The sequence below is a fragment of the Paracoccus ferrooxidans genome, from assembly GCF_029909815.1.
Classification (GTDB): domain Bacteria; phylum Pseudomonadota; class Alphaproteobacteria; order Rhodobacterales; family Rhodobacteraceae; genus Paracoccus; species Paracoccus versutus.
Genome location: NZ_CP038198.1, coordinates 2132909 through 2350954, shown reverse-complemented (window position 1 = coordinate 2350954; position 218046 = coordinate 2132909). Strand labels below are relative to the sequence as shown.

Annotated in this window: 225 protein-coding genes, 1 tRNA gene and 4 pseudogenes (2 of these 230 only partly in view); 94 read left to right on the top strand and 136 right to left on the bottom strand. The window is 68.3% G+C overall.

The window, feature by feature from the left end; translation table 11 throughout:
• On the top strand, positions 1–5 hold the 3' portion of the coding sequence (locus E3U26_RS11830) for a helix-turn-helix domain-containing protein (RefSeq protein ID WP_149766890.1). 514 nt of this gene lie to the left of the window's left edge; the window shows 5 of its 519 coding nt (coding positions 515–519); its start codon lies beyond the left edge, outside the window; the stop codon is at positions 3–5.
• 295 nt (positions 6–300) lie between these two features.
• On the opposite strand, the gene E3U26_RS11825 is transcribed toward E3U26_RS11830, so the two are convergent.
• From E3U26_RS11825 to E3U26_RS11795, 7 genes are all read right to left on the bottom strand, one after another.
• Entirely contained in the window at positions 301–1506 is a 1206-nt protein-coding gene (locus E3U26_RS11825; RefSeq protein WP_149766889.1) for an NnrS family protein, read from the bottom strand.
• Positions 1503–1892 (bottom strand): 5-formyltetrahydrofolate cyclo-ligase, encoded by a 390-nt coding sequence (locus E3U26_RS11820; protein WP_149766888.1) that lies wholly within the window; start codon positions 1890–1892, stop codon positions 1503–1505. The genes E3U26_RS11825 and E3U26_RS11820 overlap by 4 nt, the downstream gene beginning before the upstream one ends.
• A 3-nt stretch (positions 1893–1895) precedes the next feature.
• Complete coding sequence (locus E3U26_RS11815) at positions 1896–2207, bottom strand: hemerythrin domain-containing protein (RefSeq protein WP_499104912.1); 312 nt, start codon at positions 2205–2207, stop codon at positions 1896–1898.
• Positions 2208–2515: 308 nt separating this feature from the next.
• Entirely contained in the window at positions 2516–3433 is a 918-nt protein-coding gene (gene arcC / locus E3U26_RS11810; RefSeq protein ID WP_149766886.1) for a carbamate kinase, read from the bottom strand.
• A 4-nt stretch (positions 3434–3437) separates the two neighbouring features.
• Positions 3438–4439, bottom strand: a complete 1002-nt coding sequence (gene argF / locus E3U26_RS11805) for an ornithine carbamoyltransferase (RefSeq protein ID WP_149766885.1) — start codon at positions 4437–4439, stop codon at positions 3438–3440.
• Between the two features lie 13 nt (positions 4440–4452).
• Positions 4453–5679: an arginine deiminase gene (gene arcA / locus E3U26_RS11800; protein WP_149766884.1), complete on the bottom strand. Its 1227-nt coding sequence runs from the start codon at positions 5677–5679 to the stop codon at positions 4453–4455.
• A gap of 15 nt (positions 5680–5694) precedes the next feature.
• On the bottom strand, positions 5695–7128 hold the full coding sequence (locus E3U26_RS11795) for a YfcC family protein (protein ID WP_149766883.1): 1434 nt from the start codon (positions 7126–7128) through the stop codon (positions 5695–5697).
• Between E3U26_RS11795 and E3U26_RS11790 the strand changes: the two genes are divergently transcribed.
• From E3U26_RS11790 to E3U26_RS11775, 4 genes are all read left to right on the top strand, one after another.
• Positions 7127–7600 (top strand): hypothetical protein, encoded by a 474-nt coding sequence (locus tag E3U26_RS11790; protein ID WP_149766882.1) that lies wholly within the window; start codon positions 7127–7129, stop codon positions 7598–7600. The two genes, E3U26_RS11795 and E3U26_RS11790, sit on opposite strands and share 2 nt — an antisense overlap.
• A gap of 225 nt (positions 7601–7825) precedes the next feature.
• On the top strand, positions 7826–8911 hold the full coding sequence (locus tag E3U26_RS11785) for an HlyD family secretion protein (protein ID WP_499104910.1): 1086 nt from the start codon (positions 7826–7828) through the stop codon (positions 8909–8911).
• Positions 8908–11676: a ribosome-associated ATPase/putative transporter RbbA gene (gene rbbA / locus E3U26_RS11780; RefSeq protein ID WP_223191523.1), complete on the top strand. Its 2769-nt coding sequence runs from the start codon at positions 8908–8910 to the stop codon at positions 11674–11676. Before E3U26_RS11785 ends, rbbA begins: the two co-directional genes overlap by 4 nt.
• Before the next feature lie 3 nt (positions 11677–11679).
• Positions 11680–12792 carry an ABC transporter permease gene (locus E3U26_RS11775; RefSeq protein WP_149766879.1) on the top strand — a complete coding sequence of 371 codons (1113 nt, stop codon included), beginning with the start codon at positions 11680–11682 and terminating at the stop codon, positions 12790–12792.
• 282 nt (positions 12793–13074) lie between these two features.
• Here the strand turns inward: E3U26_RS11775 and E3U26_RS11770 are convergent, their stop codons facing one another.
• The 7 genes from E3U26_RS11770 to E3U26_RS11740 form a co-directional block, all read right to left on the bottom strand.
• Positions 13075–13431, bottom strand: coding sequence for an NAD(P)-dependent oxidoreductase (locus E3U26_RS11770; RefSeq protein WP_499105798.1), 357 nt, complete (start codon positions 13429–13431; stop codon positions 13075–13077).
• Positions 13432–13544: 113 nt separating this feature from the next.
• Complete coding sequence (locus E3U26_RS11765) at positions 13545–15191, bottom strand: IS1634-like element ISPfe2 family transposase (protein WP_416346029.1); 1647 nt, start codon at positions 15189–15191, stop codon at positions 13545–13547.
• A 108-nt stretch (positions 15192–15299) separates the two neighbouring features.
• Positions 15300–15659, bottom strand: coding sequence for a M48 family metalloprotease (locus E3U26_RS11760; protein ID WP_323032577.1), 360 nt, complete (start codon positions 15657–15659; stop codon positions 15300–15302).
• Positions 15656–16135 (bottom strand): phosphate-starvation-inducible PsiE family protein, encoded by a 480-nt coding sequence (locus E3U26_RS11755; RefSeq protein ID WP_028717077.1) that lies wholly within the window; start codon positions 16133–16135, stop codon positions 15656–15658. Before E3U26_RS11755 ends, E3U26_RS11760 begins: the two co-directional genes overlap by 4 nt.
• A gap of 115 nt (positions 16136–16250) precedes the next feature.
• Positions 16251–16742: an Hsp20/alpha crystallin family protein gene (locus E3U26_RS11750; protein WP_028713487.1), complete on the bottom strand. Its 492-nt coding sequence runs from the start codon at positions 16740–16742 to the stop codon at positions 16251–16253.
• 20 nt (positions 16743–16762) lie between these two features.
• Positions 16763–17161, bottom strand: coding sequence for an Hsp20/alpha crystallin family protein (locus E3U26_RS11745; protein WP_028713488.1), 399 nt, complete (start codon positions 17159–17161; stop codon positions 16763–16765).
• Positions 17162–17175: 14 nt separating this feature from the next.
• Entirely contained in the window at positions 17176–17601 is a 426-nt protein-coding gene (locus tag E3U26_RS11740; RefSeq protein ID WP_028713489.1) for an Hsp20/alpha crystallin family protein, read from the bottom strand.
• A 202-nt stretch (positions 17602–17803) separates the two neighbouring features.
• Here E3U26_RS11740 and E3U26_RS11735 point away from each other — a divergent pair, with 202 nt between their 5' ends.
• From E3U26_RS11735 to E3U26_RS11690, 10 genes and pseudogenes are all read left to right on the top strand, one after another.
• Positions 17804–18235, top strand: a complete 432-nt coding sequence (locus E3U26_RS11735; protein ID WP_028713490.1) for a MarR family winged helix-turn-helix transcriptional regulator — start codon at positions 17804–17806, stop codon at positions 18233–18235.
• A 14-nt stretch (positions 18236–18249) separates the two neighbouring features.
• Positions 18250–20082: an ATP-dependent zinc metalloprotease FtsH gene (gene ftsH / locus E3U26_RS11730; RefSeq protein WP_276243186.1), complete on the top strand. Its 1833-nt coding sequence runs from the start codon at positions 18250–18252 to the stop codon at positions 20080–20082.
• A gap of 63 nt (positions 20083–20145) precedes the next feature.
• The gene (locus E3U26_RS11725; RefSeq protein WP_243786111.1) at positions 20146–23052 is read left to right on the top strand and encodes an ATP-dependent Clp protease ATP-binding subunit; all 2907 of its coding nucleotides are present in this window, start codon (positions 20146–20148) and stop codon (positions 23050–23052) included.
• Positions 23053–23130: 78 nt separating this feature from the next.
• On the top strand, positions 23131–24270 hold the full coding sequence (locus tag E3U26_RS11720) for an RNA polymerase sigma factor (RefSeq protein ID WP_028717081.1): 1140 nt from the start codon (positions 23131–23133) through the stop codon (positions 24268–24270).
• On the top strand, positions 24267–24845 hold the full coding sequence (locus E3U26_RS11715) for an NADH dehydrogenase ubiquinone Fe-S protein 4 (RefSeq protein ID WP_028713494.1): 579 nt from the start codon (positions 24267–24269) through the stop codon (positions 24843–24845). The genes E3U26_RS11720 and E3U26_RS11715 overlap by 4 nt, the downstream gene beginning before the upstream one ends.
• A gap of 33 nt (positions 24846–24878) precedes the next feature.
• Positions 24879–25631: a rhomboid family intramembrane serine protease gene (locus E3U26_RS11710; protein ID WP_028717082.1), complete on the top strand. Its 753-nt coding sequence runs from the start codon at positions 24879–24881 to the stop codon at positions 25629–25631.
• Complete coding sequence (locus E3U26_RS11705) at positions 25622–26464, top strand: SDH family Clp fold serine proteinase (RefSeq protein ID WP_028713496.1); 843 nt, start codon at positions 25622–25624, stop codon at positions 26462–26464. Before E3U26_RS11710 ends, E3U26_RS11705 begins: the two co-directional genes overlap by 10 nt.
• Positions 26465–26516: 52 nt before the next feature.
• Entirely contained in the window at positions 26517–26939 is a 423-nt protein-coding gene (gene trxC, locus E3U26_RS11700; RefSeq protein ID WP_028713497.1) for a thioredoxin TrxC, read from the top strand.
• Between the two features lie 48 nt (positions 26940–26987).
• The gene (locus tag E3U26_RS11695; protein ID WP_084637862.1) at positions 26988–27452 is read left to right on the top strand and encodes a cation:proton antiporter domain-containing protein; all 465 of its coding nucleotides are present in this window, start codon (positions 26988–26990) and stop codon (positions 27450–27452) included.
• A pseudogene (locus E3U26_RS11690) lies at positions 27422–27703 on the top strand (ATP-binding protein); the annotation flags it as partial. The gene E3U26_RS11695 and the pseudogene E3U26_RS11690, both read left to right, overlap by 31 nt.
• Before the next feature lie 90 nt (positions 27704–27793).
• On the opposite strand, the gene tnpC reads toward E3U26_RS11690, so the two are convergent.
• From tnpC to tnpA, 3 genes are read right to left on the bottom strand one after another with little or no spacing between them, the layout of a single operon-like run.
• Positions 27794–29344 (bottom strand): IS66 family transposase, encoded by a 1551-nt coding sequence (gene tnpC / locus E3U26_RS11685; protein ID WP_323032580.1) that lies wholly within the window; start codon positions 29342–29344, stop codon positions 27794–27796.
• Positions 29345–29399: 55 nt separating this feature from the next.
• Positions 29400–29753, bottom strand: a complete 354-nt coding sequence (gene tnpB / locus E3U26_RS11680; RefSeq protein ID WP_104494348.1) for an IS66 family insertion sequence element accessory protein TnpB — start codon at positions 29751–29753, stop codon at positions 29400–29402.
• Entirely contained in the window at positions 29747–30157 is a 411-nt protein-coding gene (tnpA, locus tag E3U26_RS11675; protein ID WP_323032581.1) for an IS66-like element accessory protein TnpA, read from the bottom strand. Before tnpA ends, tnpB begins: the two co-directional genes overlap by 7 nt.
• A 63-nt stretch (positions 30158–30220) precedes the next feature.
• Here tnpA and E3U26_RS11670 point away from each other — a divergent pair.
• Together E3U26_RS11670 and E3U26_RS11665 are read left to right on the top strand one after the other, a co-directional pair.
• A pseudogene (locus E3U26_RS11670) lies at positions 30221–30510 on the top strand (transposase); the annotation flags it as partial.
• Between the two features lie 124 nt (positions 30511–30634).
• Positions 30635–31138 (top strand): annotated as a pseudogene (locus tag E3U26_RS11665) (altronate dehydratase); the annotation flags it as partial.
• Between the two features lie 491 nt (positions 31139–31629).
• Here E3U26_RS11665 and E3U26_RS11660 read toward each other — a convergent pair.
• On the bottom strand, positions 31630–31857 hold the full coding sequence (locus E3U26_RS11660) for a helix-turn-helix domain-containing protein (RefSeq protein ID WP_323032582.1): 228 nt from the start codon (positions 31855–31857) through the stop codon (positions 31630–31632).
• Between the two features lie 97 nt (positions 31858–31954).
• Here E3U26_RS11660 and E3U26_RS11655 point away from each other — a divergent pair, with 97 nt between their 5' ends.
• From E3U26_RS11655 to E3U26_RS11630, 6 genes are all read left to right on the top strand, one after another.
• Positions 31955–32254: a zinc ribbon domain-containing protein gene (locus E3U26_RS11655; RefSeq protein WP_499104906.1), complete on the top strand. Its 300-nt coding sequence runs from the start codon at positions 31955–31957 to the stop codon at positions 32252–32254.
• Positions 32251–32433, top strand: a complete 183-nt coding sequence (locus tag E3U26_RS11650) for a hypothetical protein (protein ID WP_323032584.1) — start codon at positions 32251–32253, stop codon at positions 32431–32433. The genes E3U26_RS11655 and E3U26_RS11650 overlap by 4 nt, the downstream gene beginning before the upstream one ends.
• Positions 32430–32936: a DUF1176 domain-containing protein gene (locus tag E3U26_RS11645; RefSeq protein ID WP_323032585.1), complete on the top strand. Its 507-nt coding sequence runs from the start codon at positions 32430–32432 to the stop codon at positions 32934–32936. The genes E3U26_RS11650 and E3U26_RS11645 overlap by 4 nt, the downstream gene beginning before the upstream one ends.
• A complete protein-coding gene (locus E3U26_RS11640) occupies positions 32936–33214 on the top strand; it encodes a hypothetical protein (RefSeq protein ID WP_010399189.1) in 279 nt (92 codons plus the stop codon). Before E3U26_RS11645 ends, E3U26_RS11640 begins: the two co-directional genes overlap by 1 nt.
• 137 nt (positions 33215–33351) lie before the next feature.
• Positions 33352–33561, top strand: coding sequence for a hypothetical protein (locus tag E3U26_RS11635; protein ID WP_010399187.1), 210 nt, complete (start codon positions 33352–33354; stop codon positions 33559–33561).
• 327 nt (positions 33562–33888) lie between these two features.
• Entirely contained in the window at positions 33889–35061 is a 1173-nt protein-coding gene (locus tag E3U26_RS11630; protein ID WP_499104904.1) for an ATP-binding protein, read from the top strand.
• Positions 35062–35284: 223 nt separating this feature from the next.
• Here the strand turns inward: E3U26_RS11630 and E3U26_RS11625 are convergent, their stop codons facing one another.
• From E3U26_RS11625 to E3U26_RS11600, 6 genes are all read right to left on the bottom strand, one after another.
• Entirely contained in the window at positions 35285–35788 is a 504-nt protein-coding gene (locus E3U26_RS11625; protein WP_156929432.1) for a hypothetical protein, read from the bottom strand.
• A gap of 174 nt (positions 35789–35962) precedes the next feature.
• Positions 35963–36208 (bottom strand): type II toxin-antitoxin system ParD family antitoxin, encoded by a 246-nt coding sequence (locus tag E3U26_RS11620; RefSeq protein ID WP_028712146.1) that lies wholly within the window; start codon positions 36206–36208, stop codon positions 35963–35965.
• Positions 36209–36312: 104 nt separating this feature from the next.
• On the bottom strand, positions 36313–37683 hold the full coding sequence (locus tag E3U26_RS11615; protein ID WP_499105797.1) for a plasmid recombination protein: 1371 nt from the start codon (positions 37681–37683) through the stop codon (positions 36313–36315).
• Positions 37667–38548: a hypothetical protein gene (locus E3U26_RS11610; RefSeq protein ID WP_243785961.1), complete on the bottom strand. Its 882-nt coding sequence runs from the start codon at positions 38546–38548 to the stop codon at positions 37667–37669. The genes E3U26_RS11615 and E3U26_RS11610 overlap by 17 nt, the downstream gene beginning before the upstream one ends.
• Positions 38549–39122: 574 nt before the next feature.
• Positions 39123–41366, bottom strand: a complete 2244-nt coding sequence (gene ptsP / locus E3U26_RS11605) for a phosphoenolpyruvate--protein phosphotransferase (RefSeq protein WP_036751788.1) — start codon at positions 41364–41366, stop codon at positions 39123–39125.
• Between the two features lie 31 nt (positions 41367–41397).
• The gene (locus E3U26_RS11600; protein WP_036751790.1) at positions 41398–42654 is read right to left on the bottom strand and encodes an aspartate kinase; all 1257 of its coding nucleotides are present in this window, start codon (positions 42652–42654) and stop codon (positions 41398–41400) included.
• A gap of 172 nt (positions 42655–42826) precedes the next feature.
• Between E3U26_RS11600 and E3U26_RS11595 the strand changes: the two genes are divergently transcribed.
• Entirely contained in the window at positions 42827–43024 is a 198-nt protein-coding gene (locus E3U26_RS11595) for a hypothetical protein (RefSeq protein ID WP_036751852.1), read from the top strand.
• Positions 43025–43391: 367 nt separating this feature from the next.
• Here the strand turns inward: E3U26_RS11595 and E3U26_RS11590 are convergent.
• From E3U26_RS11590 to pdxH, 4 genes are all read right to left on the bottom strand, one after another.
• Positions 43392–43468, bottom strand: a tRNA-Pro gene (locus tag E3U26_RS11590).
• A 68-nt stretch (positions 43469–43536) separates the two neighbouring features.
• Positions 43537–44031: a DUF192 domain-containing protein gene (locus E3U26_RS11585; protein WP_036751792.1), complete on the bottom strand. Its 495-nt coding sequence runs from the start codon at positions 44029–44031 to the stop codon at positions 43537–43539.
• Positions 44028–44621, bottom strand: a complete 594-nt coding sequence (locus tag E3U26_RS11580) for a cold-shock protein (protein WP_024844983.1) — start codon at positions 44619–44621, stop codon at positions 44028–44030. Before E3U26_RS11580 ends, E3U26_RS11585 begins: the two co-directional genes overlap by 4 nt.
• A 131-nt stretch (positions 44622–44752) precedes the next feature.
• Positions 44753–45415 (bottom strand): pyridoxamine 5'-phosphate oxidase, encoded by a 663-nt coding sequence (pdxH, locus tag E3U26_RS11575; RefSeq protein WP_449044988.1) that lies wholly within the window; start codon positions 45413–45415, stop codon positions 44753–44755.
• Positions 45416–45498: 83 nt separating this feature from the next.
• Between pdxH and fabI the strand changes: the two genes are divergently transcribed.
• From fabI to E3U26_RS11555, 4 genes are all read left to right on the top strand, one after another.
• Positions 45499–46326 carry an enoyl-ACP reductase FabI gene (gene fabI / locus E3U26_RS11570; protein ID WP_036751796.1) on the top strand — a complete coding sequence of 276 codons (828 nt, stop codon included), beginning with the start codon at positions 45499–45501 and terminating at the stop codon, positions 46324–46326.
• A 9-nt stretch (positions 46327–46335) separates the two neighbouring features.
• Positions 46336–46938 (top strand): LysE family translocator, encoded by a 603-nt coding sequence (locus E3U26_RS11565; RefSeq protein WP_499104902.1) that lies wholly within the window; start codon positions 46336–46338, stop codon positions 46936–46938.
• A gap of 9 nt (positions 46939–46947) precedes the next feature.
• Positions 46948–47445 carry a xanthine phosphoribosyltransferase gene (gene gpt, locus E3U26_RS11560; protein ID WP_036751800.1) on the top strand — a complete coding sequence of 166 codons (498 nt, stop codon included), beginning with the start codon at positions 46948–46950 and terminating at the stop codon, positions 47443–47445.
• A 112-nt stretch (positions 47446–47557) separates the two neighbouring features.
• Positions 47558–47944 (top strand): hypothetical protein, encoded by a 387-nt coding sequence (locus E3U26_RS11555; protein WP_499104900.1) that lies wholly within the window; start codon positions 47558–47560, stop codon positions 47942–47944.
• Positions 47945–48167: 223 nt separating this feature from the next.
• On the opposite strand, the gene trpE is transcribed toward E3U26_RS11555, so the two are convergent.
• The 4 genes from trpE to E3U26_RS11535 all read right to left on the bottom strand — a co-directional run bounded on the left by trpE (position 48168) and on the right by E3U26_RS11535 (position 53064).
• Positions 48168–49670 carry an anthranilate synthase component I gene (gene trpE / locus E3U26_RS11550; protein ID WP_072461578.1) on the bottom strand — a complete coding sequence of 501 codons (1503 nt, stop codon included), beginning with the start codon at positions 49668–49670 and terminating at the stop codon, positions 48168–48170.
• Complete coding sequence (locus E3U26_RS11545; RefSeq protein ID WP_499104899.1) at positions 49670–51622, bottom strand: peptidylprolyl isomerase; 1953 nt, start codon at positions 51620–51622, stop codon at positions 49670–49672. The genes trpE and E3U26_RS11545 overlap by 1 nt, the downstream gene beginning before the upstream one ends.
• A gap of 123 nt (positions 51623–51745) precedes the next feature.
• On the bottom strand, positions 51746–52921 hold the full coding sequence (locus tag E3U26_RS11540; RefSeq protein WP_499104898.1) for a pyridoxal phosphate-dependent aminotransferase: 1176 nt from the start codon (positions 52919–52921) through the stop codon (positions 51746–51748).
• Positions 52922–52932: 11 nt separating this feature from the next.
• On the bottom strand, positions 52933–53064 hold the full coding sequence (locus E3U26_RS11535) for a hypothetical protein (protein WP_255469688.1): 132 nt from the start codon (positions 53062–53064) through the stop codon (positions 52933–52935).
• Positions 53065–53506: 442 nt separating this feature from the next.
• On the opposite strand from E3U26_RS11535, the gene E3U26_RS11530 reads away from it, so the two are divergent.
• The 14 genes from E3U26_RS11530 to E3U26_RS11465 all read left to right on the top strand — a co-directional run bounded on the left by E3U26_RS11530 (position 53507) and on the right by E3U26_RS11465 (position 65258).
• Positions 53507–53998 carry a hypothetical protein gene (locus tag E3U26_RS11530; RefSeq protein ID WP_499104897.1) on the top strand — a complete coding sequence of 164 codons (492 nt, stop codon included), beginning with the start codon at positions 53507–53509 and terminating at the stop codon, positions 53996–53998.
• Between the two features lie 193 nt (positions 53999–54191).
• Entirely contained in the window at positions 54192–54782 is a 591-nt protein-coding gene (locus E3U26_RS11525) for an anthranilate synthase component II (protein ID WP_036751810.1), read from the top strand.
• On the top strand, positions 54779–55816 hold the full coding sequence (trpD, locus tag E3U26_RS11520; protein WP_114536169.1) for an anthranilate phosphoribosyltransferase: 1038 nt from the start codon (positions 54779–54781) through the stop codon (positions 55814–55816). The genes E3U26_RS11525 and trpD overlap by 4 nt, the downstream gene beginning before the upstream one ends.
• Complete coding sequence (locus E3U26_RS11515; protein ID WP_499104896.1) at positions 55809–56477, top strand: uracil-DNA glycosylase; 669 nt, start codon at positions 55809–55811, stop codon at positions 56475–56477. The genes trpD and E3U26_RS11515 overlap by 8 nt, the downstream gene beginning before the upstream one ends.
• Before the next feature lie 9 nt (positions 56478–56486).
• Complete coding sequence (gene trpC / locus E3U26_RS11510; protein ID WP_499104895.1) at positions 56487–57278, top strand: indole-3-glycerol phosphate synthase TrpC; 792 nt, start codon at positions 56487–56489, stop codon at positions 57276–57278.
• Positions 57275–57748 (top strand): cyclic pyranopterin monophosphate synthase MoaC, encoded by a 474-nt coding sequence (gene moaC, locus E3U26_RS11505; RefSeq protein WP_036751819.1) that lies wholly within the window; start codon positions 57275–57277, stop codon positions 57746–57748. The genes trpC and moaC overlap by 4 nt, the downstream gene beginning before the upstream one ends.
• An 11-nt stretch (positions 57749–57759) precedes the next feature.
• Complete coding sequence (locus E3U26_RS11500) at positions 57760–58932, top strand: molybdopterin molybdotransferase MoeA (protein ID WP_499104894.1); 1173 nt, start codon at positions 57760–57762, stop codon at positions 58930–58932.
• A 111-nt stretch (positions 58933–59043) separates the two neighbouring features.
• Positions 59044–59742: a transcriptional repressor LexA gene (gene lexA, locus E3U26_RS11495; RefSeq protein ID WP_036751856.1), complete on the top strand. Its 699-nt coding sequence runs from the start codon at positions 59044–59046 to the stop codon at positions 59740–59742.
• A gap of 103 nt (positions 59743–59845) precedes the next feature.
• Entirely contained in the window at positions 59846–61003 is a 1158-nt protein-coding gene (locus tag E3U26_RS11490) for a D-alanyl-D-alanine carboxypeptidase family protein (RefSeq protein WP_499104892.1), read from the top strand.
• A gap of 13 nt (positions 61004–61016) precedes the next feature.
• Entirely contained in the window at positions 61017–61616 is a 600-nt protein-coding gene (tmk, locus tag E3U26_RS11485) for a dTMP kinase (RefSeq protein ID WP_036751825.1), read from the top strand.
• 11 nt (positions 61617–61627) lie between these two features.
• Entirely contained in the window at positions 61628–62710 is a 1083-nt protein-coding gene (locus E3U26_RS11480) for a DNA polymerase III subunit delta' (protein WP_499104891.1), read from the top strand.
• A gap of 12 nt (positions 62711–62722) precedes the next feature.
• Complete coding sequence (locus E3U26_RS11475) at positions 62723–63520, top strand: TatD family hydrolase (RefSeq protein ID WP_499104889.1); 798 nt, start codon at positions 62723–62725, stop codon at positions 63518–63520.
• Positions 63517–64317 (top strand): MBL fold metallo-hydrolase, encoded by an 801-nt coding sequence (locus E3U26_RS11470; RefSeq protein ID WP_499104888.1) that lies wholly within the window; start codon positions 63517–63519, stop codon positions 64315–64317. Before E3U26_RS11475 ends, E3U26_RS11470 begins: the two co-directional genes overlap by 4 nt.
• Positions 64314–65258 (top strand): AEC family transporter, encoded by a 945-nt coding sequence (locus tag E3U26_RS11465; RefSeq protein WP_114536162.1) that lies wholly within the window; start codon positions 64314–64316, stop codon positions 65256–65258. Before E3U26_RS11470 ends, E3U26_RS11465 begins: the two co-directional genes overlap by 4 nt.
• Positions 65259–65293: 35 nt before the next feature.
• Here E3U26_RS11465 and E3U26_RS11460 read toward each other — a convergent pair whose 3' ends face one another.
• The 17 genes from E3U26_RS11460 to E3U26_RS11380 all read right to left on the bottom strand — a co-directional run bounded on the left by E3U26_RS11460 (position 65294) and on the right by E3U26_RS11380 (position 84127).
• Positions 65294–66247, bottom strand: a complete 954-nt coding sequence (locus tag E3U26_RS11460; protein WP_072461588.1) for an ABC transporter permease — start codon at positions 66245–66247, stop codon at positions 65294–65296.
• 5 nt (positions 66248–66252) lie between these two features.
• Complete coding sequence (locus tag E3U26_RS11455; protein ID WP_116170997.1) at positions 66253–67554, bottom strand: ABC transporter permease; 1302 nt, start codon at positions 67552–67554, stop codon at positions 66253–66255.
• 71 nt (positions 67555–67625) lie between these two features.
• Positions 67626–68708, bottom strand: coding sequence for an ABC transporter substrate-binding protein (locus E3U26_RS11450; protein WP_449044521.1), 1083 nt, complete (start codon positions 68706–68708; stop codon positions 67626–67628).
• A 102-nt stretch (positions 68709–68810) separates the two neighbouring features.
• Complete coding sequence (locus E3U26_RS11445; protein ID WP_036751416.1) at positions 68811–69890, bottom strand: ABC transporter substrate-binding protein; 1080 nt, start codon at positions 69888–69890, stop codon at positions 68811–68813.
• Between the two features lie 32 nt (positions 69891–69922).
• Positions 69923–71026 carry an ABC transporter ATP-binding protein gene (locus tag E3U26_RS11440; protein WP_036751256.1) on the bottom strand — a complete coding sequence of 368 codons (1104 nt, stop codon included), beginning with the start codon at positions 71024–71026 and terminating at the stop codon, positions 69923–69925.
• 180 nt (positions 71027–71206) lie between these two features.
• Positions 71207–72433: an NAD(P)/FAD-dependent oxidoreductase gene (locus tag E3U26_RS11435; RefSeq protein ID WP_499104886.1), complete on the bottom strand. Its 1227-nt coding sequence runs from the start codon at positions 72431–72433 to the stop codon at positions 71207–71209.
• Positions 72430–72996 carry a DUF421 domain-containing protein gene (locus E3U26_RS11430; RefSeq protein ID WP_052095748.1) on the bottom strand — a complete coding sequence of 189 codons (567 nt, stop codon included), beginning with the start codon at positions 72994–72996 and terminating at the stop codon, positions 72430–72432. Before E3U26_RS11430 ends, E3U26_RS11435 begins: the two co-directional genes overlap by 4 nt.
• A gap of 93 nt (positions 72997–73089) precedes the next feature.
• A complete protein-coding gene (locus E3U26_RS11425) occupies positions 73090–73815 on the bottom strand; it encodes an SDR family oxidoreductase (RefSeq protein WP_499105796.1) in 726 nt (241 codons plus the stop codon).
• 41 nt (positions 73816–73856) lie between these two features.
• Positions 73857–75479 (bottom strand): FGGY-family carbohydrate kinase, encoded by a 1623-nt coding sequence (locus tag E3U26_RS11420; RefSeq protein WP_036751262.1) that lies wholly within the window; start codon positions 75477–75479, stop codon positions 73857–73859.
• Positions 75480–75507: 28 nt separating this feature from the next.
• Complete coding sequence (locus E3U26_RS11415; protein WP_114534858.1) at positions 75508–76239, bottom strand: SDR family oxidoreductase; 732 nt, start codon at positions 76237–76239, stop codon at positions 75508–75510.
• A 36-nt stretch (positions 76240–76275) separates the two neighbouring features.
• The gene (locus tag E3U26_RS11410) at positions 76276–77253 is read right to left on the bottom strand and encodes an ABC transporter permease (RefSeq protein WP_114534857.1); all 978 of its coding nucleotides are present in this window, start codon (positions 77251–77253) and stop codon (positions 76276–76278) included.
• Positions 77243–78742: a sugar ABC transporter ATP-binding protein gene (locus E3U26_RS11405; protein ID WP_499104883.1), complete on the bottom strand. Its 1500-nt coding sequence runs from the start codon at positions 78740–78742 to the stop codon at positions 77243–77245. Before E3U26_RS11405 ends, E3U26_RS11410 begins: the two co-directional genes overlap by 11 nt.
• Positions 78743–78812: 70 nt before the next feature.
• Positions 78813–79718 (bottom strand): ABC transporter substrate-binding protein, encoded by a 906-nt coding sequence (locus E3U26_RS11400; protein WP_036751270.1) that lies wholly within the window; start codon positions 79716–79718, stop codon positions 78813–78815.
• A 99-nt stretch (positions 79719–79817) separates the two neighbouring features.
• Complete coding sequence (locus E3U26_RS11395; protein ID WP_072460923.1) at positions 79818–80702, bottom strand: AraC family transcriptional regulator; 885 nt, start codon at positions 80700–80702, stop codon at positions 79818–79820.
• 250 nt (positions 80703–80952) lie between these two features.
• On the bottom strand, positions 80953–82410 hold the full coding sequence (gene xylB, locus E3U26_RS11390) for a xylulokinase (protein WP_499104880.1): 1458 nt from the start codon (positions 82408–82410) through the stop codon (positions 80953–80955).
• Between the two features lie 5 nt (positions 82411–82415).
• Positions 82416–83453 carry an NAD(P)-dependent alcohol dehydrogenase gene (locus E3U26_RS11385; RefSeq protein WP_114534854.1) on the bottom strand — a complete coding sequence of 346 codons (1038 nt, stop codon included), beginning with the start codon at positions 83451–83453 and terminating at the stop codon, positions 82416–82418.
• 209 nt (positions 83454–83662) lie between these two features.
• The gene (locus E3U26_RS11380; RefSeq protein ID WP_036751277.1) at positions 83663–84127 is read right to left on the bottom strand and encodes a GatB/YqeY domain-containing protein; all 465 of its coding nucleotides are present in this window, start codon (positions 84125–84127) and stop codon (positions 83663–83665) included.
• Positions 84128–84295: 168 nt separating this feature from the next.
• Between E3U26_RS11380 and carA the strand changes: the two genes are divergently transcribed.
• The 3 genes from carA to E3U26_RS11365 all read left to right on the top strand — a co-directional run bounded on the left by carA (position 84296) and on the right by E3U26_RS11365 (position 88192).
• The gene (gene carA / locus E3U26_RS11375) at positions 84296–85444 is read left to right on the top strand and encodes a glutamine-hydrolyzing carbamoyl-phosphate synthase small subunit (RefSeq protein WP_036751278.1); all 1149 of its coding nucleotides are present in this window, start codon (positions 84296–84298) and stop codon (positions 85442–85444) included.
• 89 nt (positions 85445–85533) lie between these two features.
• A complete protein-coding gene (locus E3U26_RS11370) occupies positions 85534–87612 on the top strand; it encodes a glycosyltransferase (protein WP_499104879.1) in 2079 nt (692 codons plus the stop codon).
• Between the two features lie 223 nt (positions 87613–87835).
• Positions 87836–88192 carry a transposase gene (locus tag E3U26_RS11365; protein WP_499104877.1) on the top strand — a complete coding sequence of 119 codons (357 nt, stop codon included), beginning with the start codon at positions 87836–87838 and terminating at the stop codon, positions 88190–88192.
• Between the two features lie 622 nt (positions 88193–88814).
• Here E3U26_RS11365 and E3U26_RS11360 read toward each other — a convergent pair.
• Positions 88815–91616, bottom strand: a complete 2802-nt coding sequence (locus tag E3U26_RS11360; protein WP_499104876.1) for a GlnE family protein — start codon at positions 91614–91616, stop codon at positions 88815–88817.
• A gap of 231 nt (positions 91617–91847) precedes the next feature.
• Between E3U26_RS11360 and E3U26_RS11355 the strand changes: the two genes are divergently transcribed.
• The 3 genes from E3U26_RS11355 to ilvN all read left to right on the top strand — a co-directional run bounded on the left by E3U26_RS11355 (position 91848) and on the right by ilvN (position 95189).
• Positions 91848–92693, top strand: coding sequence for an arginyltransferase (locus tag E3U26_RS11355; RefSeq protein WP_072460929.1), 846 nt, complete (start codon positions 91848–91850; stop codon positions 92691–92693).
• 165 nt (positions 92694–92858) lie between these two features.
• Positions 92859–94613 carry an acetolactate synthase 3 large subunit gene (locus tag E3U26_RS11350; RefSeq protein WP_114534867.1) on the top strand — a complete coding sequence of 585 codons (1755 nt, stop codon included), beginning with the start codon at positions 92859–92861 and terminating at the stop codon, positions 94611–94613.
• Positions 94614–94628: 15 nt separating this feature from the next.
• Positions 94629–95189 (top strand): acetolactate synthase small subunit, encoded by a 561-nt coding sequence (ilvN, locus tag E3U26_RS11345; RefSeq protein ID WP_028712010.1) that lies wholly within the window; start codon positions 94629–94631, stop codon positions 95187–95189.
• 4 nt (positions 95190–95193) lie between these two features.
• On the opposite strand, the gene E3U26_RS11340 is transcribed toward ilvN, so the two are convergent.
• Positions 95194–95535, bottom strand: coding sequence for a hypothetical protein (locus E3U26_RS11340; RefSeq protein ID WP_499104875.1), 342 nt, complete (start codon positions 95533–95535; stop codon positions 95194–95196).
• Positions 95536–95774: 239 nt separating this feature from the next.
• On the bottom strand, positions 95775–96527 hold the full coding sequence (locus E3U26_RS11335; RefSeq protein WP_214273205.1) for a M48 family metalloprotease: 753 nt from the start codon (positions 96525–96527) through the stop codon (positions 95775–95777).
• A gap of 127 nt (positions 96528–96654) precedes the next feature.
• Between E3U26_RS11335 and E3U26_RS11330 the strand changes: the two genes are divergently transcribed.
• Positions 96655–96906, top strand: a complete 252-nt coding sequence (locus E3U26_RS11330; protein ID WP_036751286.1) for a DUF8831 family protein — start codon at positions 96655–96657, stop codon at positions 96904–96906.
• 13 nt (positions 96907–96919) lie between these two features.
• On the opposite strand, the gene E3U26_RS11325 is transcribed toward E3U26_RS11330, so the two are convergent.
• Positions 96920–97168: a DUF167 domain-containing protein gene (locus E3U26_RS11325; RefSeq protein WP_024843098.1), complete on the bottom strand. Its 249-nt coding sequence runs from the start codon at positions 97166–97168 to the stop codon at positions 96920–96922.
• 105 nt (positions 97169–97273) lie between these two features.
• Here E3U26_RS11325 and E3U26_RS11320 point away from each other — a divergent pair, with 105 nt between their 5' ends.
• Positions 97274–97840: a nitroreductase family protein gene (locus tag E3U26_RS11320; protein WP_214273682.1), complete on the top strand. Its 567-nt coding sequence runs from the start codon at positions 97274–97276 to the stop codon at positions 97838–97840.
• Positions 97840–98541 (top strand): EI24 domain-containing protein, encoded by a 702-nt coding sequence (locus E3U26_RS11315; protein WP_499105795.1) that lies wholly within the window; start codon positions 97840–97842, stop codon positions 98539–98541. Before E3U26_RS11320 ends, E3U26_RS11315 begins: the two co-directional genes overlap by 1 nt.
• Here E3U26_RS11315 and E3U26_RS11310 read toward each other — a convergent pair.
• Positions 98507–98767 carry a DUF1467 family protein gene (locus E3U26_RS11310; protein ID WP_036751289.1) on the bottom strand — a complete coding sequence of 87 codons (261 nt, stop codon included), beginning with the start codon at positions 98765–98767 and terminating at the stop codon, positions 98507–98509. The genes E3U26_RS11315 and E3U26_RS11310 overlap by 35 nt on opposite strands.
• On the bottom strand, positions 98767–99171 hold the full coding sequence (mce, locus tag E3U26_RS11305) for a methylmalonyl-CoA epimerase (RefSeq protein WP_036751424.1): 405 nt from the start codon (positions 99169–99171) through the stop codon (positions 98767–98769). Before mce ends, E3U26_RS11310 begins: the two co-directional genes overlap by 1 nt.
• Before the next feature lie 136 nt (positions 99172–99307).
• Between mce and E3U26_RS11300 the strand changes: the two genes are divergently transcribed.
• Positions 99308–100036 carry a response regulator gene (locus E3U26_RS11300; RefSeq protein ID WP_114534847.1) on the top strand — a complete coding sequence of 243 codons (729 nt, stop codon included), beginning with the start codon at positions 99308–99310 and terminating at the stop codon, positions 100034–100036.
• A gap of 3 nt (positions 100037–100039) precedes the next feature.
• Here the strand turns inward: E3U26_RS11300 and E3U26_RS11295 are convergent, their stop codons facing one another.
• From E3U26_RS11295 to E3U26_RS11265, 7 genes are all read right to left on the bottom strand, one after another.
• The gene (locus E3U26_RS11295; RefSeq protein ID WP_499104873.1) at positions 100040–100771 is read right to left on the bottom strand and encodes a GNAT family N-acetyltransferase; all 732 of its coding nucleotides are present in this window, start codon (positions 100769–100771) and stop codon (positions 100040–100042) included.
• A gap of 21 nt (positions 100772–100792) precedes the next feature.
• Positions 100793–101974, bottom strand: a complete 1182-nt coding sequence (locus tag E3U26_RS11290) for a DUF1501 domain-containing protein (protein ID WP_499104872.1) — start codon at positions 101972–101974, stop codon at positions 100793–100795.
• 12 nt (positions 101975–101986) lie between these two features.
• Positions 101987–103354 carry a DUF1800 domain-containing protein gene (locus E3U26_RS11285; RefSeq protein WP_499104871.1) on the bottom strand — a complete coding sequence of 456 codons (1368 nt, stop codon included), beginning with the start codon at positions 103352–103354 and terminating at the stop codon, positions 101987–101989.
• A 129-nt stretch (positions 103355–103483) separates the two neighbouring features.
• On the bottom strand, positions 103484–105259 hold the full coding sequence (gene aspS, locus E3U26_RS11280) for an aspartate--tRNA ligase family protein (protein ID WP_499104869.1): 1776 nt from the start codon (positions 105257–105259) through the stop codon (positions 103484–103486).
• Between the two features lie 60 nt (positions 105260–105319).
• Positions 105320–105976, bottom strand: a complete 657-nt coding sequence (locus E3U26_RS11275; protein WP_214273208.1) for a CPBP family glutamic-type intramembrane protease — start codon at positions 105974–105976, stop codon at positions 105320–105322.
• A complete protein-coding gene (locus tag E3U26_RS11270; RefSeq protein ID WP_072460937.1) occupies positions 105952–106734 on the bottom strand; it encodes a glycoside hydrolase family 25 protein in 783 nt (260 codons plus the stop codon). The genes E3U26_RS11275 and E3U26_RS11270 overlap by 25 nt, the downstream gene beginning before the upstream one ends.
• 141 nt (positions 106735–106875) lie before the next feature.
• On the bottom strand, positions 106876–107070 hold the full coding sequence (locus tag E3U26_RS11265) for a hypothetical protein (protein ID WP_499104868.1): 195 nt from the start codon (positions 107068–107070) through the stop codon (positions 106876–106878).
• A gap of 87 nt (positions 107071–107157) precedes the next feature.
• Between E3U26_RS11265 and E3U26_RS11260 the strand changes: the two genes are divergently transcribed.
• Together E3U26_RS11260 and E3U26_RS11255 are read left to right on the top strand one after the other, a co-directional pair.
• Entirely contained in the window at positions 107158–108090 is a 933-nt protein-coding gene (locus E3U26_RS11260; RefSeq protein ID WP_179921185.1) for an IS5 family transposase, read from the top strand.
• A gap of 82 nt (positions 108091–108172) precedes the next feature.
• Positions 108173–108304 carry a hypothetical protein gene (locus E3U26_RS11255; protein WP_499104867.1) on the top strand — a complete coding sequence of 44 codons (132 nt, stop codon included), beginning with the start codon at positions 108173–108175 and terminating at the stop codon, positions 108302–108304.
• A gap of 18 nt (positions 108305–108322) precedes the next feature.
• Here the strand turns inward: E3U26_RS11255 and E3U26_RS11250 are convergent, their stop codons facing one another.
• Together E3U26_RS11250 and E3U26_RS11245 are read right to left on the bottom strand one after the other, a co-directional pair.
• Positions 108323–109702 (bottom strand): FAD-binding oxidoreductase, encoded by a 1380-nt coding sequence (locus E3U26_RS11250; RefSeq protein ID WP_449044533.1) that lies wholly within the window; start codon positions 109700–109702, stop codon positions 108323–108325.
• Positions 109703–109768: 66 nt separating this feature from the next.
• The gene (locus E3U26_RS11245; RefSeq protein WP_114534841.1) at positions 109769–110737 is read right to left on the bottom strand and encodes a DUF808 domain-containing protein; all 969 of its coding nucleotides are present in this window, start codon (positions 110735–110737) and stop codon (positions 109769–109771) included.
• A gap of 153 nt (positions 110738–110890) precedes the next feature.
• On the opposite strand from E3U26_RS11245, the gene cobS reads away from it, so the two are divergent.
• On the top strand, positions 110891–111865 hold the full coding sequence (gene cobS, locus E3U26_RS11240) for a cobaltochelatase subunit CobS (protein WP_036751307.1): 975 nt from the start codon (positions 110891–110893) through the stop codon (positions 111863–111865).
• Here cobS and E3U26_RS11235 read toward each other — a convergent pair.
• Together E3U26_RS11235 and E3U26_RS11230 are read right to left on the bottom strand one after the other, a co-directional pair.
• The gene (locus E3U26_RS11235) at positions 111862–112254 is read right to left on the bottom strand and encodes a type II toxin-antitoxin system HicB family antitoxin (RefSeq protein ID WP_036751309.1); all 393 of its coding nucleotides are present in this window, start codon (positions 112252–112254) and stop codon (positions 111862–111864) included. The two genes, cobS and E3U26_RS11235, sit on opposite strands and share 4 nt — an antisense overlap.
• A complete protein-coding gene (locus E3U26_RS11230; RefSeq protein WP_449044535.1) occupies positions 112251–112529 on the bottom strand; it encodes a type II toxin-antitoxin system HicA family toxin in 279 nt (92 codons plus the stop codon). Before E3U26_RS11230 ends, E3U26_RS11235 begins: the two co-directional genes overlap by 4 nt.
• Between E3U26_RS11230 and cobT the strand changes: the two genes are divergently transcribed.
• From cobT to E3U26_RS11215, 3 genes are all read left to right on the top strand, one after another.
• The gene (cobT, locus tag E3U26_RS11225) at positions 112528–114390 is read left to right on the top strand and encodes a cobaltochelatase subunit CobT (RefSeq protein WP_499104865.1); all 1863 of its coding nucleotides are present in this window, start codon (positions 112528–112530) and stop codon (positions 114388–114390) included. The genes E3U26_RS11230 and cobT overlap by 2 nt on opposite strands.
• A gap of 99 nt (positions 114391–114489) precedes the next feature.
• A complete protein-coding gene (gene epsE / locus E3U26_RS11220) occupies positions 114490–115743 on the top strand; it encodes a glycosyltransferase family 4 protein (protein WP_499104864.1) in 1254 nt (417 codons plus the stop codon).
• Positions 115744–115770: 27 nt separating this feature from the next.
• Positions 115771–117585, top strand: a complete 1815-nt coding sequence (locus tag E3U26_RS11215) for an aminopeptidase P family protein (protein ID WP_499104863.1) — start codon at positions 115771–115773, stop codon at positions 117583–117585.
• A 168-nt stretch (positions 117586–117753) separates the two neighbouring features.
• Here E3U26_RS11215 and E3U26_RS11210 read toward each other — a convergent pair whose 3' ends face one another.
• The 7 genes and pseudogenes from E3U26_RS11210 to E3U26_RS11180 all read right to left on the bottom strand — a co-directional run bounded on the left by E3U26_RS11210 (position 117754) and on the right by E3U26_RS11180 (position 122584).
• Entirely contained in the window at positions 117754–118815 is a 1062-nt protein-coding gene (locus E3U26_RS11210) for a DUF475 domain-containing protein (protein ID WP_036751317.1), read from the bottom strand.
• 99 nt (positions 118816–118914) lie between these two features.
• A complete protein-coding gene (locus E3U26_RS11205) occupies positions 118915–119214 on the bottom strand; it encodes an MOFRL family protein (RefSeq protein WP_499105794.1) in 300 nt (99 codons plus the stop codon).
• A gap of 291 nt (positions 119215–119505) precedes the next feature.
• A pseudogene (locus E3U26_RS11200) lies at positions 119506–119954 on the bottom strand (DUF4147 domain-containing protein); the annotation flags it as partial.
• A complete protein-coding gene (locus tag E3U26_RS11195) occupies positions 119954–120904 on the bottom strand; it encodes a 2-hydroxyacid dehydrogenase (RefSeq protein WP_449044538.1) in 951 nt (316 codons plus the stop codon). The pseudogene E3U26_RS11200 and the gene E3U26_RS11195, both read right to left, overlap by 1 nt.
• Complete coding sequence (locus tag E3U26_RS11190; RefSeq protein WP_072460949.1) at positions 120904–121245, bottom strand: tRNA-binding protein; 342 nt, start codon at positions 121243–121245, stop codon at positions 120904–120906. The genes E3U26_RS11195 and E3U26_RS11190 overlap by 1 nt, the downstream gene beginning before the upstream one ends.
• Positions 121242–122045 carry a pyrroline-5-carboxylate reductase gene (proC, locus tag E3U26_RS11185; protein WP_499104862.1) on the bottom strand — a complete coding sequence of 268 codons (804 nt, stop codon included), beginning with the start codon at positions 122043–122045 and terminating at the stop codon, positions 121242–121244. The genes E3U26_RS11190 and proC overlap by 4 nt, the downstream gene beginning before the upstream one ends.
• Before the next feature lie 38 nt (positions 122046–122083).
• On the bottom strand, positions 122084–122584 hold the full coding sequence (locus E3U26_RS11180; RefSeq protein ID WP_036751324.1) for a type III secretion system chaperone family protein: 501 nt from the start codon (positions 122582–122584) through the stop codon (positions 122084–122086).
• A gap of 224 nt (positions 122585–122808) precedes the next feature.
• Between E3U26_RS11180 and cobD the strand changes: the two genes are divergently transcribed.
• Entirely contained in the window at positions 122809–123786 is a 978-nt protein-coding gene (gene cobD / locus E3U26_RS11175; RefSeq protein ID WP_276241739.1) for a threonine-phosphate decarboxylase CobD, read from the top strand.
• Here the strand turns inward: cobD and E3U26_RS11170 are convergent.
• From E3U26_RS11170 to E3U26_RS11160, 3 genes are read right to left on the bottom strand one after another with little or no spacing between them, the layout of a single operon-like run.
• A complete protein-coding gene (locus E3U26_RS11170; RefSeq protein ID WP_449044542.1) occupies positions 123770–124813 on the bottom strand; it encodes a 5-(carboxyamino)imidazole ribonucleotide synthase in 1044 nt (347 codons plus the stop codon). The genes cobD and E3U26_RS11170 overlap by 17 nt on opposite strands.
• A complete protein-coding gene (gene purE / locus E3U26_RS11165) occupies positions 124806–125315 on the bottom strand; it encodes a 5-(carboxyamino)imidazole ribonucleotide mutase (RefSeq protein WP_214273217.1) in 510 nt (169 codons plus the stop codon). The genes E3U26_RS11170 and purE overlap by 8 nt, the downstream gene beginning before the upstream one ends.
• Positions 125316–125367: 52 nt before the next feature.
• Entirely contained in the window at positions 125368–125586 is a 219-nt protein-coding gene (locus E3U26_RS11160) for a YdcH family protein (RefSeq protein WP_036751331.1), read from the bottom strand.
• A gap of 163 nt (positions 125587–125749) precedes the next feature.
• Between E3U26_RS11160 and E3U26_RS11155 the strand changes: the two genes are divergently transcribed.
• The 3 genes from E3U26_RS11155 to E3U26_RS11145 all read left to right on the top strand — a co-directional run bounded on the left by E3U26_RS11155 (position 125750) and on the right by E3U26_RS11145 (position 127112).
• Positions 125750–126340, top strand: a complete 591-nt coding sequence (locus E3U26_RS11155) for a hypothetical protein (RefSeq protein ID WP_499104861.1) — start codon at positions 125750–125752, stop codon at positions 126338–126340.
• A gap of 120 nt (positions 126341–126460) precedes the next feature.
• Entirely contained in the window at positions 126461–126871 is a 411-nt protein-coding gene (locus E3U26_RS11150) for an Hsp20 family protein (protein ID WP_036751335.1), read from the top strand.
• A gap of 13 nt (positions 126872–126884) precedes the next feature.
• Positions 126885–127112, top strand: a complete 228-nt coding sequence (locus E3U26_RS11145) for a DUF1150 family protein (protein WP_036751337.1) — start codon at positions 126885–126887, stop codon at positions 127110–127112.
• 128 nt (positions 127113–127240) lie between these two features.
• On the opposite strand, the gene E3U26_RS11140 is transcribed toward E3U26_RS11145, so the two are convergent.
• On the bottom strand, positions 127241–128029 hold the full coding sequence (locus tag E3U26_RS11140; RefSeq protein ID WP_499104859.1) for a bifunctional sulfate adenylyltransferase/adenylylsulfate kinase: 789 nt from the start codon (positions 128027–128029) through the stop codon (positions 127241–127243).
• On the bottom strand, positions 128029–129045 hold the full coding sequence (gene trxB, locus E3U26_RS11135) for an NAD(P)/FAD-dependent oxidoreductase (protein WP_499104858.1): 1017 nt from the start codon (positions 129043–129045) through the stop codon (positions 128029–128031). Before trxB ends, E3U26_RS11140 begins: the two co-directional genes overlap by 1 nt.
• 163 nt (positions 129046–129208) lie before the next feature.
• Between trxB and E3U26_RS11130 the strand changes: the two genes are divergently transcribed.
• Positions 129209–129709: an Lrp/AsnC family transcriptional regulator gene (locus E3U26_RS11130; RefSeq protein ID WP_114534829.1), complete on the top strand. Its 501-nt coding sequence runs from the start codon at positions 129209–129211 to the stop codon at positions 129707–129709.
• Between the two features lie 75 nt (positions 129710–129784).
• Here the strand turns inward: E3U26_RS11130 and E3U26_RS11125 are convergent, their stop codons facing one another.
• From E3U26_RS11125 to lgt, 4 genes are all read right to left on the bottom strand, one after another.
• Positions 129785–130717 (bottom strand): IS5 family transposase, encoded by a 933-nt coding sequence (locus E3U26_RS11125; RefSeq protein ID WP_179921185.1) that lies wholly within the window; start codon positions 130715–130717, stop codon positions 129785–129787.
• A gap of 101 nt (positions 130718–130818) precedes the next feature.
• On the bottom strand, positions 130819–131583 hold the full coding sequence (gene pgeF / locus E3U26_RS11120; RefSeq protein WP_214273221.1) for a peptidoglycan editing factor PgeF: 765 nt from the start codon (positions 131581–131583) through the stop codon (positions 130819–130821).
• On the bottom strand, positions 131567–132631 hold the full coding sequence (locus E3U26_RS11115; protein WP_036751348.1) for a class I SAM-dependent methyltransferase: 1065 nt from the start codon (positions 132629–132631) through the stop codon (positions 131567–131569). The genes pgeF and E3U26_RS11115 overlap by 17 nt, the downstream gene beginning before the upstream one ends.
• Positions 132628–133518, bottom strand: coding sequence for a prolipoprotein diacylglyceryl transferase (lgt, locus tag E3U26_RS11110; RefSeq protein WP_499104857.1), 891 nt, complete (start codon positions 133516–133518; stop codon positions 132628–132630). The genes E3U26_RS11115 and lgt overlap by 4 nt, the downstream gene beginning before the upstream one ends.
• 126 nt (positions 133519–133644) lie before the next feature.
• Here lgt and E3U26_RS11105 point away from each other — a divergent pair, with 126 nt between their 5' ends.
• A complete protein-coding gene (locus tag E3U26_RS11105; protein WP_036751352.1) occupies positions 133645–133938 on the top strand; it encodes an accessory factor UbiK family protein in 294 nt (97 codons plus the stop codon).
• Here the strand turns inward: E3U26_RS11105 and E3U26_RS11100 are convergent.
• Positions 133929–134234: a DUF6476 family protein gene (locus tag E3U26_RS11100; RefSeq protein WP_499104855.1), complete on the bottom strand. Its 306-nt coding sequence runs from the start codon at positions 134232–134234 to the stop codon at positions 133929–133931. The two genes, E3U26_RS11105 and E3U26_RS11100, sit on opposite strands and share 10 nt — an antisense overlap.
• Here E3U26_RS11100 and E3U26_RS11095 point away from each other — a divergent pair.
• The 3 genes from E3U26_RS11095 (at position 134233) to E3U26_RS11085 (ending at position 137604) form a co-directional block, all read left to right on the top strand.
• On the top strand, positions 134233–135258 hold the full coding sequence (locus E3U26_RS11095; protein ID WP_499104854.1) for an RluA family pseudouridine synthase: 1026 nt from the start codon (positions 134233–134235) through the stop codon (positions 135256–135258). The two genes, E3U26_RS11100 and E3U26_RS11095, sit on opposite strands and share 2 nt — an antisense overlap.
• A 66-nt stretch (positions 135259–135324) precedes the next feature.
• On the top strand, positions 135325–136230 hold the full coding sequence (gene rpoH, locus E3U26_RS11090; RefSeq protein ID WP_036751355.1) for an RNA polymerase sigma factor RpoH: 906 nt from the start codon (positions 135325–135327) through the stop codon (positions 136228–136230).
• A 354-nt stretch (positions 136231–136584) separates the two neighbouring features.
• Complete coding sequence (locus E3U26_RS11085) at positions 136585–137604, top strand: hypothetical protein (RefSeq protein ID WP_072460959.1); 1020 nt, start codon at positions 136585–136587, stop codon at positions 137602–137604.
• A gap of 7 nt (positions 137605–137611) precedes the next feature.
• Here E3U26_RS11085 and E3U26_RS11080 read toward each other — a convergent pair whose 3' ends face one another.
• From E3U26_RS11080 to E3U26_RS11055, 6 genes are all read right to left on the bottom strand, one after another.
• Positions 137612–138679 carry an SPOR domain-containing protein gene (locus E3U26_RS11080; RefSeq protein ID WP_499104853.1) on the bottom strand — a complete coding sequence of 356 codons (1068 nt, stop codon included), beginning with the start codon at positions 138677–138679 and terminating at the stop codon, positions 137612–137614.
• A 69-nt stretch (positions 138680–138748) separates the two neighbouring features.
• A complete protein-coding gene (gene upp, locus E3U26_RS11075; protein WP_036751358.1) occupies positions 138749–139384 on the bottom strand; it encodes a uracil phosphoribosyltransferase in 636 nt (211 codons plus the stop codon).
• Complete coding sequence (locus E3U26_RS11070) at positions 139381–140349, bottom strand: adenosine deaminase family protein (protein WP_499104851.1); 969 nt, start codon at positions 140347–140349, stop codon at positions 139381–139383. The genes upp and E3U26_RS11070 overlap by 4 nt, the downstream gene beginning before the upstream one ends.
• Positions 140346–141530: a phosphopentomutase gene (locus E3U26_RS11065; protein ID WP_499104850.1), complete on the bottom strand. Its 1185-nt coding sequence runs from the start codon at positions 141528–141530 to the stop codon at positions 140346–140348. Before E3U26_RS11065 ends, E3U26_RS11070 begins: the two co-directional genes overlap by 4 nt.
• Positions 141527–142816: a thymidine phosphorylase gene (locus tag E3U26_RS11060; protein WP_499104849.1), complete on the bottom strand. Its 1290-nt coding sequence runs from the start codon at positions 142814–142816 to the stop codon at positions 141527–141529. Before E3U26_RS11060 ends, E3U26_RS11065 begins: the two co-directional genes overlap by 4 nt.
• On the bottom strand, positions 142813–143208 hold the full coding sequence (locus E3U26_RS11055; protein WP_499104848.1) for a cytidine deaminase family protein: 396 nt from the start codon (positions 143206–143208) through the stop codon (positions 142813–142815). The genes E3U26_RS11060 and E3U26_RS11055 overlap by 4 nt, the downstream gene beginning before the upstream one ends.
• 174 nt (positions 143209–143382) lie before the next feature.
• Here E3U26_RS11055 and E3U26_RS11050 point away from each other — a divergent pair, with 174 nt between their 5' ends.
• Positions 143383–145662: an NADP-dependent malic enzyme gene (locus tag E3U26_RS11050; protein WP_499104846.1), complete on the top strand. Its 2280-nt coding sequence runs from the start codon at positions 143383–143385 to the stop codon at positions 145660–145662.
• Positions 145663–145905: 243 nt separating this feature from the next.
• Positions 145906–147810, top strand: coding sequence for a propionyl-CoA synthetase (locus tag E3U26_RS11045; protein WP_499104845.1), 1905 nt, complete (start codon positions 145906–145908; stop codon positions 147808–147810).
• A gap of 146 nt (positions 147811–147956) precedes the next feature.
• Here E3U26_RS11045 and aroA read toward each other — a convergent pair whose 3' ends face one another.
• The 26 genes from aroA to E3U26_RS10915 all read right to left on the bottom strand — a co-directional run bounded on the left by aroA (position 147957) and on the right by E3U26_RS10915 (position 170974).
• Positions 147957–149288, bottom strand: a complete 1332-nt coding sequence (gene aroA, locus E3U26_RS11040; RefSeq protein WP_243783671.1) for a 3-phosphoshikimate 1-carboxyvinyltransferase — start codon at positions 149286–149288, stop codon at positions 147957–147959.
• A 57-nt stretch (positions 149289–149345) separates the two neighbouring features.
• Entirely contained in the window at positions 149346–150047 is a 702-nt protein-coding gene (gene trmB / locus E3U26_RS11035; RefSeq protein ID WP_499104844.1) for a tRNA (guanine(46)-N(7))-methyltransferase TrmB, read from the bottom strand.
• A gap of 20 nt (positions 150048–150067) precedes the next feature.
• Entirely contained in the window at positions 150068–151744 is a 1677-nt protein-coding gene (locus E3U26_RS11030; RefSeq protein WP_072460967.1) for a ribonuclease J, read from the bottom strand.
• Entirely contained in the window at positions 151737–152516 is a 780-nt protein-coding gene (locus E3U26_RS11025; RefSeq protein ID WP_036751375.1) for a type III pantothenate kinase, read from the bottom strand. Before E3U26_RS11025 ends, E3U26_RS11030 begins: the two co-directional genes overlap by 8 nt.
• Before the next feature lie 5 nt (positions 152517–152521).
• On the bottom strand, positions 152522–153280 hold the full coding sequence (locus E3U26_RS11020; protein ID WP_499104843.1) for a biotin--[acetyl-CoA-carboxylase] ligase: 759 nt from the start codon (positions 153278–153280) through the stop codon (positions 152522–152524).
• Entirely contained in the window at positions 153273–154772 is a 1500-nt protein-coding gene (gene nuoN / locus E3U26_RS11015; protein WP_114534816.1) for an NADH-quinone oxidoreductase subunit NuoN, read from the bottom strand. Before nuoN ends, E3U26_RS11020 begins: the two co-directional genes overlap by 8 nt.
• Before the next feature lie 9 nt (positions 154773–154781).
• On the bottom strand, positions 154782–156323 hold the full coding sequence (locus E3U26_RS11010; protein WP_036751381.1) for an NADH-quinone oxidoreductase subunit M: 1542 nt from the start codon (positions 156321–156323) through the stop codon (positions 154782–154784).
• Between the two features lies 1 nt (position 156324).
• Positions 156325–158424: an NADH-quinone oxidoreductase subunit L gene (gene nuoL, locus E3U26_RS11005; RefSeq protein ID WP_036751383.1), complete on the bottom strand. Its 2100-nt coding sequence runs from the start codon at positions 158422–158424 to the stop codon at positions 156325–156327.
• Between the two features lie 6 nt (positions 158425–158430).
• A complete protein-coding gene (gene nuoK, locus E3U26_RS11000; protein WP_010392916.1) occupies positions 158431–158736 on the bottom strand; it encodes an NADH-quinone oxidoreductase subunit NuoK in 306 nt (101 codons plus the stop codon).
• A 99-nt stretch (positions 158737–158835) separates the two neighbouring features.
• Positions 158836–159438 (bottom strand): NADH-quinone oxidoreductase subunit J, encoded by a 603-nt coding sequence (locus tag E3U26_RS10995; protein ID WP_036751385.1) that lies wholly within the window; start codon positions 159436–159438, stop codon positions 158836–158838.
• Entirely contained in the window at positions 159435–159839 is a 405-nt protein-coding gene (locus E3U26_RS10990) for a carboxymuconolactone decarboxylase family protein (protein WP_072460970.1), read from the bottom strand. The genes E3U26_RS10995 and E3U26_RS10990 overlap by 4 nt, the downstream gene beginning before the upstream one ends.
• The gene (nuoI, locus tag E3U26_RS10985; protein WP_011748524.1) at positions 159836–160327 is read right to left on the bottom strand and encodes an NADH-quinone oxidoreductase subunit NuoI; all 492 of its coding nucleotides are present in this window, start codon (positions 160325–160327) and stop codon (positions 159836–159838) included. The genes E3U26_RS10990 and nuoI overlap by 4 nt, the downstream gene beginning before the upstream one ends.
• Positions 160327–160509, bottom strand: a complete 183-nt coding sequence (locus tag E3U26_RS10980) for a hypothetical protein (protein WP_499104840.1) — start codon at positions 160507–160509, stop codon at positions 160327–160329. Before E3U26_RS10980 ends, nuoI begins: the two co-directional genes overlap by 1 nt.
• A 3-nt stretch (positions 160510–160512) precedes the next feature.
• The gene (gene nuoH / locus E3U26_RS10975) at positions 160513–161550 is read right to left on the bottom strand and encodes an NADH-quinone oxidoreductase subunit NuoH (protein WP_036751391.1); all 1038 of its coding nucleotides are present in this window, start codon (positions 161548–161550) and stop codon (positions 160513–160515) included.
• A gap of 18 nt (positions 161551–161568) precedes the next feature.
• A complete protein-coding gene (locus E3U26_RS10970; protein ID WP_036751444.1) occupies positions 161569–162336 on the bottom strand; it encodes a YNQ4 family lipoprotein in 768 nt (255 codons plus the stop codon).
• Positions 162337–162341: 5 nt separating this feature from the next.
• The gene (gene nuoG / locus E3U26_RS10965) at positions 162342–164360 is read right to left on the bottom strand and encodes an NADH-quinone oxidoreductase subunit G (protein WP_499104839.1); all 2019 of its coding nucleotides are present in this window, start codon (positions 164358–164360) and stop codon (positions 162342–162344) included.
• Positions 164361–164490: 130 nt separating this feature from the next.
• A complete protein-coding gene (locus E3U26_RS10960) occupies positions 164491–164631 on the bottom strand; it encodes a hypothetical protein (protein WP_157034059.1) in 141 nt (46 codons plus the stop codon).
• An 8-nt stretch (positions 164632–164639) separates the two neighbouring features.
• Positions 164640–165038: a DUF5333 domain-containing protein gene (locus E3U26_RS10955; RefSeq protein ID WP_072460972.1), complete on the bottom strand. Its 399-nt coding sequence runs from the start codon at positions 165036–165038 to the stop codon at positions 164640–164642.
• A gap of 171 nt (positions 165039–165209) precedes the next feature.
• Positions 165210–166505 carry an NADH-quinone oxidoreductase subunit NuoF gene (gene nuoF / locus E3U26_RS10950; protein ID WP_036751396.1) on the bottom strand — a complete coding sequence of 432 codons (1296 nt, stop codon included), beginning with the start codon at positions 166503–166505 and terminating at the stop codon, positions 165210–165212.
• Positions 166506–166509: 4 nt separating this feature from the next.
• The gene (locus E3U26_RS10945) at positions 166510–166707 is read right to left on the bottom strand and encodes a DUF5337 domain-containing protein (RefSeq protein WP_499104838.1); all 198 of its coding nucleotides are present in this window, start codon (positions 166705–166707) and stop codon (positions 166510–166512) included.
• A 65-nt stretch (positions 166708–166772) separates the two neighbouring features.
• Positions 166773–167420 carry a helix-hairpin-helix domain-containing protein gene (locus tag E3U26_RS10940; RefSeq protein WP_499104837.1) on the bottom strand — a complete coding sequence of 216 codons (648 nt, stop codon included), beginning with the start codon at positions 167418–167420 and terminating at the stop codon, positions 166773–166775.
• A gap of 24 nt (positions 167421–167444) precedes the next feature.
• Positions 167445–168164, bottom strand: a complete 720-nt coding sequence (gene nuoE / locus E3U26_RS10935; RefSeq protein ID WP_499104836.1) for an NADH-quinone oxidoreductase subunit E — start codon at positions 168162–168164, stop codon at positions 167445–167447.
• Positions 168164–169402, bottom strand: a complete 1239-nt coding sequence (locus E3U26_RS10930) for an NADH-quinone oxidoreductase subunit D (RefSeq protein WP_072460973.1) — start codon at positions 169400–169402, stop codon at positions 168164–168166. Before E3U26_RS10930 ends, nuoE begins: the two co-directional genes overlap by 1 nt.
• 52 nt (positions 169403–169454) lie before the next feature.
• Positions 169455–170081, bottom strand: coding sequence for an NADH-quinone oxidoreductase subunit C (locus E3U26_RS10925; protein ID WP_036751406.1), 627 nt, complete (start codon positions 170079–170081; stop codon positions 169455–169457).
• Positions 170082–170084: 3 nt separating this feature from the next.
• Positions 170085–170618: a NuoB/complex I 20 kDa subunit family protein gene (locus E3U26_RS10920; protein ID WP_024843170.1), complete on the bottom strand. Its 534-nt coding sequence runs from the start codon at positions 170616–170618 to the stop codon at positions 170085–170087.
• The gene (locus E3U26_RS10915; RefSeq protein ID WP_036751408.1) at positions 170609–170974 is read right to left on the bottom strand and encodes an NADH-quinone oxidoreductase subunit A; all 366 of its coding nucleotides are present in this window, start codon (positions 170972–170974) and stop codon (positions 170609–170611) included. Before E3U26_RS10915 ends, E3U26_RS10920 begins: the two co-directional genes overlap by 10 nt.
• A gap of 382 nt (positions 170975–171356) precedes the next feature.
• On the opposite strand from E3U26_RS10915, the gene E3U26_RS10910 reads away from it, so the two are divergent.
• A complete protein-coding gene (locus E3U26_RS10910) occupies positions 171357–171707 on the top strand; it encodes a DUF488 domain-containing protein (RefSeq protein ID WP_036751410.1) in 351 nt (116 codons plus the stop codon).
• Here E3U26_RS10910 and ggt read toward each other — a convergent pair.
• From ggt to E3U26_RS10870, 8 genes are all read right to left on the bottom strand, one after another.
• On the bottom strand, positions 171701–173440 hold the full coding sequence (gene ggt / locus E3U26_RS10905; protein WP_499104835.1) for a gamma-glutamyltransferase: 1740 nt from the start codon (positions 173438–173440) through the stop codon (positions 171701–171703). The two genes, E3U26_RS10910 and ggt, sit on opposite strands and share 7 nt — an antisense overlap.
• Positions 173441–173452: 12 nt before the next feature.
• Entirely contained in the window at positions 173453–173614 is a 162-nt protein-coding gene (locus tag E3U26_RS10900) for a hypothetical protein (RefSeq protein ID WP_166435610.1), read from the bottom strand.
• A gap of 32 nt (positions 173615–173646) precedes the next feature.
• Positions 173647–176202: a type I DNA topoisomerase gene (topA, locus tag E3U26_RS10895; RefSeq protein WP_499104834.1), complete on the bottom strand. Its 2556-nt coding sequence runs from the start codon at positions 176200–176202 to the stop codon at positions 173647–173649.
• 158 nt (positions 176203–176360) lie between these two features.
• On the bottom strand, positions 176361–177197 hold the full coding sequence (locus E3U26_RS10890; RefSeq protein ID WP_214273241.1) for a ferredoxin--NADP reductase: 837 nt from the start codon (positions 177195–177197) through the stop codon (positions 176361–176363).
• Positions 177198–177252: 55 nt separating this feature from the next.
• The gene (locus E3U26_RS10885; protein WP_036760208.1) at positions 177253–177624 is read right to left on the bottom strand and encodes a DUF934 domain-containing protein; all 372 of its coding nucleotides are present in this window, start codon (positions 177622–177624) and stop codon (positions 177253–177255) included.
• Complete coding sequence (locus E3U26_RS10880; protein ID WP_036760210.1) at positions 177621–178352, bottom strand: phosphoadenylyl-sulfate reductase; 732 nt, start codon at positions 178350–178352, stop codon at positions 177621–177623. Before E3U26_RS10880 ends, E3U26_RS10885 begins: the two co-directional genes overlap by 4 nt.
• A complete protein-coding gene (locus tag E3U26_RS10875; protein ID WP_499104833.1) occupies positions 178345–180009 on the bottom strand; it encodes a nitrite/sulfite reductase in 1665 nt (554 codons plus the stop codon). Before E3U26_RS10875 ends, E3U26_RS10880 begins: the two co-directional genes overlap by 8 nt.
• Positions 180002–180328 (bottom strand): DUF2849 domain-containing protein, encoded by a 327-nt coding sequence (locus E3U26_RS10870; protein WP_072460978.1) that lies wholly within the window; start codon positions 180326–180328, stop codon positions 180002–180004. The genes E3U26_RS10875 and E3U26_RS10870 overlap by 8 nt, the downstream gene beginning before the upstream one ends.
• A gap of 122 nt (positions 180329–180450) precedes the next feature.
• Between E3U26_RS10870 and E3U26_RS10865 the strand changes: the two genes are divergently transcribed.
• Entirely contained in the window at positions 180451–180933 is a 483-nt protein-coding gene (locus E3U26_RS10865) for an Lrp/AsnC family transcriptional regulator (protein WP_036760216.1), read from the top strand.
• Between the two features lie 49 nt (positions 180934–180982).
• Here E3U26_RS10865 and E3U26_RS10860 read toward each other — a convergent pair whose 3' ends face one another.
• The 5 genes from E3U26_RS10860 to E3U26_RS10840 form a co-directional block, all read right to left on the bottom strand.
• Entirely contained in the window at positions 180983–182086 is a 1104-nt protein-coding gene (locus E3U26_RS10860) for a pyridoxal phosphate-dependent aminotransferase (RefSeq protein WP_499104831.1), read from the bottom strand.
• 178 nt (positions 182087–182264) lie between these two features.
• Positions 182265–182501 (bottom strand): Lrp/AsnC ligand binding domain-containing protein, encoded by a 237-nt coding sequence (locus tag E3U26_RS10855; RefSeq protein ID WP_028713408.1) that lies wholly within the window; start codon positions 182499–182501, stop codon positions 182265–182267.
• A gap of 31 nt (positions 182502–182532) precedes the next feature.
• On the bottom strand, positions 182533–183909 hold the full coding sequence (locus E3U26_RS10850) for an MATE family efflux transporter (protein ID WP_499104830.1): 1377 nt from the start codon (positions 183907–183909) through the stop codon (positions 182533–182535).
• A 56-nt stretch (positions 183910–183965) separates the two neighbouring features.
• Positions 183966–184616 carry a L,D-transpeptidase family protein gene (locus tag E3U26_RS10845; RefSeq protein ID WP_499104829.1) on the bottom strand — a complete coding sequence of 217 codons (651 nt, stop codon included), beginning with the start codon at positions 184614–184616 and terminating at the stop codon, positions 183966–183968.
• Positions 184613–185797 (bottom strand): MalY/PatB family protein, encoded by a 1185-nt coding sequence (locus tag E3U26_RS10840; protein WP_499104827.1) that lies wholly within the window; start codon positions 185795–185797, stop codon positions 184613–184615. The genes E3U26_RS10845 and E3U26_RS10840 overlap by 4 nt, the downstream gene beginning before the upstream one ends.
• A 91-nt stretch (positions 185798–185888) precedes the next feature.
• On the opposite strand from E3U26_RS10840, the gene def (E3U26_RS10835) reads away from it, so the two are divergent.
• The 7 genes from def (E3U26_RS10835) to E3U26_RS10805 all read left to right on the top strand — a co-directional run bounded on the left by def (E3U26_RS10835) (position 185889) and on the right by E3U26_RS10805 (position 192736).
• On the top strand, positions 185889–186410 hold the full coding sequence (gene def, locus E3U26_RS10835) for a peptide deformylase (protein ID WP_114534805.1): 522 nt from the start codon (positions 185889–185891) through the stop codon (positions 186408–186410).
• A complete protein-coding gene (locus tag E3U26_RS10830) occupies positions 186403–186960 on the top strand; it encodes a peptide deformylase (RefSeq protein WP_499104826.1) in 558 nt (185 codons plus the stop codon). The genes def (E3U26_RS10835) and E3U26_RS10830 overlap by 8 nt, the downstream gene beginning before the upstream one ends.
• 234 nt (positions 186961–187194) lie before the next feature.
• Positions 187195–187695, top strand: a complete 501-nt coding sequence (def, locus tag E3U26_RS10825; protein ID WP_499104825.1) for a peptide deformylase — start codon at positions 187195–187197, stop codon at positions 187693–187695.
• 896 nt (positions 187696–188591) lie between these two features.
• A complete protein-coding gene (locus E3U26_RS10820; RefSeq protein WP_072460982.1) occupies positions 188592–190229 on the top strand; it encodes an alpha/beta hydrolase in 1638 nt (545 codons plus the stop codon).
• A complete protein-coding gene (locus tag E3U26_RS10815) occupies positions 190214–191092 on the top strand; it encodes a dienelactone hydrolase family protein (RefSeq protein ID WP_499104823.1) in 879 nt (292 codons plus the stop codon). The genes E3U26_RS10820 and E3U26_RS10815 overlap by 16 nt, the downstream gene beginning before the upstream one ends.
• A 24-nt stretch (positions 191093–191116) precedes the next feature.
• Complete coding sequence (gene fmt, locus E3U26_RS10810) at positions 191117–192010, top strand: methionyl-tRNA formyltransferase (protein ID WP_499104822.1); 894 nt, start codon at positions 191117–191119, stop codon at positions 192008–192010.
• 177 nt (positions 192011–192187) lie between these two features.
• Entirely contained in the window at positions 192188–192736 is a 549-nt protein-coding gene (locus E3U26_RS10805; protein ID WP_036760234.1) for an HdeD family acid-resistance protein, read from the top strand.
• Positions 192737–192776: 40 nt separating this feature from the next.
• On the opposite strand, the gene hrpB is transcribed toward E3U26_RS10805, so the two are convergent.
• On the bottom strand, positions 192777–195188 hold the full coding sequence (gene hrpB, locus E3U26_RS10800) for an ATP-dependent RNA helicase (RefSeq protein WP_499104821.1): 2412 nt from the start codon (positions 195186–195188) through the stop codon (positions 192777–192779).
• Between the two features lie 98 nt (positions 195189–195286).
• Between hrpB and E3U26_RS10795 the strand changes: the two genes are divergently transcribed.
• The 6 genes from E3U26_RS10795 (at position 195287) to E3U26_RS10770 (ending at position 202289) form a co-directional block, all read left to right on the top strand.
• A complete protein-coding gene (locus tag E3U26_RS10795; RefSeq protein ID WP_499104819.1) occupies positions 195287–196654 on the top strand; it encodes a YcjX family GTP-binding protein in 1368 nt (455 codons plus the stop codon).
• A 9-nt stretch (positions 196655–196663) separates the two neighbouring features.
• Complete coding sequence (locus tag E3U26_RS10790; RefSeq protein WP_499104818.1) at positions 196664–197770, top strand: YcjF family protein; 1107 nt, start codon at positions 196664–196666, stop codon at positions 197768–197770.
• 84 nt (positions 197771–197854) lie between these two features.
• Complete coding sequence (gene pbpC / locus E3U26_RS10785) at positions 197855–199906, top strand: penicillin-binding protein 1C (protein ID WP_499104817.1); 2052 nt, start codon at positions 197855–197857, stop codon at positions 199904–199906.
• Between the two features lie 66 nt (positions 199907–199972).
• Entirely contained in the window at positions 199973–200404 is a 432-nt protein-coding gene (gene arfB, locus E3U26_RS10780; protein ID WP_499104816.1) for an aminoacyl-tRNA hydrolase, read from the top strand.
• The gene (locus E3U26_RS10775) at positions 200401–200868 is read left to right on the top strand and encodes an NUDIX hydrolase (protein ID WP_072460990.1); all 468 of its coding nucleotides are present in this window, start codon (positions 200401–200403) and stop codon (positions 200866–200868) included. The genes arfB and E3U26_RS10775 overlap by 4 nt, the downstream gene beginning before the upstream one ends.
• Positions 200865–202289: an inorganic phosphate transporter gene (locus E3U26_RS10770; RefSeq protein ID WP_036760908.1), complete on the top strand. Its 1425-nt coding sequence runs from the start codon at positions 200865–200867 to the stop codon at positions 202287–202289. Before E3U26_RS10775 ends, E3U26_RS10770 begins: the two co-directional genes overlap by 4 nt.
• Before the next feature lie 438 nt (positions 202290–202727).
• Here E3U26_RS10770 and E3U26_RS10765 read toward each other — a convergent pair whose 3' ends face one another.
• On the bottom strand, positions 202728–204389 hold the full coding sequence (locus E3U26_RS10765) for a thiamine pyrophosphate-binding protein (protein WP_499105793.1): 1662 nt from the start codon (positions 204387–204389) through the stop codon (positions 202728–202730).
• 88 nt (positions 204390–204477) lie between these two features.
• On the opposite strand from E3U26_RS10765, the gene E3U26_RS10760 reads away from it, so the two are divergent.
• The 6 genes from E3U26_RS10760 (at position 204478) to E3U26_RS10735 (ending at position 209032) form a co-directional block, all read left to right on the top strand.
• Positions 204478–204945: a low molecular weight protein-tyrosine-phosphatase gene (locus E3U26_RS10760; protein WP_499104815.1), complete on the top strand. Its 468-nt coding sequence runs from the start codon at positions 204478–204480 to the stop codon at positions 204943–204945.
• Between the two features lie 48 nt (positions 204946–204993).
• Positions 204994–205464 (top strand): SsrA-binding protein SmpB, encoded by a 471-nt coding sequence (gene smpB / locus E3U26_RS10755; RefSeq protein ID WP_036760902.1) that lies wholly within the window; start codon positions 204994–204996, stop codon positions 205462–205464.
• 65 nt (positions 205465–205529) lie between these two features.
• Positions 205530–206390 carry a sulfurtransferase gene (sseA, locus tag E3U26_RS10750; protein ID WP_499104814.1) on the top strand — a complete coding sequence of 287 codons (861 nt, stop codon included), beginning with the start codon at positions 205530–205532 and terminating at the stop codon, positions 206388–206390.
• Complete coding sequence (locus tag E3U26_RS10745) at positions 206390–207574, top strand: amino acid aminotransferase (protein ID WP_116222976.1); 1185 nt, start codon at positions 206390–206392, stop codon at positions 207572–207574. The genes sseA and E3U26_RS10745 overlap by 1 nt, the downstream gene beginning before the upstream one ends.
• Positions 207575–207742: 168 nt before the next feature.
• The gene (locus E3U26_RS10740; protein ID WP_499104812.1) at positions 207743–208087 is read left to right on the top strand and encodes a hypothetical protein; all 345 of its coding nucleotides are present in this window, start codon (positions 207743–207745) and stop codon (positions 208085–208087) included.
• Positions 208088–208171: 84 nt separating this feature from the next.
• Positions 208172–209032: a tellurite resistance TerB family protein gene (locus E3U26_RS10735; protein WP_499104811.1), complete on the top strand. Its 861-nt coding sequence runs from the start codon at positions 208172–208174 to the stop codon at positions 209030–209032.
• Here E3U26_RS10735 and E3U26_RS10730 read toward each other — a convergent pair.
• The 3 genes from E3U26_RS10730 to ubiA form a co-directional block, all read right to left on the bottom strand.
• A complete protein-coding gene (locus E3U26_RS10730) occupies positions 209029–209355 on the bottom strand; it encodes a hypothetical protein (protein WP_036760896.1) in 327 nt (108 codons plus the stop codon). The two genes, E3U26_RS10735 and E3U26_RS10730, sit on opposite strands and share 4 nt — an antisense overlap.
• 30 nt (positions 209356–209385) lie before the next feature.
• A complete protein-coding gene (locus E3U26_RS10725; RefSeq protein WP_499104810.1) occupies positions 209386–211647 on the bottom strand; it encodes an OmpA family protein in 2262 nt (753 codons plus the stop codon).
• A gap of 62 nt (positions 211648–211709) precedes the next feature.
• On the bottom strand, positions 211710–212681 hold the full coding sequence (gene ubiA, locus E3U26_RS10720) for a 4-hydroxybenzoate octaprenyltransferase (protein ID WP_036750101.1): 972 nt from the start codon (positions 212679–212681) through the stop codon (positions 211710–211712).
• 16 nt (positions 212682–212697) lie between these two features.
• Here ubiA and E3U26_RS10715 point away from each other — a divergent pair, with 16 nt between their 5' ends.
• Both E3U26_RS10715 and E3U26_RS10710 read left to right on the top strand, forming a co-directional pair.
• Positions 212698–213417 (top strand): 16S rRNA (uracil(1498)-N(3))-methyltransferase, encoded by a 720-nt coding sequence (locus E3U26_RS10715; RefSeq protein ID WP_036750104.1) that lies wholly within the window; start codon positions 212698–212700, stop codon positions 213415–213417.
• A gap of 239 nt (positions 213418–213656) precedes the next feature.
• Entirely contained in the window at positions 213657–213851 is a 195-nt protein-coding gene (locus E3U26_RS10710; protein ID WP_036750106.1) for a DUF1127 domain-containing protein, read from the top strand.
• A 126-nt stretch (positions 213852–213977) separates the two neighbouring features.
• On the opposite strand, the gene E3U26_RS10705 is transcribed toward E3U26_RS10710, so the two are convergent.
• Positions 213978–214847, bottom strand: coding sequence for a 50S ribosomal protein L11 methyltransferase (locus E3U26_RS10705; protein ID WP_116222980.1), 870 nt, complete (start codon positions 214845–214847; stop codon positions 213978–213980).
• Positions 214848–215432, bottom strand: coding sequence for a peptide-methionine (S)-S-oxide reductase MsrA (gene msrA, locus E3U26_RS10700; protein ID WP_072461000.1), 585 nt, complete (start codon positions 215430–215432; stop codon positions 214848–214850).
• A gap of 139 nt (positions 215433–215571) precedes the next feature.
• On the opposite strand from msrA, the gene E3U26_RS10695 reads away from it, so the two are divergent.
• Positions 215572–216555 (top strand): P1 family peptidase, encoded by a 984-nt coding sequence (locus E3U26_RS10695; protein ID WP_499104808.1) that lies wholly within the window; start codon positions 215572–215574, stop codon positions 216553–216555.
• Between the two features lie 62 nt (positions 216556–216617).
• Here E3U26_RS10695 and E3U26_RS10690 read toward each other — a convergent pair whose 3' ends face one another.
• Positions 216618–216839, bottom strand: a complete 222-nt coding sequence (locus tag E3U26_RS10690) for a hypothetical protein (protein ID WP_114535154.1) — start codon at positions 216837–216839, stop codon at positions 216618–216620.
• A 291-nt stretch (positions 216840–217130) separates the two neighbouring features.
• On the opposite strand from E3U26_RS10690, the gene E3U26_RS10685 reads away from it, so the two are divergent.
• A protein-coding gene (locus E3U26_RS10685) for an adenylosuccinate synthase (RefSeq protein WP_036750121.1) crosses the window boundary here: on the top strand, positions 217131–218046 show its 5' portion. It continues 377 nt past the right edge of the window; only the first 916 of its 1293 coding nucleotides appear in the window; its start codon is at positions 217131–217133; its stop codon lies off the right edge, out of view.

Genomic DNA, 218046 nt, shown 5'->3' with positions numbered 1-218046 from the left:
TTTGATTGTAAGGATAGCGGGCTGGCCTAAGCCCGCGGCCGATATGCGGCGATCAGCTGCAGATACAGGGCCAGACCTGCCGCAAGACGCGAAAGCGGAACGGAAGGAATGCGGCGGTTTGACATTAGCGCGCCGAGGGTCCCAGTCTTTGCCCATCTCGCGCCGCTTGCGGAAACCGTATCGACCAAGGAATTGCTGCAAGTGAGTGCGAATGGTCGGCCGGACTGGCGCAGAATGGCTGACAAAAAAAGCCGCGAAGGCCGCAGTGAATTCCAGCCAGTTTACGAGTCGTACCACCTTTCAAATGTGCTTTGCAGCCGGCATGCGCAACAACAGGCGGCCATAGATCACGGCAAATCCCACAAAGGCCAGGATCCACGCCATAGCCGCAACCATGTGCAGGGCAGACACCTGAGCCGGTAAAAAACCGGCGGCAAATCGGGCCAGCACCGCCACCACCAGCGCCGTATAGATGCCGACCGTGCCCGGCCCGACGGTCAGGGTCTGTCCGGTATGGCCAAGCGTGGCCCGGGTCATCATGGCCAGCGTTATCAGGCTCGCAGCACCGCCCGTCCACAGATGCTGCGCTGCAGCCATGCCGAACAGGCCGGGCACAAGGATTTCTGCACCCATAGCCAAGGCCCCCAACGGCAGGAAAGCATATCCCAGATGCAGGACCGCGACCAAAGGCTCTGCCAAGGTATGGTGCCCCGCCCAACGGGCCAGCCGGATCGTGTGCAGCGTCCCTGCCAGGGCCAGCAGCATGCCGGTTAACAAGTGATCGGGCAGGACAGCCCAGACCATGAGCGCCGCAAGCAGGGCCAGAAGCGCTATCTTGTCGAACCTTTGCATCGGTGGCACAGGCAGCCTGCCGGGCCCCCGCTTGACCAACCAGTTGCGCGTGAAGGACGGCACGACTCGCCCGCCGATCACGGCAATCATCATGATCACGGCCCCAAGCCCGACCCTGAGGCAATAACCCTGAGCGGCATAGTGGCCACGCACGGCCTCGATATGAAAAAGACCGTTGCCGAAGATCAGCACATCCAGCAGCGCCAGCACGATCAGGTTGCGCCAACTCTTGCCCACCACAATCTCGCACCCTATCACGGCCGCAAGAGCCAGCGGCATCGCCAGATCTGCCAGCGCTACGGCCAGCGGCGGCAGATGAGCAGACAGGGCCACCGCCACCCGCCCAATCAGCCACAGCCCGAACAAAGCACCCAGTGGCCAGCCGACAGTCGGCAACCAGCCGGTCCAGTTCGGCACCGCTGTCAGCAGGAACCCGGCGATAACGGCCGCCAGATAACCGAACAGAAATTCATGCGCGTGCCACGACACCGGATCAAAGGCCGTGGGCAGTGTAAGATCTCTCGATAGCATCGGTACCCACAGCGCCATGGCCAAGGCTGCCCAGACACTTGCGCCAAAGAAGAACGGGCGAAATCCGAAGGTCAGGATCGCAGGCCCGCGCCAGGCACGCATCTGTTCGGCAGATGTAGTCATCGTCCCTCGCCTGGAAACTGGACGCCGGTCTCCGTCAGGACGACATTCAGCGGGATATAGTGGGGTTCGGGAAAGATGTTGGCAAGCTGCGCCGCTTGCAGACCAATCCCGATGGGAAAAGGTCGTGGGGCGAGCTTCACCAAGGTGCGGTCGAAATAACCCCCGCTATAGCCCAGCCTGAACCCTACCCTATCCCATCCCACAACCGGGGACACTGAAACATCAGGTGTCAGCCTTCCGGTATCGGCCGGTGGAACCGGAATATCCCAGTCACCCCGCACCATCCGCAATTCGGGCGGCCAGCGACGAAAGACCAGCGGGCTATCCCTTACTTCGACCACCAGCAATGCGAAGATAAGGCCTGCGTCATACAGGTCTGCCATCATGCCTCACAGATCGGGTTTCCCCCTTGATTGGCCAATAGGCCGGCAGGACCATGCCCGACGCCCCTCAAACCTGACCGCCAGAAGCTGCCGCAGATGCCCGGCGTGATTCGCCCGCATCACCGTGATCGGCTGTTTGATTCCGAGTATCCCACCGCGGCGGATTGTTGGAAAGAGTATCAGATCCTCTTTCTTGATACGCACTTCCATCTCGCCAATCATCCTTTGCAGCAGGACCGACAGGCCCTCGGGTACACTGACTTCGCAGAAGTGCACGTCTTCGACCCGCTCGGCCATGCTCGCTAACTGGTCAGCCATGAACCAGCTCAAATGTGACGGAACCGGTTTCGTCGTTCCGACCGTCCTTCTGACCGAGGTCTTCGACATGACCGAAGACGCCGTGTGGCCTGCTGCCGGTTTCGTGGACAGCAGATCAAGTTAGATGCCGTATTTGGCCGACATCGAGACCCCGAACGCCGGTCCGAACCATCCTCGGATGAAGCAGGGAAAATATCGGGACTCAGCTCATGGCCAAAACCCTTTGTCCGGAGAGCGCAGATATATAACCGAAGCTACCTAACAAAATATGGCCCTGTCGATGAAAGCTGCTGTCCCCGGAATCCGGTTCATCCGGGTCCAAACGCGACCAGCGTCCCTGCCCGCCTTTCCAGGATCGCACGGGCATCCTCCAGCCGGCCGATCCCGGCCACCCTGCCCGGCGATGAGGCGAAGGTGCGGGCGGCCTCGACCTTGGGCGCCATCGAGCCCTGGGCGAAGCCGCCCGGATCCAGCTGGTCGGGCCGTGCCTTGCGGATGGCGCGCTGGTCCGGGGTACCCCAGCCGTCATAGACCGCATCCACATCGGTCAGCATCAGGAAGGCGTCGGCCTCCAGCTGCCCGGCCAGCAGCCCGGCGGCGTGGTCCTTGTCGATCACGGCCTCTACCCCTTGCAGGCTGCCATCGGCCAGCCGGATCACCGGAATGCCGCCGCCGCCCGCGCAGATCACCGTGACGCCCCCGTCGACCAGCAGGCGCACCGCGCGGATCTGGGTGATGTGTCGGGGACGGGGCGAGGGCACGACGCGTCGCCATTTGCCGGCACTCTCCTCGGCCATCGGCCAGCCATGGGCGGCGCGCATCTTCCCGGCCTCCTCGGCGTCATAAAGTGGGCCGATGGGTTTTTCGGGCCGGGCGAATGCGGGATCGTCCGGCGCCACCTCGATCTGGGTCAGCAGCGTGGCCAGCGCCGCGCCGCGCGGCAGGGCGTTGGCCAGCTCCTGCTCGACGAGATAGCCGATCATGCCGACGCTTTCGGCGCCCAGAATGTCCAACGGCCAAACCGTCTCGCCGCCATAGGCCGCCGCCTGTAGCGCCAGCAGCCCTACCTGCGGGCCGTTGCCATGCGCGACCACGATCTGGTGGTCGCGCGCCAGATCGGCCAGTGCTCGCGCCGCCTTGCGCACATTGGCGCGCTGCGCCTCGGCCGTCATCGGCTCTCCGCGGCGCAGAAGGGCGTTGCCGCCAAGGGCCACCACGACACGCATCGCCCTAGCCCGCCAGGGTGGCGACCAGCATCGCCTTGATCGTGTGCATCCGGTTCTCGGCCTGGTCGAAGACGATCGAGGCGGCGGATTCGAAGACCTCCTCGGTTACCTCCATGCAGTCGATGCCGTAGTCGCGGAAGATCTTCTCGCCCATCTCGGTCTCACGGTTGTGGAAGGCGGGCAGGCAATGCATGAACTTGGCGTGGGGATTGCCGGCCGCCTCCATGATTTGGCGGGTGACGCGATAGGGAGTCAGCTTCTCGATCCGCCCGGCCCAGACCTCCTCGGGCTCTCCCATCGAGACCCAGACATCGGTATAGACGAAATCGCAGCCGCGCGCGGCCTCGGCCGGATCCTCCGTCAGGGTGATCGTCGCGCCGGTGGTCGCGGCGATCTCGCGGCAGCGGCCAACCAGGGCCGCGTCGGGCCAGCAGTCGCGGGGGGCGCCAAGCCGCACGTCCATGCCGATCAGCGCCGCGCCCTCCAGCAGCGAATTGCCCATGTTGTTGCCGGCATCGCCAAGAAAGCAGAAGGCTAGCTGCGACAGGTGCTTGCGAGTGAATTCGCGCATGGTCAGGAAATCGGCAAGGACCTGGGTCGGGTGGAATTCGTCCGTCAGCCCGTTATAAACCGGCACACCCGACCATTCGGCCAGAAGCTCGGCCTGCTGCTGGCCGAAGCCGCGATATTCGATGGCGTCATAGATGCGGCCCAGCACGCGGGCGGTATCCTTCATCGATTCCTTCTTGCCGATCTGGGTGCCGGTCGGGCCCAGATAAGTGACATGCGCGCCCTGGTCATAGGCGGCCACCTCGAAGCCGGTGCGGGTGCGGGTCGAGTCCTTTTCGAAGATCAGCGCGATGTTGCGCCCGCGCAGCCGCTGCTGCTCATAGCCGCCATATCTGGCCTGCTTCAGCGAGGCCGACAGCCGCAGCAGGAAGCGAATCTCGTCGGGGCTGAAATCCATGAGTTTCAGGACGCTGCGTCCCAGAAGATTGACGGGCATTTGCTTGCCTCTCCTAGGCCGGATCGCGGATCAGCGGGCTGGTCATGCAATGGCCGCCGCCGCGCCCGCGGCCCAGTTCCGCGCCGGGGATGGTGATGACCTCGACCCCCGCCTTGCGCAGCTGGGTGTTGGTATAGGTGTTACGGTCATAAGCGATGACCACGCCGGGCTCGAGCGCGATGACGTTGTTGCCGTCGTCCCATTGCTCGCGCTCGGCCACATAGGCGTTGCCGCCGGTCTCGACCACGCGCAGCTTCGGCAGGCCAAGCGCCTCGGCCGCCACCTCGACCAGCGGGCGGTTTTCCTCGCGGATATCCAGCGTCCAGTCCCTGTCGCCAGGGCGGATCGAATAGGGCACGATCCGGGTCGCCACATCGGCAAAGACCGTGACCAGGTCGCGGTCGCAGAAGCTGAACACCGTGTCCAGGTGCATCGAAGCGCGCTCGACCGGCAGCTTGCAGGCGATCACCCGCTCGGCCCCGCCCTGCGCGAACAGCGCACGGGCAAGCTGGTCAACCGCCTGCGGCGTGGTGCGTTCGCCCATCCCGACCAGCACGGTGCCGTTGCCGATCGGCATGACGTCGCCGCCCTCCAGCGTGGCAAGGCCGTGGTCGCGATCCGGGTCGCCCCACCAGACCGGGAAGCCCGCATCGCGGAAATCGGGATGGAAGCGATAGATCGCGGCGATGTTCACCGTCTCCAGCTTGCGCGCGTTCCAGCGCATCGGGTTCAGTGTCACGCCGCCATGGATCCAGCAGGTCGTGTCGCGGGTGAACAGGTGATTGGGCAGCGGCGGCAGCACGAAATCCTCGGGCCGCAGGGTGGCGGGGAACAGCCCGCCCCCTTCAAGCGGCAGCTCGGCCCGGCTCATCCCGCCCAGAAGGATCAGCGACAGCGGGTCGGCGTCGATTTCCATCAGATGGGCGCGCAGCTCGTCGGCCAGGCCCACGCCGACGGTGTTTTCGTTGACGCGCCGCCGCAGCAGCCAGTCGCGGGCCTCGGGGATGCGCATCGTCTCGGCCAGAAGCTCGCGCAGGAACACGACCTCGGCGCCGCGATAGCGCATGGCATCGACGAATTCCATGTGATCGGTGCGCGCCTGCTTGACCCAGATCACGTCGTCGAACAGCAATTCGCGACAGTTCGAGGGCGTCAGCCGCGCCAAGGCCGAACCGGGCCGGTGGACAAGGACACGGCGCAGCTTGCCGATTTCCGAATGGACGCCATAGGTGATGGACATGTTCGCTCTCCGGTTTCAGACGATCAGGGCGGCGATGCTGAGGCAGGCCATGATGATGACGGTCAGGATCAGCAGAAGCGGCCACATGAAGCGCAGCCAGCGTTCATAGGGCACGCGCCCGATGGCCAGCGCGCCCATGACCACGGCGAAGGTCGGATTGATCAGGTTCACCAGCCCGTTCGCCGACTGATAGGCCGTCACCACCAGGTCACGCCCCACGCCGGCGAAATCCGCGACCGGCGCCATGATCGGCATGGACAGCACCGCCAGCCCGGACGAGGACGGAACGAAGAAGGACATCAGCACCTGCAGCCAGTACATCACGTTGATGAAGGCCACCTCGCCCAGACCGGCAACAGACATCTCGGCCCAGTGCAGGATGGTGTCGGTGATGCGTCCGGCATCCATGACGACCACGATGCCGCGCGCCAGCCCGATGATCAGCGCCACGCCCAGCAGGTCGCGCGCGCCGTCGACGAAGGAATCGACGAAGTCCTTCTCGCCCGGTCGCACGACCAGCCCGACCAGGATCGCCGCGCCGAGGAACAGCGCGCTCATCTCGCCCATCCACCAGCCCCCGGCCAGCACGCCCCAGACCATGACCAAGAAGGTCAGCCCGAAGATCGACAGGACGATCTTGTGGATGGTGGTGAATTCGGTCTTCTCGCCTTGATGGCCGCTGAGGAAATGCGCCTCGTTGCGGGCCTTCATGTCGTAGACCAGCGATTTCGACGGATCGCGGCGGACCTTTTCGGCATAGCGCATGACGTAGACGACGCAGGCCAGCCAGCACAGGACCAGGATCACCAGCCGCAGCACCAGCCCGCGCGTGAAGGGGATCCCTGCCGCATCGGACGCGATCACGGTGGCGAAGGCGTTGACGGTCGAGCCCAGGACCCCCACGCCCGCGCCCAAGAGGATGATCGCCACCGCCGTCACCGCGTCATAGCGCGCGGCGATCATGATCGGGATCAGCAGCATGTAGAAGGCCAGCGTCTCCTCGGCCATGCCATAGGTGGTGCCGCCAAGCGCGAACAGCCCCATCAGCACCGGGATCATCCATTTCTCGCGCCCCGCCAGCCTGGTCATGGCGTGGCCGATGCCGGCATTGATGGCGCCGCTGGCGGCGACCACGCCGATGAAGCCGCCGATGACCAGCACGAAGACGGCCACGTCGATGGCATTCGCCTCGTAGCTGTCGGGATCGTAGAGCCCGGCGATGGGCGCCATCAGCACATCGGCGATGCCCTGCGGATTGGGCTCGGTCTCGGTATAGGTGCCGGCGACGGGAACCTCTCGGTCCAGCGCCTCGTTCATCTCGCGCTGATACTGTCCGGCGGGCACGATCCATGTCAGCGCGGCGACCAGGATGATCAGGCCGAACAGGATGGTGAAGGCGGTGGGGAAACGCAGTCCCCGCTTCTCGGTCTTCTCGGGCGTCTTGTCCATGATTGCCTCCGGCGGCTGGGATGGCAGCTGGCGCGGCGTCCTGTCGGTGCTGGCTGCTTATGCGACGCGAGATCGCCGCTGTCGAACTCATCCGAAACTGCAGGGATGCTCTTCAGTGGCCTTGCGAACTGTATTCAGCGTCTCACGACGCACGCATCGCCGCATTGATTCAGATCAACCGGCAGAAATTCGTTACCCTGCCTGCATGGCAGCGCTGAATTGTGTGAGGACGAGCGCGGCGCATGGACGGGTTTTAAGCCTTGATTACATTGAGAAAACCTGCGTGCAGCCCGGTCAACCGGTCGTCGCAATCATCTTGCTGCCACTGATGCCGCCTTACCGAACGGGGCTGAAAATGAAATTCATTGAATTCTCCGCCCCCGCCCGGCAGAGCTCAAAGGGCCCCCGGCCTCTCGATCTGCCCGCCGCCGCCGCGATGACCGCATGGCCAGAAACACAACAGACGCAATAATCTGCCAAAGGATCAAACGGGATGGGTGTCGTTTGTTCCGGGAGGCGGGATGAGTTGACGGTTGAATGACGGACAGAAGCTGAAGCAGACTTCTTCTGACGGGGAATTCGCGGAAAGCAGGCTTTCCACATATACAACCCAAAGGCGTCCAGAACCGCGGATTGCTTATGAGCCAAAGAACAGGGATTGTCGGCCAGCATACATCACCAGGGCGGAGTCCGGAACATGCTTGATCGCGTGAAAAGATTCTTTTCCAGATCATGGGTCTGGATCGCAATGCTGGCCATGACAATTGCCGGTGGCTGGTATCTGACGCAGAAGCTGGCGGAACCGCAATTGCCGGACTGGATCGCCACAGGCAATGGACGGATCGAGGCAGTGGCCATCGACATCTCTGCCCGGACCGGCGGCCGCATCACCGATATCGTTGCGCAAGAGGGGCAGACGGTCGCCCGCGGTGAGATTCTCGCACATCTGGACACCCAGCAGCTTGACGCCCAGCTGCGCGAGGCCCGCGCCCAGTTCCAGCGCGGGCGGATCGCGCGCGATGTGGCGGAAAGCGGCGTCACGCAGGCCGAGGCGGAACATTCCGCCGCCCTTGCCGTGGTGGAGCAGCGCCGGAGCGAACTCGATTCGGCTGAAAACCGGTTGCAGCGGGCCGAACAACTGGCCCGCACCAGCGCGATCTCGCAGCAGACGCTGGACGACGACAGGGCGCGCCGGGCCGGAGCGCAGGCCACGCTGGATGCGGCACGCGCGCGGGCCGCCTCAGCCGAGGCAGGGATCGCGACGGCGCGGGCGCGGATCGTCGATGCGGAGGCGACCATCGAGGCAACCGAAGCCGCCATCGAACGCATTCAGGTCGAGAGAGACGACAGCACGCTGCGCTCGCCCCGCGCCGGTAGAGTGCAATATCTGGTCGCCCAGCCCGGAGAGGTCGTGGCTGGCGGCGGACGGGTGCTGAACCTGATCGATCTCGACGATGTCTACATGACCTTCTTTCTGTCCACCGTGCCCGCAGGCCGGGTCGCGGTGGGGTCCGAGGCGCGGATCGTGCTGGACACTGCACCGGGCGTGGTGATTCCGGCAGAGGTGTCGTTCATCTCGGATGTGGCCCAGTTCACACCGCGCACGGTCGAGACGACGGAAGAGCGCCTCGGCCTGATGTTCCGCGTCCGCGTCCGGGTGCCGCCCGAATTGTTGCGCAAATATCCCGATTACGTCAAACCGGGCCTGCCCGGCATCGCTCATGTCAAGCTGGAGGCGCAGGCTGAATGGCCCGACAGCCTGCGCGCCGGGCTGCTGGAATGACCAAAACCCCGCAGGACAGCGGCACCCCCCGGCTTGCCGCCTGCGTGCGGTCGGTCGGCCACGCCTTCGGCAAGACGCGCGCGCTGGAGGATGTAACCCTGGATTTTCCGGCGGGCCGGATGATCGGGGTGATAGGACCAGACGGGGTGGGCAAATCGACCCTGCTTTCGCTGATCGCCGGGGCGCGCCGCGTCCAGCAGGGTGAGGTTTTCGCACTGGACGCCAACATGCGCGATGCCACGCAGCGCGGCGAGGTCGGACCGCGCATCGCCTATATGCCGCAGGGGCTGGGCAAGAACCTCTATCCGACGCTTTCGGTATTCGAGAACGTCGATTTCTTCGGCCGCCTTTTCGGCCATGCCCGGCGGGAACGCGAACGGCGCATCCGCGAATTGCTGGCGGCGACCGGACTTGCTCCCTTTGCCGACCGGCCTGCGGGCAAGCTGTCGGGCGGCATGAAGCAGAAGCTGGGCCTGTGTTGCGCGCTGATCCACGACCCGGACCTGCTGATCCTCGATGAGCCGACCACCGGCGTCGACCCGCTGGCGCGGCGGCAGTTCTGGGATCTGATCAACGGCATCAGGACGGGCCAGCCCAATATGGGCGTCATCGTCGCCACCGCCTATATGGACGAGGCATCGGGTTTCGACTGGCTGGTCGCGATGGACGGTGGGCGAACTCTGGCGACGGGCACGCCCGACGAATTGCGACGCCAGACCGGCACCTCGTCGCTTGAGGACGCCTTCATCTCGCTGATGCCCGAAGAGAAGCGCAGGCACCACCGCCGGGTCGATATCCCACCACGATCCGACACCGGTAACGGGGATGCCGCGATCGAGGCCGAGGGGCTGACCATCCGCTTCGGCGATTTCACCGCGGTCGACAATGTCAGCTTCCGCATCCCGAAGGGCGAGATATTCGGCTTTCTCGGCTCGAACGGCTGCGGCAAGACCACGACAATGAAGATGCTGACCGGCCTTCTGCCCGCAAGCGAGGGCACGGCGCGGCTGTTCGGCCAGACGGTGGACCCGCATGACATCGACACCCGCCGCCGCGTCGGCTATATGTCGCAGTCCTTCTCGCTCTATACCGAACTGACGGTGCGGCAAAACCTGGACCTGCACGCCCGGCTGTTCCAGCTGCCCGCCCGCGACATCCCCGCCCGCATTCAGGAAATGGCGCAACGTTTCGGCCTGCTGGAGGTGATGGACAAGCTGCCGGATGCCCTGCCCCTCGGCGTCACGCAGCGGCTGTCGTTGGCCGTCGCCATGATCCACGCGCCCGAGATGCTGATCCTGGACGAGCCGACCTCGGGCGTCGATCCGGTTGCCCGCGACGCGCTGTGGCAAAGTTTCGCGGACCTGTCGCGCAAGGATGGGGTGACGATCTTCATCTCGACCCATTTCATGAACGAGGCCGAGCGTTGCGACCGCATCTCGCTGATGCATGCGGGCAAGGTGCTGGTCTCGGACACCCCGGCGCGGATCGTCGAAGACAGCGGCGCCGCCGATCTGGAAAACGCCTTCGTTACCCATCTGGAAGACGCCATCGCCGATGAGGAGGAGCCGGACAACACCGCGCCGCCCCCGCCCGACCGGGTGCAAACCATCGCCGCGCATCACCGGCAGGCGACATCCCGGCGCTTTCTCGACCCGCGCCGCATCGGCAGCTATGCAAGACGCGAGGCGCTGGAACTGCGCCGCGATCCGATCCGCGCCTCCTTCGCGTTTTTCGGCAGTCTCATTCTGCTCTTCGTACTGGGTTACGGCATCAGCATGGATGTCGAGGATCTGCCCTTCGCCGTGCTGGACCACGACCAGACCACGATCAGCCGCGACTATACGCTGGACATCGCCGGGTCGCGCTATTTCACCGAGCGCCCGCCCATCGCCAGCCCGGCCGATCTGGACCGGCGCATGCGCAATGGCGAGTTGAGCCTTGCGCTGGAAATCCCGCCGGGTTTCGCCCGCGAGGTCTCGGCCGGGCGTGAAGCAGAGATCGGCGGCTGGATCGACGGCTCGATGCCCTCGCGCGCCGAAACCGCGCAGGGTTATGTCGAGGGGCTGCATGCGCATTGGCTGATGCGGCAGGCGCGCGAGTCACAGGGCGTGCGCGCCGGCGATTTCAGCCTGGAGACGCGGTTTCGCTACAATCCGAACGTGGAAAGCCTGATCGCCATGGTGCCCGCCGTCATCGGGCTGGTGCTGCTGTTCATCCCGACCATGCTGGCCACGCTTTCCGTCGTGCGGGAAAAGGATCTGGGCTCCATCGTCAATCTCTATGTCACACCAGTTTCGCGGCTGGAGTTCCTGCTGGGCAAGCAGATCCCCTATATTGGCCTCGCCATGCTGAACTTCGTCACGCTGACCGCATTCGCCGTGCTGGTGCAGGGGGTGCCGTTCACCGGTTCGGTCCTTGCCTACACGCTTGGCGGGCTGCTTTACGCGGTCGCGTCGACGGCGCTCGGCCTGTTCATATCCAGCTTCATGAACAGCCAGATCGCAGCTATCTTCCTTGCGACGCTCGTCTCGATGCTGCTTGCCGTGCAGTATTCGGGCATGATCGACCCGGTCGCGGCGATGGAGGGCTCGGCGGCCGTCATCGGCACGATCAACCCGGCCAGCCATTTCATCACCATATCGCGCGGGGCGTTTTCCAAGGCACTGGGGCTTGGCGATCTGGCCGCATCCCTGCTGGCCTTGCTGGCTGCAGGTCCGGTCCTGATTGCGCTCAGCGTGATTTTCCTGAAGAAACAGGCGCGGTAGGCCATGCGGATATCTACGGTCTGGCGTCTGGGTATCAAGGAGTTGCGGGGGCTGTTGCGCACACCCGCGCTGCTGGCGCTGATCGCCGCGGCCTTCTCGATCCAGATCTACGCGGCGGCGACGGCCACGCCCTTCACGCTCAACAAGGCGCCGATCTCCATCGTGGACGAAGATGTCTCGGCCCTCTCGGCGCGGATCGGATCGGCCTTCTATCCACCTCATTTCACGCCCCCGGCACCAATCACCCTGCCCGAGATGAACCGGCGCATGGATACCGGCATCGACACCTTCGCGCTGATCATCCCACCCAATTTCCAGCGCGACCTGCTGGCCGGTGCCGAACCCGCGCTGCAACTCAACGTCGATGCCACGCGGATGACGCAGGCCTTCACCGGCGCGGGCTATGTGCAGGCCATCGTCTCGGGCGAGGTCGGGGAGTTCGCTCAGCGATACCGCACCGTCCCATCCGCCCCGGTCGAACTGGTCCTGCGGGCGCGCTTCAATCCCGAACTCAATCCCGGCTGGTTCAGCGCGATGATGGAGGTGATCAACAACGTCTCGCTGCTTTCGGTCATCCTGGCTGGCGCAGCCCTGATCCGGGAACGCGAACGCGGCACCATCGAGCATCTTCTGGTCATGCCCGTCACTCCCACTGAAATCATGCTGGGCAAGATCTGGCCCGTGGCGCTGGTGGTGGCGGGGGCGGTGCTGTTCGCGATGACGGTCGTGGTGCAGACATGGCTGGCGATCCCGGTCGCCGGGTCGCTTGGGCTGTTGATGCTGGGGGTGGTGCTTCAGCTTTTCGCGACGACGTCGCTCGGCATCCTTCTCGCCAAGATCGCAGGCTCCATGCCGCAATTCGGGCTGCTGTTGATGCTTGTGCTGTTTCCCCTGCAAATCCTCGCCGGCGGGCTGACGCCGGTCGAGAACATGCCGGCCGGGCTGCGCATCCTGATGTCTGCAGCGCCAGACACGCATTTCGTGTCGCTGTCACAGGCGATCCTGTTCCGCGGAGCCGGGCTGGACGCGATCTGGCCGCGTTTCCTTGCGCTGATCGTGATCGGCCTTGCCTTCTTTTCCGTCTCGCTGTGGCGGTTCCGGAAGACGTTGCAGTAACGACATCTCGCCGTTCAAAGGGCTTGTTTTGCCCAATATTCCTCGACTCTTCTGCACTGCAAATCCACAGGCGGTGTCTCCACGGCACTCGGCGCCTGCAAGGAATCAGGCGATGCCGATGATGCCACAATTACCGACCCTGCCGCTACGCAAGCTCCGGTTCCGGTCGAATAGACTTCCGCTTCGGCGGAAAATACTCTCGAGTTTGACTACGGGTAAGCAAAACCGGATTGGATGATCCGCCAGATGGATACAACCTTTCGGAACGTCACCTTGACGATATCAGGAATGACCGATGAATGGTTTCTGGCGTATGAAGCTTTCGCATTCCAGACTGTCGAGGATGAAGTCGACGACCTCGGCACGGGTGATGGATCTCAGTTGTAAACCTGTCGGAATTTCCGTGTGGACCTGCAAAGGGCCGACTCTCGCGCCGGCGGCAAAGGGGGCTGGCCGAACGATGGTCCAGTCCAGATCGCTCTGTTCGATGATCGTCTCCTGGCGATCCTTGTCGGCATAGCGATTGCGGGTGAAAAGCGGATAGATGATGTGGTTGTAGAGCCATCCGCCATGGCCCTTGCTGTCGCCGGCGCCGATCCCGGTCACAGCGACAAGGCGCCGGACACCGGCCGCCTTCATCACATCCACAACCGCTTTCATGGTTTCGGAGAACCCGAAGTTCGACAGCAAAACCGCTAAGCGATTGATTTCTCTGAGGCGGATTTCGCCTTTGTGTGACTACGGGACGGCTCTTAGGCAGGTTTTGGCAGGTTCAGGGTGTTGAACAGCTCCAATTGTTCCGGGGTTGTCGTTGAGAGGCCATCAATTGAGCGTTCGCCGATTTTCGTGCTGTGGCGCTGTATGCGCGCGAGCATGTCGAGCGCGGTTCTGGGGCTTGCGCTGTGCCCCCTGGCTTTCAGGCGCATGCGCATGACGCGGTAGAGAACGAGGGCCAGGAAGCAGATCAGCGCGTGCGCGCGGATGCGCTCGGGCAGCCGATGGTGGACTGGCGCGATCTCGATGTCAGATTTGAGCACGCGGAAGCCCCGCTCGATGTCGGCAAGGCCCTTGTAGCGGGCGACGGCCTCGGCAGGGGGCAGGTCCGGGGCGTTGGTGATCAGCGCGAGCTTGCCGTCGAAGAGTTCCGCCTCAGCAATGGCGTCTTCATCGACGTGCCAGCTGAAGCGATCTGCGTCGAGATCGGCCTTGAGGAAGCGCGTGAGTTCTGCCTCTGCGACGGCTCGGGTGAAGCGGCTGTAGGCCCCGCGGTCGGAAGCACGGCGCCCCTTTGCGGTCTTTCCCGCATCCTGGGCATCAAGCTTGCCGACCATCTTCTCGGCCATGGCCTCCAGCTCGGCGATGCGTGCCCGGCGGCGGCCGGCCTGCTCGGCGGCGCGGAAGGGATCATGGGCAACGATCAGGCGGTGACCAGCAAAACGATCCTCGGTCAGCCCGTTCTCGTCAAAGGCCATGTCTCGGAAGGTCTCGACCAGGTCGCTGTAGCGGCGCGCGGGGACGGCGAGGATGAACTCCAACGTTCGCCCGCCCTGTTCGGCCAGAGATGTCAGGGCGCCAATATTGTCGAGGCTAAGCAGCCCGCGGTCGGCCACCAGGATCACGCGCTCGATCGGGAAGCGCTGCAGGACGGTGGTCAGCATGGCTTGCAGCGTCTTGGTCTCGGCCACGTTGCCCGGATGCACGGTATGCATGAGCGGCAGCCCCTCGGCGGTCTGCACGACGCCAAGCACGAACTGGCGGGCGATCCCACCGGTCTCCTTGTTCATGCCAAAGGCGCGGATGTCGTCCTCGACCTCTCCTTCACCGTGGATGCGCACGGTGGTCAGGTCGTAGAAGACAACCGTCAGATCGCGATCGACCAAGGGCCGGATCTGACGGGCCAGCTCAGCCTCTACGCGATCAACATTGTCCATCAGGGCGTCCATGGCGCGCAGGAGATGGTGATGCTCGACCTTGGCCGGCATCTCGGGCATGGCCACGGTGTCGAGCCAGCGCAGGCACCCCAGCTTGCTGGAAGGGTCGCACAGGCGGTTGAAGACCATCGCCCGCACCAACGCCTCGACATCCAGCTTGCGCTTGCCGGATCGAAGAGCGCGGCCGAGGGCGCGGTCAAAGCCGAGATCCCTCCATAGTTCGTGCAGCGCGAAAACGTCTCCAAATGCTTTGGCAGGTGCGTGAGAGATCTCTGGTGCTTCTGGTTCGTCGCGCCCGGCCACGCGGCAAAGGCCGCGGATCAACGGGTCGAGATGGCCATCCTGCATCCCGTCGATGCGGCCAAGGTTGGCAACAACCCGATGGCGCGGTTGCCCCGCCTCGTTCCGATAGGACTCGACGAGCTGCAGGTAGCGCCGTTCACCGCTTTTGCTGATCCGAACAAACATACCTACAGAATATTGCAGTTGAACCATCCAGGCAAACCAAAACAGCTGTCGACGTGTGACTACAGAACTTTGACCCTTAGATATCACTAACCCATTGAGATGACTCGATCAGACGGACCGACACCCCTCAAACATAGACCAATTTTGTCGAACTTCGGGGCTCGGGACGCGATACAGCGCCGGGGTGCGCGGCAGGCCGGCGCGGCGCGCGAGCTCGGCAAGTGCTGCGACGAGACCGGGGGCCTCGCGCCCCGTCAGACGCTGGGCGCGATAGGCCGACAGCAGCATCCGCCGCGACAGGTCGGGGGCCAGAAACAGGCCGGCGACCATGCCGAGCGCGACGAGCAGCCCCGTTCCGGGCCCCAGGATCACCGTGACCGAAACCCAGGCGAGCGCCGCCATGAGCCCGAGCAGCAGCGCCGATTGCACGAAATTGAGCAGGCGGTGGCTGGCGGAGGCCGCGGTCATCGCGTCTCGTGGCCTCCGAGTTCGCGCCGGTCCTGATCGCGCACCAGCCAGTGGACAGCGCCGAGCGCAAGCGCCGCGCCCGCGAGTGCGGCAATCTTGGATGATTCCGTCTCGCCGAGGTCCAGGATGATGAATTTGCGCGCGATGGCCAGCAGCGCGATCAGCACGATCGTGCGGACCTGGAGGATCCCGAAGCTGCGTTCGGTCGCAACAAGAAGGGAGCGCTTGAACTCGAGCGCGATCACCACGGTGAAGATCATGCCGAACACCACCTGGAAGGTGGCGTAGTCGAGAGTGTCGAATGCCCCCAGAAGCAAGCGGTTCACGACTTCGCGCATCAGCGCCCAGACCGACGCCACGACGATCGCCGCAATGATGACGCTGAGGACGAAGATGACAACTTGCTCGAACTTCTCGTAGAGCGTCATCGCCGACCATTGTTCACGGGTCAGCCCGGATCGTTGCAAGTCTTTCATGATTGCCTCTCGAAAGCCGCCCTGGAGAGACAAGCTCCCCGGGGCTTTGCCAGACGGTGCGATATCGCACGGAGCGGAGGGGACGCCGCAAACCGGCGACACCCAATGTGGCAAATCAGCCGTTCTTGACCTCGATGCGCTTGACCTTCGCCTGCGCCTCGGGAGTCTGGGGCAGCTTGATCGTCAGAACCCCGTTCTTGAAGGATGCCTGCGCCTTTTCGCCATCCACACCGGGAGGGAGCGGAATTGTCCGGTAGATCGCGCCGTAGCTGCGCTCGGACAGGTAATACCCCTTTTTCTCCTCCTGGCGCTCGATCTTCTTCTCCCCCTTCACAGTCAACATGTCATCGTTGACCGTCACCTCGATGTCCTTCATCTCCATGCCCGGCAGCTCGATCGATACTTCGATCGCCTTGTCGGTCTCGACCACGTCGGATTTCGCTTCGCCGCTGCCAAAGGGCCATTCGAAATGACCGACACGGTTCCAGAAGTTCTCGAACACATGGTTCATTTCGTGCTGGAGTGTCGCGATCGGGTTGTCTTCGCTGCTCTTGGCATCTGGCGCGCCGTCCTTGCGCGCCCAGGGAATGAGGTCTTTGATCTGCATGATATGGTCTCCTTCGGTTTTCAGGCGCCCTTGACGGCGATCTTTTTCGGCTGCGCTTCAGGGGCTCGGGGGAGCGTCAGGGTGAGGACACCTCCACGCATCTCGGCTTCGATCCTGTTGGGGTCGAAGTCCTCGGAAAGCGTGAAGGCACGCTCGAAATCGCCCTCGCCATATTCGGCATAGGCAAGTTCGAGGTTTTCCGGCCGCACCGGGTCAACTTTGCCGCGGATCGTCAACACACGATTTTCGAGCGTGATCTCGACCGCATCGGCGGCGACCCCAGGCATTTCAAGCATCATGGAGACACCCTGATCGGTCTCGACGATATCGGTCAACGGGCGGTAGATGCGTCCGCCGCCGGTGGTCTCGGGCGAGTCGGTCGGCGTCTTTTCGGCGGCTTGCGTGATGTCGGTGCTCATCGTTCCAGCTCCTCTCAGGCTGCCTTGATCTCGATTCTCTTCGGCTTTTCTTCCTCGGGCCGGGAGATGACGATCCGCAATACGCCGTTCGTCATCCTCGCCTCGACCTTGTCATCCGAGGCCGCGAACGGCAGGCGGATAGTGCGGGAAAACCTGCCGAAACCGCGTTCGTTGCGGTGCCAGCGCGCACCGTCGGGAACCTCGGGCGCCTTGCGTTCGCCCGAAAGCGTCAGGACGTTGTCCTTAACCGAAATCTCAATGTCGCCCGGTTCGATGCCGGGAAGTTCAGCGGCGATGGCAACGGCCTCAGGGCCTTGCCAGACATTCACCGCCGGGAACGCCGCGCGGGACGGGGGCAAGAAGCCGCGGTCGAGATCGCGCATCATGGAGCGCATCAGCGCGAAGGGATCGCTGCGGCGCAGATATGTCGGATAGAGCATTGCTGGCCTCCTGTAGCTGATCGATGCCCCCGAACCGGCGGCATGGTCCGACCGGGCAACGGTGCCGGCTGGATGTCGGTTCGGAGACCGCCCATCAAGATAGGCAGATCCATTTATTATGCAAGCATGTATGATGCTTGCATTGCACTTTGGATGGAGTGCGGTCTATCCTGTGTCTCATGCCACCGGAGGAAGGATACCTATGATCTCTTCGGACATCGCGCTGATCGGGACGACGATCCACCGGGTCGCGCAGCTCATCCAGCAGCGGATCGACCAAGACATCCGCGACAGCGGCCTGACCCGCCTGTCCTGGATGGCGGCGGCGCATGTCGAGGATGCGCCCGGGCTGACCATCGGCGATCTGGCCGACCGACTTGAGGTCGGCCCGGCCACTGCGGGCCAGCTCGTCAATCGCATGGTCCGGGACGGCTGGGTCGAGCGGTCGCCCTCGCTCGACGACAGGCGGTCGCAGATCGTCACCGCAACGTCGAAGGCCCGGGCGATGCTGGAGGAACTCGCGCCGCGGCAACCGGCGCTCGAACATGAAATCCTGCAGGATCTGTCGGCAGACGAAAGGCGCATCCTGCTGGCGCTGCTCGAGCGGATCAGGGCGCGGCTCGGGCGCCAGTGAAAGGGACAAGCGGCATGGAAAGGAAGACCGAATATAACATCTGGTACTGGGTGGTGGCTTTCATAGCCGTGATTTTCATCCAGAACCTGATCGCCGGCTGGCAATCCGTCGCACCGATCAGCTACAGCCAGTTCGAGAGCTATCTCGAGGATGGCAGGGTCGCGTCCGTTGCGGTCGGCGCGGACACCATCACCGGCACCTTCACCGACCCCGTCGACGGCAAGAGCCAGTTCGTCACCACGGTCGTGGATCCCGCGATCCTGCAGCGGATCGACCGCTCCGGCGTCGAGATCACGGGCGTTCCTCAGAACACCTTTCTCGGCACGCTGATTTCCTGGGTGGCGCCAGCGCTTGTCTTTTTCGGAATCTGGATGCTGCTGTTCCGTAAGTTCGCCGACAAACAGGGTTTCGGCGGGTTCATGCAGGTCGGCCGCAGCAAGGCCAAGGTTTACATGGAAAAAGAAACCGGCGTCAGCTTCGCCGACGTGGCCGGTGTGGACGAGGCCAAGGCCGAGCTCGAGGAGGTCGTAGAGTTCCTCAGGAACCCCGCCGAATACGGAAAGCTGGGCGCACATATCCCCAAAGGCATATTGCTTGTCGGGCCGCCGGGCACCGGCAAGACGCTTCTAGCGCGCGCAGTGGCAGGCGAGGCCGGCGTGACCTTCTTTTCGATCTCGGGCTCCGAGTTCGTCGAGATGTTCGTGGGCGTCGGTGCCGCACGGGTGCGCGACCTGTTCGAGCAGGCCCGGAAATCCGCCCCGGCGATCATCTTCATCGACGAGCTGGACGCTCTCGGGCGGGCGCGCTCCTCCGGCCAGATCGCTGGCGGCCACGATGAGCGTGAGCAGACGCTGAACCAGCTTCTGACCGAGCTCGACGGCTTCGACCCTTCGGTGGGCATCGTGCTCCTGGCCGCCACCAACCGACCAGAGATCCTCGACCCCGCGCTGCTGCGTGCGGGACGCTTCGACCGGCAGGTGCTGGTGGATCGGCCGGATAAGAAAGGACGTGTGCAGATTCTCGGCGTTCACATGAAAAAGGTGAAGCTCGCCCCGGACGTCGATGCCGAGAAGGTCGCAGCGCTTACTCCCGGCTTTTCCGGGGCGGACCTCGCCAATCTCGTCAACGAGGCTGCGCTGCTTGCCACGCGCCGCAAGGCCGATGCGGTGACGATGGACGACTTCAACAATGCCGTCGAGCGCATCATCGCAGGGTTGGAAAAGAAGAACCGCGTTCTGAACCCGCGCGAACGCGAGATCGTGGCGCACCACGAGATGGGGCACGCGCTGGTGGCGATGGCTCTGCCGGGGGTGGACCCGGTGCACAAGGTCTCGATCATACCGCGCGGAATTGGCGCGCTCGGCTACACGATCCAGCGCCCGACCGAGGACCGCTTCCTGATGACGCGGGAGGAACTCGAGAACAAGATCGCCGTGCTGCTGGGCGGGCGCGCGGCCGAGAAGATTGTCTACGACCACCTCTCGACCGGGGCGGCGGACGATCTGGTCAAGGCCACCGATATCGCCCGCGCCATGGTCGCGCGGTACGGGATGGACGAAGACCTCGGGCATGTCAGCTACGACACCGATCGGCCCGGCTTTCTCGGCACCGGCGACCAGTCGTCGTGGCTGAACCGCCGCTACAGCGAGGCCACTGCCGAGCGGATGGACGCGAAGGTGCGCGACATCGTGGATGGCGTGTTCAAGCGCACCGTCTCGCTTCTCGAAGCCAACCGGGCGCTGCTCGAGCAATCGGCGCAGGATCTCCTGCAACGGGAGACACTGGACGAGCCCGAACTGGTGGCAATTGGGTCCAAGGTGAAAAGAACGGAAGCAGTCGCTGCGTGACACCGTCACTGACGCAGATGATCGGCGGACAACCCTGACTGGATAAAGAAACGGAGAAGACGAATGGCAAACGGAGCTTGCGATATTTGCGGTCGCCCGGCGACGGCGCGCGTGCGCGCCTCGGTGAACGGCAAAGTTCAGAACATGGAGCTGTGCGATCAGCACTACCGCGAAATGGTGCGCCGGTCGGGCCGCAGCGCATCGCCGCTGGAGTCCCTGTTCGGACGACATTCCCTTTTTGACGAATTCTTCGGCGATAGCGGGTTCGGCAGCCTGTTCAGCGACAGCCCGCTGCGGGGTGGTGCACTGGGCGCCACGGGCGCGGGTGAGGACGACGTCGTGGATGCCACCTTCGGGGAGGGCGCGCCGCGGCGTGGATCGCGGCGCGGCGGCGGACGCACCATCGCCGACCGGCTGAGCGAACAGGGCAACAAGCTGCTGCAGGATGCAGCACAGAAGGCCGGGGAATTCGGGCGCAGCGAGGTCGATACCGAACATCTGCTTCTGGCATTGACCTCGTCTGACGTCGTCAAGACGATCCTGGAACAGTTCAAGGTCGATGTGGACGATCTGCGGCGCCAGATCGAGAAGGAAGCGAAGCGTGGAGACGCCAAGACGGAAGGCGAAATCGGCGTAAGTCCTCGCCTGAAGGACGCGCTGAACCGGGCCTTCATCGCCTCGAACGAACTCGGCCATTCCTATGTCGGCCCCGAGCACCTGCTGATCGGCCTTGCCGAAGAGGGCGAAGGCCTCGCGGCGGCGATGCTGCGCAAGCTGGGGTTGACGCCGCAGGCGCTGCGTCAGCAGGTGACGAAGGTGGTCGGCAAGGGTGCCGAGGAAGGCCGCGTCGAGACTCCGTCGAACACCCCCGATCTCGACCAGTTCAGCCGCGATCTCACCAAGGCCGCGCGCGAGGGCAAGCTCGATCCCGTCATCGGCCGCGCCCGCGAGATCGAGACGACGATCGAAGTGCTGGCCCGCCGGAAAAAGAACAACCCGGTGCTGATCGGCGAGCCCGGCGTGGGCAAGACCGCCATCGTCGAGGGACTTGCACAACGGATCGTCGCGGGCGAAGTGCCCGAGGCGCTGCGCGACAAGCGGCTGGTCGAGCTCAACATCAACTCGATGGTGGCCGGGTCGAAGTATCGCGGCGAGTTCGAGGAGCGCGTGCAAAAGATCCTCAAGGAGATCACCGAGGAGAAGGACAGCCTCATTCTCTTCATCGACGAGATCCACACCATCGTCGGCGCCGGCCAGGGCGGTGGCGAAGGAGGTCTCGACATCGCCAACACCTTCAAGCCGGCGCTGGCGCGGGGCGAGCTGAACCTGATCGGCGCGACGACGCTCAACGAGTACCAGAAATACATCGAGAAGGACGCGGCGCTCGAGCGACGGTTCCAGCCGGTTTATGTGGACGAGCCCACGGTCGCACAGACGATCATGATTCTGCGCGGGCTGCGCGACACGCTCGAAAGCCACCACAAGGTGACGATCACCGACGAGGCGATCATCGCCGCCGCGGAGCTTTCGGATCGCTATATCACCGGTCGCTTCATGCCCGACAAGGCGATCGACCTGATCGACCAGGCCGCGGCGCGGGTGAAGATCTCGGCCACTGCTCGGCCCGTGGACGTGCAGGAGCTCGAAGCCGAGGTCGCGCAGATCAAGCGCGAACAGGACTATGCCGCAGCCCGCAAGCAATTCGACCGTGCAGCGGAACTGAAGAAGGAACTCGAGCAGAAGCAGAAGGAGCTGGACGAGCTTCTGGAAATCTGGAAGCGCGACCAGGCTTCGGCGACCGCCGAGGTGCGCGCCGATCACGTCGCGCAGATCGTCTCCAAGATCACCGGCGTTCCGGTCACGGAGCTGACCACCGAGGAGAAGGACAAGCTCCTCAAGCTCGAGGAGAAGCTGCACGAGCGCGTCATCGGCCAGGAAGAGGCCATCCGCGCCGTGGCGGATGCGGTGCGCCTGGCGCGCGCAGGACTGCGCGAGGGACGCGGCCCGACCGCGACATTCCTCTTCCTCGGGCCGACCGGGGTTGGCAAGACGGAACTGGCCAAGACGCTCGCCGAAGTAATCTTTGGCGATCAGGACGCAATCATCCGCATCGACATGTCCGAGTATGGCGAGCGCCACTCGGTCGCCCGGCTGGTGGGCGCGCCTCCCGGCTACGTCGGATACGACGAAGGCGGGCAACTGACCGAGAAGGTGCGCCGTCGGCCCTACTCGGTCGTGCTGCTCGACGAGATCGAGAAGGCGCACCCGGATGTCTACAACATTCTGTTGCAGGTGTTCGACGACGGCCGGCTGACCGACGGCAAGGGGCGCGTGGTGGACTTCACCAACACCATCATCATCGCCACGTCGAACCTCGGTTCGGACATCATCCAGCGCAACCTCAAGAAGCGCGGCACCAAGGAGTTCGACGAGGCAAAGCAGAAGTCCGAGCTGATGGAAGTGTTGCGCGGTCATTTCCGGCCAGAGTTCATCAACCGGATCGACGAGATCATCGTCTTTCATTCGCTGAATCAGTCGGAGATCCGCCAGATCGTCGAGTTGCAGCTCAACCGGGTGAAGCGGACCGCCCTGACCCAGGGTGTCGAACTCGAATTCGATGTGAGCGTCGTGGATCACTTCGGCGCGGTCGGCTTCCGTCCCGAATTCGGCGCCCGCGAGCTGCGCCGGCTGATCCGGTCGGAGTTGGAGACCGAGTTGGCCCGCGAGATGCTCTCGGGGCGGATCGAGGATGGTGACAAGGTCCGCGTCGCCTGGTCGGCGGACGAGCAGAAGGTCGTGTTCGAAAAGATCGCAAAGGACACCGCTGACGACAGCCCGGACGATCAGGCCAAGGCCGGGATCGACGAGTCCGGCAAAGTTGCCCAAGAAAAGGCGCACGCTCCGACGCCCGACGTCCCGGCCGAGGCCAAGGATGAGGTGCAGTCCAAGGACGACAAATCCGCCGGGTGACTTTGCGAAGGACTGGCCCGGCGCGACGACGGTCGCGCCGGCCCATTTCGTCGGAGGGTTGCAGGAAGGATCCGCGGCATGGAAGTCATCAGAGCATTTCGCAATCTTGACCGGCACGGCCAACAGCGCGCGCCTGAGGTCATCGAGGAAGAGGTGCGGCAACTTGAACCGCATCTTATACGCTTCCGCGAGAATCTCGTCCGGCTCGAAGTCGTCGCCTCGCAGACGAGGGGCAAGACGCGCATCAAAGTCGGCCTGCGCCTGCAACTGCCCTCAGGCGTGATCGCGGCGCAGGAAGAGGGGTTCGAGATCGAGCCGGTCCTGCGCAAGGCCTTTGCCGACCTGCGCCACCAGGTCGATCGGCATGTGGCGCGCCTCAAGCACGAGCCGGAGTACAAGCGTCCCGCCCGCCGGCGCCGGATCGGCGCCCCGCTGCCGCCCGCGCGGGATGCGGCGGAGGCGGAGCGGCGCCAACTCTTCTTCGACCTGATCGAGGATCATCTCGATACGGTCTACGACACCGTCAGGCGCGAGTTGACCTATCTCGAATGCAGCGGATCTGTGCCGGAGGGTTACCTCAGCGTTCGCGATCTTGTCGATGCGACGATCCTCAAGGGACTGGAAAGGTTCGAGCAGCGGCCCACCGAGTTTTCCATAGGCGACTGGCTGCTGAAACTGGCTTTCGAGACCATCGAGGCCGAGGCGCGCGCCGCGCGCCGCGCGGTGCCGGAGGACGCCGCCTCGATCGACGCGAAACCCGAGACTCCGGCCGAGGAACCCACCGAGTCGGACGAGGAGATGTTCGAGTTCTACCAGCCCGACGACGTGCTGCTGCTCGAGGAGCTCATCGCCGACGACGGCGGGGACGACCCCGAAACGGCGGTCGCGAAACGGCAGGACGGGCTGGCCCTTCACCGGGCGATCGCCGGTCTGCCGGCGCTATGGCGCAGGGTCCTGTTTCTTGTCGACCTGAACGACACCCCGCTTGAAACGGCCTCCTCGGTTCTCGGCATTCCCGAAGACGACGTGACCCGGATCGCCCAAGCGGCGCGCGATTATCTTCGCGATAAACTGCGCGACTCAGGTCAGTCTTCCGATACCGTTCATGCGCTGTTTGACAGTGCTCATCAGAGAGGGTCGCGAATTCCCCAGCCCCTGCGGGATCGCGCCCGGCTGGAACACGCTTTTCTGGGAGACAACCGAGGTGTAGCACCATGATGCGCGGTCACAATCGTCCACCCTTTCCGCCGAAGATACCCGGGACCGATATGAGGTCGTGGGACGTTCCGACGGCGATCATCTACCGGCCGGCTCGTTCCGCGATGACATCGGCGCCGCGGCCCAACGACTGGATACTGGAATTCGAACCGTCGCGCCCGCCCCAAATCGAGCCGCTGATGGGATATACCTCCAGCGACGATCCCTATCGTCCGCTCCGGCTGAAATTCCCTGACCGCGAAAGCGCGGTCGAATTCGCGGAGCGGCAGGACTGGCGCTATTTCGTGCGTGAGGACACAGCTCACCGGCATGCGCCTGACCGCTGGCGGGGAGAGGAGCGGCATCGCCTCTACAAGGGAGCCGACGCCCCGGACGCCTTTCGCATACCGTCCCGCCTGGATCGGGGTCGCACGGATCACCGCCTCCGGCGCGCGGTCGAGGAGAAAGGCACGGTGGACCTGTCGTCGCAAGAACAGGCCGAATTCGATCCGGTGCTCGAAGCCTCGCTCGAATCCTTCCCGGCCTCCGATCCGCCGGCCTGGACGGGCGTGACGATAGCCGGGAAAGAACAATGAACGGAATGGCCAGCGCGAGCGAGGATCTGCGGCTTGTTTCCCTATCTTGACAGCGTCGCGCGCCGCTACTCCCCCGTCATCGTATGGACGGTCATCGGCATGAACGTCGTCGCGTTTCTCTATCAGACCAGCCTGCCGCCGCGCGTGCTGGACTGGTTCCTGTTCGAGTTCGCGCTGGTGCCCTCGCGCTTCTTCGGACAGCTGAGCCTCGTCGCCCCGTCCGACTGGACCCCATTCCTGACCAATATCTTCCTGCACGGGGGCTGGCTGCACCTCATCTTGAACATGTGGACGCTCTGGATCTTCGGCCCCGCCGTCGAAGATCGGCTCGGACCGGGTAGATTCACGTTGTTCTATCTGTTCTGTGGTGTTGCGGCCGGACTGGCTCACGCGCTGGCGAACCCGGACTCGGTCGTTCCCGCGCTTGGCGCGTCGGGGGCGATCGCGGGCGTGATCGGTTGCTACGCACGCATGTTTCCGGCGGCTCGGCTGGTGGTGATCGTGCCGATTCTGTTCATTCCGCTGTTCTTCGAAGTGCGCGCGTTCATTTTCGCAATGATCTGGTTCTTCATGCAGGTCATTCCCGGCTTTCTGTCGCTCGGCGGCGATCAGGCCACGGGCGGGATCGCCTGGTGGGCGCATATCGGCGGGTTTCTCGCCGGTTGGATTGTCACGCCACTCCTGCGAAGGCGGGCAGCCACCTATCGCCATTATTATCGCGACGAGGGCATCTATGGCTTTCTGCCGGATGGCCGACGGGAAGGGGGACAAGGTCCATGGACATAATGCAGCTTTTCTGGCTGTTCTTCATCATTTCGGCGCTGCAGCCGGTTCTCCAGCGCCGCTATCTTGAGGCGATGCGCACACGCAAGATCGCCCAGATCGAGAAGAAACGCGCCAGTCGCGTCATCCTGCTGATCCATCGACAGGAGACGATGAACCTGCTGGGATTCCCTCTAATGCGTTACATCGACGTCAACGACTCGGAGGAAGTCCTGCGCGCTATCCAGATGACCGACGACGAAGTGCCGCTCGACATCGTGCTGCACACACCGGGTGGCCTTGTGCTGGCGGCAACACAGATTGCCCGCGCCATTCAGGGACACAAGGGCAAGGTCACAGTGTTCGTGCCACATTACGCGATGTCCGGTGGCACGCTGATCGCACTCGCTGCCGACGAGATCGTGATGTGCGAACACTCCGTGCTGGGACCCGTCGATCCGCAACTTGGCCAGTTGCCTGCTGCCTCGCTCATCAAGGTCGTCGAGGAGAAACCCATCGCCGAGATCGACGACCAGACCCTGATCATGGCCGATGTCGGCCGCAAGGCCATCGCGCAGATCGAGGCATTCGCGAAACGGCTTCTCTCGGACAAGATGGATGAGGCCCGGGCGGCGGATGTGGCGGCGAAACTGGCGACCGGCACCTGGACCCATGATTATCCGATCTCCGCCGATGAGGCACGCGAGCTGGGCCTGCCCGTCGGAACGGACATGCCCAAGGAAATACTGGAGCTGATGACGCTCTATCCGCAGCCGGTTCGACGCCAGGGCGGTGGCGTGGAATACCTGCCCGAGCCGCGGCAGCGACAGGCGCGCCGCGCCATGTCCACGCGCTGAATGCTTGCATCAGCCGGCCGTCAAGACCGGCCCGTCAACGAAAGGATACAGGATGCCCACGGTCGCTTGCCCGCAGTGCAACTCCACCAACAGAGTGCCGCAAGAGCGCCTGACCGATACTCCCAATTGCGGACGCTGCGGCGCGCCTCTCTTTCAAGGCAGGCCCGTCACGCTTACAGCGGCTAATTTTGACCGTCATGCGAATGCCGAACTGCCATTGCTGGTCGATTTCTGGGCCGAGTGGTGCGGGCCATGCAAGATGATGGCGCCCCAATTCGAGGCGGCGGCGCAGTCGCTCGAACCAAATTTCCGCCTTGCTAAGCTCGATACGGAAGCCGAACAGCAGATCGCCGGCCGCCACGGGATCCGCGGCATTCCCACCATGATCCTGTTCAGGAGCGGGAAGGAAATTGCGAGGACGAGCGGTGCGATGCCTACCGCGCAGATAGCGCTGTGGGCGCGCTCGCACGTCTAGAGTTTACAGGTATTGGCCTTCCCTGCGCCATGCCATCAGGAGAAGAACATGCATGGCGTGACCGGATTTGTCGAGAGTGCGGCCTTGTTGGTCTTTGCCGCGTTCGTGCTCGTGACGATATGTTCGCGGATCGGCGTGCCCAGCATTGTCGGTTACATTCTTGCCGGTACAGCCATTGGACCTGCCGGCCTCGGCCTGCTTGCCGAAAACGCTGCCCTGACCAGCATTGGCGAGATCGGAGTTGTGCTCCTGCTGTTCGCGCTTGGCCTGGAATTCTCGTTCGAGAAGCTCGTAAGGCTCAGGAAGCATGTCTTCGGTCTTGGAGCCGTGCAGGTTGCAGTCACGACGATAACGGTGTCTTTGATAACAATTCTGATCTTCGATCTCGCGCCCGTCCCCGCAATCCTCATCGGCGGGGCCGTTGCCATGTCATCCACGGCCATGTGCCTCAAGGTGCTCGCAAGCGCGAACGCTCTGGGATCCAGAAGCAGATGGCTGCCTACAAGCTGCTGATCATCGACGAGCTGGGCTTCGTGCCGCTCTCAAAGACCGGTGCGGAGTTGCTGTTCGAGCTGATCTCGCAACGCTATGAGCGCGGTGCCACCCTGATCACCAGAAATCTACCCTTCGACGAATGGACGGAAACGCTGGGATCCGAGCGACTGACCGGTGCTCTGCTCAACCGCATCACCCACCACGTCAACATTCTCGAGATGAACGGCGACAGTGACCTGCCCCGGGATTTTTCCTCCAGATGCGATTAGAGTCCGGCCCAACTTGAGGACGGACAATGAAGCGAACGAGATTCACGGACGAACAGATCATCGTAAGCGGCGGCTGCGCCGCACCTGCTTTCAGCTTGCCGGCTTGAAGTTCCAGGGCAGCAGGTCGTCGATCTTCGCCTGTGGGTGGCCGGCTGCCACGGCTTCGAGGGTTGCTTTGAGGTAGGCGAAGGGCTCGACGCCATTGACCTTTGCGGTGGCGACAAGGGATGCGATGCGCGCCCAGGATCGCCCGCCTTCGTCATGACCGGCGAAGAGCGCATTCTTGCGGGTCAAGGCGATCGGCCGGATCAGGTTCTCGACGCTGTTGGAGTCGATCTCGACGCGGCCGTCGCGCAGGAAAGTCTGCAATCCGTCCCAGTGGCGGTGGACATAGGCCAGCTTCTCGCCGAGGCGGGACTTCACAGAGATGCGCCGGCATTGCGCCTGCAGCCATTCGCCGAAGGCGGCGACCAGCGGCGCGCTGCGCACTTGGCGGGCCGACAGCCGCTGGCCGGGGCCCATGCCACGGATCTCGGCTTCGATCCGGTAAAGCTCGGCGATCCGGCGCAGACCCTCGGCCGCGACCTCGGAGCCGTCGCGATCGAAGATCTCCTTCAGCTTGCGCCGCGCATGGGCCCAGCAATGGGCGACGGTGATCGGCACACCGCCTGTCCGGGAGGGCCGTGTCAGGCGGTTGTAGCCGGGATAGCCATCCAACTGCAGAATGCCGTCAAAGCCCTGCAGGATACGCTCGGCATTCTCGCCCGCGCGGTCGGGGGCGTAGGTGAAGACCACGCCGGGTGGATCTGCCCCGCCCCATGACCGGTCATCGCGCGCCAGGGCCCAAAGGTAGCCTGTCTTCGTTCGCCCCCTGCCAGGATCGAGCACGGGTGCGGTGGTCTCGTCCATGAACAGCTTGTCCGAACGCTTCAGGTGTTCGGACAGCCGATCGACCACGGGACCGAGATGGAAGGCGGCGGTGCCGACCCAATCGGCCAGCGTGCTGCGATGCAGTTCGATCCCGGCGCGGGCCAGGATCTGGCTCTGGCGGTATAAGGGAAGATGGTCGGCGTATTTACTGACCAGCACATGCGCAAGGGCACCCTCGGTCGGCAGTCCGCCCTCGATCAGGTGCGCGGGCGCCGGTGCTTGGGTAACACCGCCGGCGCATCGACGACACGCATATTTGGGGCGGATGGTCACGATGACCCGCAGTTGCGCGGGCACGATGTCCAACCGCTCGACCCGGTCCTCGCCAATGCGGTGCATCTCGCCACAGCCGCAGGGGCAGAGCAGGCTGTTCGGCTCGATAACCCGTAGGATCCGGGGCAGATCCGCCGGAAGATGCCCGCGGTTGCGGCGTGCGGCTCGACGCGGAGGCGTGCCGGGCGGTGCCGCGGCGTCCTGCCGCGCCTCGACCTCGGCCACCGCTGCTTCGAGATCCTCGAAAGCCAACTGGCGCTCGTCATCGCTCAGCTTTTCGGAGCGTTTGCCATGCACGACCTGGTTCAGTTCGGCAATGAGATGCTCCAGCCGTCGGTTCGTTTCCCGCAGCGCATCCCGTTCGCGCAGCACCGCCAGCACAGCTGCACGTTGGCTTTCAGGGATGGCGGAAAGTTCGATAAGCGGGGCGGCGGACATGCCGCCAATATAGCTTGATCTGTCTGTAATTGCCTAATTTTTTGTTGCGTGCAAGTCATTCTGCCACAGATGGCTTCGGGATCTCCAGAGGCCGAACCCGGCGCCAGTCAAGGCCTGCAAAAAGCGCCTCGAACTGCGTTCGGCTCAATGTCATGGCGCCATCCCGGACCGCCGGCCAGGTGAAACTGTCGGCCTCGAGGCGCTTGTAAGCCATCACCAGGCCGCTGCCGTCCCAGAACAGCAACTTCAATCTGTCAGCGCGTTTGGAGCGGAACACAAAGATCGTGCCGGTGAAGGGATCCTCTGCCAGCATCGACTGCGCCAGTGCCGCCAATCCGTCGTGCCCTTTCCTGAAGTCTATCGGCTTTGTCGCCACCAGGATCCTCATGCCCTGCGACGGCATCAGCATCCGGCGGCTCCCAAGGCACGGACGATCTCGGCCAGCCGAACGGCCGGCGTATCCGCGGCCAACTCGAGCCTCAACTCACCGATCACGATCCGGATCCGTTCGTTCGCAGGGACGCTATCCCGCGAAGGCCCAGCAGGCGGTGGATCGCAAACCACCAGCGGTGCAAAGTCCGGCTCGTCAGGTGCGATAGCTGGCAGCACCAGCTTGCCCTGCTTGGCCATCCGCCGCCACGCCGACAACTGGTTCGGCTGCACTCCATAACGTTCCGCCACCGCATTCACCGTGGCCCCGGGCTCCAGCGTATCGGCGACTACCCGAGCCTTCTCCTCATCCGGCCACCGCCGATGCCCCGTCGCATAAATCTCGACGCCCAGAGAAGTGAGAAACGAATTCTTGGCACACATTGCGAAACGCACTCCCCATCAGCCGATGAAAAGGACTTCGCAGCACCGCCTCAGCCAGACAATGTGGGCAGCCGCCGCCGCTTACAGATCATCGGCATCCTGGCAGAGCATGAGGCAGGCGCGAAGTGCGCTGACCTGTGCCGGAAGCACGGCATGTCGGAAGGCACCTTCTACAACTGGAAGGCCAAGTTCGGCGGCATGACGGTGTCGGAGGCGAAGCGGCTGAAGGGGCTCGAGGATGAGAACGCCAAGCTGAAGAAGCTGCTGGCCGAGCAGATGCTGGATCTGGCGGCGATGAAGGACCTGGTTGCAAAAAAGTGGTAGGGCCCGCCGTGAAGCGTAACCGTCCGGCCTGACCGCTACCCGTTCCATCGCCAGGGCAGCAGGTCGTCGACCTTGGTGGACGACTTTTACGCCGCCCGCAGCAGCTCCATGCCGCCGCTTCCGTGGCCTAATTTCTCACCGCCGTTCTCAACCAGCCAGAACGGCGCCAGTCTGGACAACAACCCCAGCCCCGGCAACAAGCGCGGCGGCATCACCACCATTCTGGAAAAGTCGCTTGGCGCCGTGGCCAAGGGGGGCCTTGCGCCGGTCGCGGGGGTTTACGGCTATGGCGAGACCATCCGCACCCCCGGTTTCGTCTATATGGACAGCCCCGGCTATGATCCGGTTGCGGCGACAGGGCAGGTGGCCTCTGGCGCGAATCTGATCGCCTTCACGACGGGGCGGGGGTCGTGCTTTGGCGCCCATCCCGCTCCTTCGCTGAAACTCGCGTCGAATTCGGCGCTGTGGCATTCGATGCAGGCGGATATGGATATCGACTGCGGCAAGGTGGTCGAGGGCACGATATCGCTGCCCGAAATGGGGCAGGAAATCTATCACAAGCTGCTGGACACCGCGTCCGGGGCGCGCACCAAATCCGAGGAATTTGGCTATGGCGACGCCGAATTCGTGCCCTGGCGGATCGGTGCGGTTCTGTAGCTGACGCGGCGGCGCGGCCGCTGACCCTTGTAACCGCAGGCAAAGCCCTTGCATGATCGCCGCGACGATAATCGGGCGGGGTGATCGGAGCTTGATGGACAGGGTGACAGGACCAGTCCCTGATCCTGTTCCCCGAGGGCACGCGTACCTGACGGATCAAACCCTGCTGCCCTTCAAGACAGGCCTGTATCATCTGGCCGTACAACGCCCCAAGATCGACATGGTCCCGGTCTGGATCGAGAACCTGAACCGGGTGATGCCCAAGGGTGAAATCATCTCGGTGCCGATCATGTGCAAGGCGATCTTTGGCTCGCCGCTGCGGCTGGCGCCCGACGAAGCCAAGGACGACTTTCTGGCCCGTTCGCGCGACGCGCTGCTCGCGCTGCATCCCAACCCCGCGGAGGCTGGAGATGGATCAGGCGAATGGCGATCTGTTGATGGTGCTCTTGGCCGCCAGCTGTATGTTGGTCGTAGGCCACCCTTATCACCGACTACTCGGCCTTCAGCAGCGTCCAGCTCTCCACCCCGAACCCTTGTGCAACTCGATATAGGTTGTCGATGGAGATGTTCTGCTCTGACCGCTCGACTGCGCTGAGATAGGTCCGGTTCAACCCGCATTCATGCGCCAGGTATTCCTGCGACCAGCCGCGCTCGGCCCGCAGCCTGCGCATGTTGCGCGCCACGATGTCTCGCAGAGGGCTCTTAGGGGTCGTTTTCATGCACAATGCTATTGTGCGCCGACGCTTTTAACTCTACCTGTTTTAACATTCATTCGACATCAAGGAGCCTGTCATGCCCCAACAATGTCCACATTGCATGACCGAGATTCACACCGAGGCCTCGACCTGCCCGGCCTGCGGGGCGATCCGCGGTGTGTGGGGCCGGTCGGTCGAAAGCTGGCGCCAGGCATCGACCTTCATGCTCGGCGTGGCCGCATTCTTCGTTCTTGCCGGCATAGTCTTTGGCACTTGGGTTGCATCGGTCGATGACCAAACGACGGCATTCGACGGCTTGATCGCCTTCCTGTTCCTTTCGCCGTTCATGCTGTTCGCTGGCGGTGTCGGCCTGTTCCTGCGCTACGTGATCCCCCGGATGCAGGAGGGTTGGTATCGATGAGAGCCACGAAGCGGAAACCAGCCGCCGGTCCGAAGCGCACCTCGATCTGCCTCAGCACCGAGGCGCACAAGTCCCTGCGGATCGAGGCGCTGCGGCGCGACATCACCATGAGCCAGTTGATCGCACAGGCGCTGGTCGATGCCGGCATCGACATCCCCCCGGAGGATCTGGAATCATGAAACACCTGTTCACCGCCGCGCTGATCGCCCTTGCCAGCCCCGCCTTCGCCGCCGGCTGGTATTTCGAGGCCTCCGTCGAGGGCGGCGCCGAATACTGGACCTTCACCAACGAGACCGGCGATGTGAGCCCGCGCCGGGTGCGCGGCAACGAGATCTGGATCACCCGCACCGACCAGATGAACGACCTCGACGCCAACGGCACCTGCGACTTCAACAACTGCCGCGTCAGCGTGACGCTGGACGGCCGCAACGCCGAGGCGGGCGAGCGGGTCAGCATCCTGTTCTCGAATGGCGAGAAGCTGGATTTCGTGGCTGCCGGTGGCGACATCCTGCTGAGCAATTTCGACACGGCCGGCATGGGCGCGACCAACCTCTTCGTCCAAAATGTCCGGCAGGCAGAATGGGTCGAGATTGGCTTCGGCGGCAAGCGCCACCGCTTCAGGCTCGCCGGATCGGCGGCGGCTCTGGACGCGATCCGGCCATGGATGACGGGAGGCAAGTGATGACCTCCCACGGGACCATGCACGCAACCAACGGATATCGGCGCAAAGGGCCTGACTACCTGAACAACCCGGACATGGTTGCGTTCACCATCGGGCGGGTCGTGATGGCAAAGATGACGACCGGCCGCCCCCTCAGCTGGAATACGCTACGGGCACGGCTGATGCATATCGCTGAGGGAGATACCGTCGATCTGCCGGCAGGCGTGAATGCGGAGATGGCATTGGCAGCCCTGCGATATCTCCCGGAACCTCCAGACGCTTCCCGTTACAAGGGCTGAGGGCAGGAACCTCACGCGCTGATCGGGGGGCTCCCGCCCAGGAAATGGGCCAGGCGAGGCACGGGCCACCGCCACCGCCTCGCCGGATCAGCGGCAGCGCTGGATATGACCCAGCGACAAATGACAGGAGACAAATAATGCCCCCGCAACCGTTCAAAGGCGAACTGCCCGCATCGATCTTCGAGCCGGATGAGGTCAAGGCACGCAATTGGTGGGCCGCGCTGACCGAGCCGGAACAGGAAGAGCGCATCTACGACCTGACCCAGGTGCTGGAATTCTACGGCATCGACCTGCCCGACAGCGATGAGCGCTGGATGATGGCCTGCTGGGAAAACGAATTCGCCTGACCCCGTCCCTACGGCCCGTCGTGAAGCGAGCGGGCCGGGGTCAGGCTGCGCGCAAACCGCATTCCGACCGCCCCCACGAGGCTGGGGCGGAATGCGGTTTGCGGCCGCCCATCGGGCGGCATCCTTCAAGCTGCCGCCGGTCAAGATACCCTACATCTCCATCGCGCTTTGACTGTGCATGCGCCGCACTGTTGGTTGTCATGCACAAGCCCGAAGACATGCCGTGTGCCTTCCGACAACTGGACTCATTGAAGTCAGCCCGACAGCAAATGGAAATATCCCCCTATTAACCTTGCAAATCGGGAATCAATCTCCATAATTGCAAGGATGTTGATCGAGCGCCGCATCACCGACACCGTGAAGTCCCTGCTGGACGACAGTCCCGCCGTTGCCCTGCTGGGGCCGCGCCAGGTCGGCAAGACCACGCTGGCCCAAGAACTGGGGGAAGAGCGGCCGTCGCTCTATCTCGACCTCGAATCCAGCGCCGACCAGGCGAAGCTCTCCGATCCCGAGCTCTACCTTTCGGCGCATGAGGACAAGCTGGTCATCCTTGATGAGGTCCAGCGGGTGCCGGACCTGTTCCAGAACCTGCGCGGCCTGATCGACCGGGGACGGCGCAAGGGGCTGCGGGCGGGGCGCTTCCTGCTGCTCGGCTCGGCCTCCATCGACCTGCTGCGGCAGTCGGGTGAGACGCTGGCGGGCCGGATCGCCTATGCCGAGCTTGCTCCCCTTGATGCGCTGGAGGTTCCCGCCGCCGATCTGGATCGGCTCTGGCTGCGCGGCGGCTTTCCCGACAGCTTCCTCGCCCGCGACGATCAGGCCAGCCTGCGCTGGCGGCGCGACTTCATCCGCACCTATCTGGAACGCGACATTCCCGCACTCGGCCCCCGCATCGCGGCCGAGACGCTGCGGCGCTTCTGGACCATGCTGGCGCATCGGCAGTCCGGCCTGTCGAACGCCGCCGAGCTTGCCCGCGCGCTCGGGGTCGATGCCAAGACCGTCGCCTCCTATCTCGACCTGCTGGTCGATCTGATGCTGGTGCGCCGGCTGGAGCCCTGGCACGCGAATATCGGCAAGCGGCTGGTCAAGTCCCCGCGCATCTATGCGCGCGACACCGGCATCCTGCATGCCCTGCTGGGACTGACGACGCTGGACGACGTTCTCGGCCACCCCGTCGCGGGCGCCAGTTGGGAAGGTCTGATCATCGAGACCGCCCATGCCCTGATGCCGGATGGGACGCAGGCCCAGTTCTATCGCAGCGGTGCGGGGGCCGAGGTCGATCTGGTGCTGACCCTGCCGGGCGGCGCGGTCTGGGCCGTCGAGGTCAAGCGCAATCTGGCGCCGAAGGTCGAGCGCGGCTTTCACTCGGCCTGCGAAGACCTGCAACCTGCGCGGCGGATCGTGGTTTATCCGGGGGACGAGGCTTTCCCGCTGCCGAACGGCATCGAGGTCATGTCGCTGCACCAGTTCGGGCAGGATCTGCTGGCGCTTCATCCGTAAGCAATGCGGCCGCCCATCGGGCGGCGTCGGGGATCGATCTTCTTCCTGGGCGGAGAAAGCGGGGTACCGGGGCGCAGCGCCTGGTCCGACATTTTGCGGGTGGTGCTTTGCACCGGGCCCCGCAAAATAATAGTCGGTCACTAATATTTGGCGAAATCGCAAAAAGTAGGCCACTCTGGGCTACGGCCTGCAGCCGGCGCAGGACAGCTTTGCACCGCCCGGATCAGGCAAGATCCAGGACCTCGAAACTATCGGGTTGGCACGACAGGATGCGCCCATAGCCGAGAAACCCCATCGAATCGGCACTGACATTCCCGCATGCACAACTGGCCACGCCGATCCTTGCCTTTGCAGGAGCAGGAAAGTCCCGATGCCAGCTCTCAGCGACGCTATTGCAAAGCAGGCATTTCACCCTGAAGGGACCGGGGATCATGTCCGGCTCGCCGGACAGATCGTCCAGGAAGGCCTTTTCGTCGGCAATGCGCCGGAAACCATCGGCCCTGACCTGCGCCTGAATCGCTGCAATCGGCCCGCCGGAGCCCGGCACCGGCTCGCTCGTGGCCAAGCTGTCGTAAAACCCGCGCTCTTTCGGCCCCATCGCGCCCAGATCGTCGGCCGTCGCCAGCGCGTAGAGCCGGCGGCAGGCGCGGACGTCAAGCCGCGTAGCCATGGTTCTGCCGGCCGCGAGCCGCGCCAGGACCGGATATTCGCTGAGCCGATAGGTCATCGCCAAGCCCTCCATGCCCACAGACGCATATGCCAATATTGCAATCCGCTCATCGGCGCATGTCCCGTCACAGATGCCGTGCGTGACCTCGGCCCCGAGGCCACCATTCGACTTCCGTATAATTGCAGATATCCTCCAGATCGACCGTTGCCGCGACGGTGAAGGCCAGTGCCTTCATGCGTTGCGACCGGCCATCTTGCGAGCAATGAACCGGTCGAGGTCGAAGCCTTCCGCCCGGCCGGAGTCCTCTCCGGCGATCAGGGCGTCCTGGAGGGCCTTTACCTTGGCCTCATGTTCCTCCAGTAGCCGCAGCCCCGCCCGCACCACGTCGCTCGCCGAGCCATAGCGGCCGCCCTTCACCTGCGCGTCGATGAAGCTGACGAAGTGATCGCCGAGCGAAACCGAAGTGTTGCGGGACATGCGGGCCTCCTGTGCGTTGATACCGAATATTACCAAGAAATCGTATCAATCGCAATTGTCGGCTCTCCGCCGCCGGATGTGCATATTGGTATAGGCGCATGTTGTCATACGCCCCTCTGCGATGAAGCATCTGGCCGAGAGTCGCGCGGATGCGCCAGAGCCTGCACCGCGCGTGCCTGATCCAGCCGCGCTTGTGCCTCACGGGTGAAGAACTGCCATACCGGCGAGGCTTCGATGACCCCGGCTAGGGTCGAGGCCGAGTATGTCGTGCCGAACGCCTGCTTCGCCCCTTGCGCCACATAGGCCACGGTCTCCGGCCATTTCAGCCAGCGCGGACTGGCATCTGCGAGGCGATTGACCCAGCCAGCCAAGCCGCGCAGGAAACCGGAGAGCCCTTCGAACAACCCCGGTCCTGCCGGTGGCTGGCGCAAGGCTTCCAACCCGTCGCTGAGCACAGGCGCCAGCGCGAGGGACATCTCGCGGTTGCGATCCGCGTCGTGGTTCGTCCAGCTGCCCATCTGTCCGGGGGTCTCCAGCCGCTCCAGCAGCACCGGATCAGGATCGACCTGCCGGATGGCGGCAATCAGCCCGCCGGTGGCGATGGCATGCACCGCCTCGGCCTCCCGAAGCCGTCTGGCGACCGTGTCCCACGAGACCGCGCTGAGGCGGCGCTCCTCCTCGTCGGCGAGACGGCGGGCTTCTGCGGCTCGCTCAGTCGCGATCTCTGCCGCCTTCTGCGCCTTCAGCCGTTCCTGTTCGGCCTTCCACGCCGCCCGGTCCAGACGGCGGCGGCGCGGCCCCGTACGGGCTTGACCATGCTTCGCGCCGACCTCGGCGTGATAGCGGTCCTGCCAGTCGCGCATCGCCTGCTTGTAGCTGCGCGATGGCGAGCCGGACCAATGCTGCGCCGCATGCCGGTCCTGCTCGCGATGGCCCTCGTGGCAGCGCTTGGCGTCCATGCGCATATTACCATCTGCACATAGGGGCACGGCCAGCACATGCACATGCGGGTGGGCTTCGTCGAGATGCTCAACGATGCTCAGCACCTCGGCGCCGTTTCGCACGGCATCGTCCCTGGCGAAGGCGATCACGTCCCTGCGCCAGCGCAGATAATCGGCCTCGTCCATGTCCTCGACCGGATCGGGGAAACTGAAAACGCTGCCGATCAGCACATGCGTGTCCGAGCGGATGGTCCGCAAGGCGTCCTTTCGATCCGGCTGCTCCTTGCGCAACCGACGCAACTGCTTGTTCTGCTCGGCGATACGCTGCTCGATCAACGCAACCACCTCCGAGGGCAGGATGCCTTCCAGGATGGTGGGCGGCTGCGGATTCCCAACATGCGGGCAAGCCCCGTCCAGCCGCTCCGCCTCATCAGCGATATCGCTGACCGACCGACTCTTGCTGTTGCCCTTGCGCGAATAGGTTTGCTTGTGCGCGAAGATGGATTTCCCGCTGCGATCAGATATGGCGGCCATCTGGTCCAAAACCTGCCTGCGCCGCTTCGACGGCGCTCACCAGCCCGAGAGAAACTGCGTCACGCACCTGCCTGGCGGAGAGATGCCGGCATAGGCTGTGCTGCGACTTGATCCACTCAGCGGCTCTTGAAAGGGACGCTGCCGCAAGTTTGGCGTTCGTCGCATCCTGAGCGCGCAGAGCCGCGACATATGGGCGCCATCTGCCAAGGCGGAACCAGTTGTCCGAAAAGCTGACCTTTGACCGGGTAAAGCCAGCAGTCTCGGCGGAGTAGCATTTCACGGCAGCAAGCAACTCACCAGCCGAAGCCTCAATCAAAGCTTCAGCCGCCCGATGAAGCGTTGTTACTTTGTCGCGGCGTCGATCCTCGGGATAGGCCTCCCAAAGCACATCCAGTTTTTCAGCATCCTCCACTCGCGCGCTTGTGCGCGTAGGGGGATTCACAGGGTGGTTCCTGGGATGGTTTGGGGGTCGTGGTGAACCCGGTCGGGGGGTCACCCTGACCCCTCTCGGGGGTACGGGCTGAACCGGGTTCACTGTGACCCCCGTTGGTTGCGCTGGTCTGACGGGGCCAAGAAGCTCCAGGCTCGCCACGACTTCCAGTACCATTCGGTAAACCACCGTATGACCATGATCGCAGGGACGCTGTTCACCAGTTTCGACGAGGATTCCTTCGGCCAAGAACTCGCGAATGGTGCGCTTTACCGTGGCGAGGCTCAACTCGGTATGTCGCGCCATCGTGTGTTTGGAACACCAGATCCCTGAACCGTCATCGCTTGCCTTGTTGGCCAAATACATGGCGATCTGCTTCCGCGCTGCGCTGCCGAACTTGCGGCAGTCGCAGAGGCTTTCAACGTGGTAGCTCATCGCCACGCCCCGTCGAAAAACGACGAATACGAATCACCCACTCCGGTTTGCACGGGAATCGTAAACGATTGATCCGAAAGAGACACTTTCTGCGGCAGTTGCAGAAAAAGTGCTTTAGAAACAAAGGATTCAGTCAGACTACGAATCTGGGGGTCGGGCGTTCGAATCGCTCCGGGTCCGCCATTGAATTTCCAGACATCATTGCCCCTCTTGGGCGGCCTTGTCTTTCGAGGCTTGACCTGTGCAGGCGGGCACGCAGCAGTAAATCGGCGTCCCGCGCTTCGGCCAAAGCCGGGCGCCCGGCCGGTTCGTGCTTGCGGTCGAAAGAGGGCGCGGCATGGCGCCCACCGACCGCGGCTGCCGAAAACGCTTGAAAGCGCGGACATGTCCGGCGGGCGCGCCGGTGCAGGGTCCGGGACGTCGCGATGGACCGTGGCTCCCTGTGGTGCCACGGCAAGACCATGGGCGCCGAAAACCTGGCCGGCCTTGCGGCATCGCGATTCGGCGCAGGCAGCGCCGCGGCGGTGGCCTGCGACGGCCCTCCGACCGCGATACGGCGCAGCCGGCGGGCCGGCTACTGCCGCGCCAGCCAGTCGGTGATGCAGCGGCGCAGGTTCGTCTCGCCCAGGGTGCGGGCGTCGTCGATCAGCCGCTTCAGTTCGCCCAGGTCCACGCGCCGGATCAGGTGCTTGACCGGCCCGATCGAGGCCGGGCGCATCGACAGCCGCCGGAAACCCAGCGCCGCCAGCGTCACCGCCTCGATCGGGCGGCCGGCATCCTCGCCGCAGAACGACACCGGCACCCGCGCCTCGTCGCAGCGCCTCACGATCTGGTCGAGCAGCGAGATGAACGAGCTGTTCAGCGTGTCATAGCGCCGCCGCACCCGCTCGTTCTCGCGGTCGGCGGCAAAGAAGAACTGCTTGAGGTCGTTGCCGCCGACCGAGATGAAATCGCACATCTCGAAGAACTTCTTCGGCGCGAAGGCCAGCGAGGGCGTCTCGAGCATCGCGCCGACGCGGATGTCCGAGGGCATGGCATGGCCGAGCCGCTGCTCGCGCGCCAGCTGCTCCATCAACAGCTTGTGCGCCTCTTCGAACTCGCCCATCTCGGTGATGAAGGGGAACATGACGTAAAGCGGCCGCCCCACCGCGGCGCGGATCAGCGCCTGGAGCTGCATCCGCAACACGCCGCGCTTGTCGAGGCCCACGCGGATCGCCCGCCAGCCCATGGCCGGGTTCGGCTCGTCCTGCGGCTTCATGTAGGGCAGCACCTTGTCCGAACCGATGTCCAGCGTGCGGAACATCACCGGCTTGCCATGGGCATTGTCCAGCACATGCGCGTAAAGCGCCGCCAGCTCGCCCCGGCGGGGGACGCGGGTGCGGGTCAGGAACTGCAACTCGGTGCGGAACAGCCCCACCCCCTCGGCGCCCGAGCTTTCCAGGCTGGGCAGGTCGGCCATCAGCCCGGCATTCATGTAAAGCTGGATCGTCGTGCCGCATTTCGCGGTGGCGGGCAGGTCGCGCAGCCCGGCATAGCGCTTTTGCGCCTCGGCCTGCATCGCCATCTTGTCGCGGAACGCCTTGGCGACCGATTCCTCGGGGCGCAGATGCACGGTGCCCATGTCGCCGTCCACCAGGATCAGGTCGCCGTTCAGCGCCTCGGAGGTGACGCGCTCGGCATGGATCACCAGCGGGATCGCCAGCGCCCGCGCCACGATGGCGGCATGGCTGCCGACCGAGCCCTCTTCCAGCACCACGCCCCTGAGGCGCCGGCCGTAATCCAGCAACTCGGCCGGGCCGATGTTGCGGGCGACCAGGATCGGGTCGTCGGGCATCTCGGCCCCGGTGTCGCGGCCCTGCCCGGTCAGGATGCGCAAGAGCCGGTTCGACAGGTCGTCCAGATCGTGCAGCCGGTCGCGCAGATAGGGATCGGCGGCGCTTTCCAGCCGGGCACGGGCCTGGCTTTGTTCCTTTTCCACCGCCGCCTCGGCCGAAAGGCCCAGCTCGATCGCCTCTTCCATCCGCCGCAGCCAGCTGCGGGAATGGGCGAACATGCGATAGGTTTCCATGACCTCGGCCGAATCGCCCGAGCCCATGTCCGAGGCGGCCAGCATGGAATCGACCGTGGTGCGCAGCATGGCCACCGCCTCGATCAACCGGGCCTTTTCCTTCAGCGGATCGTCGGCGACCGGGTTCGTGACCACGACGCGCGGCTCGTGCAGCCAGACACGGCCCTCGGCCGCGCCCTCCTGCGCGGTCGAGCCGCGGAACATGACCGGAAAGCGGTGCTGGAGCGGCAGGCTGTCCGCCTGCGAGCCCAGGAAGGCGCCCAGCTCGGCCATCTCGGCCAGCACCATGGCGACGACCTCCAGGCCGTAGACCTCGTCCTCGTTGAACTGGCGGGCATCGCGGGACTGCACCACCAGGACGCCCAGCCGCTCGCCCACGCGCTGGATCGGCACGCCCAGGAAGCTGGAATAGACCTCTTCGCCGGTCTCGGGCATGTAGCGGAAACCGGGCTCGGCCGGGGCATTGGCGGTGTTCACGTGCCGGCCCGAGCGGGCGACGCGGCCGACGAGCCCCTCACCCAGGCGCAGCCGGGTCTTGTGGACCGATTCGGGCTTCAGACCCTCGGTGGCGCAAAGCTCCAGCGTGGCGGGGTCGCGGAAAAGATAGATCGAGCAGACCTCGGTCCCCATCGAATCGGCGATGTGATGGGTGATCTGGTCCAGACGGTCCTGGCCGCCCCCTGGGGCGGCCAAGGTTTCGCGCAGCCGCCGCAGCAGCTTGCGCGAGTCGCTGTCCTTGCGTTCGGGCATAATCCTCCCGCTTCAGCCTATCGGCCCGGATTCAGGGCTTTTCCAGTTCGAAGGCATCATGCAGCGCCTGAACCGCCAGTTCCATATACTTGCGGTCGATCAGCACCGAAATCTTGATCTCGCTGGTGGAGATCACCTTGATGTTGATGTTTTCATCGGCCAGCGCCTTGAACATGCGCGCGGCGACCCCGGCATGGCTGCGCATGCCGATGCCCACGACCGAGACCTTGGCGACCTCGGTGTCCACGACCAGGTCGTCATAGGCGATATGGCCGGCGGCCTTGGCATCCTCCATCGCCTTGCGGGCGCGGGCGACCTGGTTCACCGGGCAGGAAAAGGTCATGTCGGTCACCGAGCCGGGGTGATCCTCGTAATCCTTTTCCGAGATGTTCTGGACGATCATGTCCACGTTCACGCCGGCCTCGGCCAGGGGCGCGAAGATCGCGGCCGAGATGCCGGGGCGGTCCTCGACCGTGACCAGGGTGATCTTGGCCTCTTCGCGGGAATAGGCGACGCCGTTGACGACTTTCGATTCCATGATTTCATCCTCATCGCAGACCAGGGTGCCGCTGTTCTCGTCGGTTTCCTCGAACGAGGACAGCACCCGCAGGCGGACCTTGTAGCGCATCGCCAGCTCGACCGAGCGGGTTTGCAGAACCTTGGCCCCCAGGCTGGCCAGTTCCAGCATCTCCTCGAAAGCGATCTTCTTCAGCTTGCGCGCCTTGGAGGTGATGCGCGGATCGGTGGTATAGACCCCGTCCACGTCGGTATAGATGTCGCAGCGCTCGGCCCCGAAGGCGGCGGCGAAGGCGACGGCGGTGGTGTCCGAGCCGCCCCGGCCCAGGGTGGTGATGCGGTTGTCGGTGCCAAGCCCCTGGAAGCCCGCGACCACGGCCACGCGCATGCCCTCGGCGAATTTCTGGTCGATGTTCTGGCGCGGGATGCTGACGAAGCGCGCCGCCGAATGCTGCGAGGTGGTGTTGATCGGCACCTGCCAGCCCTGCCAGCTGCGCGCGGGCACGCCCAGCTCCTGCAGGGTCAGCGCCATCAGCCCGGCGGTGACATTCTCGCCCGAGGCGACGACGGCGTCGTATTCGCGCGCGTCGAACAGCGGCGAGGTCGCCTCGACCCAGCCGACCAGCTCGTTCGTCTTGCCCGACATGGCGCTGACGATGACGATCACGTCATAGCCACGCTCGACCTCGCGCTGAACCTTCAGCGCTGCGTTCTTGATGCGGTCCAGGTCGGCAACCGAGGTGCCGCCGAATTTCATCACCAGAAGCGGCATTCCCTTGCCCCCAGCATCACCAGTTTTCAGGGGGGCCTTCTAGGGTCGGGACGGGAAAAGAACAAGGGGCGGCAGGCGTTTCCCGAACTTTCCGGTGCATTATTTTGCCCGTCCGGCCGCCAGCGCGGCCGGGATCTTGAAGCGGCGGGCGCGGGGCCGCAAAAGGGCGGGCATGAAAGTGACGCATGACGAATCCACCTTTACGCTGACCGGCAAGATCTGGTCGGCCACCTATCCGCTGGAGGAACTGCCGAAATGGCTGGCCTTCTATCGCGGCCGCAAGGCGCGCTTTCCCAAGGCCGGCAACAGTTACGACGCCACCATCGCCGCGCTGGAGCAGCTGGAGCGGCAGCTTGCCGCCAAAAGCTAGGCACCGCGGCGGTCGCGCCAGCGGCTATGGATGGTCTCGCAATGGGCCGTTTCGGAAAAGATGCAGTCCATCAGCGCCATGAAGGCGCTGCGCCAGGGCGACGGCGGCTGACGATAGACGCGCGAGCAAAGCGGCTCTGATTGCTGTCCCCCAAGTGTCCGGTTGATGCAGACGGACGCGCTCCACCAAGCGTTCATGAGAACCTCGCATACTCATCAAAACACCTTCGATCAGACGAATGTGACGCCCTGAAAACAACGGGACGCCCATCCAGTCATGAAGCGGCGCTGATGCGGCAAAGTCACGCTGGCTTTTTCGGCAGGAATCCGCCGAGGCGGCTGCCGGACCCGTGCGGGAAAGCAGGAAGTGGTCGGGGCGAGAGGATTCGAACCTCCGGCCTACGGTACCCAAAACCGTCGCGCTACCAGGCTGCGCTACGCCCCGGACCTGCCGCGCTGTCTAGCGGCTGACCGCGCGGGGGGAAAGGGAAAACTGACGCGCCGCCCGCGCCTTCAGTCGCAGGGCGCCAGCGCATCCTGCTGCGGCAGGCGCGGATGCGACAGCACCATGCCGGGATGGATGCCCAGCCGCGCCGCGTCGCCGCCGCGCACCTCCAGCACCATCAGCCGCTCGGGCGCGGGATCGCCGGGCGCGGCGCCGGGAATCGCCGTCTCGTCCAGCGGCCGGGCCATGGGATGGACGTGGCGCACCTCGCCCCGCGCATCGATGAAGATCATGTCCAGCGCGATCTGCGTGTTGCGCATCCAGAAGCTGACCGGCTGCGGCGATTCGTAGATGAACAGCATGCCCTGCCCCGCCGGCAGGTCGCGGCGGAACATCAGGCCCCGCGCGCGTTCCTCGTCGCTGTCCGCGATCTCGACCGCGATCTCGACCGGCTTTCCCCGACCCTGGAACAGCGCCCGGTCGGGGTGGCAGGTGGCCGCAAGGGCCGGTGATTGATTTATGACAAGAAGAGCAAGAACAACCGAAACGGCCCGCAACTTCATACCGCGCCCGCGACCAGCCGCAATTTAGCGAGCGCGGCCGCTCCCCCCGGCTGTGTCTGCCGCGCCTCGATCGCGGCTTTCTCCCAGGACAGGATTTGTGCGGCCATCATCCCCCGCCGGCCATCGACCACGCGCAGCGCGATCGCCTCGCCCACGGCCAGATCGGCAAAGCCGGAATGGCGCAAGACCTCGACATGCAGGAACACATCGGCCTTTTCGGCGAAGATATTGGCAAAGCCGAAGCCCTTGGCCTTGTCGAACCATTTCACCCGCGCCGGCAGCAGCGGCAGCTGCGCGATCTCTTCCGGCGTGGCCGAACACAGATCGGCGATGGCGGGCATCGGCTCGCTGGCGGGCGGCGTGATCTCCAGCACCTCGACCGCCTGCATGCCGCGCGGCGTCTTCTGGATGATGGCAACCACATGAGAGCCCTCGGCAACCGAGCTCTGGCCGAAATTCCTCAGCACGTTGGCGTGCAGAAGAATGTCGGCGCCACCCTCGGGATCGGTCAGGAAACCGAAGCCCTTGCTGCCATCGAACCATTTCACGACGCCCGCAATCTTGCGCTGTTGCTCGTCGTCTTCTTCCATGTCGTCCTGTCACCCGTTAGAAAACCAGAAACCACCCGAAACTCCGGTCCCGCGCCCCTCGATCCCGTCTGAACGAAGGTGGAGCCGGATTGGTCAGGTTTTCCATACCATGGATAAATCGCGAACCCGCATCAAGGGCTAAGACGGCAGACTTGCCATAAACTTTGAATAATTTCTTGACTATTGTCCTCTGCCTCGCAGTTTTCGCCGGAAAAACCTCGTTTTGTCCAACGAAAACGGTCATGCAGGCGGAATGCGCCATCGGCCCAGAACTCGATCTGGACCGGGTGGATTCGATAGCCGCCCCAATGCGGCGGGCGTGGTGGATTCAATCCCAGGTTGATTCCCAGCCGCGCCACATCGCCCATCAGCGCGCCGCGGCTGGCCAGCGGCCGGCTTTGCCGCGAGGCCCAGGCGCCGATGCGCGACTGCAAGGGACGCGAGGCGTAATAGGCGTCGGCCAGGTCGGATTCGACGCGGGTGACATTGCCGCGCACGCGAATCTGCCGGCGCAGGGACTTCCAGTGCATGACGAAGGCAGCGACCCCGGTCGCCTCGATCTGGCTGCCCTTGGCGCTTTCGTGATTGGTATAGAAGACGAAGGAGCCCTCCGCTCCCGCGCCCTCGATATCCTTCAAAAGCACCATGCGCACATCGGGCATGCCCGCGGCGTCGACTGTGGCCAGCGCCATGGCGGTGGGGTCGTTCGGCTCGGTCCTTTCGGCCTCGGCCAGCCAGTTGCGGGCGATGGCAAAGGGGTCGTCGCCCGCGAAAATTCCGCTGCGGTCGCTCATGGCTGCCTGCTTGCCGACACTTGATGCCTCTATGCACTTGTCCTAATCCTGCTGAAAACCGAAGAAGCGCGAGGGGCAGCATCATGTCAAGTGACGGCGGGAATGGGCTGATGAAGGGTCGCCGCGGCCTCATCATGGGCCTGGCGAACGACAAGTCCATCGCCTGGGGCATCGCCAGGGCGCTGGCCGAACAGGGTGCCGAGCTGGCCTTTTCCTATCAGGGCGAGGCGTTGAAGCGCCGGGTCGAGCCGCTGGCCGCGCAGATCGGCTCGGACCTGCTGGCCGAATGCGACGTGGCCGACGAGGCCTCGGTCGACGGGCTGTTCGCGACCATCGCGGAGCGCTGGGACAGCCTGGACTTCATCGTCCATGCCATCGGCTTTTCCGACAAGGAGCAGTTGCGCGGCCGCTATGCCGACACCACGCGCGACAACTTCCTGATGACCATGGACATCTCGGTCTATTCCTTCACCGCCGTCGCGCGCCGCGCCGCCGCGATGATGCCGAACGGCGGCGCCATGCTGACCCTGACCTATTACGGGGCCGAGCGGGTGATGCCGCATTACAACGTCATGGGCGTCGCCAAGGCCGCGCTGGAGGCGTCGGTGCGCTACCTGGCAGAGGATTTCGGTAAGGACGGCATCCGCGTCAACGCCATCTCGGCCGGGCCGATCAAGACGCTGGCCGCCAGCGGCATCGGCGATTTCCGCTATATCCTGAAATGGAACGAGCTGAACTCGCCCCTGCGCCGCAACGTCACCATCGACGATGTCGGCAAGTCGGCGGTCTATCTTTTGTCCGACCTGGGCTCGGGCGTGACGGGCGAGACGCACCACGTCGATTCCGGCTATCACATCGTCGGCATGAAGGCCGTGGACGCCCCCGACATCGCCACCACGAAAAAGGACTGATCCCCCGCGATGAGCGCCGAACAGGTCATCGCGCTTGTCTCGGCGCTGACGCTGGCGATCCTGACGCCGGGGCCGGCGATCATCGCCACGGTGCAGACCGCCTTCCTGCATGGCCGCACCCGCGCCCTGCCCTATGCGCTGGGGCTGGCCACCGGCGCCTCGCTGTGGTGCCTTTTCGCCCTGGCCGGCCTCGCGGTGCTGTTCCGGCTGCACCCGGCGCTGTTCGTCGCGCTCAAGATCTTCGGCGGCTTCTACCTGCTCTGGTTCGCCTGGGCGCTGTGGCGCGCCTCGACCCTGCCGCTGCCGCCGGCGGCGGGCGGCGCCAGCAAGGGCTTCTGGGGCGGGATCGCGCTGAATCTTTCCAATCCCAAGCCCGCGCTGTTCTATGCCGCGCTGATCCTGTCGGTCTTTCCCGAGCCGATGGGGATCGCGCGCCAGGCGCTGATCTATGGCATCTGCCTTGCAACCGAGCTGTTCTGGTATGCGCTGGTCGCCGTTCTGATGTCGACAGCCGTCATGCGCGCGCGCTATTTTGCGGCAAAGTTCTGGATCGACCGGGCCGCCGGCATCGCCATGGCGCTGCTGGGCCTGCTTTTGATCGTCAACCACTAAGGAGCCAGCATGAACGATCGCCTGCCCCATGAACGCGGATTCCACATCAGCTGGGACCAGCTGCACCGCGACGCCCGCGCGCTGGCCTGGCGGCTCGAGGATCGCCCCTGGCGCGCGATCCTGGCCATCACCCGCGGCGGGCTGGTGCCGGCGATGATCGTCGCACGCGAACTTGACGTGCGGGTGATCGACACGATCTCGGTCAAGTCCTATCGCGGCAAGGGCGGGCAGGAACGCGGCGAGGTCACGGTGCTGAAGGCCCCCGACCCGGCGGTGATGCTGGACGGCGACGGCATCCTGGTGGTGGACGACCTGGTCGATTCGGGCCGCACGCTGGAACATGTGCGCACCATGTATCCCAAGGCGCATTTCGCCACCGTCTATGCCAAGCCCAAGGGCCGGCCCATGGTCGAGACCTATGTGACCGAGGTCAGCCAGGACACCTGGATCTTCTTTCCCTGGGACATGGCGCTGCAATACGTCCAGCCCTATCGCGGCGAGGATTGATCGCGCGTGGCATGGCGCGGGCGGGCGGTCCTTCGGGATTGCCCCGGACATGCTTGTGGCGCATCATCGGATGGCGGACCGGACACGGCCCGTCGTCCCAAGGGAAACCGTGATGCGACCGATGCTGCTTGCCGCGCTGTTGCTGCTGCCGATGCCGGCCGCCGCCTACACGGCCCGCAACGGCATGACCGTCACGCAGACCGGCCCGGCCGAGATCGCGGTCGCCTACCAGCCGCGACGCGAGGATACCGACTATTGGTGTGCCGCCGGCGATTATGCGCAGCGCGCCCTGGGCCAGCCCGGCAAGACCCGGATCTGGCGCGCCACACCCAAGCCACGCGCGGCGGGCCAGGGGATCGTCTTTACCCTCGATCCCGCGCGAAAGGCGGAAGGGGCCGGCTTGTCCGCGTTCGGTTCGGGACCGCGCGACGGCTCGCTGCCCGTGGGGATGGCGGTGGGGAACTACTGCCGCACGGACATTCCCTTTTGGCGGGACTGACCGCTCCTGCCGCATTCCGGCGCAGCGGGGCCGACCACCTGCCCGGCCGGACCACCCACCGGCCTCCGCCAGCCGCCTTGGCACACCAGGGATCGCGGGCGGAGGGTTGGAACACGCCGGCAGCAACCGTGCCCTATTCCGGCGCAGCGGCGCCGGTCCGCCAGTTGCCTTGCCAGGCCAGGCATCGCGGGCGGGATTTGAGCCCGCCGGCGGCAGCCGCGCCCTATCCGTTCCCGCGCACGAAACGCGCCGCTTCCTCGGCCGCGCGGCGCAGGGCGCGGCTCTTGTTCACCGTTTCCATGAACTCGGCCTCGGGGTCGCTGTCATAGACCACGCCGCCGCCGGCCTGGATGTAAAGCTGCCCGTCCTTGATCACACCAGTGCGCAGGGCGATGCACATGTCCATCTCGCCATTGGCGGCGAAATAACCCACGCCGCCGGCATAGACGCCGCGCTTCTCCGGCTCCAGCTCGTCGATGATCTCCATCGCCCGGACCTTGGGCGCGCCCGAGACCGTGCCCGCCGGCATCCCCGCCAGCAGCGCCGACAGCGCATCCTCGCCCTCGTTGAGTTCGCCCACCACGTTCGAGACGATATGCATCACATGGCTGTAGCGCTCGATGGTGAACTGCTCGGTCGGGTGGACCGTGCCGATGCGCGCCACCCGGCCCACGTCGTTGCGGCCCAGGTCCAGCAGCATCAGATGCTCGGCCAGTTCCTTCTGGTCGGCCAGCAGGTCGGCCTCCAGCGCGCGGTCCTCGTCGGGCGTGGCGCCGCGCGGGCGGGTGCCGGCGATGGGGCGGATCGTCACCTCGCCCTCGCGCAGCCGCACCAGGATCTCGGGCGAGGCGCCGACGATCTGGAAGCCGCCGAAGTTCAGGAAGAACATGAAGGGCGAGGGGTTGGTGCGCCGCAGCGCGCGGTAAAGCGCAAAGGGCGGCAGCGGGAAATCCATCGCCCAGCGTTGCGAGGGCACCACCTGGAAGATGTCGCCGGCGCGGATGTATTCCTTGGCCTTCTCGACCGCCGCCAGATAGGCGGGCTTGCTGAAGTTGCTGCGCAGTTCGCCGATCTTCAGGTCGTGGCCCAGGGCGCGCGGCTCGCTGGGCTGACGGTCCAGCGCGCGCAGCGCCTCCATCACCCGCTCGGCGGCCTGGGCATAGGCGGCGCGGGCGGGCGTGTCCGCGTCATGCCAGGCGGGGGCGCAAAGCAACACCTCGCCCTTGACCCCGTCCAGAACCGCAACGACCGAGGGGCGCATCATCATCGCATCGGGCAGGCCCAGGGGATCGGGGTTCACGTCGGGCAGCCGCTCGACCAGGCGGATCATGTCATAGCCGAGATAGCCGAAAAGCCCCGCCGCCCCCGCCGGGACGCCGTCCGGCATGTCGATGCGGCTTTCCGCGATCAGGGCGCGCAGGCTGTCCAGCGCCGGGCGGTCGTCGCCCGCGAACTCGTCGGAATAGCGCGCATTGCGGTTGATGCGGGCTTGGCCGTCGCGGCATTCCCAGATCAGGTCGGGCTTCATGCCGATGAAGGAATAGCGGCCGCGAACCTCGCCGCCGGTGACGCTTTCCAGCATGAAGGAATTGGGCGCGGCCTCGGCCAGCTTCAGCATCAGGCTGACCGGCGTGTCCAGGTCGGCCGCCAGCCGGATGGTCAGAAGCTGGTTGCGCCCCTCGGCCCAGCCGCGTTCGAATCCGGCGAAATCGGGGGTGATCTCCATCACTGAACCTGCGCGTTCACCGCATCCACCGCGGTCTGGTTCAGCGTCACGCCGGCCTGCGTCTGAAGCGCGCGGGTGAAATAGTCGAAGACGTCCTGGCGCAGCGAATCCGCCAGCCGGGCCGAGATGCCCTCGCGGATCTGCGCGGCCTCGTCGCCCTCGGTCTCGGCCGGGTGGATCCGGTCCAGCGTGACCAGGAAGACCCGGTTCTCGGCATCGACCACCTCGGTCGCGCCTTCCTCGGCGATCTCGAAGGCCTGGGCCACCACGTCCTGCGGCACGCCGTTGATGAAACCGCCGCGGGCAAGGTTGGTCGCGGGCGTGCCGGGATCGGGGGCGGGCTTCTCGGCCGCCGGAGCGGGGCTATCGGTCCCGGTCCCGGTCGCGGCGGCGCCGAGGGCCTGGGCGACCGGCGCGGTCGCCGCCGTTGGGGCCGGCTCGATGCCGGTCTCGGCGGCCGCCTCGGCCTCGACGCGGCGCTCCTCGGCCAGGGCAAGCAGCAGGCGATGGGTCTCGTTGCGCGCCCAGTCCTCGGCCACGCGCTCGCGCACCTCCTCGAAGGGGATCAGCGCCGGCGGCTCGATCTCGTCGAGCCGCATGGCGAAGACGCCGCCGTCGCCGGTCTCAAACAGTTCGGGAAAGTCCTTCTCGGTCAGCTGCGCCGCGCGCTGGCGGAATTCGGGATAGGCGTCGATGCCGTTCGGATCGGCCTCGGCGCCCTGGCTCCAGTCGATGCGGCCCAGCTGCATCGGCGTGTCCTGCACCATGTCCTCCAGCGCGGCGCCGCCGGCCAGCAGGTCGGCGAACTCGCCCGAGCGTTCCTCGATCTGGCGGCGGGCGCGGTCCACCGCGGCCTCGAGCCGCAGGTCGTCGCGCGCCTCCTCGAAGGGAATGTCCAGCGGCTCCAGAATCGCGTTCATCGAGAACAGCGCCGGCCCCAGGTCGGAACCGGCCGGGCCGGCGACGCCGGGCTCTTCCAGCGCAAAGACCGCCTCGCCCGCGGCGCCCAGCTCGGCCTGGCTCACCTCGCCCAGGTCGATGTCGGCCAGCGTCAGCCCGCGCTCGGCAGCCAGCTGCTCGAAGGTGATCTCGCCGCGGTCGATGCGCGCCCTGGCTTCCTCGGCCGCGGCCATGGTCGGAAACACCAGCCGCTCGACCATGCGGCGCTCGGGCTGCTGGAACTCCTCGATCCGGTCCTGGTAAAGCTCGCGCAGCGCCGCCTCGTCGACCTCGACCTCGCCCTCCAGCATCTCGGGGGTCAGCCAGACATAGGTGATCCTGCGGATCTCGGGCGCGGTGAAGCGGTCGGCATTGGCCTTGTGCCAGGCTTGCAGCGTGGGCTCGTCCGGGGTGGCGACCGGCGCGGGCAGATCCTCGGCCGTCAGTTCGCGCCAATGGATGTCGCGCGTCTCCAGCAGCCAGCCCTGGGTCTGCGCCACCACCGGCTCGGGCGCGCTGACCCCAGCCAGCGCCGCGTCCTGCAGGATCAGCCGCGCCATGTCCATGCGCAGGTCATGTTCGAACTCGGCCTCGCGTATCCCCTCGCGGCGCAGCGCATCGGCATAGATGGCGCGGTCGAACTGGCCGTTCAGCCCGCGGAAGGCGGCGATGCCGGTGATCTGCTCGGCCACCGCCTGGTCGCCGACCGAGACGCCCAGCCGGTTCGCCTCGGCCTCGAGCGCCGCGGCGGTGTAAAGCCGCGCCAGCGCCGCCTGGTCCACGCCGATGGCCTTGGCCTCGGCGGCGCTGATCTGCCGGCCGGTGCGGGCGGAAAAATCCTGCATCTCGGCGCGCAGGGTGCGGGCATAGTCCTGGGCCGAGATCTCGACATCGCCCACGGCGCCGATGTCGGCCGAGCCGCCCGAGAAATTGGTGACGCCGAAGCCGCCCAGCCCCAGGACCAGCATGCCCATCAGCAACCAGACGATGGTCGATTTGCCCTTGCCTCGCATCTTGTCGCCGTGCCCCGCCATTGTTCTTGTCAGTCAGCGCAAGTCTTTAGGGTGCCGAGGCCCCGGCGGCAAGGGCCGCGACGCCGCGCCGCCTTTCCCGCAGATCACAATCCGGTCGGCCGGTCAGGGCCGGAACGCCTCCAGCCGGCGCATCAGCGCGGCGATGCCGTCCCGGTCGGCGTTGGCGAAGGCGATGCGGACATGGCGCGCGCCCTGCGCATCGCCCTCGGGCATGAACATGGTGCCGGGCAGCAGCAGCACCCCCGCCTGATGCAGCAGGCGCTGCGCCAGCTCGGGCGAGGGCATGTCGAACGGATGCTCGGCCCAGGCGAAATAGGCGCCGCAGCCCTTGACGCGCCAGCCGGGAAGCCGCGCCATGCCCTCGGCCATGGCGGCGCGGCGGGCAAGGATCTCGGCCCGCTCGCCCGCCAGCCAGGTGCGCAGGTTCGCCATGCCCCAGGCCGCGCCGATCTGGCCGATCTGGCCGGCGCAGATGGCGACGGTGTCGAGGAACTTCTCGATCTCGGCCAGGCGCGCCGGGCTGGCGATCAGCGCGCCGACGCGATGCCCGGTCAGGCGATAGGCTTTCGAGAAGCTGTAGAGATGGACCAGCACCTCGCCCCAGTCGGGATCGGCGAACAGGTCGTGCGGCGCGCCCTCGCGCGCATCGAAGTCGCGATAGGTCTCGTCCAGCACCAGCGCCAGCCCGCGCGACCGCGCCAGCTCGGCAAAGGCGCGCAGGGTCTCGGCCGGGTATTCCGCCCCCGAGGGGTTGTTGGGGCTGACCAGCACGATGGCGCGGCTGCGGTCCGTGACCAGCCTGGCCGCCTCGGCCGCGTCCGGCACCATGTCCGCGCCGCAGCGCAGGGGAACGGTGCGGATGCCCTGCATGTCAAGCCACATCTTGTGGTTGAAATACCAGGGCATCGGCAGGATTACCTCGTCCCCCGGCCCGGCCAGGCTCTGGATTGCGGCGCAGAAGGCCTGGTTGCAGCCCTGGGTGATCGCCACCTCTTCGGGCCGGATGGTGCCGGCATAGGCGGCCGACCATTCGCGGGCCACCGCTTCGCGCAGTTCGGGGCGGCCCAGCACCGGGCCATAGAGATGCGCGTCGGGCCGCTCCAGCGCCGCCTGGGCCATGGCGCGGCGCAAGGGCTCGGGCGGCGGCTCGACCGGCGCGGCCTGGCTGAGGTTGATCAGCGGCCGCTCGGGCGGAAAGGTCAGTCCGGCAAGCCAGCGCCGCGCCTCCATGACGGGCGGGCGAAAGGTCGCGGCAAGGGCGGGGTTCAGCGGCAGCATGGCGACGGGCCTCAGTCGGTCAGGCGCAGCGCGCCGAAATCGGGCGGCGTGGACAGGTCGAGGCCCGCACCGGCTGCGGGCCGGACAGGCTCGCCGCCCTGCCCGCGCGCGGTGTCTTGCGGCGCGGCGGAAGGCTCTGCCATGCCGGGCGCCCCCTCGGGCACTGGGGCGGCAGGCGGCGAAGGGCGCGCGTTCCCGGCCGGCTGCGTTCCGGTCGAAACGGCAGGTGCATCGGGCGTCGCTTGGGGCTGCGCCTCAGACGCTGGGACGGCGGGCAGCGACGGCGGCGCGGACCCGGCCGGTTGGGGGACCGTGTCGGCGGATGCTGCGTCCGGGCGGGGTGCGGGGACCGGCGACGGGCGCGCGTCCTCGGCTGGCTGCGTCCCACCGGAAACGGCAGGTGCATCGGGCATCGCTTGGGGCCGCACCTCGGGCGCTGAGGCAACGGGCGGCGACGGGGATGCGTCCGCGGGCGGTTCCGTCCCAGCGGAAACGGCCGGCGCGGCGGGGGGCGGTTGGGGCACTGTGTCGGCGGATGCCGCGTCCGCTCCAAGGGCAGGGGCTGGCGAAGCCGGCTGCGTCCCGGTGGAAACGACAGGTGCCTCATGCGCCGCTCGGGGCTGCGTCTCGGGCGCCGGGGCCGGCAGGGCGCGTTCGGGGGCGCGGTCCAGCGCGGGCACCACCACCTGGCCGGGCGGCGGCACCGGGATCGGCGCCTCGCCCGCCGGATCGGGCAGGTCGATGGGATCGGCCTCGGGCAAGGCAATCTCGGGCGCGGCGGGGCTTTCGGCGGGCGCAAGCGGGCGCAGCCCGGCGGGATCGGCGGGCGCCGGGGCGGTTTCGTCGGCCGGACGCGGCGCCAGCGGGGCCAGGGCGGGGCGCGGCGCCCCGGCGGCAAGCGGTGCGGGGGCCTGCGGCTGCATGTCGCTGGCGCGCGAGAACTCGGACCCCGCCGGGACCGACAGCGTCTCGGCCGCAGGGCCCTGGCCAACGGCGGCGGGCGCCTGCGGGCGCGGCGGCTGCGGCAGCGCCAGCGACAGCCCGACCAGCGCCGCGCCGCAGGCCAGCGCGCCATGAACCAGACCCGTCGCGAACCCTCTTGCCATGCCCTTGCCCAGCCCCTGCCCCCAATGCCGCGCCGCATGCGCCCCGGCGCCGTTTTTCTTGCCTCGCGCTCTTGACCCGCGGCAAGGCTTTAGCCCATCTATAGCCGCAGAATTTCCGGGGTTCACCCCCCAATGCAAGGCGCTCCAGCCGGAAGGCCCAGACCATGATCCTGCTCATCGACAATTACGACAGCTTCACCTGGAACCTCGTGCATTACATGGGCGAGGCCGGGGCCGAGGTCGTCGTCCGCCGCAACGACGCCTTGTCCGTCGAAGAGGCGCTGGGGATGGGCGCGCAGGGCATCGTGATCTCGCCCGGCCCCTGCGATCCGGCCCATGCCGGGATCATCGTGCCGCTGATCCGCGCGGCGGCGGACAAGGGCGTGCCGCTGTTCGGGGTCTGCCTGGGCCACCAGGCCATCGGCGAGGCCTTCGGCGGCAAGGTGGTGCGCGCCGGCCGCATCGTGCATGGCAAGACCGACGCGATCAGCCATGACGGGACCGGGGTGTTCGCCGGCCTGCCCTCGCCGCTGACCGCGACGCGCTATCATTCGCTGACGGTCGAGCCGGAAAGCCTGCCCGAATGCCTGCGCGTCACCGCCACCGCCGCGGACGGCACGATCATGGGGCTGATGCACCGGACCCTGCCGGTCGAGGGCGTGCAGTTCCATCCCGAAAGCATCGCCTCGGAACATGGCCACGACATGATCCGCAACTTCCTGCGCCGCTGCTCGAACCTGGACCGCGCCGCATGAGCGCGGCGACCGACATCCGCCCGCTGATCGGCCTGGCCGCCAGCCGGCCCCTGACCGGGACCGAGGCCGAGGCGGCCTTTGGCGCGCTGTTCGAGGGCGCGGCCACCCCCGCCCAGATCGGCGGCCTGCTGATGGCCATGCGCGTGCGCGGCGAGACGGTCGAGGAAATGGCCGCCGCCACCCGCGCCATGCGCGCCCGCATGAACCGCATCCAGGCGCCCGAGGGCGCGATGGACATCGTCGGCACCGGCGGCGACGGCAAGGGCACGCTGAACATCTCGACCGCCACCGCCTTCGTGGTCGCGGGCGCCGGCGTGCCGGTCGCCAAGCACGGCAACCGCAACCTGTCCTCGAAATCGGGCTCGGCCGACGCGATCACCCATCTGGGGCTGAACGTGATGGGCACGCCCGAGATCGCCGAGGCCGCGCTGGCCGCCACCGGCATCTGCTTCATGATGGCGCCGGTGCATCATCCGGCCATGCGCCATGTCGGCCCGGCGCGGGCGGAACTGGGCACGCGGACGATCTTCAACCTGCTGGGGCCGATGACCAACCCCGCCTCGGTCAGGCGGCAATTGACCGGCACCTTCGACCGGGTCTGGAACCGGCCCATGGCCGAGACGCTGCGCGAGCTTGGCTCGGAATGCGCCTGGCTGGTGCATGGCGGCGACGGCACCGACGAGATCTCGATCGCCGAGCCGACCTGGGTGGCGCAGCTCAAGGACGGCGAGATCACCGAGTTCCAGATCTCGCCCGAGGATGCCGGCCTGCCCGTCCATCCGTTCGAGGCGATCCTGGGCGGCGATCCGGCGCAGAACGCCGCGGCACTACGGGCGCTGCTGGAGGGCGCGCCGGGCGCCTATCGCGACGCCGTGGTGCTGAACGCCGCCGCCGCGCTGCTGATCGCCGGCAAGGCCGCCTCGCTGCGCGAAGGGGCCGAGATCGCCCGCGATTCGATCGACAGCGGCAAGGCCAGGGCCAAGCTGGCCGCGCTGGCCGCCGAGGTGGGCGCGCCGGCCGAGCCCCATGGCTGAGGGCATCCCCGTTCCCGCCGCCTGGGCCGAACTGCCGTTCTTTCGCCAGGACTGGCCGGCCATCGCCGCCCGCCTGCGGGACCGCGACTGGCTGCCCGGCCCCGCCCGCGTCTTCGCCGCGCTGGAGCTGACCCCGCCCGAGCAGGTCCGGGTGGTGATCCTGGGGCAAGACCCCTATCCCACGCCGGGCCATGCCAACGGGCTGGCCTTTTCGGTCACGCCGGAAACCGCCCTGCCGCGGTCGCTGAAAAACATCTATGCCGAGATGCGCGACGATCTGGGCACCGCCCCGCCGAACGGCGACCTCAGCCATTGGGCGCGGCAGGGGGTGCTGCTTTTGAACACCTCGCTTTCCGTGCTGCCCGGACAGGCCGGCGCCCATGCGAAATGGGGCTGGGAGAAGCTGGCGCGCCAGGCCGTCGCCCGCGCCCAAGCCGAACGGCCGATGGCCTTCATCCTCTGGGGTGCGCATGCGCAAAAGGCGCTGGCCGGGCTGCCGCGGCCGCAGGACCTGGTGATCGAAAGCGCCCATCCCTCGCCCTTGTCGGCGCGGCGCGGCTTCTTCGGCTCGCGCCCCTTCGGCCGGGTGAACGACTGGCTGCGGTCGCGGGGCGAGCCGCCGATCGACTGGGCCCTTTCCGAAACCGCCGCCGCGGGGTAAACCGACGCCATGGATATTCTCGACCGCATCAAGGCCTACAAGCTGGAAGAAATCGCCGCCGCCAAGGCCGCCCGCCCGCTGGCCGGGGTCGAGGCCGCGGCCCGTGCCGCCACCCCGCCGCGCGGCTTTGCCCGCGCGCTGGAGGGCAAGGCCGCGACCGGCCATGCGCTGATCGCCGAGATCAAGAAGGCCAGCCCCTCCAAGGGTCTGATCCGCCCGGATTTCGACCCGCCCGCGCTGGCCCGCGCCTATGAGGCCGGGGGGGCGGCCTGCCTGTCGGTGCTGACCGACGCCCCCAGCTTCCAGGGCGCGCCCGAGTTCCTGACCGCCGCGCGCGATGCCTGCGACCTGCCGGCGCTGCGCAAGGATTTCCTCTACGATCCCTACCAGGTGGCCGAGGCCCGCGCCTGGGGTGCCGATTGCATCCTGATCATCATGGCCTCGGTCGACGACGCCTTGGCCGCCGAGCTTGAGGACGCCGCCTTCCACTGGGACATGGACGCGCTGGTCGAAGTGCATGACCGCGCCGAACTCGACCGCGCGCTGCGGCTGAAATCGCCGCTGATCGGGGTGAACAACCGCAATCTCAAGACCTTCGAGGTCAGCCTGGACGTGACGCTGGACCTGGCGCCGCATGTGCCCGCCGATCGCGACCTGGTCTGCGAAAGCGGGCTGTTCACGCCTGCCGACCTGAACCGCATGGCCGAGGCCGGGGTCAGGCGCTTCCTGATCGGCGAAAGCCTGATGCGCCAGCCCGACGTGACCGGCGCCACCCGTCAGATCCTGGGCCTCGCGGCATGAGCCTGACGCATTTCGACGCCCAGGGCCAAGCGCATATGGTCGATGTCTCGGACAAGCCCGAGACCGCGCGCGAGGCGGTGGCCGAGGGCGTGGTGATCATGGCGCCCGAGACGCTGGCCCTGGCGCAGGGCGGCGCGGCCAAGGGCGACGTGATGGGCGTGGCGCGGCTGGCCGGGATCATGGGCGCCAAGCGCACCGCGGACCTGATCCCGCTGTGCCACCCGCTGCCGATCACCAAGGTCTCGGTCGACCTGGCCGCCGACCCCGCCCTGCCCGGCATCCGCGTCACCGCCACCGTCCGCACCGCCGGCAAGACCGGGGTCGAGATGGAGGCGCTGACCGCCGTCTCGACCGCCTGCCTGACCGTCTATGACATGCTCAAGGCCGCGCAGAAGGACATGCGGATCGAAGGCATCCGCCTGCTGTCCAAGACCGGCGGCAAATCCGGCCCGTTCCGCGCCGCACCCTGAAGGGGGAACCCATGATCAGCGTCGAAGAAGCCCGCGCCCGCGTCCTGGCCCTTGCCCCGGCCCCCGAGCCCCGGCAGGTCGCGCTGGCCGATGCGCTTGGCCGCGCCATGGTCGCGCCGGCGCTGGCCCGGCTGACGCAGCCGCCCTTCGACGCCTCGGCCATGGACGGCTATGCGCTGCGCTCGGCCGACCTGCCCGGACCGCTGGCGGTGATCGGCACCGCGGCCGCCGGCCAGCCCTGGCAGGGCGAGGCGTCCCCCGGCAGCGCCATCCGCATCTTTACCGGCGCCCCGGTTCCCGCCGGCTACGACCGCGTGGTCATGCAAGAGATGGTCACGCGCGACGGCGACCGGATCACCGTCGCCGAGTCCGGCGGCAACCCGAACATCCGCCCCAGGGGCAATGATTTCGCGGAGGGCTCGGAATTCCTGCCGCGGCGCCCGCTGCGCCCCGCCGACCTGGCGCTGCTGGCGGCGATGAACGTGCCGCAGGTGACGGTCGCGCGCCGCCCCCGCGTCGCCGTCCTGGCCGGCGGCGACGAACTGGTTCCCCCCGGCTCGGATCCCGCGCCGGGCCAGATCATCAGTTCGAACGACCTCGCCATCGCCGCGCTGGCGCGCGAGGCCGGGGCCGAGCCCCTGGTCCTGCCGCTGGCCCGCGATACCGAGGAAAGCCTGCGCGACCGCTTTGCCCAGGCCGCGGGTTGCGACCTGATCGTGACCATCGGCGGCGCCTCGGTCGGCGACCACGACCTGATCGGCAAGGTCGCCGCCGACCTGGGCATGGAGCGCGCCTTCTACAAGCTGGCGATGCGGCCCGGCAAGCCGCTGATGGCCGGCCGCATCGGATCGGCCGCCATGCTGGGCCTGCCGGGAAATCCCGTCTCGGCCGTGGTTTGCGCGAAACTCTTCATGCAGCCGCTGATCCGCGCCATGCAGGGCCTGCCGCCGGGGCCCGAGCCCCTGCAGGCCACGCTTGCCCGCGACCTGCCGCCCGAGGGCGACCGCCAGCACTACCTGCGCGCCCGGCTTTCGCCCGGTGACGGCCTGCCGGCGATCGAGCCCTTCGCCGACCAGGATTCCGCCCGGCTCTGGCTTCTGGCCGAGGCCGACGCGCTGCTGATCCGCCCCGCCCACGACCCGGCCCGCCGGGCGGGCGAGCGCATGGGCTACCTGCCGCTCTAGCCCGGTTAACCGGACATTTACCCGAATCGTCATAGTGATTGACGCATGGGACGGGGCGCGCTAGAACATTCTATGAACATGATGGCGGCCGCAGCAGATCGGGGGCAGAGCATGCTGACGAAGAAACAGATCCAGCTTCTTGAATTCATTCAGGCGCGGATGGCTCGCGACGGGGTGCCGCCCTCGTTCGACGAAATGAAACTCGCGCTGGACCTGCGCTCGAAATCGGGAATACATCGCCTCGTGACCGCCCTTGAAGAACGCGGGTTCATCCGCCGCCTGCCGCATCGCGCCCGCGCGCTGGAAATCGTCCGCCTGCCCGACAGCCTCAGCAAGGGTTCCGGCTTCCAGCCCCGCGTGATCGAAGGGGTCGTCCCCGATCGCCCCGCGCCCCTGCCGCGCGGCGCCATGGAAATCTCCGTCTCGGCCATCGAACTGCCGGTGATGGGCCGCATCGCCGCCGGGGTTCCGATCGAGGCGATTTCCGAGGTATCGCATCACATCGCCGTGCCCGGCTCGATGCTCTCGGGCCAGGACCGCCATTACGCGCTGGAAGTGCGCGGCGATTCGATGATCGAGGCCGGGATCAACGACGGCGACGTGGTGGTGATCCGCGAACAGGACACGGCCGAGAACGGCGACATCGTCGTGGCGCTGGTCGAGGGTTTCGAGGCGACGCTGAAACGCTATCGCCGCAAGGGCGGCATGATCGCGCTGGAGGCCGCCAACCCCGCCTATGAAACCCGCGTCCTGCCCGAGGACAAGGTCCGCGTCCAGGGCCGGCTGGTGGGGTTGATCCGCAGCTATTAGGCCGCGCGCCGTTCACTTGCGCGGCACAGGCCGCCGGGCGGCGTTGCGGGTCTTGGCCCGCTGGGATAACCATGGGCCAAAGGCGACAGGTCAAGGATAATCCATGCGCGCTCTGAAGTTCCGCATCTTCGCTCTGGCCATGCTGCTTGCGCTGCCGGCGCAGGCCTTCGACACCACGGCCCGCGCCGCCTGGGTCTATGACGTGGCCACCGGCACCGTGCTGATGGAAAAGAACGCCGACGAGCCGCTGCCGCCGGCCTCCATGTCCAAGCTGATGACCCTGAACATGCTGTTCGAGGCGCTGCGCGACGGCCGCGTGGCGATGGACACGACCTTCCCGGTCTCGACCAAGGCCTGGCAGATGGGCGGGTCGAAGATGTTCGTCGAACCCGCCGACCGCCCTACGGTCGAGGATCTGATCCACGGCATCATCATCAACTCGGGCAACGACGCTTGCGTTGTCGTGGCCGAGGGGCTGGCGGGAACCGAGGAAGCCTTTGCGCGGCTGATGAACGAACGCGCCCGGCAACTGGGCATGACGAATTCGCATTTCGTCAATTCCTCGGGCTGGCCGGACCCCCGGCACCGGATGTCGATGCACGACCTGGGCCTGCTTGCCACCCGGCTGATCACCGAGTTCCCGGACCTCTACAAGAATTTCGCCCTCACCGAATACAACTACAAGGGCCGGGTGCCCTCGAATGCCAGCAACCGCAATCCGCTGCTGCGGCTGGGAACGGGCGACTGGAAGGCCGACGGGCTGAAGACCGGCCACACCCAGGAAGCGGGCTACGGGCTTGTCGGCTCGGCCGTGCAGGGCGACCGGCGCATCGTCTTCGTCATCACCGGCCTGCCCAGCGAAAAGGCCAGGGCCGAGGAATCCGAGCAGATCGTGAACTGGGCCTATCGCCAGTTCACCATCCGCACCATCATCCCCAAGGACGAAATCGTGGTCCAGGCCCCGGTCTGGCTGGGCGACAAGAGCCGCGTCGGCCTGACCACCAAGGACGGGGTCCGGGTGCTGATCCCCGCCGGCTCGCATGCGGGCGTAAAGGCCGAGGCCGTGTTCAACGGCCCCATCGAGGCGCCGATCGCCCAGGGCGACCAGCTGGGCGAGCTGATCGTGGACATCCCCGGCGCCGGGCAATCGCGCCTGCCACTGTTCGCCGCCAGCGACGTCGCCCGCACCGGCGTGCTGGGCCGCATGCAAAGCGCGGCCTTCCGCCTGGGCGAAAGGGCCGTCCAGGCGGTGCGCAACTGACGCCGCGCCCGCCATGTTCATCAGCTTCGAGGGCATCGACGGATCGGGAAAATCCACCCAGGCGCGGCGGCTGGCGCAGGCGCTGAATGCGCGCGGCACCGAAACGCTGCTGACCCGCGAACCTGGCGGCAGCGCCGGCGCCGAGGAAATCCGCCGCCTGCTGGTCGAGGGCGGCGGCGAGCGCTGGTCCCCCGAAACCGAGCTGCTGCTGTTCACCGCCGCCCGCCGCGACCATGTCGAGCGGCTGATCCGGCCGGCGCTGGAACGGGGCGCCTGGATCGTCACCGACCGCTTCGCCGATTCCAGCCGGGTCTACCAGGGCCTCGCCCGCGCCGACCTGCGGCAACTGGTCGAGGAGCTGCACCGGCTGACCATCGGCATCGAGCCCGATCGCACCTTCATCATCGACATCGACCCGGCGGTGGCACTGGCCCGCGGCCAGGCCCGCGGCGGGGCCGAGGACCGCTTCGAAACGCTGGGCCTGGGCTTCCAGCAGAAACTGCGCGCAGGCTTCCTGGCCCTTGCCGCCGAGGCGCCCGGACGCATTCGGGTGATCGACGGCCGCGGCAGCGAGGACGAGGTTGCCGCCCGCGTTCTGGCCGCCCTGACATGAGCAGATCCGGCATGAACGACGAGCCGCTGCCCGAACCCGACCGCGTGCCGGGCGCCCCCCATCCCCGCGATGCGGCCCGCATCATCGGCCAGGACGCCGCGGTCGCGGATTTCCTGGCCGCCGCCCAGGCGCATCGGCTGCATCATGCCTGGCTGATCTCGGGCCCGCGCGGCACCGGAAAGGCCACCCTGGCCTGGACCGTCGCCAAATGGCTGCTGAGCGGCGCCGCGACGCCCGACCTGACCACGCCGCAGGACGATCCGACCGTCCGCCGCATCCGGGCGCTGTCCGAACCGCGGCTGCACCTGGTCCGGCGCCCGGTCGATGACAAGACCCTGCGCCTGCGCGCCGAGATCACCGTGGACGAAATCCGCCGCCTGCAGGGCTTTTTCCACATGAGCGCGGCCGAGGGCGGGCGCCGCGTCGCCATTATCGACGCCGCGGACGAAATGAACCAGGCCGCCGCCAACGCGCTGCTGAAACTGCTGGAGGAGCCGCCGCAGCATGCCACGCTGCTGTTGGTCGCGCATCAACCGGCGCGGCTGCTGCCGACGATCCGCTCGCGCTGCCGCGAATTGCGGCTGCACCCGCTGAGCCCCGAGGACATGGGCCGGGTGCTGCACGACCTTGGGCTCGACCACGACGCGGCGCGGCTGGCGGCGCTGTCCGGCGGCTCGATCGGCGAGGCGCTGCGGCTGGCCGGCCAGGACGGGCTGTCGCTTTACCAGCGCATCACCGGGCTTTTCGCCGAATATCCGCGCATGGACCGCCGCGCCGCCGCCGCCCTGGCCGATCTGGCGGCGGGACGCGCAGGGGCCGAGGGCGATCCCTTCGACCTGGTCGTGACCCTGCTCGACCGTTTCCTGACCCGCGCGGCGCGCACCGGCCTTTTGGGCGCCCCCCTGCCCGAGGCGGCCGAGGGCGAGGCCGAGGTGCTGGGCCGCGTCGCCCCCGACCCCGCGGCGGCACGGCTTTGGGCCGCCGCCCAGGCCGAGCTGTCGGCGCGGGCCCGCGCCGGGCGGGCGGTCAACCTTGACCCTTCCGCGCTGGTGTTGGATATGCTGGTCGGGCTTGCGAACCAGCCCGCCGTCTGACGGAAACCGATCATGCCCGAATCCGATCTTCCCATCCTGGTGGACAGCCATTGCCACCTGGACTTCCCCGATTTCGACGGCCAGCAGGCCGAGCTGGTCGCGCGCGCCCATGCGGCGGGCGTCACCCGCATGGTGACGATCTGCACCCGGCTGCGCAACGAGCCCGCGGTGCGCGCCATCGCCGAGGCGCACCCGGGCGTCTTCTATGCCGCCGGCACCCATCCGATGCATGCCGCCGAAGAGCCGCTGGCCACGGTCGAGGAACTGGTGGCCCTGTCGCGCCATCCGCGTTTCGTCGGCATCGGCGAGACCGGGCTCGACTATCACTATACCGCCGACAGCGCCGCCATTCAGGCCGAAAGCCTGCGCATCCATATCGAGGCCGCGCGCCGCACCGGCCTGCCGCTGATCGTGCATTCCCGCGATGCGGACGAGGACATGGCCCGCATCCTGACCGAGGAACATCGCACCGGCGCCTTCACCGGCGTGATGCATTGCTATACCAGCGGGCGCGAATTGGCGCGGGTGGCGCTGGACCTGGGCTTCTACCTGTCCATGTCGGGGATCGCGGCCTTCCCGCGCTCGACCGAGATCCGCGAGATCTTCGCCGCCGCCCCCGCCGACCGCATCCTGGTCGAGACCGACGCGCCCTACCTCGCCCCGCCGCCCCATCGCGGCAAGCGCAACGAGCCGGCCTTCGTCGCCCATACCGCAAAGGTCGGCGCGGACCTGCTGGGCATGACCCAGCACGAATTCGCCAGCCTCACTACGCTGAACTTCGAGCGGTTGTTTCGCAAGGCCGCGGCATGATCCGCGCCACCGTCCTGGGCTGCGGCTCCTCGGGCGGCGTGCCGCGGCTGGGCAATCGCTGGGGCGAATGCGATCCGGCGAACCCGCACAACCGCCGCCGCCGCTGCGCGCTCCTGGTCGAGCGCTTCGGCCATGACGGGGTGACGCGCCTGCTGGTCGACACCGGCCCCGACCTGGTGCCGCAGCTGCTGGACGCGGATGTCGCGGAACTGGACGCGGTGGCCTATACCCATGCCCATGCCGACCATATCCACGGCATCGACGACCTGCGGCAGATCGTCTTCAACATGCGCCGGCGGATCCCGGTCTGGGCCGACCTGCCGACCGCGGCGGCGCTGAAGACCCGCTTTGGCTATATCTTCGAGACGCCGCCCGGTTCCTCCTACCCGCCGATCTGCGATTTGCAACCGATCCGCGGCCCCTTCGCCATCGAGGGCGCGGGCGGCGGCATCGAACTTGCACCCTTCGAGGTCAACCACGGCGACATGAACGCGCTTGGCTTTCGCATCGGCGGGGTCGAGCAGAGCCTGGTCTACCTGCCCGACGTGCTGGCGATCCCCGAGGACGCCTGGCCGACGATCATGGGCTGCGAGGTGTTCATCTGCGACGCGCTGCGGCGCATCCCGCATCCCAGCCACGCCCATCTGGCGCTGACGCTGGAATGGATCGCGCGTTCGGGCTGCGCGCGGGGGATCCTGACCAACATGCATGTCGACCTGGATTACGACGCCATGATGCGCGAGACGCCCGAGAATGTGGTGCCCGCCCATGACGGGATGCGGATCGAGCTGATATGACCGCACTTTTCGACGTCATCCTGCCGGTTTTCCTGGTGGTTGGCTTCGGTTATCTGGTCTGCTGGCGCAAATGGCTGACCGAGGTCGCGGTCGATGGCGTCATGCGCTTTGCCCAGAACTTCGCCCTGCCGGTGCTGCTGTTCGGCGCCATCGCCGGGCTGGACCTGGGCGCGAACTACAACCCGCTGCTGCTCCTGGCCTTCTACAGCGGCGCGCTCTTGTCCTTTGCACTGGGAACCATCCTGGCGTTTCGCTGGCTCCGGCGGCCCATCGAGGACGCCATCGCCATCGGCTTCGTCTGCCTGTTCTCGAACTCGCTGCTGCTGGGCGTGCCGATCACCGAGCGCGCCTATGGTCCCGAGGCGCTGCTGGGCAATTTCACCATCATCTCGCTGCATTCGCCGCTGCTTTACACCTTCGGCATCACCGCGATGGAATTCGCCCGCGCCCGCGGCCAGGACCTGTCGGTCGGCGGGGTGGCCCTGCGGGCGCTGTCGGGGGTGCTGCATACGCCGCTGGTCATCGGCATCCTTTGCGGCTTTGCCGTGAACCTGCTGACCCAGGCCGGGCTGGTGCTGCCCGAGGGTTTCTGGGCCGCGGTCAGGATGATGTCCAGCGCGGCGCTGCCGGCAGCGCTGTTCGGGCTGGGCGGCGTGCTATACCGCTATCGCCCCGAGGGCGAGGCGCGGGCCATCGCGCTGTGCTGCTGCATTTCGTTGCTGCTGCATCCGGGCGTAACCTTCGGGCTGGGCAAGCTGTTCGCGCTGAGCGTGGCCGAGATGCGCTCGGCGGTGATGACGGCCGCCATGCCGCCGGGGGTCAACGCCTATCTTTTCGCGTCGCTTTACGGGGTTGCCAAGAGGGTTTCGGCCTCGGCGGTGCTGATGGCGACGGGGTTGTCGATGCTGTCGGTCTGGTTCTGGCTCGGCGCCCTGCCCTGATGCGCGGACGCCGCCCCGAAGGGCGGCGTCCGGTTCTACCTTGGCGTCAGGCCCCTGAGCCGTTCCGAGCGCCTGCGGAGCAGCTCGACGGTGGTGAGGAGCGCGATGGAGAAGATGACCAGCAGCGTGGCGACGGCGAGGATGGCGGGCGAGATCTGCTCGCGGATGCCGTTCCACATCTGCCGCGGGATGGTCTGCTGGTCCGGCCCGGCGATGAACAGCACCGCCACCACCTCGTCGAAGGAGGTCACGAAGGCAAACAGCGCCCCCGAGATCACGCCGGGCAGGATCAAGGGCATGGTGATGCGGAAGAAGGTCGTGCGCGGGTTCGCCCCCAGGCTCGCCGCCGCCCGGTTCAGCGACTGGTCGAAGCCGATCAGCGTCGCCGTCACCGTGATGATCACGAAGGGAATGCCCAGCGTGGCATGGGCCAGGATCACCCCCAGGTAGGTGCCCGCCAGCCGGCCGCATTCCGGGTTCAGCCCGATCCAGCTCAGCGGCTCGCAGGGGTTCGAGTAGAAGAAGAACATCCCCGTCGCGGTGATGATGATCGGCACGATCATCGGCGAGATCAGCATGGCCATGATCGCCCGGCGCCAGGGCATCTCGGGCCGCGACAGACCCAGCGCCGCCAGCGTGCCCAGCACCGTGGCCAGGATGGTCGAGAAAAAGCCGATGATGATCGAGCTTTTCGCCGCATTCACCCATTTCGCGTTCTGCCAGGCATCCGCCCACCAGCTCAGGTCGCGCGGCGCGTCCGGCCGCGCCATGCCGAAGGTCAGCAGGCTGTCGTACCAGCGCAGCGAATAGCCCTCGGGGTCGAAGGACAGCATCCGGTCGGTGAAGGTGAAATAGGGCTCGGCGTTGAAGCTCAGCGGGATCACCACCACGATGGGCGCGATCAGGAAGAAGAAGATCGCGCCGCAGATCACCAGATAGGCGTAGTGCCAGACCTTCTCCAAGGGCGATGCGTAAGTCGGAAGCGCCATGGCGATTACCCCAGTTTCAGGTTGTCGATGCCGACCAGCCGGTCATAGACCCAGTAGAGGATCAGCACGCCCCCCAGAAGCAGCGCCGCCAGCGCGGCCGCCATGGACCAGTTCAGCGTCTGCGTCATGTGCATCGCGATCATGTTCGAGATCAGCTGCCCCGACGAGCCGCCGACCAGCGCGGGGGTGATGTAGTAGCCCACCGCCAGGATGAACACCAGAAGCGCCCCCGCCCCCAGCCCCGGCAGGGTCTGCGGGAAATAGATCCGGCGGAAGGCGGTCCAGCTGGTCGCCCCCAGGCTGCGCGCGGCGCGCACATAGCTGGGATTGATCGTGCGCATCACCGAATAGAGCGGCAGGATCATGAAGGGCAGCAGGATATGGGTCATGGCGATGATCGTGCCGGTCTGGTTGAAGATCATCTGCAGCCGCTGGGTGTTGCCGATCACCCCCAGCCAGACCAGCACGTCGTTGACCACGCCCTGCTGCTGCAACAGCACGATCCAGGCCGTGGTCCTGACCAGCAGCGAGGTCCAGAACGGCAGCAGCACCAGGATCATCAACAGGTTCGACTGCCGCATCGGCAGCGTCGCCAGCAGGTGCGCGACCGGAAAGCCCAGAAGGAAGGTGGTGAAGGTGATGACCAGCGACAGCCAGAAGGTGCGCATGAACAGCTTGACATAGATCTGCTGCTGCGCCGGGGCGGCAACCACCTCGCCCTGGTCGTCGCGGGTGCGGTCGACCGCCGCCAGGTAGAAGTTGCTGGTATAGGGCGAGGAGGCCTCGCGCATCACCGACCACAGCCTGGGATCGCCCCATTTCGCGTCCATCTCGAGGATGGCCTCGCGATAGGGCGGCTCGATGCCGCCGCGGGCCTGGCGCCCGGCCGAGGTGAACAGCGAGCGCGTGCCCGGCATGTCGTAGTTGATGCGGGTGCCGACGACGCCGACGGTGCGCGCCTGGGCGGCGGCGGTCAGGTCGGCGGCCAGCGCCGCCCAGGCGGCATCGTCGGGTTCGGTGCCGCGGGGGTTGTCGTGGAACCAGGCCGAGAGCTGCGGCATGTTGGCCGAGAAGCCGTCGTTCTTGACCGAGCGCTGCAGCATCTGCCCGATCGGCACCACGAAGGTGATCAGGATGAACAGCAAGAGCGGCAGCACCAGCAGGAACGCCCGCCGACGCGCACGACGCGAACTCCGCGCAAGCGCAGACTTCAACGGACGACCGTCCGCGGTTCTCAGCGTGCCGCCTTGGTCAAGGCCGCCGGCCTCGGTCACGATGGCGGCATGGGGGTCGAGGGCTTTGGCCATCTTGGTCCTTTGTCGGGCAATCCGGGGTCGAAGCCGCGGCCCGGACGGTCCGGGCCGCGGCATTGCGCAGGTCAGTTGGCGGCCAGCCAGCCGTTGAAACGCTCGGCCAGTTCGGCGGAATGGTCGGCCCAGAACTCCGGGTCGTCCATGACGGCGGTCTTCATATGCTCTTCGCTGGTGGGCATGTGCGGCGCCATCTCGGTCTTGCCGTCCTGGAACAGCCCGACCAGCGCCGCCGAGCTTTTCCGCGACGGGCCATAGGCGATGTATTTCGCCTGGTTGGCCAGCTGCTCGGTCGCGGTGGCGAATTTCAGGTATTCCAGCGCCGCCTCGGGGTTGGGCGAGCCCTTGGGAATGGCGAACATGTCCATGTCCATGTATTGCCCGTCCCAGATGATCTCGAAGGGCTTGCCCTCGCCGACCATGGCGTCGAAGAAGCGGCCGTTATAGCCGGTGGCCATCACCACCTCGCCATCGGCCAGCAACTGCACCGGCTGGGCCCCGGCCTCCCACCAGACCACGTCGCCCTTGATGGTGTCGAGCTTGGCGAAGGCCTGGTCCACGCCCTCGGGCGTGCCCAGCACCTCATAGATCTGGTCAGGCGCCACGCCATCGGCGATCAGCGCCAGATACAGGGTGCGCTTGGGGTTCTTGGGCAGGCCGCGCTTGCCGGGGAACTTGGCAGTGTCGAAGAAATCCGCCGCGGTCGAGGGTTTCTCGCCGTCGAATTTCGTGCTGTCGAAGGCGATGACCGTGCCCCAGAAGATGTTCGCCACGGCGCATTCCTGCAACGCGCCGGGGATGAAATCCTCGGTCGCCGGGGTGCCGTCGGGCGCGGCCGGCAGGATGGCGGGGTCGATCTCGACCAGCGCGCCCTCGTCGCAAAGCCGGATCGCGTCCGAGACCTCGATGTCGAACACGTCGCCGGTAATGTTGCCCGCCTCGACCTGCGCCTTCAGCGGCGTGGCCGGGTTGTCGGCGGCCAGCATGTTCACCTTGATGCCGGTCTGCTCGGCGAAGGGGATGTTATAGGCCTCGACCTGCGAACGCTCATAGGCGCCGCCCCAGGAGACGACGTTGACCTCCTTGTTCTGGGCCTGCGCCGCAAGGCCAAGGCTGCACAGCGCCGAGGTCAGGATCAATGTGGTTTTCATGTTCTACTCCCGTTGGTTTTGCGGCTCTTTGGCCGCTCTTTGCCCGTTCGGGCTTGCCGGGTGGCCGCGGCGGGTCTGTCCCGCCGCGGGCCTCCTTGCATGTCAGTTCGCCAGCCAGGCGTTGAAGCGTTCCTGCAACTCGGCGTCGTGGTCGACCCAGAAGTCCAGGTTCGAGGCCAGCGCGTTTTCCAGGTTCTCGGCATAGGTGGGCAGGTTCGGGCCCATCGGCACGTCGGTGCCCTCGATATTGCCGACCAGGGCGGCGGCCGAGACGCGCGGCGGACCGTAGCTGATGAACTCGGCGGCGCGGGCCTGCTGCTCGGGCGCGGTCGAAAAGGCGATGAACTCCCTGGCGGCCTCGGGGTTCGGGGCGCCCTTCGGCATCACCCAGCCCTCCATCTCGTAGATCTGGCCGTCCCAGACGATCTTGAAGGGCTTGCCCTCCTGCTGGGCGGCGTTGAAGATCCGGCCGTTGAAGGCAAAGGCCATCGACACCTCGCCATCGGCCAGAAGCTGCGGCGGCTGCGCGCCGGCTTCCCACCAGATCACGTCATTCTTGATCGTGTCGAGCTTGGCGAAGGCCTGGTCCACGCCCTCGGGGGTGCCCAGCACCTCATAGACCTGGTCGGGCGCGACGCCATCGGCCATCAGCGCGAATTCCAGGTTGAACTTGGCGCCCTTGCGCATGGTGCGCTTGCCGGGGAACTTGGCCGTGTCGAAGAAATCGGCCGCGCCGGCGGGCTTGGCATCGGGGAACTTGCCGTCGTCATAGGCCAGGATCATCGAATAGACGTCCGTGCCCACGAAGCATTCGGTGATCGCGCCCTCGATGAAATCGTCGGCGGCCGGGGTGCCGTCGGCGGCGGGGGTCAGGATCGCCGGGTCGATCACTTCCAGCAGCCCCTCGTCGCAAAGCCGCACGGCATCGGCATATTCGACCGAGGCCACGTCGATCGAGACATTGCCCGCCTCGACCTGGGCCTTGACCGGCGTCGCGGGGTTGTCGGCATCCGAAACCACGACCTTCTTGCCGGTCTGGGCCTCGAAGGGCTTGGCATAGGCCTCGACATGGCTCATGCCATAGGCCCCGCCCCAGGACAGCAGGTTGACCTGCTGGTCCTGTGCCTGGGCCGCAGCCGCGACGACGACCAGCGCAGAGGTCAGTATCAGCGTGCGTTTCATCATAACTCCCTGGTTCCTTGCGTAATGCACGTTCACACCGGATCGAGGGCGCGGGCATCCTCGGGATGCCAGCCGATCCGTATCGTCTGGCCGGGCGACAGCTTCACCTGCCCCAGCGTGTTGCGGTATTTCATCACGAAATCGTCCTGCCCGGCGACATGCAGCCGCGCCCGCAGGATGTCGCCCATGTAGATCACGTCGCGCACCTGCGCCTCGATGGTATGGGCACCGGCCGGCATCAGCTCGGGCTTGAACTCGACCCGCTCGGGCCGGATCGAGACCGTCGTGACCTGGCCGCTTTCGCGGATGTTGACGGCGGTGGCGTCGATCAGCTCGCCATTGTCCAGCCGCACCAGCGCCTTGTCGCCCTGCAGCTGCTCGATGGTGCCGCGCAGGGCGTTGTTCTCGCCGATGAAGCCGGCGACGAAGCTGTTCTCGGGCTGCTCGTAAAGCACCGGGGGCGGCGCGAGCTGCTGGATGCGGCCGTCATTGAACACGGCGATGCGGTCCGACATGGTCAGCGCCTCGCCCTGGTCGTGGGTCACATAGACCACGGTGATGCCCAGCCGGTCGTGCAAGGCCTTGATCTCGAACTGCATATGCTCGCGCAGCTGCTTGTCGAGCGCGCCCAGCGGCTCGTCCATCAGCACCAGCTTGGGATCGAAGACCAAGGCGCGGGCCAGCGCGATGCGCTGCTGCTGGCCGCCGGAAAGCTGCGCCGGGCGGCGGTTCTTGAACTGGCCCATCTGCACCATGTCGAGGGCGCGGGTGATGCGGCTTTCGCGCTCGTCCTTGCCCATGCCGCGCACTTCCAGCGGAAAGGACAGGTTCTCGCCCACGCTCATATGCGGGAAAAGCGCGTAGTTCTGGAAGACCATGCCGATGCCGCGCCGATGGGGCGGCACGTCGTTGATGTTGCGGCCGTCCAGCCGGATCTCGCCATGGGTCGCCGTCTCGAATCCGGCCAGCATCATCAGGCAGGTGGTCTTGCCCGAGCCGGAGGGGCCGAGCATGGTCAGGAACTCGCCCTTGCCGATGGTCAGGTTCAGGTCTTTGACGACAAGCGATTGCCCGTCATAGCTTTTCTGGACGTGATCGAAGACAACGAAAGCGTCGTTGCCGGGGTCTGCTGTCACGATGCGGGCTCCCTGTTTCTATTGGTTCTTCGTTCCGCCAGCCAACAGTAATCGGCGCTTGTCGGGGAATGCAACTCACTTGTGCAGCCGGCCGGAAGGACGCAGGCGACGAAGTCGGTGTCACATTGCGTCATTGCCCTTTCGCCGGGCAGATTCGGGTTGACAGCGACATGGCCGGGCTCAGCGAAAGCGATAGAGATCGGCGTCGGGATCGGCGCGGCCGTCGATCCGGCGCGCGGTCAGTTCGGCGGCGATGACGGAATAGGTGATGCCGTTGCCGCCAAAACCCATCACCGTATGACAGCGCCGGCAGCCCGGCACCGCATCGACGATCGGCAGCCCGTCGTCGCTGTCGCCGAAGGCCGCGGCCCAGCGATAGGCCGGGCGGCCGATGCGGATGCCGCAGGTCTCGCGCAGCTTGCGGGCGATCTCGGCCGCGTTGCGGCGCAGCTTGCCGGCATCCTCGTAGGCATCGGGGCTTGCCTCGTCCTCGCCGCCGGCGATGATCCGGCCGCTGGGCGTGGTGCGGAAATACAGGTAGGGATCGGCCGCCTCCCAGACCAGATAGTCGTCGAGCCAGGCCGGATGGCGCACCCCCTCGGCCGAGGCGACGGCCCAGGTCGAGATGATGCGGTGATGCGCCGAGGCAAGCTGCGGCAGGAATTCGTAGCCGGTGCAGAACACCGCATGGCCCGCCACCACCACCCGCCCGGCCGAGGATGCCAGCGCCACCCCGTCCGCCAGTTCCGCGAAATCCGCGACCTCGAAGGGCGAGACGATCTCGGCCCCCCGTTCCTGCGCCAGCCGCAGCAGCCCGGCCGTCAGCTGCGCCGGATTGGCCGAGGCCGAGGCGGTGGAGCGGATGGCCCCCGTGCGGTCGATGCCGTATTCCTCGAGCAGGCGCCGGCGCGAAAGGAACTCGGCCGCGATGCCGGTTTCGCGGCGCAGCGCCGCCTCGGCCTCCAGCGCGCGAAAGCCCATCTCGTCGCCGGCCAGGTAAAGCGCCCGCTTGCGCTGCATCTGGCAGTCGAGCCGCAGCCGGCGCGACAGCCGCAGCAGTTCCTCGACCGCCTTGACCGAGCGCAGCCAGGCCCGCGCCGCCTTGTCGGGGCCGATCTGGCGCGCCAGCCGGCTCAGCGGCACGTCGATCTCGTGCTGGATCATCGCCGTCGAGGCAAGCGACGAGCCCCGCACCGGCTGGCGCCGGTCCACCAGCAGCACCCGCCGCTTGCGCCGCGTCAGCCGCTCGGCCAGCAGGGCCGCGGAAATGCCGGTGCCGGCGATCACCACGTCCCAGCGCGGCTGCGAGGGCTCTGCCCGATGCGCGACCGAGATATGCGGCGTCTCGGCCCAGAAGGGATGCGCCGTGCGCAGCCGCCGCTGGATGGTGCGCCGGGGCCCGGTCATTCCTTGCCCGCCCAGGCCATTTCCCGCTGCGGGATCGCGGGCGGCTGGTAAAGCCCCGCCGTGCCGTCCCGGTCCCGCCTGAGCACCGAAAGCGCACCGTCGGCCTCGAGAATGGCGAACTTGACGTCGGCCAGGTCGGCCACGCCCTTTTCGCGCAGCTTGGCGTGCAACTCGCCGATGCCGATGCCCTGCCGGCGCAGACGGTCTTGGTGGACGCGGCCCTCGGTGACGACGATGCGCGGCCTGCCCTCGAAGATCCGAGACAGCAGGTCCGAGGACAGGATCGCCTCGTCCACCAGCTTGTTGAAGGCGGCGACCAGGAAGATGGCGAACATCGCCGGCAGCATCGGCACGTCGGGATAGAACAGCGAATCGCCCACCGCCGAGCCGATGGCGATGACCAGCAGGAACTCGACGATGGAAAGCTGCGCCACCGTGCGCCCGCCCAGCCAGCGCATCAACGCCAGCGTGTAGAAATAGATGATGACGGTGCGGAGAAAGACTTCCCAGGCGAAGGACAGATCCTGATCGCCCAGGAAGATGCGGTGAAGTTCGTCAAGCATGGCCGCCGTCCCCTGCCCGCGCCGGTTTGCGCCAAGGGACAAGCCGCGATCCGGGGCGCCGGTTCCACGCCCCGAACACCGGCGCCGGAAAACCTAGACGGCCAGGAAGCCGCCATCCACCGGCAGCACCGCGCCCGAGACCATGCGGCTGTCGTCCGAAAGCAGCAGCGCGATGCTTTGCGCGACCTCCTCGGCCTCGGCAAAGCGGTTCAGCGGGTGGCGCACCATCATCGGCTGGCTTTTCGCCGGGTCCGACCAGGCCTCGGCCGCCAGTTCGGTCAGGGTGATGGTGGGCGCGACCGCGTTCACGCGGATGCCGTGCGGGCCCAGTTCCTTGGCCAGCACGCGGGTCGCGCCCTCGAGCCCGGCCTTCGAGGCGGCATAGCACAGGTGGTCCTGGAAGCCGCGATGACCGGCGATCGAGGTGATGTTGACGATGGCGCCGCCGCCGCCCGCCGCCACGCGGGCGCGGGCGAATTCCTGGCAGCAGATCAGCGCCGCGCGCAGGTTGATGCCCAGGACCGCCTCATAGCCGGCCTCGGTCATGTCGAGCACGCTTTCCAGCACGTTGATGCCGGCGCTGTTGATCAGGTAGTCGGCGGTCCCCGCCTGCGCCATGGCGGCGCGGGTGGCGGCCGGGTCGGCCAGGTCGACGCGGATGCCGCGCGCGCCGATCTCGTCCCGCAGGCTGTCGAGGTCGGATTGGGTGCGGCTCAGCGCCACGACCTTCGCGCCGCGTTCGGCCATGAGACGCGCGCAGGCGCGGCCGATCCCTTTGCCCGCGCCGGTGATGATGACGGTCTTGCCCGAGAATTGCATGGTTCCTCGCATGTCCAGTTCGGCGGCAGGGCCGCCCGTGTTCAGTTTTGCGGCAAGGCCGCCATGGCGGCGCGGATCTGCCGCGCCGTGGATTGCAGCGCCAGGAAGGCGGCATGGCGCGCGTCCTGCCGCGCGCGGCTGGCGGGATCGGGGGCGCAGCGCGTGGCGATGCGCGACATGGCGGGCATGGCGGTGTGCAGGTCGGGGAACACCCCCGCCGCCACCGCGCCCAGCATGGCCGAGCCCAGCAGCACCGGCTCGGGGCATTCCGTCACCTCGACCGGCAGCCCCGTCGCATCCGCCAGCAGCTGCCGGGTCAGCGGATGCGCGCCGGCGCCGCCGCTGACGCTGATCGTCTGAACCGGGGCGCCATGCTGGCCTTGGGTCTCGATGATCTGGCGCAGGCCATAGCCCAGGCCGCAGATCCCGGCGACATAAAGCGCGACCAGCGAATCCGGCCCCGTCTCCATCCCCTGCCCCATGATGACGGCGCGGGCATGGGGATCGGCAAAGGGCGCGCGGTTGCCCAGGAACTCGGGCACCACATGCAGCTCGTCGGCCAGCCGCAGGGCGGCGCTGGCATCGCCCGCCAGCTCCAACGCCCGGTCGGCCAGCCATTGCGGCAGGGACTTGCCCGCCGCCTCGGCCAGCGCCGTCGCCTCGGCCGTGGCGGGGTGCAGCTGCACCAGCTGGTCGATGGCGGCGCCGGCGGCGGACTGGCCGCCCTCGTTCAGCCACATGCCGGGCACCATGGCCGAGTAATAGGGCCCCCAGACGCCCGGCACGAAGGCCGGCTCACGCGTCGTGGTCATGGTGCAGGAGGAGGTGCCGAAGACATAGCCCAGGCAAGCCGTCGCATCGCCCCCGGCCGCGACCGTGCCGACGCCGCCGGCATGGGCGTCGATCAGCCCGGCCGCGACCGCGGTGCCGGGACGCAGGCCCATCGCCTCGGCCGCGGCCGGGGTCAGCCCCTGCCCCAGCGCCGTGCCGGGATCGACGACGCGGGCACCGATGCGGGCGAAACCGTCGTCGGCCAGGTCGCCCAGGCCGATCTGGCGGAAATAGCCCGCGTCCCAGCGCCCCTCATGCGCCAGATAGGTCCATTTGCAGGTCACGGTGCAGGCGGAGCGCTCCAGCGCGCCGGTCGCCTTCCAGGTCAGGAAGTCGGTCAGGTCGAAGAAATGCGCCGCCGCCGCATAGACCTCGGGCCGGTTCTCGCGCAGCCACAGAAGCTTCGGCGTCTCCATCTCGGGCGAGATGCGGGTGCCGACATAGGCCAGCACGTCGTGGCCCAGCGCATTGATGCGCTCGGCCTGCTCGACGGCGCGGTGGTCCATCCAGACGATGATGTCGCGCTCGGGGTGGGCGGGATCGCCCACCGGCAGCGTCGCATCCCCCGCCCCGCGGACGACAAGGGAGCAGGTGGCATCGAAGCCGATGCCCGTGACGCGCGCCGGGTCGATCCCGGCGCGGGTCACGCATTCCCGGACGGAGTCGCAGACCGCGCGCCAGACCTGCTCGCTGGACTGCTCGGCGATCACGCCGCGCTCGCGGTGCATCGCGATGGGGCGCTTGGCCGTGGCAAGCAGGCGGCCTGCGCGGTCGAAGACCCCGGCCCGCGCCGAGCCGGTGCCCACGTCGATGCCGATCAGATACTGGTCCATGGCGCTACTCCGTTCCGGGTGCCGGGCGTCAGACGCGGTCGAAATTGGTCGGCAGCACCAGCATGTCGCGGATGGTGACGGTGCGCTTGCGGGTCAGCATGTATTCGACCGCATCCGCGACCTCTTCCGCGTCGATCAGGCTGCCGCTTTCCTTGGCCTTGCGCAGGTTCTCCTCGGGCCAGTCGGCCAGCAACGCCGAGACCACCGGGCCGGGCGAGACCTGCATGACCCGCACGCCATGCGGGATCATCTGCCGGCGCATGCCCTGGACGAAGCTGGTGATCGCCCATTTCGAGCCGGAATAGACCGGCTCCCAATAGGTCGGGAAATGGCCGGCGATCGAGCAGGTGACGACGATGTCGCCGGTCTTGCGCTCGCTCATGTGCGGCACCACGGCGTGGACGTTCTTCATCACCGCGTTGACGTTGAGGTTCAGCATCCGGTCGATGGCCTCGGGCGTCGTCTCGGTCAGGTCGCCGCCGATATAGGTGCCGGCGTTGCAATAGAGGATGTCGATATGGCCGGTCTTGGCCAGGATCTCGGGGATCATGGCGTTGCAGCTGTCCGCGTCAAGCAGGTTCGTCACCTGCGGGATCGCCTTGTCGCCCAGCTTGGCGGCCAGTTCCGACAGCGCCGCCTGGTTCCAGTCCACCATGACCACGGTGGCGCCGCGGGCAAGCAGCCGCTCGGTGGTGGCGAGCCCGATCCCCGAGGCCGCGCCGGTGATGACGGCGATCTTGCCGTCCAGCGATTCAGACATTCCGTTCTCCTGTCTTCAGAATGATGCGGGCGGGGCTCAGCGCCATTCGCGCCCGATATAGATGGCCAGCAGGATGATCGCGCCCTTGATGACGTCCTGCAGGTAGGGGTTGATGCCCATCAGGTTCAGGCCGTTGTTCAGGATGCCCAGCAGCACCGCGCCGATCAGCGTGCCGAGGATCAGGCCTCGCCCGCCCGAGATCGCGGTGCCGCCCAGCACCACGGCGGCGATGGCGTCAAGCTCGAAGCCCTGGCCGGCATTGGGCTGGCCGCTCATCAACCGCCCGGTCAGGATCACCGCGGCCAAGGCCGAGGTCAGGCCCGAGATGCCGTAGACCGCCAGCTTCACCCGCTGGGTCTTGACACCCGAAAGCCGCGCCGCGGTCTCGTTGCCGCCCAGCGCATAGACATGGCGGCCGAAGGCGGTGCGCTGCAAGAGCACCCAGGCCACGGCATAGATCAGGACCATGACGATGACCGGCACCGGCACCACGCCGATGCGCCCCACCCCGAACCAGGAAATCCAGCTGGGGATGCCGCTGATCGGATAGCCGCCGGAATAGATCAGCCCCAGGCCGCGCGCCATGCCCATGGTGGCCAGCGTCACGATGATCGCCGGCATCCGGCCCCAGGCGACCAGCACGCCGTTGGCCAGCCCGATGCCCAGGCCGATCAGCAGCCCGACCAGCAGCGCCACCGGCGCGGGCAGGCCCATGTTGACCATCATCCCCGCGCTCAGCGTGCCGACCAGCGCCATGACCGCGCCGACCGACAAATCGATCCCGCCGGTCAGGATGACGAAACTCATGCCGACGGCGAGGATGCCGACGACCGACACCTGGCGCAGCACGTTCATGATGTTGTTCAGGCTGAAGAAATTGTCGCTCGCCAGCCCCATCAGCACCGAGACGGTGATCAGCCCGATCAGCGGCAGCGCCAGCGGCGAATGCAGCAGGCGGCCAAGCGAGAAGCCGCCGGTTTTCCCGGCCGAGCCGGTGTTTGCGTCATGCGACATGTTCAACTCTCCCGGTCGTGGCATGGGTCATGATGGTTTCGGAATCGATCTGGTCGCCCTCGACCGTGGCCACGATCCCGCCCGAGCGGAACACGCAGACCCGGTCGGACATGCCGATCACCTCGGGCAACTCGGACGAGATCATGATGATGGCGCCGCCCTTGGCGGTGAATTCGCGCATCAGCGCATAGATTTCCGCCTTGGCGCCCACGTCGATGCCGCGCGTCGGCTCGTCGAAGATCAGCACCTGCATGTCGTGGTTCAGCCAGCGGGCGATCACGACCTTCTGCTGGTTGCCGCCCGACAGCGTATCGACGCGGGCATGCGGCCCCTGCGCCTTGACGCGGACCTGCGCCATGGCGGTCTCGGTCGCAGCCAGTTCCTTTTTCAGGTCGATGAACCAGTGGTTCTTGCGATACTTGCCGTAATTGTTCAGCGAGACGTTCTGCAGGATCGAGAAGCTGGTGATCAGCCCCTGTTCCTTGCGGCTTTCGGGCAGCAGGCCGATGCCATGCGCCAGCCCCTCGTCGGGGCCGCGGAAGCGTTTCTCGACCCCGTCCACCTTCACCTTGCAGCGCGCCGCCGGGTATGCGCCCAGCATGGCCAGCACGGTCTCCGTGCGGCCCGAGCCGACCAGCCCGGCAAAGCCCAGGATGTCGCCCTTGCGCAGGGCAAAGCGCGAGACGGGGCCGCCCTTCTTCAGCTGCACCTCCTCGACCTCGACGACAACGGAGGCGGTCGAGGGGGCCGGCTTGGGCGGGAAGTTATTCTCGATCCGGCGGCCGACCATCATCTCGACCAGCCGGTCGTTGTCCACGTCCGGGACCGCGCAGGAGGCGATGAACTCGCCGTCGCGCAGCACGGTGATGCGGTCGCAGATCTCGAAGATCTCTTCCAGGTGATGCGAGATGAAGATGATCGCCACGCCCTGCCGGCGCAGCTCGCGCATGACCTTGAACAGGTGCTCGACCTCGGAGGGGGTCAGGGTCGCGGTCGGCTCGTCCAGCACCAGGATGCGGGCGTTCAGGGACAGCGCCTTGGCGATCTCGACGAATTGCTGCTCGGCGACGGACAGGCGATGCACCGGCACGTCCAGGGCCACGTCGACGGCCAGCTGGCGCATGATCTCGGCGGCGCGGGCGCGCATCGCCTTGCGGTCCAGCGTGCCGAAGCGTCCGCGGATCTCGCGCGCCAGGAACATGTTCTCGACCGCGTCGAGATAGGGGATCAGGCTGAACTCCTGGAACACGATGCCCACGCCCGCGGCGATGGCCTGGTCGTAATCGGCAAAGTGGCGCTCGGTCCCCTCGATGCGGATCGTGCCCTCGCTGGGCTGGATGATGCCGCACAGGATCTTCATCAGCGTGGACTTGCCGGCGCCGTTCTCGCCCAGAAGCGCATGCACCTCGCCGGCGCGGACCTCCATGTCGACGCCGTGCAGGACTTCGATCTTGCCGAAGCTTTTTCGGATTCCCTTCAGTTCCAGCATGATGCCCTCCTGAATGGCTGGGAAATGTCCCGCCCCCGCGGCATGCGGGGACGGGAGCGGGGAGGAACCCTTACCAGCTGAACTCGGCAGCGTTCTCGGCGTCAACGACCATGACGTCGATCGGCACTTCCTTCGGCACCACACGGGCGCCCCATTTCTGCGCCAGCGCCATGGCCAGGCCCACCCGGACCTGGTCGCGCGGGAATTGCGCGGTGGTCTCGATGAAGGGGCCGCCCGCGGCGATGGCCTGGACCGCCTCGGGTGCGCCGTCGACCGAAGTCAGCTTGATGTCCTTGCCCGAGCCCTGGATCGCCGCCAGCGCGCCCATGGCGCCGCCGTCGTTGACCGAGAAGATGCCGGCCAGGTTCGGCTTGGACTGGATCATGTTCTCGACCACGCCCAGGGCGACCGAGCGGTCCTGCCGGCCGTTCTGGGTATCGACCAGGGTGATTTCCGGGAACTCCTCCAGCGCGGCCTTGCAGCCCTCGACGCGCTGCAGGATCGGCACCACCGGGATGCCGTCCAGGATCGCGACCTCGCCCTTGCCCTCCAGCGCCTCGCCCAGATACTTGCAGGACATGTAGCCCGCGTCCCGGTTCTTGGAGCCGACGAAGGTATCGACCGGACCGTTCGCGTTCGCATCGACCGCGACCACGGTCACGCCCGCGGCCTTGGCGGCGTGGACGGCGGCCTCGATCCCAGCGCTGTCGGTCGGATTCAGCAGCAGGATGTCGATGTTCTGCTGCAGCATGTCCTCGACATCCGAGATCTGCTTGGCCACGTCATGGCCGGCGTCGGTGACGACGACATCGGCGCCCAGGCTGGCGGCGGCCTCGTTCAGCGCCTCCTGCATGGACACGAAATAGGGGTTGTTCAGCTCCTGGAAGGTCATGCCGATCTTCAGCTTGTCCTGGGCCAGCGCCGGGGCCGCCATGAGCGCAAGCGCGGCCGAGGCGGTGAGCAGTTTCGTTTTCATCTGGGTTCCCTCCCATCTGGATGAAAGCAGGCATGGCCTGCGCGTCTCCGGGCGGCGCCGCGCCGCCCGAATTGGTGAAATTGGCGATTTCGGTCCTTGTCAGTCCGCCATGACCAGCGCCTTCTGGGCCGCGAAAGTCGCGCGGAACTGCGAGGGCGACATTCCCTTGAGCTTCAGGAAATGCCGGTTGAAGTTCGACAGGTTCGAAAACCCGACCTCGTAGCAGATCTCGGCCACCTTGACGTCGGGATCGGTCAGCAGCATCTGGCAGGCCAGGTCGACGCGCAGCTGGTTGCGATAGCGCACCAGAGTGGTGCCGGTATGGCGCTTGAAGGCACGGGAAAAGGCGCTTTGGCTTTGCCCGACCATCTCGGCCAGCTCGCCCTCCTCGATCTGCTCGGTCAGGTGTTCGCGCAGGTGCGACAGCGCGCGGTTGATGCCGCCGTCATGGGTGCGCGTCAGGTCCAGCTCGAAGCTGAGGCTGGCCAGCACCTCGTATTCCGGCGCATGGGCCAGCAGGTCCAGGATGTCCCAGAACAGCGCCAGGCGACGCAGGCCCTGCGCCTCGACCAGCCGCTCCATCAGCGGGCGGACGCGGGCGCTGGTCTCGTCGTCGAAGAGCAAGCCGCGGCGCGAGCGTTCCAGGAGCGGGCGCAGCGCCTCCATCTCGGGCATGGCGGCGCTGGCCTCTTCGATGAAGGCTTCGGGGAACTGGATCACCAGCGAGCGCAGCGGCACCGCCTCGCCGGGCGGGATGTCGCTGATCCAGTTCTGCGGCAGGTTCGGCCCGGTCATGATCAGCTGGCCGGGCTGGAAGCTGCCGACATGGTCGCCGATGTAGAATGTGCCCGAGGTGGCGACGACCAGGTGGATTTCGTATTCGGGATGGTAATGCCAGCGCACCGTGCGGAACGGATAGCCATGCATCCACGCGGCGAAGGATTCGCCCTTGCGGATGTGGACCAGCTCCAGATCGGGTTGCATTCGCCTTCCTCCCTGCACGTCGCGGACCCTGCCGGGCCTGCCGCGGACGTTCAGGAACCATAGGCTTCATGCCCGCCGGCGATCCACATCAGGGCGAAAAAAATACCGATACTTTTTTGCACCGATCGGTGCAGGAATTGAAGAGGCAGGCGCAAGGCACCGCGACGGGCATATGCTGCATAGCAGAAAGCCCATGCCGCAGCGCAGCGGCATGGGCCTGCTTTTTCGGAAAAACCCGCTGTTAACGCTATCAAGCGCCCAGAGCGGTCAGATCCCGCAGCCGCGGATAAGCCGCGTGATGGGCCTCATACTTTTTCGCATAGGCTGCGGCCAGTTCAGGATCGGGCACAACCTCGGCGTGAATGGCGGGCCTGGCAAAGATGCGGTCCGAGGTATCGCCCGTCGCGCAGGCCGCCGCCAGCTTGGCCGCCCCGAAGGCTGCGCCGAAATCGCCGTCCTCGGGCTCCAGCAGCGTGAGCCCGGTGGCCGAGGCCATGATTCGCAGCCAGGCGCGCGAGCGCGCGCCGCCGCCCACCGCATAGGCGGCCTCGATGGGGGTGCCGGCCTTGCGCAGCGCATGGACGCAATCGGCGAATGCCATGGCCACGCCCTCCATCGCCGCCTGCGCAAGGTCGGCCAGCCCGGTGGCGCGGCGCAGCCCCAGGAAGGCGCCGGTCGCATCGGGATCGTTCAGCGGCGTGCGCTCGCCCGACAGGTAAGGCAGGAACAGCACCGGCGAGGGCGCCGTCACCGCGCCCACCAGCCCGGCAAGCTCGGGCACGGGTTTGCCGGTGATCTCGGACAGCCAGCTCATGCTGTCGGTCGCAGACAGGATCACCCCCATCTGGTGCCAGGTGTCCGGCACGGCATGGCAGAAGGTATGCACCGCATCGCCGGTGTTCGGCGCGTAAGCCTCGGTCGCGGCGAACAGCACGCCCGAGGTGCCCAGCGACAGAAAGCCCGTGCCGGGCGTCATCACCCCCATGCCGCAGGCCGTGGCGGCATTGTCGCCGCCGCCGCCCGCCACCGGCACGCGCGGGATGCCCCAGCGCTCGGCCAGTTCGGCGCGCAGATGGCCGGAAACGTCGCTGCCCTCGACCAGCCGCGGCATCTGGGCGCGCGTCAGCCCGGTCGCGGCCAGCAGCGCATCCGACCAGTCGCGCTTGCCCACGTCCAGCCACAGCGTCCCCGCCGCGTCCGACATCTCGGCGACATGCTCGCCGGTCAGCCACAGCCGCAGGTAGTCCTTGGGCAGCAGCACCTTGGCGGTCCGGGCAAAGATCTCGGGCTCGTTCTGCGCCACCCACAGCAGCTTCGGCGCGGTAAAGCCCGCCATGACCAGGTTGCCGGCGATGCCGTGGAAATCCGCCCGTGCGGTCAGCTCGGCGCATTGCGGACCCGAGCGGCCGTCGTTCCACAGGATGCAGGGCCGCAGCACATGGTCCGCGCCGTCCAGCAGCGTGGCCCCATGCATGTGCCCCGACAGGCCGATGGCCTGCAGCCGCGCCATCGCGGCCGGATGCTCGCGCAGCAGCGCCGCGATGGCCGCCTCGGCGCCGGCGATCCAGTCGGCCGGCGCCTGCTCGGACCAGCCGGGATGCGGGCGGCTGACGGTCAGGGCCGCATGGGCGACGCCGACGGTCGCGAAGCTTTCGTCCACCAGCATCGCCTTGATGCCCGAGGTGCCCAGGTCCAGTCCCAGATACATGGCGCTTACTCCGGCATGACGATCTGCAATTTCACGTCGGTCTCGCGCGCCTCGACGGCGCGGTCGAAGCCGGCGATGCTGTCCGCGAAGGGGATCGAGGCCGAGATCAGCGGCTTGAGATCCACCTTGCCCGAGGCGATCAGCGCGATGGCGCGGTCATAGACATTGGCATAGCGGAACACGGTCTCGACCCGCAGCTCCTTGGCCTGCAGCCCGACGATGTCCACCGGCACCGGATCGACCGGCATCCCGACCAGCACGATGGCGCCGCCGGGACGCGCAAGCTGGTGCATGCCCAGGATCGCCGGCGCCGCGCCCGAGCATTCGAAGACGATGTCGGCGCCCCAGTTGTCGGTCGCCTCGGCCACCGCCTCGGCCAGCGGGCGGTTGCGGATGTTCACGGTCTCGATGCCGTCATAGGCGCCGATGATGTCCAGCTTGGGCTGGGCGAGGTCGGCCACGATCACCCGCGCGCAACCGCCGGCCAGCGCCGCCAGCGCCACCATCATGCCGATGGGGCCGGCGCCCGTGACCACCGCCACGTCGCCCGGCTGGATGCGGGCGCGCAGCGCGGCCTGCATGCCGATGGCAAAGGGCTCGACCATCGCGCCTTCCGCGAAGCTGACATTGCCGGGCAGCTTGTAGGTGAAGGCCGCGGGGTGGACGACCTCGGGCGTCAGGCAGCCATGCACCGGCGGCGTCGCCCAGAAGGTCACGGCAGGATCGACGTTGTAGATCCCCAGCTTGGCCGCGCGCGAGGTCGGGTCGGGAATCCCCGGCTCCATGCAGACCCGGTCGCCGGGCTTCAGATGCGTGACCTCGGTTCCCGCCTCGATCACCGTGCCGGATGCCTCATGCCCCAGCACCATCGGCTCGCGCACGACGAAATGCCCGATCTTGCCATGGGTATAATAATGCACGTCCGAGCCGCAGATCCCGACCGTATGCGTCCTGATCCGCACGTCCCTGGGCCCCAGCGTGGCGGGGATGTCGAAATCCCGCAGCGACAGCTTGCCCTTTTCTTCCAGCACCAATGCCTTCATCGCCCGTCCTCCTGATGGCCGCGCCGCCCTTCGGGCGCCCTCGACTCGCGTCTTTGGCGGCGAGTCGGGGCGCATGTAAACAAAAACCCGCGCATGGCGCGAGCTTTTGCTCATCAGAAGAATAATTGTATCAGTGCTGCGCCGGAAAAGCTATGCGCCGGCTGCGGCGGCGCAGGCGATCCGGCCTTGGTCGCAAAGAATCAGGGCGGTCATTTCATCAGCCGGTCCTTGACCATGGGGCCGACGGCGCCGAAATCCATCTGCCCGGCATGGCGGGCGCGCAGCTCGGCCATGACCCGGCCCATGTCGCGGATCGACTCGGCGCCCAGTTCGGCGATGGCCTTGTCGATGGCGGCGCGGGTTTCCTCGGCGTCCAGCTGGCGCGGCAGGTAGGACTGGATCACCTTGATCTCGTCCAGCTCGCGCTCGGCCAGTTCCAGCCGGCCGCCCTCTTCATAGGCCTTGGCCGATTCCTGGCGCTGCTTGACCATCTTGGACAGGATCGCGGTCAGCTCGGCCTCGGCCAGCCCGGCCTCGTCGCCGCCTTCGCCGCGGGCGGCGATCTCGCGGTCCTTGATCGCGGCCGAGATCAGGCGCAGCGTGGACAGCCGCGCCGAGTCCTTGGCTTTCATCGCCTCTTTCGTATCGGCCAGAATGCGTTCGCGCAGTCCCATGTGATCCTCGCTGAATGTATTCCGCCGGGTGGTGCCCGGCTTCGCCCCCGCAGTCAAGCCGTGCCCTCAACCCCGACCCGGCCGCAAAGTTCCGCGCGCCGCCCGTTCCCGCCTTGACGCGCCCGCGCCCTTTACCTAGGTTCCCGCCGATTTACCCGGAGAGTGACGATGCCCCAGAAACCGACCGCATGTCTTGCGCTTGCCGACGGCACCGTGTTCCACGGCCAGGGCTTCGGCGCGGTCGGGGAAGTGGTGGCCGAGTTGGTCTTCAACACCGCGATGACCGGCTATCAGGAGATCATGACCGATCCCTCCTATGCCAGCCAGGTCGTGACCTTCACCTTCCCCCATATCGGCAATACCGGCGTGACCGAACAGGACGACGAGGCGCCCGAGCCCGTCGCCTCGGGCATCGTGGTGAAATGGGATCCGACCGAGCCCTCGAACTGGCGCGCCAGCGCCGACCTGGTCGAATGGATGGCGCGGCGCGGCCGCATCGGCATCGGCGGCGTCGACACCCGCCGCCTGACCCGCGCGATCCGCCAGCAGGGCTCGCCCCATGTCGTCCTGGCCCATGACCCCGAGGGGAATTTCGACATCGCCGCCATGGTCGCCAAGGCGCGCGGCTGGAAGGGCATCGTCGGCCTGGACCTCGCCAAGGAGGTCAGCTGCCGGCAAAGCTATCGCTGGACCGAGGGGCTGTGGTCCTGGCCCGGCACCTTCGGCCAGTCCGAGGAAAAGAAGCCCTTCCGCGTCGTCGCCGTCGATTACGGCGCGAAACGCAACATCCTGCGCTCGCTGGCGCAAAGCGGCGCCGAGGTGACGGTGCTGCCCGCCACCGCCACCGCCGAGGAAGTGCTGGCCCACGAGCCCGAGGGCGTGTTCCTGTCGAACGGCCCCGGCGATCCGGCCGCGACCGGCGAATACGCCGTGCCGATGATCCGCGAGTTGCTGGACCGCGACCTGCCGATCTTTGGCATCTGCCTGGGCCACCAGATGCTGGCGCTGGCGCTTGGCGCCCATACCGTGAAGATGAACCACGGCCATCACGGCGCGAACCACCCGGTCAAGGACGTCGAAACCGGCAAGGTCGAGATCACCTCGATGAACCACGGCTTCGCCGTCGATGCCCAGACCCTGCCCCAAGGCGTGATCGAGACCCATGTCAGCCTGTTCGACGGCTCGAACTGCGGGCTGCGCGTGGCCGACAAGCCGGTCTTCTCGGTGCAATACCACCCCGAGGCCAGCCCCGGCCCGCAGGACAGCGCCTATCTGTTCGAGCGCTTCACCGAGGCGATGCGCAGCCGGCGCGGCTGATCCGGGCGCGGGCCTGGCGGCGGTTAACCGGTTCTTAACCCTCTGCATGGCAGAGAGGGGACCGGAACGACCCAGACCGGGAATCGCCTATGGCCCGCCCCGCCCTCATCTGGCCCCTTGCCGGTGCCCCGGCCGAGGCCGCCGTGCCCGCCTTGACGGGCACGGTGATCGCGACCCGCGACCTGCGCCCGCTGGGCCAGATCCTGATCGAGGATGGCGCGGTCGATCCACGCGACCTGCTCAAGGCGCTGGTCATGCGCGAGCGCCAATCGGCGCGGCTGGGCGAGATCCTGCTGGCGCACGGCTGGGTGCGGGAAGAGGCGCTGCTGCGCGCCCTGTCCCGGCAATGGCGCGCCAGCGTGCTGGACCTGGCGGCGCTGCCGCCCGATCCGCGGCTGGTCGATGCGATGGGCGCGCAGCTTTGCCTGGCCGAGGGCGCGGTGCCCTGGCGCCGGGTCGGCGGCGTCACCTTCATCGCCACCGCGCGCCCCGAGGGATTCGAGGCATTGCAGGACCGCCTGCCCGAGGGGTTCGGCGCGGTGCGCATGCTGCTGTGTTCGGAAAACGCCGCGCGCGAGGCGATCCTGGCCTTGCGCCGCACCGCGCTGATCCGCCAGGCCGAAACCCGCGTGCCCGCCCAGGAAAGCTGCCGCACCCGCAACGAGCGCCGCTTCGGCCGCATTGCCGTGGGGCTGATGGCGGCAGCGGCGCTGGGGCTGGTGCTGGCGCCGAACGCGGTGATCGCGCTTCTGACGGCCTGGGCGGTGCTGACGCTGGTCGCCTCGGCCACGCTGAAGCTGTTCTCCTTTGCCGCCATCCTGCGCCGGCACCGGCAGGACCGCCTGCAAAAGCCGGCCCATGCCGCCCGGCAGCAGCCCGAGATGACGGCGCCGCTGCCGGTGATCTCGGTCATGGTGCCGCTGTTCGCCGAGGCCGACATCGCCGAAAAGCTGATCGGCCGGCTGTCGCGGCTGGACCATCCGCGCGAGCTGATGGACATCCTGATCGTGGTCGAGGAGACAGACCGCGTCACCTGCGAGGCGCTGCAGGGCGTCCGGCTGCCGCGCTGGCTGCGCGTGATCCAGGTGCCCGACGGGCCGGTGCGCACCAAGCCACGGGCGCTGAACTATGCGCTGAACTTCTGCCGCGGCTCGATCATCGGGGTCTGGGACGCCGAGGACCGCCCCGAGCCGGGCCAGCTGCACAAGGTCGCGCGCGGCTTTCACTTCGCCCCGCCCGAGGTGGCCTGCCTGCAAGGCGTGCTGGACTATTACAACCCCCGCACCAACTGGCTGGCCCGCGCCTTCACCATAGAATATGCCGCCTGGTTCCGCGGCACGCTGGCCGGGGCGGCGGCGCTGGACCTGGTGGTGCCGCTTGGCGGGACGACGCTGTTCTTCCGCCGCGACGCGCTGGAAGAGATCGGCGCCTGGGACGCCTGGAACGTGACCGAGGACGCCGACCTGGGCGTGCGCCTGACCCGGCGCGGCTATCGCACGCGGATGCTGGACACCGTCACGCATGAAGAGGCGAACTGCCGCCTGATCCCCTGGGTCAAGCAGCGCTCGCGCTGGCTCAAGGGCTTCGCGATGACCTGGGGCGTGCATATGCGCGACCCGGTGGCGCTGTGGCGCGACCTGGGGACGCGGCGCTTCCTTGCCTTGCAGGTGCAGCTTTTCGCCTCGGTCTCGCAATACCTGTTGGCGCCGGTGCTGTGGAGCTTCTGGCTGCTCAGCCTGGGCCTGCCGCATCCGATGCGGGACATGCTGTCGGGCCTGCTGGACGGCCATGCCATCGCCCTGCTGTTCGCGCTGTTCGTGGCCTCGGAATTGCTCAACATCGCCGTCGGCCTGTGGGCGGTGCGCGGGCGGGCGCATCGCCACCTGCTGCCCTGGGTGCCGACGCTGCACCTGTATTTCCCGCTCGGCTGCCTGGCGGCCTGGAAGGCGATCTACGAGGTGGTGGTCAAGCCCTTCTACTGGGACAAGACCCAGCACGGCATCTTCGAGGCCGGCCTGGACGAGCCGCCCGAGCCCGCGCCGCCGCCCGCCGGCCGGCTGATCCCCCTGCGCGAAACCGCCGCCGGAGAGCCCGCGAGCCCCATCGCCGCCGAAACCGACCCGGACCTCGGCCCGCTGCTGGTCCCCTTGCTGGGCAAGATCGACTGAACCCATGCAGCCACCTGGCACCCCCGGCGGCAGGAGCCGCGGACCCCGCAGCGAACCTACCTCGGCTTCCTGGTGCGAGGCAGGACTGGCCGAACCGGGCGCCCGGTGCCGGCTGCAGCACAGATAGAGGAGACTGCCGCCGCTTCGGGGCGCTAGGTTCTGTACTCACAGGCGGGCTGCCGTTTGGGAACGGTTCGTGCTTCGAGCGCCTTGCGGAGCTTGAATGGCACCTCTCGCGCTGAGGGACCGGGAATGGGCGCGGATTGCACCGCTTCTTCCTGACAAGCCTCGTGGCCTTGCGCGGACGAACGACCGGCGCGTCCTGAACGGGATCTTCTCCATCCTGCGGACAGGGCCGGCCCTGGCGCGACCTTCCCAAGCGCTACGGTCCATATACGACCGCTTCCAACCGATGGGCCAAGACGGGGCAACGCGCTACGACAAACTCGCCAAGGGATTCCTCGCAGCCGTCACAATCGCAGCCGCAAGACTGTGGTGCGGAATTATAAGTCCACTCCCTGGACAGGACCGGCTGGGGCCAGACACTTCTCCCGCTCTGTTTTCGCTTGCGGAGCTCTAACAGGCTGCTGAAAAAGTCCTTGCGACAGGACAGCGCGGGCGGGGAGCCAGGAAATCCGCCTCAAATTTGCCGAAAACACCCCATTTTCGGGCCGATATCAGCTGGCTCCAGAACGATTTCCGCTGCGTCGCCCTCTCAAAATCCTTTTTCAGCAGCCTGCCAAGCGAGACCCGTGGCGGGCCTTGGCGGGCAGGAACGGCGAAGCCGGTGTCGGCTGCGGCACTGGCAGCGAACCTTGCCACGGCTTCTTGGTGCATGGAAAGATCGGCAGGGCCGGGCACCTCTGCCGCTCGGTTCTCGCACGCGCCGCGCGAAGCGATGCCCGGCGCACGCCCCGGCGGGCAGGAACAGCGGGTCCGATGGCCATCAGAGGCCGTCGGAGCAGATGCATGTGGCGCGCCCGGGCAGGAACGATTGCATGAGTTTCCAGAAATCCTTTTGGCGTGATGCATGTCGCGCGCGCCCGCGGGCAGGAACGAGCGGGCGACATGAACGCCCTGCCGACTGCGGCGATGCCTGTCGCCCGCCCTCGGGGGCAGGCACGGCCGAGCGGGGCGGGCGGCGCAGGTGGCGGACCTGCCGCGGGCTTCCTGCCGGGCTCGGCCCATCGGGCCGCCGGCGCCTATCCGGCCTGCGCCTCGACCCCGGCCAGGACGCCGTCGATGATCGCGCCGGCGGTCTCGATCGTCGCGGCCAGCCGCTCGGCCAGCTCCTCCAGCGAGGCCGTGCCGGTCTCGCGCAGCAGGAAGGCCTGCCCGCCCTTGCCCAGGTTGTCCATGTCCAAGGGCTTTTCGGTCAACAGCCGGCCGGCGCATTGCAGGCTCCACAGGAAGCGCCGGGCCGAGGCCAGCCTTTCGCCATCCTCGCGCCCGACCAGCCCGATCCGCGGGCCGGTGCGCAACTGCGCCTGCACCGCCCGCGCGGCCGAACCGGCCCGCAGCGCGAAACATTGCGCCAGCAGCTCGATGTCCTGCAACCGGCCACGGCCGATCTTGGCCTCCCAGGCGCCATCCGGGGCCTTGGCGGCGAAGATGCGGGCCCGCATCCCGGCCAGATCCGGCATCACCCGCGGGTCCGTGCCGCGGGTTTGCAGCACCTCGACCCGCAGCGCCTCGACCTCCTCGGCCAGCGCGGCGGCATCGGTGCCGCAGGTGCCGATCACGCGGGCGCGGGTCAGCGCCAGATGCTCCCAGGTCCAGGCCTCGGTCATCTGGTAGTCGCGAAAGCTCTGCACCGAGGTCGCCACCGGCCCCTGCCGCCCCGAGGGGCGCAGCCGCATGTCCACCTCGTAAAGCCGCCCGGCCGAGGTCGGCGCCGAGAGCGCGGTGATCACCGCCTGGGTCAGCCGCGCGTAATAGGCCCGCGTCGCCAGGGGTTTCGGCCCCTCGGACGCCTCTTGCCCGGCGGCGTCGTAGATCACGATCAGGTCCAGGTCCGACGAGGCGTTCAGCTGTCGGGCGCCCAGCGAGCCCATGCCCAGCACCACCGCCCCCCGGCCCGGCGGCGGCCCGTGGCGGCGGGCGAATTCGGCCGCGACGACCGGGAACAGCGCGGCGACCGCGGCATCGGCGACATCGGCATATTGCCCGCCCGCCTCCTCGGCGCCGATCAGGCTGCGCAGGTGATGCACGCCGATGCGGAACTGCCCCTCATGCGCCCAGCGCCGCGCGGCGTCCAGCGCCTGTTCGTAGCCGCCGCCGGGCGCGGCCAGCGCCGCATCCAGCACCTGGTCCAGCTGGCGGCGCAAGGCGGCGGCGCCGGGCCAGGCCGCAAAGAAGCTGCCGGCCAGCACCCCGTCCAGCACCTCGGGGTGGCGGGCCAGATAGGCCGCCAGCCCCGGCGCCGTGCCGCAGATGTCGGCGATCAACTCGATCAGCTGCGGATTGGCCTCGAAGAGCGAGAAGAGCTGCACCCCGGCCGGCAGCCCGGCCAGGAAGGCGTCGAACCGCGCCAGCGCCTCTTCGGCATGGGCGGCGGCGGTCAGCCGGGTCAGCAGGTCCGGCTCGATCCGGGCAAAGACCTCGCGCCCGCGGGCCGAGCGCAGCGCGGGATAGCTGCGCCAGCGCTCCACCATCGCCTCGGCCTCGGGGGACAGCGCCGGGCGGGCCCGCTGCTCGCCGGGGGCGAAGAAATCGCCGGTCAGCGCCTCGACCCGCGCCAGGCGGGTGGCCAGGCGCGCCGACCAGGCGGCGGTGTCGCCTTCGCCCATCATGCGGGCGATGGTGTCCAGCCCCTCGGCCGAGGCGGGCAGCGAATGGGTCTGTGCGTCGTTCACCATCTGGATGCGATGCTCGATCTCGCGATGCTCGCGGTAATGCGCGGTCAGCTCCTGGGCCACCTCGGGCGGCACCCAGCCCTTTTCGGCCAGCCGCGCCAGCCCCTCGACCGTGCCGCGCAGGCGCAGGTCGGGGTCGCGGCCGCCGGCGATCAGCTGGCGGGTCTGGGTGAAGAACTCGATCTCGCGGATGCCGCCCTGGCCCAGCTTCATGTTGTGGCCCGGCACCTCGATGCGGCCGTGCAGCCCCTTGTGGTCGCGGATGCGCAGCCGCATGTCGTGGGCGTCCTGGATGGCGGCGAAATCCAGGTGCCGCCGCCAGACGAAGGGGCGCAGCTCGCGCAGGAAGCGCGCGCCCGCCGCCAGGTCGCCGCCGCAGGGCCGCGCCTTGATATAGGCGCTGCGTTCCCAGGTGCGGCCCTCGGCCTCGTAATAGGCCAGCGCCGCCGAGATCGAGATGCAGACCGGCGTCACCGCCGCATCGGGCCGCAGTCGCAGGTCGGTGCGGAAGACATAGCCCTGGTCGGTGTTGTCCGAGATCGTCGCCGCCGCCTTGCGGGTGGCGCGGATCAGGGCGGCGCGGGCCTCATACTGGTCGTCGGGATCATAGGCGCCGTCGTCGTAAAGCACGATCAGGTCGATGTCCGAGGAGTAGTTCAGCTCTGCCGCGCCCATCTTGCCCATGGCGAGCGCGACGATGCCGCCGGCCTCGGCCCCGGTCGGGGGCAGCTTGCCGCGCGCCTGCTCGGCCGCGACATGGGCGCGCAGGGCCAGGTCCGTGGCGCGGTCGGCCAGGTCGGTCAGCGCGCCCGTCACCCGTTCCAGCGGCCAGACGCCGCCCAGGTCGGCCAGCGCCGTCCACAGCGCCACCCGCCGCTTGGCGCGGCGCAGCGCCGGGCCGAGGGCATCGGCGGAAAGCGTCTCGAACCCCGCCGTCTCGCGGGCGACGACATCCCCGTGCGCCAGCGCGCCGGGCAGCCAGTCGGCCTCGCGCTCGATCAGCCCGGCCAGGTAGGGGCTGCAACCGGCGGTGCCGCGGATCAGATCGCCCAGCCGGGGATCGGCGATCCCGGTCGCTTGCAGCGCGGAAAGGCCGCGGGCAGGGTCAGCGGGGATGGGCAGGCGGGTGATGCGGGCGGCGAAATCCATGGCCGCAGCCTAGCCGCAGCCGGCGCCGCGTCAATGCCGTGCGAATGGACCGAGAGGTTCAATTCTTGCGGTTTTCCCTGCTTGGCGCGGGGTGCAACTGTTGCTAGGCTCGGCCCAAGAGCAATCCACAACGCAGCCCCGACCGCCGCCAATGCGCGCCGAGATGAAAGTGACCCGACCGCAGCATGCGCCGCCAGGCGCGGCGTGCCCCAGACGCCGGGGGCGCGGCTGATGCGGCACAGCCTGCCTCATGCGCCGCAATTCTATGTGACGGCGCCGCAGCCCTGCCCCTATCTGCACGGCCGGGCCGAACGCAAGCTGTTCACCGCACTGACCGGCGATTCGGCCAACGAGCTGAACAACGCCCTGTCGCGCCAGGGCTTCCGCCGCTCGCAGAACGTGCTTTACCGGCCCAGCTGCGAAAGCTGCGTGGCCTGCATGTCGGCGCGCATCCGGGTGTCCGAGTTCCAGCCCTCGCGCACGCAGCGCCGGATCGCGCGCAGGAACGGGCATCTGCGCCGCCTTGCCACCAGCGCCTGGGCGACCGAGGAGCAGTATGAACTGTTCCGCGCCTATCTGGACGAACGCCATGCCGACGGCGGCATGGCCGACATGGACATCTTCGAATTCGCCGCGATGATCGAGGAGACGCCGGTGCGCACCCGCGTCATCGAATATCGCACGCACCAGGGCGACAGCAGCGAGATCCCGCCGCCGCCCGGCAGCGACCGGCTGGTCGCGGTCTGCCTGACCGACGTGCTGGATGACGGGCTGAGCCTGGTCTACAGCTTCTATGACCCGGCGCTGGAAAGCGCGAGCCTGGGCACGCATATCATCCTGGACCATATCGATCTGGCGCGCAGCGCCGGCCTGCCCTTCGTCTACCTGGGCTATTGGGTGCCCGGCAGCCGCAAGATGGACTACAAGGCGAAATTCTCGGCGCTGGAGATCTACAAGGGCGGCGTCTGGCAGCCGATCGGCGACCCGGCGCAGCACACGTCGGACATCCACCCCCTGTCCATCGACCCCATCGTCGAGCAGGTGGCGCGGATCAACCTGCCCTCGAACCGGAAATGATTACCGAAAAGCCGGCGTCTTGGTAAGAATATTTCAAGAATTTGCGGCAGCGGGTCATTTTCTTGGATAATCGCCATTGACCGCGCCTCGCCGCACCCATAGTTTTCCGCGTCGCAGCGGGGCGGCTGTCCCCGCCGCGTTTTTGTTCAGAGATGGAGAATGGGCATGTCCCGACAGATGACGGGTGCAAGGATGGTTATCGAGGCTCTGCGCGATCAGGGCGTCGATACGGTATTCGGCTATCCGGGCGGGGCGGTACTTCCCATCTATGACGAGATTTTCCAGCAAAACGACATCAAGCACATCCTGGTCCGCCACGAACAGGGCGCCGTCCACATGGCCGAGGGCTATGCCCGCTCGACCGGCAAGCCGGGGGTGGTGCTGGTCACGTCCGGTCCCGGCGCGACCAATGCCGTCACCGGGCTGACCGACGCGCTGATGGATTCGATCCCCATCGTCGTGCTGACCGGGCAGGTTCCGACCTTCCTGATCGGCACCGACGGCTTCCAGGAGGCCGACACCATCGGCATCACCCGCCCCTGCACCAAGCACAACTGGCTGGTGAAAGAGACGGACGAGCTGGCGGCGACGATCCACAAGGCCTTCCACATCGCCACCTCGGGCCGTCCGGGGCCGGTGCTGATCGACATTCCCAAGGACGTGCAATTCGCCACCGGCGAATATGTCGGGCCCAAGCAGATCGAGACGCCCAGCTACCAGCCGGCGAAGAAGGGCGACCTGGCCACCATCACCCGGCTGGTCGAGCTGATGGAGACGGCCGAGCGGCCGATCTTCTATACCGGCGGCGGCGTCATCAACTCGGGCCCCGGCGCCAGCCAGCTGCTGCGCGAGCTGGCGGATGCGACGGGCTTTCCCGTCACCTCGACGCTGATGGGGCTGGGGGCCTATCCGGCCTCGGGGTCGAAATGGATCGGCATGCTGGGCATGCATGGCCTTTACGAGGCCAACATGGCCATGCACGATTGCGACCTGATGATCGCGGTGGGGGCGCGCTTCGACGACCGCATCACCGGGCGGGTCGCGGATTTCAGCCCCGGCTCGGTCAAGGCGCAGATCGACATCGACCCCAGCTCGATCAACAAGGTGATCCATGTCGACCTGCCCATCGTCGGCGATGTCGGCCATGTGCTGGAAGACATGCTGAAGGTCTGGAAGGCCCGCGGCCGCAAGACCAATCCCGAGGCGCTGCGGGCATGGTGGGCGCAGATCGAGCAGTGGAAGGCGCGCAACTGCCTTGCCTATCGCAACTCGGACAAGGTCATCAAGCCGCAGCACGCCTTGCAGCGCCTGCAGGCGCTGACCGCCGCGCGCAAGCCCTATTTCACCACCGAGGTCGGCCAGCATCAGATGTGGGCGGCACAGTTCCTGCATTTCGAGGATCCGAACCACTGGATGACCTCGGGCGGGCTGGGGACGATGGGCTATGGCCTGCCCGCCTCGATCGGGGTGCAGGTCGCCCATCCCGAGGCGCTGGTGGTCAACGTCGCCGGCGAGGCGTCCTGGCTGATGAACATGCAGGAAATGGCGACCGCCGTGCAGTTCCGCGCGCCGGTCAAGCAGTTCATCCTAAACAACGAGCGCCTGGGCATGGTCCGGCAATGGCAGCAATTGCTGCATGGCGAGCGCTACAGCCAGAGCTGGTCGGAAAGCCTGCCCGATTTCGTCAAGCTGGCCGAGGCCTTTGGCTGCGGCGGGCGCACGGTTTCGGACCCGGCCGACCTGGACGCGGCGATCCAGGAGATGATCGACTATGACGGCCCGTTCATCCTGGACGTGCTGGTCGAAAAGCACGAGAACTGCTTCCCGATGATCCCCTCGGGCAAGCCGCATAACGAGATGCTCTTGGGCGAGGCATCGACCGAAGGCGCCATTACCGGCGCCGGCGCGGCCCTGGTCTGAGGTTAGGAGAAGAACATGGCGGCACTGAACATCCAGAAGGGCGCATCCAGCCATTCGGCCTATGACCTGCGCGACCCCAACGCCCAGACCATCGAAAGCCACACCCTCGCGGTGCTGGTCGAGAACGAGCCGGGCGTGCTGGCGCGCGTGATCGGCCTGTTTTCCGGGCGCGGCTACAATATCGACAGCCTGACCGTGGCCGAGGTGGACCACCTGGGCCACCGCTCGCGCATCACCATCGTCACCCGCGGCACCCCCGCGGTGATCGAGCAGATCAAGGCGCAGCTTGGCCGCATCGTGCCGGTGCATGATGTCCACGACCTGACCGTCGAGGGCCCCTGCGTCGAGCGCGAGCTGGGCCTGTTCAAGGTCACGAGCAAGGGCGACAAGCGGGTCGAGGCGCTGCGGATCGCCGAGATCTTCCGCGCCAGCGTGGTCGATTCGACCCTGGAGAGCTTTGTCTTCGAAATCACCGGCACGCCCGAGAAGCTGGACGCCTTTGCCGAGTTGATGCGGCCCCTGGGCCTGTCGGACCAGGCCCGGACCGGCGTCGCCGCGCTGGCGCGCGGCGCCTGACGAATCAGCGGGCGGCCGCCAGTCTCAGCGGCCGCTCTTGCGCCTCGCCTTCGCGGTTCGAAATCACCCGCAGCACCGGGCGGGCCGGTTCGGGTTTTTCGCCCATGTCCCGCAGCAGGCTGGGCAGTTCCGACCGCTTGTTGCCCCCGACGATGCAGACGAAGCGGGCATGGCGCAGGTCGGCCTGCATTTCGATCTCAAGCTCGACCAGGTCGCCCGCCTCGGGCCATTCCGTTTCGACGAACAGGTTTTCCCTGCCCTGCAGATAGGCCAGGGCGCCATGATCCTCGCACCAGATCACGGCCTTCTCCTTGGCTGGACTGCTCCATAAAATAACCCCGATCATGAAAGCTCCTAAAAGACAAAGCCGCCCGGCAATAAGGACGTGACCCAACCCAAGCGGGAAACTATCGGCAATTTCTCGCCTATGAAAGCAATTTCTGGCGGAACCGTTCAGTTTGAGGGGGAATCGGCAGGCAAATTGATCTTTTACGGTTGCGGCCCGCCTGAATTTCAGCTTTTGCACGATAAAACAAACTGTTCCGTCTAGTCTGCGGTCGATGCAGCAGCGCAGCAGCGGCCGCTCTATCGCACCCGGCCCGCCCGGTAATCGGCCACGGCCCGCGCAACCTGGCCCATGCGGGCGTTGCGCGACGGGTGGGTGCCCAGAATTTTATCACCCGGATCGGGGATGCGGGCGAAAAACAGCGCACCGTGTTCGGGATCGAAGCCGGCGTTCAGGGTGATGATCGCGCCCAGGTAATCGGCCTCGAGCTCCCAGTCCTTCGAATAGTAGCGGGCGCCGAACTGGGCGCCGAAATCCTGCGCGGTGCGAATCGCCTCGGGATCACCGCCATAGGCGCTGGCCAGCCCGCCCAGGATCACCGCGCCCACGGTCGCGGCGCCGGTCTTGCGGCTGATATGGCCCAGGATGTGGTGGCTCGCCTCGTGCCCGATGACGAAGGCCAGCTCGTCGGCATTGCGCGCCTCGCCGATCAGCGACAGGGTGAAGCCGATGATCGGCCGGCCGCTGGGATCGACGGTCTGGAAGGCGTTCGGCTCCAGCCCCGCGCGGTCGTCGACGACGAACTGGAAATCGCAGTTGATCGGCTGGGTGCGCCGCTGCAGGCATTCGCGTTCCACCGCCGGCTCCATGCGGCTGACCACCGAGACGAAGGTGCGCGCCGAGGCCGAGGCATTGGCCGGCGTGTCCGGAGCGGGCGTGATGATGACGTCAGGCCCGCCGGGCTGCGGCACCCCCGGCTGCGGCACGGGCGCGGCGACACAGCCCGCCAGCACCAGCACGACCGCCGCCACCGCCTGCCATGTCCTCATCATCTGCCGCCCTCGCCTGCCCGTGTTCGCGCCACTCTAGCCGCGGCGGCCGCCCCGCGCCAAGCCCCGGACTTGCCCCGGCCGCAATATCACGCGATTGTCGGGAAAAGCCGAACGGGAAGGATCCCCGATGTTCACCATCGAGCATGATTTCGACGCGACCGTCATCACCCTGATCGACGAATTGCCACAGGCCGAGATCGGTTCGCGCCCGCTGAACGAGGATGTGGTCATCCACAGCTTCGACGACCGCGTCGTGGTCGAGCAATTCGACCCCGACACCGGCGAGCTGGCGCAGATCGTCCTGACCATCGAGCAGCTGGAAGAGCTGCGCGCCGCGCTGAACCTGCCCGAGGGCAACTATCGGCTGCAACGCGGCTAGCCAGGCGGTCTGGCTAGTCGATGCGGAACAGCTTGTCACGTGCCGTGGCCCCGCGGACCAGCACCAGCCGCGACTTGGCCACCCCCAGCGCCTTGGCCAGCAGCTTGACCACCGCGGCATTGGCCTTGCCGTCCTCGGGGACCACGGTGACGGTGACGCGGATCGCCTCGCCGTCCAGGATCACCGCATTGCGCGAGGCGCGCGGGGTGACGCGCACCGCGATTTCGGCGCCGGGCCGGGCAAGATGGCTAAGGTCGGTCATGCCCCTTTCAAGCCGGGCGCGGCGAAAAAGGCAATGCCGGCTGGTGCCGGCGGGCCGGCGCGGCTATCTGATGGCCAGGACATGCGCGAACCCGACGAGGACCGAATGGAATATGCCGATCCCGCCACCCTGGCCTTCCTGGCCAGCCGCCGCTCTCACCCGCCGAAACTGCTGGCCGGCCCGCCCCCCTCGCGCGAGGCGCTGATGGAGCTGCTGGAGTTGGCCGCCCGCGTGCCCGACCACGGCAAGCTGGAGCCCTGGCGCTTTGCCGTGCTGGAGCGCGCGACGCTCGACCGGCTGGCCCCGGTGCTGGCCCGGCACGTGCTGGACCAGGGCGGGGACGAGGCGGCGGCGGAAAAGGCCCGCTCGGCCTTTGGCTCGCCGGTGATCGTGGCGGTGGTCTCGGCCCCGGTCGAAAGCCCCAAGGTGCCGGAATGGGAACAGTTCCTGTCCGCGGGCGCCGTCTGCCTGGAGCTGGTGAACGCGGCGCTGGCGGCGGGCTACGGCGCCGCCTGGCTGACCGGCGCGGCGGTCGAGGTGGATTTCGCCCGCGCCCATCTGGGCCTGGCCGAGGGCGAGCGGATCGTCGGGCTGGTCCATATCGGCCGGCGCGGCCCGACCCCGCCCGAGCGTCCGCGCCCGGATGTCGCGGCCAAGACCACCTTCCTGTGATGGTGCTGCGGGCGCTGATCCTGGCTTGGGGCGACCTGCTGCGGCCGCGCATCTTCGGCGTGGTCGCGCTTGGCGTGGCGCTGACGCTGGCCTTGTTCCTGGTATTGCAGGCCGGCGCCTTCTGGGCGATCCGCGCCTTTGCCCCCGAGACGCTGACCCTGCCCTGGATCGGCGCCGTGCCGCTGGCGCCCGCGCTGTCCTGGGGCTCGCTGCTGCTGTTCCCCTTGATGAGCATCTTCCTGATGATCCCGGTCGCCGCCGGCTTTTCAGGTCTGTTCGCCGAGCGCGTCGCCGAGGCGGTCGAGGAGACGCATTATCCCGCCGCCAAGGGCCTGCCCGTCGATTTCTGGGACGGGCTGTGGGAATCGCTGGCGGTCATGGGCGCGGTGATCCTGGTCACGCTGGTGACGCTGGCGCTGACGCCCTTCCTGGGCCCGCTGGCCTCGCTGCTGTTTTATGGCGGCAACGGCTGGCTGCTGGGGCGCGAGTTCTTCCAGATGGCGGCGCGGCGCCACCTGCACGAGCCGCAGGCGACCACCCTGCGCCGCAGCCTGGCCATGCAGGCGACGGCGCTGGGGGTGCTGATCGCGGCGCTTCTGACGGTGCCGGTGCTGAACGTGGTCGTCCCGGTGCTGGCGGCGGCGGGGTTCACCCACCTCTACCATCTCAGCGCGTCCAGGCCTCGAGGTCGGCGCGGGTGATGACGCCGGCGATGATGACATAGGCGATCACGCCCCAGATCAGCCCGGCGATCAGCGTCGCCCACAGCGCCTTCTTCTTCAGCTTGGGCTCGTGCGGGGCGCCGGCGGGGGTGCCGGGCGTCACCTGCCCGACATCGGCCTGGCTTTGCTGGCCGATCGGCAGCAGCACGAACAGCACCAGGAACCACAGCACGGCGTAAAGGACGATGCCCCCGGTCAGGCTCATCAGACCTGCTCCAGCTCGATCAGGCAGCCGTTGAAGTCCTTGGGATGCAGGAACAGCACCGGCTTGCCATGGGCCCCGATCTTGGGCTCGCCATTGCCCAGCACGCGCGCGCCCTCCGACTTCAGCTTGTCGCGGGCGGCCAGGATGTCATCGACCTCGAAGCACATGTGATGGATGCCGCCCGAGGGGTTCTTTTCCAGGAAGCCCTTGATCGGGCTGTCCTCGCCCAGGGGATAGAGCAGCTCGATCTTGGTGTTCGGCAGCTCGATGAAGACGACGGTGACGCCGTGGTCGGGTTCGTCCTGCGGCGGGCCGACCTTGGCGCCAAGGCTGTTTTCATATTGCGCCGCCGCGGCCTTCAGGTCGGGCACGGCAATGGCGACATGGTTCAGGCGTCCGATCATCACTTCCTCCGTCATTTGCGCCCTTCTAAGGCCAGAGCCCAGCCGGGGAAAGGAAAACAAACCGCCGTTAACCGCTTCTTAGGGAAAACGCGCAATCCTTGGGACAGTTGGTGATTCCCAGTTAGGATTTTGCGAGATGGAACAGGAAAGCATCGGTGCGGAAGACTTTCCCACCTGGCGGGCCGCCCTGCCGAACCGGCCGCTGGCCGGGCTGACGGTGCTGGTGGTCGAGGATTCGCGCGTCGCCTCCGAGGCGGTGCGGCTGCTGTGCCTGCGTTCGGGCGCGCGCATCCGGCGGGCCGACTGCATCCGCTCGGCCCTGCGGCATCTTCAGACCTATCGGCCGGGGGCGGTGATCGTGGACATGGGCCTGCCCGACGGCGACGGCGCCGACATGATCGCCACCATCGCCCGCGCGATGCCGCGGGTGCCGGTGATCCTGGGCATCTCGGGCGATCCGGCCAGGCGCGAGGCGGCGATCCGGGCCGGCGCGGACGGTTTCCTGGCAAAGCCCGTCGAAAGCCTGGCGCTGTTCCAGGAGGCGATCCTGGCCGCCCTGCCGCCCGACGCGCGGCCGCAAGGGCTGCGCGCCCTGCCCGACGACATGATCGCCGCCGACCCCGAGGCGCTGCGCAACGACCTGGCGCATGTCGCCGACGTGCTGGCGCAGGCCGACGACACCGCCGCCATCGACTATATCGCCCGCTTCCTGGCCGGGGTCGCCCGCTCGGCCCATGACCGGATGCTGGAGGATGCGGCGACCACGCTGGCGCGCGACCACGCGCAGGGCCGGGCGCTCGCCACCGACCTGGCGCGGATCAGCGGGCTGGTGCAGGACCGGCTGGCAAGCGCGCGGATCTCGTAGGCCCTAGCCCGCGGTCAGCGCCGACAGGCTTTGCCGCTGGCGTCCCTGGGCATCGAAATTGCCGGGCGCGAGCCATGCCTGGTGCGCACGCGCCAGGGCGGGCCAGTCGCGGTCGATGATCGCATACCAGGCCGTGTCGCGGTTGCGGCCCTTATAGATCATATGCTGGCGGAAAATGCCCTCGAAGACAAAGCCATAGCGCAGCGCCGCCCGACGCGAGGGGGCGTTCAGGGCGTCGCATTTCCACTCGACCCGGCGATAGCCGGCCTCGAAGGCCCAGCCGATCATCAGCGAAATGGCCTCGGTCGCGGCCGGGCTGCGCTGCATCGGCGGCGCGATCTCGATATGGCCGATCTCGATCACCCCATTGGCCGGGTCGATGCGCAGGAACGAGGCCAGCCCGCCCACCTTGCCGGTTGCGCGGTCGCGCAGGGCATAGAAATACGGGTCCGCCTTGGCCGCCATCCCGGCCTGCCAGGCGCGATAGGCCGGCAGGTCGGCGAAGGGGCCATAGCCCAGGTAATCCCAGACCCAATCCTGGCCCCGGTTGGCCGCGAACAGACCTTCGGCATGGCGGTCGGGGTCCAGGCGCTCCAGCAGGACATGGCGGCCCTCGATCCGGTCGGGACCGGGCGGGGGCGGCGGCACGAAACCCGCGACCAGGGGCCCGGTCGGCCGCGGGCCGTCGCCCTGGGCAAAAGGCGCGGGCGCGCGGTCGGGGTGATCCTGGGGCATGGGCAGGGCTCCGGCAAGGGCTCAGGCCAGCATCCCCGGATCGCCGCCAAGGTCAAGGCCGGGAAAGATCTCGCGCTCCAGCCTGTCGCGCCCGATGCCGAACAGCCCATGCATGGCCCAGGCGGCATAGGCGCGGATGTCGCGCGTGGGCATCAGGTCGCGGCCGGCGTAAAGCTGGTCCTCGCCCAGGCCCGGCCAGTCGCCAAAGGCGCGCCCGCCCCGGATCGCGCCGCCCGCCATCAACAGCGCGCCGCCGGTGCCGTGATCGGTCCCGCCCGAGCCGTTCTCGCGCACGGTGCGGCCGAATTCGGTCATGGCCAGCACCGTGGTCCGGCCCCAGTTCGGCCCCAGCCCCTCGCGCAGCTTCAGGATCGCCGCCGCCAGCCGGTCCAGCCCCCGGCCCAGCACGACGGGCTGGTTGGCATGGCTGTCCCAGCCGGCAAGGGAAAAGGCGGCGATGCGGCTTTCGGCGTTCAGCCGGCTGGCGGTAAAGGCGGCCAGCGCCTCGGCATCGGCGGTCGGGCCCGGCATCTTGCCCAGGTCCGAGGTCTCGGCGCTGATCTGCACCGCGTCCTGCGCCGCATCGCGAAACAGCGGGTCGTCGTGATAGACATGCTCCAGCAGCATCTGCGCCTGCGGCGACAGCTTCAGCCAGGCCCGCGGCGCCCAACTGAGATGCGCGGCCTTGCCGGTCAGGATCTTCATCTGCTCGACGCCGACCGAATAGGCGGTCTCGGCCGTGGCGCCGGGCGTCGCCTGCAACAGCCGGTTCAGCCAGCCGCCCACCCGCCGGTCCACCGGCAGGTCGTTGCCGGTTCCCGCCTCCAGCAGGTCCTGGCCGTCGAAATGGCTGCGCTTGTCGCGATAGGGGGTCGAGACGGCATGGGCAAAGGCCAGCTCGCCCTTTTGCCACAGCGGCAACAGCGGCTCCAGCCGCGGATGCAGCGCATAGAAGCCGTCGAGGTCCAGCGCGCCTTTTTCCGGCCCGACCGAAAGGTTGCGGCGCAGCTTGGCCAGCATCGGGTCGCCATAGGGCTGGATCGCATCGAGCCCGTCCATGGCGCCGCGCAGGATGATGACGACCAGCCGGTTCTCGCCCGGAAGCGCGGCGAAGGTCATGGAACTCATCAACGGATGCGCCGCAGCCGAGCAGCCGATCAGCGCCGCCCCCTTCAGAAACAGGCGCCGGTCCAGTGTCAGCATCTGCCTACCCTCCTATCGCCGGTTGAAATCGCCCGAGGCGAGGATCAGCGCCACGCCCTCGGCCGCCGATTCCGCCTTGGGCACGGCCCAGGCCAGTTCCGCCGACTGCGTGCCGCCGAAGGCCGAGACCAGCATCTCGCGCGGGTCGGGCAATTCGTCCAGCAGCAGGCGGGGAATGCGCAGCGACCAGTTGATCCGCGCGGCCAGCGTCTGCGCCGCGATCCAGGCATCGGCCGTCTCGGGCCAGCCGTCGGGGCCCTTGGGCCGGCCCCAGGGCTGGCCCATGGCCTCGAGCGGGCCCCAGGCGATGCGGCGAAACATGGGCAGCTCCAGCCGGGCGATCCCTTCGCCGCGGATGCCCAGCGCCCTGAGCCCGGCCACGCAGAAATCGAAGGGCTGGCGCACCTTCTGCCGCAGGCCGGAGGCCAGGTCGGGATGGCTGGCCAGCACGCGATAGACCTGCGGCAGGTCGCCGTCCGTGTCGCGCCAGGTGGCCGCCATGGCCTCGACCAGATCCTCGGACGGGTCGTCCGAGACGAAATGCACCGCCAGCTTGCGCGACAGGTGCCGCGCGGTCTCGGGCCGGCGGGCGATGTCGCGAAAGGCGTCGCGGATGGCGTCGAGCCCGTCGCGCCGGCCGCCGCCATAGGCCCGGCCCAGCACCGTCTCGGCCCCAGGCTCGGCCCAGGGCGGGCGAAAGGCGAAGCCCGACCGATGCGAAAAGCTGAGCCCGGTCAGCAGCTCGGCCAGTTCGCGCACGTCCTCTTGCTCATAACCGGCGCCCACGCCCAGCGAATGCAGCTCCAGCGCCTCGCGGGCGAGGTTCTCGTTCAGCCCGAAATTGCGGTCCGGGCGGCGCCGCGCGACAGGCGAGCCCGGCCCGCGGCTGGAGATCTGGTCCAGATAGACCAGCATCATCGGATGGGTGTCGGCGGCAAAGAACATGTCCTCGAACCGGCCGTTCACATGCGGGCGGATCGCCTCGTCCACGAAGGCCAGCGCCAGGGCATTGTTCATCTTGTCCGTCGCGCGGACGGTGAAATGGTCGGCCCAGAACTGCACCAGCCTTTCGCCGAAGCCGATCGGGTCGTCCAGGGCGCGGATCACCCGGCGGCGCAGGCCCTCGACCGGCAGGTCGCCAAGCTGGCGCTCGGCCTCCTGCCCCTCGGCCGGCTCGGGCCGCCCCTCGCGCCGGGCAAGGCGGACATCGCGAAACCGCGTCGCAAGGGCGCTGGCCTTTTCGGTGGTCATCGCCTCGGGGCCAGGACCGGCGCTTGCGGGACCGGCCAGAACCGCCTCGACATCGGCGGGCGGCGGCATCAGCGGCGACAGACCAAAGCCCAGCCGGATCGCCGCCAGTTCGGGAAATCCAAAGCTCATGCAATCATCCCTTGCAGGGGAAATCGCCCCCATGCGCAGGTTATGGCACGGCCTCGGCCCGAGGTCAGTTCACGCTTTCTTCAGCATGCGGCGATGCGGCAACAGACTGCCGACGCAGCGCCGCCAAGCTTACTCGCGCGGCAGCACGCGCAGGCGCAGTTCGCGCAGCTGCTCGTTCGTCGGCTCGCTGGGGGCGCCCATCATCAGGTCTTCGGCGCGCTGGTTCATCGGGAACATGATGACCTCGCGGATGTTCACCTCGTCGGCCAGCAGCATGACGATGCGGTCGATCCCCGCCGCGCAGCCGCCGTGCGGGGGCGCGCCATAGCGGAAGGCCTTGACCATGCCGCCGAACCGCTTTTCCACCTCGTCCCGGCCATAGCCGGCCAGTTCGAAGGCGCGGAACATGATCTCGGGGCGGTGGTTGCGGATCGCGCCCGAGACCAGCTCATAGCCGTTGCAGGCCAGGTCGTATTGATAGCCCTTGACCGCCAGCGGGTCGCCCGCCAGCGCATCCAGGCCCCCCTGCGGCATCGAGAACGGGTTGTGGCTGAAGTCGATCCGCCCGTCCTCGCCCTTTTCATACATCGGGAAATCGACGATCCAGGCGAACTTGAACTGGTTCTCGTCGATCAGGCCCAGCTCGCGGCCGATCTCGTTGCGCGCGCGGCCGGCGACGGCCTCGAAACCCTCGGGCTTGCCGCCCAGGAAGAAGGCCGCGTCGCCCTCGCCCAGGCCCAGCTGGGTGCGGATCGCCTCGGTCTTCTCGGGGCCCAGCGCCTTGGCGATGGGGCCGGCGGCTTCGGTCGTGCCGTCCTCGGCCTTGCGCCAGAAGATATAGCCCATGCCGGGCAGGCCCTGCTGCTGGGCGAATGCGTTCATGCGGTCGGCGAACTTGCGCGAGCCGCCGGTGGGCGCGGGAATGGCGCGGACCTCGGTGCCCTCCTGCTCCAGCAATTTCGCGAAGATCGCAAAGCCCGAGCCGCGGAAATGCTCGCTGACCACCTGCATCTCGATGGGGTTGCGCAGGTCGGGCTTGTCCGAGCCGTATTTCAGCATCGCCTCGGCATAGGGGATGCGCGGCCAGGTCGCGTCGACCCGGCGGCCGCCGCCGAAGGTTTCGAACAGGCCCTGGATCACCGGCTGGACGGCGCGGAACACGTCCTCCTGCTCGACGAAGGACATCTCGACGTCGAGCTGGTAGAAATCGGTGGGCGAGCGGTCGGCGCGCGGATCCTCGTCGCGGAAGCAGGGCGCGATCTGGAAATACTTGTCGAAGCCCGCGACCATGATCAGCTGCTTGAACTGCTGCGGCGCCTGCGGCAGGGCGTAGAACTTGCCCGGATGCAGGCGCGAGGGCACCAGGAAGTCGCGCGCGCCCTCGGGCGAGCTGGCGGTGATGATCGGGGTCTGGAACTCGGTGAAGCCCTGGTCCCACATCGCGTCGCGCAGCCATTTGACCACGCGCGAGCGCAGCATGATGTTGTTGTGCAGGCTTTCGCGGCGCAGGTCGAGGAAGCGATAGGCCAGCCGCGTCTCCTCGGGATAGTCCTGGTCGCCGAAGACCGGCAGCGGCAGGTCGTCCGCGGCGCCCAGGATCTCCATATCGGTGGCATAGACCTCGATCTCGCCGGTGGGCAGCTTGGGGTTGATCAGGCTCGGGTCGCGCAGCTTGACGCGGCCGTCGATGCGGATCACCGTCTCGGCCCGCAGCTTTTCCAGTGCCGGGAAGGCGGGCGAGTCGCTGTCGGCGATCACCTGGGTGATGCCGTAATGGTCGCGCAGGTCGATGAACAGCACCCCGCCATGGTCGCGGACCCGGTGGACCCAGCCGGACAGACGGACTTCGGACCCGGCGGCAGCGGCGGTCAGCTCGCCGCAGGTATGGCTGCGATAGGCGCTCATCGTTTTTCCCCTTGCGTATCGGCCCCGCATGAACCGCGCCGCGCGGGCGAAGTCAAGCAATCAGAACGGCCTCACCACGTTGCCGGTGTAGAAATAGGCGCCCATGCCGACGGCAAAGAGGACATTCCCCGCCACCGCATGCAAGACCCAGGCCGAGGGGAAGCCGCGCTCCAGATAGGCGCGGGCAAAGAACCAGCCGCCGACGAAGGTCAGCACCGCCACCACCCAGGACCAATACATCAGGTGCGCAAAGGAAAACACCGCCGCGTTCAGCGCGATCGCCCCCTGCCCCGCCGGCAGCAGCGCGGCGTAGCGGTGGAAGAACAGCGGGCGAAAGATCAGTTCCTGCGGCAGGGCCGAGAGGATCGGGTAGAACACCCAGATCACCGGCAGGAACTCGGGCCGCTGCCGCACGATCTGGAAGATCGAGTTCGGCCGGTCGAGCGCCAGGATCGCCAGCCCCGTCAGCAGGGTGGCCAGCGCGATGGCCAGGATCTCGCGCCAGGGCAAGCGGCTCCAGCCGCGCACCAGACTGTGCCAGTGAAAGCCGCCGGTGCGCCACAAGAGGCCCAGCCCCGCCAGGCTGAACACCGCCAGCGCCTCGAACAGCATGTGGCCGGGCAGGAACAGCGCGATGACCAGCGGCGCCCCCAGGTAGAGCGCCGCGAATTCGGCCCAGAGCAGGCCGCGCCTTATTGCAGGCGCTGGCTCAGCCATGCCCGCCACTGCGCGGGCGAGCCCGCAAAGACGTTCAGGTCCACGTTGCCGCGGATCCCCGGCACGATGCCGGTGCCGGTATATTGCCAGAACGTATAGCGCTGGCCGGGATAGACGATGCGCGGATGGCCCGCGACCGAGCGCAGCCAGAACTCCTCGGGCCAGGAGCCGAGGTTGTTGTCGCGGTAGAAATCGACCGTCGTGTAGATGATCGGGCGCTGGCCATAGTGCCGGTGCAGGATGTCCTTGAAGATCTTGGCCTCGCGCAGCACCTCGTGGCTGGCCGGGCGATGCGGGCAGGTCTTGGAGGCGGTCCATTCCAGGTCCAGCACCGGCGGCATGGCACCGCGTTCCCTGGGCACGTTGGCGATGAACCAGGCCGCCTGTTCCGAGCCCGAGCGGCAGAAATAGAAATAGTGATAGGCGCCGCGCGGGATGCGGGCCTGCGCCGCCTCCTGCCAGTAGCGGCGGAAGTTCGGGTCGGCATGGTCGCCGCCTTCGGTCGCCTTGATGAAGGCGAAGCTGATGCCCGAACTGCGCACCCGGCGCCAGTCGATCTCGCCCTGCCAGCGCGAGATGTCGATGCCGTGGACCGGGTGGTCATAGGGATGCCCGCCGATCCAGGGATGCGGCGCGCTGTCGCCGAACTGCGGGCCGCTGCCCTGCCCCGCCATCACCGCCGGCCCGCTCGAGGGCCCCCCGCAGGAGGCCAGCGCGACCAGCGCCAGCACTGCCATAATCTTGCCCAGGAATGTCATCTCTGCCCTCTGCCCGCGCCTTTCCGGCGCCTTCGTCCCTGCGCCTGTGTTCGGCGCCTGTCCGTCCTTATCGCAAAGGTGCGACGCTCTGTCACGATGGCGTGACAGTCACGAGTTTGTCAGCGGCGGCGGAGGCCGCGGTCAAAGGGGCACGATCCTGCCCGACGCCTCCCTGCGGACCCCGCGGCTGGCAAGTGCGGCGCGGTCGTCGGCTTGGCGGATCAGGTCGTTATGCAGCTGCGGGATGCCGCCGTCGATATTGGCCGCGTTATATTCCTCGGCCGAATAGGCGGTGCCTTCGGCATCGTAAAGCGTAAGCGTTCCGTCGGCGGACACGTCCATGATCTTGCCCAGCGTGCCGGCTCTGTTGCACAAATCCCGTCAGGGATTCAGATCGTGAATCCAGGGTGGTAGCTGTGATGTATGAGCAGACCCACACCGCCAACCTACAGGACCAGAAACTGGCCAGCCTACAATGAAGCGCTCAAGCGCCGGGGCTCGCTGACGATCTGGTTCGACCCCGAGATGAGCTGGGATGCCGTGCCGACGGGGAGGCGTGGCCGCCAGCAGACCTACAGCGATACTGCCATTCAGAGCTGCCTGACGATGAAGGTGCTATTCGGCATGGCGCTCCGGCAGACGACCGGGTTCGTCGAGAGCCTGCTGCGTCTGGTTGGCCTCGACTGGACGGTGCCTGACTTCAGCACACTGTCCCGCCGCCAGAAGACCTTGGCTGTGAACATCCCGTATCGCGGCTCCAAAGGGCCGCTGCACCTGCTGATCGACAGCACAGGAATCAAGGTCGAGGGCGAAGGCGAGTGGCACGCTCGCAAGCATGGTGGCCCCAAACGGCGGGTCTGGCGCAAGATCCACCTTGGGATCGACGAGGAAACGCTAGAGATCCGGGCTGTCGAGATCACCGGGAGCAACGTCGGCGATGCGCCGATCCTACCTGACCTTCTCGACCAGATCCCGGAGGACCAGGAAATCGGTAGCGTCACGGCAGATGGCGCCTACGACACGCGCAAGTGCCACGATGCGATTGCAGATCGCGGAGCCCATGCCGTCATCCCACCGCGCAGGAACGCGAAGACCTGGAAGACCATCACCGCTGGAGCCGTCGCGCGCAACGAGGCCCTCCGGGCGTCCAGGTATCTCGGCCGCACCCTGTGGCGACGATGGAGTGGATACCACCGCCGGAGCCGCATCGAGACGAAGATGCATTGTGTCAAACTGCTGGGCCAGCGGCTCATGGCAAGGGACTTCGACCGTCAGGTCGCCGAGTTCCAGATCCGCATCGCCGTCCTGAACGGCTACACCGCGCTCGGCATCCCGGTCACGGAAGCTGTAGGATAAGTCTGTCCGGGGAGGGGGTAACCGCGCCCATCACCTGAGTTATGCAACAGAGCCGATCCAGCTTACCAATACCGGCGGCGGCGTGACGTTCGACGACCTCGTGCTTACCGATGTCGGCGCGGATTGCCGTATAGATCTGGCCAGCGGAACCTCGATCCTGATCGTGGGCGTCGGTTCCGCCGCGCTCGACGCGGGCGATTTCATCTTCAGCTGACGGCAGGCCCCAGGGGCCTCAATCGGCCTCGGGCACCAGCTTGCCGGGGTTGAGCACCCCCTCGGGGTCCAGCGCCTGCTTGATCGCCGCCATGACGCCGATGGCCGCGCCGTGCTGGGCGGGCATCAGGGGGCGCTTGCCGATGCCCACGCCATGCTCGCCGGTGATGGTGCCGCCCACCGCGATCGCACGCTCGGCCATGCGCAGCGCGACGCGCTTGGCGGCGGCAAGCTCGGCCTCGTCGCCGGGCGCCACCAGGATCTGGGCATGGAAATTGCCGTCGCCGACATGGCCGACGATGGGGCCCAACAGGCCCTCGGCGCGGATGTCCCCGGCCGCCGCCGCCACCGCGGCGGGCAAATGCGACATCGGCACGCAGACATCCGTCACCACCGCCGTCGCCCCCGGCCGCAGCGCCAGGCAGGAACGATAGGCGTTATGGCGCATCTTCCACAAGGCAGCCCGCGCCTCGGGCGTGGTCGCCCAGTCGAAGCCGGTGCCGCCGAACTCGGCCGCCAGCGCGCCGAAGGCCTCGGCATCGCCCTTGACCGAGGCGGAGGAGCCGTGGAACTCGACCATCAGATGCGGGCCTTCATGCATCTGCGTGCCCGAGGCGCGGTTGAAGGCGCGCACCACGTCGGCGTCGATGAACTCGATCCGCGCCATCGGGATGCCGGACTGGATCGTGGCGGTGACGCATTCCACCGCCTGCTCCAGCGTCGAAAAGCCGCAGACGGCCGCGGCGACCTCCTCGGGCTGGCCATGCAGGCGCAGGGTCAGTTCGGTGATGATGCCAAGCGTGCCTTCGGAACCGACGAAGAGCGCCGTCAGGTCATAGCCGGCGCTGGATTTCGCCGCCCGCGTGCCGGTGCGGATGACGCGCCCGTCCGCCAGCACCACTTCGAGCGCCAGCACGTTGTCGCGCATGGTGCCATAGCGCACGGCCGTGGTGCCCGAGGCGCGCGTCGCCGCCATGCCGCCCAGCGAGGCATTGGCGCCGGGATCGACCGGGAAGAACAGGCCGGTCGCGCGCAGCTCAAGGTTCAGCGCCTCGCGCGTGCAGCCGGGCTGGACGCTGACCTGCATGTCCTCGGCCCGGATCTCCAGCACGCGGTCCATCTTGGCCAGGTCGATCACCAGCCCGCCCTGCGGCGCCAGCGCCTGCCCTTCCAGCGAGGTGCCGGTGCCCCAGCCGATCATCGGCACGCGATGCGCATGGCAGATGGCGGCGATGCCCGAGACCTCCTGGGTCGAGACCGGCCAGGCCACCGCATCGGGCGGCGGCGCGCGGTGGAAGGTCTCGGACTGGGCGTGCAGGTCGCGGTCGGCGCCGCTGGTGGACAGGCGCGCGCCCAGAAGCGCGGAAAGCGCGTCGAGGGCCGGGGCGGGAATCGGCATGGACATCTCCTGCGGCATTGGTATGGCAGTTGATAGTCCCGGCGGCAGGCCAAGGGCAAGCCAGGGTCAGGACTTGGCGCCCACCGCGCCCTTCACCGCCTCGATGGCGGGGGTGACGGCGTAATGCGCCACCGGAATCAGGATCATGCCCCAGATCACCCCGAAGATGCCGTCGAAGAAGGCGGTGGTGGTCCAAGCGGCAAGGCCCGGTGCCGCGGGCAGGGCCTGGGCCGCGGCCTCGGCCGCGCCGTGGATCCAGTCATATGGCTGGTGCTGGCCCAGCACATGCAGCCCGTGGATGACGATCTGGCCGCCGACCCAGATCATCGCCGCGGTGCCGACCACGGTCAGCACCTTCATGAAGCCCGGCATGACATGGACGATGCCCCGCCCCAGCCCCGCGGCAGGGCCGCCGCGTTCGTGCAGGTGCAGGCCGAAATCGTCCGCCTTCACGATCAGCGCCACGAAGCCGTAGACCGCGACGGTGATGCCCACCGCCACCACCGCCAGGATCAGCGCCTTCATCCAGATCGCGTCGCCGTTCGGGATCGCGGCCAGCGCGATGGTCATGATCTCGGCCGAGAGGATGAAGTCGGTCTTGATCGCGCCGCGCACCCGTTCCTCTTCCAGCCCGGCCCCGCCCTCGGCGGTCGCCTGCAGATGCGGCTCGTTTATCTTGTGATGGCTGAGCGCATGCACCAGCTTCTCGGCCCCCTCGAAGCACAGGTAGGAGCCGCCCAGCATCAGCAGCGGCGTGATCGCCCAGGGCGCGAAGGCCGAGAGCAGCAGCGCGATGGGCAGCAGGATCACCAGCTTGTTGAAAAGCGAGCCGCGCGCGATCTTCATCACGATCGGCACCTCGCGCGCGGCGGAAAAGCCGTGGACGTATTTCGGCGTCACCGCGGCGTCGTCGATCACGGCGCCAGCGGCCTTGGCGCCGGCCTTGACCGCCTGACCCGCCACGTCGTCGACCGATGCGGCCGCGATCTTGGCGATCCCCGCCACGTCATCCAGCAGCGCCAGCAATCCGCTCATGTCCGTTTCCCGTCCCAGGTTCCTGCGCGGCACTCTAGGCGGCGGCGCGCCCATGCGCAATTCGCAGCCGCGGCGACGGTTCCCGCGCCCCGCCCGGCTTGCGCCCGCGCGGGGAATCATTCATCAAGCATGGGACAATCGAAAGGGCCGCCCATGCTGGATCAGAACGCGAAACCGACCGAAGAGATCGACCTGCGCGAGGTCTTCGGCCTAGACAGCGACATGAAGGTCAAGGGCTTTGCCGAACGCTCGGACCGGGTGCCCGACATCGACACGACCTACAAGTTCGATCCCGACACCACGCTGGCGATCCTGGCGGGCTTTGCCTACAACCGTCGGGTGATGATCCAGGGCTATCACGGCACCGGCAAATCCACGCATATCGAGCAGGTGGCGGCGCGGCTAAACTGGCCCTGCGTGCGGGTGAACCTGGACAGCCACGTCAGCCGGATCGACCTGATCGGCAAGGACGCGATCAAGCTGGTGGACGGCAAGCAGGTCACGGTCTTCCACGAGGGCATCCTGCCCTGGGCCCTGCGCAACCCGACCGCCATCGTCTTCGACGAATACGACGCCGGCCGGGCCGACGTGATGTTCGTGATCCAGCGCGTGCTGGAGGCCGACGGCAAGCTGACGCTTCTGGACCAGAACGAGGTCATCACCCCGAACCCCTATTTCCGCCTGTTCGCGACGGCGAACACCGTGGGCCTGGGCGACACCACCGGCCTCTATCATGGCACGCAGCAGATCAACCAGGGCCAGATGGACCGCTGGTCGCTGGTCGCGACGCTGAACTACCTGAGCCACGACGCCGAGGCGGCCATCGTGCTGGCCAAGAACCCGACCTACAACACCGAGAAAGGCCGCAAGATCATCAGCCAGATGGTGACGCTGGCCGACCTGACGCGCACGGCCTTCATGCAGGGGGATCTCTCCACGGTCATGTCGCCGCGCACGGTGATCGCCTGGGCGCAGAACGCGCGCATCTTCGGCGACAACGTGGGCTATGCCTTCCGGCTGACCTTCCTGAACAAATGCGACGAGTTGGAACGGCAGACCGTGGCCGAATTCTATCAACGCCTGTTCGACGAGGAACTGCCGGAAAGCGCGGCGGTCAAGGCGGGCTAATGCCCGCCCTTGATCTCGTTCAGGGCCGCCATCGCCAGAAAGCCCGAGCGGGTCAGGCCCAATTGCTCTGCCGCCGTATCGACCGCGTCCAGCGTTCCGGCATCCATGCTGACATTCACCCGGCGCTGCCTGGTCATGCGACGGATATGCGGCACCGCGATCAGGAAGGCGCCAGCCGTCAGCTCTGCCGCGCATTCGGCGGCGATTTCGCCCAAGGCGCGGGGCTGGCTGTCCGGGGCGTCCTCGAACCACAGTTCCAACGCCTCGACCGCGTTCGGCAGGATGTCCTTTTCGTCATCGGCCGCCGAAAAGCAGCCCGGCAGGTCCGGGAAACGGATGCCAAAGGCGCTGTCGGGAGCTTTTTCGACCAATGCCAGATAGGTTTTCATTCCTTGTCCTCCAACCATCCTGCCATGCGCGCGATGCTGCGGGCCGTGCCAAGGGGCAAATCCTTTTTGGGGTGCGGCACGATCACGACGCGCCCTTCCTTGCGGAACTTGTGATGCGATCCCCGGATCGAAACCTCTTCCCAGCCTTCCGCGGCAAGGCGGCGCAGAATGTCGCGGCTGTTCCGAAGGATTTCCATGTGTGTAAATATGTGTGCATGACCTGTTGCGTCAAGTCCTCTCGACAGCCGGCCTGAACTGGCCCAGAAATAGATCATGAAAAAATCCGACAACCCCGCCGATCCGTTCAAGAAGGCCCTGACCGAGGCCACCCGCGCCCTGGCCGAGGATCACGAGCTGAACGTGACCTTCACCGCCGACCCTTCCGGCGTGGCGGGCGATACCATGCGCCTGCCGCAGGTCAGCCGCCGCATGACCCGCGACGAGGTGCTGCTCGCGCGCGGCACCGCCGACGCCCTGGCGATGAAGCTGCGCCACCACGACACCGGAACCCATGCGAAATACGTGCCTGCCGGACCGATGGCGCGCGACCTCTACGAGGCGATGGAGACCGCGCGCTGCGAGGCGCTGGGGGCCCGCGACATGCCCGGCGCGCTCAGCAACATCGACGCCAAGCTGGGGCAGGAGGCCGAGCGCAAGGGCTATGGCCAGATCAAGGCCCCGGCCGATGCGCCGCTGGCGGTGGCGGCGGGCTATATCGTGCGGCAGGCGGCGACGGGCCGCGCCCTGCCCTCGGCCGCGCAGCATGTCGCCGACCTGTGGCGCTCCTTCGTCGAGGAACAGGCCGGCGCCGATCTCGATCATGTGGGCGAGGTGCTGGCCGACCAGGCGGCCTTCGCCCGGCTCGCCCGCAAGGTGATCGCCGACCTGGGCTATGGCGACCAGCTGGGCGAAGACCCCGACGAGCCGCAGGAAGACGAGGCCGAGGAAAACGCCGAGCAGGACGAGGAGGCCGGCGACAACCAGTCCCGCGACCAGAACCAGGACGACGAGGCCGAGGCCAGCCCCGAGCGCACGCAGGAGCAGACCCAGGAAGAGCGCCAGGCCCAGGTCAGCATGGACGACCAGTCCGACGAGGAGCTGGTGGACGAGGCCGAGATGTCCGAGGCCGAAACGCCCCCGGACCTGCCGCCGCAGGTCAGCGAGGCGAGCCCGGATTACCGCGTCTATGCCCAGGAATTCGACGAGGAGATCCGCGCCGAGGATCTGGCCGACCCGGCCGAGCTGGAGCGGCTGCGCGCCTATCTGGACAAGCAGCTGGAACCCCTGCGCGGCGCCGTCTCGCGCCTGGCCAACAAGCTGCAACGGCGCTTGCAGGCACAGCAGAACCGCAGCTGGGAATTCGACAAGGAAGAGGGCGTGCTGGACGCCGGCCGCCTGGCCCGCGTGGTGGCGAACCCGACGACACCGCTGTCCTTCAAGGTCGAAAAGGACACCGAGTTCCGCGACACCGTGGTGACGCTGCTTCTGGACAATTCGGGCTCGATGCGCGGCCGGCCGATCAGTATCGCCGCGATCTGCGCCGACGTGCTGGCCCGCACGCTGGAGCGTTCGCAGGTCAAGGTCGAGATCCTGGGCTTCACCACCCGCGCCTGGAAGGGGGGCCAGAGCCGCGAGAAATGGCTGGCCGCGGGCCGGCCGGCGCAGCCGGGGCGGCTGAACGACCTGCGCCATATCATCTACAAGGGCGCCGACGCGCCCTGGCGGCGGGTGCGCCCGAACCTGGGCCTGATGATGAAGGAAGGGCTCCTCAAGGAAAACATCGACGGCGAGGCGCTGGAATGGGCGCATCGCCGGCTGGCCCGGCGGCCCGAGGCGCGGCGCATCCTGATGGTGATCTCGGACGGGGCGCCGGTGGACGATTCGACGCTGTCGGTCAACCCGGCGAATTTCCTGGAAAAGCACCTGCGCGACGTGATCGCGATGATCGAGCGCAAGAAGCAGGTCGAGCTGCTGGCCATCGGCATCGGCCATGACGTGACCCGCTATTACGAGCGCGCGGTGACGATCACCGATGCCGAGCAGCTGGCCGGCGCCATGACCGAACAGCTCGCCGCCCTGTTCGAGGCCGATCCCAGGAAGCGCGCCCGCGCCATGAACCTGCGCCGCGTGGGCTGAACCTGTTCTTTCGGGCTGCTTGAACTGCCCCGCGTCCCATGCGACCAATTTCGCAGGACCGGGGCCGTTTTTCCGCCTCGCAGGCCAAGGGGCTTTGACGTGCTGAAGATCGGTTTCTTCATTCCCGAATTTCCGGGCCAGACCCATATCTTCCTGTGGCGCGAACGGCAGGCGCTGGCGGAGCTGGGGATCGAGGCCGAGCTGATCTCGACCCGCCCGCCGCCGCGCGCCGTCGCCTCGCACAGCTGGGCCGCCGAGGCGCAGGCGCAGACCCGCTACCTGATGCCGCTGGGCGGCGAGGGCCTGGGCATCCTTGCGGAACTCCTGCGCTCGGGGCCCGCCGGCTGGGCGCGGGGCCTGGGCGCGGCGATGACCGCCGAGGCGCAGGGGCTCAAGGGCCGGCTGCGGATGCTGGCGCTGCTGGCCATGGGCGCGCGGCTCAAGCGCATCGCCCGCCAGCAGGGCTGGAACCACATCCATGTCCACAGCTGCGCCGACAGCGCCAATATCGCCATGTTCGCCGAAAGGCTGGGCGGGCCCGGCTACAGCCTGACCCTGCACGGCCCGACGCTGGAGGGCTACGGGCCGAACCAGCGGCAGAAATGGCGCCATGCGCGCTTCGCCACCATCATCTCGCAATTGCTGACGCAGGTGGCCGAGCGCGAGATCGGCGCCGACCGCCCGGCGGTGATCAATGTCGCGCCGATGGGGGTGGACCTCGACCAGATCCGGCGCCAGGCTCCCTGGCAACCGCCCGCGCCGGGCGAGCCGCTGCGCATCTTCAGCTGCGGCCGGCTGAACGCGGTCAAGGGCCATGACCACCTGATCCAGACGGTCGCCCTGCTGCGCGCCCGCGGCATCGATACCCGGCTGGAGATCGCGGGCGAGGACGAACAGGGCGGCACCGGCTATCACCGCCAGCTCGACGCGCTGATCGCGGAAAAGGGGCTCAGCGATGCGGTGACGCTCTTGGGCGCGGTCAACGAAACCTCGGTCCGCGAGGGGCTGGAGCGCGCGCATATCTTTGCGCTGGCCAGCCTGAACGAAGGCATCTCGGTCGCGATCATGGAGGCGATGGCGATGGAGATGCCGGTGGTCGTCACCGATGTCGGCGGCAATCACGAGCTGATCACCTCGGGCCGCGACGCGATCCTGGTGCCCCCCGAACGCCCCGAGGTCATGGCAGACGAAATCGCCCGGCTCCACGCCGATCCCGACGAGGCGCGGCGGCTGGCGCAGGCCTCCCGCGCCCGCGTCGCTGCCGATTTCCACCACCGCCGCAGCGCCCAGGCGGTGGCCGACGGGCTGGCCCGCACCCTGCCCGGCGCGCACGAGGCGCTGGCCCGCGCCTGACATCCAGAACAAGACCCAGAGGCAAGCATGTTCCAGACCTATGACAGCCACTCCGACCCCGCCGCGCATCCGCCCCGGCTGGCGGCGCTGCGCCGCGAACTGGCCGCGCGCGGGCTCGACGGCTTCCTGGTGCCGCGCGCCGACGCCCATCAGGGCGAATATGTCGCGGCGCGGGACGCGCGGCTGGCCTGGCTGACCGGATTTACCGGCAGCGCCGGCTTCTGCATCGTCACGCCCGACCGCGCCGGCGTGTTCATCGACGGCCGCTATCGCGTGCAGGTCAAGGCCCAGGTGGACCCCGCGCATTTCACCCCGGTGCCCTGGCCGGAGACGAAACCCGCCGACTGGCTGCGCGAGGCCCTGCCCGAGGGCGGGCGCATCGGCTACGACCCCTGGCTGCACACGCGGCGCGAGATCCACGAGATGGAAAAGGGCTTGGCCGGCTCGGGCATCGCGCTGATCGCGCTCGACACGAACCCGGTCGATGCGATCTGGACCGACCAGCCCGAGGCGCCGGTGGGCGCGGTCCGCCTCTGGCCCGACGAGATCGCCGGCGAGACCGCGGCCGAAAAACGCGCCCGCATCGCCCGCGCGCTGCGCGATGCCGGACAGCAGGCAGCGGTGCTGACCCTGCCCGATTCGGTGTCGTGGCTGCTGAACATCCGCGGCGCCGACGTGCCGAAGAATCCGGTGGTGCAAGGCTTCGCCATCATCGAGGAGAACGGCCATATCGCCGTCTTCACCAACCCGGCCAAGTTCGGCGCGGAGGTGCGGGCGGCGCTTGGCAATGTGGTCTCGATCCTGCCGCTCGATGCGCTGACCCCGGCGCTGACCAACCTGGCCGGCCCGGTGCGGGTCGACCCCGCCAGCGCGCCCGAGCAGGTGTTCGCGCTGATCGAAAGCATGAAGACCCCCATCGCCGAAGCCCCGGATCCGGTGATCCTGCCGAAAGCGCGCAAGAACGCGGCCGAGATCGCCGGGATGCGCGCCGCCCATCTGCAGGACGGCGCCGCGGTGACGGAACTGCTGTGCTGGCTCGACGCCCGCGCACCGCATCTGGACGCCGAGCCGCTGACCGAGATCGACGTGGCCACCAAGCTCGAGGAATTGCGCGTGGCGCGCGGCATCCTCGACATCAGCTTCGACACCATCGCGGCCACCGGCCCGCATGCCGCGATCCCGCATTACCATGTCGACCGGCAAAGCAACCTGCGCATCCTGCCCGGCCATGTGCTGCTGGTCGATTCCGGCGGGCAATATGCCAACGGCACCACCGACATCACCCGCACCCTGCCGATGGGCCCGGTCGATCCGGCGGTGCGGCGGCCCTATACCCGCGTGCTTCAGGGCATGATCGCGCTGTCGCGGGTGCAGTTCCCCAAGGGCCTCGCGGGCTGCCATATCGACGCGCTGGCCCGCGCGCCGCTGTGGTCCGAGGGCATGGATTACGACCACGGCACCGGGCACGGCGTCGGCGCCGGCCTTTCGGTGCATGAGGGGCCGGTCAGGATCTCGCGCATCTCGGACATCCCGCTGGCCCCCGGCATGATCCTGTCGAACGAGCCCGGCTATTACCGCGAGGGCGGCTTCGGCATCCGCATCGAGAACCTGATCGTGGTCGAGGAACAGGGCAGCCCCGACGGGCGCGAGATGCTGGGCTTCGAGACCCTGACCTTCGCCCCGATCGACCGTCGCCTCATCGAGCCCGGCCTGCTCGCCCCGGCCGAGATCGCCTGGCTCGACGCCTATCATGCGCAGGTCCGGGAGAAGATCTCGCCCCTGGTCGCGGGCGAGGTGCGCGATTGGCTGTCGCTGGCGACGCGGCCGCTGGGCAGCGCCTGACACCTGGCGCCGTTCACCGTGTCCCAAATGCTCTCCGGACGGCGCCGGCCGCGCCGCCCGGCGCGATGGGACGCCGCGGCCGCGACTTCTCTGTTCCCCAAATACTCCAGCAACCGCGCCCCTGGGCCCCATCGCATGGGTATTTGGAAAACGGAAAGAACGGCAAACTCAGCCCTGCGGGTGGCGGCGGCGCCAGGCCAGCGAACTGAGGAAGGCCATGCCGATGAAGCAGGCGCCCAGCAGGCCGGTGACCACTTCCGGGATCGGCCGCAGGGTCTGGACGAACATCAGGATGGACAGAACGAAGATCGACCAGAAGGCACCGTGCTCGAGATAGCGGAAGGCGGCCAGCGTGCCGCGCTCGACCAGCATCACCGTCATCGAGCGCACATACATCGCGCCGATGCCAAGGCCGATGGCGATCAGGAACAGGTTCTGGGTCAGCGCGAAGGCGCCGATCACCCCGTCGAAGCTGAAGGACGCGTCCAGCACCTCGAGATAGAGGAAGGCGCCGAAGCCGCCGCGCGCCATGTCGGCATGCCGGGGGGCGCCGCCCCAGCGGTCCAGGACATGGCCGAGCATGTCCACCAGCAGATAGGTGATCACCCCCCAGATCGCGGCGATGATGAAGGCATGCTCCTTTTCCGCCGGCAGCTGGCCCACGATCACCAGCATGCAGATCAGCACGAAGCCGACCTCCATGCCGCGGATCTCGCCCAGCTTGCGCAGCGCGGCCTCGACGCCCTTGATCCAGTCCACGTCCTTGGCCTCGTCGAAGAAATAGTTCAGCGCCACCAGCATCAGGAACGAGCCGCCGAAGGCCGCGATGGGCAGGTGCGCCTCGTGGATGATGCGGGAATATTCCTGCGGCTGGGTGGCGGCGAGGCGCAGCGCCTCCCATGGCGCCAGGTGGGCGGCGATCACCACGACCAGCAGCGGAAAGATCACGCGCATGCCGAAGACCGCGATCAGGATGCCCCAGGTCAGGAAGCGGCGCTGCCATTTCGGCACCATCTGCTTGAGCTTGTTGGCATTGACGATGGCATTGTCGAAGCTGAGCGAGATCTCCAGCACCGCCAGGATGCCGGCGATCAGGAAGAAGGCCAGCGCCCCCGAGCCGGTGCCATGGTATTCCCAGCCCAGGAAGGCGGCGAGCGCCAGTCCCGCGCCGGTGACGATGAAGGGCCAGGTCATGTAGCTGAGGGTCGATCTCATGGGGTTCCCCGTCATGCGGCTCGTGCCCTTCGGTCTTAGGCCCTGCCGGAAGGACGGGCAAGGCAGGCGGGCGCAGGGCAGCCTTGCGCGCGGCCCAGGACGCCGCCCGTGCTTTCAGCCGCGCACCAGCACCGCCAGGTCGGCGACATTGGTGCCGGTGGCGCCCGCCGCCACCAGCGCATCGCCCGCCGCCAGCGCCGGGGTCGAATCGTTCCTGGCCAGCGCCGCCGCTGGGTCGATGCCGCCCGCCCGGATCGCCGCCGGCGTGCCGGGACCGACCAGCCCGCCCGCCGCCTCGCCCGGACCGTCGCGCCCGTCGCTGCCGACCGCGACAAAGGCCCAGCCGAAATTCACCGGCTGCGCCTCGGCCAGCAGCGCGAGCCGCAGGGCCAGTTCCTGGTTGCGCCCGCCCATGCCGTCGCCGACCAGCCTGACCGTGGTCTTGCCGCCGAAGGCCAGCGCCTGGCCCGGCCGCAACCCCGGCGCCAGGACCCAGATCGCCCGCGCGCAATCCTGCACGTCGCCCGCAAGCGGCAAGGGCGCCGGATCGGCCCCGGCCGCGACCATGGCCGCGACCGAAAGCGCGTTCGAGCCGATGAGGATATTGCGGGCCGGCGGCAGGGCGCGGCGGTCCTGGGGCTGCCGCAGCACTGCCCGCGCCACATCAGACATCCGCTCCCAGATGCCCAGCCTGCGCGCCAGGTCGGCGGCCTCGGCCCGCGTGCCGACCGGCGCCACCGTCGGCCCCGAGGCGATCACCCGCAGGTCGTCCCCTGGCACGTCCGACAGGATCAGCGCCGCGACCGGCGCCCGCGACAGCCGCAGCCAGCCGCCGCCCTTCAGCCGCGACAGCCCCTGCCGGATCGGGTTGACCTGCGCAATATCGGCGTCCGAGGCCAAGAGCAGCCGGTTCACCGCCTGCTTGTCGGCCAGCGTCAAGCCGGCAGCATGGCCGAGCCCCCGCCCGAGATCAGCGCCAGCACCCGGTCCTGCGGCCGGGCCGAGGAAAGCCGGGCGATCACCGCCTCGGCCGCCGCCACGCCATCGGCATCGGGCTGCGGATGGCCGGCGCGCATGACCCGCGCCCCGGCCAGCGCCGCGTCGTTGCCGGCATTGGTCACCGCCAGCGCCTCGGCGCGCGCACCTGGCACCATCAGTTCACCCGGTCGGGCAACGCCTGCCCCTCGACAAAGGCGACCAGGTTGTTCAGCGCCCGCATCGCCATGGCGGTGCGCACCTCCTCGGCGGCGGTGCCCAGATGCGGCAACAGGGTCACGTTCTCCATAGCGCAAAGCGCGGGCGCCACCTTCGGCTCGAACTCGTAGACGTCGAGCCCGGCCCCGGCGATCCGGCCCTGTGCCAGGGCCTGGACCAGCGCCGCCTCTTCGACCACGTCGCCGCGGGCGATATTGACCAGGTATGAGCGCGGCCCCAGCCGCTCCAGCTCATGCGCGCCGATCATGTGCCGGGTCTCGGCCCCGCCCGGCACGGCGACGACGGCGAAATCCGACTGCGCCAGCAGCTCGTCCAGGTCGGCCACCTGCCGGGCCGGGAAGTCCAGCGACGAGACCACCGAGCGGTTGTGGAACAGCACCTCCATGCCGAAGCCGAAATGGCAGCGCCGGGCGATGGCCTTGCCGATGCGGCCCATGCCGATGATGCCGACGGTGCAGCCGGTGACATGGCGGCCCAGCAGCTGCGTCGGCTCCCAGCCGGTCCATGCGCCGCGGCGCAACAGCCGCTCGCCCTCGCCCGCCCGGCGCGCGGTCATCAGGATCAGGGTCAGGGCGATGTCCGCCGTGGCCTCGGTCACCGCATCCGGGGTGTTGGTCACGGCGATGCCGGCCGCCGCGGCCGCCGCCACGTCGATATGATTGTAGCCGGCGCCGAAATTCGCCAGCAGGCGGCAGCGCGGCCGGGCCTGGAAGGCCTCGGCGGTGAAGCGGTCGCCCAGGGTCGGCATGATCGCGTCGTAATCGGCCAGAGCCTGCGCCGCCTCCTCGACGCTCAAGCCGTCCCGGCGGTCCAGGATCTCGGTCTCGAACCGGGCCGACAGCGCATGTTCCGCCGCCTGCGTCATGCGGCGCGTCACCAGAAGCTTCATCAATACATCCTCCCCCCGTCCGGCACCTCGCGTTCGGGACCGATCAGCACCACCTCGCCATCGGCGTCGGGCAGGCCCAGCACCAGCACCTCGGACATGAAGGGGCCGATCTGGCGGGGCGGGAAATTCACCACCGCCAGCACCTGCCGGCCGATCAGTTCCTCGGGCGCATAATGCCGGGTGATCTGGGCCGAGCTCTTGCGGGCGCCGATCTCGGGCCCGAAATCCAGCCACAGCTTGAAGGCCGGGCGCCGCGCCTCGGGGAATGGCTCGGCACGGGTGATGCGGCCGACGCGGATCTCGACCTTTTCGAAATCCGCCCAGGCGATCTGGCCGCTCATCGGCCCAGCTCCCGCCCCCGCTCGGCTGCCGCGGCGACGGTGCGGCGCATCAGCGGCGGCAGGCCGGTCTCGGGGTCCATCAGCTCGCGAAGCGCCGCCGCCGTGGTCCCGCCGGGCGAGGTCACGGCCTCGCGCAGCCTGGCCGGATCCTCGTCCTCATGCACGGCCAGCGCGCCCGCCCCGGCCACGGTCGCCCGCGCCAGTTCCAGCGCCAGCGCCGGCGAAAGCCCCTCGGCCGCGCCCGCCGCGGCCATGGCCTCGATCATGTGAAACACATAGGCGGGCCCCGAGCCGGAAAGCGCCGTCACCGCATCCATCTGATCCTCGCCCTCCAACCGCACCACGCGGCCGACGGCGGACAGCAGCGCCTCGGCCAGGGCCATCTCGGCCTCGCCGGCCCTGGCGTTGCCGATGACGGCGGTGATGCCCTGGCCGATGGCCGCGGGCGTGTTCGGCATGGCGCGCACGATCGGCGCCGCCGGAAAGGCCGCCTCATAGGCGCCCAGCGTCACCCCCGCCGCGACCGAGATGACCAGCGTCCCCGCCCCGACCGACAGCCGCGGCAGCACATCCGCCATCATCTGCGGCTTGACGGCGATCACCAGCACGGCGGGCGCCTCGGGCAATTCTCCGTTGATCCAAATACCCAGACCCGACAGCTCCGCCCGCGGCTGGGGGTCCACCACATGCACCGCCCGCGCCGCCAGCCCGTTCTTCAGCCAGCCGTCCAGCAGCGCGCCGCCCATGCGGCCGCAGCCGACCAGCACCAGCCCGCGCGCATTCAGATCCGAGAAATCCATGTCCTGCCCCCTGACTTGGCCCGCGCAAAGGCGGGAATTCAGGCGCGACCGTAGGCCTCGGACATGGCGATGTCCATGGCGGCCTCGGGCGTGGCGTCGCCCCAGCAGGCCAGCTGGAAACAGGGATAGAAGCGCTCGCAGGCCAGGATGGCATTGCCGATCATCTGGTCGATCTGCTCGGGGCTGGCGATGGCATCGCCCGAAAGCACCAGCCCATAGCGCCAGACCATCAGCCTCTGCGGCCCCCAGAAGGTGAAGCCGCCGTCCCAGACCTGGTCGTTGGCCAGGTTCAGGACCTCGTAGAGCGCCGGCAGCTTCTCGGCCGGGGGGTCCATGTCGAAGGTGCAGATCAGCCGCAGCACCTCTTCGCGCGGCGACCAGGCCAGCGTGATGGAATAGGTGCGCCATTGGCCCTCGACCGCCATGGCGATCTGGTCCTCGGCCAGACGGTCGAAATCCCATTCGTGATGCGCCGCGACGGTTTCCACGATGTCGATGGGATGGATGTCATCGCTATGGATGAAGTCCAGCTGTGCCATGTCCTGTCCCCCTGCCTGTCTGAGAGCGGGGCAAGGTCGAAACCCCAACCCTTGGTGGCCCAGACTACACCCGGCGTAGTTTCCGGGATGCGCCTACAACATATCGTGTGCCGGTTCCACGAGGGTGTAAAGCGAAAATTCCGTTACCGGATCGCGACAGCCAGGCTCCGCCGCTTGACCGCCGGCTTTCGTGCAGGTTCAAGGGCGGCCAGGGAGGATTGCCCATGCGCGACCACGGCGGCGACATCGACAAGGCGGCCAGCCGCTTCGGCCGGGCGGACTGGATCGACCTGTCCACGGGAATCAACCGCCGGCCCTGGCCAAACCCGGCAAGTTCGGCGGGGCCGCTTTCGGCCCATGCCCTGACCGCGCTGCCGACGGCCGCCGATACCGCCCGGCTTTGCGCCGCGGCCGCCGTCCGATTCGGCTGCCCGCCAGAGCAGATCCTGCCGCTGGCCGGCGCCTCGGCGGCGATCCAGCTTTTGCCGCATGTGCTGCCGGGGCGGCGCGCGGCGGTGCTGTCGCCGACCTATAACGAACATGCCGCCAGCCTGCGCGCCGCCGGCTGGGAAGTGGCCGAGCCCGCCGACCCGGCCGCGCTGGCCGGCGCCGATCTGGCGGTGATCGTGAACCCGAACAACCCGGACGGGCGCGAATTCCTGCCCGCGCAGGTCGCCGCCATCGCCGCGACGGTCGGGCAACTGGTGGTGGACGAAAGCTTTGCCGATCCCCGTCCCGACCTGTCGGTGGCGGGCGCGCGGCCCGATAACGTCACCGTACTGCGCAGCTTCGGCAAGTTCTGGGGCCTTGCCGGGCTGCGGCTAGGCTTTGCCATCGCCGCGCCCGAGACGCTTGCCCGCTTGGCCGAGCGCGCCGGCCCCTGGTCGGTCAGCGGCCCGGCGCTGGAGATCGGCACCCAGGCGCTGGCCGATGCGCCATGGATCGACGACACCGTGGTCTGGCTGTCCGAGGCCGCGCTGCACCTGGACCAGATCGTCACCCCGCATTGGCCGTTGGTCGGCGGCACGCATCTGTTCCGGCTCTACGACACCCCCGACGCGCCGGCCGCATGCGACCTGCTGGCCCGCGCCGGCATCTGGAGCCGCATCTTTCCCTGGCATCCGCACTGGATCCGCCTGGGCATTCCCGGCAATCGCGAGGAATTCGACTGCCTGGCCGGCGCCTTTACGGCAGCCGGTTGACATGCCCCATCTTGCGGCCGGGGCGCGCCTCGCCCTTGCCGTAAAGATGAAGCTGCACGCGCGGCTGCTTCAGCAGTTCCGGGATGCGCAGCACGTCGTCGCCGATCAGGTTCTCCATCTCGACATCGGCGTAACGCTGGCCGTCGCCCAGCGGCAGGCCGGCCACGGCGCGGATATGCTGCTCGAACTGGTCCACGGCGCAGCCCGCCTGCGTCCAATGCCCCGAGTTATGCACGCGCGGCGCGATCTCGTTCACCACCAGCCCGTCGCGGGTCACGAACAGCTCGACCCCCATGACGCCGATATAGTCCAGCGCATTTACGATGCGGCCCGCGACCAGCACCGCATCGGTCAAGAGGCCGGCCGGAAGGCCGCAGGGCACGGTGGTGGTGCGCAGGATGCCCTCGCGATGGACGTTCAGCCCCGGATCATAGGCCGCGACCTGCCCGTCGGCGCCGCGGGCGACGATGACGCTGATCTCGGCCGAGAAATCCACGAAGCCCTCCAGCACCGAGGGCGCGCCGGTCCAGTCCCGCTGCCCCGCATCGGAAAAGCGGATCTGCCCCTTGCCGTCATAGCCCAGCCGCCGGGTCTTGAGGATCGCGGGCGCACCCAGCGCCGCCAGCGCCTCGGGCAGGTCGGCCTCGGTCTCCACGCTGCGATAGGGGGCGGTGCGCAGGCCGATGCCGGCCAGGAAATCCTTTTCCGCCAGCCGGTCCTGCGACACGGCCAGCGCACGGCGGTTCGGCCGGATCGGGCGCAGCGATTCCAGCAGGTCCAGCGCCGCCGTCGGCACGTTCTCGAATTCATAGGTGATGACGTCGACCGATTCGGCAAAGGCGCGCAGCGCCGCCTCGTCCTCATAGGGCGCGGTGGTCAGACGATGCGCCACGTCGCCCGCCGGCGCGGCGCCCGGCTCGTAGACATGGCAGCGATAGCCCAGCCGGCTGGCCGCGACCGAGAGCATGCGGCCCAGCTGGCCCCCGCCCAGGATGCCGATGGTGGCGCCGGGTTTCAGTTCACTCATCCTTCGGCTCCTCGGGGATGGAATCGGACAGCGCCTGGCGCCAGGCATCCAGCCGCGCGGCCAGATCGGGATCGGACACCGCCAGGATGCCGGCCGCCATCAGCCCGGCATTGGCGGCACCCGCCGCACCGATGGCCATGGTGGCGACCGGATAGCCCCTGGGCATCTGCAGGATGGAATAAAGCGAATCGACGCCCGACAGCGCCCTGGTCTGCACCGGCACGCCGATCACCGGCACCCGCGTCTTGCTGGCCATCATCCCCGGCAGATGCGCGGCCCCGCCGGCGCCGGCGATGATGACCTTGAGCCCGCGCGCCACCGCGGTCTTGCCATAGTCCCACAGCCGGTCCGGCGTGCGATGGGCGGAAACGATCCGGGCCTCGTAGGCGATGCCCAATTCGTCCAGGATGGCGGCGGCCTCGCGCATGGTCGGCCAGTCGGACTGGCTGCCCATGATGATTCCGACAGGTTTCCCGGCGGGCTTTTCGGCGGCTTTTTCCATGGCTCGACCCCCTTTTGCGCCCCGCCCTACAGCGCCGGGCGGGATCATGCAATCAGGCGATGATGTCGGGGGTAAGCTCGTCCTCGAGCCGGGCGATGCGGTCCTTCAGCGCCAGCTTCTGCTTTTTCAGCCGTTGCAGGGTCAGCGAATGGGTCAGGCTCTGGCTCGACAGCGCGGCGATCGCCTCGTCGAGATCCCGATGCTCGCGCCGCAGCACCTCCAGCTTGGCGCGGGTGATCTCTTCATGGGACATCTCATGTTGGGCGTTCATCTCGGGCCTCGGGCTGGATCGCCTTGGTTATAGCGCGGCCTCCGGGCGTTGTTAATGGTTTTGCGGGAACGCGTTAACGCGGACCGGCCGGTTCGGAAAAACGCTTGCCCCGAAGCGGCCTTCGGCCCGAAACTTGCAGCCGAACCCCATGCAGGAGAAGCCGATGCCCCGCACCGCCCCCCTCAGGCCCTGCACCCTTGCGCTTGCGCTGCTGCTGGCCCCGCTTGCCCCGGCCCATGCGCAAGCCGAGGGCGAGCAGATGCAGCTTTGCGTCAACTCCTGCCTCTATCACTTCGGCCCCGCCTCGAACCCGCGCTATCACGCCTGCGTGGCCGAGCAATGCGAGCAGGCGGCACCCAGCCGCCAGCCCGCCCAGCCACCCAGCCAGGGCGCGGGCTGGCGTAACGGCACGGCCGATGGCGGCAGGACGCATTACGCCCGCGTGCAATCCGGGCGGTTGGCGCTGAGCTACATGTGCCAGCGCGGCAGCGAGGGGCTGGTCGCCGTCGAGGGCATGGCCGGCTCGCCCGGCTCGCTGGTGCTGCGCATCGACGGGCGGCGGATGGCGCAGCCCTTTGCCGCAAGCGGCGGCATGCGCGCGACCCAGGCGGCGCGCGGCTCGGCGATGCTCGCGGGGCTGCTGGGCGGCAGCGGGGTCGAGCTTGCGGACGACCGCGGCCGCGGCAGCCTGCCGCTGGCAGGCTCGGGCCGGGCGATCCGGGCGGCGATGGCCGCCTGCGGCCTGCGGCCGTGACGCCGCGCGGCTGCGACGCGGCAAACCCTTGTTTCCGGCGGCCTCCGTCCACATATTGGTCTTGCCGGATCGCCGTTCCGGGGTCCGGCCGACAGTCGCTTTGATGCAAAGGGCTTGGGAATGACCAAGATCAGTCTGGCCGCTCATCCGTTCCTGCTGGGGTTCGACCAGTTGGAACGCCTGGCCGAACGGGCCGCCAAGGGCGCCGAGGGCTATCCGCCCTACAACATCGAACACCAGGGGCCGAACGGCTTTCGCATCACGCTGGCCGTGGCCGGCTTTTCCGAGGACGACCTGTCGATCACGCTCGAGGACCGCCAGCTGGTGGTTCGCGGCCGCCAGGCCGAGGCCGAGGAAGGCCGCGTCTTCCTGCACCGGGGCATCGCGGCCCGCGCCTTCCAGCGCAGCTTCGTGCTGGCGGACGGGGTCGAGGTGGTGTCGGCGGGGCTTGAAAACGGGCTTCTGAACATCGACCTGCGCCGCTCGGTGTCCGACAGCATCGTGCAGACCATACCGATCAGCCGCAAGTGAAAGGGGATCGCAAATGAACGAGAAATTCGATTTCGGCCCGGAAAGCGCGGGCAACATCGTCTACATCCGCCGCGTCGCGATGGACAGCCTGCCCGACGAGGTGCGCCGCCAGGTGCCCGGCGCCGATGCGCTTTACGCCGTGCATGGCGCGGATGGAGAGCGGCTGGCCCTGGTCAAGGATCGCAGCCTGGCCTTCCTGCTGGCCCGCCAGAACGAACTGACCCCGGTCAGCGTCCACTAAGCCGCAGGATGCCGATGCCGCCGCCGGGCAAGGCGGCGGCAATGGCGACATGCGCGCCGCCCGTGTGGCGGCCACCCACCCTTCCGATAGCATCAGGAAATGCCGATCCCGCCGCGCGGCAGGGGCCGTTATCGGCTGTGCGCCTGGCCGTCCCCGGCCTCGACCAGCTCCAGCCCGATCTCGTCCCGGTATTGCCGCAGCAGCGCCTGCGCGGCCGGATCGGCGGGCAGCAGCAGATGCGTCGCGCCATGGTTGCGCCGGACCAGCGCCTGCCACAGCGCCTCGCGCGGGCCGGCATGGCGCGGCTCGGCCCCGACCGTCAGCAATTCGGCGCCAAGCTCGCCGGCCAGCCGCGCCGCCGCGGCCGCATCGGCGGGATCGCAGGCCAGCACCCGCTCGCAGCCCTGCGCACGGAAACGCGCCCGCCAGGCGTTCGGCCCAGGATGGGCGTCGCCCGCACCTTCCAGCCCCGCACCTTCCAACCCCTTGACCGGCCCGCCCAGGCAGACCGGCCCGGCCGCGCCCGGCAGATCCGCGCCTTCGGCCCCGTTCGGGCTCCATTTGTCCGTAACCGACAGGATGGCCATGACCGCGCCGCCGGGACTGCGCAGGGCGATGTCCTCGCCCGGCTCGACCCTGGCCGCGAAATCCGCATCGACCTCCAGCGCCAGCGGCATGGGCCAGAGCGCGCCCGAGGCCAGCCGCATCCCCGCCAGCACCGAATCGTAATCCGCCTGGGTCAGAAAGCCCCGCAGCGGAAGGAAGCCGCCGCCGATCAGCAGGCCGAGGTCGGCCGATTGCCTGGGCGTCAGATCCCAGGCGGCCATGCGCGCCGCCTCGGCCCGCAGCTTCTGCCCGGCCTCGGGGCTGACCAGAAGCGCGCGGATCGGCTGGTGATGCGGCAAGGGCCCGGCCATCAGGCCGGGATCTCGGCCGCGTGCGGGTTCGGCTCGCCGGCCATGTCATGCTCGGCCAGGTAGCGCTCGGCGTCCAGCGCCGCCATGCAGCCCATGCCGGCGCTGGTCACCGCCTGGCGATAGACATGGTCGGTCAGGTCGCCGGCGGCAAAGACGCCGGGGATCGAGGTCCGGGTCGTGCCCGGCTCGACCTTGACATAGCCGCCGTGATGCAGATCCAGCTGGTCCTTGACCAGTTCCGAGGCCGGCGCATGGCCGATGGCGATGAAGACGCCGTCCGCCGGCACCACCTGCTCGGTCCCCTGCCGGACATGGCGCACCCTGACGCCGGTCACGCCGGGCGGCTGGCTCTCGCCCTGCACCTCGACCAGCTCGTGATCCCACAGCACGCTGACCTTGGGATTGCGGAACAGCCGGTCCTGCAGGATCTTTTCGGCCCGCAGGCTGTCGCGGCGATGGACCAGCGTCACCTTGCTGGCGAAATTGGTCAGGAACAGCGCCTCCTCGACCGCGGTATTGCCGCCGCCCACCACCACGACCTCGCGGCCGCGATAGAAGAAGCCGTCGCAGGTGGCGCAGGCCGAGACGCCGAAGCCCTTGAACTTCTCTTCGCTGGGCAGGCCCAGCCAGCGCGCCTGGGCGCCCGTGGCCAGGATCACCGCATCCGCGGTGATGCGCGCGCCCGAATCAAGTTCCGCCACGAAGGGCCGCCGGTCCAGGTCCAGCCGCGTCACCGTATCGACGAAGACGCGCGCGCCCATGGCGCGGGCATGCGCCTCCATCCTGACCATCAGGTCGGGGCCCTGGATCTCGGTCTCGCCGGGCCAGTTCTCGACCTCGGTGGTGATGGTCAGCTGGCCGCCCGGCTGCATGCCCTGGATCAGCACCGGCGAAAGCATCGCGCGCGCGGCATAGACGGCGGCGGTATAGCCGGCCGGTCCCGAGCCCACGATCAGCACGCGGCTGTGGGCGGGCAGGCTGGCATCGGCGGCGATCTCGGCGGGAACATGGGACATGGCAGGGAACCTCTCGCTTGGCGCAGCCTTAGCTAATCACCGCCGGCCCCGCATGCAATCCATAAGGCCCCTTCGCGCATCGGTGGAAAGAATGTTGCGCAATCCGGCCCCGCGGGATAGTTTCCGGCATGTTTTTTGCCCGCAAGGCAAACCAGGGGATGCGATGACCGCCGCCAGACTTGACGAAATCGACCGCAAAATTCTGGCAGAGTTGCAGGCCGACGGCCGCATGACCAATGTCGAGCTGGCCCGCCGCGTCGGCATTTCCGCCCCGCCCTGCCTGCGCCGCGTCCGCGCGCTGGAGGAGATGGGCTATATCCGCGGCTACCATGCCGACATCGACGCGCGCGAGCTGGGCTTCGAGGTGCAGGTCTTTGCCATGGTCCGGCTGATGAGCCAGTCCGAGCGCGACCTTTCCGCCTTCGAGGCGCTGGCCTGCGAATGGCCGCTGGTCCGCGAATGCCACATGCTGAACGGCGAGATCGACTTCATCCTGAAATGCGTCTCGCCCGACCTGACCAGCTTCCAGCGCTTCCTGACCGAGAAGCTGACGGCGGCGCCGAACGTGGCCTCGGTCAAGACCTCGCTGGTGATCCGCTGCGCCAAGGACGAGCCAGGCGTGCCCTTCAGCATCGTCGAGGAACGGGCGGCGGCGCTGGGGTGAGGGGGCTGACTAGTACGAACCGGCTCTGTTGCATAACTCAGGTGATGGGCGCGGTTACCCCCTCCCCGGACAGACTTATCCTACAGCTTCCGTGACCGGGATGCCGAGCGCGGTGTAGCCGTTCAGGACGGCGATGCGGATCTGGAACTCGGCGACCTGACGGTCGAAGTCCCTTGCCATGAGCCGCTGGCCCAGCAGTTTGACACAATGCATCTTCGTCTCGATGCGGCTCCGGCGGTGGTATCCACTCCATCGTCGCCACAGGGTGCGGCCGAGATACCTGGACGCCCGGAGGGCCTCGTTGCGCGCGACGGCTCCAGCGGTGATGGTCTTCCAGGTCTTCGCGTTCCTGCGCGGTGGGATGACGGCATGGGCTCCGCGATCTGCAATCGCATCGTGGCACTTGCGCGTGTCGTAGGCGCCATCTGCCGTGACGCTACCGATTTCCTGGTCCTCCGGGATCTGGTCGAGAAGGTCAGGTAGGATCGGCGCATCGCCGACGTTGCTCCCGGTGATCTCGACAGCCCGGATCTCTAGCGTTTCCTCGTCGATCCCAAGGTGGATCTTGCGCCAGACCCGCCGTTTGGGGCCACCATGCTTGCGAGCGTGCCACTCGCCTTCGCCCTCGACCTTGATTCCTGTGCTGTCGATCAGCAGGTGCAGCGGCCCTTTGGAGCCGCGATACGGGATGTTCACAGCCAAGGTCTTCTGGCGGCGGGACAGTGTGCTGAAGTCAGGCACCGTCCAGTCGAGGCCAACCAGACGCAGCAGGCTCTCGACGAACCCGGTCGTCTGCCGGAGCGCCATGCCGAATAGCACCTTCATCGTCAGGCAGCTCTGAATGGCAGTATCGCTGTAGGTCTGCTGGCGGCCACGCCTCCCCGTCGGCACGGCATCCCAGCTCATCTCGGGGTCGAACCAGATCGTCAGCGAGCCCCGGCGCTTGAGCGCTTCATTGTAGGCTGGCCAGTTTCTGGTCCTGTAGGTTGGCGGTGTGGGTCTGCTCATACATCACAGCTACCACCCTGGATTCACGATCTGAATCCCTGACGGGATTTGTGCAACAGAGCCGTTCCTCGCCATCATTTATCAAACACGCTCCCGTTGCCCTACAACGCAATCGCCGAGATCAGCCGGCCGTAATCCGCCTGGTTCTGATGCGTGCTGCGGCGATAGGAAAAGAAGCGGTCCGGGTCGGAATAGGTGCAATGCCGCGTCCATTCGGCCTCGGCCCCGGCCTCGCGCAGGCGCATCAGGCCGAACGAAGGCAGGTCGAACATCGGACGCCCGTTGGGCCCGCCGGCGAAGAAGCGGTGATAGCCGGGTTCCTCGGCCAGGAACTCATCCATGAAATCCTCGCCGACCTCATAGGCGCGCTGGCTGATCGTGGGGCCGATCACCGCGCGGATGCGGCTGGCGCCCAGATCGTTCATCGCGCCGACCGCCGCCTCGATCACGCCGGAAAGCGCCCCGCGCCAGCCGGCATGGACGGCGCCGATCACCCCCGCCTCGGGGTCGGCCAGCAGGATCGGCTGGCAATCGGCTGTCAGCACCGCCAGCGCCACGCCGGGCTGGTCGGTGACGATGCCGTCGGCGCGCATCCCGGCGACGGCGGCCGGGTCGTCGCCGGCGCGCAGCACCGCGATCTCGGCGGAATGGACCTGATGCACGGTGGCAAGCCCGGCGGGCGGCACGCCCATCGCCGCGGCCACGCGGGCGCGGTTGATGCTGACGATCTCGGCCTGGTCGCTGGAGCCGTAGCCGCAGTTCAGCCCCGAAAACAGCCCCGAGGAGGCGCCGCCGCGCCGGGTGAAGAAGCCATGCCGCACCGAGGCGAGCAGCGGATGGGTCAGGATCTCAAGCGTCGTCTGCATCGTCGTCCAGGGGCTCGAATCCGGCGGGGACGGGCGCATGGCGAGCCCATAAGGCCAGCACCTTGAACAAGTGTCCCATTTCATCGGGTGCGGTCAAGCGATGAAGCGCGGCCATCGCACCCGCATCGCCCAGACGCGCCAGGCGCTGCGCGCGCGCCTCGATCCCCAGCCGCTTCAGCCAGTCGCCCTGCGTCGCCATGCGCGAGACGCGCGCCCCCGCCCCGCGCGCCGCCGCGGCCAGGGGGGCGAAATCGACATGCGCGGTCAGGTCGGCCTCGCCCGGATTGGCCAGCGGATCTTCGGGCCGGTGGCGGCGCAGGGCCTGGAAGGTGTCGCCCTGCCCGTCCCAGCCGCCATAGTCGACAAGGATGGCGCAGCCGCCATGCGCGGCGATCCGCCCGGCGACCTGCGCGACGATCGGCAGGGCCTCGGGGCAGGTTTCGCGGATCACGCCCTGGGGCGCGGCAGGCAGCGCGGCATCGGCCGCCGGGACCAGCCCCATCTCCAACCCGCCCTGGGCATTCAGCGCCACCACCCGCTCGGCCCAGCCCTGCACGCCGCGCTGGAACTGGCGGATCGGCAGGGCGTCGAAGAACTCGTTCGCGACCAGGAACAGCGGCGCCTGCGGCAGCTGCGACACATCGTCCAGGTGGGCGATGTCGCCCAGCCTGTCGCGCTGCACCCGGCGCAGGTGCGGCGAGACCTCGACCAGCGCCACCCGTGCCGCCTCGGCCATGCCGGGCACGATGCGGATGGCGCGCAGGATGTCGGCCATCAGCGTGCCGCGCCCCGGCCCGATTTCCGCCAAGGTAAAAGGCGCGGGACGGCCCTGGTCCAGCCAGGCCTGCGCCAGCGCCAGGCCGATCATCTCGCCGAAGATCTGGCTGATCTCGGGCGCGGTGGTGAAATCGCCGCCCGCGCCGAAGGGGTCGCGGGTGGCGTAATAGCCATGCTGGGGATGGAGCAGGCAAAGCCGCATGTATTCGTCCAGGGCCATGGGCCCCGACAGCCGGATCTGCGCGGCGATCAGGCGTCCGAGCGGCGTCATGCCGCGCCTTGCGGCACCGCCGGCCGGGCGCGGGCGCGCGCCAGGAAGGCCAGCCCGACCAGCACCATCGGCAGCGACAGCAGCTGGCCCATGGTCACGCCCCAGACCGCCCCGCCCAGCACATGGCCCAGCGGATTGTCGGGGGTGATGAATTGCGCATCGGCCTGGCGGAAGAACTCGACGACGAAACGCGACAGGCCATAGCCGATCAGGAACAGCCCCAGCGCCTGCCCCGGCCGGCGCAGCCCCCCGGCCCGGACCAGCAGCAGAAGCAGGCCGGCCAGCAGCACGCCCTCCAGCCCGGCCTCGTAAAGCTGGCTCGGGTGGCGGGCGCAGGGGCCGGTGATGCCGGGGCAGTTCTGCGCCGCCTCGCCGGGAAAGACCACGCCCCAGGGCGCGTCGGTCGGCCGGCCCCACAGCTCGGCATTGATGAAATTCGCCACCCGGCCCAGGCCCAGGCCGATCGGCGTCGCCACCGACAGCGCATCGGCCAGCCGCAGCGCCGGGATGCCGTGGCGCCGGCAATACCACCAGGAAGCCAGCACCACGCCCAGGAAGCCGCCGTGAAAGGACATGCCGCCCTGCCAGATCACCGGGATCTGCCCCGGATTGGCCAGGTAATAGCCCGGCTCGTAGAACAGCACGAAGCCCAGCCGCCCGCCCAGCACCACGCCGACGATCACCCAGGTCAGCAATTCCTCGACCCGCTCGGGCGGCATGGGCGCCGCGTCGCCCCAAAGCCGCGGCCGCCGCATCAGCGCGACGATGATGCGCCAGCCGATCAGCAGCCCGGCCAGATAGGCCAGCGCATACCAGCGCAACGAGAATTCCATGCCGAAAAGATGGATGGTGAAGATCTCGGGCGAAATGTCGGGAAATGGGATCATGGGCTCCTCGTTTCGGCGCGGGCAGGCTACGCGGGGGCGGCCGGGTGTCAACCGGCGCTGTCAGGCAATTGAACAGCCGCGCCCCGAGCGCCATATAGGGGGTCTCGCTGAACCGAAAGGCCCGCCATGACCGCGAACAACCGCTTTCTCGACGATCTCTCGAAATTGATGACCAATGCCATGGGCGTGGCCCAGGGCGCCAAGGACGAGGCGCAGACCGCCTTCAACGGCTGGATCGACCGCTGGCTGGCCGAGCGCGATTTCGTCACCCGCGAGGAATTCGAGGCGGTGCGCGAAATGGCGATCAAGGCCCGGTCCGAGAATGCCGAGCTGCGCGCCCGCCTCGACGCGCTGGAAGGCAAGGGCGTGGCCTCGGTCAGTTCGACCGGCCCGCTCGGCACCGGCGAAGGTCAGGGCTGAACCGTTTCGCGCAGTCGGCCCTGCTTGTCGTAAAGCAGCACCTCGCCCGCCTCGGTCACCACCACCAGCCAGTCGCGGGCAAAGGTGACGGCGGCGGGCACCGCGCCCTCGGGCAGGGCGACCTGCTCGGGCAGTTCGGGCAGCGGCGGCTGCGACAGGCGCAGCCACAGCAGCGCCGCGATCACCAGCATGCCGATGCCCATCACCGCCGCCAGGGCCGTCACCAGGATGCGCAGCCAGCGCAGCATCGGCAACGCTTCCTCTGGTCCCGCATCCAGCCTATCATCCCGTGCCATGGCCGAAATCCTCATCATCATCCCCGAAGGACTGTCCGAGCGCCTTGATAAGGCGCTTGCCCTTGCCGCGCCAGAGCAGGCGGCGCTGTCGCGCTCGCGCCTGGCCCGGCTGATCGCCGAGGGTGCGGTCCGGGGGCCCTCGGGGCGGGTCACGGACGGCAAGGCGCGGGCCGAGACCGGCGACTACCTGGTCGAGATCGGCGCGCCCGAGCCCCTGGACGCGCAGCCCGAGCCGATCCCGCTGTCGATCGCCTATGAGGACGGCGACCTGATCGTGGTGGACAAGCCCGCCGGCATGGTGGTCCATCCCGCGCCCGGCGCGCCCAACGGCACGCTGGTCAATGCGCTGCTGGCCCATTGCGCGGGCAGCCTGTCGGGCATCGGCGGCGCGGCCCGGCCCGGCATCGTGCATCGCATCGACAAGGAGACCTCGGGCCTGCTGGTGGTGGCCAAGACCGACCGCGCGCACCAGGGGCTGGCGCGGCAATTCGCCGACCACACGGCGCGGCGGCGCTACCTGGCCGTCGCGCATGGCATGATCGACCCGGCCGATGCGCGGCTGCGCGGCCTGCCGGGCGTGGGGTTCGAACCGGGCGGCGTGCTGCGCATCGCCACGCTGATCGGCCGCCATCCCGGCGACCGGCAGCGCCAGGCGGTCAGCTTCCAGAACGGGCGCCATGCCGTGACCCGCGCCCGCGTGATCGAGACCTTCGGCACGCCCCCCGCCGCCATGCTGGTCGAATGCCGGCTGGAGACCGGGCGGACGCATCAAATCCGCGTGCATATGGCCCATGCGGGATTGGGCCTGGTCGGCGACCCGGTCTATGGTGGCAACAGGCGGGCCTCGGTCCGGGCGCTGGGGGCGGATGCCGCCGCGGCCGTCGCCGCCTTTCCCCGCCAGGCCCTGCACGCGGCCGAGCTGGGCTTCGACCACCCGGTCAGCGGCCAGGCGCTGACCTTTGCCAGCCCGCTGCCGCCCGACATGGCCGGCTTGCTGGCGACCTTGCGCCGGGCACCGGGCTGACGGAACCCGGAGCGCGCCGGCAGCGTTCACAATTACCCGCCCAAGCGCGGGACAGGGAATTTTCAGATGGCGAACTACACCAACCTTCCGGCACCCAGCCCCGAACAGGGCCTGAACCGCTATTTGCAGGAGATCCGCAAGTTTCCCCTGCTGGAACCGGAAGAGGAATACATGCTGGCCAAGGCCTGGGTCGACCATCAGGACGCCGAGGCCGCGCAGAAGCTGGTGACGAGCCACCTGCGGCTCGCCGCCAAGATCGCCATGGGCTATCGCGGCTATGGCCTGCCGCAGGCCGAGGTCATCTCCGAGGCGAACGTGGGCCTGATGCAGGCGGTCAAGCGCTTCGACCCGGAAAAGGGCTTTCGCCTGGCCACCTATGCGATGTGGTGGATCCGCGCCTCGATCCAGGAATACATCCTGCGGTCCTGGTCGCTGGTCAAGATGGGCACCACCTCGGCGCAGAAGAAGCTGTTCTTCAACCTGCGCAAGGCCAAGTCGCGGCTGGGCGCGCTGGAGGAAGGCGACCTGCGCCCCGAAAACGTCGCCCAGATCGCCCATGACCTGAACGTGACCGAGCAGGAGGTCATCGACATGAACCGCCGGCTTTCGGGGGGCGACGCCTCGCTGAACGCCACGGTCGGGTCCGGCGACGGCGAATCGACCGCGCAATGGCAGGACTGGCTGGAGGACGAGGACGCCGACCAGGCCCAGGCCTTTGCCGAGGCCGACGAGCTTTCGGCGCGGCGCGAGATGCTGCTTGCCGCCATGGACGTGCTGAACGACCGCGAAAAGGACATCCTGATGGAGCGCCGGCTGCGCGACGACCCGATGACGCTCGAGGATCTTTCGACGCGCTACGAGGTCTCGCGCGAGCGGATCCGCCAGATCGAGGTCCGCGCCTTCGAGAAGCTGCAGAACCGCATCCGCGAGCTGGCCCGCGAGCGCGGCATGACCGTGCCCGAAACCGCCTGACCCGGCCTTGGCGCCGGCCGGCCCGCTCCCTTCCCCCGCAGCCGCTGGCGACCCCTTGCGCAAAGGCCGCGCAGGGGATTCGGCGCCGTGCGCTCTCTTGCCGGCGCCCGCCTTCCCGGCCGAAGGCGCCCGAAGGCCGCGGGGCGGCGGGCAGGACGGGCCCGCGGACCCGTCCCGGCCGGGCGCGCGCGGCCTGGGGCTGGCCATGTCCGCGCAGGCCGGTCGGTTTTCCGGCGCGACGCCCCTTGCAAGCCGTGGCCCCGGCGGGGAAATTATCGTGACAGCGGGCAGAGTTGACCGCCGCCCGGCTTGGCTTATGGTCAGGACAGGACAGCAAGGGCCGATGGCGCGCAAATGACGGCGCTGAACCAATATCAAAGGCTGGAAGCCGCAGGAATCTGGCGCGAATCGCCCAGATCGCAGCTGCGCGACGTCATCGTTTCCTTCGGGGATGCGACCTTGGTGCTGACCGATCCGCGTTCCGAGGTGCCGCTGGCGCATTGGTCGCTGCCCGCCGTCACCCGGCTCAACCCCGGCAAGCTGCCGGCGCGCTATGCGCCCGGTGGCCTCGATGCCGGCGAAGAGCTGGAGATCGACGACGAGCTGATGATCTCGGCCATTTCCAAGGTGCATCAGGTGATCGAGGCCAGCAAGCCGCATCCCGGCCGGCTGCGCGGCGGGCTGATGCTGAGCGCGGCCGGGGTCATGGCGCTGCTGGCGGTGTTCTGGGTGCCGCCGGCGCTGGTGCGCCACGCCGCCGACATCGCCCCCCCGGCGCAGCGGGCCGAGATCGGGCGCATTGTGCTGGCCGAGATCGCCAAGACCACCGGCAGCCCCTGTTCGCGCCCCGCGGGCGACATGGTGCGCCAGAAGCTGGCGATGCGGCTGATCGGCCCGGATGCGCAGATCGTCGTGGTGCCGGCCAGCCTGCGCGGCGCCCTTCGCCTGCCCGGCCCGATCACCGTCATCGGCGAAGACCTGATCGCGGGCCAGGTGACGCCCGAGGTCGCGGCCGGCCATATCCTGGCCGCCCAGGCGGCGGCGGTCCGCGACGACCCGCTGCTGGCGGCGCTGCGCCATGCCGGGCCGCGCGCCACCTTTCACCTGCTGACCGCCGGGACGCTGCCGGCGAAATCGCTGTCGGGCTATGGCGAGAAACTGCTGGCCGGCCCCCTGCCCCGCCCCGAGGACGAGCCGCTGCTGGCCTATTTCACCCGCGCCGGCATCTCGAGCGAGCCTTATGCCCGCTCGCTCGACCCGACCGGGGAAGCGGTGCTGGGCCTGATCGAGGCCGATCCCTTTCGCACGGCCGAGCCGCGCCCCGTGCTTGCCGACCGCGAATGGATCGCGCTGCAGGAAATCTGCGACCAGTGACCCGCGGTCAGCGGGGAAAGGCATCGGGGAACCCGCCCTTGCGGATGGCGTCGAGCGCCCGGACGATGCTTTCCCGGTCCGGGAAGGGGCCGGCGACAAGGAACTGCACCTCGCGCCCGCCGGTCTGGTCCTTGCCGCGCAGCAACGGATAGCCCATCTGCGCGATGCGCGCGGTCGCGCGTTCGGCATTGCGCGGATCTGCAAAGGTGCCGACTTGGACATAGCGCGCCCCGGCGGGGATCATCCCGACCGCGGGCGGCGCGGCAGGGGATGCCGGCGCCTTGCCGCGCGACGCCTCGGGCGCCTTGGCCACGGGTGCGGATACGGGTGCAGGCTTGGCGGGAGCCGGCTTTTGCGCCGCCGGCCTTGCGGCAGGAGGCGGCACCGGCCGGGCCGTTTCGACGGCGGTTCCGGCGGCGGTTTCGCTGGCGGGCGAGGCAGTCGGCCCGCCTCCCGCCCCGCTACCCACCGGGCGCATGAAGCTGAGCCGCGACAGTTCGGACTTCGGCATCCCCGCGCAATAGCCCTGCGTCGGATCGTCCAGCCCGGCCGCGCCCGGCCCGTCGTCATAGCCCAGCAGCTCGCACAGCCGCCGGTTCGGATGCAGGGCGGCGCCCATGCCCTGGTGCAGCGCCGGCGCCGCAGCCAGCGCCGCCCGCAGCGCATCGGCCGGGGCGGGGGAGTGCGGCTCGGGGCCCAGATCCGGCAGGTGCTCCATCGGCCGCGGATCGCTGGCCAGTTCGCCGGGGCGCAGGTTGGTGACGACTTGCTGCGACAGCGCCTCTTCCAGCAGTTCGGCCCGGCTGCGCCCGGCCGCCGGGGCGAGCGCCCGCAGCTTCGGCTCGCCCTGGGCGCCGCGGGCGGAAAGCGTCGGCGGATAGCCGCAGATCGGCGTGCCGTCGCACGCCAGCCGCGCGGCCCAGCCGCCCAGGTCGTCGCGCAGGAAGACGCAGCCGCGGCTGTCGATATATTGCCGCGCCGGGAAATCCGCCGGCGGCTCTTCGGCCGGGCGCGGCGATTGCGCCAGCGCAAGCCCCGGCAGCAGCGCCAGCATCAGCCACAGAATTGCCCGCATGGCCCCATCCTCGAATCACCCATGACCCGGTGATAGGCCGAAAGCCCTGAAGGCCCGGTTAACGCGGCCTCATTTCGTGCCGAACATGCGGTCGCCGGCATCACCCAGGCCGGGCACGATATAGCCGTGTTCGTCCAGTCGCTCGTCCAGCGCCGCGGTCACGATCGGCACGTCGGGATGGGCCTCGCGCATCCGCGCCACCCCCTCGGGCGAGGCGAGCAGGCACAGGAAGCGCAGGTTGCGCGCGCCCGCCGCCTTGAGCAGGTCGATGGCCGCGACCGAGGAATTGCCCGTCGCCAGCATCGGATCGACGACGATGGTCATGCGTGCGTCCAGCGCGCTGGGAACCTTGGAATAATACTGCACGGGCTGCAAAGTCTCGGGGTCGCGGTAAAGCCCGATGAAGCCCACGCGCGCGGCCGGAATCAGCTCAAGGATGCCGTCGAGCAGCCCATTCCCGGCCCGCAGGATCGAGATCAGCGCCAGTTTCTTGCCTTCCAGCGTCGGCGCCTGCATCTCGCAAAGCGGGGTCTCGATGCGGATGGTGGTCATCTCCAGCTCGCGCGTGACCTCATAGGCCAGAAGCAGGCTGATCTCGCGCAGCAGGCGGCGGAAACCGGCGGTCGAGGTGGTTCTGTCGCGCATGAGCGTCAGCTTGTGCTGCACCAGCGGGTGATCGACGACGGTCAGATGCGCTTGGGTCATGTCAGTTCCTTTCGCAGGCGGGTTCGAGTGGTCTGGTCGCAGAAAGCCGCGTCGACGGCCCAGAGGTTCATCTGGCGGAACTCGGCCTCGGCCCAGCCGAAGGCATCGGCAAGCCGCTGATATTCCTGCGACAGCGTGGTGTGGAAGAACGGCGGATCGTCGGTCGAGACGGTGACGCGCACGCCCGCGTCGGCAAGCCGGGCGATGGGATGGGCGGCCCAGTCCCGCACCAGCCCCAGCGCGACGTTCGAGCCGGGGCAGACCTCCAGCGTGATCCCACGTTCGGCCAGGTCGCGCAGCAGCGCCGCGTCCTCGACGGCGCGGATGCCGTGGCCGATGCGGGTGACGCCCAGGGCCAGCGCATCGCGGATGGATTGCGGCCCGCGCCATTCGCCGGCATGGGCAGTCAGGCCCAGCCCGGCCTCGCGCGCGCAATCGAAGGCCCAGGCGAAATCGCCAAGCTCGCCCACGTCCTCGGCCCCGGCGATGCCGAGGCCCGCGACCCAGCCGCCCGAGGTCTCGGCGGCGCAGATCGCGGTCTTGCGGGCGCGCTCGGGGCCGAAATGGCGGATGCAGGTCAGCACGGCGCGGCTGGCGATGCCGTCGCGCTCGGCCTGGGCCGCGGCCTCCTCCATGGCGGCCAGGTAATCGCGCCAGGCCGGCAGGTCGGCACCGCCGCAGAACTCGGGCGAGACGAATAGCTCGACATAGATCGCGCCCTCTTCGGCGCATTCCGCCAGCACCTCGGACAGCAGCCGGGCATAGTCCCGCGGCGTCGCCAGGACCGAGGTCGCGGCTTCATAGACGCGCAGGAAATCCCTGAAATCGCGATACGCATAGGCGCCGCGCTCATCGAAGATGCCGGCGATGTCGCGGTGCTTTTCGGCCGCAAGCGCGCGGATGAAGCCGGGGGGCGCCGCGCCCTCCAGATGCAGGTGCAGCTCGATCTTCTTCAGCGACTTCACAGGAACGACCTCCCCGGCCCGACCGGCGGCAGGCCCAGATGCGCGGCGACCGAGGCGGCGATATCGGCGAAACCCACCTGGCCGATTTCGCGCACGCCACAACCCCAGCCCAGCACCGGCACGCGCTCGCGGGTGTGGTCGGTGCCGTGCCAGGTCGGGTCGTTGCCGTGGTCGGCGGTAAAGATCGCCAGATCCCCCGGCCGCAGCCGCGCCATCAGCGCGCCGGCCACCCCGTCGAACCATTCCAGCGCCGCCGCATAGCCCGCCACGTCGCGGCGATGGCCATAAAGGCTGTCGAACTCGACGAAATTGGCGAAGGTCAGGCTGCCCGGTTCGGCCTGATCCGCCAAGGCCAGCAGATGGCCGGCCAGGTCGGCGTCCGACCGGCCCTTATGCAGGGCCGAGATGCCGCGATGCGAGAAGATGTCGCCGATCTTGCCCACCGCATGGGTCGCCCGCCCCGCCTCCTGCGCCACGTCCAGCAGCGTCGGGCCCGGCGGGGCGATGGCATAGTCGCGGCGGTTCGGGGTGCGGGCGAAACTGCCCTCGGCGCCCAGGAAGGGCCGGGCGATGACCCGGCCCACGCGCATCGGATGGACCATGGCGGCCACATCCTGACAAAGCCGATAGAGCCGGTCGAGGCCGAAGGCGTCCTCATGCGCGGCAATCTGCAACACGCTGTCGGCCGAGGTATAGCAGATCGGCCAGCCGCTGCGCAGATGCTCGGCCCCCAGCCGGGCGATGATCTCGGTCCCCGAGGCATGTTCGTTGCCCAGGATGCCCCCGGTTCCCGCGGCCTGGGCGATGCGCTGGGCCAGATCGGCCGGAAAGGCCGGGCGGGCGTCGGGGAAATAATGCCAGTCCCAGGGCACCGGCACGCCCGCGATCTCCCAATGGCCCGAGGGGGTGTCCTTGCCGCGCGAAACCTCGGTCGCCGTACCCCACAGCCCCTGCGGCCGGGCGCCGAGGCCCGGTGCCGCCTCGCCGCTGGCCAGCCGGATCGCGGCGCCAAGGCCAAGCGCGTCCAGATGCGGCATGGTAAGCGGCCGCGCCTGGGCGATATGGGCCAGCGTGTTCGCGCCGGTATCGGGCAGGCCGTCGTTGAAATAGGCGCCCGCGTCGGGCGCGCCGCCGATGCCGACCGAATCCATCACGATCAGGAAGGCGCGTCTGTCGGTCATGTTACCTCGCTGCGGATCAACGGCCCCGGCTCCGGGCCATCGCCCAGCAGATAGGCGGCCGCGACGGTAGCGGCCGCCGCATCGGCCGCCGCCTCCGAGGCGGCATGGACCAGCGCCAGCGGCCGCCCCTCGCCCGCCTCTTCGCCGATGCGCAGCATCTGCGCAAGCCCCACGCGCGGGTCGATCCGGTCGCGGGCATGCAGCCGCCCGCCGCCAAGCGCGACCACGGCATGACCCAGCGCCTCGGTGTCGATGGCGGCGACGCGGCCATGGCCGGGCACGGCGCGGATCACCGGCGCGGACGGCAGGTGGCGGTCGGGATGCTCCAGCAGGTCGGCCGGCCCGCCCTGCGCCGCGACCATGCGGGCGAAACGCTCGGCCGCGGCGCCGCTTTCCAGCGCCTGCGAAGCCCCCGTCAGCCCGACCAGCTCCAGGCAGGCCGAGGAGAGCGCCAGCGACAGGTCGCGCAGCGCACCCTGCCCGCCGGTCAGCACGGCGATGGCCTCGCGCAGTTCCAGCGCATTGCCGGCGGCGCGGGCCAGGGGCTGGTCCATGTCGGTGACATAGGCGCGGGTGCGGCAGCCGGCGCCGGTCGCGGTATCGACCAGCGCGCGCGCCAGGGCCAGCGCGGCATCGGGGCCGCGCAGAAAGGCGCCGCTGCCCTGCTTGACGTCCAGCACCAGCGCATCAAGCCCCGCCGCCAGCTTCTTGGACAGGATCGAGGCGGTGATCAGGTCGATCGAGCCCACCGTCGCGCTTTCGTCGCGGATCGCGTAAAGCCGCGCATCGGCCGGCGCAAGCTCGCGCCCCGCCGCGACGATGGCGCAGCCGACCTGCCCGGTGACGCGGCGGAACTCGGCCTCGGGCAGCGCGGTGCGGAAACCGGGGATCGCCTCGAGCTTGTCCAGCGTGCCGCCGGTATGGCCCAGCCCGCGCCCCGAGATCATCGGCACATAGGCGCCGCAACAGGCCACCAGCGGCGCAAGGACCAGGCTGACCGTATCGCCGATGCCGCCGGTCGAATGCTTGTCCACCACCGGCCCCGGCAGATCCCAGGTCAAGACGTCGCCGGAATCGCGCATGGCGCGGGTCAGCGCTACCCGGCCCGCCTCGTCCAGACCGCGCAGCAGCACCGCCATGGCAAAGGCCGCGGCCTGCGCGTCGCTGACCGAGCCGTCGGCCAGGCCGCGCGCGATCAGCGCGGCCCCCGCCGCGTCCAGCCCGCGCCCGTCGCGCACGGCGGCGATCACCGGACGCGGATCGGGGCGGGGATCGGCAGGGCTCATTCGGTGCCCGACATGTGGCTGATGCCGAAACGGCCGGGCAGCAGCTCGGCGATGGTGGTGGCCAGTTCGTCGCCGCGGGTCGTGGCCAGCAGCACCGGCGTCTCGGGGCGGCCGAACTCGGCCAGCTTCTGCCGGCAGCCGCCGCAGGGCGGCACCGGGCCTTGCGAGTCGGCGATGACGGCGACCTCGACGATCTCGGTCTCGCCCGCGGCGACCATGGCGGCGATGGCGCCTGCCTCGGCGCAGGTGCCCTCGGGATAGGCCACGTTCTCGACGTTGCAGCCGGCATAGATCCGCCCCGAGGCGCCGCGCACCGCCGCCCCGACCTTGAAGTTGGAATAGGGCGCATAGGCCCTTTCGCGCACCTCGCGCGCCGCATCCAGAAGCGCCATAGCCCCCACCTTTCGCCTAGCCCGTCCGACCGGATCAGGAGTTTGCGCGCGCGCCCCGCACGATGCAAGAGCGGCGCAAGAGCGGCGCATCCCCGCCCGCTTCCGCGATGCCCCCTGTTCCCCGGCGAAAAAATAGTTTAACGCTGAACCATCTTGAGAGGAGAGGGTCTGGCGATGGAAGAACGCAGGCAGGACAACGCCCGGCAGGCGGCACTGGATTATCACGAGTATCCGCGCCCCGGTAAGCTCGAGGTCCGGGCGACCAAGCCCCTTGCCAACGGCCGCGACCTGAGCCGCGCCTATTCGCCCGGCGTGGCAGAAGCCTGCCTGGAGATCAAGGCCGACCCCGCCACGGCCGCCCGCTATACCGCGCGCGGCAACCTTGTCGCCGTGGTCTCGAACGGCACCGCCGTGCTGGGACTGGGCAATATCGGCGCGCTGGCCTCGAAGCCGGTGATGGAGGGCAAGGCGGTCCTGTTCAAGAAATTCGCCAATATCGACTGCTTCGACCTGGAGCTGAACGAGCCCGACCCCGAGAAGCTGGCCGAGATCGTCTGCGCGCTGGAGCCCACCTTCGGCGCCATCAACCTGGAAGACATCAAGGCCCCCGACTGCTTCATCGTCGAGAAGCTGTGCCGCGAGCGGATGAACATCCCGGTCTTCCACGACGACCAGCACGGCACCGCCATCGTCGTCGGCGCCGCCGCGACCAACGCCCTGCACATCGCCCACAAGCGTTTCGAGGACATCAAGGTGGTCTCGACCGGCGGCGGCGCGGCCGGCATCGCCTGCCTCAACATGCTGCTGAAGCTGGGCGTCAAACGCGAGAACGTCTGGCTTTGCGACATCGCCGGCCTGGTCCATGAGGGCCGGACCGAAGAGATGACGCCGCAAAAGGCGGAATATGCGCAAAAGACCGACCTGCGCACACTGGACCAGGTGATCGAGGGCGCGGACCTGTTCCTGGGCCTGTCCGGCCCCGGCGTGCTGAAGCCCGAGATGGTGGCCCGGATGGCCAAGCGGCCGATCATCTTTGCGCTGGCCAACCCCACGCCCGAAATCCTGCCCGAGGATGCCCGTGCCGTCGCCCCCGACGCGATCATCGCCACCGGGCGCAGCGACTATCCGAACCAGGTCAACAACGTCCTGTGCTTTCCCTTCATCTTCCGCGGCGCGCTGGACGTGGGCGCGACCACGATCAACGACGAGATGCAGCTGGCCTGCATCGAGGGCATCGCCGCGCTGGCCCGCGCCACCACCAGCGCCGAGGCGGCGATGGCCTATCGCGGCGAGAAGCTGAGCTTCGGTGCGGATTACCTGATCCCCAAGCCCTTCGACCCGCGGCTGATCGGCGTCGTCTCCACCGCCGTCGCCCGCGCCGCGATGGAGACCGGCGTCGCCACCCGGCCGCTGGAGGACGTCGCCGCCTACAAGCGCAAGCTGGACGGCTCGGTCTTCCGCTCGGCGCTGATCATGCGCCCGGTCTTCGAGGCCGCCGCCACCGCCAAGCGCCGCATCGTCTTTGCCGAGGGCGAGGACGAGCGGGTGCTGCGCGCGGCAAACGCCATGCTCGAGGAAACCACCGACGCACCGATCCTGATCGGCCGCCCCGAGGTGATCGAGATGCGCGCCGAACGCGCCGGCCTGCCGATCCGCCCCGGCCGCGACTTCGAGATCGTGAACCCGGAAAACGACCCACGCTATCGCGACTACTGGGGCACCTATCACGAGCTGATGGCCCGGCGCGGCGTGACGCCGGACATCGCCCGCGCCATCATGCGCACCAACACCACCGCCATCGGCGCCGTCATGGTGCATCGGGGCGAGGCCGACAGTCTGATCTGCGGCACCTTCGGCCAATACAGCTGGCACCTGAACTATATCACCCAGATCCTGGCCCGCGACGGGCTGCGCCCGCATGGCGCGCTGTCGTTGATGATCCTCGAGGACGGGCCGCTGTTCATCGCCGACACCCAGGTCAACCACGCCCCCACCCCCGAACAGGTGGCCGAGGCCGCCATCGGCGCCGCCCGCCATGTCCGCCGCTTCGGCGTGACGCCCAAGGTCGCGCTGTGCAGCCATTCGCAATTCGGCAACCTCGACACCGAGTCGGGGCGCAAGATGCGCGCCGCGCTGGCGATCCTCGAGGCGCGCGGCGTCGACTTCATCTTCGACGGCGAGATGCATGTCGATTCCGCGCTCGACCCCGTAATCCGCGAGCGCCTGCTGCCGCATTCGCGCATCGAGGGGGCGGCGAACGCGCTGGTGTTCTCGGGCACCGACTCGGCCTCGGGGGTGCGCAACGCGCTCAAGCTCAAGGCCAACGGGCTGGAGGTCGGGCCGATCCTGATGGGCATGGGCAACCGCGCCCATATCGTCACCCCCTCGATCACCACCCGCGGGCTGCTGAACATGAGCGCCATCGCCGGCACCCCGGTCGATCATTATCGCTAGGCGCAGGCGGGCGGGGGCGCGGTGATTCTGCCGCCGCCCCGCCCGGCCGGCCGGTTTTTGCAAAACGGCGCGGGTTTTTCAGCGCGCAGCAAAGTCCCACGCCCTTTGCAAACTATTTCACGCAGCGGCGCGGCATTCTGCAAAACTTTCCGTCGCACCCCGCGACTGTGGGCGATAACATCCTTGCGCCTTGGCCTCGGGCGCGCATAACTCCGGCCCATTCATCCGGGGAGGAGTTGGTTCATGGGATATCGTGAGATCTATTCCGCCTGGCAGGCAGATCCCGAGGGTTTCTGGATGCAGGCGGCCGGGGCGATCGACTGGGAGCGCGAGCCCTCGAAGGCGCTTTTCGACGACAAGGCCCCGATCTACGAATGGTTCTCGGACGGGATGGTCAACACCTGCTGGAACGCGGTGGACCGCCATGTCCTGGCCGGCCGCGGCGACCAGGTCGCCATCCAGCACGAAAGCCCGATCACGCTGTCGTCCAAGGGCATCACCTACAAGCAATTGCAGGATCGCGTCGCCTCGCTGGCCGGGGCGCTGCGCATGCGCGGTGTCGAAAAGGGCGACCGCGTCATCATCTACATGCCGATGATCCCCGAGGCGCTGGAGGCGATGCTGGCCTGCGCCCGGCTGGGCGCCATCCATTCCGTGGTCTTCGGCGGCTTTGCGGCGAACGAGCTGGCGGTGCGCATCGACGATTGCCAGCCCAAGGCGATCATCGCCGCCTCCTGCGGGCTCGAGCCGAACCGGGTCGTCCATTACAAGCCGCTGCTCGACGCCGCCATCGACATGGCCCAGCACAAGCCCGAGTTCTGCGTGATCTTCCAGCGCGAGCAGGAGGTGGCCAAGCTGGTCGAGGGCCGCGACTTCAACTGGCACGGCTTCCAATACGGCGTGAAGCCCGCCGAATGCGTCCCGGTCGAGGGCAACCACCCAGCCTATATCCTTTATACCTCGGGGACCACCGGCCAGCCCAAGGGCGTGGTGCGCCATACCGCCGGCCATCTGGTGGCGCTGCAATGGTCGATGACCAACATCTACAACATCGCCGCCGGCGACCGTTTCTGGGCCGCCTCGGACGTGGGCTGGGTCGTCGGGCACAGCTATATCTGCTACGGCCCCCTGATCGCCGGCGCGACCACCGTGGTCTTCGAGGGCAAGCCGGTCGGCACCCCGCATCCGGGCGTCTTCTGGCGCATCATCCAGAACCACCGCATCAAGAGCTTCTTCACCGCGCCCACCGCCCTGCGCGCCATCCGCCGCGAGGATCCCGAGGGCGAATGGATCCGCCGCTACAAGTTGCACGACCTGCAAGCCCTGTTCCTGGCCGGCGAGCGCGCCGACCCCGACACGGTGAAATGGGCGCAGGAACATCTGGGCGTGCCGGTGGTCGATCACTGGTGGCAGACCGAGACCGGCTGGGCCATCGCCGCCAATCCCATCGGCATCGAGACCCTGCCGACCAAGCTCGGCAGCCCGTCGGTGCCGATGCCCGGCTATGACGTGCAGGTGCTGGACGAGGCCGGCCACCCGGTGCCCGCAGGCACGCTGGGCGCCATCGCGGTCAAGCTGCCCCTGCCGCCCGGCACGCTGCCGGGGCTGTGGAATGCCGAAATCCGCTTTCGCAAGTCCTATCTCGACCATTTCCCCGGCTATTACGAGACCGGCGATGCCGGCTATATCGACGAGGAGGGCTATCTCTACATCATGGCGCGCACCGACGACGTGATCAACGTCGCCGGCCACCGGCTGTCGACCGGCGCCATGGAAGAGGTGCTGGCCAGCCATCCTGCCGTCGCCGAATGCGCGGTGATCGGCGTGGCTGACAGCCTCAAGGGCCAGTCGCCCGTCGGCTTCCTGTGCCTCAAGGCCGGGGTCGCGACGCCGCATGAGCAGGTGGTGCGCGAGGTGGTCAAGCTGGTGCGCGACAAGATCGGCCCGGTCGCGGCCTTCAAGTCGGCCTGCGTGGTGGACCGGCTGCCCAAGACCCGCTCGGGCAAGATCCTGCGCGCCACCATGGCCAAGATCGCCGATGGCGAGCCCTTCAAGACCCCCGCCACCATCGACGACCCGGCGATCCTGGACGAGATCCGCGAGGCGCTGGCAGGGATCGGCTATCCCGAAGCCGCCAAGGCGGGCTAGACCCCGCCCGGCGGCACTGTCGCATGGGTATTTGTGCAACGGAGAAAGACCACAGGCGGCGCCCCATCCGGCGCCGCCTGCGTTTCTTTCGTGCATAAGCATCCTCGGGGGTCCGGGGGCAGACAGCCCCCGGCTTCTGCGCGGTTTCAGTCGATCTGCGCACCGAGGCCGCGCATCAGCGGCAGGAAATCCGGGAAGGAGGTGGCGATCGGGCCGCCGTCGTCCACCGTGATCGGCTGCTCGGAGGCAAGGCCCGCGACCAGGAAGGACATGGCGATGCGGTGGTCGAGATGCGTGGCGCAGGTGGCGCCGCCCGTCAGCCCGCCCTTGCCATGGACGGTCATGGTGTCCGGGGTGGTCTCGACAGCCGCGCCATTGGCGACAAGGCCGGTGGCCATGGCCTCGATCCGGTCGCTTTCCTTGACGCGCAATTCGTGGACGCCCTGCATGACGGTCGTGCCCTCGGCAAAGCAGGCGATGACCGAGAGGATCGGGAATTCGTCGATCATGCTGGCGGCGCGTTCGGGCGGCACGGTCACGCCCTTCAGCGGGCCATGGCGGACGACGAGGTCGGCGACCGGCTCGCCGCCCTCTTCGCGCTGGTTCTGGAAGCTGATGTCGGCGCCCATTTCCAGCAAGGTGACATAGAGCCCGTCGCGGGTCGGGTTGCGGCTGACGCCGGGGACGCGGATCTGCGAGCCGGGCACGATCAGCGCCGCCGCCACCGGAAAGGCGGCGCTGGACGGGTCGCGCGGCACCGCCACCGGCTGCGGCTTCAGTTCCGGCCGGCCTTGCAGGGTGATGACATGGCCTTCATCCGTCGTCTCGCTGCGGATGCTGGCGCCGAAGCCCGCGAGCATGCGTTCGGTATGGTCGCGGGTCGGTTCGGATTCGACCACCACCGTCTCGCCCGGTGCGTTCAGGCCGGCCAGCAGCACCGCCGACTTGATCTGGGCGCTGGCGACCGGGGTCTTGTAGCGCACCGGCACCGGATCGGCCGCGCCCCTGATGGTCAGGGGCAGGCGCTTGCCTTCGCGGGCCGTCACCTGAGCGCCGAACAGCTCCAGCGGGTCGGTGACGCGGCCCATCGGCCGGCGCGACAGGCTGGCGTCGCCGGTAAAGGTGGCGGTGATCGGCGTCGTCGCCATGGCGCCCATGATCAGCCGCACGCCGGTGCCGGAATTGCCGCAGTCGATCACGCCCTCGGGCTCGGCGAAGCCGCCGACGCCGACGCCCATCACCCGCCATTCCCCCTCGCCCAGGCGTTCGACCTGCGCGCCGAAGGCCCGCATCGCCGAGGCCGTGTCCAGCACGTCCTGGCCCTCCAGCAGCCCGGTGATATGGGTCTCGCCCACCGCCAGCGCGCCCAGGATCAGCGCGCGGTGGCTGATCGACTTGTCGCCCGGCACCTTGGCCTCGCCGGCCAGGGGGCCCGAGCGGCGGGCGGTCATCGGCAGCGGTTCGGCGGAATGTGACATGAAGGCCCCCTGGTGCGTGTCGCGCAAGGTGATAGCGGTCACGGGCGGGGGTTGCAATCAGCCCTTGCGGCGGAAAGTGACGTAATGCGGCGCCCGCCCCTCGCGCAGGGCCTTTTGCTCATAGCGGGTGCTGGGCCAGTCGTCCCAGGGCTCAGGCTCCTCGGCGATCAGTTCGAAACCGGCCTGCGGCACCTCTTCCAGCGTCTGGCGAACGTAATCGGGGATGTCGGTCGCGACGCGGAACTCGGCGCCCGGCCGCATGACGCGGGCCAGCGGGATCAGATGCTCGGGCGTGACGAAGCGGCGGCGGTGGTGGCGCGCCTTGGGCCAGGGGTCGGGATAGTTCAGGAAGGCGCGCGAGATCGAGGCATCGGGCAGCACGTCCATCAGGTCGCGCGCATCGCCGGGGTGCACGCTGACATTGCTGACGCCCGCCGCGCGGATCTTGCCCAGGAGCATGGCGACGCCGTTGATGAAGGGCTCGCAGCCGATGATGCCGATTTCGGGATAGCGGGCGGCCATGTGGACCATGTGCTCGCCGCCGCCGAAGCCGACCTCCAGCCAGACCGGGCGGTCGTCGCCGAAGATCGCCGCCGGGTCGATGGGCTTGCGCTCGGGGTTGTCCTGGACGGTGATGCCGCGCGGGCGCAGGCTGCCCAGATCCTCGGACAGGTAGCCCTTTTGCGACTGGCGCAGGGTCTTGCCGTGGCGGCGGCCATAGAAATTGCGGCGCGGCGGGGTCGGGTCGAATTCGCTCATGCTTGGTCCAGCCGGTCCGGTCACTCGGCGGCGAGGCGCGAGATCACCACCGTCACCTCGGGCTTCTTGCCGATCTCCTCCATCGAGACCTGGCGGGTGATCTTGCGGATCGCCTCTTCCAGGCGGTCGTCGTCCATCACCGTGCGGTCGTCGGCGCGTTCCAGGAACTCGGCCAGCTCGCTTTCGATATTGCGGGCCAGCGGCACGCCGGCGCGGCCCAGTTCCGGCAGGCCGGACAGTTCCACCCAGGCGTCGGGCAGGGGCGTGTCGTCCTCGTCGATGATGACCGAGACCATGGCATGGCCGTTCAGCGCCATGCGGATGCGGTCGCGCACCACACCGTCCATGGCGCCGATCAGCACCGTGCCGTCCAGGTAAAGCCGGCCGGTGTCGATCTGGTCCACCACCCGCGGCACCGGGCCGGTCAGGTCCAGCATGGTGCCGTTGGTCGCCACCGCCGCGGGAATGCCGCGCGCCTGCGCCAGCTTGGCATGTTCGCGCAGGTGCATATGCTCGCCATGCATCGGGATAACGATCTGCGGCTTCAACAGATCGTGGACCGCCTCGATGTCCGGGCGGTTGGCATGGCCCGAGACGTGATAGGTGCCGTCGTCCCCGTCATAGAGGTCCACGCCCATTTCCGACAGCGCGTTCATGATGCGGATCACCCCGCGCTCGTTTCCGGGGATCGTGCGCGAGCTGAAGAGGAAGCTGTCCCCCTCTTTCAGCTCGATCCCCAGGTAGCGGCCGCGCGACAGCTGGGCGCTGGCAGCGCGGCGTTCGCCCTGGCTGCCGGTCACGATCAGCATCACCTTGTCGCGCGGCAGTTCCGAGGCCTCCTCGGGGCCGATCACCGGCGGGAAATTGGTCAGGATGCCGGTCTCGACCCCGACCGTCACCATACGCCGCATGGCGCGGCCGAGCAGGCAGATCTTGCGGCCGGCGGCAAGGCCGGCCTCGGCCAGGGTCTTGAGGCGGGCGATGTTGCTGGCGAAGGTCGTCGCCACCACCATCTGCCGCTGCGCCATGACGAAATCCAGAAGCGGATTGGCCAGCACCGCCTCGGACCGGCCGGGATGGGGGGAAAAGACATTGGTGGAATCGCAGGTCAGAACCTTGACCCCCTGCCCTTCGCCCGCGATGTCGTGCCACAGGATCGGGTCGAAGGGCTCGCCCACCACCGGGGTGCCGTCCAGCTTGAAATCGCCGGTATGCACGATGCGGCCCGCCGGCGTGTCGATGATCAGCGCCGAGCTTTCCGGGATCGAATGGCTGACGGGGACGAATTGCACCCGGAAGGGACCGGCCGTCACCACCGCGGGGCGCGGGGCGTGGATATGCAGCTGGTCGACGGGCTGGCCGGCCTCTTCCAGCTTCAGCCGCGCCAGCGCGCCGGTGAAGCGGCGGCAATGCACCGGCTTTTGCAGCTTGGGCCACAACAGGCCAAGCGCGCCGACGTGATCCTCGTGCCCGTGGGTGATGAAGATGGCGTCGATGCGGTCGCGGTTCTGCTCCAGCCAGGCGACATCGGCCATGATCAGGTCGATGCCCGGCGCAGAATCCATGTCGCCGAAGGTCACGCCCAGGTCGACGACGATCAGCCGCTCGCGCCCCGGCTGGCCGTAGCCGTAGACATAGGCGTTCATGCCGATTTCGCCCGCGCCGCCCAGCGGCAGATAGATCAGGCGCTCAGCCATTGCCCATCTCCTTGTTGTAATCATGGATCAGGCGCAGGCCGTGCATGGTCAAATCGTCCTCGATCGCGTCGAACAAATCAAATCCCTGGTCGAACAGCGGTGCAAGCCCGCCCGTTGCTATAACCTTCATCGGCCGCCCGCGTTCCTCGCGGATCTTGTCCACCACGCCCTGCACCAGGCCGATATAGCCCCAGTAGATGCCGGACTGGATGCAGGCCACCGTATTGGTGCCGATCACCTTGGGCGGCATGGTCACATCGACATGCGGCAGGCTGGCCGCGCCCATGTGCAGCGCCTCGAGCGACAGGTTCACCCCCGGCGCGATGACGCCGCCCACATAGGCGCCGTCGGTATCCACCACGTCGAAGGTCGTCGCGGTGCCGAAATCGACCACGATCAGGTCCGGCCCGTGCCGCTCATAGGCGCCCCAGGTGTTCACCAGCCGGTCGGGGCCGACCACGGTGCCGAAATCCACCCGCGGCGCCACCGGCAGCAGGCAGTCCGGCTTGCCCACCACCAGCGGACGGGTGTCGAAATAGCGGTTGCACAGCACGCGCAGGTTGAACACCACCCGCGGCGCGGTCGAGCTGATGATGCAGGCGTCGATGTTCAGTTCCAGCTTCTGCAGGGAAATCAGCGTGGACAGCCAGACGAAATATTCGTCCGCCGTGCGCCGGTGGTCGGTCGAGATGCGCCAGAGGCCGACGAATTTCTCGCCGTCCCAGACGGAAAAGACCGTGTTGGTGTTGCCGGTGTCGATGCAAAGCAGCATGGCGATCAGCCTCCGAAATAGACTTCGGCGGCGGGGATGACCTGCCGCCCCGCCGGACCGCGCAGGACCAGCGCGCCGCTGTCGTCGATGCCCTCGAAGATGCCGCGGCTTTCGGTCGCGCCGGTGCGGGCGATGATCGGCTCGCCCAGCCGGGCGGCGCGGGCCAGCCAGGCGTTGCGGATCGGGGCGAAGCCATAGGCGTCCAGCTGCGCCTGCCAGCGCGCGAAGGCCGGGGCCAGCAGGTCCAGGAATTCCTCGGGATCGACGGCGTGGCCGGTCTCGCCCTGCACGGAAACCGGCGGGGTCGCGCCGAGTTCGACCGCGCCGGCATCGGGCGCCGCCGCCAGGTTGACGCCGATGCCCACCGCCACCGCCTGCACCCCCGGACCCGAGCCCGAGCTTTCCAGCAGGATGCCCGCCACCTTGCCGCCGTTCAGCAGCACGTCGTTGGGCCACTTGATCGCCAGCCGCGCGGCCGGCCCGCAGGCCAGGCCAAGCGCATCGTAAAGCGCCAGCGCCGCGACGAAGGACAGCTGCGCCGCCGCCATCGGCCCGCCCTGCGGGCGCAGGACCAGCGTGCCGGCGAAATTCCCCGCCGGCATGACCCATTCGCGCCCGCGACGGCCACGGCCCGCGAATTGCTCGCGGGCCAGCACCCAGGCGGGACCGGAAAGGCCGGGCGCCAGCTTCAGCGCCTCGGCATTGGTGCTGTCGGTGCGGGCCAGCACATGGCGAGCCACGCCCTCGGGCCAGGCGTCACTCACCTTGCGCGGGCTCGGCTTGCAGGGTCTCGGCGGGCTGTTCGACAGCGGCGACCGGGCCGACCAGGGTCTCGGCGGCACGGCCGGCGGCGGCATCGACGCCGAACATGCTGATCGCGCCCACCAGCATGGCCAGGGCCGGCAGCATCAGCGCCAGGTATTGCACCGCGCCCATGCGCGAACTCATCCCCTCGGATTCGCCGCCGAAATACATGTAATAGACGATGCGCAGGTAATAGAAGGCGCCGATGACCGAGGCGATGACGCCCAGCACCGCCAGCCAGCCCATGCCGGCATCGACCGCCGCCGTCAGCACGCCGAACTTGGCAAAGAAGCCCAGCGTCGGGGGCACGCCCGCCAAGCTGAACATCAGCACCAGCATGGCCAGCGCCTTGACCGGATCGGTCCAGGCGAACCGGTTCAGCGAAGCGAGGTCGGTGACTGGCACGCCGTCACGCTCCATCGACAGGATGAAGGCGAAGGTGCCGATGTTCATCACCGCATAGATGGTCATGTAGAGCAGCATGGTCTGCACGCCGATGGCGGTGCCGGCGGCCAGGCCGACCAGGGCAAAGCCCATATGCGCGATCGAGGAATAGGCCATCAGCCGCTTGATGTTGGTCTGGCCGATCCCGGCGATCGAGCCCAGGAACATCGACATCACCGCCAGCGCCGCGACGATCTGGCTCCAGTCGCCGATGACATGGCCGAAGGCGTCGAAGACCAGCCGCGCGATCAGCGCCATGGCCGCGACCTTGGGCGCGGTGGCGAAGAAGGCCGTCACCGGCGTGGGCGAACCCTCGTAGACATCGGGCGTCCACATGTGGAAGGGCACGGCCGAGACCTTGAAGCTCAGGCCGACCAGCATGAACACCAGCCCGAACAGCACGCCCAGGGACAGATGCCCGCCCTGGATGGTCGAGACGATGCCCTCGAACCCGGTGGTGCCGGCAAAGCCGTAGACCAGCGAGGCGCCATAGAGCAGCAGGCCCGAGGAAAGCGAGCCGAGGACGAAATACTTCAGCCCCGCCTCGGACGAGCGCACCGAGTCGCGGCGCATGGCGGCGACGACGTAAAGCGCCAGCGATTGCAGCTCCAGCCCCATGTAGAGCGTCAGCAGGTCGCCTGCCGAGACCATGAACATCATGCCCAGCACCGCCAGCGCCACGATGATCGGGAACTCGAAGCGCAGCATGTTGCGGCGCTGCATGTAATCGGCGCTCATCGCCAGCACGGCGGCGGCGGCGACCAGCGTCACCACCTTGGCAAAGCGCGAGAAGCCGTCGTCGATGAACATGCCGTGGAAGGCGGTGCCGTCGGCATGGCTGCCCAGGCCCACCATCGCCGCGACAAGCAGGAAGGCCGCGACCGTGACCCAAAGCAGCGTCCGGGCCAGCCTGTCCTTGCCGAGATAGGCCCCCGCCATCAGGGCGGCAAGGGCGTAGCCGGCCAGCACCACCTCGGGCAGAATGGTCGAGAAATCGAGCGAGGTCATGTCCGTCCCCTAGTGGCTGGCTTGGGCCGTGGCGACGGGTGCCGCCGGCTGGCTCTGGTTGTAGTCTTGGACGAGCGCTGCGACCGCCGGGCCGGTCACGTCGGTGACGAACCGCGGATAGACGCCCAGGATCAGCGTCATCGCGATCAGCGGAATGAACACCCAGCGCTCGCGCGGGGTCATGTCGGTGATCGACTTGAGGCTTTCCTTGATCAGCTGGCCCAGCGTCACCCGGCGATAAAGCCAGAGCGCATAGGCCGCCGACAGGATCACCCCCGAGGTCGCGACCAGCGCCACCCAGGTATCGACCCGGAAGACACCCATCAGCGTCAGGAACTCGCCCACGAAACCCGAGGTGCCGGGCAGGCCCACGTTCGCCATGGTGAAGAACATGAACACCGCCGCATAGGCCGGCATCCGGTTCACCAGCCCGCCATAGGCGTCGATTTCCCGCGTGTGCATGCGGTCGTAGATCACGCCGACGCAAAGGAACAGCGCGCCCGAGATGAAGCCGTGCGACAGCATCTGGAAGATCGCGCCGTCGACGCCGATCTGGTTCGCGGCAAAGACGCCCATGGTCACGTAGCCCATGTGGGCGACCGAGGAATAGGCGATGACCTTCTTCATGTCCGACTGCGCCAGCGCCACCAGCGAGGTGTAGACGATGGCGATGGCCGACAGCCAGAAGACATAGGGCTGGGCCACGCCGCTGGCGACCGGGAACATCGGCAGGCTGAAGCGCAGGAAGCCGTAGCCGCCCATCTTCAGCAGCACCGCGGCCAGCAGGACCGAGCCGGCGGTCGGCGCCTGCACGTGCGCGTCGGGCAGCCAGGTATGGACCGGCCACATCGGCATCTTGACCGCGAAGCTGGCAAAGAAGGCCAGGAACAGCAGCATCTGCATGCCGCCGACCACCGTCATGCCCAGCAGGCGGAAGTTGTCCGACGGGAAGTCGAAGGTCAGCAGCGTCGGGATGTCGGTGGTGCCCGCCATGCGATACATGGCGATCATCGCGACCAGCATCAGCACCGAGCCGAGGAAGGTGTAGAGGAAGAACTTGAAGGACGCGTAGATGCGGTCCTTGCCGCCCCAGATGCCGATGATCAGGAACATCGGGATCAGCCCCGCCTCGAAGAACAGGTAGAACAGCACCAGGTCGAGCGCGGTGAAGACGCCGATCATCAGCCCTTCCAGCACCAGGAAGGCGATCATGTATTCCTTGACCTTGTCCTCGACCTGCCAGGTCGAAAGGATGGTCAGCGGCATCATGAAGGTGGTCAGCAGCACGAACAGCACCGAGATCCCGTCCACGCCCATCTTGTAGCGCAGGCCCATGATCCAGGCGTGATCCTCGACGAACTGGAAGCCGGTGTTCGCCGGGTCGAAGCGGAACAGCACGAAAAGCGAGATCACGAAGGTCGCCGTCGTGGTCAGCAGCGCCAGCCACTTGGCGTTGCGCGCCGCGGCCTCGTCCTGGCCGCGCAGGAACAGCGCCATGATGATGGCGGCGACGATCGGCAGGAAGGTGATGATGGAAAGAAGGTTCGTCATGTCAGTGCGCGCCCCGCATCATCACCCAGATCAGCAAGCCCACGATGCCCAGAACCATCGCGAAGGCGTAGTGGAACAGATAGCCCGATTGCACCCGGACCGCCGCGCGGGTCAGCCGCGGGATCAACCCCATGGCCACCCCGTTGATGGTGCCGTCGATGACGGCGCCGTCGCCGCCCTTCCACAGCACGCGGCCAAGCCATTTCGCCGGCCGGACGAAGATGAAGTCGTAGATCTCGTCGAAATACCATTTGTTGAGCAGGAACTGATACAGCGCCGGCTGCTGCGCCGCCAGCCGCTTGGGCAGCGACGGGTTGGCGATATAGAAGGTCCAGGCGGTGATCAGCCCCAGAACCATGGCGATGAAGGGCGAGACCTTGACCCAGGCCGGCGCATGATGCGCCTCGTCCATGATGTGGTTGTCGGGATGCATGTAGATCGCACCGCCGACCGGAGCGGCAACCTCGGCATGGGCGGCCTCGGCGGCGGGCTCGCCCTCGGCGGCCGTATCGGCAGCGGGGGCCTCGGTAGTCGCGTGTTCCGCGGCCTCCTCGCCCTCGGCGGCCTCATGCTGCGCGCCGGCGATGTGGAAATATTCCGTGACCTTGTGGTGGTCGCCGAAGAAGGGACCATACCAGACCATGCCGGCAAAGACCGCGCCCACGGCCAGCACGCCCAGCGGGATGGTCATGACCGGCGGGCTTTCATGCGCATGGTCATGGGCATGATGGTCGCCGCGCGGCTTGCCGTAGAAGGTCAGGAAGATCAGCCGCCAGCTATAGAAGCTGGTAAAGCAGGCCGCGATGACCAGAAGCCAGAAGGCATAGCCGCTGCCCGCATAGGCGCTTTCGATGATCGCGTCCTTGGACAGGAAGCCGGCGAAGCCCAGATGGGTCAGCGGGATGCCGACGCCGGTGATGGCGAAGGTGCCGATCATCATCGCCCAGAAGGTCAGCGGGATCTTTTTGCGCAGCGCGCCATAGTTCCGCATGTCCTGTTCATGGTGCATGGCATGGATCACCGAGCCCGCGCCCAGGAACAGCATGGCTTTGAAGAAGGCGTGGGTCAGCAGGTGGAACATCGCCGCCGAATAGACGCCGACGCCCGCCGCCACGAACATGTAGCCCAGCTGCGAGCAGGTCGAATAGGCGATAACGCGCTTGATGTCGTTCTGCACCAGGCCCACGGTCGCGGCGAAGAAGGCGGTGGTGGCGCCGATGATGACGATGAAGTTCTTGGCGTCCGGCGCGAATTCGTAAAGCGGCGACATGCGGCAGACCAGGAACACGCCCGCCGTGACCATGGTCGCGGCGTGGATCAGCGCCGAAACCGGGGTCGGGCCTTCCATCGCGTCCGGCAGCCAGGTGTGCAGCAGAAGCTGCGCCGACTTGCCCATGGCGCCGACGAACAGCAGGAAACCCAGCAGGTTCGCCGCGTTCCAGTCGCGCCACAGGAAATGCATGTCGGTCTGCGCAAGCTGGGGCACCTGGCGGAAGATCTCGTCGAACTGGACCGAGCCGGTCAGCCAGTAAAGGCCGAAGATGCCCAGCAGGAAGCCAAAGTCGCCGACGCGGTTGACGATGAACGCCTTCATCGCCGCGGCATTGGCGCTGGCCTTCTTGTAGTAGAAGCCGATCAGCAGGTAGGAGGCGACGCCCACGCCCTCCCAGCCGAAGAACATCTGCAGCAGGTTGTCCGCCGTCACCAGCATCAGCATGGCGAAGGTGAAGAACGAGAGATAGGCGAAGAAGCGCGCCTTGTAATGCTCGTCATGCGTCCAGTTGTCGTCATGGGCCATGTAGCCCAGCGAATACATGTGGACGAGCGCCGAGACCGTCGTCACCACGATCAGCATGATCGCGGTCAGCCGGTCCATGCGGATGGCCCATTCGGCATGGAAGTCGCCGGTCACGACCCAGTCCAGCACCGGGATGTGCCGCGGCACGCCGTCGAAGGACAAGAACAGATACCAGCTGATCAGGCAGCTGAGGAACAGCACGCCCGTGGTCAGGTATTGCGCGGCCTTCTCGCCGATCGCGCGCCAGCCCAGCCCGGCGATCAGCGACGCGATGAGCGGCGCGAAGAGGACGAATTTTTCCATGCTCGCTTATCCCTTCATCACGTTGACGTCTTCCACCGCGATGGTGCCGCGGTTGCGGAAGAAGACCACCAGGATCGCCAGACCGATGGCGGCCTCGGCGGCGGCGACGGTCAGCACGAACATGGTGAAGACCTGCCCGGCCAGGTCGCCCAGATGGGTCGAGAAGGCGACGAAGTTGATGTTCACCGCCAGGAGCATCAGCTCGATCGACATCAGGATGACGATGACGTTCTTTCGGTTCACGAAGATCCCGAAAATGCCGGTGACGAACAATATCGCCCCCACAACAAGATAATGAGTCAATCCGATCATCGTCCTGGTCCCTCCGGGTCGTTCACCCGTTGAAATATCCGTTTGCTACTGGGACCGCAGCAGCGATCCCGATGGCTGTCGCGGTTCGACTTGCCGCGTTCAAAGCCCCTGCCCCGGCTTGACGTCCTTCAGCTCCATCGTCTTGGCCGGGTCGCGCCACATCTGCTCCAGCACGTTCTGGCGCTTGACGTCCTTGCGGTGGCGCATGGTCAGCACGATCGCCCCGATCATCGCCACCAGCAGCACCAGCCCGGCCAGCTGGAACATCAGCACATAGCGGTCATACAGCACCAGGCCCAGGCCGAAGGTGTTCTCGACCGCCGAGTCCACCGGCGCGGCGCGCAGGCTTTCCGCCTGGTCCGAGGGCGTCCAGCCCGAAAAGGCGATGCCCAGCTGCGCCAGCAGCACGACGCCGATCACCAGCGCCAGCGGCAGGTAGCGCGCAAGCTCGCCCTTCAGCTCGGCGAAATCCACGTCCAGCATCATGACGACGAACAGGAACAGCACCGCCACCGCGCCGACATAGACCACGACCAGCAGCATGGCGACGAATTCCGCGCCCTGCAGCACGAACAGCCCCGCCGCGGACAGGAAGGCCAGGATCAGCCACAGCACCGAATGCACCGGGTTGCGTCCGATCACGACCATGAAGCCCGCGACGCAGGCGCTGATCGCGAACAGGTAGAAAGCGAAGGTCATCATTCCTCGTCCTCCTCGGCATAGACGCTCTGGGCGATTTCCAGCGCCTTCTGCATCGCGGGCAGCCCGCCGAACATGCTCATCTGAAAGATCGTCTCGGCGATCTCGCGTTTGGTGGCGCCGGCCGCCAGCGCCTGGCGCACGGTCATGCGCAGCTGCGGCTCGGCCAGCGCGCCCTGGACGGTGATCGCGCCGATGGTGAGAAGCAGGCGCGTCTTGGCGTCCAGCCCCTCGCGGTTGAAGGTCTTGCCGAACCACATTTCCAGCATGTCGGCGGGAATCGTCGGCACCAGCTTTTCCATGGCGCGCATGTCGAAATGCTCGAGCGCCGGGTTGAAGGCGCGCGCCATCTCCTGCCCCGAGGTCATCATCTGTGCGAAAAGCTTGGTGAAGGCATCGGTCATCGGTAGGGCGCGTCCAGCTGCAGGTTGCGGGCGATCTCGGCCTCCCAGCGTTCGCCGTTCGCAAGCAGCTTCTGCTTGTCGTAGAACAGTTCCTCGCGGGTTTCGGTCGCGTATTCGAAGTTCGGCCCCTCGACGATGGCATCGACCGGGCAGGCTTCCTGGCAGAAGCCGCAATAGATGCACTTGGTCATGTCGATGTCGTAGCGCGTGGTGCGGCGCGAGCCGTCCTCGCGCGGTTCGGCGTCGATGGTGATGGCCTGGGCCGGGCAGACCGCCTCGCACAGCTTGCAGGCGATGCAGCGTTCCTCGCCGTTGGGATAGCGGCGCAGCGCGTGTTCGCCGCGGAAGCGCGGCGACAGCGGGCCCTTTTCGTGGGGATAGTTCAGCGTCGGCTTGGGCGAGACGAAATAGCGCATTCCCAGGCCGAAGCCCTTGATGAAATCCCACATCAGGAAATACTTGGTGGCACGGGCGAAATCGAAGGCCATCAGAACTGCTCCCCTTCCCGCGGCGCCGCGAAACGGTCGAACGCGGCGATATAGTCGCGGATGCGGGCGCTGTCCCGCGCTTGTTCCGCACTGTCCAGATTGTTGGCGAGGAAATGCGCCAGCTCCACCTTGTCGGTCTCACTGGCTTTGGCAAATGCCTCGGCTAGCTTGTTGGAATACATGGCTTATCCTCCGACCGTGAAGCGGGCCCAAAAGCTGCCCAGCACTTCGTAGCGCGCCAGGATCGCCACCAGCACCACCCAGCCCAGCGACAGGGGCAGGAACACCTTCCAGCCGATCCGCATCAGCTGGTCGTAGCGATAGCGGGGCACGATCGCCTTGACCATGGCGAACATGTAGAACCAGAACCACATCTTGATGACCATCCACCACCAGCCGTCGGCGATGAACGGCACCGGCGACAGCCAGCCGCCGAAGAACAGCAGCGACAAGAGCGCGCACATCAGATACATGGCGATATATTCGCCCGCCATGAACAGCAGGTAGGGCGTGGACGAATATTCGGTCATGAAGCCCGCGACCAGTTCGGATTCCGCCTCGACCAGGTCGAAGGGCGGGCGGTTGCACTCGGCCAGGGCCGAGACGAAGAACAGCACCACCATCGGCAGGTGCGGCAGCCAGTACCAGTTCAGCAGGCCATAATCGCCGCGCTGCGCCTCGACGATGGCGGTCAGGTTCATCGAGCCGGTCGAGATGATGACCCCGATGATGATCAAGCCCAGCGACACCTCGTAGGAGATCATCTGCGCCGCCGAACGCAGCGAGGCGAGGAACGGGTATTTCGAGTTCGAGGCCCAGCCGCCCATGATGACGCCGTAGACTTCCAGCGAGGAGGCGGCAAAGATGAACAGGATGCCCACGTTGATGTTCGCCATCACCCAGCCCTCGTCGAAGGGGATGACGACGAAGGCGAACAGCGCCAGCATCATCGACAGGAAGGGCGCCAGGAAATAGACGAACTTGTCGGCGCCGGCCGGGACGACGATTTCCTTGACGATATATTTCAGCGCGTCGGCAAAGGTCTGCAACAGGCCCCAGGGACCGACCACGTTCGGGCCGCGGCGCATCTGCACCGCCGCCCAGATCTTGCGGTCGCCATAGACCATGAAGATCAGCGAGCCCATGACGAAGGCGATGACCGCCAGACCCTGCAAGAGCAGGCTGAGTGCGAAACCGTAGGGCGAGGCCCAGAATTCAGCCATGATCTTTCGTCCCTCTCATCACGCCGCGGGAATGCCGCGTGCCTTGCATTCCTGCAAGGTCTGTTTCGTTGTCATCACCGTCAGGCCCATCGGTTTTCTTTCGGAAAGCGTGAAGACCGAGCCGACGACCATCTTCCCGCCCCGCTTGTCGCGAAGCGTGCGGATGTGGCGGGCATAGGGCGCCCCTTTCGCATCGGCCCAGCTGGCCAGCGCGCATGTGGCATAGGCGAAGGCGGTGTCGGCGTCCACCCCGCCGCGCAGGTTTGCCGTCACTTCCACCAGGCTGTCCGTGCCCTTGCGCGAACCGGCCAGCGAGGCGACCTGCGCCCCCTGGAAATCCCGCGGATCGGCCTCGAAACTGGTGGGCAGGTTCAGCCGCAGCGGCCGCGTGCGCGCCGCGAATTCGGCCAGCGCCTTTTCCTGGGCCGTGGGCTCGCGCTTGCGCACCGGCGCCATGTCCGGCAGGCCCGACAGGTCCAGGTCCAGATTCGCGTTCAGCGCCATCAGGTCGGCCTCGGTCACGGCAAAGGCGTCGCGGCCCTCGGGGCTGTCCAGCGCCATTTCGCTGACCGAGCCGTCGGGCTCCAGGATCAGGATCTCGCCCGACTTGGTCGAGATCCGGCCCCTGGTCAGCACCTTCTTGTCTGGGGCGCCTGCGTCGCTTTGCAGCACCGCGACGCCCAGCTCGGCCGGCTTGGGCTGCGGGCGCGCGTCCTTGGTCGCGCCGCAGCCGGCCAGCAGCGCCAGGGCGCCGGTCGCGGCCAGCAGGGCAAGACGGACCCGCATCGCGCTCACTCCGCCGCCAGCGCCGGGGCCCTGCGGGCCGCGGCCATGGCCGAAAGCTCGCCCATCAGCGGCGATGAGCGGGCGATGGGGTTGGTCAGGTAGAAATCCTTGACCGCATAGCGGAAGCTCGCCTGCCCCAGGTCAAAGCGGTCGAGCGGCTGCCATTCGTTCTGCGGCACCTGGTCGATCTGCGCCAGATGCGGCACGGCCTCGACCAGCTTGCGGCGCAGCCCAGCCAGGCTGTCCCAGGGCTGGGTCTTGCCCAGTTCGGCCGAAAGCGCGCGCAGGATCGCCCAGTTCTCTTTGCCCTCGCCCGGCGCGAAATTGGCCCGCATGGCCAGCTGCGGCCGGCCTTCGGTGTTCACGAACAGCCCGCTTTCCTCGGTATAGCAGGCGCCGGGCAGGATGATGTCGGCGCGATGCGCGCCGCGGTCGCCATGGCTGCCCTGATAGATCACCAGCGGCCCGGCAGCGATGTCCACCTCGTCCGCGCCGAGGTTGTAGATCACCTCGGCCCCTTCGATGGCGGCCAGCAGCCCGCCCTCGGTCACGGCGCCGACGTCCATCGCGCCGACGCGGCCGGCGGCGGTGTGCAGCACCAGAAGCTTGCTGTCGCCGCGCTCGCAGATGCGCATGGCATGGGCCAGCACCGCCTCGCCATCCGCCTCGCGCAGGGCGCCCTGGCCGACGATGACGATGCCGGGGGTGCCGTCCTTGTTCGACAGGTCCTCGTCCGCCAGCTTGGCCAGCGCAGCGCGGTCGTTGCCGAAATGGTGGTAGTCATAGGTCAGGTCCGCCGGCTCGCCGATCAGCGCCACCTGCGCGCCATGCGCCCAGGCCTTGCGGATGCGGGCGTTCAGCACCGGCGCCTCGTCGCGCGGGTTGGTCCCGATCAGCAGGATGCGCTTGGCATGGTCGATGTCCTCGATCCGCGCCGTGCCGACATAGGCCGAGCGGTTGCCGATGGGCAGCCGGGCGCCGTCGGTGCGGCATTCGACGCGACCGCCCAGCCCCTCGACCAGCTGCTTGAGGCTGAAGGCGGCTTCGGCCGGGACCAGGTCGCCGATCAGCCCCGCCACTTTCTTGCCCTTCATCGCCTGGGCGGCGGCCTCTAGCGCCTCGGGCCAGCTGGCCGGGCGCAGGCGGCCGTTCTCGCGGATATAGGGCCGGTCGAGGCGCTGGCGGCGCAGCCCGTCCCAGACGAAGCGGGTCTTGTCGCTGATCCACTCCTCGTTCACGCCGTCATGGTTGCGCGGCAGGATGCGCATGACCTCGCGGCCCTTGGTGTCGACGCGGATGCTGGACCCCAGCGCATCCATCACGTCGATGGATTCGGTCTTGGTCAGCTCCCAGGGCCGGGCGGTGAAGGCATAGGGTTTGGAGACCAGCGCGCCGACCGGGCACAGGTCGATGATATTGCCCTGCATGTTCGATTCCAGCGTCTGGTTCAGATAGCTGGTGATCTCGCTGTCCTCGCCGCGGCCGGTCTGGCCCATCTGGGTGATGCCGGCGACCTCGGTGGTGAAGCGCACACAGCGGGTGCAGGAGATGCAGCGCGTCATATGCGTCTCGACCAGCGGGCCGAGGTTCAGGTCCTCGGAGGCGCGCTTCGGCTCGCGGTAGCGGCTGAAATCCACGCCATAGGCCATGGCCTGGTCCTGCAGGTCGCATTCGCCGCCCTGGTCGCAGATCGGGCAGTCCAGGGGATGGTTGATCAGCAGGAACTCCATCACCCCCTCGCGGGCCTTCTTGACCATGGGGCTGTTGGTGCGGATCTCCGAGGGCGCGCCCTCGGGACCGGGGCGCAAGTCCTTGACCTGCATGGCGCAGGAGGCGGCGGGCTTGGGCGGGCCGCCCACCACTTCGACCAGGCACATGCGACAGTTGCCGGCGATCGACAGCCGCTCGTGATAGCAGAAACGCGGCACCTCGATCCCGGCCAGTTCGCAGGCCTGGATCAGGGTCATGTTGGGATCGACCTCGATAATCACGTCGTCGATCTTGATCTTGCGAAGATCCGCCATCTTGTCTTCCCTTATCCCTCGCGCCCGGAAACCGCGCCGGAACGATCTCCGGCAGGTTTTGCGCGATGTAAATGCTGGCCGAAGGCTGGCCCGGTTTGCTGTGGCCCTGTCGATCCCATCCGTCCCGGCGTCATGGCTGCGCCTCCTGCACGGGAACGGTCGCGCGGGCGCCATCCTGCCCCGGATGCGGCGCGCGCTCGGCGGCAAAGCCGTCGGCGGCGATCATCGCCGCCGCTGCCGCCGCCATCAGGGCGATGCCGATCCGGTTCATCCACGTCTTCATTTCGCCACCAAAAGGCTGCCGATTACGGTATTGCGCGCGATCTCCTGCCGGCCGACGCGGCAAAAGCTCTCGGGGTCTTCTGCCTTGGCGCCCTGGCGGGCCAGATAGTCCTCGGCCACGGCATAGATGCGCGCCTTGTCCGCCTTGCTGTCCAGGAAGGCGTCGATCTGCGCGCGGGAATAGCCCTTGGTCTCGGCATAGCGCTTGAGCTTGCGCGCCTCGCCATAGGCATAAAGGATGCGGCCGTCGATGCTGGGGCAGGTGCGGCGGATGCGGTCGGCGATGCGCGCGGCGATCAGCCGGTCGTTGATGTATTTCTCCTGGGCCAGCGGCTCCAGCGCGGCTGCGGGTGTGGCAAGCGTCGCGGCGATCAGAACGGCGGGGATCAGCTTCATGGCAATAGCCTCCTTGTCATGGCCTTTTGCCATAACATGCGGCCGCCCCGAAGGTTCGGCACCAAGCCGTGAGGGCGCCGTGATCCGGCCCCACCGGCGCGCGCGCAGGCGCGGGCTTTCCCCCTGGGGGGGCCGCCATGCCGGGATGAGGGGGCCGGTCGCCATCGTCGCCTACTCCGCCGCCATCGCGCCCATGCGGCCGCTGCGCTTGGCCTTGATCCGGTCCTCGATCTCTTCGCGGAAATTGCGGATCAGGCCCTGGATCGGCCAGGCGGCCGCATCGCCGAGCGCGCAGATGGTGTGGCCCTCGACCTGCTTGGAGACGTCGAAGAGCATGTCGATCTCTTCGATCTCGGCATCGCCGCGCACCAGGCGCTCCATCACCCGCATCATCCAGCCGGTGCCCTCGCGGCAGGGGGTGCATTGGCCGCAGCTTTCGTGCTTGAAGAACTTGGACAGCCGCCAGATCGCCTTCACCACATCGGTGGACTGGTCCATGACGATCATGCAGGCCGTGCCGAAGGACGAGCGCAGCTCGCGCATGCCGTCATAATCCATGATGGCGTTTTCGCATTGCTCGGCCGTCAGCACCGGGCAGGAGGCGCCGCCGGGGATCACCGCCTTGAGGTTCTTCCAGCCGCCGCGGATGCCGCCGCCATGCTTCTCGATCAGCTCGCGCATGGGGATCGACATGGCCTCTTCGACCACGCAGGGGGTGTTGACATGGCCGGTCAGGCCGAAAAGCTTCACGCCCGCGTTGTTCGGGCGGCCGAAGCTTGCGAACCATTCCGGGCCGCGGCGCAGGATGGTGGGCACCACGGCGATGGATTCGACGTTGTTCACCGTGGTCGGGCAGCCATAGAGGCCCGCGCCGGCCGGGAAGGGCGGCTTCATGCGCGGCATGCCCTTCTTGCCTTCCAGCGATTCCAGCAGCGCGGTTTCCTCGCCGCAGATATAGGCGCCGGCGCCGTGATGCAGGTAGAGGTCGAAATCCCAGCCCGACTGGGCCGCATTCCGGCCCAGAAGGCCCGCGTCATAGCATTCGTCGATGGCGGCTTGCAGCGCCTCGCGCTCGCGGATGAACTCGCCGCGGATATAGATATAGGCGGCGTGCGCGCCCATGGCGAAGCTGGCGATCAGCGCGCCCTCGATCAGCGTATGCGGATCGTGGCGCATGATCTCGCGGTCCTTGCAGGTCGCGGGCTCGGATTCGTCGGCGTTGATGACCAGATAGGACGGGCGGCCGTCGGATTCCTTGGGCATGAAGGACCATTTCATGCCGGTGGGGAAGCCCGCCCCGCCCCGCCCGCGCAGGCCCGAGGCCTTCATCTCGTCGACGATCTTGTCGCGGCCGCGCTGGATGATCGCGGCGGTGCCGTCCCAATGGCCGCGCTTGCGGGCGCCGGCCAGGCTGCGGTCGCCCATGCCGTAGAGGTTCGTAAAGATCCGGTCCTGATCGTTCAGCATCGTCTTATCCTTGTCCCTGCGAGGACGCCTTGCGCCGCCGCCAGATCCGAAAGGTCACCAAAAGCGACCAGATCAAGGCCCCCATCGCCGCAAGATCGGCGAGAAAGGCATATTTCGCGGGCCAGTCCTGCTGGCCCCCCAGCCATTGCACCCCCAGCCACAGCGCCATGGTGACGGCGATCACCACCGCCACCAGACGCATCTGCCGGGCATCCGCCGCGGCGGCCCTATCCGCCTGCGACGCCGCATGTCCTGCCGGGCGGGCCATCACGCGGCCCCGCCCTTGTCGATGCGGCGGGAATGGCCGGTCTCGCCCCCCGCCGCCAGCAATTTCGCCTGGCCGACCCAGTCGTCGGCCTCAATCCGCCCGCCCATCCGGCCCAGCCGCTGCGCGAAATCGGCGACGGTTGCGGCATCCCAGGCGGCGATCTGGTCATAGCGCGTCACGCCCTGCGCGTTCAGCCAGTCCGAGATCTTGGGGCCGATCCCCTTGATCCGCTGCAGGTCGTCGGCGCCCGGCACGGGCTTGGCGGCGGCTGCAGGCACGGCTGCGGGCGCGACTACGGACGGCGGCTCCGAAGAGGGCATGGTCCCCGCGACGATGGGCATCTGCGTGCCCGAGGTGAAGGGCTCGGGCCCCAGCGAGCCGCTGACCAGCAGCGTCTCGGGCTGGCGGTCCACCGCGGCGCGCTGCCAGTCGGTGCCGGTCAGGCCGGGGCCGTCCTCGAACAGTTCGGGCCGCTCGTGGCAGACCAGCCAGACCATCAGCGCCCCGAACAGCACTAAGGTCACGACGCCCAGGAACAGCCCGGCCAGCCAGTGCAGGTCGCCGATGCCGGCGGTGAACAGCAGCACCACCACCCCGGCGATTGCCGCCGAGATCCAGCAGTTCCTGTTGCACTCTGCCCGTTCCATCGCGACCAGCCCGCCCCCTTTCGATCAGACGCCGTTCTGCGCCGCCAGCCAAGGCGTCGTGATCGGCACCTCGGTCCCGTCGATGCGCTTGATCGTGTCGCCCAGCCGCAGCGCCCGCGCGACGCTGGCGTTATGCGCCTCGCCGCCCTTGAGATCGGCCAGCGCGGTCAGGCCGCCCAGGGCCTCGGCCGAGAAGCGGCCGTTCTGCGGACCCGGCACCGGCACCTCGCCCGCCGAGAAGCGGTCGATCAGCGCCGACAGTTTCTCGGCCGTCAGGTCCTCGTAGAAATCCTTGCCGATCTGGGCCATGGGCGCATTGGTGCAGGCGCCCAGGCATTCGACCTCTTCCCAGGAAAAGCGGCCGTCGGCCGACAGCGCATGCGGCTCGGCCGCGATCTTTTCCTTGCAGACCCGGATCAGGTCCTCGGCGCCGCAGATCATGCAGGTGGTGGTGCCGCAGATCTGGATATGCGCGACCGAACCCACCGGCTGGAGCTGGAACATGAAATAGAAGGTCGCGACCTCGAGCGCCCGGATATAGGGCATCCCGAGCAGGTCGGCGCAATATTCGATGGCCGGGCGGCTCAGCCAGCCTTCCTGTTCCTGGGCGCGCCACAGGACCGGGATGATCGCCGATTGCTGGCGGCCTTCCGGGTATTTGGTCATCTGGGCGCGGGCCCAGTCCAGGTTGGCGGGCGTGAACTCGAACGAGTCCGGCTGGATGGGGGACAGACGGCGCAGCATCAGCGGTCAACCTCTCCGAAAACGATGTCGAGCGTGGCGATGATCGCCGGGACGTCGGCCAGCATGTGGCCGCGCGACATCCAGTCGATCGACTGGAGATGCGCGAAGCCGGGCGCACGCAGCTTGGCGCGCCAGGGCTTGTTGGTGCCGTCGGCGACGATGTAGACGCCGAACTCGCCCTTGGGCGCCTCGACGGCGGCATAGACCTCGCCGGCCGGGACCCGGAAGCCCTCGGTGTAAAGCTTGAAGTGATGGATCAGGCTTTCCATGTCACGCTTCATCTCGGTGCGCCTGGGGGGCGTCAGCTTGCCGCGGGCCAGCACGTCCCCCGCGGGCTCGGCGCGCAGCTTGCGGACCGCCTGCTGCATGATCTTGCAGGATTCGCGCATCTCGGCCATGCGGCACAGATAGCGGTCGTAGCAGTCGCCGTTCTTGCCGACCGGGATCTGGAAGTCGAATTCGTCATAGCATTCATAGGGCTGCGACCGCCGCAGATCCCAGGCCAGGCCCGAGCCGCGCACCATGACGCCGCTATAGCCCCAGTCCAGCGCGTCGTCCTCGGTCACGATGCCGATGTCGACCAGGCGCTGCTTGAAGATGCGGTTTTCCGTCAGCAGGGTGTCGAGGTCGTCGACCAGCCTGGGGAAGCGCTCGCACCATTCCTCGATGTCGTCCAGAAGGTCGGGCGGCAGATCCTGATGCACGCCGCCGGGCCGGAAATAGGCCGCGTGCAGCCGCGCCCCGCAGGCGCGCTCGTAGAAGATCATCAACTCTTCCCGCGCCTCGAAGCCCCAGAGCGGCGGGGTCAGCGCGCCCACGTCCATGGCGCCGGTGGTGATGCCCATCAGGTGGTTCAGGATGCGGCCGATTTCCGAGTAGAGCACCCGGATCAGGCTGGCGCGGCGCGGAATCGTGGTGCCGGTCAGCCGCTCGATCGCCAGGCACCAGGCATGTTCCTGGTTCATCGGCGCCACATAGTCCAGCCGGTCCAGATAGGGCAGGTTCTGCAGATAGGTGCGGCTCTCCATCAGCTTCTCGGTGCCGCGGTGAAGCAGGCCGATATGCGGGTCGGCGCGCTCGACGATCTCGCCGTCCAGTTCCAGCACCATGCGCAGCACGCCGTGGGCGGCCGGGTGCTGGGGGCCGAAGTTGATGTTGAAGTTGCGGATGCTCTGCTCGCCGGTCAGGGCGTCCATCGAGCCGTCGTCATAGCTGTTCTTGCGGATGTCGCCGTCCATGGTCAGCCCTCAAATCCGATGCGTGGCGCGCAGGCAGGCTGCGCGGCTGCGGTCACTTCTTCGCCTCCGGCGCCTTCTCGTCGCCCGGAAGCACGTATTTCGCGCCCTCCCAGGGGGACAGGAAGTCGAACTGGCGGTATTCCTGAACCAGGTTCACCGGCTCGTAGACCACCCGCTTCTCGATGTCGCTCCAGCGCACCTCGGTATAGCCGGTCGTCGGGAAGTCCTTGCGCAGCGGATGGCCGCGGAAGCCGTAGTCGGTCAGGATGCGGCGCAGGTCGGCATGGCCCGAGAACAGGATGCCGAACAGGTCGAAGACCTCGCGCTCATACCAGTTGGCGCCGGGAAAGACGCCGGTCAGGCTGGGCACCAGCTCGTCCTCGCGCACTTGGACCTTCACCCGGATGCGCTGGTTCTGATACATCGACAGCAGGTGATAGACCACGTCGAAGCGCGCCGGCCGCGCCGGGTTGTCCACCGCGGTGATGTCGATCAGCGTGGAAAAGCGGCAGTTCGGATCGTTGCGCAGGAACTCGATCAGGCCGATCACGCCCGAGAGCGTCGCGTTCACCGTCAGCTCGCCAAAGGCGACCTGGGTCGAGATCACGTCGTTCTCGCGGCGCAGCGCGATATGCTCGGCCAGTTCCAGCAGGGCGGCGTCAGAGAGGGCTTCGGACATGGCTCACCTCACCAGCGTGCCGGTGCGCCGGATGCGGCGCTGGAGTTGCAGGATGCCGTAGAGCAGCGCCTCGGCGGTCGGGGGGCAGCCGGGAACGTAGATGTCCACCGGCACGATGCGGTCGCAGCCGCGCACCACCGAATAGGAATAGTGATAGTAGCCGCCGCCGTTGGCGCAGCTGCCCATCGAGATGACATAGCGCGGCTCAGGCATCTGGTCATAGACCTTGCGCAGCGCCGGCGCCATCTTGTTGGTCAGGGTGCCCGCGACGATCATCAGGTCCGACTGCCGCGGGCTGGCGCGCGGCGCGGTGCCGAAGCGTTCCAGGTCATAGCGCGGCATCGAGGTCTGCATCATCTCGACCGCGCAGCAGGCCAAGCCGAAGGTCATCCAGTGCAGGCTGCCGTTGCGCGCCCAGTTGATGATGTCCTCGGTCGTGGTCAGCAGGAAGCCCTTGTCCTGCAGCTCGCGGTTCAGCTCGGCCGTGGCGACGTCACGGTCGGCGCCTGCGGTGTTCAGGCCGGTCATCACGCCCATTCCAGCGCCCCCTTCTTCCATTCATAGGCAAAACCCACGGTCAGGACGCCCAGGAACAGCATCATGCCCCAGAAGGCCACGTCCGACAGGCTGGCAAAGCTGACCGCCCAGGGGAACAGGAAAGCGACTTCCAGGTCGAAGATGATGAACAGGATCGACACCAGGTAGAAGCGCACGTCGAACTTCATCCGCGCGTCGTCGAAAGCGTTGAAGCCGCATTCATAGGCGCTGACCTTCTCCGGGTCCGGGTTGCGCACGGCGATGACCGCGGCCGCCAGAATCAGCACGATGGCAAGCGCCGAGGCCATTCCCAGAAAAACCAGGATCGGCAGGTATTCTTGCAGCAGGTATTCCACTGGGTTGGGCTCCCTTTCGCTCGCAGGAACCCGACTGGCGTCCCGCGATGGGTTTGGCTAAGGTCCGTTTATCCCCGGTCGCGGATATGGTCAACGGTGCCACCCAGCGTCAGGCCGGCTTTGCGGCACCTGCAACGCGACAAAACCGCGCGCCCCCGGCGCCGGATCACGGGGTATTTTAGTCGGTTTTTCCTGCCGATGCGAGCCCGAACCCCCTCGGCCCCGCCCGCAGGGCCGACTCGCGCCGGCAACCCCGCACCCACCCGCACCCGCGACCGGCCCGGTCCGGCCCCTGCGGCCCGCCGCACCGTCGCCGAAAACCCGGCCAGGCACAGGGAACCCGGCGGGCCATCGGGGAATTTCCCTTGGAAAGAGGCTTGCCATGACCGACATCTTCCTTCGCCGCGCCTATGACCCGCCCCCCTCGCAGGACGAGGGGCGCAAGGTGCTGGTGGACCGCATCTGGCCGCGCGGGATCAGCCGCGAGACGCTGGGGGCCGATCTGTGGCTGAAGGACATCGCCCCTTCGGACGACCTTCGCCACTGGTTCGACCACGACCCGAAGAAATGGCCCGAGTTCCGCCGCCGCTATGCCGCGGAACTGGACGCCAATCCCGAACCTCTGCGCGAGCTGCGCCAGCTGATCCGCAAGGGCCCGGTGACGCTGCTCTACGGCGCCAGGGACACCGAGCACAACAACGCCGTCGCCCTGCGCGACTACCTGGCTCAGTAGCCCAGCGTCGCCGCATCCGGCCGGCGCGGGTCCGAGGCGCCGTAAAGCGTGCCCGTCCGCGGGTCGCGCAGGATCGACTGGGTCGAGCCCATCGCCTCCTTGACCGCGACGCTGGGGCCCTTGCCCTGCAGGATGCGGATGGTGTCGAGGCTGATCCCCTCCTCCAGCCGCAGCTCGTCGGGCAGCCATTGGTGATGGACGCGCGGCGCGGTCGAGGCCTCGGCCACGTTCATGCCGTGGTCGATCATGTTCATGACCACCTGCAGGACCGTGGTGATGATCCGCGCCCCGCCGGGCGAGCCGGTGACAAGCCAGACCTTGCCGTCCTTCAGCACCATGGTCGGCGTCATCGACGACAGCGGCCGCTTGCCCGGCTCGACCGCGTTGGCGTCGCCGCCGACCAGGCCGAAGGCGTTGGGCACGCCGGGCTTGGCCGAGAAATCGTCCATCTCGTTGTTCATCAGCACGCCCGTGCCCCCCGCCACCAGCCCCGAGCCATAGTTCAGGTTGATGGTATAGGTGTTCGAGACCGCATTGCCCTGCTTGTCCACCACCGAAAAATGCGTGGTCTGGTCGGATTCGTAGGGCGCGAGGTCCGCCGGCTTGATCATCACCGAAGGCGTGGCGAAATCGGCGCTGATCCTGCGCCGCATCTCGACCGCATAATCCTTGCTGGTCAGCGCCGCGACCGGCACGTCGACGAAATCCGGGTCGCCCAGGTATTCCGAGCGGTCGGCATAGGCCAGCTTCATCGCCTCGGCCATCAGGTGGATGGTCTCGCCAGAATTCTGCCCCAGCGCGCCGATCGGATAGCCCTCGAGCGCGTTCAGGATCTGGATCAGATGCACCCCGCCCGAGGAGGGCGGCGGCATCGAGACCACCTCATGGCCGCGATAGCTGCCCCGCACCGGCTCGCGCTCCACGGGCTTGTAGGCGGCCATGTCCTCGACCGTGATCAGCCCGCCCGCCTCCTGCACCGCGCGGGCGATGGCCTCGGCCACCTCGCCCTTGTAGAAGCCGTCCGGCCCCTCGGCGGCGATCTTCTTCAGCGTCGCCGCCAGGTCGGCCTGCACCAGCCGGTCGCCGGGCCGATAGGCCGCGCCGCCCTCCTTGAAGAAGATGGCGGCGCTCGAGGAGAACTTCTCCAGATGATCGCGCTCGGCCGCGATGCTGTCGGCAAGCTCCGGGGTGACGGTGATGCCCTCCTCGGCCAGCCGGATCGCCGGGGCGATCACCTCGGCCCAGCCCATGCTGCCGTATCGGTCCAGCGCCAGCTTCATCCCCGCCACCGTCCCCGGCACGCCCGAGGCAGCGCCGCTGTAAAGCGACTTCTCGCTGTCGGCCTCGCCCGCCGCGTCCAGGAACATGTCGCGCGAGGCGCCCTGCGGCGCCATCTCGCGATAGTCGATGGCATGGGTCTGGCCGGTTTCGGCGTCATGGACCAGCATGAAGCCGCCCCCGCCGATATTGCCGGCGCGCGGCAGGGTGACGGCCAGCGCGAATGCCACCGCCACGCCCGCATCGACCGCATTGCCGCCCCTGGCCATGATGTCGCGGCCGATCTCGGCCGCCAGCCGCTCCTGCGCCGAGACCATGCCGCTTTCCGCCCAGACCGGATGGATCCGGTCCATGGCATCGAAGATCGCAGCCTCCTGCGCCGCGACAGGCAGCCCGAGAGAGCCCGCCAGCACGATGGCCGCCGCACGGCCCATTCCGACGATTCGATCCTTCATGGCGCCCTCCGCTCAACCCTTGCGGGTCGAGCCTAGCAGCAGAACGGCGCGGATCAAAAAGCGAAAACCGCGGCGCTGCGCCAGCGTCCCGCTCGCGTCATGGGTATTTGAAGAACAGAGAAGACCCGAGCAGCGCCCGATTTCCAGCGCAATCGCCGCTTCTTCGTTGCTCAAATACCCAGGACGCAACTGCGCAGCCGGGCGTCTTAGCCGGCCTTCTTCGCCTTGGCCGCAGCCGGCTTCCTGGCAGCGGTCTTCTTTTCGGCGGGCTTTTTCGCGGCAGCCTTCTTCGCCGGCTTCTTGCCGGATTTCGCGGCCTTCTCGGCAATCAACTCCAGCGCGCACTCCAGCGTGACCGCGCCGGGCTCCAGGTCGCGGGGCAGCGTCGCATTGACCTTGCCCCATTTGACATAGGGGCCATAGCGGCCGCTCATCACCTGCACCGGCCCGCCCTCGGGATGCTCGCCCAGTTCCGCCAGCGGCGCGGCGGCAGCCGCCCTGCCCCGCACCTGCTTCGAGGCCAGCACCTCGACCGCGCGGTTCATGCCGATGGTGAAGACCTCGTCCACCTCCGACAGGTTGGCGTATTTCGCGCCATGCTTCACATAGGGGCCATAACGGCCGATCCCGGCCTCGACCGGCACGCCGTCCTCGGGATGCGGGCCGATCTCGCGCGGCAGGGCCAGCAGCGCCAGCGCCCGTTCCAGATCGACCGAGGCCAGGTCCCAGCCCTTGGGGATCGAGGCACGCGGCGGCTTCGGCTGTTCGGCCGTGGCCTCGCCGCGCTGGACGTAAGGCCCGAAGCGGCCGTTCTTCAGGCTGATCTGGTCGCCATTGTCCACGCCAAGCACGGTGTCGCCCACCACCTCGGCATCCGGCGAGCTGATCGGACGGGTAAAGCGGCAATCGGGATAGTTCGTGCAGCCGATGAAGGCCCCGCCCGAACGCGCCGTCTTCAGATGCAGCCGCCCCTTGTGGCAGAGCGGGCATTCGCGCGGGTCCGAGCCGTCGGGACGCGGCGGGTAGAGATGCGGCGCCAGCGCCTCGTCGATCGCCTCCAGCACCTCGGTGATGCGCAGCTCGGACGTGCCCTCCAGCGCGGCGGTGAAATCCCGCCAGAAACGGCGCAGCACCTCGCGATAGGCGCGCTCACCCGAGGAGATGTCGTCGAGCTCCCCCTCGAGATTGGCGGTGAAGTCGTAGCTGACGTAGCGCGGGAAGTATTTCTGCAGGAAGATCGTGACCAGCCGGCCCTTGTCCTCGGGGATCAGGCGGTTCTGCTCCTTGCGGACATAGTCGCGGTCCTGGATCGTGCCGATGATCGAGGCATAGGTCGAGGGACGGCCGATCCCCAGCTCTTCCATACGCTTGACCAGCGTGGCCTCGGTATAGCGCGGGGGGGCCTGGGTGAAATGCTGCTCGGGCGTGACCGCGCGCTTCTCGGCCGCCTCGCCCTCGTGAATCAGCGGCAGGCGGCGGCTGTCCTCGTCCTCCTCGTCGTCGCGGCCCTGGTCATAGACCCGCAGGAAACCGTCGAACAGCATCACCTGGCCGTTGGCACGCAGGCCGACCTGGCCGTCGGCCGAGGCGATCTCGACCGTGGTGCGCTCCATGCGCGCCGATTCCATCTGGCTGGCGAGCGTCCGCTTCCAGATCAGGTCGTAAAGCGCCTTCTGGTCCTTGTCCGAAACCGGCAGCCTGTCGGGCGACAGCATCATGTCGGTCGGCCGGATGCATTCATGCGCCTCCTGCGCATTCTTGGCCTTGTTCTTGTACATGCGCGGCGATTTCGGCAGATATTCCGCCCCGAAGCGCGCCTTAATCGCGTCGCGCGCCGCCATCACCGCCTCGGGCGCCATGTCGATGCCGTCGGTCCGCATATAGGTGATGTGCCCGGCCTCGTAGAGGCGCTGCGCCGCCGACATGCAGGCCCGCGCGCCAAGGCCCAGCTTGCGGCTGGCCTCCTGCTGCAGGGTCGAGGTCATGAAGGGCGGCCAGGGATTGCGGCTCGCCGGCTTGGCGGCGACGCTGGCGACCCTGAGATCGCGCGAGGCGATGGCGGCCACGGCCAGCTGCGCCTGCTCCTCGGTGGCGATGTCGAAGCGTTCCAGCTTCTTGCCGCCGAAGACGGTCATCGCCGCGTCGTATTCGTCGCCGCGCGGCGTCGCCAGCCGGGCATGGACCGACCAGTATTCGCGCGGCCTGAAGGCCTCGATCTCCATCTCGCGGTCGACGATGATGCGCAAGGCGACCGATTGCACCCGGCCCGCCGACTTGGCGCCCGGCAGCTTGCGCCACAGGACCGGCGACAGGTTGAAGCCGACCAGATAGTCCAGCGCCCGGCGCGCCAGATAGGCATCGACCAGCGGCTGGTCGATCTGGCGCGGCCGCGCCATGGCCTCGGTCACGGCGGATTTGGTGATGGCGTTGAAGGTGACGCGGCTGACCTCGGCGCCCTTCCTCAGGGCCGGCGCCAGCGTTTCCAGCAGGTGCCAGGAAATCGCCTCGCCTTCGCGGTCGGGGTCGGTGGCCAGGATCAGGTTCGGGTCCGAGGCCAGCGCGTCCCGGATCGCCTTGACGTGCTTTTTCGATTCCGCGGCGACTTCCCATTTCATGGCGAAATCCGCCTCGGGATCGACGCTGCCATCCTTGGGCGGCAGGTCGCGCACATGCCCGAACGAGGCCAGAACCGTATAGTCGTCGCCCAGGTATTTGTTGATCGTTTTGGCCTTGGCCGGAGATTCAACGACGACGACGGGCATGAAGATTCCTTCGCTTGATTCGGCGCCGGAACATGGGCATCGCCCGGCGAACTGTCAACGCCGGGCTTCTTCCGTGTCCAAATATCCTGGGGGGAACGCCTCATGCGCCCCATCGGGGGGCGCCTGAGGCGTGGGGGGCAAAGCCCCCCGCGCGACGCTCAGATGCCGTCGCCCACGAAGGCCTTCTCGACCACGAACTCCTTGGGATCGCTGTTCGCGCCCTCGCGCAGGCCGAACCCTTCCAGCACCGCCTTGACATCGGTGTTGAAGGCCAGGCTGCCGCAGATCATGGCGCGGTCATTTGCCGCATCCATCGGCGGCAGGTTCAGATCCCGGAACACCTTGCCCGAGGTCAGGTTGTCGGTGATCCGGCCCATGTATTGCGTCTCTTCCCGCGTCGTCGTCGGGTAATACAGCAGCCGGCTGGCGAATTCCTCGCCGTAAAGCTCGCCCAACAGCGGGTCGCGCTTCAGGTTCTCGACCAGTTCGCGGCCATAGGCCAGCTCGTCGGCGGTGCGGCAGGTATGCATCATCACCACCTGCTCGTAGCGCTCATAGGTCTCGGGGTCGCGCATCAGGCTGGCGAAGGGCGCGATGCCGGTCCCGGTGGCCAGGAACCACATGCGCTTGCCGGGCAGGAGCGCGTCCAGCACCAGCGTGCCCACGGGCTTGGGGCGCAGGATGATCTGGTCGCCCGGCTGGATGTTCTGCAGCCGCGAGGTCAGCGGCCCGTCCGGCACCTTGATCGAATAGAACTCCAGCTCCTCGTCCCAGTTGGGCGAGGCGATGGAATAGGCGCGCAGGATCGGCTTGCCGTTATCGTCCGGCAGGCCGATCATCACGAATTCGCCCGAACGGAAGCGCAGGCTGGCCGGCCGCGTCACCCGGAACGAGAACAGCCGGTCCGTCCAGTGCCTGACCGAGGTCACGGTCTGGGCGTCGGGCAACGTCTTGGCGGGTTTGGCGGCAAGGTCCACGGAAAGATCCAGTGTCATGTTCGGGATTCCCGGTCTATCTAATGCATGGGAGGGCGGGGCGAAACCCCAGGTTTCAGCCGGCGAGCCGCGACCGATGGTCCCAGTCGCGCCAATCGGCGCGATAGAGCCATTGGTCCTGCGGCTGGCGCTCGGCCAGGGCGGCGGGGATCTGCACCTCGTCGAAGCCGACGCGGCGGGCCATGGCATATTGGTCCGAGATCAGCTTGCCGACCGCGCGCAGCCGGCCCTTGTAGCCCTTCTGGCGCAGGAGGCGGGCCAGCGAAAAGCCGCGTCCGTCGGTCATGGCCGGGAAGTCGATGGCGATCAGGTCATGTGCCAGATAGGCCTCGAGATCGGCCGGCTTCGTATCGGGCGCCAGGGTGACGGGCTCGGCTCCGTCATGGGGGTGGAAGCCGTCATCGCGGACCAGAAAGAAATCGCTCATGCCTTCGCTCCTGTGCGGACCATGCGCCCGCCGATGAAATGGATGCCGCATTCGGTCTTCTGGCTGCCCCGCCAGCGGCCGGCGCGCGGGTCTTCGCCGGGCTTGACCGGCGAGGTGCAGGGCGCGCAGCCGATCGAGGCATAGCCCCTGGCGACCAGCGGGTGACGCGGCAGGTTGTTCTCGGCCATGTAGTCCTGGACGTCCTGCGGACGCCAATGGGCCAGCGGGTTGATGCGCAGCCGCGACGGCGGCTCGGATTCGAAGAACTCCAGCTGCTGGCGCTCGCCGCCCTGGAAGCGCTTGCGGCCGGTGATCCAGGCATCGAACCTTGCCAACTCGCGTTCCAGCGGCACGGTCTTGCGGAAATCGCAGCAGGCGTCGGTGTTGAACTGGTGCAGCGTCCCGTCCGGGTCGTTCAGCGCCACCTCGCGCTCGGTGGCGCGGATCACCCGCACATCGGTCAGCTTCAGCCTTTCCGTCACCTCAAGCTGATAGTCCAGCGTCTCCTGGAACAGCATCATCGTGTCGATGAACAGCACCGGCGTCCCCGGCGCCACCACCGAGACCATGTGCAACAGCACCACCGATTCCGCCCCGAAAGACGAGACCAGCGTGGTCGAGCCCAGGTCAGGGTCGCGCAGCGCACGCCGCAGCACCTCGGTCGCGGCGTGATGGCGATAGCGGTCGTTCAGCCGCGCGGCGCGGGCATCCAGCGTCTGATCAAGCATCGGCCGGATACAGCGCCGCCTTGAACGGAGCCACCCCCAGACGGCGATAGGCGTCGATGAAGCGTTCCTCGGGCGATTCGCGCAGTTCCAGATAGGCGTCGACCAGCCGGTCGATGGCCGGCACCACCTCGTCGGCCGGGAAGCCGGCACCGGCGCGCTGGCCCAGCGTCGGGGTCTCGTAGCCGTCGCCGCCCAGCGTGATCTGGTAGTTCTCGACCCCCGCCCGGTCCAGGCCCAGGATGCCGATATGGCCCAGGTGGTGATGGCCGCAGGCGTTGATGCAGCCCGAGATGCGGATCTTCATCTCGCCGATCTCGTCCTCCAGGCCGCGGGCGCGGAAATGCGCGGCGATGTCCTGCGCGATCGGGATCGAGCGCGCGGTGGCCAGGGTGCAGTAGTCCATGCCGGGGCAAGAGATGATGTCGGTGATCTTGCCGAAATTCGCCGTGGCCAGCCCGACCGCGCGCAGCGCCTCGTAGATCTCGGGCAGGTCGGCCTTGCGCACATGGGGCAGGACCAGGTTCTGGTCGTGGTTCACCCGGATGTCGCCATGGGCCAGCCGCTCGGCCAGGTCGGCCACCAGCCGCATCTGCTCGGCGCTCATGTCGCCCGGCGTGGCACCCGGCGCCTTCAGCGTGACGATGACGCTGGCATAGCCCGGAATGCGGTGCGGATGCAGGTTGGTGTCGGTCCAGGACCGGAAGGCGCCGTTCGCCGCCCGCGCCGCCTCATAGCCCTCGACCGGGGCGTCGAGAAATTCCGGCGGCGCGAACTGGGCGCGCAGGTCGTTCAGGATCTCCTGGTCCAGCCCCGAGAACTGCTGGCGGCGGTGCTTGAACTCTTCCTCGACATCGGCGCGGAACACGTCAAGACCGCGCTCGTTCACGGTGATCTTGATCCGTGCCTTCCACTTGTTGTCGCGCCGCCCGGTCAGGTTGTAGACCGACAGGATCGCCTCCAGATAGGGCAGCAGGTCGGCCTGCGGCAGGAATTCGCGGATCACCTGGCCCAGGTAGGGCGTGCGGCCCAGCCCGCCGCCGACCCAGACCTGGAAGCCGCGCGCGCCGTCCCGCTCGACGATGCGCAGCCCGATGTCATAGGCCGAGACCGCCGAGCGGTCCTGCTTGCCGGCCGAGACCGAGATCTTGAACTTGCGCGGCAGGAACTGGAATTCGGCATGGTCGGTGGACCAGATGCGGATCAGCTCGGCCCAGGGGCGCGGATCCTCCAGCTCGTCGGCGGCGGCGCCGGCAAAGGCGTCGGCATTGACGTTGCGGATGGTGTTGCCCGAGGTCTGGATGCTGTGGATGCCGACCGAGTTCAGCGCCTCCATGGAATCGGGGATGTCGACCAGCTTGTGCCAGTGGAACTGGATATTGGTGCGGGTGGTGAAATGGCCATAGCCGCGGTCCCAGCGCTCGGCCACATGGCCCAGCATGCGCATCTGGTCCGGGGTCAGCGCGCCATAGGGGATCGCCACCCGGTACATGTAGGAATGCAGTTGCAGGTAGACGCCGTTCTTCAGCCGCAGCGGCCGGAATTCCTCTTCGGTCAGGCTGCCGTCCAGGCGGCGCTCGACCTGGCGGCGGAACTGCTGGGTGCGGTGGCGCAGGTATTCGCGATGCTGGTCGTTGTGCTGGGGACGTGCGTCAAACATTGCTGGCCTCGAACTCGGCTTGCTTGAAATGGCGATGGGTGGGGCCGCTGCGGCGGAACGCCTCGCGGAAATGGGCCGGCTCGGGGCGGCCGTCGGCCCCACGCTTCGCTTCGACCAGATAGGGGCCGACGACGAGATGGGCCTGAGAGGTCGCGTCGAGCAGCGCCAGCTCGGCGATGGCCTCGTCCTCGAACAGCTCGGCCTCGCGCGGGTCCGCGGTCCACTTGCCGTCACGCATCCACACGCAATGGCCCATGCGCAGGTCATTCGCGGTGATGACGCCGGGGGTCGCGGGGGATGGGGTGAAGCCTTTGGACATGGCCTTTGCCTTTCGTTTCCTCTGGCATCTATATAGAAAAAAATCCCCCATATTGACGAGTGGGGCGAAAAAATAAGAAACATCTCCGCATGTCAGCGGCACAGCAAGGACCAGGTTTCACGATGAGCGACAACAGGCAAACTCCCATCCGGCTCGACGACACCGACCGCAAAATCCTGTCCCTGCTGCAAGAGGACGCCACGCTGTCGCTCGACGACATCGCGGCGCGGGTGGGGGCCTCGAAGACCCCGGTCTGGAACCGGATTCGCAAGCTGCGCGAGGCGGGGGTGATCCGCGGCCAGGTGGCCCTGCTCGACCCCGATGCGCTGGGGCTCGACGCCTGCTTCTTCGTGCTCATCCGCACCAGCGAACACGACCCGGAATGGGCGCGCCGCTTCCTGGCCGCGGTGCGCGCCCGCCCCGAGGTGATCGAGGCGCACCGGCTGGCCGGCGACATCGACTATATCCTGAAGGTGCGGGTGCGCAATGCGCGGGCCTATGACCGCTTCTACCAGGCGCTGATTTCCGAGGTGAGGATCCACAACGTCACGGCGCTTTTGTCGATGGAAGAGCTGAAGGCTACGACGGCGCTACCCCTGGACTGACCCGCGCAGACGGCACGGCCGCAGGGGTATTTGCACAACGGAGAAACGATCAGGCCAGCACCCTGAGAACCCTGGGCAGCGCCTCGGCAAAGGCATCGAGTTCCGGCCTGGGTCCGCAGGAGACGCGGATACAGCGATCCAGGGGGGCGGCGCCGGGCATGCGCACGAAGATGCCCTGTTGCGCCAACCCCTCCAGCAAGGCGCGGGCGAAGGCGCCGTCGCGCCCGCAATCGATCGCCACGAAATTCGTGGCCGAGGGCAGCGCCGTCAGCCCGTTCTCGCCCGCGATGGTGGCGATGCGGGCGCGGGCGGCGGCGGTCTCGGCCAGCACATGGGCCAGCCAGCCGCGATCCTCCAGCGCGGCCAGCGCGCCGGCCTGGGCGATGCGGCCGATGCCGAAATGGTTGCGGATGCGGTCGAAGCCGGCGATCAGCTCCGCCGGGCCGATGGCATAGCCGATCCGCGCGCCGGCCATGGCATGGGCCTTGGAAAAGGTGCGGAACCGGATCACCCGCCCGTCCTCGGCATCGATGCGGGGGATGGCGTCGGAGGGGGCGAATTCGGCATAGGCCTCGTCCAGCACCAGCAGGCTCGTCTCGGGCAGGGCGTCCAGCATGGCCTCGATGCGGCGGCCGGGAAGCCAGCTGCCCATCGGGTTGTCCGGGTTCGCCAGATAGACCAGCCGAACGCCATGGCGATGCGCGGCCGCGGCCAGCGCCTCGGGGTCTTCGGCATCGTCGCGATAAGGCACCTTGACCAGCCGGCCGCCAAAGCCCGCCACGTGATAGTTGAAGGTCGGATAGGCGCCGTCCGAACTGACCACCACCTCGCCCGGCGCCACCATCAGCCGCACGAGCAGCCCCAGGAGACCGTCGATCCCCTCGCCGACCATGATGTTCTCGGGCCCGACGCCATGATGCGCGGCCAGAGCATGGCGCAGGTCGTGGCTGTCGGGGTCGCCGTATTTCCAGACCTCCGCCGCCGCCCGCGCCATGGCCGCCACCGCCTGGGGCGAGGGGCCGAAGCCGTTCTCGTTGGCGCCCAGCCGGGCGCGAAAGGGCGCGCCGCGGCGCCGCTCCAGCGCCTCGGGGCCGGTGAAGGGGACCGTCGCCGGCAGCGCGGCGGGAATGGGGGCAAAGCGAAAGCGCGTCATGGCGCCACAGAAACCCCAAACCCCGCCCCCGCGCAAGGGCGCGCCCGCCTGCCGGCTTCTTTCGTGTCCAAATATCCTGGGGGGCGAGGAGCGCCCGGAAAAAGGTCCGCCGGACCTTTTTCAGCGACGAGCGGGGCGAAGCCCCATGGTGCCGCAGGCGCGGCGACGCCAAGACTCGCTAGAACGCCTTGAAGGTGATCGTCGTCAGCGTCCGCACGATATGCGGGATGTCGAACAGCTTTTCGGACAGGTAATGACCGACATCCTGGTCCTCGGGCACATAGATCTTGGCCAGGAGGTCGTAATCGCCCGAGGTCGAGTAAAGCTCGCTGACGATCTCGCGGTCATAGATCGCGTCGGCGACCTCGTAGGTCTTGCCGGGCGAACAACGGAACTGGACGAAAACCGGGCGCATGGCGAACCTCTCGATCTCTTGCGGCGCCAGACTAGACCGCGCGCGCCTCGCGGGTCCAGTCCCCGCGCGCAAGCCCGCGCCAGAAGCGGCGCATCAGCAGCACCGCGGCCAGGCTGAGGCCCGCGACCAGCCCCAGCCACAGGCCGGCCGGGCCGATCCCGGCGACGAAGGCCAGCCCGTAGGCCACCGGGATGCCGACCAGCCAATAGCTGACCGCCGCGATCACCATGGGCACGCGCGTGTCCTGCACCCCGCGCAGCAGCCCCAGCCCGATCACCTGCATCGCATCCATCAGCTGGAACAGCCCGGCATAGAACAGCAGCCCCGCCGCGATCTCGACGATGGCCGGGGTCTCGGGGTGGGAGGCGTCCAGGTAAAGCCCGACCAGCTGGCGCGGGAACAGCTCGAAACCCGCCACCGCCAGCGCGGCGATCACCACCGAGACCGCCGTCACCGTCACCCCCGCGTCGCGCATCCAGCGGGCGTCGCCGCGGCCCTTGGCCTGGCCGATGCGCACCGTGGCCGCGTTCGACATGCCCAGGTGCAGCATGAAGGTCAGCGAGGCGAGCTGCAGCGCGATCCCGTGCGCCGCCAGCTCGCGCGTGCCGATCCAGCCCATCATCACGTTCGAGCCGACGAAAAGCCCGCCCTCGGCCACCATGGTCAGCCCGATCGGCAGGCCCAGCACGAAGACCGCCCGCATCCCCGCCCAGTCGGGGCGCCAGAACCGCCGGAACAGCTGGTATTTGCGCGCGGCCGGCAGCCAGGCCGCATAGGCGGCGATCGCCAGAAGCTGCGAAAACTGCACCGCGATGGCGGCGATGGCGGCGCCGCGCACCCCCAGTTCCGGCGCGCCCAGATTGCCGAAGATCAGCAGCCAGTTCAGCACGATCACCAGCGGCAGCCCCGCCAGCGTGATCCACAGCACCACCTGCGGCCGCTCCATCGCCGCCAGGTAGCTGTTCAGCGTCAGCTGGCACAGCACGGCGATCAGGCCGAAGCCGGCGATGCGCAGGTAGTCCTGCGCCAGCCGCGCCACCACCGGCTCCTGCCCGATGGCCAGCAGGATCGGCTCGGAATACCACATGGCCGGGACCACCGCCACGGCGAAGGCCAAAGACAGCCACAGCGCCATCCGGGCCGAGCGGCGCACCTCGACCTCGTCGCCCCGCGCGATGGCGGTGGCGATCAGCCCCATGACGCCGATGCCGAAGCCCATGCCCAGGAAGAACAGGATGTTGAAGAAGGACACCGCGATGACCAGCGCCGCCAGTTCCTCGACCCCATACCAGCCGACCATGACGGTATCGGCGACATGGATGGCCATGCGGGCCAGATGGCTGCCGACCAGCGGCAGGCCGAGCGCGAGCGTCGCGCGCAGATGGGGGGCGTAGCGATTGGGCGTCATGCCCCTGCCTTATCCTTGGGCAAGGGCTGCGGCAAGGCGTCGCGCCGGGTCGCGTCTCAGGGCCGGATCTCGACCTCGGTGCCGATGCGGGCATGGGCGAAGATCTCGGCGATCTCGGCATTGTCGACGGCGATGCAGCCGGCGGTCCAGTCGCCCTTGACCCGAAAGCCCTCGGGCACCTGGTTCGGCTGGCCGTGGATCATGATGTCGCCGCCGGGGCTGACGCCCAGGGCGCGCGCCGCCTCGCGGTGGCGGGGCTGTGGATAGTCGATGCCCAGCGACAGGTGATAGGCGCTTTGCCGGTTCAGCCGGTCGATGCGAAAGATGCCCTCGGGCGTACGGCCGTCGCCCTCGCGGCTCTTGTCGCCCTGGGGCGAAAAGCCCAGCGCGATGCGAAAGGTCCGGGGCGGGCCGCTTTCCTGATACACCGTCATGCGGCGGGCGGATTTCTCGACCAGGATGCGCTCGACCGGCGAGGCGATGGGCGCCTCGGGCCGCGCGGGCGGGCGTTGGAAGATCGGCGGCAGCGTGATGCGCGGCAGCCGGAACTCGGGCAGGCGCAGATCGGGCAGTCCCGGCCAGTGCCAGCCCGCCGCCGGCGGCTGCGGCACCGGGACGGGCGCGGGCTGCGGCGCCCAAAGCAGCCACAGCCCCCCAAGGACCGCCGCCAGGCACAGCGCCGAGAAGATCCCGCCCAGCCGCCTCATTGCAGGTCGCGGAACGCCTCTTGCAGCCGCGCCACCGCCTCGGCCACGCGGGCGCGGGGCGTGGCGATGTTGAAGCGCAGGAAGTCCTCGCCCCCCGTGCCGAAGGTGCCGCCGTGATTGGCGGCGATACGCGCGCCCTGCTCGACCCGCCGGGTGAACTCGGCCCGCTCCATGCCGGTGCCCGAGAAATCGACCCAGGCCAGGTAGGTCGCCTGCAAGGGCATCGAGCGGATGCCGGGGATCGCGTTCACGCCCTCGTCGAACAGCCGCCGGTTGCCGTCCAGATAGGCCACCAGCGCATCGACCCAGGCCGCGCCCTCGGGCGAATAGGCGGCGGCGACCATGCCCGGCCCGAACAGGCCGGGCGAGATGCCCAGCGCCATCAGCCGGCCCTGCAGGCGCTTGCGCAGCCCCTCGTCGGCGACGATCAGGTTGCCGATATGGGCGCCGGCGATGTTGAAGGTCTTGGTGGCGGCGGTCAGCGTCACTAGCCGCGGCGCGGCCTCGGGCGCGACGGTCGCCAGCACGCGATGGCGCGGGCTGCCGGGCATGACCAGGTCGTGGTGGATTTCGTCCGAGACCAGGATCAGGTCATGGGCGGCGCAGAAATCGGCGACCTGGCGCAGTTCCTCGGCGCTCCAGACCCTTCCGCCGGGGTTATGCGGCGAACACAGGATCAGCATCCGCTCGCGCCCGGTCAGCAGGCGCTGCCAGCCCTCCCAGTCCATGCGATACTGGCCGTCCTGGAGGGCCAGCGGGAACTCGGCCACCTCGCGGCCCGAGGCGCGGATGACACGGGCGAAGGCGTGATAGACCGGGGTCATGACGATCACCCGGTCGCCCGGCTGGGTGAAGGCATCGACGCAGATCGCCGTGCCGTTCACCAGCCCATGCGCAGACAGAATCCACTCCGGCTCGACCTGCCAGCCGTGGCGGCTGTCCATCCACCAGCGGATCGCCCCGACATAGTCCGGGTTGGCGCCGGGATAGCCATAGACCCCGTGCGCGGCCATCGCCTCGACCGTGCGCTGCACCGGGGCCGGCGGACGGAAGTCCATGTCCGCGACCCACATCGCGATCCCGTCGCCGGGCGAGACGCCGTAGATCGCCTGCATGTCGTCCCATTTCGAGCAATGGGTGCCGGTGCGGTCGATGATCTCGTCGAAATCGGGCTGGGCCATGGTTTCCCCTTGTTTTCCGTTCGGGCGCTTTCTGTTCGGGGCAGCATAGCGGCTTGTTGCGCAAGGCCAAGGCTTGCCCTAGATCACGGGCATGACATTGCGCAGCATCATCCTCCATCCCGATCCGCGGCTGAAGAAGCCCTGCGAGCCCGTGGCCCGCATCACCCCCGAGATCGAGACCCTGGCCGCAGACATGCTGGCCACCATGTACGACGCGCCGGGCGTGGGCCTGGCCGCGCCGCAGGTGGGCGTGCTGTCGCGGCTTTACGTCATGGATTGCGAAAAGGATCCCGAGGCGCCGCGCAACCCCATCGTCATGGTCAACCCCGAGATCACCTGGCGTTCCGAGGCACTGAACACCTATGAGGAAGGCTGCCTGTCAATCCCCGAGCAATATGCCGACGTGACCCGCCCGGCCGAGGTCAAGGTGCGCTGGCTGGGCCTGGACGGCAAGACGCATGAGCGCGATTTCGAGGGGCTCTGGGCCACCTGCGCCCAGCACGAGATCGACCACCTCGACGGCAAGCTGTTCATCGACTATCTCGGCCCGATCAAGCGGCAGATGATCACCCGCAAGATGGTCAAGCTGAAACGCGAGCGCGCGCGTGCCTGAGCCCCTGTCGGGCGAGGATGCCGCGCAGGCGTCCCAGGGCCCCGATCCGGCCCGGCTTGCCGCGCAGGGGCGCATCCGCCCGATCCTGATCCACCCCGACCCGGCGCTGCGCCGGGTCTGCGCGCCGGTCGGGCGGCTGGGCTGGGACGAGGTCTCGCAGCTGGCGGCCGACCTGCTGGCGACCATGTATCACGCCGGCGGCCGCGGCCTTGCCGCGCCGCAGATCGGCGAGGGCTGGCGCATCTTCGTCATGGACCACGGCTGGAAGGAGGGCGCCCCCCTGCCCCGCGTGGTCATGGACCCCGAGATCCTGGCCCTGGGCGGCGAGGTCGAGACGATCGAGGAGGCATGCCTTTCGATCCCCGGCCGGCCGGTCGCGGTGACGCGGCCGGTCACGATCTCGATGCGCTGCTTCGACCTGGCGGGGGCGATGCAGGTCCTGACCCTGGCCGGGATCGAGGCCCGCATCGCCCAGCACGAGGCCGACCACCTGGACGGCCGGCTGATCCTCGATGCGCTGGAAGGCCCCGAGGATTCCGGCGTGCGCTGAGCCATCCCGTCGGGCGCCAGGCCGGGGCAGACCGCCGGGCGGCGCTGTTCATGCTCTCCGAAATCCCGTGCCTTCCCGCCGGGCCTGGCCGGCCGCTGGCGCTTGCCATGCGCGACGGCACGAACCTGACGGCCGCCGATAGCCGGCCCATGCCCGGCACGGGCGGCTTACGGCCGGATTTACCTTCGCCTGCCGCCGTGATAGCCGGGCGGGCATTCCTGACAAGGCCGCCCGATGACCGTCCGCCCCTTCCTGCCCTATGCCGACCGCCGGCTGCACATCCCGGCCGAGCCGGTCCCCGCGATCACCGAGACCGTGCGGATGATCTGGGACGACATGATCGACACGATGGAGGCGATGCCCGGCGTCGGCCTTGCCGCGCCGCAGATCGGCATCATGCAGCGGCTGGCGGTGGTGGACGCATCCGAAAAGCGCGGCCAAGCGGTGCGCATGGCCAATCCCGAAGTGCTGCACGCCAGCGTGCAGCTGCGCCCGCATGAGGAGGCCAGCCCGAACCTGCCCGGCGTCTCGGCCCGGATCGAGCGGCCGCGCGCCGTCACCGTCCGCTTCCTGAACGCCCAGGGCGAGATCGAGGAACGGGATTTCGTCGGCCTCTGGGCGACCTCGGTGCAGCACCAGATCGACCACCTGGACGGGCGGCTCTATGTCGATCACCTCTCGCCCCTGCGCCGCAAGATGCTGGTGGCGAAATCGGCCAAGCTGTCGCGGCGATGACGAAGGCGTGGGGCGGGCTGCACCCCGCTGCGCCCCGCTTCGGGCGTGGGAATGCCTGCAAGGCCGCATGAATATTGGGAAACGGTGAGGACGCCTCGCAGGCCCCCGCAGGTGACGGCTCCGGGTGGCGAAGAACGGTCGGCGCTGATCCATGGGCTTCGCCAGCTGGTGAAGGCGGTTCTGGGCTTCGGTCGTATCGGGCTCGACCCTGAGGCTGATCCCTGTCATGGAGAAATCCCCTCTCTGACCCCATATTTCATTCTGCCTGAGACGACTGACTGGTGATTGGTCCTGGCAAGTCGAAGGCGGGGCGGTCGGATCACCCCGGCCGCCATTTTCTTTTCCAGCGCAGCTTCCCGCCGCGACGCCGATCCAGCGGGCGAAGATCGGCACGGCCGCGCTTGTCGGTCGTGTTGCAAGCCGCGACAGCCTCCCACCCATTACAGGGCCCCGCGCGTGTTCGGGCGACGCTGGGGCGGGCTGGGCCCCTGCGCATCCTTTTCAACGCTCGGGAATAGTGCGCGGCCGGATGAGTATTTGTGGAACGAAGAAACACAGGCCCGCGCCATGGTTCGCGCGGCCGCCTTCTTTCCGTTTTCCAAATACCCATGCGACGCTTCGCTGGGGCGCGGCCGCCGCCATGGGAAGGTGACGGTGCCCTGTGCCCCTGCGGCAGGCGCGCGGGTGCCGGTGCCCCGTAGCGCCAGCCGGAAACGGGAACCCGCTGGCGAAGGGAAGCGCTTTTCTTTGCCGCGGCCCGCCCTTAACCTTGGCCCGGAACGGAACGGAGGGGCGGGGCGGGCCGTCCGGCAGAGCCCGGCCCCTTCCCGCGGCCGTTGCCGCCGAAACCCGCCCGCCGCCGCCGCGGGCCCAGCCCCAGGGACGCCAGGCCAGAGATGTTTTCCGTGCTGCCCCTTCTTGCCGGCCTGCTGTTCATGGCCGCCTCGCTCACGCCCTCGCTGATCCCGCGGGACTGGCTGATGCAGGGGGTGCTGGCCGGGGTGTCGATGGCGGCGGGCTATGTCATGACCCAGTTCCTGCTGGCGCTGTGGCGCGCGCTGGAGCTGCCGGTGCTGCGGGGCCGGCCGGCGCGCATCGCCCATGCCGTCCTGGCGGTGCCGGTGCTGGTGCTGCTGGGGCGCGGGGTGATCCTGTCGGGCGCATGGCAGAACAGCATCCGCGCCCGCATGGGCATGCCGGATCTGGAGGTCAACAACACCGCCAAGATGCTGGCCCTGGCGCTGGCGGTCTTTCTGGTGCTTTTCGTGACCGGCAAGGCGATCCAGGCGCTGTTCGACCTGCTGCGGCTGCGGCTGGCGCGCTATATCCCGGTGCGCAGCGCCAATGTGCTGGGCCTGCTGCTGGCGGTGCTGATCGTGGTGACGCTGACCCGCGACGGGGTGGTGAACGGGGCGATGCGCATCGCCGACAGCTCCTATGCCGCGGCCCAGCACCTGACCGATCCCAGCGTGCCGCCGCCCGCCGAGCCCTGGCAGCCCGGCTCGGCCGCCTCCGGCATCGACTGGGAGCTGATGGGCAAGCCGGGGCGCGACTTCGTGCTGGGCGGCCCGCGCGCCCGCGCCATCTCGGGCTTTACCGGCCGCCCGGCCAAGGAGCCGCTGCGCATCTATGTCGGCCTGGCCCAGGACAAGGATCCCCAGGCCCGCGCCCAGGCGGCGCTGGACGAGATGCTGCGCGTGGGCGCCTTCGACCGCAAGGTGCTGGTGCTGGCCAGCCCCACCGGAACCGGCTGGATGGACCCCGCCAGCTACGACGCGCTGGAATACATGCATGGCGGCGACGTGGCGACGGTGGCGGTGCAATATTCCTATCTGCAAAGCCCGCTGGCCCTGATCTTCGAGACCGAATCCGGCCTCGACCAGACCACGGCGCTGATGCGCGCGGTCTATGAGCATTGGCGCCACCTGCCCCCGGACCGCCGGCCGCGCCTGTATCTGCACGGCATCTCGCTGGGCGCCTGGTCGTCGATGTATGCCTTCAACCCGTTCCAGATGATGAACGAGCCGGTGGCGGGCGCCTTCTGGGTGGGCCCGCCCTTTACCTCGACCCTGTGGCGGCAGGCCAATGGCGCGCGCCAGCCCGGCAGCCGCTTCGTCCTGCCCGAGCTGGATGAGGGCGAGGTGATCCGCTATGCCAGCCAATATGCGCCGCCCGACCGCTCGGGCCGGCCTTGGGGGCGGCTGCGCATCCTGTTCCTGCAATATGCCAGCGACCCGATCGTGTTCTACGACCCCGCCTCGCTGTGGCGGGCGCCGGAATGGATGCACGAGGCGCCGGCGCCCGACGTCTCGCCACGGCTGCGCTTTACCCCGGTGGTGACGCAGCTGCAGCTGGCGGTGGACATGCTGGTCTCGACCTCGGCGCCGCCGGGCTTCGGCCACAGCTATCACGCCCGCGACTATATCGACGGCTGGGTCGCCGTCACCGCACCCGAGGGCTGGACGGCCGCCGACAGCGAAAGGCTCAAGGCGATCTGCGGCCAGGAGGGCAGGCTCGGATGCGCAAACGGCTGATCCTGGCGCTGGCGCTGTCGGCGCTGGTGGCCCTGGCGCTGGGGCTGAACACGGCGCGCAACTATGCCGGCTGGCAGCCCGCGACCGAGACCCCGGCCGAGCGGTTGGCCCGGCTGGAGCCGCATTGGCGCATCCTGCGGCCGGATGGCCCCGGCCCGCATCCCGCCGCGGTGCTGCTGTCGGGCTGCGACGGGGTGCATGACAACATGGACTATTGGGCGCGGCAGTTCCTGGCCATGGGCCGGGCAGCGCTGATCCTGGACAGCCACGCGCCGCGGCTTCTGGACAAGGCGCAGGCCTGGCGGGCGCTTTGTGCCGGGCAAGTCCTGCCGGGGGCCGAGCGCGCCGGAGACCTGGCCGTGGCGCTGGCGGCGCTGCGCGAGATGCCGGGCATCGACGGCTCGGACGTGGCGCTGCTTGGCGCCTCGCATGGCGGCTGGACGGCGATGGAGCTGCTGCGCGCGCTGGGCGAAGGCGAGCCGCCGCCCGGCCTGACCGCCTGGCCCGCGCCGCCCGGCAGCCTTGCCGCGCAGCTTGGCCCGGTCGTGCTGCTGTATCCCTATTGCGGCTTGCTGAACGGCGCGGCCAAGGGGCCCTGGCCCGGCCATGTGCGGGGGCTGATGCTGCTGGCCGAACTGGATTCGATCACCGATTCCGCCGATTGCCGCCGGATGGCCGAGGATCTGGTCGCCCAGGGCGCGCATCTGGCCGTCACCACCTATCCCGCCGTCAACCACGGCTTCGACCAGCGCGAACGCTCGTCGCTGTCGCCGCTGGAGTTCGACGCGCAGGCGCGGGCGCGGGCCACCCGCGACATTCGCGCCTTCATGCAGGGTTTTGCCGCGCCCGCGACCGGGATATGAGACCCCGACACAAGGAGGGCAGCGATGCGCGTCATCTTCATGGGCACACCCGATTTCTCGGTCCCGGCGCTGCGGGCCGTCGCCGCGCGGCACCAGGTCGTCGCGGTCTATTCCCAGCCGCCGCGCGCGGCCGGGCGCGGGCAGAAGCCGCGCCCCTCGCCCGTGCATCGCGCCGCCGAGGAGCTGGGCCTGCCCGTGCGCACGCCCGAGCGGCTGAAATCGCCGCAGGAGCAGGCGGATTTCGCCGCCCTGGCCGCCGATGTGGCGGTGGTGGTGGCCTATGGGCTGATCCTGCCGCCGCCGGTGCTGGCGGCGCCGCGCCTGGGCTGCCTGAACATCCACGCCTCGCTTCTGCCGCGCTGGCGCGGGGCGGCGCCGATCCATCGCGCCATCATGGCCGGCGATGCCGAGACCGGCGTCGCCATCATGCAGATGGAGGCGGGGCTGGATACCGGCCCGGTCCTGGCCGAGGCGCGCACCGCCATCGGCCCCGAGGACACCACCGCCGACCTGCACGACCGGCTGGCCGAGATGGGCGGGGCGCTGATCACCCGGACGCTGGACCGCCTGCCCCTGCCCGCCCGGCCGCAGCCGGCCGAGGGCGTGACCTATGCGCAAAAGATCGACAAGGCCGAGGCGCGGATCGACTGGAGCCAGCCGGCCGCAGCCGTGGACCGGCAGATCCGCGGCCTGTCGCCCTTTCCCGGCGCCTGGTGCCTGGTCGGCGACGAGCGGGTGAAGCTCCTGCGCTCGCGCCTTGCCGCCGGGTCTGGCGTGCCGGGCCAGGTGCTGTCGGGCTTCACCATCGCCTGCGGCGAGGGCGCGGTCGAGGTGCTGGAGGCGCAGCGCGAGGGCAAGCGCCCGATGCCCGCGGCCGAGATCCTGCGCGGCATGAGCCTGCCCCCATGTCTCGGCTGAAGGCCCCTCGCTGGTGGCCTCTCGCTGATGGCATTGTAGCAAATTCGCCACAACTTTCGGTTGCTGAAACGCGCGCAGGCCGTTTCCCGCAACCCCATGTTAACCTTTCCCCGTCAGACCGGGTCCGAGGCTTTCGATCCGGCGATCCTGAGAAGGGTCTGAAAGGGGACGACTATCATGGAAAACCTGATCCGGGTGATGGCCGATCATTGGTGGGTGCCGCTCTTGCGCGGCATCGCGGCGATCCTGTTCGGCCTGATGGCGCTGATCTGGCCGGGGCTGACCGTCTATGCCCTGCTGCTGGTCTTTGGCGCCTATGCGATCTTCGACGGGGTGATGGCGATCGTCATGGCCTTTCGGCGCAGGCCCGCGGACGACCGCTGGTGGGCCTGGGCGCTGGACGGCGCGCTGTCCGTCGCCATCGGCCTGATGGCGCTGTTCTGGCCCGAGGCGACGGCGCTGGCCTTCATCATCTGGATGGCCGCCTGGGGCGTGGTCGCCGGCATCTTTCGCATCATCGCCGCGATCCGGCTGCGGCACGAGATCGAGGGCGAATGGGCGCTGGGGCTCAGCGGGCTCTTGCTGGTGGTCTGGGGCGTGCTGCTGGCGCTGGTCCCGGCGGCGGGACTTCTGGGCATCGCCTGGCTGATCGGCCTGTTCGCGCTGCTGATCGGCGGGGCGATGATCGTGCTGGCCTTGCGGCTCAAGGGGCTGAAGGCGGTCTAGCTTGCCCGGCCGCAGGGGTATTTGGGGAACAGAGAAATGATCAGGTTCCGCGCGGCTTGGCGCGGGTGGTCGGGTCGGCCTCCAGCGGGTCTTCCGGCCAGGGGTGGCGCGGGTAGCGGCCGCGCATGTCCTTCCTGACATCGCCGTAGCCGCCGGCCCAGAAGCCCGGCAGGTCGGTCGTCACCGCGACGGGCTTGCCGCCGGGCGAGAGCATGGTGATGCGCAGCGGCCGGTTGCCGACGACCGGGTGGCGCGCGAGGCCGAACAGCTCTTGCAGCTTCAGTTCGATCGAGGGGGTTTCGTGGTCGTAGTCGATGGGCACCTTGCGGCCGAGCGGCGTGACGAAATGCGCCGGCGCCGCCTGATCCAGCCGGCGCTGGCCGTCCCAGCCGATGCGCGCCTTCAGCGCCTCGGTCAGGTCCAGCCCGCGCAGGTCGGAAAGCGTCCGCACCTTGCCCAGCCAGGGCAGCAGCCAGTCGGGATCGGCGAGCAGGCTTTCGTCATCGACCGGGCCGAGTTCCGGGATCAGCGCGATCCGCGCCCGCAGCCGCGCGGCGCCTGGCGTCCAGTTCAGCCCATTCGCCCGCAGCCCCTCGAATGCGGCGCGGGCCAGCGCCTGCGGGTCGGGGTCGTCCAGCGCCCGGTCGGCCAGCACCAGCGCGCCGAAGCGTTCCTGGCGGCGGGCAAGGATGCGGCCCTCGCGCCGCGACCATTCCACCAGCGCGACGGTCTCGATGCGGCCGGGGAAGAGGGCGCGGATCTCGTCCTCGGTCACGGCGGCGGCCATGCGGATGCGCGCCTCGCGCGTATCGCCGTCGAGGTCGGTGGCGACGATCAGCCGCTGCGCCGCCAGCGCGTCGCCCTCGGGCAGCGCGGCACCCTTGCCGCCCGACAGCACGTAGCGCGGTTGCTCGCCCTTGCGGCGCAGCCCGATGCGGTCGGGATAGGCCAGCGCCGCCATGGCGCCCGGCGAGAGGCCCGCGCCCTCGGCTGCCATGCGGCGCAGGCGCTTGGCCTCGTCGCGGATGCGATGCAGCGTGGCGGGGTTGGCCGGCCAGGGATGGCGGTCCTGATAGGCGCGCAGGTCGCGGATCGCCGCCAGGCGCAGGGCCAGGTCGGCGGGGGCGCCGGTCAGCGGGTCGCGCTCGGCCATCAGCGCGGCGAGGTCGGCGGCGTCGCGCCCCGTCGTGACCAGCATGTGCCCCAGCCGCGGATGCAGCGGCAGCGGCGCCAGGCGCCGGCCATGGTCGGTGATGCGATTCTCGCGGTCCAGCGCGCCGAGGTCGCGCAAGAGCGCCCGCGCCTCGGAAAGCGCGGCCTCGGGCGGCGGGGTCAGGAAGGCCAGGTCGCGCCCGTCCGAGCCCCAGATCGCCAGTTCCAGCGCCAGCCCGGCGAGGTCGGCCACGGCGATCTCGGGCGGGGCGAATGCGGGCAGCGCGCCCTCCTCGGCCCGCGCCCACATCCGATAGCAGATGCCCGGCGCGACCCGCCCGGCGCGGCCGCGGCGCTGTTCTGCCTCGGCGCGGCTGACGCGTTCCGTCACCAGACGCGACATGCCCGATCCGGGATCGAAGCGCGCCCGCCGCGCCCGGCCGGCATCGACCACCACCTTCACGTCGGGAATGGTCAGCGAGGTTTCCGCGATCGCGGTCGCCAGCACGATCCGCCGCCGCCCGCCGCCCTGGGGCTGCAAGGCCGCGCGCTGCTCCTTGAAATCCATTGCGCCGTAAAGCGGCAAGACCTCGGCCGGGACGTCCAGCATGGCCTGCACCCGGCGGATCTCGCCCTCGCCGGGCAGGAAGGCCAGGATGGTGCCGCCGATGTCGCGCGTCGCCGCCTCGGCATCCGTGATCAGCCGCGCCGCCTCGGGCACCAGCCGGCTGCCTGCGGGCAGCGGGCGGGAAAGCCAGCGCGTCTCGACCGGAAAGGCCCGGCCCTCGGAGCGGATGACCGGCGCCGCGTCCATCAGCGCCGCGACCGGCTCGGCGTCCAGCGTCGCCGACATGACCAGCAGCGCCAGGTCGGGGCGCAGCGCCTGCCGCGCTTCCCAGGCCAGGGCCAGGCCCAGGTCGGCATTCAGGCTGCGTTCGTGGAATTCGTCGAAGATCACGCAGCCGACGCCCGAAAGCTCGGGGTCGGACTGGATCATCCGGGTCAGGATGCCCTCGGTCACGACCTCGATGCGGTTGCCCGGCACCGCCTCGCCGCGGATGCGATAGCCGACGGTGCGGCCCAGGGGCTCGCCCAGCGTCTCGGCCATGCGCTCGGCCGCGGCGCGGGCGGCCAGGCGGCGCGGCTCCAGCATGAGGATGCGGCCGGTGACGACGGGCAGCAGCGCCAGGGGGACGCGGGTGGTCTTGCCCGCGCCGGGCGGCGCCATCAGCACCGCGCGGCCATGGGCGGCCAGCGCGGCGGTCAGTTCGGGCAATACGGCGTCGATGGGCAGTTGCATTCGCGCCTTATGGCAAAGCGCCGCCCAGGCGAAAAGACCTGCCCCTACACATCCGCCGCCGGCCTGCCTATCTTGACCCGGCCAAAGCGAGGGACGGAATGGGTATCGCCGACGATCTGATGCAGGGCCTGGGCATGTCCGACCCGGTGCTGCGGCTTGGGGTGACGGGACTGTCGCGGGCGGGCAAGACCGTGTTCATCACCTCGCTGGTGGCGAACCTTCTGGACCGCGGCCGGATGGCGGCGCTGCGGGCGGCGGCCGACGGCTCGCTCAAGGCGGCGTGGCTGCAGCCGCAGCCCGACGACACCGTGCCGCGATTCGACTATGAGCGCCACCTGGCCGCCATGACCGGCCCCGACCCGCATTGGCCCGAGGGCACGCGCCATGTCAGCCAGCTGCGCCTGTCCCTGCGGGTGCAGCCGCGCGGGCTGATCGCCGGCTGGCGCGGCCAGCAGGTGCTGCATCTCGACATCGTCGACTATCCGGGCGAGTGGCTCCTGGACCTGCGGCTGATGGAAAAGGACTTCGACCAATGGTCGCAGGAGGTGCTGGACCGCATGGCCGGCCGCCCCGGCGCCGAGACCTTCCGCGCCGCGCTGGCCGCGACCGATCCGGGGCGCTTCGACGAGACCGCCGCGCAGGCGCTGGCCGCGGCCTATACGAGCCACCTGCACCGGGCACGCGATGCGGGCTGGTCGGACTGCACCCCCGGCCGCTTCCTGATGCCGGGGGAGCTGGAGGGCTCGCCGGCGCTGACCTTCACGCCGCTGCCGCATGAGATGCGGGCGACGCCCCTGGGGCGCGAGTTCGCGCGCCGCTTCGGGGCCTACAAGGCGCGGGTGGTGAAGCCCTTCTTCCGCGACCATTTCGCCCGCATCGACCGGCAGGTGGTGCTGATGGACGTGCTGGGCGCGATCCATGCCGGGCCGCCGGCGGTCGAGGACATGCGCCGCGCCATGGCCGACATCCTGGGCGCCTTTCGCCCCGGCCGGGCGGGGTGGCTGGCGCAGCTTCTGGGCGCGCGCCGGGTGGGGCGCATCCTGTTTGCCGCCACCAAGGCCGATCATTTGCACCACATCCAGCATCCGCGCCTGACCGCGATCACCGCCGCCATGCTGCGCGAGGCGCGCGACCGCGCCGATTTCTCCGGCGCGCGGACCGAGGCCATGTCCGTCGCCTCGCTGCGCACCACCACCGAGGAGATGATCCGCCAGGACGGCGAGGAACTGCCCGCGGTGCGCGGCACGCTGATGGACGGGCGGCAGGCGGCCTTCTATCCGGGCGAGCTGCCGACCAATCCGGCCGAGCTCTTGGTGCCGGCAAGCCAGGGCGCGGCGCGCTGGCTGGACGGCGACTATGCGATCATGGATTTCGCCCCGGCGCCGGGCACGCTGCGGCCGGGCGACGGGCCGCCGCATATCCGGCTGGACCGCGCGGCCGAGTTCCTGATCGGCGACAGGCTATAGGAGGGCGCCATGGCTGAACCCCCGAAACGGCGCGGGCCGGTGCTGATGGAGATGGGCGGGCCACCCGAACCGGCCGAGCCGCCCCGCCCCCAGCCCGCCCAAGCCGGCCAGCGCGACCGCAAGGCGCCGCGCGCCGAGTGGCGCGAGGGCGAACCCGCGCCCTCGCCCGCCGATGCGCCGATGATCGACGACGGGCTGCCGCCCCTGCCGCAGCCGCGCACCATGCAGCTGGTGGCGCGGCTGGTCGGGCGCGGGCCGTCGCGGCTGACGCGGTTCTTCATCAATACCGGGGTGGCGCTGTTCACCTTCCTTTTGTCGGTGGCGGCACTGCGCTATCTGACCGACCTGCTGAACAGCTATCCGCTGCTGGGCTGGATCGGCATCGCGCTGATGGTGCTGTTCTGCCTGGCCGCCCTAGGCATGGCCTGGCGCGAATACCGCGCCTGGTCGCGCTTTGCCGCCATCGACGGCATCAACCGCGAGGCCGGGGCGGCGCTGGCCTCGGGCGACCTGAAGGCCGCGCAGCATGTGGTGGCGCGGATGGAGGGCCTGTATCGCGCCCGGCCCGAGCTGGAATGGGGGCTCGGCCGCCTGCGCGAGCGCAAGGGCGACGCCTATGACGCCGAGACGCTGATCGCCCTGGCCGAAACCGAGCTGCTGGCCGCCCTGGACCAGCAGGCCCGGCGCGAGATCGAGGCCGCCGCCCGCACCGTCGCCGCCGCGACCGCGCTGATCCCGCTGGCGCTGGCCGACGTCATCGCGGCGCTGGCGGCGAACCTGCGCATGATCCGCCGCATGGCCGAGATCTATGGCGGCCGCGCCGGCGCCGTCGGCGGCTGGCGGCTGGCGCGCACGGTGATGACGCATCTGATCGCCACCGGCGCGGTCGCGGCCGGCGACGACCTGATCCATACCGTCGCCGGCGGGGGCCTGCTCGCCAAGGTCTCGAAGCGCTTCGGCGAGGGGGTGGTGAACGGCGCGCTGACCGCCCGCGTCGGCATCGCGGCGATGGAGGTCTGCCGGCCGCTGCCCTTCCTGCACCAGCCCCGGCCCCGCGTCGGCAACCTGATCGCGCGCGGGCTGAAGGGGCTGTTTGGCGAGGAAGAGGCGAAGTAGCTGCGGATTGCACCGCCGCATGGGTATTTGGGCAACGAAGAAGCCAAGGTTCTTTCCATGCCGCGCCTGGCGTATTGATGGGTCATGAGAACGCGCCGCCTTGCCCTGTTTCTGATGAATTGCGTCCTGGTCCTGGGGATCGGGGCGGGGCTGCGGGACCGGTTTGACGATTGGGTCGATGCCACCACCCTGCCCCGGCTGGACGTGCCGGTGGGGGTCGAGGTGGTGGCGCGGGACGGTTCGCTTTTGCGCGCCTTCCAGGTCGCGGACGGGCGCTGGCGGCTGGATGCGGGGCCGGTCGATCCGCTGTTTCTCGACATGCTGATGACCTGGGAGGACCGGCGGTTTGCGGGCCATGCCGGCATCGACGGGCGGGCGCTGTTGCGCGCGGGCTGGCAGGCGCTGCGGCATGGGCGGGTGGTTTCGGGCGGCTCCACGCTGACCATGCAGGTGGCCCGGCTGATCGAGGAGGGGCCGACCGGGCAATGGGCCGGCAAGGCCCGGCAGATGCGGCTGGCCCTGGCCCTGGAGCGGCGGCTGGAGAAGCGCGAGATCCTGGCGCTTTACCTGCGCCTTGCCCCCTATGGCGCCAATGTCGAGGGCATCCGGGCCGCGTCCCTGCAATGGTTCGGCAAGGAGCCGCGGCGACTGACCCCGGCCCAGGCCGCGCTGCTGGTGGCGCTGCCGCAATCGCCCGAGGCGCGGCGGCCGGACCGTTTCCCCGAAGCCGCCGGGGCGGCGCGGGACCGGGTGCTGGCGCGGGCGGTGCGGGCCGGGCTGATCTCGGCCGCCGACGGGCGGGCGGCGATGGCCGAGCCGGTGCCGCGGGTGCGGCGCGCCTTTCCGGCGCTGGCGCCGCTGCTGGCCGCGCGGCTGCTGCGCGAGCATCCCGGTGCCCTGCGGATCGAGACCACCATCGACGCGCGCCTGCAACGCCGGGCCGAGGCGCTGGCCGCGCGCGCCGTGCAGGGCGCCGGGCGGCGGCTGTCGGCGGCCATGGTGCTGGCCGACCACCGGACGGGCGAGATCCTGGCCGAGGTCGGCGCCGCGGATTGGACCGACGGTGCATCGGCCGGCTTCGTCGACATGGCGCGGGCCTGGCGCAGCCCCGGCTCGACGCTGAAGCCCTTTGTCTACGGGCTGGCCTTCGACGACGGGCTCGCGCATCCCGAGACGCTGATCGAGGACCGCCCGACCGCCTTCGGCCGCTGGCAGCCGCAGAATTTCGACCATCATTTCCGCGGCACCGTCAGCCTGCGCAATGCGCTGATCTGGTCGCTGAACATCCCGGTGGTGAAGCTGGCCGAGGCGGTGGGGCCGAACCGCATCGCCCAGGCCCTGCGCCGCGGCGGGATCGAACTGCGCCTGACAGGCGAGGCGCCGGGGCTGGCCATCGTGCTGGGCGGCGCCGGCGTCACGCTGGAGGGGCTGGCCGAGGGCTATGGCGCGCTGGCCCGCGGCGGGCGGGGCATCGGCCTGTCGCCCCTGCCGGGCGGGGGCACGGAACGGGCGGCGCCGATGTTCGGCCCGGTCGCGACCTGGCAGGTCGGGCATATCCTGGGCCAGAACCCGGCCCCGCACGGCACGCGGCTGCGGCCGCTGGCCTACAAGACCGGCACCTCCTACGGGCATCGCGACGCGCTGGCGGTGGGCTTCGACGGCGCGCATGTCGCCGCGGTCTGGCTGGGCCGGCCGGACGGGACGCCCGTGCCCGGCGCCTTTGGCGGCGAGCTGGCGGCGCCGGTGCTGTTCGACCTCTTCGACGCGCTGCCCGCGGTGGCGCTGCCGCCGCCCCCGCCGCAGGCGCTGACACTGCCGAACAGCGCCCTGCCCCTGCCCCTGCGCCGCTTTGCCCCGCCGGGACGGGCCAGCGCCCTGGCGGCGGGCCCCGCCGCCCCCGATGCGCTGCGCCTGACCTACCCGCCCGACGGGGCCGAGATCGACGCGCGGGGGCCGCTGACCGCCAAAGCGCGGGGCGGGCGCGGGCCCTGGACCTTCCTGGTGAACGGGGCGCCCGCCGCCGTCGCCCAGCCGCAGCCGGTGGCCAGCCTGCCCCATCCCGGCCCCGGCTTTGCCGAATTGACGGTTCTGGATGCCGATGGCGCCTCGGCCAGTGCGGCAATCCGGCTGCACTGAGACAATTTGCGCGCTTCGTGATTCGCTTGACCTTTTCTTGGCCGGGATTTGCGACATATTCGCACCATGCTGCGCATCACCGACCAGATCGCCATCGAGGAATGGGAACTGTCCGAACAGTTCACCCGGTCCCAGGGACCGGGCGGGCAGAACGTGAACAAGGTCGAGACCGCCGTCGAGCTGCGATTCGAGGCCGAGCGGTCGCCGCACCTGTCGCCGCCGGTCAAGGCGCGGCTGAAGCGCCTGGCCGGGCGGCGCTGGACGCAGGACGGCGCCCTGCTGATCCGGGCCGAGGAGACCCGCAGCCAGGCCCGCAACCGCGAGCTTGCGCGCGAGCGGCTGGCCGAGCTGATCCGCCAAGCGCTGGTCGCGCCGCGCAAGCGCATCCCGACCCGTCCGACGCCGGGCAGCCAGCGCCGCCGCCTGGCCGCCAAGACCCAGCGCGGCGAGGTCAAGGCCGGGCGCGGCCGCATCCGCGACGCGGAGGATCCGGCATGATCGTCCAGTTCCGCGAAAGGCTGGCGCGGCTGATCGGCCGCCGCCCGCCCGACATGCAGGTCGCGGCGCTGTGCCTGAACCAAGCGACCGGCGAGGTGCTTTTGGTGACGAGCCGCGGCACCGGGCGCTGGATCGTGCCCAAGGGCTGGCCCATGCCCGGCCGCAGCCTGGCCGATGCCGCCCGGCAGGAGGCCTGGGAGGAGGCCGGCGTCAAGGGCCGCGTCGCCGAGGCCGAGATCGGCCGCTATCACTATGACAAGGACCAGGACCGCGGCTTCGCCATCCCGGTCGAGGTGCGGGTCTTTCCGCTTTACGTCGAGGGGCTGGACGAGGATTTCCCCGAGGCGCATGAGCGCAGGCGCCGCTGGTTCGCGCCCGAGGACGCCGCCCGCATGGTGGCCGAGACCGGGCTGAAGCAGATCCTGCGCCGCCTGCCCGCCCAGCGGCGGCACCCCCCGGAATGAGGCGCGAACCCCGCGAATACCGCACGCTCGACAAGGATCTGAGCCGCGTCACCAATGCCGAGCGCGCGGTGCTGCATTCGGCCCGGCCGCTGATGCGGCTGGGGCTGGCGCTGATCTTCATCGCCGCGGCCAGCTATGTCGGCACCGGGTTCTTCGCCGACCAGCCGGCCATCGGCATCCTGGCGGCCGGCCTGGCGGTCGCGGCCTATCTGGCGCTGTCGATCGGCGGCAACGACGTGGCCAACGCGCTGGGGCCGGCGGTGGGCGCGGGAGCCATCGGCATGACCGCGGGCCTCATGCTCGTCGCGGGGATGGAGGTTCTGGGCGCGGTCATCGCCGGCAGCGCCGTCACCACCACGCTGACCGAGGGTCTGGTCGGCAGCACCCTGGGCGAGGGCGAGGCGACGGCGCGGATGATGCTGGCGGCGCTGCTGGCGGCGGGCAGCTGGATCAGCCTTGCCACCTGGCTCGACGCGCCGGTCAGCACCACGCATTCCGTGGTCGGCGCCATCGCCGGCGCGGGAATGGCGACCTTTGGCCTGGGCGCGGTGAACTGGCCGGCGATGGGGATGATCGCCTTTGGCTGGATCGTCTCGCCGCTGGTCTCGGGCCTGGCGGCGGCGGGGCTGATGGCGCTGCTGCGCGCGCTGGTGCTGGACCGCGAGGATCGCGTCGCCGCCGCCCGCACCTGGATGCCGGTGGTGGTCGGGCTGGCCTCGGCCATGCTGGCGGGGGTGGCGGAGCTGGCCTGGCACGGCTCGGGCCTGGCGGCGAATGCGGGCCTGGCCCTGGCCTGCGGCGCGCTCGGCTGGGCCTATACCCGGCGGCGCATCGACCGGCAGTCGCGCGGCGAGGCCGGCGGGCGTCTGGCGATGAAGCAATTGCTGGCGGTACCGCTGATCGCCGCGGCGCTGGTCATGGGCTTTGCGCATGGCGCCAACGACACCTCGAACGTGGCCGCGCCGCTGACCATCATCCTCGACAGCCTGTCGGCCGGGGGGGACGACGATCTGCGCGCCCGGCTGGTGCTGCTGCTGGGGGGCCTGGGCATCGCGCTGGGGATCCTGCTTTTCGGGCGGCGGCTGGTGCATATGGTCGGCAGCCGCATCACCCGGCTGAACGCGTCGCGCGCGCTTTGCGTCTCGCTGGCGACGGCGGCGACGGTGCTGGGGGCCTCGCTTCTGGGCCTGCCGCTTTCGACCACGCATGTCGCGGTGGGGGGCGTGTTCGGCGTCGGCTTCTATCGCGAATGGCGCGACCGCCGGCTGGCGGCCAGCCACGCCCCCCTGCCCGCCGAGGAGCGCCGGCGCCGCCACCTGGTGCGCCGGTCCTACATGCGGATGATCCTGGGCGCCTGGCTGGTGACGGTGCCCGCGACCGCCGCGCTGGCGGCCGCGCTGGTCTGGATCGGCGGGTTCTAGGGGCGGAGCTTTGCGGGGAAACCATCCGCGCTTGCTCCGGGCCACGGCCCCGTGGGCGCGATCCGCAACCAATCGACCGCCCTTGCCGTCCGCGTGCGCGCTCATCAGGCCCGGCGCAGTCCCGCCTCGCCCGCCGCGCTGGTCTGGATCGGCGGATCCTAGACCGACGCTTTCCGGGAAAACCAGCCACGCCTGATCCGGGCCACGGCCCCGCCCCTGTGGGCGCGATCCGCGGCCAATCGGCCGCCCTTGCCGTCCGCGTGCGCACTCATCAGGCCCGGCGCAGTCCCGCCTCGCCCGCCGCGCTGGTCTGGATCGGCGGATCCTAGACCGACGCTTTCCGGGAAAACCATCCGCGCTTCATCCGAACCACGGCCCTGCCCCCGTGGGCGTGATCCGCGGCCAATCGGCCGCCCTTGCCGTCCGCGTGCGCGCTCATCAGGCCCGGCGCAGCCCGGCCTCGCCCGCCGCGCGGGTCTGGGACAGCGTGGCGCCGGTGCTCAGCGCCTCGGGGTCCAGCGCCAGCTCCAGCACCGCCAGGGTGCCGGCGGCCTGGGCGCGGGCGAAGGCCTCGGCGAAATCCTCCTGCCGCTCGACCCGTTCGCCATGGCCGCCATAGGCGCGGGCCAGGGCGGCGAAATCGGGATTGGCCAGCGCCGTGCCCGAGACGCGGCCGGGATAGCTGCGCTCCTGATGCATGCGGATGGTGCCGTAATGGCCGTTGTTGGCCACGATGACGATGACGGCAGCGCCATGCTGGGCGGCGGTGGAAAGCTCGTTCACCGTCATCTGCAGGCAGCCGTCGCCGGCCATGCAGACCACGCTGCGGCCGGGATGTTCCAGCTTGGCGGCGATGGCGGCGGGCAGGCCGTAGCCCATCGAGCCCGAGGTCGGCGCCAGCTGCGTGCCGAAGCGGCGGAAGCGGTAATAGCGATGGATGAAGGCCGCGTAGTTCCCGGCGCCATTGGTGACGATCGCATCCGGCGGCAGGTGGTCCGAGAGCCAGCGCACCACCGCCTCCATCCGCACCGCGCCGGGGGTGGGGCGGGGCTGCTGCCATGCCTCGTAGCCCGCGCGCAGCCCGGCGGTCCAATCGTCCCAGCGCCGCGGCGCGGGCAAGGCGGCCAGCGCCGCCACCACCGCGCGCGGATCGGCGACCAGCCCCGGATCGGGCCGCCACAGATGCCCCAGCTCATCGGGCGAGGGGTGGACGTGGATCACTCGCGCATGCGGGCGCACCGGGTCCATCAGCTCGTAGCCGCGCGTCAGCGTGTCGCCCAGCCGCGAGCCCAGGGACAGCACGCAATCCGCCTGCGACAGCGCCTGCCCCAGCGCCGGGTTCATGCCGACGCCCAGGTCGCCGACATAGTTCGGATGCGCATTGTCCATATGCCCCTGCCGGCGGAAGGGCACCGCGACCGGCAGGCCCCAGCCTTCGGCAAAGCGCGCCAGGTCGTCGGCGGCGGCCTGCGACCACAGCGTGCCGCCGGGCACGACCAGCGGCCGCTCGGCCCCGGCCAGCGCCTGGGCGATGGCCTTGATCGATTCCGCGGCGACGGCGGAAAGCGGCGGGGCCGGCGGGGCCAGGTCCGGCACCTCGGCGCGGGCCGAAAGCATGTCCTCGGGCAGCGCCAGCACCACCGGGCCGGGCCGGCCCGACATGGCCAGGTGAAAGGCGCGCGAGACATATTCCGGGATGCGCTCGGTCTGGTCGATCTCGGCCACCCATTTCGCCAGCGGGCCGAACATGGCGCGATAGTCGACCTCCTGGAAGGCGTCGCGGTCGCGGTCGGCGCGGGCGATCTGGCCGACGAACAGGATCATCGGCGTCGAATCCTGCCGCGCCACATGGACCCCGGCGCTGGCGTTGGTGGCACCGGGACCGCGGGTGACGAAGGCCATGCCCGGCCGCCCGGTCAGCTTGCCATGCGCCTCGGCCATCATCGCCGCACCGCCCTCGTGCCGGCAGGTGACGTTCTGGATGCCGGATGCGTAAAGCCCGTCCAGCGCCGCCAGGAAGCTTTCGCCGGGGACCGAGAACACCCGCCCGACCCCGTTCGCCTTCAACGCATCGACCAGAATCTGCCCGCCATGCCGCATCGCCACCGTCTCCCTGCTTTTCTTTGCGGCCAGTCTGGGCCAGCTTGCGCGGGACTGGCAAGATGGTGCCGGTCCATCGAGGTCGATCATGCCGCAATCGGTTCTTTTCGTCTGCCTGGGCAATATCTGCCGCTCGCCCCTGGCCGAGGCCGCGCTGCGCGCCGCGGCCGAAGCCGCGGGGGCGCGGCTGCTGGTCGACTCGGCCGGGACCGGCGACTGGCACCTGGGCCGCGCGCCCGACCGCCGGGCGCAGGCAGTGGCGGCACGGGCCGGCATCGACATATCGAACCTGCGCGCCCGGCAGGTCGGGCCCGACGACTTCCATTGCTTCGACCATATCGTCGCCATGGACCACGAAAACCTGGCCGCCCTGCGCCGTCTTGCGCCGCCCGAGGGGCGGGCGCGGCTGTCCCTGCTGCTGGACCATGTGCCGGGGCGCAGGGGGCAGGCGGTCGCCGATCCCTATTTCGGCGAGGCCGCCGGCTTCGACGCCACCTGGCGCGACGTGACCGCCGGGGCGCAGGCCCTGCTGCGGCTGATCCTGGGGCCAGGGTGAAGGCCCGGCCTTTACAGCCGCGGCCCCCCGCCCTATCTCTGCCCGATCATGGCCACGAAATCCGACCCCAACTACAAGATCATCGCCGAGAACCGCCGGGCGCGCTTCGACTATTTCATCGAAAGCGACCTCGAGGTCGGCATCGTGCTGACCGGGTCCGAGGTAAAAAGCCTGCGCACCGGCCAATCCAACATCGCCGAAAGCTATGCCTCGGTGGAACAGGGCGAGCTGTGGCTGATCAACGCCTATATCGCCGCCTACAAGCAGGCCGGCGTCTTCGGGCACGAGGAACGGCGCCGCCGCAAGCTGCTGGTCTCGCGCAAGGAACTGGCCCGCCTGTGGCAGGCCATCGGGCGCGAGGGCATGACGCTGGTGCCGCTGGTGATGTATTTCAACGACCGCGGCAAGGTGAAGCTGAAGATCGGCGTCGCCAAGGGCAAGAAGGTCGCCGACAAGCGCGAAACCGCGGCCAAGCGCGACTGGAACCGGCAAAAACAGCGTTTGCTGAAGCAGGGTTAAGCCTTGCCGCCCCGGGCGGCTGCGGTTACATCGGTGTCGTTTCTGCGCGCGCGGGAGGAAGGCCGATGTCCACCGATTCCGACAATCCCAAGGTGCTGGTCTCGACCGGCTGGCTGGCAGCCCATCTGAACGATCCCGACCTGCGCATCATCGACGCCACCTGGTTCCTGGAACCCGGCCGCGACGCGCGGGCCGAATACATGGCCGCGCATATTCCCGGCGCCCGCTTCTTCGACATCGACGAGATCGCCGACAAGCGCAGCGAGCTGCCGCACATGGCGCCCCAGCCCGAGATGTTCATCAGCCGCATGCGCGCCATGGGCATCGGCGACGGCCATCAGGTGGTGGTCTACGACAATTCGCCGGTGCGCTCGGCGGCGCGGGTCTGGTGGACCTTCAAGCTGATGGGCAAGCAGGACGTGGCGGTGCTGGACGGCGGTCTGGGCAAATGGCTGGCCGAGGGCCGCGAGATCGAGGACATGCCGCCGATCCTGCGCGACCGCCACATCACCGTGCAGCGCCAGGCGGCGCTGGTGCGCGACGTGACCCAGGTCGCGGCGGCCAGCAAGCTGGCCGATCACGAGATCGTCGATGCCCGTTCCGCCGAACGCTTCCGCGGCGAGGCGCCCGAGCCGCGCCCCGGCCTGCGCTCGGGCCACATCCCCGGCTCGAAAAGCCTGCCCTTCGGCCGGCTCTACAACGCGGACGGCACGCTGAAGCCGGCCGCCGAACTCCGGGCCGAGTTCGAGGCGGCGGGGGTGGACCTTTCGAAGCCGGTGATCACCACCTGCGGCTCGGGGGTGACGGCGGCCTCGCTGTTCCTGGCGCTCGAACGGATCGGGCACCGGGACCATTCGCTTTATGACGGAAGCTGGACCGAATGGGGCAGCTTCCCCGACCTTAAAATCGCAACCGGAGACGCGTGATGCTGGGCAATCTGAAACCGCAGGCCCCCGACAAGATCCTGGCCCTGATGGGCGAATTCAGGGCTGATCCCCGCCAGGGCAAGATCGACCTGGGCGTGGGGGTCTACAAGGACGCGACCGGCCACACCCCGATCATGCGCGCCGTCCATGCCGCCGAACAGCGCATGCTGGAGACCGAGACCACCAAGACCTATGCCGGCCTGTCGGGCGAACCCGAGTTCCACAAGGCCATGGGCGAGCTGATCCTGGGCGACGGGCTCAAGCCCGAGACCACCGCGACACTGGCCACCGTCGGCGGCACCGGCGCCATCCGCCAGGCGCTGGAGCTGGCGCGCATGGCGAACCCCGACCTGCGGGTCTTCGTCAGCGACCCGACCTGGCCGAACCATGTCTCGATCATGAATTTCATGGGCCTGCCGGTCCAGACCTACCGCTATTTCGACGCCGAGACCCGCGGCGTGGATTTCGAGGGCATGAAGGCCGACATCGCCACGGCGAAAAAGGGCGACGTTGTGCTGCTGCACGGCTGCTGCCACAACCCGACCGGCGCCAACCTGACGCTGGAGCAATGGGCCGAGGTGGCCTCGGTGCTGGAGCAGACCGGCGCGCTGCCGCTGATCGACCTGGCCTATCAAGGCTTCGGCGACGGGCTGGAAGAGGACGCGGCCGGCACCCGGCTGATCGCCTCGCGCATCCCCGAGGTGCTGGTCGCGGCCTCGTGCAGCAAGAACTTCGGCATCTACCGCGAACGCACCGGCTGCCTGCTGGCGCTGTGCGCCGATGCGGCAACGCGCGAGCTGGCGCAGGGCGCCATGGCCTTCCTGAACCGTCAGACCTATTCCTTCCCGCCCTTCCACGGCGCCAAGATCGTCTCGACCGTGCTCAACACGCCGGAGCTGCGCGCCGACTGGATGGCCGAGCTGGAAGCGGTGCGCGGCGGCATGCTGCGCCTGCGCGAGCAACTGGCGGGCGAATTGCGCGACCTCAGCGGCTCGGACCGTTTCGGCTTCGTCGCCCAGCATCGCGGCATGTTCTCGCGCCTGGGCGCCACGCCCGAGCAGGTCAAGCGCATCAAGGAAGAATTCGGCATCTACATGGTTGGCGATTCGCGCATCAACATCGCCGGTCTGAACGACAGCACCATCCCGATCCTGGCCCGCGCCATCATCGAGGCGGGGGTTTAAGCCACCGCAGCCATCGCAAGGGGGGCGCCGGAAACGGCGCCCTTTTTTCGTTCCGACCGGCCGATCTGGACAGGCCGCCCTTGCGCGAAACCCGGTTGCGGCGCCAAGGCCCGCTGCTGGAGTTGTCGCGGGACAATTCGCGCAATAGCTTGCAATGCAAGAAAATTTGTGCCGCCCGGCCTGGACGATGCCATCGCGTTTTGCCAGACCGCGCCGCCCTTGCGCAAGCGCAAGGATTTTCTGGACCGCAGCGCGCTGTCCGCCGACCTCAAGGCCCCCCTTTACGACCCGGCGCAATTCACGATCAAGGTCGGCGAGGTGGTGGTGGCCATCGGCCGGCGCATGGTCAGCATCGCCCTCTGGCTGGCGCAGACGATCCCCAACACCGCCCTGGGCGTGGCGGTCGCGCTGACGCTCACCGCCGTGATCGGGGGCGATCCCCTTTGGGGTCGGGGCGGCTCTCACGCTGATACTGAACAAGCTTCTGCAGCTGATCGGCCTTACCGCCGGTGAGATCAAGGACATCCGCCAGCACGCGATGAAAGAGGCGATGGACCGGGTGGCCCGGCAATTCGCCAGCTTCGGGACGGTTGCGGCATGACCACGGAACAGGACCAGATCGGCGCGTTCAGTGAGGTCAAGCGCGTCATCGCCAATGACCTGAAGTTCAAGGCCCGGCTGGGCATCCGCGAGGACGCCTTTACCTCGCTCAAGCTCGGCAAGGCCATCGGCAGCCTGTCGGACCTGGGCGGCGCCGCGGCCACCGGGGCCGGTATCGCGCAATCGGGGGTCGTCGCCTCGACCTTCTTTGCCAAGTCCGGCTTGATGGCGGCCCTTGGCATCGGCAGCGCGGCGGCGACGCCGGTGGGCTGGGTCGTCGCCGCGGCCCTGGCCAGCGGCGGCGCCTATTACGGGGTGACGCGGCTTTTCAAGGGCTACGAGGCGTCCCGCGTCGAGGTGGTGCCCCGCTTCCTGCACACGCCCATCGACCTGTTGGGTGCCTCGATGCTGGACCTGATGGGGTCGCTGTCGCTGAAGGTCGCGGCGATGGACGGGCAGATCGACCCGCGCGAAGTCGCCGTCATCCGCGATTACTTCGTGCATGACTGGGGCTATGACGCGGATTACGTCGGCCAGGCGCTGTCGGTGCTGCAAGCCAATGCCGACAAGTCCCGGCTGGCCGAGATGACCCAGGCCCTGGCCGCCTTCGTCCACGCCAATCCCGATTGCAAGTTCATCGCCATCCAGCAGGAGATCAAAGTGCTGCTGCTGGAGATCGCGCATGCCGACGGCAAGCTGGACGAGCGCAAGGACATGGCCATCGAGCGCATCCTGCGGGCGCTGGACGAGCAGAACTCGGTCCGCGCCTCGATCGGCCGCGCGGCCTCGGGGACGGTGGCGGCGGCTTCCTCGGCGGCGGGCTGGATCGGCAGCCGGTTCGGCCTGGGCAGAGGCTAGCGGCCCAGCTTGCGGTCGATATAGGCGCGCAGTTCCTCGATCTCGGTCAGGCTTTCGTGCAGCTGCGCCTGTCGAGCGCGCAGCTCGGCCTCGGTGCGGGACAGCCGGGCGACCAGGTCGGCCTCGCGCGTCTCCAACGCGTCCACGGCGCGGTCGCGTTCCTCCTCGGCCTCGTGCAGCTGCTGGGCCATGCTTTCCAGTTCGCCCATCTCGGCGCGGGTGACGCGGGACAGGCGGTGGATCAGCCAGCTTGCGAACCAGCCCAGCATGAAGGCGGCGAACAGGATGATCGCGGTGGCGACGATGAATTCGGTGCGGTTCATGCGAAGGGCTTCAGGGCAAGGGGTTGCGGGTCACGGCGCCGCGGGCCGCGGCATGGGGCGGTTCACGTGCAAGGCATCGCGCGCGGGCATGGTCGCCGCCTCGGTGGCGGCGCCGACCAGCGCCTCGCGCGCGGGGCGGGTGGCGGCCTCGACGGGATCGACCGGCTCGGCGGGCGGGGGCAGCAGGCTGGCCGCGGGCTGGGTCGCGGCCCGCAGCGCCGGCAGTTCCGGCAGCGCGGCCTCTTGCGCCGGCCGGCTGGCGACGCGCGCGGGATCGACGCCCGACAGCAGCAGCCGCACCGGCTCGGTCGAGGCGAACAGCGCCGCCTCGGGGTCGGTGGGCACGCCCAGCGCCGGGCCGATGGCGGCGATCGCGGCATGGCGCGCGGCTTGCGCGGCCCGCGCCGCCACCCTTTCGGGACTGTCGGTCACGCCCTTGACCAGTTCGGCGGGGGCCGGCGCCTCGGTCACGACCGGATCGTCGGCCAGCAGCATGAACTCGATGCGCCGGTTCGCCTCGCGCCCGGCATCGCTGTCGTTATCGGCGATGGGCCGGCTTTCGCCATAGCCCTTGGCGGTCATGTTGCGGGTGTCCATCCCGGCCTCGGTCATCGCCGCCAGCACCGCCTGCGAGCGGGCGCGCGACAATTCGGCGTTGAAGCCCTCGGACCCCTGCGAGTCGGTATGGCCGCCGATCTCGATGCGGAAATCCGCGCAAAGCTTCATCGTCTCGGCCAGAAGCGCCAGCGTCGGTCCCGGATCGCCGGCAATGACGGATTTGTTCGGCTCGAAGCCGATCTCGGATTGCTGCATCGCCGCGTTCAGCCGGTCGACGCATTCGACGCCCGAGGGCAGGCCCAGAAGCGGGTCCATGCGCCGGTCGTAGCGGATCGCCAGCTCATAGCGCGCGCCCGCACCCAGCCGCTGCGCCAGCCGCGCCGCCGCCATGTCCGAGGCGGTCTGGCTGCCCGAGACGCCGCTGATGCGCACCAGCTCGGGCGTCACCTTGGCCTCGCCGCGCACCAGCCCGTCCAGCGCCTCGAGCGCGGCGATGGCGCGCAAGGTCCAGCCCTCGGGGACCGAGGCATCGCTGCGCAGCGCGCTGTCCACCTGGCCGAAACGCGCCCGCGCCAGGCTTTCCACCGCGTCGCGCATCCGCTCGTCGGTGATGCGGCCGCGCAGGCTGACGCCGCCGGCATCGACCATGGCCGAGAACTCGGCCGGACCCGCCTGGACCTCGCCGGGCTTTTCGTGCCGGGCGGCCAGCGTGAAGGCCGGGGGCAGCGCCGCCTCAAGCCGGCCCACCGCCTCGTCGAAGGCGGTCGCCGCGACCTCGGGGGGGGCAAGCAGCGCCACATCGGTATCCGAGATCGTGACCGAGCCCGAGCCCAGCGCCTCGACGGCGCGGATGGCAGGGACGGCGGCATCGGCCCAGCGCGGAGAGGGCGCGCCCAGGCCCAGCGTGCAGGGCGCCGCGTCCGGCACGCCGGCTGCGCGCCCGGCCTCCAGGATGCGGTCGCGCGCGCTTTCGGTGTCGGCGGCGCAGGCGTCGAAGCGGGCGCCCGCGCCGTCCTTGACGAAGCGCAGGGTAAAGGGCGCGATCACCGGCCGCGGCGCGGTGATGTCGGCGGTCAGCGTCACCGAGGCCGGCCTGGCGCGGTTCAGCGCCATCTCCAGGTCGCGTTTCTCGCGCGGGCTGTCGGCGATGGCGCGGACCGAGACCGCCCCGGCCGCGATCGAGATCTTGGCCCGCCTGGCCAGCTGCGCGGCCCTGAGGCCGAGGGCAAAGGCATCCTCCCAAGCCTCGGGAACCGGGTAGTCGGCGCTTTCCATCAGGTCCGAGACCTGGGCTACGCCGGTCTGGCGCTTCAGTCGCTCGACCAGTGCGGCGCGGTCCAGCGTCGCCGGGACCAGGCCGATGATCGAAACGCCCCGGTCGTTGCGCAAAAGCTCGATCTCGAAGGCGGGGGTGGCCAGTTCGGCGGCGGCGGCGACCTGCATCCGGTCGATCACCCGGCCGGCATCGACCACGGTTTCGGCGCGCGCGCGGGCGCGGAAACGCTGCACCTCGTCGGGCGCGATGCCCTCCAGCCGCACCTGCAGGCCGTCGGTGCTGACCTCTACCCATTCGTAATCAGCCAGGGCGGCGCGCAGATCCTGGGCCGAGCGGGTCTGGATGAAATCCGCGGCCGCGCGGGCGCCCAGGAACGACAGGCCGGCGGCCGCCGCAAGGGCGATCAGGCTGGCGACAAGAACAGGGCCACGACGCGCTTGCCGCTGGGGATGAGCCATCCGGGGAACCTTGGGACTGTTACCGACCCGCCGCATGTAAACCCTGCGCCGGGTTTTCGCAATCAGACCAGCCCCGCCAAGGCAAGAAACAGCGCAACCACCAGCCCGGCGTCGCGGTTGCTGCGAAACAGCCGCAGGCAGCCGGCGCTGTCGGTCATGTCGAAACGCCACAGCTGCCAGGCCAGATGCGCGGCAAAACCGACCACGCCCAGCAGGCCGAAGGTCAGGCCCAGCCCCTGGGGCGCGGCCGCCATCACCGCCAGCCCCAGAAGCAGCACCGAGGCGGTGCCGAAGCCCGCCAGCCAGCGCGGCGTGTCGGCGCCAAACAGCCGGGCGGTGGACTTGACGCCGATCAGCGCGTCGTCCTCGGCATCCTGGTGGGCATAGATGGTGTCGTAGAAGATCGTCCAGGCGATGCCCGACAGATAGGCCAGCACCGGCGCCGGGGCCAGGTTGCCGGTATGCGCCGCCCAGGCCAGCAGCGCGCCCCAGTTGAAGGCCAGGCCCAAGAAGACCTGCGGCCACCAGGTGAAGCGCTTGGCAAAGGGATAGACCGCCACCAGCGCCAGCGAGGCCACGCCCAGCGCGATGGCCGCACCCCCCAGCGTCAGCAGGATGGCAAGGCCGGCCAGCGACTGCGCCACCAGCCAGACCAGCGCCCCCCTGACCGTCACCTGCCCCGAGGGGATCGGGCGCGAGCGCGTGCGCGCCACCTTGTCGTCGATGTCGCGGTCGGTGATGTCGTTCCAGGTGCAGCCGGCGCCGCGCATCAGCACCGCGCCCACACCGCAGGCCACGGCGATCCACAGGTCGCGCCATTCCGGCCCGTCGGCGATCATCGCCAGCCCGATGCCCCACCAGCAGGGCAGCAGCAAAAGCCAGGTGCCGATCGGCCGGTCGGCGCGCGACAGGCGCAGCCACGGCCTCCAGTCCGGCGGCGCATGGCGGTCCACCCAATTGTCGGGCGGCGCGTCGGCGACGGTGCTTGGGCCCTCTGGCGTCTGCCCCTCTGGCGTCTGACGGTCGGTCTGCATTAGGCTGCGCCCCATCATGGCGAAAATCAGACTGTTCATAGATCACCCGCTGGCCGAGGGACAAGGCGTCGAGCTGAATCCCGACCAGGCGCATTACCTTTCCTCGGTCATGCGGCAGGCCGCGGGGGACGAGATCCTGGTCTTCAACGGCCGCGACGGCGAATGGCTGGCGCGGATCGAACGCATCGCCAAGCGCGGCGGCGCGCTGGAGGCGCTGCGGCAAACCGCGCCGCAGCTGAACCCGCCCGACCTGTGGCTGGTCTTTGCCCCGATCAAGAAGGCGCGCACCGATTTCATCGTGGAAAAGGCGGCCGAGATGGGCGCCGCCCGCATCCTGCCGGTGCAGACCGACCACACCAATTCGGAACGCATCCGCCAGGACCGCCTGCAAGCCCATGCCGTCGAGGCGGCCGAGCAATGCGGCGGCACCTATGTCCCCGAGGTCTGCGACCTGGTGCCGCTGTCGCGGCTGCTGGACGGCTGGGACGCCGGGCGGCGCATCCTGTGGGCGGACGAGGCGCTGGCAGGGCCGGCGCAGGTGCTGTCCGGCCTGCCGCGCGGCCCCTGGGCGATTCTCATCGGCCCCGAGGGCGGCTGGTCCGAATCGGAGCGCAGGCGGCTTTCGGCGATGGATTGCGTCACGCCCGTCGCCCTGGGGCCGCGAATCCTGCGCGCCGATACGGCTGCCGTCGCGTCACTGGCGCTTTGGCAGTCGGCCCTGGGCGACTGGCGCTGAACGATCCGGTCTGAAACGCGCAATCTTCCCGCTGGAAACCGCCTGCCCGCGGTAGAATATTGCACCGCAGCATGATTTCCAGGCCCTTGCCGCAAAAAGTCAGGAATTCCGGTCTCTTATGCACAAGCTGCATGGCAGAGATGCCGGTTTGTCCGTGGTTTTCGCAAACTGCCCGGCCTATATGCTGATGCATCAACGAAGCGCCCGATGAGCGGGCAATGATCTCAAGGTGAAAAACTATGTCGGCGATTGACACGAACCGCATCCATGGCGGGGCGGGCTCTATCGGTATTGGCTCGAAAATCTGGGCGACGCTGTCGGCCTGGAACGATGCGCGGGTGACCCGGAACGCGCTGAGCCGTCTTTCGGATCGCGAGCTGGACGATATCGGTCTGTGCCGCGGCGATATCGAACGGATTGCGCGCGCCCGCTAAGCAGCGGTTGAAGACGCGAAAACGGCTGCGGCAAGCCCGCAGGCCCTTTCCCGGCCCGGATGGGCAAGACGAACAGGCGGCCCCGCAAGGCCGCCTTCAGTATTTTCGGCGGGGCGCTTGCGGCGATCAGCCGCGCCGGACGACCAAGGTGGACCATTCGCCCAGGTCGTCGCGCCGCTCCAGCGCCAACCCGCCCGCCGCATAGGCCGCGATCACCTCATCCGCCTGGGTGGCGAGGATGCCCGACAGGATCGCCCTGCCGCCCGGCGCGACATGGCGCGCCATGTCCGGCACCAGGTCGATCAGCGGCTGCTTCAGGATATTGGCAAAGACCAGGTCGAAGGGCGCCGCATTCTCGATCAGCGGATGGTCGAAGCCCACCGCCTCGACGCATTCGACGCGCCCGTCCAGCCCGTTGGCGATGACATTGGCGCGGGCCACGTCCACTGCCTGCGGGTCGATGTCGCCGGCCAGCACGATCACCGGGAACGCCCGCGCCGCCGCCATGGCCAGGACCGCCGTGCCGCAGCCGACATCGACGATGCGCCGCGGCGCGGCGCCCTCGGCGATCATGCGGTCCAGCGCCAGCAGGCAGCCCTTGGTCGTGGCGTGATGGCCGGTGCCAAAGGCCATGGCCGCCTCGATCAGCAGCGCCTCGGCGCCCTCGGGCACCTTGTCGGCGTCATGGCCGCCATGGACGAAGAAGCGCCCGGCCTCGACCGGGGTGAGTTCGCGCCGGACATGGGCGACCCAGTCCACCTCGGGCAGTTCCGAGACCGCGAAGGGCGGCGCGTCCCAGGCGGCGGCCAGCAGCGCCAGCCCCACCTCGTCCGGGGCCTCGGTGAAGTAAAGCCCCACCTCCCAGCGGTCCGAGCCATCCTCGATCTCGAAGACGCCGCTGCCGACGGGCTCGGGGGTCAGATCCTCGCCCGCCTCGGCAAGCGCCTCGGCCGCCTCGCGGCCTTTGGTATGGGTCAGCGCGGTCCAGGTCGCCATTCAATATCCCTCGGCTGTATCGGTCAGCGGGGCTTTGACACCCGTGCCGCGCAAGCCGCAATAGCCATTCGGATAGCGGTCCAGATATTGCTGGTGGTCGTCCTCGGCCCGCCAGAAGGGACCGGCGGGGATGATCTGCGTGGTGATGTCGGGATAGCCCTGCACCGCCAGCCGGTTGCCGTAATCGGCCTTGGACAGTTCCGCCGCCGCCTTCTGGCTGTCGTTGAACACCATGATGAGCGAGCGGTATTGCGAACCCACGTCGTTGCCCTGGCGGTTGCCCTGGGTCGGGTCGTGGTTTTCCCAGAAGATCTGCAACAGCCGCTCATAGCTGACGCGCGAGCTGTCATAGACCACGCGCACCACCTCGGCATGGCCGGTGCCGCCGGCGCAGACCTGCTTGTAGCTCGGGTTCTCGGCCGTGCCGCCGGCAAAGCCGACCTCGGTCAGCCAGACGCCCTCCTGCTGCCAGAACAGCCGCTCGACGCCCCAGTAACAGCCCATGCCGAAGATCGCCTGGTCATAGCCTTTCGGCATTTCGGCATCCAGCGGCCGGCCGAAGATCCTGTGGATGGGGGCGCTCATGGTGCAGTCCTTTCGCATGTCCTGCCGCATTAGGTAGGCGCGGCGGTCCGACCGTGCAACGCCGGAATGCGGGCGCGGGTTGCGGCCGGGGGCGCGCGTCGTGCAGATTGCAGGTCGATCCCCCTCGCAGGAGACCCCGATGCGTCCCGGACCGCGAAACCTGATCACCGATGTCGCCGGCCTGCGGGTCGGCAATGACCGCGACGACGCCCTGCGCTCGGGTGCGACGGTGCTGCTTGGCGAGGCGCCCTTCGCCTGCGGCTTCAACGTCATGGGCGGCGCCCCCGGCACGCGCGAGACCGAGCTGCTGGCCCCCGACAAGCTGGTGCAGGGGGTGGACGCGCTGGTGCTGTCGGGCGGCTCGGCCTTTGGCCTGGCCGCCTGCGACGGTGTCTCGGACGGGTTGCGCGCCATGGGCCGCGGCTTCGAGATCGGGCCGGTGCGGGTGCCCATCGTGCCCGGCGCCATCGTCTTCGACCTGCTGAACGGCGGCGACAAGGATTGGGGCGTCAACCCCTATCCCGGACTGGGCCGTGCGGCGCTGGAGGCCGCCGGGGCCGATTTCGCCCTAGGCAGCGACGGCGCGGGCACCGGCGCGATGACGCATCGCTGGAAGGGCGGGCTCGGCTCGGCCTCGGCAGTGCTGGAGGGCGGCATCACCGTCGGCGCGCTGGTGGTGGTGAACGCGCTGGGATCGGTGACGGCCGGCGAGTCCCGGCAGTTCTGGGCCGCGCCCTGGGAGCTGGGGGACGAATTCGGCGGGCTGGGCCTTGCCGGCCCCTACCCGGCCGGCCATGAGCCAAGCCCGGCGAAACGGCTGGGCGAGGCCACGACCATCGCCATCGTCGCCACCGATGCGGCGCTCGACAAGGCCGGGCTGACGCGGCTGGCGACGGCGGCGCAGGACGGCATGGCCCGCGCCATCGTGCCCAGCCACACGCCCTTCGACGGCGACCTGGTCTTTGCCGTCTCGACGGGGGCCAGGCCCCTGCCCGATCCGGCGCTGTCGCCGTTCCTGCTGGGCCATGCCGCCGCCTGCACGCTGGCCCGCGCCATCGCGCGCGGCGTCCATGCGGCAAGCCCGCGGCCGGGCGACCTGCAACCCTGCTGGCGCGAGGGGTAATTCCGCCAGCAGGGCGAATCGAAGGGATCAACCCGCCGGGCGCCTGGTCGCGCCCGCGCCGGTCAGAACCAGATGCGGTCGCTGAAGACGTATTGCACGATCCGGTCGCGGGTCAGGCCCATCTTGGCCAGTTCGGCGTCGGATTTCGCCTTCAGCACCTCGATCTCGGCGCGGCGCGACTGCTGGCGGATATAGGCCTCGGTCCCGCGCGCCAGCCAGTCGCGAAAGCCGGAATACAGCGCCGCGAGACTGATCCGAGGACGATTGCTTGCAATGATAGCCATGGGAAACCCTTTCGGTATTGGCGAATGGTTTCCTCCCCTGCCGTTCAATCTAGGGCGGTTTCGCCCAGCCCGCCATGGCATCTTTTGCAACGCTGCATTGCAGCATGAGCGTGGCCGGCCGCGCGACGCAAAGGCGGTCGGCCCGGCATGGCCGGCGCCGCCCGGCGCTAGGTCTGCGCCAGACCCAGGGCGGCCCCGGCGGAATCCGTCGGCCGAACGGAATGCGCTTTCCCCCAAGGGCTTCGGCCATTATACGGTTCGCGGCATTCATGACCGCAAGGGGTAAGCACAATGGCCAATGTGGTGGTCGTCGGCGCGCAATGGGGCGACGAAGGCAAGGGCAAGATCGTCGACTGGCTGTCGGAACGCGCCGATGTGATCGCGCGCTTCCAGGGCGGCCACAACGCCGGCCACACGCTGGTCATCGGCAACCAGGTCTTCAAGCTGTCGCTGCTGCCCTCGGGCATCGTGCGCAAGGGCAAGATGGCGGTCATCGGCAATGGCGTGGTGCTGGACCCCTGGGCGCTGTTTTCGGAAATCGACAAGCTCGCCGCGCAGGGGGTCGAGATCAGCCCGGCGAACCTGATGATCGCCGAGAATACGCCGCTGATCCTGCCGCTGCACCAGGATCTCGACAAGCTGCGCGAAGAGGCCGCGGGCGCCAGCAAGATCGGCACCACCGGCCGCGGCATCGGCCCGGCCTATGAGGACAAGGTCGGCCGCCGCACCATCCGCGTCGCCGACCTGGGCGACGAAGAGACGCTGGATTCGCGCCTCGACCGCCTGCTGGCCCATCACGACGCGCTGCGCCAGGGCCTGGACGCCGCGCCCATCGACCGGGCGGAACTGCGCGCAAAGCTGCTGGAGATCGCGCCGAAGCTGCTGCAATACGCCCAGCCGGTGTGGAAGGTGATGAACGACTACCGCAAGGCCGGCAAGCGCATCCTGTTCGAGGGCGCGCAGGGCAGCCTGCTGGACATCGACTTCGGCACCTACCCCTATGTGACCAGCTCGACCACCATGTCGGGCATGGCGGCCAGCGGCACCGGGCTCGGCCCCTCGGCGATCGGCTTCGTGCTGGGCATCGTCAAGGCCTATACCACCCGCGTCGGCGAAGGCCCGTTCCCGACCGAGCTCGACGATGCCGACGGCCAGCGCCTGGGCGAGCGCGGCCATGAATTCGGCACCGTCACCGGGCGCAAGCGCC

What these genes read in the sequence shown, in the direction of transcription:
- E3U26_RS11825 (WP_149766889.1), bottom strand. Translation starts at nt 1,506, where the DNA reads ATGACTACATCTGCCGAACAGATGCGTGCCTGGCGCGGGCCTGCGATC.
- E3U26_RS11820 (WP_149766888.1), bottom strand. Translation starts at nt 1,892, where the DNA reads ATGATGGCAGACCTGTATGACGCAGGCCTTATCTTCGCATTGCTGGTG.
- E3U26_RS11815 (WP_499104912.1), bottom strand. Translation starts at nt 2,207, where the DNA reads ATGGCTGACCAGTTAGCGAGCATGGCCGAGCGGGTCGAAGACGTGCAC.
- arcC (WP_149766886.1), bottom strand. Translation starts at nt 3,433, where the DNA reads ATGCGTGTCGTGGTGGCCCTTGGCGGCAACGCCCTTCTGCGCCGCGGA.
- argF (WP_149766885.1), bottom strand. Translation starts at nt 4,439, where the DNA reads ATGCCCGTCAATCTTCTGGGACGCAGCGTCCTGAAACTCATGGATTTC.
- arcA (WP_149766884.1), bottom strand. Translation starts at nt 5,679, where the DNA reads ATGTCCATCACCTATGGCGTCCATTCGGAAATCGGCAAGCTGCGCCGT.
- E3U26_RS11790 (WP_149766882.1), top strand. Translation starts at nt 7,127, where the DNA reads ATGATTGCCTCCGGCGGCTGGGATGGCAGCTGGCGCGGCGTCCTGTCG.
- E3U26_RS11795 (WP_149766883.1), bottom strand. Translation starts at nt 7,128, where the DNA reads ATGGACAAGACGCCCGAGAAGACCGAGAAGCGGGGACTGCGTTTCCCC.
- E3U26_RS11785 (WP_499104910.1), top strand. Translation starts at nt 7,826, where the DNA reads ATGCTTGATCGCGTGAAAAGATTCTTTTCCAGATCATGGGTCTGGATC.
- rbbA (WP_223191523.1), top strand. Translation starts at nt 8,908, where the DNA reads ATGACCAAAACCCCGCAGGACAGCGGCACCCCCCGGCTTGCCGCCTGC.
- E3U26_RS11775 (WP_149766879.1), top strand. Translation starts at nt 11,680, where the DNA reads ATGCGGATATCTACGGTCTGGCGTCTGGGTATCAAGGAGTTGCGGGGG.
- E3U26_RS11770 (WP_499105798.1), bottom strand. Translation starts at nt 13,431, where the DNA reads ATGAAGGCGGCCGGTGTCCGGCGCCTTGTCGCTGTGACCGGGATCGGC.
- E3U26_RS11765 (WP_416346029.1), bottom strand. Translation starts at nt 15,191, where the DNA reads ATGTTTGTTCGGATCAGCAAAAGCGGTGAACGGCGCTACCTGCAGCTC.
- E3U26_RS11760 (WP_323032577.1), bottom strand. Translation starts at nt 15,659, where the DNA reads ATGACCGCGGCCTCCGCCAGCCACCGCCTGCTCAATTTCGTGCAATCG.
- E3U26_RS11755 (WP_028717077.1), bottom strand. Translation starts at nt 16,135, where the DNA reads ATGAAAGACTTGCAACGATCCGGGCTGACCCGTGAACAATGGTCGGCG.
- E3U26_RS11750 (WP_028713487.1), bottom strand. Translation starts at nt 16,742, where the DNA reads ATGCAGATCAAAGACCTCATTCCCTGGGCGCGCAAGGACGGCGCGCCA.
- E3U26_RS11745 (WP_028713488.1), bottom strand. Translation starts at nt 17,161, where the DNA reads ATGAGCACCGACATCACGCAAGCCGCCGAAAAGACGCCGACCGACTCG.
- E3U26_RS11740 (WP_028713489.1), bottom strand. Translation starts at nt 17,601, where the DNA reads ATGCTCTATCCGACATATCTGCGCCGCAGCGATCCCTTCGCGCTGATG.
- E3U26_RS11735 (WP_028713490.1), top strand. Translation starts at nt 17,804, where the DNA reads ATGATCTCTTCGGACATCGCGCTGATCGGGACGACGATCCACCGGGTC.
- ftsH (WP_276243186.1), top strand. Translation starts at nt 18,250, where the DNA reads ATGGAAAGGAAGACCGAATATAACATCTGGTACTGGGTGGTGGCTTTC.
- E3U26_RS11725 (WP_243786111.1), top strand. Translation starts at nt 20,146, where the DNA reads ATGGCAAACGGAGCTTGCGATATTTGCGGTCGCCCGGCGACGGCGCGC.
- E3U26_RS11720 (WP_028717081.1), top strand. Translation starts at nt 23,131, where the DNA reads ATGGAAGTCATCAGAGCATTTCGCAATCTTGACCGGCACGGCCAACAG.
- E3U26_RS11715 (WP_028713494.1), top strand. Translation starts at nt 24,267, where the DNA reads ATGATGCGCGGTCACAATCGTCCACCCTTTCCGCCGAAGATACCCGGG.
- E3U26_RS11705 (WP_028713496.1), top strand. Translation starts at nt 25,622, where the DNA reads ATGGACATAATGCAGCTTTTCTGGCTGTTCTTCATCATTTCGGCGCTG.
- trxC (WP_028713497.1), top strand. Translation starts at nt 26,517, where the DNA reads ATGCCCACGGTCGCTTGCCCGCAGTGCAACTCCACCAACAGAGTGCCG.
- E3U26_RS11695 (WP_084637862.1), top strand. Translation starts at nt 26,988, where the DNA reads ATGCATGGCGTGACCGGATTTGTCGAGAGTGCGGCCTTGTTGGTCTTT.
- tnpC (WP_323032580.1), bottom strand. Translation starts at nt 29,344, where the DNA reads ATGTCCGCCGCCCCGCTTATCGAACTTTCCGCCATCCCTGAAAGCCAA.
- tnpB (WP_104494348.1), bottom strand. Translation starts at nt 29,753, where the DNA reads ATGCTGATGCCGTCGCAGGGCATGAGGATCCTGGTGGCGACAAAGCCG.
- tnpA (WP_323032581.1), bottom strand. Translation starts at nt 30,157, where the DNA reads ATGTGTGCCAAGAATTCGTTTCTCACTTCTCTGGGCGTCGAGATTTAT.
- E3U26_RS11660 (WP_323032582.1), bottom strand. Translation starts at nt 31,857, where the DNA reads ATGAAAACGACCCCTAAGAGCCCTCTGCGAGACATCGTGGCGCGCAAC.
- E3U26_RS11655 (WP_499104906.1), top strand. Translation starts at nt 31,955, where the DNA reads ATGACCGAGATTCACACCGAGGCCTCGACCTGCCCGGCCTGCGGGGCG.
- E3U26_RS11650 (WP_323032584.1), top strand. Translation starts at nt 32,251, where the DNA reads ATGAGAGCCACGAAGCGGAAACCAGCCGCCGGTCCGAAGCGCACCTCG.
- E3U26_RS11645 (WP_323032585.1), top strand. Translation starts at nt 32,430, where the DNA reads ATGAAACACCTGTTCACCGCCGCGCTGATCGCCCTTGCCAGCCCCGCC.
- E3U26_RS11640 (WP_010399189.1), top strand. Translation starts at nt 32,936, where the DNA reads ATGACCTCCCACGGGACCATGCACGCAACCAACGGATATCGGCGCAAA.
- E3U26_RS11635 (WP_010399187.1), top strand. Translation starts at nt 33,352, where the DNA reads ATGCCCCCGCAACCGTTCAAAGGCGAACTGCCCGCATCGATCTTCGAG.
- E3U26_RS11630 (WP_499104904.1), top strand. Translation starts at nt 33,889, where the DNA reads ATGTTGATCGAGCGCCGCATCACCGACACCGTGAAGTCCCTGCTGGAC.
- E3U26_RS11625 (WP_156929432.1), bottom strand. Translation starts at nt 35,788, where the DNA reads ATGACCTATCGGCTCAGCGAATATCCGGTCCTGGCGCGGCTCGCGGCC.
- E3U26_RS11620 (WP_028712146.1), bottom strand. Translation starts at nt 36,208, where the DNA reads ATGTCCCGCAACACTTCGGTTTCGCTCGGCGATCACTTCGTCAGCTTC.
- E3U26_RS11615 (WP_499105797.1), bottom strand. Translation starts at nt 37,683, where the DNA reads ATGGCCGCCATATCTGATCGCAGCGGGAAATCCATCTTCGCGCACAAG.
- E3U26_RS11610 (WP_243785961.1), bottom strand. Translation starts at nt 38,548, where the DNA reads ATGAGCTACCACGTTGAAAGCCTCTGCGACTGCCGCAAGTTCGGCAGC.
- ptsP (WP_036751788.1), bottom strand. Translation starts at nt 41,366, where the DNA reads ATGCCCGAACGCAAGGACAGCGACTCGCGCAAGCTGCTGCGGCGGCTG.
- E3U26_RS11600 (WP_036751790.1), bottom strand. Translation starts at nt 42,654, where the DNA reads ATGCCGCTTCTGGTGATGAAATTCGGCGGCACCTCGGTTGCCGACCTG.
- E3U26_RS11595 (WP_036751852.1), top strand. Translation starts at nt 42,827, where the DNA reads ATGAAAGTGACGCATGACGAATCCACCTTTACGCTGACCGGCAAGATC.
- E3U26_RS11585 (WP_036751792.1), bottom strand. Translation starts at nt 44,031, where the DNA reads ATGAAGTTGCGGGCCGTTTCGGTTGTTCTTGCTCTTCTTGTCATAAAT.
- E3U26_RS11580 (WP_024844983.1), bottom strand. Translation starts at nt 44,621, where the DNA reads ATGGAAGAAGACGACGAGCAACAGCGCAAGATTGCGGGCGTCGTGAAA.
- pdxH (WP_449044988.1), bottom strand. Translation starts at nt 45,415, where the DNA reads ATGAGCGACCGCAGCGGAATTTTCGCGGGCGACGACCCCTTTGCCATC.
- fabI (WP_036751796.1), top strand. Translation starts at nt 45,499, where the DNA reads ATGTCAAGTGACGGCGGGAATGGGCTGATGAAGGGTCGCCGCGGCCTC.
- E3U26_RS11565 (WP_499104902.1), top strand. Translation starts at nt 46,336, where the DNA reads ATGAGCGCCGAACAGGTCATCGCGCTTGTCTCGGCGCTGACGCTGGCG.
- gpt (WP_036751800.1), top strand. Translation starts at nt 46,948, where the DNA reads ATGAACGATCGCCTGCCCCATGAACGCGGATTCCACATCAGCTGGGAC.
- E3U26_RS11555 (WP_499104900.1), top strand. Translation starts at nt 47,558, where the DNA reads ATGCGACCGATGCTGCTTGCCGCGCTGTTGCTGCTGCCGATGCCGGCC.
- trpE (WP_072461578.1), bottom strand. Translation starts at nt 49,670, where the DNA reads ATGGAGATCACCCCCGATTTCGCCGGATTCGAACGCGGCTGGGCCGAG.
- E3U26_RS11545 (WP_499104899.1), bottom strand. Translation starts at nt 51,622, where the DNA reads ATGCGAGGCAAGGGCAAATCGACCATCGTCTGGTTGCTGATGGGCATG.
- E3U26_RS11540 (WP_499104898.1), bottom strand. Translation starts at nt 52,921, where the DNA reads ATGCTGCCGCTGAACCCCGCCCTTGCCGCGACCTTTCGCCCGCCCGTC.
- E3U26_RS11535 (WP_255469688.1), bottom strand. Translation starts at nt 53,064, where the DNA reads ATGGCAGAGCCTTCCGCCGCGCCGCAAGACACCGCGCGCGGGCAGGGC.
- E3U26_RS11525 (WP_036751810.1), top strand. Translation starts at nt 54,192, where the DNA reads ATGATCCTGCTCATCGACAATTACGACAGCTTCACCTGGAACCTCGTG.
- trpD (WP_114536169.1), top strand. Translation starts at nt 54,779, where the DNA reads ATGAGCGCGGCGACCGACATCCGCCCGCTGATCGGCCTGGCCGCCAGC.
- E3U26_RS11515 (WP_499104896.1), top strand. Translation starts at nt 55,809, where the DNA reads ATGGCTGAGGGCATCCCCGTTCCCGCCGCCTGGGCCGAACTGCCGTTC.
- trpC (WP_499104895.1), top strand. Translation starts at nt 56,487, where the DNA reads ATGGATATTCTCGACCGCATCAAGGCCTACAAGCTGGAAGAAATCGCC.
- moaC (WP_036751819.1), top strand. Translation starts at nt 57,275, where the DNA reads ATGAGCCTGACGCATTTCGACGCCCAGGGCCAAGCGCATATGGTCGAT.
- E3U26_RS11500 (WP_499104894.1), top strand. Translation starts at nt 57,760, where the DNA reads ATGATCAGCGTCGAAGAAGCCCGCGCCCGCGTCCTGGCCCTTGCCCCG.
- lexA (WP_036751856.1), top strand. Translation starts at nt 59,044, where the DNA reads ATGCTGACGAAGAAACAGATCCAGCTTCTTGAATTCATTCAGGCGCGG.
- E3U26_RS11490 (WP_499104892.1), top strand. Translation starts at nt 59,846, where the DNA reads ATGCGCGCTCTGAAGTTCCGCATCTTCGCTCTGGCCATGCTGCTTGCG.
- tmk (WP_036751825.1), top strand. Translation starts at nt 61,017, where the DNA reads ATGTTCATCAGCTTCGAGGGCATCGACGGATCGGGAAAATCCACCCAG.
- E3U26_RS11480 (WP_499104891.1), top strand. Translation starts at nt 61,628, where the DNA reads ATGAACGACGAGCCGCTGCCCGAACCCGACCGCGTGCCGGGCGCCCCC.
- E3U26_RS11475 (WP_499104889.1), top strand. Translation starts at nt 62,723, where the DNA reads ATGCCCGAATCCGATCTTCCCATCCTGGTGGACAGCCATTGCCACCTG.
- E3U26_RS11470 (WP_499104888.1), top strand. Translation starts at nt 63,517, where the DNA reads ATGATCCGCGCCACCGTCCTGGGCTGCGGCTCCTCGGGCGGCGTGCCG.
- E3U26_RS11465 (WP_114536162.1), top strand. Translation starts at nt 64,314, where the DNA reads ATGACCGCACTTTTCGACGTCATCCTGCCGGTTTTCCTGGTGGTTGGC.
- E3U26_RS11460 (WP_072461588.1), bottom strand. Translation starts at nt 66,247, where the DNA reads ATGGCGCTTCCGACTTACGCATCGCCCTTGGAGAAGGTCTGGCACTAC.
- E3U26_RS11455 (WP_116170997.1), bottom strand. Translation starts at nt 67,554, where the DNA reads ATGGCCAAAGCCCTCGACCCCCATGCCGCCATCGTGACCGAGGCCGGC.
- E3U26_RS11450 (WP_449044521.1), bottom strand. Translation starts at nt 68,708, where the DNA reads ATGAAAACCACATTGATCCTGACCTCGGCGCTGTGCAGCCTTGGCCTT.
- E3U26_RS11445 (WP_036751416.1), bottom strand. Translation starts at nt 69,890, where the DNA reads ATGAAACGCACGCTGATACTGACCTCTGCGCTGGTCGTCGTCGCGGCT.
- E3U26_RS11435 (WP_499104886.1), bottom strand. Translation starts at nt 72,433, where the DNA reads ATGACCGGGCCCCGGCGCACCATCCAGCGGCGGCTGCGCACGGCGCAT.
- E3U26_RS11430 (WP_052095748.1), bottom strand. Translation starts at nt 72,996, where the DNA reads ATGCTTGACGAACTTCACCGCATCTTCCTGGGCGATCAGGATCTGTCC.
- E3U26_RS11425 (WP_499105796.1), bottom strand. Translation starts at nt 73,815, where the DNA reads ATGCAATTCTCGGGCAAGACCGTCATCATCACCGGCGCGGGCAAAGGG.
- E3U26_RS11420 (WP_036751262.1), bottom strand. Translation starts at nt 75,479, where the DNA reads ATGGACCAGTATCTGATCGGCATCGACGTGGGCACCGGCTCGGCGCGG.
- E3U26_RS11415 (WP_114534858.1), bottom strand. Translation starts at nt 76,239, where the DNA reads ATGTCTGAATCGCTGGACGGCAAGATCGCCGTCATCACCGGCGCGGCC.
- E3U26_RS11410 (WP_114534857.1), bottom strand. Translation starts at nt 77,253, where the DNA reads ATGTCGCATGACGCAAACACCGGCTCGGCCGGGAAAACCGGCGGCTTC.
- E3U26_RS11405 (WP_499104883.1), bottom strand. Translation starts at nt 78,742, where the DNA reads ATGCTGGAACTGAAGGGAATCCGAAAAAGCTTCGGCAAGATCGAAGTC.
- E3U26_RS11400 (WP_036751270.1), bottom strand. Translation starts at nt 79,718, where the DNA reads ATGAAAACGAAACTGCTCACCGCCTCGGCCGCGCTTGCGCTCATGGCG.
- E3U26_RS11395 (WP_072460923.1), bottom strand. Translation starts at nt 80,702, where the DNA reads ATGCAACCCGATCTGGAGCTGGTCCACATCCGCAAGGGCGAATCCTTC.
- xylB (WP_499104880.1), bottom strand. Translation starts at nt 82,410, where the DNA reads ATGTATCTGGGACTGGACCTGGGCACCTCGGGCATCAAGGCGATGCTG.
- E3U26_RS11385 (WP_114534854.1), bottom strand. Translation starts at nt 83,453, where the DNA reads ATGAAGGCATTGGTGCTGGAAGAAAAGGGCAAGCTGTCGCTGCGGGAT.
- E3U26_RS11380 (WP_036751277.1), bottom strand. Translation starts at nt 84,127, where the DNA reads ATGGGACTGCGCGAACGCATTCTGGCCGATACGAAAGAGGCGATGAAA.
- carA (WP_036751278.1), top strand. Translation starts at nt 84,296, where the DNA reads ATGCCCCAGAAACCGACCGCATGTCTTGCGCTTGCCGACGGCACCGTG.
- E3U26_RS11370 (WP_499104879.1), top strand. Translation starts at nt 85,534, where the DNA reads ATGGCCCGCCCCGCCCTCATCTGGCCCCTTGCCGGTGCCCCGGCCGAG.
- E3U26_RS11365 (WP_499104877.1), top strand. Translation starts at nt 87,836, where the DNA reads ATGGCACCTCTCGCGCTGAGGGACCGGGAATGGGCGCGGATTGCACCG.
- E3U26_RS11360 (WP_499104876.1), bottom strand. Translation starts at nt 91,616, where the DNA reads ATGGATTTCGCCGCCCGCATCACCCGCCTGCCCATCCCCGCTGACCCT.
- E3U26_RS11355 (WP_072460929.1), top strand. Translation starts at nt 91,848, where the DNA reads ATGCGGCACAGCCTGCCTCATGCGCCGCAATTCTATGTGACGGCGCCG.
- E3U26_RS11350 (WP_114534867.1), top strand. Translation starts at nt 92,859, where the DNA reads ATGTCCCGACAGATGACGGGTGCAAGGATGGTTATCGAGGCTCTGCGC.
- ilvN (WP_028712010.1), top strand. Translation starts at nt 94,629, where the DNA reads ATGGCGGCACTGAACATCCAGAAGGGCGCATCCAGCCATTCGGCCTAT.
- E3U26_RS11340 (WP_499104875.1), bottom strand. Translation starts at nt 95,535, where the DNA reads ATGATCGGGGTTATTTTATGGAGCAGTCCAGCCAAGGAGAAGGCCGTG.
- E3U26_RS11335 (WP_214273205.1), bottom strand. Translation starts at nt 96,527, where the DNA reads ATGATGAGGACATGGCAGGCGGTGGCGGCGGTCGTGCTGGTGCTGGCG.
- E3U26_RS11330 (WP_036751286.1), top strand. Translation starts at nt 96,655, where the DNA reads ATGTTCACCATCGAGCATGATTTCGACGCGACCGTCATCACCCTGATC.
- E3U26_RS11325 (WP_024843098.1), bottom strand. Translation starts at nt 97,168, where the DNA reads ATGACCGACCTTAGCCATCTTGCCCGGCCCGGCGCCGAAATCGCGGTG.
- E3U26_RS11320 (WP_214273682.1), top strand. Translation starts at nt 97,274, where the DNA reads ATGGAATATGCCGATCCCGCCACCCTGGCCTTCCTGGCCAGCCGCCGC.
- E3U26_RS11315 (WP_499105795.1), top strand. Translation starts at nt 97,840, where the DNA reads ATGGTGCTGCGGGCGCTGATCCTGGCTTGGGGCGACCTGCTGCGGCCG.
- E3U26_RS11310 (WP_036751289.1), bottom strand. Translation starts at nt 98,767, where the DNA reads ATGAGCCTGACCGGGGGCATCGTCCTTTACGCCGTGCTGTGGTTCCTG.
- mce (WP_036751424.1), bottom strand. Translation starts at nt 99,171, where the DNA reads ATGATCGGACGCCTGAACCATGTCGCCATTGCCGTGCCCGACCTGAAG.
- E3U26_RS11300 (WP_114534847.1), top strand. Translation starts at nt 99,308, where the DNA reads ATGGAACAGGAAAGCATCGGTGCGGAAGACTTTCCCACCTGGCGGGCC.
- E3U26_RS11295 (WP_499104873.1), bottom strand. Translation starts at nt 100,771, where the DNA reads ATGCCCCAGGATCACCCCGACCGCGCGCCCGCGCCTTTTGCCCAGGGC.
- E3U26_RS11290 (WP_499104872.1), bottom strand. Translation starts at nt 101,974, where the DNA reads ATGCTGACACTGGACCGGCGCCTGTTTCTGAAGGGGGCGGCGCTGATC.
- E3U26_RS11285 (WP_499104871.1), bottom strand. Translation starts at nt 103,354, where the DNA reads ATGAGCTTTGGATTTCCCGAACTGGCGGCGATCCGGCTGGGCTTTGGT.
- aspS (WP_499104869.1), bottom strand. Translation starts at nt 105,259, where the DNA reads ATGAGCGCCTATCGCAGCCATACCTGCGGCGAGCTGACCGCCGCTGCC.
- E3U26_RS11275 (WP_214273208.1), bottom strand. Translation starts at nt 105,976, where the DNA reads ATGGCTGAGCCAGCGCCTGCAATAAGGCGCGGCCTGCTCTGGGCCGAA.
- E3U26_RS11270 (WP_072460937.1), bottom strand. Translation starts at nt 106,734, where the DNA reads ATGACATTCCTGGGCAAGATTATGGCAGTGCTGGCGCTGGTCGCGCTG.
- E3U26_RS11260 (WP_179921185.1), top strand. Translation starts at nt 107,158, where the DNA reads ATGAGCAGACCCACACCGCCAACCTACAGGACCAGAAACTGGCCAGCC.
- E3U26_RS11250 (WP_449044533.1), bottom strand. Translation starts at nt 109,702, where the DNA reads ATGCCGATTCCCGCCCCGGCCCTCGACGCGCTTTCCGCGCTTCTGGGC.
- E3U26_RS11245 (WP_114534841.1), bottom strand. Translation starts at nt 110,737, where the DNA reads ATGAGCGGATTGCTGGCGCTGCTGGATGACGTGGCGGGGATCGCCAAG.
- cobS (WP_036751307.1), top strand. Translation starts at nt 110,891, where the DNA reads ATGCTGGATCAGAACGCGAAACCGACCGAAGAGATCGACCTGCGCGAG.
- E3U26_RS11235 (WP_036751309.1), bottom strand. Translation starts at nt 112,254, where the DNA reads ATGAAAACCTATCTGGCATTGGTCGAAAAAGCTCCCGACAGCGCCTTT.
- cobT (WP_499104865.1), top strand. Translation starts at nt 112,528, where the DNA reads ATGAAAAAATCCGACAACCCCGCCGATCCGTTCAAGAAGGCCCTGACC.
- E3U26_RS11230 (WP_449044535.1), bottom strand. Translation starts at nt 112,529, where the DNA reads ATGATCTATTTCTGGGCCAGTTCAGGCCGGCTGTCGAGAGGACTTGAC.
- E3U26_RS11215 (WP_499104863.1), top strand. Translation starts at nt 115,771, where the DNA reads ATGTTCCAGACCTATGACAGCCACTCCGACCCCGCCGCGCATCCGCCC.
- E3U26_RS11210 (WP_036751317.1), bottom strand. Translation starts at nt 118,815, where the DNA reads ATGACGGGGAACCCCATGAGATCGACCCTCAGCTACATGACCTGGCCC.
- E3U26_RS11205 (WP_499105794.1), bottom strand. Translation starts at nt 119,214, where the DNA reads ATGGGCGGGCGCAACCAGGAACTGGCCCTGCGGCTCGCGCTGCTGGCC.
- E3U26_RS11195 (WP_449044538.1), bottom strand. Translation starts at nt 120,904, where the DNA reads ATGAAGCTTCTGGTGACGCGCCGCATGACGCAGGCGGCGGAACATGCG.
- E3U26_RS11190 (WP_072460949.1), bottom strand. Translation starts at nt 121,245, where the DNA reads ATGAGCGGCCAGATCGCCTGGGCGGATTTCGAAAAGGTCGAGATCCGC.
- proC (WP_499104862.1), bottom strand. Translation starts at nt 122,045, where the DNA reads ATGGATTTCTCGGATCTGAATGCGCGCGGGCTGGTGCTGGTCGGCTGC.
- E3U26_RS11180 (WP_036751324.1), bottom strand. Translation starts at nt 122,584, where the DNA reads ATGGCACAGCTGGACTTCATCCATAGCGATGACATCCATCCCATCGAC.
- cobD (WP_276241739.1), top strand. Translation starts at nt 122,809, where the DNA reads ATGCGCGACCACGGCGGCGACATCGACAAGGCGGCCAGCCGCTTCGGC.
- E3U26_RS11170 (WP_449044542.1), bottom strand. Translation starts at nt 124,813, where the DNA reads ATGAGTGAACTGAAACCCGGCGCCACCATCGGCATCCTGGGCGGGGGC.
- purE (WP_214273217.1), bottom strand. Translation starts at nt 125,315, where the DNA reads ATGGAAAAAGCCGCCGAAAAGCCCGCCGGGAAACCTGTCGGAATCATC.
- E3U26_RS11160 (WP_036751331.1), bottom strand. Translation starts at nt 125,586, where the DNA reads ATGAACGCCCAACATGAGATGTCCCATGAAGAGATCACCCGCGCCAAG.
- E3U26_RS11155 (WP_499104861.1), top strand. Translation starts at nt 125,750, where the DNA reads ATGCCCCGCACCGCCCCCCTCAGGCCCTGCACCCTTGCGCTTGCGCTG.
- E3U26_RS11150 (WP_036751335.1), top strand. Translation starts at nt 126,461, where the DNA reads ATGACCAAGATCAGTCTGGCCGCTCATCCGTTCCTGCTGGGGTTCGAC.
- E3U26_RS11145 (WP_036751337.1), top strand. Translation starts at nt 126,885, where the DNA reads ATGAACGAGAAATTCGATTTCGGCCCGGAAAGCGCGGGCAACATCGTC.
- E3U26_RS11140 (WP_499104859.1), bottom strand. Translation starts at nt 128,029, where the DNA reads ATGGCCGGGCCCTTGCCGCATCACCAGCCGATCCGCGCGCTTCTGGTC.
- trxB (WP_499104858.1), bottom strand. Translation starts at nt 129,045, where the DNA reads ATGTCCCATGTTCCCGCCGAGATCGCCGCCGATGCCAGCCTGCCCGCC.
- E3U26_RS11130 (WP_114534829.1), top strand. Translation starts at nt 129,209, where the DNA reads ATGACCGCCGCCAGACTTGACGAAATCGACCGCAAAATTCTGGCAGAG.
- E3U26_RS11125 (WP_179921185.1), bottom strand. Translation starts at nt 130,717, where the DNA reads ATGAGCAGACCCACACCGCCAACCTACAGGACCAGAAACTGGCCAGCC.
- pgeF (WP_214273221.1), bottom strand. Translation starts at nt 131,583, where the DNA reads ATGCAGACGACGCTTGAGATCCTGACCCATCCGCTGCTCGCCTCGGTG.
- E3U26_RS11115 (WP_036751348.1), bottom strand. Translation starts at nt 132,631, where the DNA reads ATGACGCCGCTCGGACGCCTGATCGCCGCGCAGATCCGGCTGTCGGGG.
- lgt (WP_499104857.1), bottom strand. Translation starts at nt 133,518, where the DNA reads ATGATCCCATTTCCCGACATTTCGCCCGAGATCTTCACCATCCATCTT.
- E3U26_RS11105 (WP_036751352.1), top strand. Translation starts at nt 133,645, where the DNA reads ATGACCGCGAACAACCGCTTTCTCGACGATCTCTCGAAATTGATGACC.
- E3U26_RS11095 (WP_499104854.1), top strand. Translation starts at nt 134,233, where the DNA reads ATGGCCGAAATCCTCATCATCATCCCCGAAGGACTGTCCGAGCGCCTT.
- E3U26_RS11100 (WP_499104855.1), bottom strand. Translation starts at nt 134,234, where the DNA reads ATGGCACGGGATGATAGGCTGGATGCGGGACCAGAGGAAGCGTTGCCG.
- rpoH (WP_036751355.1), top strand. Translation starts at nt 135,325, where the DNA reads ATGGCGAACTACACCAACCTTCCGGCACCCAGCCCCGAACAGGGCCTG.
- E3U26_RS11085 (WP_072460959.1), top strand. Translation starts at nt 136,585, where the DNA reads ATGACGGCGCTGAACCAATATCAAAGGCTGGAAGCCGCAGGAATCTGG.
- E3U26_RS11080 (WP_499104853.1), bottom strand. Translation starts at nt 138,679, where the DNA reads ATGCGGGCAATTCTGTGGCTGATGCTGGCGCTGCTGCCGGGGCTTGCG.
- upp (WP_036751358.1), bottom strand. Translation starts at nt 139,384, where the DNA reads ATGACCCAAGCGCATCTGACCGTCGTCGATCACCCGCTGGTGCAGCAC.
- E3U26_RS11065 (WP_499104850.1), bottom strand. Translation starts at nt 141,530, where the DNA reads ATGACCGACAGACGCGCCTTCCTGATCGTGATGGATTCGGTCGGCATC.
- E3U26_RS11060 (WP_499104849.1), bottom strand. Translation starts at nt 142,816, where the DNA reads ATGAGCCCTGCCGATCCCCGCCCCGATCCGCGTCCGGTGATCGCCGCC.
- E3U26_RS11055 (WP_499104848.1), bottom strand. Translation starts at nt 143,208, where the DNA reads ATGGCGCTTCTGGATGCGGCGCGCGAGGTGCGCGAAAGGGCCTATGCG.
- E3U26_RS11050 (WP_499104846.1), top strand. Translation starts at nt 143,383, where the DNA reads ATGGAAGAACGCAGGCAGGACAACGCCCGGCAGGCGGCACTGGATTAT.
- E3U26_RS11045 (WP_499104845.1), top strand. Translation starts at nt 145,906, where the DNA reads ATGGGATATCGTGAGATCTATTCCGCCTGGCAGGCAGATCCCGAGGGT.
- aroA (WP_243783671.1), bottom strand. Translation starts at nt 149,288, where the DNA reads ATGTCACATTCCGCCGAACCGCTGCCGATGACCGCCCGCCGCTCGGGC.
- trmB (WP_499104844.1), bottom strand. Translation starts at nt 150,047, where the DNA reads ATGAGCGAATTCGACCCGACCCCGCCGCGCCGCAATTTCTATGGCCGC.
- E3U26_RS11030 (WP_072460967.1), bottom strand. Translation starts at nt 151,744, where the DNA reads ATGGCTGAGCGCCTGATCTATCTGCCGCTGGGCGGCGCGGGCGAAATC.
- E3U26_RS11025 (WP_036751375.1), bottom strand. Translation starts at nt 152,516, where the DNA reads ATGCTGCTTTGCATCGACACCGGCAACACCAACACGGTCTTTTCCGTC.
- nuoN (WP_114534816.1), bottom strand. Translation starts at nt 154,772, where the DNA reads ATGACCTCGCTCGATTTCTCGACCATTCTGCCCGAGGTGGTGCTGGCC.
- E3U26_RS11010 (WP_036751381.1), bottom strand. Translation starts at nt 156,323, where the DNA reads ATGACGAACCTTCTTTCCATCATCACCTTCCTGCCGATCGTCGCCGCC.
- nuoL (WP_036751383.1), bottom strand. Translation starts at nt 158,424, where the DNA reads ATGGAAAAATTCGTCCTCTTCGCGCCGCTCATCGCGTCGCTGATCGCC.
- nuoK (WP_010392916.1), bottom strand. Translation starts at nt 158,736, where the DNA reads ATGATCGGATTGACTCATTATCTTGTTGTGGGGGCGATATTGTTCGTC.
- E3U26_RS10995 (WP_036751385.1), bottom strand. Translation starts at nt 159,438, where the DNA reads ATGATGACCTTCGCTTTCTACCTGTTCGCGATCAGCGCCTGCGTCGCG.
- E3U26_RS10990 (WP_072460970.1), bottom strand. Translation starts at nt 159,839, where the DNA reads ATGACCGATGCCTTCACCAAGCTTTTCGCACAGATGATGACCTCGGGG.
- nuoI (WP_011748524.1), bottom strand. Translation starts at nt 160,327, where the DNA reads ATGGCCTTCGATTTCGCCCGTGCCACCAAGTATTTCCTGATGTGGGAT.
- E3U26_RS10980 (WP_499104840.1), bottom strand. Translation starts at nt 160,509, where the DNA reads ATGTATTCCAACAAGCTAGCCGAGGCATTTGCCAAAGCCAGTGAGACC.
- nuoH (WP_036751391.1), bottom strand. Translation starts at nt 161,550, where the DNA reads ATGGCTGAATTCTGGGCCTCGCCCTACGGTTTCGCACTCAGCCTGCTC.
- E3U26_RS10970 (WP_036751444.1), bottom strand. Translation starts at nt 162,336, where the DNA reads ATGCGGGTCCGTCTTGCCCTGCTGGCCGCGACCGGCGCCCTGGCGCTG.
- nuoG (WP_499104839.1), bottom strand. Translation starts at nt 164,360, where the DNA reads ATGGCGGATCTTCGCAAGATCAAGATCGACGACGTGATTATCGAGGTC.
- E3U26_RS10960 (WP_157034059.1), bottom strand. Translation starts at nt 164,631, where the DNA reads ATGAACCGGATCGGCATCGCCCTGATGGCGGCGGCAGCGGCGGCGATG.
- E3U26_RS10955 (WP_072460972.1), bottom strand. Translation starts at nt 165,038, where the DNA reads ATGAAGCTGATCCCCGCCGTTCTGATCGCCGCGACGCTTGCCACACCC.
- nuoF (WP_036751396.1), bottom strand. Translation starts at nt 166,505, where the DNA reads ATGCTGAACGATCAGGACCGGATCTTTACGAACCTCTACGGCATGGGC.
- E3U26_RS10945 (WP_499104838.1), bottom strand. Translation starts at nt 166,707, where the DNA reads ATGCGTCTGGTGGCGGTGGTGATCGCCGTCACCATGGCGCTGTGGCTG.
- E3U26_RS10940 (WP_499104837.1), bottom strand. Translation starts at nt 167,420, where the DNA reads ATGGAACGGGCAGAGTGCAACAGGAACTGCTGGATCTCGGCGGCAATC.
- nuoE (WP_499104836.1), bottom strand. Translation starts at nt 168,164, where the DNA reads ATGCTGCGCCGTCTGTCCCCCATCCAGCCGGACTCGTTCGAGTTCACG.
- E3U26_RS10930 (WP_072460973.1), bottom strand. Translation starts at nt 169,402, where the DNA reads ATGGACGGCGACATCCGCAAGAACAGCTATGACGACGGCTCGATGGAC.
- E3U26_RS10925 (WP_036751406.1), bottom strand. Translation starts at nt 170,081, where the DNA reads ATGTCCGAAGCCCTCTCTGACGCCGCCCTGCTGGAACTGGCCGAGCAT.
- E3U26_RS10920 (WP_024843170.1), bottom strand. Translation starts at nt 170,618, where the DNA reads ATGGGCGTGATGACCGGCCTGAACACCGCAGGCGCCGACCGTGACGTC.
- E3U26_RS10910 (WP_036751410.1), top strand. Translation starts at nt 171,357, where the DNA reads ATGACCGACATCTTCCTTCGCCGCGCCTATGACCCGCCCCCCTCGCAG.
- ggt (WP_499104835.1), bottom strand. Translation starts at nt 173,440, where the DNA reads ATGAAGGATCGAATCGTCGGAATGGGCCGTGCGGCGGCCATCGTGCTG.
- topA (WP_499104834.1), bottom strand. Translation starts at nt 176,202, where the DNA reads ATGCCCGTCGTCGTCGTTGAATCTCCGGCCAAGGCCAAAACGATCAAC.
- E3U26_RS10890 (WP_214273241.1), bottom strand. Translation starts at nt 177,197, where the DNA reads ATGACACTGGATCTTTCCGTGGACCTTGCCGCCAAACCCGCCAAGACG.
- E3U26_RS10885 (WP_036760208.1), bottom strand. Translation starts at nt 177,624, where the DNA reads ATGAGCGATTTCTTTCTGGTCCGCGATGACGGCTTCCACCCCCATGAC.
- E3U26_RS10880 (WP_036760210.1), bottom strand. Translation starts at nt 178,352, where the DNA reads ATGCTTGATCAGACGCTGGATGCCCGCGCCGCGCGGCTGAACGACCGC.
- E3U26_RS10875 (WP_499104833.1), bottom strand. Translation starts at nt 180,009, where the DNA reads ATGTTTGACGCACGTCCCCAGCACAACGACCAGCATCGCGAATACCTG.
- E3U26_RS10870 (WP_072460978.1), bottom strand. Translation starts at nt 180,328, where the DNA reads ATGTCCAAAGGCTTCACCCCATCCCCCGCGACCCCCGGCGTCATCACC.
- E3U26_RS10865 (WP_036760216.1), top strand. Translation starts at nt 180,451, where the DNA reads ATGAGCGACAACAGGCAAACTCCCATCCGGCTCGACGACACCGACCGC.
- E3U26_RS10860 (WP_499104831.1), bottom strand. Translation starts at nt 182,086, where the DNA reads ATGACGCGCTTTCGCTTTGCCCCCATTCCCGCCGCGCTGCCGGCGACG.
- E3U26_RS10855 (WP_028713408.1), bottom strand. Translation starts at nt 182,501, where the DNA reads ATGCGCCCGGTTTTCGTCCAGTTCCGTTGTTCGCCCGGCAAGACCTAC.
- E3U26_RS10850 (WP_499104830.1), bottom strand. Translation starts at nt 183,909, where the DNA reads ATGACGCCCAATCGCTACGCCCCCCATCTGCGCGCGACGCTCGCGCTC.
- E3U26_RS10845 (WP_499104829.1), bottom strand. Translation starts at nt 184,616, where the DNA reads ATGAGGCGGCTGGGCGGGATCTTCTCGGCGCTGTGCCTGGCGGCGGTC.
- E3U26_RS10840 (WP_499104827.1), bottom strand. Translation starts at nt 185,797, where the DNA reads ATGGCCCAGCCCGATTTCGACGAGATCATCGACCGCACCGGCACCCAT.
- def (WP_114534805.1), top strand. Translation starts at nt 185,889, where the DNA reads ATGACATTGCGCAGCATCATCCTCCATCCCGATCCGCGGCTGAAGAAG.
- def (WP_499104825.1), top strand. Translation starts at nt 187,195, where the DNA reads ATGACCGTCCGCCCCTTCCTGCCCTATGCCGACCGCCGGCTGCACATC.
- E3U26_RS10820 (WP_072460982.1), top strand. Translation starts at nt 188,592, where the DNA reads ATGTTTTCCGTGCTGCCCCTTCTTGCCGGCCTGCTGTTCATGGCCGCC.
- E3U26_RS10815 (WP_499104823.1), top strand. Translation starts at nt 190,214, where the DNA reads ATGCGCAAACGGCTGATCCTGGCGCTGGCGCTGTCGGCGCTGGTGGCC.
- fmt (WP_499104822.1), top strand. Translation starts at nt 191,117, where the DNA reads ATGCGCGTCATCTTCATGGGCACACCCGATTTCTCGGTCCCGGCGCTG.
- E3U26_RS10805 (WP_036760234.1), top strand. Translation starts at nt 192,188, where the DNA reads ATGGAAAACCTGATCCGGGTGATGGCCGATCATTGGTGGGTGCCGCTC.
- hrpB (WP_499104821.1), bottom strand. Translation starts at nt 195,188, where the DNA reads ATGCAACTGCCCATCGACGCCGTATTGCCCGAACTGACCGCCGCGCTG.
- E3U26_RS10795 (WP_499104819.1), top strand. Translation starts at nt 195,287, where the DNA reads ATGGGTATCGCCGACGATCTGATGCAGGGCCTGGGCATGTCCGACCCG.
- E3U26_RS10790 (WP_499104818.1), top strand. Translation starts at nt 196,664, where the DNA reads ATGGCTGAACCCCCGAAACGGCGCGGGCCGGTGCTGATGGAGATGGGC.
- pbpC (WP_499104817.1), top strand. Translation starts at nt 197,855, where the DNA reads ATGAGAACGCGCCGCCTTGCCCTGTTTCTGATGAATTGCGTCCTGGTC.
- arfB (WP_499104816.1), top strand. Translation starts at nt 199,973, where the DNA reads ATGCTGCGCATCACCGACCAGATCGCCATCGAGGAATGGGAACTGTCC.
- E3U26_RS10775 (WP_072460990.1), top strand. Translation starts at nt 200,401, where the DNA reads ATGATCGTCCAGTTCCGCGAAAGGCTGGCGCGGCTGATCGGCCGCCGC.
- E3U26_RS10770 (WP_036760908.1), top strand. Translation starts at nt 200,865, where the DNA reads ATGAGGCGCGAACCCCGCGAATACCGCACGCTCGACAAGGATCTGAGC.
- E3U26_RS10765 (WP_499105793.1), bottom strand. Translation starts at nt 204,389, where the DNA reads ATGCGGCATGGCGGGCAGATTCTGGTCGATGCGTTGAAGGCGAACGGG.
- E3U26_RS10760 (WP_499104815.1), top strand. Translation starts at nt 204,478, where the DNA reads ATGCCGCAATCGGTTCTTTTCGTCTGCCTGGGCAATATCTGCCGCTCG.
- smpB (WP_036760902.1), top strand. Translation starts at nt 204,994, where the DNA reads ATGGCCACGAAATCCGACCCCAACTACAAGATCATCGCCGAGAACCGC.
- sseA (WP_499104814.1), top strand. Translation starts at nt 205,530, where the DNA reads ATGTCCACCGATTCCGACAATCCCAAGGTGCTGGTCTCGACCGGCTGG.
- E3U26_RS10745 (WP_116222976.1), top strand. Translation starts at nt 206,390, where the DNA reads ATGCTGGGCAATCTGAAACCGCAGGCCCCCGACAAGATCCTGGCCCTG.
- E3U26_RS10735 (WP_499104811.1), top strand. Translation starts at nt 208,172, where the DNA reads ATGACCACGGAACAGGACCAGATCGGCGCGTTCAGTGAGGTCAAGCGC.
- E3U26_RS10730 (WP_036760896.1), bottom strand. Translation starts at nt 209,355, where the DNA reads ATGAACCGCACCGAATTCATCGTCGCCACCGCGATCATCCTGTTCGCC.
- E3U26_RS10725 (WP_499104810.1), bottom strand. Translation starts at nt 211,647, where the DNA reads ATGGCTCATCCCCAGCGGCAAGCGCGTCGTGGCCCTGTTCTTGTCGCC.
- ubiA (WP_036750101.1), bottom strand. Translation starts at nt 212,681, where the DNA reads ATGCAGACCGACCGTCAGACGCCAGAGGGGCAGACGCCAGAGGGCCCA.
- E3U26_RS10715 (WP_036750104.1), top strand. Translation starts at nt 212,698, where the DNA reads ATGGCGAAAATCAGACTGTTCATAGATCACCCGCTGGCCGAGGGACAA.
- E3U26_RS10710 (WP_036750106.1), top strand. Translation starts at nt 213,657, where the DNA reads ATGTCGGCGATTGACACGAACCGCATCCATGGCGGGGCGGGCTCTATC.
- E3U26_RS10705 (WP_116222980.1), bottom strand. Translation starts at nt 214,847, where the DNA reads ATGGCGACCTGGACCGCGCTGACCCATACCAAAGGCCGCGAGGCGGCC.
- msrA (WP_072461000.1), bottom strand. Translation starts at nt 215,432, where the DNA reads ATGAGCGCCCCCATCCACAGGATCTTCGGCCGGCCGCTGGATGCCGAA.
- E3U26_RS10695 (WP_499104808.1), top strand. Translation starts at nt 215,572, where the DNA reads ATGCGTCCCGGACCGCGAAACCTGATCACCGATGTCGCCGGCCTGCGG.
- E3U26_RS10690 (WP_114535154.1), bottom strand. Translation starts at nt 216,839, where the DNA reads ATGGCTATCATTGCAAGCAATCGTCCTCGGATCAGTCTCGCGGCGCTG.